Genomic DNA, 230,686 nt, shown 5'->3' with positions numbered 1-230,686 from the left:
CAAAAAGTCCAACTGGGTTTGTGTCTCAACTCGCGACGCAATGGTCTTGATCCCAAGGTTATGTGCGGTACGTGAGATAGAAGTCAGGGTAAATTTCTGTTTCTCATCATCCAGGTGATGAGTGTAGAGATAATCCAGTTTCACGTAAGCAGGGCGGAACTCATTTATGTAGTCCAGCGACTGGAAATTACGCCCGTAGTTATCAACACCAAAATCTGAACCCGCGTTACGCACGGCATTGCAGAAAAGAGCAGTGTGGTGTGGCGTATTCACAAAGCAGCTTTCAGGAATTTCGAAGTGTAGTTGATGTGCTACCGATTTGTGTCGGTTTAGCATCTGAGTGATCCAGCGGATGAAGCTCGGTTGAGCAATACTGCTTTGCGAGACGTTAATCGCGATGGGTTCGGCAAATTCGCCATTTTCTAAGCGTTCTACAATTGCCTTGATCACATACTCATCGAACAGGTGACTGGCATTCAACTGCTCAAGAGCGAATAAGTATTGATTAGCGCTAAAGCGCTCACCATTTTTATCTATAGAAGAGAAGACTTCACGGTGATAAGTTTTACCCCAACCGTCATTGGCAGCTTGGAAACGGAACTGGAACCAGTCATTGCTCATCGCTTCTTCGACTAGTGTCTTCCACTGTTGTTTACCCATCAGGTTCTCGGAGCTGTTACCGGTGACGTAGCCGTAGGCTATTTCTGGGTCGGATTTTGCCGTGGCTAAAGCATTATCTAGCATGGTGAGCACTTCAGACGCACTCTTAGTTGCTTCGCTGTAGACGACGCCAAGCGATAAGTTCGATGTGGCCATGCCGGTCGGGTCAGCATTGATGTCTTGAACATAAGTTACGATGCTCTCTGACACTAGTTTAAGATCCGTTTCATCTATGTTTGGTAAGATAAAACCGAACTCGGCAGAGGATATACGAGCAAGCGTCACATCCGGCGAAGTCAAAGACACTTTTAGGTGATCCGCTAACTCGCGTACCATGCCATCGCCTGCTTCGTAACCTTTTTCCTCATACAACTCATGAATAAAGCTGGCTTCAAGAATGGCTACACCACCAAAACCACCTTCACCAAGCCATGAATTCAACTGGCTCATATAGTAAGCGCGGTTGCCAAGCCCAGAAACAGGGTCAATATACGCGCGTTCACGGAGCAGTTGAGCTTCTTTGGCTTGAGCTTGGAAGGATTTCTCTACCTGTGCAGACATACTGTTGATGCCATCAACGACATAGATTAAATCTTTCGTGGTTGGTCTAGGAAGAGGATCTCCAAATTGATTGCGTGCCACCTGTTCCATTTTCTCCACGATGAGTTGAAGAGGACGAAGGGCACGTTTAAGAATAAAGGCGATGGCCAAGAGACCAATAGTAAAAATCAGGCTGAAAGCAACAACCAAACGCTCGAATGCGTTCCACAACTGGGTGTAGGCATCCCCAGTGTGGCTGACGATTTCAACTTCGGCTAATTGCATCCATCCACTGGTCACTACACGCCGATCGTGAATTTTTTCAAACAAGTGTAGGTTGGTGAACCACTCTGGTACATCGAGAGGTTTGACTGGATAAGATCGCAGAATCTCTTCGCCACTATCTAAGAAGATCAGTCGAACGACGGAATAACTGCTGCCATCAAATAGAGCATTGATAACAGATTCCACTGCGACCTGATCTTTGCTCTCTAGATAGGGAGCCAAAGCCAAGCCGACCGTATTAATGGTGTTATTCACTTCTGAGCGCTGCTGCTGCACTAAGTTATTGCGCGTGGTGTTAAATTCGATGATGAAAACCGAAGCCATCAGCATCAAAAATACAGCAATCATTCCCGCGACAAGCTGTTTATATAAAGTCATATTGCCTACTCATCGTAATTCACTATTGGTTTATTCAGTTTGAGTGATTTTTCACGGGCACGAAGATCATTCCACAGACTGAGTCGGGATGATTTTCCTGCCAGTTGCCCTTGTTTCGATTTCATTAGCCAAAGATTTTTACCGTTGAAACTGTAGATCGGTAATAAGTCTCGGCGCTTGGATGCTTTTTTGATTTGTGGATCGATGTTGTCGAGCAGAATAGGCTCTGCGCTGGGTTTCGAATAGTATGCGAGCACCATATGGAACTGATTTAGCGTGATAGCTTTCACGTATACCAAACGCAGCTTTCTATCTGAGACGCCTAGCTCGAGCAGAGAAAAATATTTGGCAATGGTAAAGTCTTCACAATCCCCAGCATTACTGCCCAAGAACTCGAGTGGGGTAGCCCAGTAGTCTTTCTTGCCCCACAAACGATCATCGTTAACAAAATTCAGTTGGTTGAAGAAATTATTGACCTCGGTAAGCTTCTGCCTTTCTGACAAGCCCTTAAATTGTTCCATCTCACGACGCCAAGTTTCGACCCGCTTCCCTGCTCTGTCCCCATAGGTGTTGCGCACAGCTTCAACCCAGCGCTGCTCTTGAGTATTAAGCGCCTGTGAAGCCGTGGAAGCCAAAATAATAAGCAGAGCTATTAGCCAATATTTCATGTGGGCTAAGCTCTGACCTTATTTGTCGTACTGGTTGTTGGCATTTTTATTCCTTCAATGCGTTGCCTTTGGCACCTAAAATAGGTTTGAGTAAGTACTCCATGACGGTACGTTTGCCTGTGATGATATCGACGGATGCAGTCATGCCAGGAATGATAGGTAAAGAGGTATCGTTATTGAGGCTGGTTTCTTTGGTTCGAACCCTGACAAGATAAAAGCTATTGCCTTCTTCATCCGTGGTGGTATCGGCACTGATGTGTTCAAGCGTTCCTTCCAACCCGCCATATTTGGTGAAATCGTAAGCGCTGAATTTGACAATGGCCTGTAAATCAGGGCGGAGGAATGCGATATCTTGTGGAGCAATCTTAGCTTCAACGAGCAACGTATCTTCGCTTGGGACGATCTCCACGATGTCCATACCCGGTTGTATAACTCCACCCACAGTGTTGACATTGAGTGTTTTGACCGTGCCAGTGACAGGGGAAATGACCACTGTACGATTCACTCTGTCCTCTAGACCTACGGTAGACTCAGTAAGAGCAGAAAGTTTATCCTGCGCTTCGTTGAGCTTTTCTTGTTGCTCTGAACGAAATTTCTGTGCGGCATCAATACGACCAAGCATAGACTCTTTAATCGCTGATTTGAGTACGGGGACTTTCAGTTCGCTGGAGGTCATTTCTCGGCGAGTATCGTTTACCTGACGTTGAAGCTTGAGTAGTTCAATCCGTGGTACTACACCTTCATCCGCAAGGGGTTTAGTGATCTCTAGCTCTTTGCGTGCGAAGTTATAACTTTCACGCAGGTTTCTGACTCGGGCTTGAATTTCTACTAAATCCTGCTGTTTTTGTTTGACTTGTTGATCGATTAAAGAAATCTGGTTACGCAGATTGTTTAAATCCTGACGATATTCCGCGCGCTGACGCTCAACCAATTTAGGCTGTCGCTCTTCAAGTTGGGGCGGGAAAGCAAGCTTACTGAAATCGATCTGGACACTTTTCTGCCAAGATTTTTCACTGAAGTCTTCATTAATAGTGACACTCGTGATGGAAGCGGAGAGCTGCAGCACGCTTGCCGTTAGGTTGGCGACTTGTTGTTCTCGTTCGCGAAAATCAGAGCGGAAGCGAGTATCATCGATTAACAGTAGTTGCTGGCCTTTTTGAACCACCTGTCCCTCGCGAACAAGAATTTCTTTCACGAGCCCACCTTCAAGGTTTTGTACTATTTGTACTTGAGAAGAGGGAACAACTTTTCCTTGCCCTACGGTCACCTTATCGATTTGAGCCCATGAAGCCCAGATACCCGCCAGAATGAAAAATAGAACCATCACCCACAGCATAATACGAGCACTACTCGGTGTATTGAGTAGAAGTGCTGCCGTTTTGTCATCCACATACTCAAGCTCATTACTTGAGAGCTTGTTGTAGCTGTCTTGACTCATTGATGTTCCTTGTTGCTTTGGCGTATTCGATTGATTCTATTATTCAAATTGGCAAATGTTAAGTTATAGCTGTTAGAACGATGTGCTATATCAAACACTTACATAATAGAAAACAATCAATCAGTTGTACTAAGTATATACAGGTATTTTTCTTGATAACTTGTTATCTGCCAACGACAGCTCTTTCCAATACATCAAATTCTCAGGCAATGTGGTACATACGCTTGTGTTCATGTATATATGAGCGCACAATCAGCAAAAAAATTTCGCAGGAGAGAAGATGGAACTCGAAGATATCCGCCGTGAATACAGTAAGGGTGGTTTGCGTAGAAAAGATCTTAAAGCTAATCCAGTGGATCAGTTCAACTTATGGCTACAGCAAGCGATTGACGCTAAGCTCACCGACCCGACGGCCATGACCGTAGCGACGGTAGACGAGCAGGGTCAACCTTTCCAGCGAATTGTTTTGTTGAAGCACGTTGATACTCAAGGGTTTGTATTTTATACCAACCTCGGTAGCCGTAAAGCGCAGCAAATAGAAGGTAACTCTCGAGTAAGCCTTCATTTCCCGTGGCATCCATTAGAGCGTCAGGTCCATATTACGGGTGTGGCAGAGAAGCTGAGTATTACGGAGAACATTAAGTATTTCTCCTCACGGCCTAAAGAGAGTCAATTGGCTGCAATTGCCAGTAAACAAAGCAGCCGAATTTCAACACGCGGAGTATTGGAAGGTAAGTTTCTTGAGCTGAAGCAGAAGTTTGCTCAAGGTGAGATTCCTGTACCTACTTTTTGGGGCGGCTTTCGTATTAAGCCGGAAAGCATTGAATTCTGGCAAGGGGGGGATCACCGCCTGCATGACCGATTCCTGTTCTCCAAAGCAAACGGTGAGTGGCACATCGATCGACTGGCTCCATAGCGTTACTTTTACTCACACAATACGCCGCTTTATGCGGCGTATTCATTATTGAGCACGACCGAAAGTTGAGTGCGTAATAGCGTGTGTGGTATGTGTGAGCCAAATCCTGCATCCAACGCCATATCGATTAACTGTGCTTTACTGTGAGCACCGAATTTTTCCCTTAGATGGAGCACGTAGTTTTCTAGCGTCTTGGTTGAGATGTTCATGATGTCTGCGATGTATTTTGGCTTCTTGCCATACAGCAGCAAGAAAAGGACTTCAGATTCACGTGTCGTCAGCTTTATTTGGTGATTTTTGGGCGACAGATGATTTAGTGATATCCGTTCTTCGTCGTGCAATCCAGTCGCTCGACAAATCCAATGCCCAACTTCGAGAATGGCAGTATCTGTCAGTTCCTGCCCATAGAATATGGTTCCCTGTACATTACCTTGTGCATCCAACCATGGGGACTTACTAAAAATATGAGTGTGCCAAGTGCCATCTGGGTAGGGGTGTATGTCGAGTACTTTGATTGGCCGCTTGTTTTTAATGACAAAACGATCTTGCTCTTGAAAGTCACTGGCGCATTTAGTGGTGGGACTTGGCATTTGGTGATCTGTGAGACCAATACAGTCTTGTGGTGAATTTAAACCAATCAACTTGGCGTAAGCACGGTTCGCATAAGCAAAAATCGAGTTGCGGTCTTTGCAGCCCCAATAACCAGGTAGTTGATTAAACAGGGATATTAAGTGTGGTTCCAAGGTCATTCCTGCCGTTCACAGTATTCGACATATGATATCAAATGAGTAATCCGCCAATCCATTCCTGATTGCAGTTGATGGCCTGAATATAAGAAATTTTGGCTATATTTGAATTGTGTTTTGAATAAAAAATTGCCAGCAATCGACAGGAGAGCTGGCAAATACAAGAATTGTTCTTGTCGACGTGTAGAAGAGGTTCTATGAACTCAGTACGAGGAACTGAGTATAGACGTACCAATCGATACTAAGCTCAGTGTTGGCTGAACTCAGAACTGATTCTATCTGGATTATGGGTATAAAAAAGGGGGGAAATCCCCCCCCCTGCTGGTCTACTTAGTGGATGTCACGTACAACTCGGAAGCCAACATAGTTAGCTGCGGACGAACTGGACAATGACAGCTGCTGATGCGCAGCGGCCATATCCGGAGAGAAGTTCCATGCGCCGCCTTTGAGCAAACCTCGGGCATCGCTAGTCCACTGCCAAACGTTGCCCACTGTGTCGTAAATGCCTAAACGATTGGGTTTGAAGGCATTAACGGGAGAAGTACTCTTGTTTGACCAAGGAGTACCTCCCCAACCTGTATTAGCTTGGTTGGGAATAAACTGATCGCCCCACCAGTAATAAGTTTCAGCCCCTGCTCGAGCGGCAATTTCCCACTCATCTTCACTTGGCAATCGATAGCTGTGATTAGTCTTATTGCTTAACCAGTTAGCATAGGCCTGCGCATCATTTCGGCTCACACAAACAACAGGGGAGTTGGATGCTTGTTTAAAGCCCGGGTTTCGCCAGTAACCTTTTGAAATCGGTGTCACTTCACCTTTGACGATAGCTGTACAGGTGTTTTTTAATTCTGCGTCGGTTTGGTAGTTGGTCGCATCAACAAAAGCTTTAAATTGTCCGACGGTAATCGGTGTAGTTCCAAACCCCAATGGGTGTTTGAGCTTTAGTTGTTTGGAACCGTGTTCACCCACAAGATATTGACCAGAAAGAATGGTAGAGAGTTCTGGCCCTTGAAGCCCTGAACCTAGGGAGTCTGCGAACTTGTCACCTTCACGTAGAGGATTGGCTTTTTCAACCAAGACTGCGCGTAGATTTTGGTCACGTTTTACAGTCAGCTCGCGGTGGAAGGAGCGGTAGCCTTCTTTCTCAACAGTGATCATGTGTGGGCCTACAGGAAGCATGACTTCTACAGGGGTGCTACCGTAGTTAACACCATTGATCGTTACGTTATCGTCAAAAAGATTGGAGCGAATGGTCAAGGTGACCCAAGCGACTTCTTTGTTACTGACAAACGCATCTTTGTCACTCAAAGTTTCTGGCTCAAAACAGTATTGTTTATCGATACCGAGCAATGTACACGCTGCGCTTTGGGTTGGTCGAGCTTGCATTTCCACATCCATCAGGCTTCGGTAGCGAACACCATCATAGAAGCCCGATTCTTTGGATTTTGAGCGCAGTACATGAATATTGAAAGGTACTTTGTTGGCGTTCAGCTTGACGACTTGAGGCTCACTGGTGCTAGCAATAAGCTCGGATTGGAACTGTTTGACGGCTTTTTGCAAGGCAAGGTCACGTGTCTGGCGATCACATTGAGCGATGGTCATATCCGCTTGACAACGGTTAGTAAAGCTGACGGATAAAGTGTGAGCTTGTTGCAGCTCTTCTTGAAGACGTTCAGCGCGAGCACGGAGTTTATTTTGATCTAAAACTTCAATGCTTTGCTCTATGGCTTCGACTTCACTATTGGCAAGATCCAGTTGGTGCTTGAGCTCTTGCAGCTGTTGTTCTTCAGATAGGCGTTGCTTTTGGTTTTGTTTTACCTTTGACCAAGCGTCTTGGTATTTTTCCTGCGTTGCAGCTAAATCGATGCTTGGGTTGTCAATCATTCGAGAATAGTCGCTTTCGAGGTTTGCTTTGGCTTCGCTGAGTGTTTTATCTAAAGATTTGACGAGTTTGGTTAACTCTGCGACAGACTGTTGTTGCTCTTCATACTTTGCGTTTTGCTCATCTCGAGCTTGTATTGCTGCTTTTAGCTCTTCGTGTTTGTCAAATAACTGCTGGTCGATCACGACAATAGGGCCTCGCGCCTCTTGGGCCAAAGCATTGGCAGTGAGAAAGCAAGGTGACAAAGCAAGAAGAAGGAGCGTTGGTAAACCAGTTCGCATTATCTATTTCTACAATTTTTTCTATCTGATGGGCTTATTCTAAACGAAAACGCCATTTTGTCTTAAGTTATAAAGCAATAACTTACGACAAAGTGGCGTTTTTGGTCAATTTTGTGCAATCCCCCTCTTTCTAAAAAGAGAAGTGGGTTAAATATCTGAATCCGGACGTAGCTTAACCCAAACTGTGTCATTGCCATGGACGGCAATAGTGCGATTGTATGTTTGGAAACCGTCTTTAGAGACAGTAAACTGATGTTTACCCCTCGGGAGGACAACTTCGACTGGCGTGCTACCATAGTTGACACCGTTTATGGTGACACGATCTTCATACTGATCTGAGCGAACGGTAATGTTTGCCCAGCTTTTCTCTTTATTGTTGCTCTGGTCTTTTTTCGTCACTTCCGCCCCATTCAGGCAGTACCGAGAAGAGACATTTAGTAGTTTACATGCTGCTGACGCTTCTGGACGAGCTTGAAGCTGTGCCTGCATTTCAGTGTAGTAACTGTTATTGCCTTCGAAGCCTGAGCGGATAATTTGGCTCTCTTGAACAAACACGTTGAGTTGAACACCTTTCAGGTTTTGCTTGGCAAGGTTCGCTTCGGTCAGACCGTCAAGTAGCTTAGCTTTGAATGTATTGACTGCACGTTGTTTGGTGAGGTATTTACCTTGATTAGTACACTCACCCAATGTCATGGTTGCTGAACATGTGGTTTTAAACGCGGTGTTGAGTACGTCACTTTCACGAAGTTCGGCATCGAGTCGCTTAACGCGTGCCTCTACTTTCTGTTCCTTAAGGTAAGACAGCTCGGAGTTAATACGAGAGCGTTTCTGCTTTATCTGAGATAAACGCATTTCCTGCTCGGTAATGGCTTGCTCTTGTTCAAGAATTTGTGTTTGGTTTTCTTTCACAGAGGACCAAGCTTGCTGGTACTCTTGTTGGAAAGACAGCAGATCGACATCTGGATCGTCTAGAAGGCGATTATATTGTTTGTCCAGTGCAGACTTAGCGCGATTACGCTTAGCGTTGAGCTCTTGCTCTTCACGCTGGTATTTGCTCAGTTCAGCCCTAAGTTGTTGTAAACGTTCGGACTCACCTTCGAACTCAGCGCCTAGCGCTTGCAGTTCGCTTTGTTTGTTTTCTAACTTACTATCGATAGCTGCGACAGGATCGGCAGAGTCAGCCGTTTCCGCAAAAACCGAAGTCGATACCCATATAGGGCTTAGCGCAATTAAAAGCGCTGGGATGCGACGTGTTATCATATTTCCCTGCAACAATTAACGTTTTATTACCAACGTAAAAACCCAAAAAAGACAAACTTTTGACAGTCCTTGTTCCCCTGCCTCTCCCAAGTTTTTCTTTTATCCCTGCATCTTTCTTTTAACAGATTAATCAGCGTTTGAGCAGAATAATCTCATGAGTGTATATAAAACTTGGATGCTACCTATCATTTTGAGTTGATTGGGGAAATATGCAAGTGAAGATTGAGCATCTGCAAAAAGAAATGTGGCTAGAAGTGACATATACCGTAATTTATGTGCACTTGATCATTCTTCCGAAGCTTATGTTGAACAGCTTTTTCCTGTTTTAGGGACTCGGTTTTAAGCCTAGAGCAAGGTTAGTATTTGCTCGATTGCATATGAGGTTGAATAGATTTCGGATTGAGAAGTTTTTGGTATAACATGCGACTCTAGTGTCATTTAAGATCACAAAACTGTGTTATGAGCTCATCTAAGCACCCAGCATTGACTGGTGAACATGCCAAACTTTTGTCACCTAAGCCTGCGGAGCTAGTGACATTGCCTTCTTATATGGATTGCCATGATCACAGCTATACCCAGATAGTCATTGGCCTGAAAGGGCAGGCGGAGTTTGAAGTCAGTGGGTTTGGTAATTTAGTTGGCCCGGGCCAAGGTTGTGTTGTGAGCTCCGGTTCAGGTCATGCGTTTGGTGGTGTGGTCGGCCAGTCAGATATTCTGGTTTTGAACATGCCCCCTCCGTCAGGAGATGATCCCTTGATGCTACAAAAGCTCAATGAAATCAGTCAGCGTGATACTTATTTTCAGCTCGACGGACAAATCCAGAAGCTCATACAAATGCTGGTGGCTGAGATGCATTCCAACCCAGAAGACTTGCTTCTTAGTCGTGCCTGCAACGATACGGTTATCGCACTTCTCCAGCGTCATATGTCGACGTTTGCTCCTTCGCGCAAAGAATCGCGTTTCGACCTTGAGGCGATTGATCGATATATCGAGCAGCACCTGAGTCAAAAGATCTCAGTTGCTCAATTAGCTGGTAGTGTCTTTCTGGGTGAAAGCCAATTTCACAACTTATTTAAAGAACAGATGGGAATCACACCTCATCAATATGTGCTCGGTAAGCGTATTGATATGGCTAAATCACTGATTGAAAAAGGGCATCTTTCACTTGGCCAAGTGGCAGAACTGACAGGCTTTTCTGGTCAAAGTGCTTTTACCCATACCTTTTCTCGACTGCAAGGCATGTCTCCATCCCGCTACAAGAAACAATTTGGTTAAATAAGAAAAGATTAACCATATATTATTTTGCTCATTTGCATGTGACTCTGTTTTTGTTTTGTTAATAATCAGAGTTTTTAGCAAAAAACTCGGAGCTTTTGACAAGTAATCCTCTCGCGCTCAAAATACACTGCAAACCATTGTAAGAATCCTGATGAATTTATCAGGTTTGAGATTGAGGAAAACGCATGTTTACAGCAACTGATGTGTTGAATGCCGAGTTTGTTGAGCAGCCGCTTAACAAACTGTGGTCATTGATCTCGCCACTTTATATGGTGGACGAATCCCAATGGCTTGAACAATTGTTGCCTTTGGCAATCCCTACTGATGCTGAAAAAGCACAGATCACCGCGAAAACAACTGAGCTGATCGAAACCATCCGCGCAGACAAAAAATCAATCCAGATGATTGATGCTCTGCTGCTTGAGTACAGTTTAGATACTCAAGAAGGTATCTTGTTGATGTGTCTTGCCGAAGCGCTAATGCGTATTCCGGATTCCGCGACTGCAGATGCTTTAATCCGAGATAAGCTCAGTGTTGCTGACTGGAAATCTCACCTTAAGAATTCAGATTCTGTATTCGTTAACGCGTCCACTTGGGGATTGATGCTGACGGGCAAAGTGGTGGGGCTTCCTGAAGCGGATTCTCAAAGTCCTGTCTCAGCAGTCAATCGCCTAGTCAACAAGATGTCAGAGCCAGTGATTCGTAAAGCGATGCATCAGGCTATGAAGGTGATGGGCCATCAGTTTGTTTTGGGTCGAAGCATTGCGGAAGCTCAGAAAAATGGCCGCAACATGCGTGATAAAGGCTTCACTTATTCCTACGATATGCTAGGTGAAGCTGCGCTGACCACTGCAGATGCTAACAAATACTTCAAAGATTACTTAATGGCAATTGAAGCGGTTGGACGCGATAAATATGGGTTAGAGACCAGCCCTGCGCCTTCCGTTTCTATCAAGCTTTCTGCACTTCATCCACGTTATGAGGTGGCAAACGAAGAACGTGTGATGACTGAGTTAGCTGATACGCTAATGCAGCTACTTCGCCGCGCTGTTGAACTTGATGTGGCGATCACTATTGACGCAGAAGAGGCCGATCGTCTTGAACTGTCACTCAAGTTGTTCGAAAAAGTGTATCGCAGTGACTTAGTCAAAGGTTGGGGCAAGTTTGGTCTGGTAATTCAGGCTTATTCAAAACGTGCATTGCCTGTGTTGGTTTGGATTAATGGCCTGGCAAAAGAGCAGGGTGATTTGATCCCGCTGCGTCTAGTTAAAGGTGCGTACTGGGATAGTGAAATAAAATGGTCTCAACAAGCTGGTTACGATAACTATCCAGTTTATACTCGCAAAGAAGCGACGGATGTTGCTTATCTAGCGTGTGCTCGATTCCTACTTTCTGAAAATGTTCGCGGTAATATTTTCCCTCAATTCGCCAGTCACAACGCCCAAACCGTCACATCAATCGCAGTGATGGCTCAGCATAAAGATTACGAATTCCAACGTTTACATGGCATGGGGGATTCCCTATATAACCATGCGATGGAAGCTTACCAGCAGCCAGTTCGTATTTATGCACCTGTGGGTAGCCACAAGGATCTCTTACCATATTTGGTGCGTCGCTTGTTGGAAAATGGTGCAAATAGCTCATTTGTACACCGCTTAGTCGATGCTCGTTGTCCTGTTGAAACATTGACGCAGCATCCTGTCGATATGTTGAAAGCGTTTGATACGCTGAATAATGTCAATATTCCACTGCCACCACAAATATTCCCTGAGCGTCGTAACTCTTACGGTGTCAACGTTGATGTGGAGTCTGAGGCGAAGCCTTTTGAGCAAGCTGTTGAAGGGTTCTTAAATAAGCAATGGATGGCAGGCCCGATCATCAATGGTCAAGCTTATGCTGAAAGCATGATCAAGGAAAATGTGAATACTGAAGTGGTCACAGCGCCTTATGACCGCCGTATTAAAGTCGGTCAGGTAGCCTTTGCATCTCTTGATCATGTTTCCGCAGCGATCGAAGGTGCACAGCAGGCATTTGCAAATTGGCAGAAGAGTGATAAAGCTCTACGAGCAGAGAAGCTGGATAAGTTAGCTGACCTGCTAGAAGAAAACCTCGCTGAGCTTGTGGCACTGTGCCATCAGGAAGCAGGTAAAACAATTCACGACAGCATTGATGAAGTGCGTGAAGCGGTTGATTTCTGTCGCTACTACGCTAAGCAGGTTGATGCTTTAGGTGAGCTTCAGCTACAAGGCTTTGATGGCCAATCTCGTACAGTGTCTCGTCAAGGACGTGGTGTCTTTGTCTGTATCAGTCCATGGAACTTCCCACTGGCGATTTTCCTCGGCCAAATTACCGCTGCTCTTGTTGCGGGTAATACAGTAGTCGCTAAACCAGCAGAGCAAACTAGTTTGATTGCTGCACGTGCAGTTGAGCTGATGAATGATGCAGGTTTCCCTGCGGGGACTATTCAATTGCTGCCAGGTCGCGGTGCTGAAATCGGTTCGGCATTAACCTCTCACTCTGCCATTGCTGGTGTTGCCTTTACGGGTTCAACGGCGACAGCGCAACGAATCAATCAAACATTGGCGGCTCGTGATGCTGAGCCAGTTCCGTTTATCGCGGAAACAGGCGGTCAAAACGCAATGATTGTCGATAGTACAGCGCTACCTGAACAGGTTGTACGTGATGTTATTCGTTCTGCGTTTGCCTCAGCAGGCCAGCGTTGTAGTGCTTTGCGCGTACTGTATGTTCAGGAAGACATCGCTGATCGCATCGTTGCACTGATTCAGGGGGCGATGCAGGAACTGAGTGTCGGCCTTCCTTATCTTCATTCCACCGATGTGGGGCCGGTTATCGATACGACAGCCAAAACCAAACTGGTTAAGCATATTGAGCGTATGACCGCGACGGAAAAGAAAGTGGCTGAACTTACTTTGGGTGAAGAACATCAACACGGTGATTTCGTTGCACCAAGTGCCTTTGAAATTCGTGATATTTCTTGTCTTGAAGAGGAACAGTTTGGTCCGATTCTGCATATTGTGCGCTTCAAGGCCAATGAACTGCATCAGATTGTAGATCGCATTAACAGCACAGGTTTTGGTTTGACTATGGGGATTCATAGCCGTAACGAAACCACTTACCGCTGGATTGAAAAACACGCACGTGTGGGTAACTGCTACATCAACCGTGATCAGGTGGGTGCGGTTGTTGGCGTGCAACCGTTTGGTGGTCAGGGCCTTTCTGGTACGGGGCCAAAAGCTGGCGGCCCGCACTACCTATTCCGTTTTACACAAACTTCGTTTTCTTAATCTGTTGGTAAGGAGAAAGATTATGGTTCATCAAGTAACTCGTTTTTCTGATGCTTACTCAGCTTGGGAAAACTGGAATCTGACTAGCTTTGATTCTAAAAGTGAGTGTTTGCTTTCTTTTAAACAGGCTTTGCAGTTAGAGCAAAAAAACTTAGCGTCCGTGATGGCCTATCATATTGAGCATGCTTCAGCCCTGCTGGCTGAAACACACCAATTGATTGGTCCGACAGGCGAAACTAACGAGTTGTATACCGCTGGCCGTGGGGTGGCGCTCATCATTCAAGAGGAGGCATCTGCGTCTTCTCAGCAGGCGACCGTAGCTCAGCTGACAGCGGCCTTAATTGCTGGTAATAGCATCATCTTGTGCAGTGATGATGCGCAACTTAGCCAGGATTTGGAAGCTGCCTACAAGCAGTCTTCCCTACCTATGAATCTATTACAATTTGCCTCTCTTGATGCATATCATCAGTTACTGGAGTCAGATGTACGTAGTGTTGGATACATAGGTAATCAGGAGGTTGAACGTACAATCAACCGCCAATTAGCGAAACGTTCAGGCGCGATTGTTGGCCTAGTTTCGGAAACGGACGTGACTGCGATTCCGGTCGCACACGATCCACACTTATCGCTTCGCTTTATCACAGAGCGAACGAGAACAATAAATATAACAGCAGTGGGTGGTAACGCGACCTTGCTAGAGCTTGGGAGTGAAGCCCACTAATCCTTTCTCAGAGAGCCCTCACTCTGTGTAAGTGGGGGCGTTCATGGAAGGCGATCTTTTATAAGAGGACAAACACATGGAAAATAGCTTTGCTATTACGACCACGTTTATTGCGTATCTCATTCTGATGCTGGCAATAGGCGTTATTGCATACCAACGAACGAAAAACTCAGCGGATTACTTCTTGGGTGGCCGTTCATTAGGCCCTTGGCCAGCAGCCCTTTCTGCAGGTGCGTCAGATATGAGTGGCTGGTTACTACTAGGGCTTCCTGGTTATGCATACGCTGCCGGTATTGAAGCATTTTGGCTAGCAGGTGGTCTGTTAGTGGGTACTTGGCTGAACTGGTTGATCAGTGCTAAGCGTCTTCGTACTTACAGTATTACGACGGATGCTCTGACGTTGCCTGAATTCCTGTCACGCCGCTTTAATGATAATTCGAAACTGATTCAGGTTATCTCTGCTTTCTTCATCCTTTTATTCTTCCTTTTCTATACCAGCTCTGGTCTAGTAGCAGGCGGAAAACTGTTTGAAACAGTATTCGGATTGGATTACACCACAGCTGTTATCATTGGTACGGTTTGTGTGGTTTCCTACACGCTATTCGGTGGTTTCTTAGCGGTATCATGGACTGATCTTGTACAAGGCCTTCTGATGGCAGCCGCGCTGATGATTGTACCTATTGCAGCGATGGAAGGTGGTTTTGGTCAACTAAGCTCTGATCTCACCAACATCAACCCTCAGTTGCTGACTTTCTGGAATGACACAAAAGGTGAACCCTTGTCAGCGATTGCGATCATCTCTTTGGTTGCGTGGGGCTTAGGTTACTTTGGTCAGCCGCATATCTTGGCTCGTTTCAAAGCTGCTCGCAGCAACAAAGATTTGACCACTGCGCGCCGTATCGCTGTGATTTGGACTGCACTGTCTATGGTTGGCGCAATGCTGGTTGGTCTGGTTGGTCTGATTTACGTTACCAACTCTGGCGTATCCATTGATGACGGCGAGAAGATCTTCATGCTACTGGTGAACTCTATCTTCCATCCGGTTGTAGCGGGTGTTCTACTTGCGGCGATCTTGGCGGCTATCATGAGTACGGCCGATTCACAGCTTCTGGTTTCTTCTTCCGCGTTGGCAGAAGACTTCTATAAGCAGCTGGTGAAGAAAGATGCAAGTTCAGAAGAGATTGTGATGGTTGGCCGTATTGCGGTAGTGGCTATCTCTATCGTGGCGCTAATCCTAGCGATGACGCCAGACAGTTCAGTTCTTAACCTAGTGTCTTACGCTTGGGCAGGCTTTGGGGCGGCATTTGGTCCGGCATTGGTGCTTAGCCTTTACTGGTCTCGCATGAACCGTAATGGCGCGCTTGCGGGTATAGTGATTGGTGGTGTGACTATCGTGGTATGGAAGCAACTAACAGGTGGTTGGTTCGATGTTTACGAAATTGTTCCGGGAATCATCTTCTCTACTATCGCAATTGTGGTTGTGAGCTTGATGACAGGTGAACCAGAAGAATCCGTGAAAGCACAGCACGCTAAGTTTGAAAAACAGCTTACTGAGCTTGAATAAGCAGTGAACTGACGAAACATAAAGCCCCGATATTCGGGGCTTTTTTAATAAAATTGATTGATAATTGAACTTGGTTCACAAATTGAAAATGAAAATTTGAGCAATTGGAACTAAGGCCTTACTAATATGTCCACTATCAATAACGCCATCGCTCACGGAGAAAGAAAATGCCTCAGGTATATTGCCATTGCTGCCAAAAAGTGACTGCTCACAAAGTTGTTATGAAGCGATGCCAAGAAGAGCATGACTCTGTGAAAAAGAGTTTGGCGTGTTTCTTTGCAACCCTCTTCCAGGGTGCCCATTATGTAAAAATGGAAAAGCAGGCGTTTTGTCGTGTGTGCAACACTCAGGCAGACTTAGTCCAAGAGCGTGAGCTCTCGAACGTTGAAGCCGCATAAATTTCTATTCTTGCCAATAAAATTTCTTCTAAAGCTGTTCCTTTATTAGGTTTCATTGACTTGTTTCGATTATGATAAGCATAAAGAAAGACATCTAATCAGAGCGTTAAATGGACTTAGATAGAATTGATCGTGAAATCCTCCGTACCTTAAACCTAAAAGGTCGCCTACCTGTTGTAGAGCTTGCTAAGCAAGTAAACTTGACCACCTCACCTTGCTCTGAAAGGGTTAAACGCCTTGAAAAAGAAGGCTATATCAAGGGCTATCACGCTGAGCTCAGCCCAGAAAAATTGGGTTTAGATGTGCAGGTTTTCATCCATATTCGCCTTGATCAAACCAGTTTCTCAATCTTTGAGAAGTTCGCTAAAGCGGTGGAAGATATGCCAGAGATCGAAGAGTGTTATTCATTATCTGGTGATTTTGACACCATGATTAAGGTTCGAGTTAAAGATATGAAAGCGTATCAGAATTTTATGTCGACTAAGCTGGGTACCCTACCCGGTGTGATTCAGACGCGAAGTGAAGTAGTGATTGAAGAGCACAAAACCAGTTTTGGTGTGAATGCTGATTTAATCGCGACGCTCTAGAAAAAGAAAAGGGAAGCATTCGCTTCCCTTGTTCGTCAATTGTTGGGTTCTACATCAGGCAATGAATGATGATGCGATACCGATTAGACCGCCAAACACGCCGCCCCAAACTACCAGCCAGCCTAAATGCTCTTTAATCATTTTCTGGACGATTTCTTTGACCAGCTTTGGCGTCAGTTCACTTAGACGCTGATCAATAATATTTTCAATGTTAACCTGAATCTCTTCCATCATGGCTGGCGATTCCAGTTGACCCTTTAGGGCTTCTTTAACCGCATCGCTTTGACTGATTTCTACCACCGCTTCCTGCATTTTTTCAACAAAAGGTTCTTTTAATGGCTGTAGGGCTTCAGTGCCGCCAAACATGGCAAGCATACTGCCAAAGGAAGAGTTTGCAATGACATTGACCAGAGAATCAAACGTTGGATTAAAATCGACTTTTTCTAATACGGGCTCAAGGTTCAATGTTTTGCCTGACATTTCTTTGTTTAAGAATCGGTCGATGTTTTCTGCAGTAAAAAACTGTTCCATCATTAGGTTTTTGATTGCCGCTTTAAACTCTTCAAATCGTGCTGGAATAACCCCTGAACCGTATAAACCAGGGACTTTTTCAAACAGCATGTGAATCGCTAACCAGTTGGTGATTGCGCCAGAAAAAGCAAACAAGCCGGCGTAAAACGCGACTTGGTTGTCTGTTTGATAACCGCCAGCTAATAGCGCCAGTGCCAGCACATTTGTCAGTAAACTTTTATTCATTGGTCTTGTTGAACTTGGTTGAATGCGAATGGCGCGAGTATATATCAATTTCTGTGGCAGATTGAATATCGAAAACGAAAAAGCAGAGGCGAAACCTCTGCTTTAATGCTTTTAAACGGGTGGATTAAGCCGTTTGTTTTTGCTGATCTTCGTCGCCGATGAAACCGCCCGTCTGGTGTGCCCAGAGCTGAGCATAAATGCCTTCGTTCTGGATCAGCTCCTGATGAGTACCTTGCTCAACAATTTGTCCTTTGTCCAACACAATCAATCGATCCATTGCGGCGATGGTGGATAGACGATGGGCAATGGCGATAACCGTTTTCCCTTCCATAAGCTCATTGAGGCTTTCTTGAATTGCAGCTTCGACTTCTGAGTCAAGGGCCGAAGTGGCTTCATCCAAAATGAGCAAAGGCGCATCTTTAAGCAGCACACGTGAGATGGCGATACGCTGCCTTTGTCCTCCGGACAACTTGACGCCTCGCTCACCCACCTGAGCATCGTAGCCTTTGTTACCGAATGGGTCACTCAGTGTCTCAATAAACTCGTGTGCATGGGCCTGTTTGGTTGCGCGTAGAAGATCGTCTTCACTGGCATCAGGGTTTCCATAAAGGATATTGTCACGAATTGAGCGGTGTAGCAGTGAGGTATCTTGGGTTACCATACCTATATTGCTGCGCAGAGAGTCTTGAGTGACATCAGAAATCACCTGACCGTCTATCTTAATCTTACCGCTTTCAACATCATGGAAACGAAGGAGCAGGTTGACCAAAGTTGATTTACCTGCGCCAGAGCGACCAACCAGACCGACCTTTTCTCCTGGCTTGATGTTAAGGTTGAGGTGGCTGATCACACCTTTACTCTCGTCACCATAATGGAAACTGACGTCGTCAAACTGGATACCACCTTGCTTAACCGTTAACGGCTTTGCATTGTCTTTATCTTGAATATCAATCGGCTTAGATAGTGTCTTCATGCCATCGACAACAGTCCCCATATTTTCGAATAGGGCGCCGACTTCCCACATAATCCACATAGACATGCCGTTGATACGCAAAGCCAGAGCGATGGCTATAGCAATAGCTCCAATACTGATCGAGTTGTCCATCCAAAGGTAGATAGAGAGAGCACCTATGGTGAAGACCAGCAGGTAGTTAGTGACTTCGACGGCGACGTCAAAGCCGGTCACTAAGCGCATCTGGCGGTAAACAGTATCAAGGAAGCCGCGCATGCCATTTTCTGCGTACACAGTTTCACGTTTGCTGTGGGAAAATAGTTTAACCGTAGCAATGTTGGTATAGCTGTCGACGATACGCCCTGTCATGGTCGAACGTGCATCTGCTTGCTCAGAAGCGACCTTTTTCAATTTAGGTACGAAGTAGATCTGAATAGCGATGTAACACAATAGCCAAATAACCATAGGGATCATCAGACGCCAGTCAGCTTGAGCCAGAAGTACGACGATCGCAGTGAAATATACGGATACATAAACGAAAACGTCCATGGTTTTCATTACGGTTTCACGGACTGCCAGAGAGGTTTGCATCACCTTAGTCGCGACACGACCTGCAAAATCATCCTGATAGAAGTTCAGGCTCTGTTTGAGCAGGTAGCGGTGCGCGAGCCAGCGAATAGACATTGGGTAGTTGCCGAGCAGTGTCTGGTGAACCAATAGTGAATAGGCAACGACCAAAACAGGCATGACAACTAAGAGTAAACCACCATAAAGCATGAGTTCGGATCGGTTTTCTTGCCAGAATGTTTCAGGGTTACTGGTTGACAGCCAGTCAACAAGGTTGCCCATGGCACCAAATAATGACACTTCTACGATGGCCACAACCGTTGCCATCAACGACATCAGGATCAGAGGTACTTCAAACCCGCGAGTGTAATAACGACAGAAAGCAAAAATTCCACTCGGTGGCTGAGAAGGTTCTTCATTAGGAAAAGGTTTCGTGAAACCTTCAAATTTCTTAAACATAACTCGCCTTAAAATTCACAACGCAGAAGAAAGCTATAGATAGCGGTTGCGCTTTGCATCATATGGTAGCTCGTTAATGTGTGAAATGTAACCGTATATCAACCATTTGTTATACCAATAGCTGCATAATATTCAGTCAAAGGGTTTTAAATGTCATTCGATCCATAAAATTTACTGTAAAACTTAAGATTCACAGTAAAAATGTAAAATTGGTATCGATTGTTATGCATGAATTCAGTAATTGTTATCTTAACAATATGTCTACAATTCAGCGTAAGTGAGTGAGATATAACGAGTCTATCGCCATGTTCAAACAGCAAACACAACTAGAAAAGTCAGTTTCTACCGTGCAAAACGCCAACTGTGTGGTAATGGTTCCACCAAAAGAATTTGCGTTTAATGCTGAAACCGCTCGAGACAATGAGTTCCAACATCAAGTCAACGAAACCACGGAGCAAGTTCGCAAGCAAGCGATGCAAGAATTTAATACCATGGTTGGTCAGTTGCGCCAAGCTGGTGTTCAAGTTGTGGAATTTGATTACCCTCTTGGTGAAGTCGAAACGCCCGATGCCGTCTTCCCTAATAACTGGTTCAGCACTACTGCTGATGGTGCTTTGTACACTTTCCCTATGGCGTGTGAAAACCGTCAGCAGGAAGTTCGTCCAGATGCTTTGCGTGAAGCTCTAGAAGCCGCAGGGCGAAAGGTGGTGTCAGAAGATTCTCTGACTGACTACTTGGCTCAAAATGCACATCTAGAAAGTACGGGTGTTATGGTCATTGATCATGTGAATCGTACTATTTATGCGGCGTTGTCACAGCGTTGTGATCGTGAAGTATTGGAAGACTACGCTGAGCGTATCGGTTACGATCGTGTTGTGTCATTCCAGACTGCCTTACCGTCAGGCAAGCCGATCTACCATACGAATGTGATGATGGCGATCGGGGAGCGCTTCTGCGTCATTTGTGACGAAGTGATTCCTGAATTTGAACGTCGTTTTGTACTTAAGTCTCTGGCGAAAGATAAGCAGGTTATTTCTATCAGCCTTGAGCAGATGAACCAGTTCTGTGGCAACATTCTAGAACTTGAAACGGTGAATGGTGACAAAGTGATTGCCATGTCACAATCGGCGTACGATGCCTTCTCATCAGCACAACGTGCCCAACTTGCGAGCCACGGTAAGCTTTTACCTTTCAACGTTCAGACCATCGAGTCGATCGGGGGTGGCAGCGTTCGTTGTATGCTGGGTGAAGTTTTCTTACCAAGCCGGCAGACCCTTCTATAAATATTTAACAACCTGTCATCTGACAGGCTGTTTTCTCTATACAATTTGAAACCCAGCAAATGCCGGGTTTCAAATTGATGAAGCGATTACTTAATCAGCCCCGCTTTTTAATACTTGAATACGCCTGCGTGAAGTGGGCGACGAGCCATCATTGACTATTATGAGCTTTTGGAATGAGGTTCAGTAGACAAAGATGAAAAGAAAAGCAGCCAGTTGGCTGCTTTAGTGATTAGAGTTCGCGGCTTTCGGCAAACTTTTCTAGCCCCAGCACTAGAGCAATGGCACACAACATAAGAACGACAGCGATGCCTATTTGTGCTGGCTGTGACGTGATGGCTTCAAAGTCAAACGGTGATAGATTGCGCTCGACGAGTGGGACTTGCTCACCACTCGAATTCGTCCGCCAGGTTAGAGTCTCTTTCCAAGGCCAGATCTTTGGTAATGTACCAATCATTAAGCCAGTTAAAAAAATCAGAGTCACATCCCTGAAGCGTTTTAGTAGCCAAGACAATACGTGAGAAAAACTCAGCAAGCCAATCACACAGCCAGTGAGAAAGAGCAGCAAGATAGTCACATCCAGTGATTTCACCGCACCTAGAACGGAGCTATACATGCCGATGAGCAACAAAATGAAGCTGCCTGAGATCCCCGGTAAAATCATGGCACAGATGGCGATAGCCCCCGCAAACATGACATTAATATTGGTCGGATCCATTTGAAGTGGTTTGAGGATGGTAATGCTATAAGCAAACCCAACCCCGAGTAATAGGAAGATAAGTCGGCTGATACTTCTTTTTTCAATTTGCTTTAGCATATGGAAGACCGAAACCAGAATTAAGCCAAAGAAGAAAGACCAGAGAGGGATAGGGTGTGTCACTAATAGCCATGAAATTAGCTTTGCCAGAGTCGCAATGCTGGTTAGTACACCACCAAAGAGAGCGATAAGGAATAAGCCATTGATATGATTAAACGCAGCTTTCAATCCATCGCGTTTTAAAATACCAATTAAGCTTGGGTTAATACGCCGGATACTCTCCAATAATGTGTCATAAATACCAGTGATGAAAGCAATGGTACCACCAGAGACTCCTGGTACCACGTCGGCAGCGCCCATAGCTAAGCCTTTGAAGAAAGTAGATAGATAGTTCATTCGTTACAGCGGTTCAGTTTAGGTAGTGGGAGTATATCGGATTGACGTCAAAAAAGTATGAAAATAGTGAATGGATAAACTAGTTGATAAGATACTTGTTTAATATCGAATTGCACTTTTTTGCAAAATGCAATTTTCATTTTGCATTTTCATTATAATAAATTGGTGAAAAGTTGGATCAAGATTAGGGTTTTTGTGGGTTTTAAAGTTGGCACGATACCTGCTTTATTTAAGGTGACCCTTATTAAGCCGAGGGTCACCTAGCCAACTGACGTTGTTAGTGAATGAACTTGTTCACACAATATATACGCCAATCGCCATTATTGCGGTTGGCTTTTTTTTGCTTTTTAGCTCACTCTTCGTCAATTTACATTGATTCATAAAACGAATTTTCTCTCTATACTCGACAAACGCTCGTGAGTTTATTAATAATGTCCGCTTTCTTTTTGACCCTAAAGTACATCATCGGGTCTTACTGTTGAAAATCGCGTGGGAATATCCACAGTAGAGAGGGCACCTTTCAATAGAGAATATCTCAATCAATGCCTACAATTGTTACCTGATCCCTTGGTAACGAAAAGGCTTAGAGCTGTATGCTCTTTACTCGTTAGGGAAGATGAGTGACAAACAATGAAGAGGTTATATGAATCAGATAATTTCGGTTGGACCACTAGAATCTTTCTTAATTGCTATCAGCGTGTTATTTCTTGGTCACTTTGTAAACTCAAAGCTGCCAATTTTGAAGAAATTCAACATTCCAGAGCCTATTGTTGGTGGATTAATCGTTGCGATGATCATCACTGCAATGCATTTTAATGGCGTAAGTTTGGAGTTTTCACTGCCACTGCAGAATACCTTTATGCTGATGTTTTTCAGTACCGTGGGGTTAGCTGCAAACTATACGCAGTTAATGAAAGGTGGAGCGAAAGTCTTTGTTTTCCTTGCGGTTTCGTCTTTTTACATCATTATTCAAAACGGTGTTGGGGTGTCATTGGCTTCAGCTCTAGGTTTAGACCCATTAATGGGTTTGATTGCCGGCTCTATTACCTTATCCGGCGGCCATGGTACTGGTGCTGCATGGTCTCAAACTTTTACAGAGACCTATGGTTTGAGTAACACCTTAGAAATCGCGATGGCCTCGGCGACATTTGGTTTGATTATTGGCGGTATAATTGGTAGCCCAGTAGCACAGAAGTTGATTAACAAAAATAACTTTGAATCTGAATACGGGCGTGGTACCCAAACCCACGAAAAGTTCCCAGAAGTGGTGACGTATAACGAATACGAAGAAGATAAGGTGACAGCGAAAAAGGTCATTGAAATACTTTTTATCCTCCTCATTTGTGTCACAGGTGCTAAATACCTTGAACAATGGGTGAGCAGCTTAGAAATCAGTTGGCTGATGATCCCTGACTTTGTGTATGCGCTGTTTATCGGTGTGTTTATCACCAATATTCTGGAAGTGACCAAAACTCACAAAGTGGATGCGGAGACGGTCGATATTTTGGGTACTGTGTCTTTGTCGCTGTTTTTGGCTATGGCTTTGATGAGCTTAAAACTATGGAATATTTTCGATCTTGCGATACCATTTTTGATTATCCTGTCGGTTCAGTCTGTCATTTTGGGTATTTTTGCTTACTTTGTGACGTTTAAGGTGATGGGTTCAAACTACGATGCGGCTGTTATTGCGGGTGGGCATTGTGGTTTTGGTCTGGGGGCAACGCCGACCGCTGTTATGAATATGGGGTCTTTGGTGAATAAATTTGGCCCTTCCCCACAAGCTTTCATGGTCGTACCGATTGTGGGTGCCTTCTTTATTGATATTGTGAACCTGATTATCCTACAAGGTTACATCTCCTTTATTGGCTAGAGCATACTAAAATAGCAAAGGCCTCTGTTTAGAGGCCTTTGTACTATCTTGTCGACATTAATGGTCAAGATAGAGATAGTTTTGCCAACTCTTCATTCGGATGAGGACTTTGCGCATAATCGAAACGTGGGTGAATTTATCTGAATAAACCGCCACTTCGACAGCAGTACCCATGGGCAAATGATAATCAGATAAGTCGTCCGTAATTTTAAGTGTCACAAACACTCGTCCACTTGTCCGTAGTGCTTCTGTCCCTAGAAGAGCTCCACGGGCTTGAAATTGGCTTTCACCAATCGCAGGCAGCACATCGACTACTTCTCCTTTAAAAACCTTACCAGGAAGCGCTCTGAAGAGAAATTCTGCTTCATAGCCAGGTTGCAAGCGTTGTAAGGAATTTTGCCTAAACGCGGCCGCATAAAGTGTTTCCTCGGTATGAATAAAGGTCATCACTGGTGCTAATGGCAGTGGAACGGCCATAACGCCGGGTCGCAAGGCTAACTGGGTTGCAAAGCCATCGGTAGGGGCTCTGACAATGGTTTGCTCCAGGTCAAACTCAGCCTGTCGTAGCTCCGCTAACAGGCGAGCCACTGTGGTGTTTTCTCCACCAATTTCAGAGTTGAGTGCGATCTTGGCTTGCTCCACCCTAGCTTCAGCAACTTTCACCGCCGCTTCCGCAGCTTTGTATGCCTGACGTCGTGTATCCAGTTCCTGTTCGGTGAACGCCCCTTTATCGAAACCGCGCTGATACCGTGAATATTCGCGTTGCGCTTTGTCTCGGTCTGCGATGGCCTGAGCTTGAGCAGCTTGTGCTTCTTGCACATCAGATTCTAGCCCAAGTGCGCCTTGGCTGGCTTCTTTTATCTGAGCTTCCAGTTTTTCAACTTCAGCTTCATAAGGAACCGGATCGATCATGAACAAAATGTCCCCTTTCTTAAGAGGTTTATTGGGTTCAACCGGCACTTCGATCACGCGGCCTCGCACACCTGAGACAATAGGTGTGCTGGAAAATACCTGATTGCCTAGTTGGGTGAACGGATGGTTGTAGTTCATCAGCAGAATCAGTGTGCCGACTAATACCACACCACCTAATACGGCCGTGGGCACGGTCCATTTATTGAGTGGAATATTAAAGATTTTAAATATGGCAATACATAATGCGGCATAGGTCAATATGAGGAGTAAATCCATTATTGCTCCTCCTTATTATCGCCAGTTCGGGTAGTGAGCGAAGGTTCAGCCTGATGTTGTTCTTTTAGTTGGTGCACGGCTTGCTGCAACTGATTAACTTGATCGATGAGTGAATCAACACGATGATGAATATCGTGCTGTTCTTCCTCTAGTTTCTGAAACCCCCATCCTCTTTCTTGACGCCACAATGTGGCCCATATCCAGAGAAATGGCCAAATAGCGTGTAGTGTGAACAAGCTGACCCAGCCAGCATAGTGGATGGCATCTTGATGCGGGTGCTGCCGCTCTTTGGCGATTTCATAGGGAATGTCGTGAATGACAATGATGCCGTAGAAAATGACCAATGCGACAAAAATAAGTAGGCCTAGCGCGAAGTAGTCCAAAAACATAAATGCGTCCCTGTTATTGTGTTTTTATTCAATAAAACGTACGGTGATACGAAGTTAAGTATAGAAATAAAAACAAGAAATTAGAGAGTGTTTACCCATTTTCTTAATCCAGTCTTAAGGTGAACGGATGGAGTTTCAGGGAGAAATTGCCGCACTATCTGCGGCTGTAGTTTGGGCGGTCGCGACTTGGATTTACAGCCAGTTTAGTCATCACTTTTCAGCGATGCAGCTCAATATTGTTAAAGGCGTTGCAGCGTCTGGGATGATGTTAATAGTCATGCCATGGCTTGATGGACCAGCCACTGAGGTATCCACTCTCCATTTGTTGATATTGGCGTTGTCCGGAATCATAGGAATAGCGATTGGAGACAGTGCCTACTTTGCCTCATTAAAGCGAATTGGTGCGAATAAAACCTTGCTGTTGGAGTCGTTGGCCCCGCCATTATCCGGTGTTTTAGCGCTAGTTGCACTGGGATCAATACTGCCCCTACAAAGCTGGGTAGGTGTCTTGGTCACCACTGCAGCGGTCACTTTTGTGATTTTTCAACCGGATGTTCACGGCGAAAAAACGCATTGGTCAGGTGTAGGATTTGGCATGCTGGCAAGTGTCTGTCAGGCCTCGGGGGTAGTCATTTCTCATTATGCGCTTGTTGCCGGAGATTTACCGCCTTTGTTGGGAGCATTGATTCGATTATCTGTCGGAGTGTTGGCGGTGGCTTTGGTTATTACTGTGTTTGAGAAAAAGCCGTTTTCATCGATGATTATGCATTTGCGTCAACTATCTACGTCGTCTTTTTTGTGGCTGTTGAGTGCCATCTTTGTTGGGACTTTTCTCGCTCTCTGGTTACAACAAATTGCGCTAAAACATGCAAATCCTGCCATTGCTCAGACGTTGATTGCAACCAGTCCACTGTTCATGCTGTTTATCTACATGGTTAAAGGCGAGAAGGTCACAGCCAAAAGCATGATGGGGACTTTGGCTGCGTTTGGTGGGATTTCTTTATTCTTTTGGCGTTAGTTTTACTCAGTGCACACTTGATTACGACCATTCGCTTTCGCCCGGTAGAGGGCTTTATCTGCGCGATAGAAGGTACGCTGAGTATTTTCACCTTCGCGGTGAAGCGTAATACCAATACTCACGGTAAGTCCACGCTCACCAAGAATATTCTGCCAGCCAAATTTGAAAATGCGTTCTCGGTAGTTCTCCGCATGCATTGTTGCTTGCTCTAGAGTCGTACGCTCAAGAATCACTAAAAACTCTTCACCACCGAACCGGACACTCGATGCACCTCTGAACTTGAAGTAGGTGGCCAGTTCATGGGAAACATTGACGATGGCTTTATCGCCCACCAGATGGCTGAGCTCGTCGTTAATCGATTTAAAATGGTCAATATCAATCACCATCAAAGCAAAAGGCACATCATGTAACAGCAGATCTTTGAGTTTTACATCGAGCCAGCGCCGGTTGTGTAGACTGGTCAGTGGGTCGGTAAACACGTCTTGCTGGAGCTTAGCTACGGTATGTTTTTGGTTTTCAGTTGTTTCCTTGAGTTCTCGGTTTTCAAGCTCTGATAGTATCAACTTAAGCTGCAGTTCAAATCGTGACAATCGACGTAACTGGGCAGCACCAAGCTCACCAATGGGAATTTGTTTCATTAAGTCACTTTCGATACGAAAAGCCCTCTTTTGGCAGGCCAGAGCTTGTTGAAAGTCACCTTGCTGCTCGTAGATATCACCGAGAGCAGTATTTAATTTTAGATTCAGCACAGGAGAGGCGTAGCGCCTTATTTTCTTCTGAGCTCTTTCTAATACCCAATTTGCGAGGTGCGGCTTGTTTGACTCGTTGAGGCTGTGTGCCAATTCAAGACGAATCATGTTCGATAGCCAAATAGAGTGGATGTTCCCTGCGGTGTATTGAACATTGCCCAAAGATTCAATGGCTTGTTCATGTTTACCCAGACGACGAAATAGCTTGGCCTGATAAAGCAAAATCTGCCCAGCCAACACTTTATCGCTGACTAAAATGGCGAGTTCAGAACATTCTTTGAGTAAATCTTGTGCTGCGGAAGTTCGGTTAAGCTCAATATAACACGCCAACATGTACAGCTTATAACGTAGTCGCAGCGACCGGCTGGAAATGGCATGGTCAATGCTGTCGATTTTCTGGTAATAGCGTAGGGCACGGTTATGGTCGCCATACGCATCACAAAGGTTGCCCATACCCAATACCGCTAATACGTAGGCATCAATATGACTGGTGTCTACCGCAATGGTCGAAGAGGTAATGTATTCTTGAAGTGCGCCCGAGTAGTCGCCACTTTCAACCAGCCTATCGGCCAAGCTATTTTTCACCTCAAGGATCAATTCAGCATCATTAGGTAAAGAGAGGTGTTCCAATGCACTTCTTAACTCTTCAATACTGGTCTTCGGCTGCTTAAGTTCATTGCGATATTCAGCACTGATGATCAGGCTTTGTGCTTTTTCCTGCGGCGTTGTCGCAATATGCTGGCGAATATGATTCCAGAAAATGATCGCTTCTTCCCCAGACACAGAAGAAGCATCTAAACCCGATTCGGAGATTTTATTAAGCAATGTTTCCATTCTGTATTTCCAGTGGTTGGCTTTCTTCTAATTGTTCTAGGGTAAACGGGAATGTCAGGATGTCCTGAAAAACAACTTTTGGTAGTGACTTATTCAGGCCTTTGCGGTGCCATGGATAGATTTCAATCATTTGTGCCAACACGTGGAATACCTGCAGTGCAGCGTCGTCTTTTTCTGACAGTAGGATACCTAAGCGATCGCTGCTTAGTCGAGAGAGCAAATCTCGATGAGTACAAAGTGAGTGTGCCAGTTCAGCACACACTTCAAGATACTCAGGATCATTGTGTTGAATGATCACAACAGCATGATTGGATCGTTTAAGTTCCGTTTTAAACAACACCAATTGTTCCCACCAGTAAATCTCAGACACCATTTGATTGAGGTGTTTCTCAGGATCGTACTCGTGTTGACCTCGGATGCGGTTAATGAGTTTGCGAGCTCGTTGCTCAAGCTGGCGTTTTGATGCCCGAGCTTTATCGTTGCTGACGCGAGCCGTTTGCTCTCTGAGCATGTCTATTGAATATTTACGATATTTTTGAAAAGCTCGTAGTGCGGTTTCAAAGTCACCTTGCTCTTCAGCTACGCGGGATTGTTGAAAGCAGATTTGTGACAGTAACTCACCATTATCGAAAGAAGCCGCAGAACGCTCAGCCTGGACCAATAGCTTTGCGGCTTCGTCAGGTCGCTTTCTCAAAAGCTCCAATCTTGCTTGGCTGATATAGGAATGGGCTTTCATCCACACGAGGTCATGCTTTTCGGCGAGGGCTTGTGCTTTTCCTGTTGCCACTTCTGCATCTTCTATTCTTTCAAGGCCTAGCAGAGCTAGCCCTCGGAAGTCCCACATTTCGGCTTGCCAAGTTTTGTCATCGTGGCCTTTGAGTGCCTCGGTTGCGCCATCAAGTACCGTCAGCATCTCCACATAATTGTTGAGTAAGTAAAGATCCCAGGCGAGGAGAATCCTGGCTTTACCTTCCAGCCAACCTATGCGGGTGTTATTGGCCACGGTCACAGCCAGCTCATGAGTGGTTCTTGCAAGCTGGTACTCATGGGTGATACGCCAGACGTTTCCGAGCCCAATTAAGGATTCAATTTGGATTTCGATTTCATCGACTAGTGCAGATTGCTCTAATGCATTGATCCAGAACTGCTGGGCGGAATAGTACTTAGCCTGCCCCCAAAAATGGAGTGCGTGGATATGAAGGATCTCAGGAAGAAAATCGTCAGTGTCTAAAGAGTTGAGTTTGCTGTGAGCTTCTTTGATGTATTTCAGCCCACGCCGATAATCCATTAGACTCCAAGCACAGCGAGACATGATGATCAGGCACTGCACAGCTCCTTCCGGGTATAAAATCTGATTGGCGCGCGTTGCGCACTGTTCAGCGATAGCTAAAACCTTCTCAGGCTCGCTTTCAATTCGTGTTTTGAGCTGTTCAATCTCTGTGTCTAGCAGGTGCTGGCTTTTATCCAATGAATCAACCCCTTAGCAGCCATTTCTAATATTCATTCAAAAGTATTATAAAAATAGTGGCTGATGCAACTCTAGTAAAAGCATTAATACGCCTAAGGTTTAATGGCGTACTTCACAATATTAGTAATTATGAAAGCAGTTCCCGCAGAGTCAAAGGTGACTGAGTTAAACCAAGACTTTGCGCTGCAGTCATACCACTCTTATCTTGGTAGCACAAATTATGCCATGCTCGAAAAATGTCCAACATAGGCAGTAGCCCGCCTGGACGAAGCTTACGACGTGGCTCATTGATGAAGCTTTCAAACAGAGTTTGGAATCGTTGTTGATAGAACTCAGTTTGTCGAATACTTGCTTTGCTAAGCCATTCTTTAGGCTCGTTATTCTTGCCTGCTAGATAACAGATCCCTTTAGACGAGTTGGCAAAAGAGGTAATTGCCCAGCGGTCTCGCCACCATCCCATATGAACAATGTCGATTTTGCCAACCAGATGCTGTTCATTCCAGTTAGCGTCTTCTTCTACATACAGAAGGTCGACATTTTGACGCTGGATACGTGGTAGACAGACGCTGAGCGCCGCAGAGCGCAAAACTGGGTCCTGAGGTAAATAGATAGAAACCTGACGCTCGCTGTTACATAGATCCAAAACGTGCAGGAAATGGGCGTAAGATGTATAAGGTGGACGAATTAGCGCCCCTTTTGATGGGTAGTTGAACACCGTCAGGTTACCCATTGGGTCCTCGACATTACCGCGGGCTAAAATGGTTTGATACTGCTGGTCGATACGTTCTCTGAGCATCGGTGAAGGCTGCGGCACAGGAATGCTGGCCTCTGATGAGTGATCACGAGAGACAAATCGCGCGGTTTCTTGATAGGGGTCGTGGTCGATATCCCCTTGTGGCTCTTCATTGCTAGAGTAGTTGACGTGCTGGCAAAGAATATAGCCCGAGTTTGCTTCTCCAGTTGCGATCCATAAAACGCCGTTGTTGCTCTTAGGCTGCAGAGGCACATAGTAAGAGGCGAGCTCATACTTTTCGGCATGATTTACCCAACGAGCATCAAACATGGCGAGTTTGCGGCGGCATCGGCTAGCGATGTGATCGAGGTGATCGTAAAACGTCTTCGGGTTGATCTCTAATTTACGGCAAATTTCACGTACTGAGTAGCCCATAAAGAGCAGACCGAGGAGGTTTTCCTGAAAAGCGAGTTTTTTGTTGGCACCTGACCATTTATCTACGAACGTCGATTGGCACAGCTTGCAACGATAACGTTGACGGTCACCGCTGTAACCAAAGGCATGATATAGGTGTTTGTGAGTATGGACAGACAAGCCAAAGTTTTCGCAATCGGTATTGCGACACGCTGGAAGACCGTCACTGTGGAGTTGTCTTAAACGATGGAGTTCGTTTAACACTTCCTGATTGTTAAGTAAGGGGGGGAAAGCACCGCACTCCCGACAAACCATCGCAGGTCGCTTAGGGTTAGCATGTTGCACGACGTATCGATGTGCATCACTCAATCCAAAGTTGTCACACGCCAATGTTTTACAAAAGTTGAGTTGTAACCCGTCTGCTTCCTTAGGCAGTTTGCCAGTTGTCACTATCTCCCCCTCGGGATTATCTGGGCTGCCAGAGCCAAGGCGCTGGCAGCAAAAGAAAGGTCATTAGATGTTGATGGCTGTCTCAAGCGCAACTTTCATCATGTCATTGAAAGATTTTTGACGCTCTTCAGAGCTCAGCTTTTCACCACGAATGATGTGGTCAGACACTGTCAGGATAGTCAGTGCTTTGGCACCAAGATCCGCAGCGACACCGTAGATGCCCGCGGCTTCCATATCTACACCTAGAATGCCAAGCTTTTCCATCTTCTCAAAGATGTCTGCTTCCGGAGTGTAGAAAAGGTCTGCAGAGAATACGTTACCCACTTTTACAGGTACTTCTTGAGCGCGTGCTTGGTTTACCGCTTCCTCTAGAAGGCCGTAATCAGCAATTGCAGCGAAGTCATGATCATTAAAACGGATACGGTTCACTTTGGAATCTGTGGATGCACCCATACCAATGACAACGTCCATCAGGTTAACGTCGTCACGTACTGCACCACAGCTACCCACACGAATCACGTTTTTTACGCCATATTCAGCGATCAACTCGTGAACGTAGATACAAGCTGATGGGATACCCATACCGTGGCCCATTACAGAAACACGTTGACCTTTGTAAGTGCCTGTAAAGCCAAACATGCTACGAACATCACAAACTTGTTTTACATCTTCTAGGAAGGTTTCCGCGATGTATTTAGCGCGAAGAGGGTCACCTGGCATTAAAACTGTTTCAGCGAAATCACCTGGTTGAGCGTTAATGTGTGGGGTTGCCATAGTAGTTACTCCAAGTTTATTAGTAATTATGTGTTCTGATTACTAATTTTGTTGATTCTCAAAAAACTGTTGAAGCAATACTAGCTAGATATGATAAGGCTCCGTGAGAAGTGTGTCACAAAAGTTACCCATTTAACTATAGATATGAGTATCTATAACGTTTTTTGTTGAAAGGGTTAATGCAATCGATTTGGAAAAACGATTGCTTCAGAATTGAACCGAAAACGGATCAATTACGTAACACTTCGTTAAATTGTACATTTTTATTTCTTGTATAACTTTGGAATGTTGTGCTAAAACTTATACAAAAGATATTTTTGTACACATTAACAAGAATACTGGAGCATCATATGAGCAACGTAATCAAAGTCGGCATTAGTTCTTGCGTTTTAGGTGAAAAAGTTCGCTTCGACTCAGGACATAAGATCAGTAAGTTTGTTACTAAAGAACTTGCTCCCTTTTTCGAGTTTGTTCCTGTTTGCCCCGAGGTAGGGATGGGAATGCCTGTTCCGAGACCAACTATCCGATTGATCTCGGACCAGGAACGTATTGCTCTAGTAGAAACAAAAGATGCATCTATAGATCACACAGACAAAATGGTGGAATACTCCAAAAGTAAAGTGGCTGAATTAAGTCATACCGACCTATGTGGCTACATTGTCTGCGCCAAGTCACCGACTTGTGGTATGGAGCGAGTCAAGGTGTATAAGAAAGGTGGGGCCGAAAATATTGGTGTCGGCCTATACACACAAGAGTTAATGAAACAGATGCCATGGCTTCCTGTGGAAGAAGATGGTCGCTTAAATGACCCTGTACTGAAGGAGAACTTCATTACTCGTATATACACGCTAAGAGATTTCTACGATTCAATGGAAGGGGAACCGACAGCAGGTAAAATTGTTGCATTTCACTCACGTTATAAACTGACTTTGATGGCGCACCACCCTCAATCTTACAAAGAGCTTGGCCGCTTAGTTGCGAACATCAAAGATTATGATATTGATACCTTCTACCAGAAATATCGTGTTGGTTTGATGAAGGCGGTCTCTCACCGAGCAAGTCGCAAGAATAACACCAATGTTTTGATGCACCTTCAGGGCTACTTCAAACGAGACCTCGCTAAAGAACAGAAAGCCGAGCTGTGCAATGTCATTGACCAATATCGTCAAGGCACGTTACCGCTCTTGGCTCCCATCACTTTAATTAAACATTACTTGGCTGCTTATCCGGATGCTTATTTATCCGAGCAGAAATTTTTGCAGCCACACCCTCAGGAAATGCGCTTGAGATACGGATTATAAGATGAAGAGATACGCAATAAGAGAAATATCTGAGCTGACGGGCGTAAAACCAGTCACTCTGAGAGCTTGGCAACGCCGCTATAGTTTGATTGAGCCTGAAAGAACAGAAAAAGGTCACCGCCTCTATACTCAGAAACACATTGACCTAATCAATAAGATCCAAGGCTGGTTAGGCAAAGGAGTGTCGATTGGTAAGGTGAAAGCATTGCTGGAATCAGGAGAGCAGGTTGAATCCGAAGTATCTGCTAGTGAGATTCAACTAGAGGATGTTGAGCCTGTTTTGGACGCTTTGGCCAACCTCAACAAAGGTAAGGCTGAAACCTTAATACATTCGGTACTTAAAGAGTATCCACTCCATGTTGTAGAAGCCCAGTTTATTCAACCAGTAGTGCAAGCTCTTGGGCTTGTCAGGCAGAGTCTGCGTTCACTTCAGTTTGGTTTATTCCATACGCTGATGCTAACCAAACTCAACGCTATCATTGAAGCTGAAAACAAAGTGGCACGTTCAGGTAAAGCGCTGTTTATTTGCGCTCAAGGCAGTATGGATATTGGTTCTCGTCTGATGGCACTTTCACTGGTGGAGAAGGGATATAAAGTCACCTTGATCGACGACGTTGAAGATTTGTCTGGCTTAATCGATCACCCATGCCTAGATGAATTCTCAGCACTGGCGATATACAGTGCGCGTGCGGTGAGTGAGTCGCAATTGTCTGCCATTAAACAACTGGAAGGCTCTGTTTCAGGTGAGTTGGTGCTTTCAGAATTGCTTCAGCGACTTAAGGGGTAAAGTCATGAATCTTGTGTGGCTAAGGCGTGATCTAAGAGTCGAAGATAATACTGCATTGATCAACGCCGTTGAGATGGGTGGACCGGTTGTCTGTATTTATGTTGCCACGCCAGAAACATGGCAGGATCATGGTTTGGCACCTATTCAGGCCGACTTGATCTATCGCCGCTTACAGGCATTAAAGCAAGATCTCGAATCTTTGCATATCCCACTGCTTTATCAGCAGGTTGAAACATATACGAAGAGCGCTCAATGTGTGGCTGAGGTTGCTACTTTACTGGGGGCTAACCGAGTCTATGTGAATAAAGAATATGAGGTTAATGAACAGCAACGTGATGCTAAGCTTGAATCTTGTTTGAGTCATGCCGGAATTCAACTTGAGTCCAGCGATGATAAGTGCCTATTTACCCCTGGTAGCGTGGTAAACAAACAAGGCAGCTACTTCAAAGTCTTCACACCATTTAAGAAGGCCTGTCTTGCAAAGCTTGATGCTTGCTCGTTTCACGTTCGTCAACCCAAGGCAGTCACTTCGAGTGAACTACCTGAACAATTAGGCTCTCTTTTGCTTAATGATGATGTTAAATTCAGTTACTCAAGAGAGCCGAGTGACCAATATGTCGTTGATACACAATCAATCATTCAAAAGCTGCGAGACTTTGATAGCCAAACTATTGAAGGTTATGCACGTAATCGTGACTTTCCAGCAGTTTCAGGAACCAGTCAGCTTTCACCCTATCTAGCCATTGGTGCTTTGTCCATTCGTCAGTGTATGGCGCGTTTGATGTTTGGCCAGACTCCTCCTCTTAGCCAAGGTAGAGAAGTCTGGCAAAGTGAGTTGATATGGCGTGAGTTCTATCAACATCTGATCTACTTCGAACCGAAGTTAAGTAAAGGTAGATCTTTTGTGGACTGGGGGGAACGCTTGGTATGGCACAATAAACCACAGCAGGTTGAAGCCTGGAAGCTGGGGGAGACGGGGTTTCCGATCGTCGATGCTGCAATGAGGCAGCTCAATCAGAGTGGGTGGATGCATAATCGGCTTAGAATGATAGTCGCGAGCTTTTTGACGAAAGATCTTCATGTGGATTGGCGAGTTGGGGAGCGCTACTTCATGAATAAGCTTGTCGATGGTGATTATGCGGCAAATAATGGTGGTTGGCAGTGGTGTGCTTCAACGGGCTGTGATGGACAGCCTTACTTTCGCATTTTCAACCCCATTACTCAGGGAGAACGATTCGATCCAAACGGAGAGTTCGTTCGTCAGTGGATACCTGAATTGGCTCAGGTACCAGACAAACATATTCATCAACCTTGGAAATGGAGCGGTGTAAGAAGCTTGTCATATCCGTCGCCAATAGTTGATCACAAGGTGGAAAGAGAAGTAACCTTACGGCTCTACAAGGAAGCGAAGGACGCTTAGAATGTTGCGAACACTACTCTCTCTCTGTTGCTGCTTCAGTGCTTCACTATTTGCCGCAACCTATGAACTGCCTCCAGAGGGGAGTAATATGGTCGGACGGACGCAATATCACCAAGTCGAAAGTGGTGAAAACTTAGCTGATATTGCTAAGCAGTATGATGTCGGCTTTCTGACCCTAATGGCAGCGAATAAGGGTGTTGACCCTTTTCTTCCCGCTGAAGATTACGTGTTGACGATCCCAACCCAGATTATCCTTCCTCAGGTTCCAAGGGAAGGTATTGTCATTAATCTTGCTGAACTTCGTTTGTACTACTTCCAACCAGAGAAAAACTTGGTCCATATTTTTCCTGTAGGTATTGGTCGAGTTGGGCGTGATACACCTGAAATGGTCACCAGCATCAGTCAAAAAAGACCGAACCCGACATGGACGCCGCCAGCTTCTATTCGTAAGGAGTATCTTGAAAAAGGGATAGAGTTGCCGCCAGTTGTACCCGCTGGGCCTGATAATCCTCTTGGTGAATACGCAATGCGTCTTGCTTACGGTGTTGGAGATTATCTGATTCATGGTACCAACAAAGATTTTGGTATTGGCTTGCGTGTGAGCTCAGGATGTATTCGTATGGATCCTAAGGATATTGATTGGCTATTTCCAAAAGTGAAACTTGGCGAAAAAGTGCGGGTGATTAATGAGCCAGTAAAGATTGCACTCGAACCCGACCGGAGTGTGTTTCTTGAAGCGCATGAACCGCTAACGCGCAGCGATGGTAGCAAAAAAGATTTGACGATTCCTCAGGAGCTCAGATGGTGGTTAGAAGAGTTTGATTTGTCTGATGCGAAAGCAAGAGCCGCGATTCTGGCGCAAAACGGAGTACCGGTAGAGGTGGTGTCACCAAGTGATTCCTACATTCATCAATCGCTTTAAAACGAATAGAAAGGGCCTGCAATTGCAGGCCCTTTCTGATCGAAAATTGACAGAATTACTTGGTGTAAGACTGAGCAATGTTGTCGATACGCTCATTAGCTCGTGCCGCTTCTTCTTGAGCAGACATTGCAGCATCGCCAGATTTACGTACTTCTGACTGTAGAGCCTGTACATCTTGGCTTAGTTGGCTAACTTGATTGCTTAGCTCGTCAATTTTTGCTGAAGATGCTTCGTCTGGACCAGAAGCACAACCCGCTAGAAGAAGTACAGAAGACGCCGCAGCTGCGATCAACATTTTGTTCATAGAAGAACTCCTTGCATTTAAAGTATCAAAAAGACGCCCTATACATTTCTGCTCATATAGTGACGGTTCATAAAGTGTAGACTCAAATCTAGGCTTCAAAAAGCAGAAAAAAGTCAAAAAAACCCAAGAATTTAAGCAATTATCAAATTAGTTGATACATGTCTCACTGGTGAGAGGTATAAATGTCAATGTTCTAACTACAATGAGGGGTGCAAAGGGAGTGAAAACAGATAATTTTCTGTGATCTCTATCCAGTGCTAACCTTTCACGGTATCATAGCGCGTTTTTGAACACTTTCGCGTTTAAGCCGTAACCAAGAGCAAGGCTGAAACGCACATTTGAACTTGGAGAATACTTTGCACTTTAAAGATTTAGGCCTAGACAATCGCTTACTGAAAAACCTGAAGCATTTTGACTTCAAGAAGGCGACAGAAATACAGCAACAAGCCATTCCGGTGTCGATTGCTGGTAAAGATCTGTTGGCTTCTTCAAAAACCGGTTCAGGTAAAACATTGGCGTTTGTGCTACCAATGCTACACAAGTCTTTAAAGAACAAAGCTTTTTCTGCAAAAGATCCTCGTGGTGTGATTTTGGCTCCGACGCGTGAGTTAGCAAAGCAGGTATACGGTGAACTACGCTCTATGCTGGGTGGTTTGTCTTATGACGCGACTCTGATTGTCGGAGGAGAAAACTTCAACGATCAGGTGAAAGCGCTGCGTCGTTACCCGAAATTTATCGTTGCTACACCGGGACGTCTTGCGGATCACCTTTATCACCGTTCTCTTCATTTGGATGGTTTAGAGACACTTATCCTTGATGAAGCTGACCGTATGCTGGATCTTGGTTTCGCGCCTGAGCTGCGTCGTATCCACAACGCGGCTAAGCATCGTCGCCGTCAAACACTGATGTTCTCCGCAACGTTGGATCACGCTGAAGTGAATGAAATTGCGTTTGAAATGCTCGATGCCCCAAAACGCATTGCAATTGGTGTTTCGAACGAAGAGCATAAAGACATCACACAGAAGTTCTACTTATGTGACCATCTTGATCATAAAGAAGCGATTCTTGAGCGTATTCTAGAAGAAGCTGACTATAAGCAGTTGATCATCTTTACGGCAACTCGTGTTGACACCGAGCGTTTGACGGAAAAACTCAACGAGAAGAAGCTTAAAGCTATTGCATTGAGTGGTAACTTGAATCAGGCGCAGCGTAACACCATTATGAGTCAGTTCGAGCGTGCAGTGTTCAAGATTCTAGTAACAACGGACGTGGCTTCTCGTGGTCTGGATATTGCCAATGTGACACATGTGGTGAACTTCGATATGCCTAAGCACACTGAAGAATACGTTCACCGTGTTGGTCGAACAGGCCGTGCTGGTAATAAAGGTGATGCAGTCTCTTTGGTGGGCCCTAAAGACTGGGACAGCTTTAAACGGGTGGAGGCGTATCTGCAACAAGATCTCACTTTCTCTGAGCTGGAAGGCTTGAAAGGTAAATTTAAAGGCATTAAGCCACGTAAACCGGATTACCGTGGTAAGAAGAAAGTGGTCAAGAAAGCTAAACCACAGACGAAGAAAGCGACGAAGAAACCGGTTCAGCGAGATAAAGGTTTTTACCAGAATGTGGCTGTGGGTGATTCGGTCTTCATCCCGAAAAAGAAAGTCGCGCCAAAAGTTGATGATGAGTAACGTCATAAGATTGTCGCTTTAGTACCACAATCCCCAAGCCTAGGTTTGGGGATTTTTTTATCCATTTGACAGCCTATTTCCGGTAAAAAAGTGGCTGAATTAGTAGCATAAAATGGTTTTCTCTCCTGAAAATAAAATCAAGGATGGGATTTTGAAACCAGCAAGATTAGAAACTGAGACCAGAATATCCAGTGTTAATATTTTGCTTACTATGCATATTTTTCTCTGTTTAGAGTAAGTGGCGATCGGTTATCGATTGCACATGGTACTTCACCGTGAAGTGCTTCTACTTAACGACAGACAGAAGAAAATAAGATGGAACTTAAAAAAATAACAGTGACAGTGGCTAGTGTATTACTTAGTGCGAATGCCTATGCCATCAGCGCGCCCGTACCGCAGGTTGTCGAGCACAATGCAGAACACAATCACGAACATCATCATGGTGTAGAGGATCAACACCTAGAATACGCACCAACCAAACTCACTCCTAAAAAGCCTGAGCCGATAATCAGCAAATTGAATAGGGTAACGGCAGAAAAAGCGACAATACCTTGTGATGTTGAAGCGTTTGCTACATCGAACAGCACCAGTTTGATTAATACTATCACCACTCAAGGTGCCAACTGCGTCAATGAGTTGTTCTCTGCGGAAAGCCGTATTCAGGAGACGACATTTGAATCTGTCAATATGTTCAATGTAGCTAAACACACGACCACTTTAGCCAAGCACTACCAAGGTGGAGGAAGTGATGAGTTGGAAGCATTATTCCTTTACTTACGTGCAGGCTATTACGCAGAGTTTTACAACGATGAAGTCAGCTTTAACTCTTCGGTACGTCCTGCTGTCAAAGAGGCGGTAGATGCGTTTGTTGCCAACGGTCATTTTTACGAGAACAGCGATGCTCACGGTAAGGTGCTGGCTGAAGTGATTATTACCATGGACAGTGCCAGCCTTGAACATGAATACATTGGCGTGGTCACGCAATGGCTACATCGCTGGAACTCGGATTACGCTAAAAATTGGTATATGCGTAATGCGGTCAACAGTGTATTTACTGTGTTATTTGGAGGAACTTGGAATGATGAATACCAAGCTAAAATCGGTGAACAGACTGATCTAGTCAATGCATTGTCGAATTTTGCATTGAACCGAGACTCCATTGGTCGGGATGATGAGTTTATGACTGCGAACGCTGGTCGTGAACTTGGCCGGCTTACGCGTTATCAAAATACGCCCATTGAGGAGAGTGTCAAAGCCAAGGTGAAGCAGATCTTCGAACAGTATGAAATGTATGGCTTTGGCGATGCGGTATGGCTGGCAACGGCGGACACTGCTTCACATTACTCGGATTGTACCGATCTAGGTATATGTAACTTCAAAACAGAACTGAAGTCTCTAGTGCTGTCACAAAGCTATACTTGTGGCCCGTCGGTTCGTATTTTGTCCCAGAATATGACTCAAGTTCAGCATCAGGCAGCTTGTGAAAAAATGGGCTATGAAGAAGGGTATTTCCATCAGCGTCTAGAAACGGGTAATCAGCCAGTTGAAGATGATCATAACACCCAGCTACAAGTCAATATTTTCGACAGTAGTGATGACTATGGTAAATATGCTGGTCCCATATTCGGGATTGATACTAATAATGGTGGTATGTATCTCGAGGGTGATCCAGCCAAGCCAGGAAATGTTCCTAACTTCATTGCTTATGAAGCTTCATACGCCAATCCAGATCATTTTGTCTGGAACCTAGAGCATGAGTATGTCCATTACTTGGATGGGCGATTTGATATGTATGGTGATTTTGGTCATCCAACTGAAAAGGTTGTGTGGTGGAGTGAAGGGGTAGCGGAGTATATCGCCAACGAAGACAACAATCAGAAAGCCATAGACACGATCAAAGACGGATCCACCTACACACTCAGTGAAGTCTTTGAAACGACGTACGACGGCTTTGATGTTGACAGAATCTATCGCTGGGGATATCTGGCTGTCCGCTTTATGTTTGAGCGCCATATGGATGACGTAAACCAGATGCTGGTGGAAACGCGAAAAGGCAACTGGTCGCAATACAAAACCATTATCAGTGGTTGGTCTACGGCTTACCAAAGTGAGTTTGAACAATGGCAACAAGAGTTGGTTAATGGTGGCTCGGATCCACAGCCACCAACCGCAGTAATATCAGTCAAAAGTGAGGGACAAATAGGTGAAGCCATTTCATTCAGTAGCAAAGACAGCTCAGACTCCGACGGTGAAATCTCAAACTACTACTGGGAATTCGGTGACGGCTCGACCAGTACACAGGCCAATCCGACGCACCAATACAGCCGTGAGGGGAGTTATTCGGTCCGTTTAACCGTGACGGATAATGATGGGTTAAGCGCTAGTACTAATACGTCGATCAATATTCGTAGCCAAGGCGATAATGATTCACTGCCAACGGACTGCGCGGATCGTTCAAAAGTCAGTGGGGGACGATTGGTCGCGGGAGAACCTGTCTGTTTGGCTTCTCAATCACCTATCTGGCTTAGCATTGAAGGGGTGAATCAGTATCAATCCATGTCGATTACATCGGCGCATGGGATTGGTGATCTGAAGTTGGAGTACAGCAACTTCGGCTGGCCAAATGACGAAGGATCTAATCTTCATGGATGGTCTGATAATTCAGGCAATTCAGAATGTATCACCATTAATGGTCAGGCGAATTATTGGGGATACCTGAAAGTCTCAGGAGAGTTCAGCAATGCAGCTTTGGTGGTTGATTTCAATACAGCAGGTTGCCGTCAGTAAGTTGTGACTTCGAATAAAGCCCAGCAGTTGCTGGGCTTTTTCGTAGCGACTTCTCGCTGATTAAATCCAGTCTTGCCCTATTAGGTCAAATGTTAAATTCCCAACATTAAATTGAACAAAAAATAGACTTGTCGTCACAGTTTTTCATTAACCTGTGTGATTTTTTTCTTGTCATATATTTATAACAAATATGCAACTTGTTTGCTTTAAGTTCTAGCCTTCAAATAAAAACTAAGGAACAAAACATGAATCTTAAGCAGTGGAATATCTTGTTAGCGTCTCTGATTGCGCTTCCCGCTTTAGCGGACACAGATGTATATTTAACCAACAATTCGGACCAGTCTCTGACTATTCAAGTGAGCCATGATGGCACCGATTTACTTGAATATGGGGAAGAATGGAAACAACACACAGAAACGCTTGGGCCATGGGAGACCAAACAAGTACTCAGCTTTAATCGTTGGGAAGGGGTGAAATCGGGCAAGACATACCAATTCGACACTGTCGTTTCCAACCCTGTGGGTGAAAGTGTCGTACTAAACCAAGTGATGGAAGGGCATTGGTATAACTCAACCATTGAATATGGAGTCTCTTCATCTGATGTTGAACTGGCTCTAAAAGATGACCGCAATGTACACCGCTTTAATACGGCCGCATTTGGTGAGCGACAAGCGGAGTTGGCGTTTAAGTCTGCGAATACCGCTCGTTATGATGACCTTTACTACACCATCACTCCTGCCAAAGTCGATGAAGCGGTTGATCCAGATGAAAACACACTCAAGTTAATGACTTACAACATCTGGGCACTGCCTGTGATTGCTTCACATATTGGTGATCGCTACGCCTTGCTCCCTGAATATGTCAAAGGTTACGACGTATTGGCACTCCAGGAAGTCTTTGCTAGTGGCCGAGAAGAGTTTCTGCGTGAATTGGCGAAAGAGTATCCTTATCAGACTAGAATGCTGGATAAAGATGGCTTCAACATTCACGACGGCGGTGTCACTATCGTCAGTCGTTACCCAATCGTCAATCAAGCCCAGTATGTTTTCCCAGATTGTACCGGCACAGATTGTTTCGCAGACAAAGGGGTTAACTACGCAGAAGTCATTAAAGGTGGTAAGGCTTATCACGTGTTTGCTACGCATACAGCGTCATTCGATACAGATACTGCTCGTGACTACCGCCAGCGCCAGTTTAAACAGATTCGTGAGTTAGCAACATCACTTAACATTCCGCCCAATGAAACGGTTGTCTATAGCGGAGACTTCAATGTGAATAAGCGCAAGTTCCCAGGTGACTATCAGCAAATGATTGCGAATCTCAGCGCAATTGAACCGCAATATTCTGGCTATACGGAATCGACTTTCGATCCGCGTATTAATGATTTTGCAGGCGAAGCCATGTCTGGTGGCGAGAATGTTGAATATCTTGATTATGTCATGGTAAGTGATGAGTACGCGGTGAAATCATTCAACGACAACCGTGTTGACGTTCCGCGCAGCACTGATGAGCGTTTGTGGAAGCATTACAATCTATCCGATCATTTCCCTGTGACAGCGGTGATTAAGTAATGGTTTATCGTTACCTACTCTTGGTGCTCGCCGTTGTGGCGGGCATCTTTCTCTGGCCAGAGGATGAGGTAGTCAATTCTGGGGTTGGGGTGGGAAGGGCGCATTCCGAGCAATCTATCGCTACTAACCAGAGTCGTTCCAGAACAGTGGTAGTGGGTGGAAGCCAGTTCGAAAAGACGGTTAGCACCCCTCAAGGCAAAGTGTTGAACCCTCTTGCTCAAAGCTCGGGAAAAGAGTGGATTGAAGCATTGGAATCCTTTTGGCGGCATTGCCAACAGCGTAATGATTGTGATCAGGCACTGAGCCTGCTCAAAGCTGAGCTATCAGATGCTAGATACCTTATCCTTGCTCATTACCCTCAATTGAAAGCCCAGTGGCAAGAGGTAATGGGAGAGCTAGAGCTCAATCAATACCACTCGTTAGCTGATCGAATGGCAGAGATGAAACATCAGGCGTGGTTAATCTGGGGTGAGCTTGCCGCGGTGATGTTTGCCGAAGAGTATGCCCTCTATGACTTTAGTATGGCATCTCAGGATTTAGCGACTGATAACGCTGTGAGCTATGTTGAAAGCTATGAAGCATTGCTAAATCAATGGCAACATCACGAAGAATCGCTGTCTTTAGATAGTGGTGCTGCACGTTATGAAAAAGGCGTAAGTCTAATACCAAGCACGTTTACGCAGCAGCAAAAGGAGCAAGCAAAAGCACAACTTGCCGCTAAGTACCTCAATGCTGAACAGTCGGCTGCCATTGCTCAACGAGAGCAGCAAGTCACCAGTCAGGAGATACAAGTCTCAAACTATCAAAGCCAGTTATTGGAACTTAAACAATCACTCGACCAGCAACGGTCGACGGCGGGGTCAGCAATGTCTGATCTTGAATGGCAGCAGTACGTTGAGCAGCAGATTAGCGATTTTCGTATTAACTTTTTTAACTATAACTAGTTGTTAAATAAGTGTTTTATTTAATCGTTTGCGAAGATTTAATCTAACGCATTATCGGAACCAGCCTCTAAATTGCTTATCAATCGGTCTTATGTGATTTATAGATAGTTGATATAACGCAGCTCCTAATCATTACAATAAGTGTGGTGTTGCGTATGAAGCATAATCAACGTTTGTTTATTCCCAAGAAAATTGCCAACGCTTTATTATTAGCTGGCATCAGTTTCAATGCCTTATCTGCCTCGGAGTGTGAGTATGAGTTACTTTCGCGCTCTTCTGACTGGGTGACACAAATCAAACTCGCCGAGTCGTCGTGTTATCATTCATGGTTCAATGCACCTGAAGAAGCAGCGACGGGCATCTACAGCGAAACGTCAATCAGACAAGTACAGCGCGAGTTGCTTGAAGAAGTGACGCAGTATGATGGGGATGAGCAGCAGGCTAAGCGAATTGCCAACCTTAGCGAATTTATTAAAGCCGCGTACTTTGCGCGTTACTCAACCCAATCAAGCTATGGCTATTATTCTGAAGAGTTGAGTCGTGATTTGGCTCAAATCTCAGCTCAATTCCTAAGCAGCCAATATGCTCAAGCGCTGGGGCGCGAACAGGTACGTGCAATGTCTGCGATGAGCATAATGGTCGATAGCGTGAAACAATTGCCTACCGCAATGCCTGCCATGTTGGACCTGCTTGAAAGCTTCAACCGTCAAAATAGCCAACAGTTACAGTATGTGGATGGATTAAACAATTTGTTCAGAGCGATGAGTGGTCACGTGGCGAGAGACTATTTTTATGCGGATGTCGCGGTTCACCCTGACTATCTGGTGAGGCTGGAACGGTTTGTTGATCAGAATCGCTGGGCACTGGGCACAGACGCTGAATTTCTTATCTACAATGCGGTACGTGAATCTGGCCGACTATTGGCGAGTAGAGATGAGAAGCTACGTAACCAGGTGATGGCGTTTATGAAACGTACGCTAGAACGTAATGCGATCGGCAGTGAAGGCGAACGCTTATGGATTGCGGCTGCGGAGATGATCTTGTTTTATGCGCCAGAGGAAGGCAAAAAACTAAAGCTTGAACAAAGTAAATCGCAGCTTGAGCTTAGCCTTCTTCCTTACCGTTATGAATGTCAGGGTGCCGCGATCATTCGTTCGCAAAACTTATCAGAGCAACAATCTGAACAGGCGTGTGACGTTCTGTCAGCGGTTGAAGCCGATTTTCATCAGGTGGTGAACTCTGGTTGGGTTCCGGTCAATGATGATCATAATGATAATGTCGAAGTGGTGGTCTGGAAGGACAACGATGCTTACGTCACCTACTCTAATTTTCTGTTCGGTAACAGCACAGACAATGGAGGGCAATACCTAGAGGGTGATCCATCCAAACCTGAAAATGTGGCTCGCTTTTTAGCCTATCGCTACGACTCCGGTGATGAGCTTGCCATCCTAAACCTTGAGCATGAATACGTTCACTATTTAGATGGTCGTTTTAACCTCTATGGTGATTTTAGTGACACTTTAAGCCGTGGTCGTATGGTCTGGTGGCTGGAAGGATTCGCAGAGTATATGCATTACCGAGAAGGTTACCAAGCGGCGGTAGATTTGATTGAACATCAGCCACTGTCTTTCAGCGAAGTCATTGAAACCACCTATAAAGATGACGTAAACCGCATCTACCGCTGGGGCTATCTCGGGGTTCGATTTATGTTGGAAGAGCATCCTCAATACATGACACGTTTATTAGAGTCTGCAAGGAGAGGAGACTACGCGACTTGGAGCGAACAGGCCAAGCGTTTGGGGGTTGAGTTCAATGACGAGTTTGAATTGTGGCTAGAAGCAGTCTCATCTACCGATTCTGACTCGCACAACGATGACGGTGAGAAAGAACAATCGTCACAAGACACGGTAGAAATAGTGAGTTTTGCCGCCAACCATTCGCAGATCTTTAGCGCTAACGCCTACGAGGAGCATCTGTTTTACATCGATATCCCTGCGGAAGTGACAGAATTCTCCGTTTCGATTGAAGGTGATGGGGACGCTGATCTATATGCAAGTTACCAGAGTGTTGCGCACTATTATGAGTACCAGCTTTCGGACTTTCAGCGAGGAAGTGAAGAGTCAATCGAGATTGAACCTCAGCCAAACGGGTACATTACGCCGGGTCGCTACTATTTCAGCTTAACAGCCCGCGAATCATTTGGATCTGTCAGGGTGACAAGCAAAACAGCCACTCAATCCCCTACCGTTGAGCAAGATGACCTGACGCCAAAACTGATGTCAGCGAATGAAACCCTGCGAGTAAAGGTGAATAAGACACGTTATGTGGGTATGTATGTTGAGAGACCAGCTACAGTGAGGCTTTGGGTAAACCCTGTAGATGAAAGTCAGAGCAACGTGGATGTATTCGTTGGCAAACATACTTGGGCGACAAGAGACAACTTTGATACAGCGAGTCAGCAGAGTAGGAGCCGTGAGTTTGTCGAGTTTGAGGTGGATCAAGCGGGCTATGTCCACTTTACGTTGAGTGCTGATCAACAAGGAGGAGAGGTGGAGTTGTACGCCACTTATTAGTTTGAGAGTACAAAAAGAGCACCTAAGGTGCTCTTTTAGTTAATAATATTGTAATTTGCTTATTGATTGGATTATCTATTCGGATATTCTAATTTAGATAAGATTAAATATCATACAATTTGGTTAAAAAGTGATCTTGAGCTGGAAAATAAAACAAAATGCAATCGTTTTACTTCCACTTATTGATATTGATGATAGGTTTTTATGGGTAGGGCAAATGCTCTATTAATGATAAAAATTAAAATAAGGATCATTTTTTATGAGACCAAATCTATCTATCAGCATGATGCTTGCGACGGCAGTGGTTGGCTTCCAGTCGAATGCGCAGACTGTAGACACAACAGATGCTCAATCCAAGGCTGAGGCTATTGCACAACAGAAACAATCTATCGCACTACAAATCAGTGCTCGCTATGCGGATCTTGAATCTTCAATCAAGTCGCAGATTAGTGAAGAGCATCTCTCTGCACCTTTGAATAAACTACAGTCTGCTCAGCCATACTCTGCGTTTAGCCAGAAAATGCAAAAAGCGGATCGCAGTTATCGTGCAATGAAAGGGATTAGTGAGTACAGCGACTCAATAATGGAGCTACGCATTGCGGATGCTTCTATGGTGAAAAACTGGAAAGATGGTCAAAGCCCACTGTTTGCATTCGAGCCATCGGGTGATGACTCTAATTGGCAATATATCGAAGCGTATGATGTTTATGGCCAAGTTCATGAGTTGGACGTCTATGAGATGCCTGATGTGCCTGTACTGGTTGTGGACAGTAATGGTGCAGAAGAGCTGCGTGCTGGCTTGATGGCCATGCAAGCTGAGATGAAGCGTTTAGGTCAGGATACCGAGCTCACAACCAATGATGTAGCACCTAAGCCCGTAACAAAGATGAGCAAAATGAGCCGCTCGGCCATGGCTGCTGATGTTGAGCCTCTTAATACCACTCAGTTGACTAAAATTCGTTTGAATGACGACCAAGAGCCTTGGATTTCAGGCAAAGCTGAAGTCTACGCCATTATTACTGGTGTCGATCCAAGTCGCGTTGAGCCAGAAATTGATTTAGTCGAAATGCCTTACCTTGATTACGATGGTCAAGACTATTATCCAGGGCAGACTATGATCCTTTGGCCGCGCTATCGTTGGGGTGCTGTTGATATGATTCTGATGGAACAAGATGACGGCACTGACTATAAAGAGCTTGCTAAATTGTTGGTGAAAGCGGCAGAAGAAATTCTGAAAATGATCCCAGATCCAGAAGTTCAAGGCTACGCCATTATTGCTCAGATTACTGGTAAGATCATCGATGTGATTCCTGATGGCTTACTAACCAACGATGATGACTATGTCGATGTTTATTACACCTTGATGCAGAATACAACATATGTTGATCGTCCTGGGGCTGGTGGTAATGCCATCGCCACCTTCAAACCAGTGACCATTTCACCGACGGAATAATTGATAGTATTCTGATTTTCACCCAAGGGCGTATATTTGAAAGGATATACGCTCTTTTTTATTTATATTTTGTATGTAAAGCATTTATTCATTACCATTTTTTAATAGTGAATGTTATCACTTAATTAGCTAATTTATTCTTTCCGTGAATGTAAATCTATATTTATATTTCTTGTGAGTAGATATTATATTTGTATTTTTTATNCATTTAATGTTACCTAGATCTTATTATTCAAAAAAAATATCATAATCATTATCTTTGAATATTTATTAGCATTCATTTTTACTATTGCAATAGTTAATTTTACTTGCAGTGAAATCTATTTTTGTAGATTTATATATGGTTAGATATCCTTATATTGCTTATCTCTAGTTATTATGTCGCGTTGCCATTATCGAGCTTGAAAATATAATTTAGCCACTTTTTTGCAACGTCACATCGGCACCATGTTGAGATACCCATATATAACTAAACTTTTTCTCACCATCATAACCATTTTATCACTGAGTTCTTGTGGAGGTGGTGGAGGTGGTGGTGATTCGTCACCGCAGTCCAGAGATACAGGTACGGTTTCCGGGATAGTGTTTGATGCACCCGTCTCTCAAGCTGTTGTTACCGCCTACGAATATCAAGATGGCAAAGTCGGTCGTAAGTTAGGCTCTGCCACTACGACAGCATACGGTGAATATTCGATTGAAGTCGATGCGGCTTCAATGCCTTTGTATATAGAGGCGAAAGGGGGCGCTTACAAAGACCCTCTGACGGACGAGGTGATAGAAACCAGTGAAGGTAAACCGATTCGGATAGTCAGTGTTATTAACTATGGTGAAGGGAATGATCAAGATGTGATGCTCACTCCCTTGACTTATATGGTGGCTGGCCTTGCAGAATATAAGATCAAACAAGGTGAAGAAGCTTCAAGGGCTGTAGATGATGCACTCAATACGATCAATGCTATGTATGGGTTCAATGTCAATTCCGTGAAGCCTATTGATATTACCAAAGAGGGAATCAGTGGCTCTGCGAGCGATGGACACCTGTATGGCGCATTGTTGACCGCTTATTCTTCCTATGCCTATGACTTAATTGGTGAAAGTGGTAATGCGGGTAATGTTTATAGTTCGTTGAACCTGTCTGATATTGGTTATCGAGACATTGTTGCTGATGGGCTTCTTAACGGTTCGGAGCTTATTGGGTCGTTTGATGAAGATATTTATTTTGGTGAAGAAAAAGTGACACCTGATACTTATACCAATCAAATGGCAGAACATACCTTAGTTGTTGTCAGTGATCCTGACCTGAACGTTTCCAATACCCCGGTTGAAGATTATCTGGTGATGGTGGAGCACCTAAACGCATTAGGTACCAATGGTTCAACCGACGGTGCGATTCCTGCGCGTGAAGAAACGGTCATTGATGAGGAGCCTCCGGTTGCGATACGAGACGGGGATGGCGTGCTTAAAGGCACAGAGTCCATTGATATCACTCTGACTGATACGATTGGTATCCAGTCGGCGGAAGTGACATTAAAGCACAAGTTTGATAGCGGTGAGCAATGGACTGATGTGATATGTTCTGCTGAACCAGCTGAAGGGGATATCTGTTGGCTTGATACAAGTGAGTTTGTTGAAGGGCCAAGAGAAACAAGTTTAAAAGTTTACGTAGACACAGAACAACTGGACCCAGAGAGTGTTGAGGCCTCACCAGAAGCGTATTTGTTGATTCATGCTACTGATGTTCTCGGTAATGGAGATGGACCCCAAGCAGGGTCTCAAATTCCATTTGAGTGGGACAATATCGCGCCTATCATTGAAATCACTTCGGCTGAAACTATCAATAGTGAAGCTGAAAGCTATGTTCTTCAAGGTTTGGTCAAAGAAGCCCCCAATTTATTAAAAGATGGAAATGTACTTGTTTCTTTGTCTAATGGCAAAGCAGAGCCTTATAGCTGTGAGGAAGTTTTTGGGGATGAAATTTGGTGTAAGTTTGAGACTGTTGGTTATTTAACGGATAGTTTTGGAGAACAAGCAAATTTTGAAATTACAGCCGAAGACATTCACGGTAACGTTGGTACTCATAACTTTACATTATATAACGATAACACCCCACCAACGTTATATTTGGAATACCCAAACGTACTCTTTGACTTTGAAAATGAGCAAGGGGTTGTTTATGAACGTGAGTATTCTGACATTACATACAATAGTGACTCAGTAGAAACTGCTACAGAGTATCTTAAAGTGCTGTACGATTATGCTTCAAAGGGCTTAGCTATCACTATGGGAGAAATTGATGATGAGCTGGAGTTTACAGATTTCATCGCACAAGATCTCGTAGATCAATCGGTTCCATATGTAGCAGTGACCATCACTGACCAAAATGGTTCAGAAACCTATGGCTCCTCAGCAGAGAACCTCACTTTGAGAGTTAAATATTACTCCAAAAAAGAAGGTGAGGATGAATACCATCAGCACATCACAACAGAGCAAGTAGCTAGTAAAGCTGAACCAGGTGAAAACAAAGGGATCCCTTTTAAAAAGTTAGAGCATGAAGCAGACGGTACAGTGCCTCAAATGACGTATTATGTCCCCTATGTTAAAGAGGTTCTTGGGGTCATTTATGGAAATAAAACATCTCAGGATAGACAAAAATTGGTTATTTCGACTTTAGATGCGTCTGGCAATGAAAGTGAACCACAAGAAGTCTATTACCGAACTTCATTTGATATGCCTGAAGTGACGATTGTTACTCCCTTTATTGATGCTTCAGTGAGGTTAGAAGGTTTGAGTGATCTTGGAGCCTTTAACTACATAGACTCATGCGACACTGTGCAAGTGGATGGTCAAAAGGATGTTGCCAGCTGTACTATTGCTTATGATTCGTCAGGGTATGAGTTCTTTAGAGTGTACTTAAGTGATAAGGGGGGAGAAACACATTATTATCAATGGAGCAATAATACGTTTACGAAAGTTACTATTCCCGATACTGGGGATATTGGAGCGTATTTTTCTGCAGTAGATGAGAATACCGTCTATATAACTGAATTCTCTAGCTACCACACAGGTTTATTTGATAGCCAGTGGGATAAGTTAGATGGAGCGGATAAAACCGCAGGCACCGCCCGAAAAATTTTAGCTGATGTTAATTCTGCTCTAGATTCGCAACCAAACTCTATGCTTGGGTTTGATCCTGTTACGACGAAATATGCGACCAACAAAATGTTAGAGGATCCTTTGCCTGAACCTCTTTCAGATGAGTATATCTACCGTTTCTTACTCGAAAGCTTAACCAATATGGCGGAGAGCCAGTCGGCTAATTCGTTGAATTACGCCTTAGCCTTCTATCAAGACTTATCGCATGATGGTAAGGCAAATGGAGAAGGCAGCAGCGGCAGCATAAAGATTGGCAATTATGAGCTGTCTTCAGCCACGTACCGTGAAGAGCTTGCTCAAGGTTACTATGATGTGGCGCATGGAATTCACAATGTAGATTCTATGGAGGTACTTGAGCAAGCCAACCATTTTGCGACAGCGAACCCAACATTTTCTGGTGAGGATATCTTTGATGATGAAGGTGGCAGCATTGATCAGGAAGCTCCGTCGGTCAATGTGACGCCGAACCTAATACAACAGGAGGGAGCTTATACCGAAGCGGGAGGAGCCGATTATAACATCGCAGGTAAAGTTCACTCTAAGGTAACAATTGAAGATATCGCCACAGTTAATGAGCGGAAGACAGAATTGTCAGCCCACTGGGTGAATGACTCAAAAAAAAAGACGTTGACCGATATAGAATTTACTCTCAATAACGATAAATCAACGGAGTATAAAAAAGTCTACGATTTCACGATTGATTCTCTAGCCTCTGATTTCTCGGAAGCTGAACGATTTGAAATTGTCGCTAAGGTGGAAGATGGATTCGGCAATTTTGAAGGCCCTTATGTGGCTTCAACTTATTATGTAGATAACGAACCACCTGCGGGCAGTATTACTGCAGTGGCTCCTGAGCATCCAACTGAAGCTGATAATGTAACTGTAACACTACAGTTCGAAGAACCAGTGAAAGCGGTCACTGCAACATTTGATGGCATCGATATTGATTTTGGTGAATCTCAAGACTTCAAAGAGCTCTGGACTGGGACAACATCGCAAGTGATTTCACTTAATCCTAATGAGAATTCGAAACAGTTAGTGGTGAGTAACTATCACGATGAACTCAATAATGTTGGTGCGGAGTTCTCTGAGGACATCATTGTTACGCCGGTCATCACAATCGATAACGTAACAGAGGATAACATCGTTAGTGAGGGTGAAGATGACGTTACAAATATAACCTTTAGCGGGACAACAACAGGCTTTTTAAAAGATAGTGAACTTTCCGTCAAAGTGGTTTCAGACAAGCGCCCGAATATCGATAAATTTGAATTCACCGGGGTCAAGGTAAACCAAGATGGTACTTGGTCAATACCGAATCAAGATATGTCCAATTGGGAAGAGTCGGACTTCATAATTGAAGTGAGAGGCCGAAATAGTGGCGAGTCTGAGGAGGTGGTTGAAGAAAAGAATTCCGAATACATTGACAGTATCAAACCGGAAGTCCTAGATTCTCAAATTTCCATGTCTGGAACCACAGGCACTATTATGTCAGCCCACTCGGAAGAGGAAGTGTTGATTGATGGTGAAGTAGCGACTGTCACGCTGACCTTTAGTGAGCGAGTGAGCCAACCAGAAGCAGTTCTGAACGGACAAGTGATTACCTTTAGCCAGCTTGATGACGTTGCCAAAATCTGGGTGGGGACGAGCCCAGAGCTTATCCTTCCGGATAATTCATCCACATCAAAGCTAGTTGTAACAAATTACGAAGACACAGCAAGTTCACCGAACTTAGGAGACAGTTTTGAGAAACCGGTTGATGTTAAGCCCGTCATTACCATACCGAATATTGATGATTTATCGACCAGTGAGGCTGATGCCTTTGTTATATCGGGGAGTTCAAAAGGCTTTGAAGATGGCGCAGAGTTGAGCGTAGCCGTTTCGAGTGATAATCCACTTAATGATGAATTAGATCTGACCGCAACAGTGAGTGAGGGGGCTTGGGCAACCTTACCGCAAAACCTCTCATCATGGGAAAGCGGCACCTTGAACATCACGGTTAATGGTATGAATGACCACTCTCACGCCGCTGACGAAGCAAGTCAAGATGTTGAGTTGCAGGATGATATTGTGCCTGAGGTGAGTACTATCATCGTGAACTCAGGAGATCCTATCATCGATAACCAAACGGCCTTCGTCAGTGTGACTTTCAGCGAGCGCGTGGAGAATGTTGTTGCAAACGTTGACGGTGTGAACGTGAATTTTGTTTCTCGAGATGGGGCGAAGACGGTATGGGAAGGGACCACGTCGGATGTGGTGACAGTGAACGCCAATGAAATGCTCAAAGCCGTGACCGTAACGCAATATCAAGATGCGCAAGGCAATAGCGGGCAGGAAGGCTCAACGGAAGCCCCTGTGAAGCCCGTGATTGAGATTACGGAGCGAGGTGGGCCCATCGATGAGCAAGAATCCCGTCAGCTAGTGATTGAGGGCACGGCGCGAGGCTTTCAAGCGAATGATGAAGTGACGGTTGTGGCTCGGCTGAACGGGAGCGCCCAGGAGTACCATTTTGAAGAGACGGTCGTAGTAGCACAAAATGGTGCTTGGAGTACTTCACCGCAGAATATTCGTGATTGGCCAAGTGGTGATATTAATCTCACGGTTGTTGGTCTGAACAATAATGGTGTGACAGCGGATACCGCGACCGATACCATTACTTACACCGATGCCACACTACCTCAAGTGGTCGGTGAGATTGCCTTTGAACCAGTGGTGCCAGAGGATGGTAAGAAGGTCACGATTACAGCGAACTTTAGTGAACTTGTAACGAATGTGACGGCGACCGTGGGCGGTGTAGATGTGGTCTTCACCGGTGATGAATCCGCCCAGCAGTGGGTAGGACAAACGGACGAAGCCATTACCCTGTCGTCCAATGACGACACGATTATCGCGGTGGTGAATGCGGGCTATCAAGACCTGTCGGGCAATGAAGCGGGCAGTGATAAAGAGACAGCAACTGGGGTGAAACCAGTACTGTCTCTAGATACCGTGGAAGGTAACAATGAGATTGACTCTGAAGAGGCCAAGCATGTGGTGATCCAGGGTACGGGCATTGGTTTCGCGGGTGATACGAAAATGATTACCGTTACAGTGACCTCGCAAGAAGAGCCATCTTTTATTTGGCAAGAAACAGTGTCTATTTCCGAAGCTGGAGTTTGGGCCACGAACAGTGGTGGTCAGGATATCTCTGATTGGCCAATGGGGCTTATCACTGTTGAAGTCACTGGTACAAACCAGCAAGGGATTGCCGCAGAGCCCGTGACTAATAGTTCGGTATCCATTGTAGATACTTTACCTCCAACGGTAACGGAAGTGGAGTCTCTCACGCCATCTGTGCCAGAAGAGGGTAGCATAGTGAGCTTAACGGTTAACTTCGATGAGCCTGTAAAAGGGCTCTCCGGGAGCTTTGCTGGAGTACCTATGACCTTTACTAAAGTCACTATGGGTGATGATATCTCCGAGCAGTGGGCAGGCCAAACAAGCAGTGAGATTAATTTAACGCCCGGCAGTGCGACGGAAGAGTTTGTATTAAACACTTTTGAGGATGCTTCAGGCAATACTGCAGGGCAAGTGTATAAAGAACCGTTTTTTGTTAAACCACTGATTGAAATCGAGCCAGTAACAGGTGATAGCGTTATCGATGCAGGTGAAGCTGGCGAGTTTTACATAACGGGTCAATCCAAAGGTATCGAGCACAATGGCACGCTAACCGTGAAAGTTAAGCGGAACTTTAGTACCAAGCTTGATGAAGTTGTTACAGTAACATCGGATGGCTCTTGGTCTACTGGCAAAATAGATGCGACGAACTGGAACTCCGGAGAATTTGAAGTGCAGGTTTCAGGTAATAACAGTGGAAATGTGAGCGCAGACCAAGCGACTCAAACAATTACCGTTCAATAATTACTCACCTCTCCTGAGATTAAAAAGAGTAAATACCCAGTGTATTTACTCTTTTTTATTAGCCTTTTTTGCAAGAAAGCTGGCTACCTGATTCTGCCGTCATTGAAATGGTGTTTTCATTCACTGCCTTTAATTTCCACTTTTCGGTTACGGTAGGGGAAAGTTCGTCAGCGAAAACTTTCCGCAACTCGTCAGGCGAGTTGTCTGAAAAAGTGGTTTCCAGCTTATCAATCACTTCTAGTAGGGTCGCGTTGCGTTTCATCCACTTCCCGTTACTGAGTATATTGACGTCATATGTGCTGTCGGTATCTAAATTGGTTATTTTCAGCAGTGACTCTTTTTCATAGTGTCCATCTTCGAAGTAATGGACGTTGTCACTGTATTTGAGGTTAACGAGTTCGATGGTCGATTCTGCGGAGCATTGCCACTGACCAGAAATGTCTTGTTCAAACTTTGGTGTGGTAACACAGCCGGATATGGCAAGCGTAGCGATTAGAATAGATAGCGATTTCATGGTTTTAATATTCCGAGCCAATACATCAGTGGAAGTGTATTGGTATTTGTATTGATTATTCATTGGTGGGATTCTATCAGTATTGCTTATTCTGATCGATATTGATAAATCACAAATCTATCAAATGGTTAGTCGTAAAAAAGCCAACCTTACGGTTGGCAAAGAAGTTACAAAGGACAAATGGTTAAATCGGCTTTGTGGCCGAATTCAGCCAATTCTGGGTATCTGAGTCCAAATAGGGGCTGAGTTGTTCAAGGCATTGTTGATGGTAAGTGTTGAGCCAGTGCACCTCGTCTTTCAACAGCAACGATTTATCCAACATGTTAGTGGCTATAGGCGCTAAAGTTATGGTTTCGAAGCCATAAAACGTCCCAAACTCGTTTTCTTCCAGTTCAACCACTTTGAGGATATTCTCAATGCGAATTCCATACTGACCTTGACGATAAACGCCCGGCTCGTTGGTGATCACCATCCCCGGTTCTAGCGCCACTTCTGCTGGGTTTTGAGAGAAGTTCTGCGGTCCTTCATGGACATTCAGACAGATGCCAACGCCATGTCCAGTACCACATTTGTAATCTATACCGTGTTGCCACAAAACGCCGCGTGCCATGATATCCACATTAGCGCCAGTGGAGCCTTTCATAAAACGGGTTTGGGTGAGACGAATCACGGCCTTGAGCACTAAGGTGTAGTCGCGACGTTGTTGCGCCGATGGCTGACCAAAATGGAAGGTGCGGGTAATGTCTGTCGTCCCCCCTAGATATTGACCGCCTGAATCGACTAGAAAGAACTGGCTTTCATCAACGCGGTAATTGCTCTTATCGTCGGCAGCATAGTGCATTTTCGCACCATGCTCGGCGAAACCAGCAATGGTTCGAAAGCTCTCCCCAATATAGCCGTTAATTTCCTTGCGATATCCCATTAAGGTTTGTTCAGCGTTGAGCTCTGTAACCTTACCGCTGGGTACTTGCTCGTCTAGCCATTTCATAAACCTGACGACGGCGGCACCATCTTTGCGTAATGTCTCCTCCATGCTGGTAAGCTCAGTGTGATTCTTACGTGCTTTCATAGCAGTGACTGGGCAAGCCATATCGAGCAAACGCACTTGAGAAGGAATGTGACTGATCAACAAACAGTCGGTGTTTCTGCGATCATGAATGAGTACCGAATCAGGAGTCATTTCTTTTAACGTCTTGCTAAGCTGCGTGTAGTCTTCCATCTCTATACCGTGCTCGGTCAGAGTAGCGATCACGTCAGATGTCAGCTTTTGCTTGTCGACAAAGAGTTGGCATCTGTTAAGGGTAATCAGCAAATAACTTTCAGAAATTGGGCAGTACTGGGTATCCCCACCGCGAATATTGAGCGCCCACATTACATCGTCAAGCGTGGAAACGAGCAGTGCATCCGCCGCTTTTTGTTCGATTACATGACGAATTCTTGTGATTTTTTCACTTGCCGTTTGTCCTGCAAATTCGAGTGGATGATTGAATAAAGGCGCGTTCGGTCTTGCAGGGCGGTCGGCCCATATTGGGCTGATCAAGTCCTTATCAAGTACCAGCTGTATCGACTTGGCTTTAAAGGCGGCTTTCAACTCCAGATAAAATTGCTGGCTGATGCTTCGTCCATCAACACCTACTCGACTGTTTTGCTCCAAACTGTCCGCGAGATACTGTGCAATGGTAGGAGTTTCCGGTAAACGGGCTTTAAACAAGGTTAATCCTGAGCCCTGTAATTGCTCGGCAGCTTGGATATAGTAGCGTCCATCTGTCCACAGGCCGCCAGATTGTGTTGTGATTACGGCGTTACCCGCTGAGCCAGTGAAGCCTGAAATCCACTCTCTTGCCAGCCAGTAATCTGCCGAATATTCGCTGGAGTGTGGGTCATTGTTTGTCACTATGTAGGCGTCAAATTGGTGCTCCGCCATTTTCTCGCGCAGAGCACTAAGGCGCTGAGCAACGGTCGTTAAGGTCATGGGTTATAAGTTCCTATTTGTGTATGAGTACAGAAAATCTGATGGTCTGAATGTCCGCTAAGTGTGGGCTTTTGTTGAGCGCACTGGTCACTGGAGTCCGGGCAGCGCGTTCTAAACACGCAACCACTTGGCGGATTGAGAGGTGAGGGAAGGTCGCCGGGCAATAGCTGAACGTTCCTCTGTCTTGCCAAGGTAGGATTGGCAACTGGGACCGCAGACAATAAGGCTTTGGTATAAGGGTGATGAGCGTCATCAAAGACTTTGTCGTATCGACCAATCTCCATCGGCTTACCCAGATACATCACCATGACTCGGTCACTGATGTGACGCACCACGCTAAGATCATGAGCGATCATCACCATGGTTAACCCCATCTCTTGCTTAAGATCATCGAGAAGATTGATGACCTGCGCCTGAATAGAAACATCCAGGGCGCTAACGGGCTCGTCACAAACCACAAGATCGGGCTTGAGAATCAAGGCTCTAGCAATCCCCACTCGCTGACACTGGCCGCCTGAAAACTCATGAGGGTAGCGGTTACGTTGGCTGGCTAAAAGGCCGACTTTATCCATCATTTTAATCACGCGCTGCTCCACTTCTGAGCGCGACAGCCTGGGCTCGTGGGTCAATAGAGGCTCGGCAATACACTCTGAGATCGTGAGCCTAGGGTTGAGGCAGGCCGATGGGTCTTGAAAGACCATCTGAAACTCACGCCGTTTATCGGCGAGTTGATGTTTCCCCAGCGCTAACAGATCTTGCCCTTTCCAATGTAACTGACCGCTTGAAGGTTCAATGAGCCTTAATAATGCTCGCGCCAGTGTTGATTTACCGCAACCTGATTCGCCAACAATACCAAGTGTCTCACCACGATAAACATCGAGGTCGATGCCATCCACCGCTTTGACCACTTTGCGCTTACTCGGCAGGATGTGTTTGTTGATGTTAAAGTGCACGCGCAAATCACGCGCTGAAAGCAATACTTGCTGTTTCATGTTGATCTCCTATGCTCGACGCGCTATCTGAGTAACGGCCTGAAGTCCATTAACATGGCAAGCCAGAGATTGATGTTGAGATAGTGACCGAAATGGTGGCACTGAGGCGTTACATTCTGGTCGATAGTGATTGCAGCGCTCTTTAAACGGGCAGCCTTTACGTTCTGTGAGAGCACTCGGTGGGTTACCGGGAATGGTCGGAAGCCTGTCCATATCTTTAGTAATGGAAGGGATGGCTTCGAGTAGGCCTTGGGTATACGGATGAGCAGGATGGTTGAACAGCGAATCTGTATCCGCTTCTTCCATCTTCTGCCCACCGTACATAACCAACACCCGGTCGCACATCTCAGCGACCACGCCCATGTCGTGCGTAATCAGTAAAATTGCCGTGTGAAATTCAGACTGCAGATCGCGTAATAGAGAGAGAATCTGCGCTTGTACTGTGACGTCCAAAGCGGTGGTAGGCTCATCAGCAATCAGAAGTTCCGGCTTACACAATAAGGCCATCGCGATCATCACACGTTGTCGCATACCACCAGACATCTCGTGAGGGTACTGAGCCATACGTGTGGCGGCAGAAGGGATCCTGACTGCATCAAGCATGGTGATCGCTTCGCGGTTGGCCTCGCTACGGTTCATGCCTTTGTGAACCATTAACACTTCGGCAAGTTGTTTACCGACTTTCATAAACGGGTTCAGCGATGTCATTGGATCTTGAAAGATCATGCCGATTTTTTCCGCGCGAATGTGGTTAAGCTGTTTTTTGGACATGCTGAGTAAGTTCTCGCCATGAAAACTCGCTTCACCAGAAACAATACCGTTATCGGCAGTCAGCCCCATCAAGGCAAAAACGGACTGACTTTTTCCTGAGCCAGACTCACCAACAATACCCAGTGTTTCACCTTTGTGGATGTTGTAGGACAGATTACTGACGGCATGAACTTCACCATCAGGCGTTTTGAAACGCACATTCATATCTTTGATCGATAAAATACTCATGGGGCCTCCTTAGCGATCTTTAGGGTCGAGGGCGTCTCGCAGCCCGTCACCGATGAAGTTGAAGCAAAACAGGGTGGCGACTAAGAATATGGAAGGGAACATTAGTTGCCACAAAGCCACATCAATGGTCTTGGCACCTTCCGCAATCAAAATGCCCCAGCTTGTATCAGGCGGCTGAACGCCGAGCCCGAGAAAACTAAGGAAGGATTCAAACATAATAAAACCGGGTACCATAAGTGAGGAGTACACCATCACAATGCCGAGGACGTTAGGCAGTACATGGCGGCGAACGATAGTGAAACGGGAGACACCAATGGAATGGGCGGCTTCGATAAACTCACGTTTCTTGATACTAAAGGTCACGCCGCGAACAACGCGGGCAATCCCGAGCCAAGACACCATGCCAATCACAACAAAAATCAGATAGATGTTGTTGCCGAACAGGGTGACAAACAAAATGACCATAAACATGAAGGGTACTGAGTCGAGTACTTCAATGATTCGCATCATCACACTATCGACCATGCCTCCGATGTAGCCAGATAACGCTCCCCACGCCGTGCCGATAATCACGGCAACCAGTGCGCCCATAAACCCGACCATGATTGAGAGACGCCCACCTTGCATGGTGCGGGCAAAGATGTCCTGACCAAGATCATCGGTACCAAAGTAATGACCAGAACTAAACGATGGTTTACCTAGCTCATAGGGATCGACGACGACATTCCAGTCGATTTCATCATGGCCGAATGCCGCGATCTGCGGGCCAAAAATGATGCATACGATGATAAACATCAAGACATAAACCGACGTCATAGCGGCGCGGTTTTTGCGAAAACGTGTCCAGGCATCTTGCCATAGACTCTGGCCTTCAACCGCTTCAATCTGAGCACTCATTTGCTCTGTCAGTTCCGTGGCATCAATGCGTTTGGTTAACATAGCGACGCTCCTAAATTCGAATGCGTGGGTCGATGATGGTGTAAAGGATGTCGACCACCAAATTGAAGAAGATGGTCAAAGAGGCGACGATCAGCGTTATGCCCATCACCAAACCATAGTCGCGGTTGAGGGCACCTGAGACAAAATGCTGCCCCATGCCGCCAGTGCTGAAAAAGATGTCGATGATGACCGAACCTGTTACTACCGCGACGAAGCTGGGGCCGAGCATGGCAATGATAGGAATGAGTGAAGGGCGCAGCGCGTGATGAAACAGAATGTAGCTGGTCGACAGGCCTTTTGCCTTTGCAGTGCGGATGTATGGCTGATTGAGCGTCTCGATCATGGCACCGCGCATCACGCGCGCAATGCTGGCAACGGATCCAATCGCCAAGCTCAGCACGGGTAAGATCAAGAAAGAGAGCTCACCCCCTTCCCACCCACCGGCGGGTAGCCAACCGAGTTGAATCGAGAAAATCGTGACTAACACCGGAGCCAATACAAACGCAGGGATGACCACTCCAGTCATTGAAAGTGACATAAGTAAATAGTCAACTTTACCATTGCGGTTTAAGGCGGCAATGGTGCCAAGTAACATACCTAATGGCACAGAGATACAAAACGAGATAACACCAAGGATCGCCGACACTGGCCAAGATTGAGCAACAAGCTGGGTGACGGTGAAATCCTGATAGACAAAGCTTGGGCCGAGATCGCCTTGAAGGAAGTTGGTGATGTAAATGAAAAACTGAACCAGAAAGGGTTCGTTCAAGTGAAATTTGGCTTCGATATTTGCCCGTACCACATCTGGCATTGGGCGTTCCATATCAAATGGGCCGCCGGGCGCGATATGCATTAACCAAAACGACACCAGTGCAATAAACAGCAATGTCGGTATGGCAATCAAACAACGGCGCAATATGTACAACAACATAGCCTCTCCTTGCTTAGAAAAGCCCGAGCCTTAGGGGGAAGTGACAGGCCCGGGCAAACTCGGGTTAATGTGCTTTCACATAGACATTTTTGCGGTAGTAAGAGGATTCTGGATTGGTACGCTCATAGCCACCAATGTAATCCTTGATCAGGTATTGATCATTGCCATTGCGATACATAGGGATGATCGCCATGTCCTGAATCAGAAGCTGTTCCGCAGCCATGTATTCCTGTGATGGGTCACTGAGGCTCTTCGATTCAGCCATTAGGCGATCATATTCTGGGTTGCTGTACTTAGAGTCATTGTATTCACCGGTCGAGACAAAGATGTCCAGCCAGGTTGAGGCTTCGTTGTAGTCGGCGGTCCAGCCACCACGGTTAATGTTGCCCGGATCTTTCAGCGCATAGAATACCTTTGGCTCAAGTTGCTTAATTTCGACTTGTGCGCCCAACACACTTTTCCACATGCCCGCCATCGCGGTGGCCATTTTGACGTCTTTAGAAAAAGTCGGCACGGTGAAAGTGAGCTTAAGTGGATTACTCTTGCTGTAACCGGCCTCTTTAATCAGCGCTTTAGCCTTGGCGTTACGTTGTTGCTGAGTCCAAGTCGCGAATTCCGGTGTGTGAGATTTGAAACCATCGGTTTGAGGGGGAACCAGAGTGAACATTGGAATGCCGCCATTTTTGGCGATGGCTTTTGTGATGATGTTTCGGTCGATTGCGTAGGAGAGTGCTTGACGGACACGAAGGTCTTTGGTCGGGCCCTTACTGGTGTTGAGATAGTAGAACGTCGAGCCAAGTGATGCGCTGGTGTCGGCTACCTGCTCAGGAAATTGTTTTAGAAGCTTGTTCTTTTGAGCCGCGGGAATCGACAGAGCTTGGTCTATTTCGCCGGCTAAGTAGCGGTTTAGTGCAACGTTGGCATCTCCGATGGGTAGCCAAGTGATTTGGTCGAGTATGACGTTGTCAGCATCCCAGTATTTGTCATTTTTTTTCATCACCATTTTTTCGTTTACTTTCCACTCCGACAAAGTGAAAGCGCCATTGGTGACGATGTTTTTGGGTTGAGTCCACTCGCTGGCATATTTTTCTACCGTGGCTTGGTGAACTGGTGCAAGGACAGGGTGGCTCAGAAGTTTGATGAAGAAAGGTACTGGCTTTTCTAATGTCACTTCAAAGGTGTGATCATCAATGGCGCGCACGCCTAAGGTGTTAGCTGGTGCTTCACCTTTCATAATCTTGGCGGAGTTTTTGATGCCGGGAATCGCGGCAAACCAAGCATAAGGTGACGCGGTTTTCGGGTCGATAAGGCGCTGCCAGCTATAAACAAAATCGTGTGCCGTTAATGGGTCACCATTCGACCACAAAGACTGACGCAACGTAAAGGTGTAGACAGTGTTGTTGTCATTCGCTTGCCAGCTTTCAGCGATGCCGGGAATGGTTTTGCCTTGCTTATCCTGTACTGTCAGACCTTCAAACAAGTCTCGCCCTAAATTGAATGCTGGTTCTGCGGCCTGTTTTGCCGGATCAATTGAAGTGACCTCCGCTCCATTGTTTAAAACAATCTCTTGTTTTTCAGCGAGCTGCGTTCCTGATGGGTATGGTTTGGCGAGAGCATTGCCGGCCAATAATGCCGTGGCAATAGCACTCAGTGTGATCAGTTGTTTTGCTTTCATAGCTTCCTCGTAATGTCCTTATCGGATGAAATCCCTATCATCTGAAGGGAGGGGAAATCAGACACTCAAAACGACCGGAGTGGCGAGTACTGCACAGAGTGAAAGGGATAGATAAAATGTATATTGTATAAAATACTTCAACAATCGATATTTAACATTATTGTAACAAGGTGGCGGTTTTAGAGACTTGCGGTCTTATAAAATGAGACTGAGCGAAAAATGAACAAATGAAAGTTTGAGAATGAATCCAGAGTCACAGAAAGTTGATGGAAGTGATACTTCAAACGTACTCTGGCCCTAGCGTCTGCGGAATTTTGCTGAAACCTGTTTAAGCAGCTCCCCATCTATCTCTGGTAATCCGTCGGAGAAGTAAATCTGCTGGCCAGGTGTCATCCTGAGCAAAACATTGCTCAGTTCACCTTCATCATTGGCGCAATTTGCCGCGTGCATTTCGCTGACTTTGCGATCCACTTCCTGTTCGAGTTTGAGCCTCTGCTCTTGGGTCAAACGCACTCTGGCCTGACAAACCTGAGAAAGGGTCGGGTCTTCCATTGAGATCGTTTCAAAACGGCGTTTGAATAAGGTATCGAGCGCAGTGCCTTCTTCCATGATAAATCGCCTGCCAGAGCGATACACGATCTTGTCACCGTGCGCTTCCATATAGCCAAGGATTTCAGCGATGCTGAGGTAGAATCTCAGGCTGATATCTGAGAGTTGATACTGCTCGGCAATTTGTTGCGGTGTTTGGTTACGTGAGGTGATGAGGTAGATAAAGTCGAGAAGGTAGGGGTGCTCAACAAACAGAGCGTTTTGCTCATCAGAGAGGAACTGCTCATTGTCTCGTTGGATCTGAACCGCTAATTGCGTCAGCTCCATCAGATCACTATTGAGGTGGTTGGTGTACATCAGGATCTTGTCCAGACCCAATGAAGGATTATGCAAATGCCGCTTTATGGTCGAAAGCGGCACCCCAGTTTTCTCAGACAATTCGCTATAGCACAAACCTTCGTTCTTGATTTTCTGGCGGATGGCAGCCAGCAAAAATTCTGGTCCTATATGCATGAGTTTCAGCCCTGATTTTTTTGGCGCTCGATAAGCAAGTTGCGAATATCAGCACCTGCTTCGAGGATGTGTTTTTTCAGCATGTACTTCGCCCCTTCAATATCACGGTTTTGGCACATTTCCAGCAGAGCGACATGCTCCTTGTCGGCTTTGACTATGCCTGATGTAAACAGAAGCTGCATACGAATATAGCGGTCACACTTGGTATTCAGGTTGTAGATCACATCCATGGTTTCTGGCATTTCAGCGGGCTCATACAAGGCTTTGTGCAACTCATAGTTGTAGTTGCTCCACTCTTCCACTTCGTCTCCGCGGCTGACAACATCTTCAAATCGTTGACGAATTTCATTTGCTTTAGCGAGATCTTCATCGGTCATTTTCTGGATAGCGCGTTCCAGAATAAAGCACTCTACGACGGCGCGCAGTTCAAATAGCTCATCAATCTTCTCTGGTGATAGCTCGGTAACAGTGGCACCTTTATGCGCCTCAAACGCAACCAGCCCTTGAGCTTCTAACTGCATCAGAGCTTCACGCACTGGAATTCGGCTGACGTTGAACTCTTTGGCGAGGGCATCTTGACGTAGGGGTTGGCCCGTCTTTAATTCCCCTTTGAGGATCTTGGTTCGGATCGCTTCTTCGACCAACTGCGTTCGAGTTTTAAAAACAGGTTTTTGCGACATCCAAGTCTCCGCTCACATCATTCTCATTCAATATTTTATTCAATATACCATTAGCGTCCGGCATTGCGACCCTTGCAGCCGTTCACCTTTTTGTTTTTTGGGATGGGTCAAAACAAAAAGGTACCAGCTGGTACCTTTTTGAACAGTGACTACTGACCATCTACAGTCCGACGCACGTTAAGTGGGTTTGCTTGCTGTAGAGCTTTAGGCAATAACTGGTCCGGCATGGATTGGTAAGCGACCGGACGCAACCAACGTTTTATCGCTTCCGCCCCCACTGATGTGCTTGCAGGCATGGTTGAAGCTGGGTAAGGGCCGCCGTGCACCATGGCATAGCTGACTTCAACCCCGGTTGGCCAGCCGTTAAATACTAAGCGACCAGCGACTTCTTCAAGCTCAGTCACCAGTTTCGCTGCGAGAGCATAATCTGCTTTTTCTGCCTGAATGGTAGCCGTCAGGCTTCCGGCCAGATTCTGGCTCAACTCAAGCATGTCTTCGGCGCTTTCACATTTGACGATAATGGATTGAGGACCAAAAATTTCTTCCTGCCATTGTGGGTTGCGTCGCCACTGTTCACTGGTGGTTTCAAATAGATACGCGGGTACACCTTGTTCAGGCTGGGATTGGGTGAGTGTCAGCCCTTGCTCGCGAGATCGCAGCTCACTTTGTTGCAGGTAACCCTGTTTGATCCCTTCTGTAAGCATGATCTGCCCAGGCTGGTTTTGAATCCCTTGGCGTACCGACGATAGGAATTGCGTGCCAGCGTTATCATCGACGATGAACACCACGGCAGGCTTAGTACAGAACTGGCCGCAGCCCATATTCATCGACAGCAGATATTCTTCGGCTAAAGGCTGGCCATGCTGCGCCATACGTTGGGGGAGGATGAAGACAGGGTTGGAAGCGCCCAGTTCACCGTAAAAAGGAATCGGCTCTGGACGCTGCTGCACAATATCGTACAGTGAACGTCCACCAACAATCGATCCGGTAAAACCGACCGCCTTGATTTTAGGATGAGAAACCACGGACTGACCTAACTCATGGCTGGTTCCTTGCAGCAGAGTAAACACCGCTTGAGGCAAACTCATCTCATCCAATGCTTTGGCAATACATTCAGCGACTTTTTCACTGGTGCCAGGGTGTGCAGGGTGCCCTTTGACGACCACTGGACAACCCGCTGCCAATGCTGACGCACTATCCCCGCCGGCCGTGGAAAAAGCGAGAGGAAAGTTAGAGGCACCGAAAACCGCAACCGGGCCAAGAGCAATGTTCTGACGGCGAATATCCGGTTTTGGTAGTGGCGAACGTTGAGGATCTGGGGTGTCGAAAATCGCTTCCTGCCACAAGCCACTTTCTACGACATTGGCGAACAACTTAAGCTGTGCAGTTGTACGGCTTAGTTCACCATTAAGTCTCGCATGCGGCAGTGCTGATTCAAGATGAGCTCGTTCCACAATACCTTCTCTGGCTTGCTCCAGCTGGTCGGCGATATTGTGTAACAGCTTAGCTCGAATCGCTGGGGAGGTTTGGCGAAATGATGTAGCCACCTCAGCCGCGGCATTGGCCGCAAAGTCGACATCAGATTGCTGATGCTCTGGAAATTGTCCTTCCAATACCTGCTCGTTTGCTGGATTGAGGGCAGAAAAAGTGCTGGTTTTACTCATGGTCGTGTCCTGTTGTTCTTGGGCTATTTAAGTTCAAATCCAAATGCATATGGGTCGTTATCATCCACCCAGATGGTGTTGTGTCCGGTAACCTGAGCCCAGCCTTCAATACTGGGTAAGATGGCAGCTTTCCCATTGACTTCCGTAATGCCTTCGATGCGGCCAGTAAACAGGCTGCCAATGATGCTTTCATGAATAAAATCATCACCTTGCTTTAGTTTTCCTTTAGCGTGCCATTGTGCCATTCGGGCGCTGGTACCTGTGCCACAAGGGGAACGATCGAGTGCTTTCTCACCATAGAAGACAGCGTTGCGAGCGGTAGCTTGGGGCTGAGTTGGTGAGCCAGTCCAGAGTACGTGTGAGACACCACATACTGTTGGATCGTCGGGGTGGATGCATTCAACGGCATTGGATACGGCTTTACGTACCCGAGGGCTAAACATCAGGATTTCGTCTGAGGTGTAATGCTCCAGCCCCAGATAGTTTTCCTGAGGATCAATGATAACGTAGTAATTACCGCCATAAGAGACGTCAACGGTGATCTCGCCAAGGCCTTCCACATCGACGGTGACATCTTGATGAGCAAGATAGGCAGGCACATTGAAGATCTTCACAGAAGTGATCTTTTCGCCATCGCGCTGATAGTGCACTTCTATCTGACCTGCCGGTACGTCAAGGATCAGTCGGCCTTCTTCTCGTGGAGTAATCAATTTTTGTTCTAATGCTGAGGTGACTGTGCCGATCGTGCCGTGTCCACACATGGGCAGGCAGCCACTGGTTTCGATAAACAAGATCGAAGCATCAGCGTTTTCGCTACAGGGTGGCAGGACAACAGAACCAGACATCATGGCGTGACCGCGTGGCTCAAACATTAAGGATTGGCGGATCCAATCATAATGTTTAAGGAAGAATTGCCTTTTCTCACTCATGGTTTCGCCCTGCAGTGGCGGTACGCCACCCGCAACCAGACGCACTGGGTTACCACAGGTGTGTGCATCAATGCAGAAGAAGGTTCCTTGTCTCATTTCTCGCTCCTTGGATACGAAATTGGTTGAACTGCTTCGGAGGGATGTTATCGTGATGTTAAGTATATTTTATACAATTTCTTTTTTAAAACGTGATAAGGAGCAAAATAAATGGTGAACAAAAATTCCTCACAAGCGCAAAAAATTGCGGTCATTGGTGGTGGTATTATTGGGCTGTGTATTGCGCTCAAGCTGCAAATGAATGGCGAAAAAGTCACGATATTTGAGAAAGACAATGCGGGAGAAGGATGCTCTAAAGGCAACGCTGGCCACTTCGCAACGGAGCAAGTTTTCCCATTAGCAACACCGGCACTTATCCCGCAACTTCCTAAGATGTTATTGAGCCCATCAAGTCCGGTTTCTATCCGTTTTCAAGACATCCACAAAACGCTGCCATGGATGATTCGCTTTCTGATGAAAGCGAGAAAATCAGCCACTGAACACGCGACTCAAGCATTGACTGAACTCAATCGTTCGGCGATGGAAAGTTGGCAACGCTTGTTGGAAGAAATTGGGCTGAGTCATCTGATCGTGGATGAAGGCTCACTACTTGTTTTCGAAGACTCTCATCTATTTTCGGCTTACCAATCCACTTTGAATGCCATGGATGAGCAAGGAGTTAGTTATCAGGTTTGGGATAGAAAAACGGTACGAGAAAAAGTGCCTAAACTTTCTCATTCGGTGAATCACGGTGTGTTCTTTCCAAAAACCTCACATAGCTTGAGCCCTTATGATATGTGCGTTGAGCTTAAGTCTTACTTTCAAGGCTTATCGGGGGAGTGGAGTAAAGGGGAGGTCGAAAACATCCAAGAAAAGGACGAGAAAATGGTCGTCACTGTTCAGGAACGTTCGCAGAGTTTTGATAAGGTCATTGTTGCCACTGGGGCAGAATCCGCTTCCCTGGTTAAGCAAATGACGGGAATAAAAGTGCCACTACAAGCGGAACGCGGCTACCATCTAATGATGCCAGATCTGGCGAAAACTCTGCCGTTTCCGGTGAGCTCAGCAGACAGAAAATTCATCATGACGCCCATGCAGAATGGGTTGAGACTAGCGGGCACTGTTGAGTATGCTGACCTGAATTCACCCGCTAATATGCGCCGCGCAACCATGCTAAGAAATCTTGCGAAATCGGTGCTTAAACCAGAATGTAATCTGGAAAATACAGGAACATCCTGGATGGGAAATCGACCTTCATTACCGGATTCTTTACCTGTGATTGATAGCCTGAAAAACGGAAAAATGCTGTTTGCTTTTGGTCATCAACATCTGGGGTTGACTCAAGCGGCGGTGACTGCAGATTTAATTGTTCAACTTCATCGTGGCGAGCAACCACATATAAATTTAGCGCCATTCTGTCTAAATCGATTTGGCTAAAAAATTTTAAAATTTAATATTGTATAAAATATACCGCTGAATTATGTTAATACAAAGTTAACCGCAGATGGGTGTGTTCAGAGTTATAAAAATTTGGGGGGAACTCGGCAGAGCAACTCGGATAGACGTTCACACAAGCAACCTCACTCATGTTCTGACAGAGAATGGGAAATCTCTGTCCTGTTTTTGGAGGATCTATGATTAATATCGACGCGCAGCAAATCGTCAATTGTCTTTCGATGCGAGGACTTATCGAATCGATGCGCCAAACCTATACCGAGCAGGCAACCATTCCGCAGCGCAGAGTGATGCCGCTTGAAGACGGTAGTTATGACGCTTTTGCTCTGCTTCCTGCATGGAGCGAGTCGCTGATCACCGTTAAAGCGTTCACGTATTTCCCTAACAATGCTGAGCAAGGCAAAGACAGTCTGGCGTCGAAAATTCTCGCCTTTGATCGCGCTAACGGTGAGCCGCTTGCGCTACTCGATGGCAAAGTGTTGACCTTCTGGCGCACAGCGGCGGCGTCAGCGCTCGCGGCGGATTATCTGGCCAGACAGGATGCAAGCAGGCTGCTGATTTGCGGCACTGGAAATCTCGCCCCATACATGGCGTGGGCGTACGCAGCGGTACGACCTTTGAGTAAGGTGTTGGTTTGGGGCCGCGATGAAGCAAAAGCTCGTCAAACGATGGACGAGATTTTATCCGCTAGTGAATATCAAGCGCTGCCTGAATCAAAACGTTTTAGTGTTGAAGTGGTTGACTCTGTCGATCAAGCGCTGAGTGAAGTAGACATGGTGACATGTGTAACAGGTGCGAGTCAGCCGCTGTTTAATGGTCGAAATATCCAAGCTGGCACACACATCGATCTGATTGGCAACCACGACAAAGACAAACGAGAGTGTGATACGCAAGCGGTCACTCGCTCCACCGTATTTGTCGACAGCAGAATCAACGTACTGGCGGAAGCCGGCGATCTATTGATCCCTATGGAAGAAGGCGTGTTCAGTGAGCAACAGATAAGTGCGGAACTGCCTGAACTGTGCAGTGGGCATCATGTTGGTCGCGAAGACTCGCAGCAAATCACTCTCTATAAATCCGTGGGCAGTGCATTAGCGGATTTAGCTGCAGTGAAGTTTGTTTTAACGCAGAAACAGGTTTTTTAACTCTGAGTGGCATGACTACTCATCACGTGGTTTCGGCCGCTATTTTAAATTGCATACAATATACAAGTGGAAGGTTATTGATGAACGTAGATTGGAAAGGTGTATACCCGGCAGTAAGTACTCAGTTTCGCAAAGATCAGAGCATTGATTTAGATGCGACACAAACAGTGATCGACAATCAGATTAACGATGGTGTCAATGGCATCATCTGCCTTGGAACCGTGGGTGAGAATTGCGCGCTGTACCCAGATGAAAAACGTCAGGTGCTTGCAGCAGCACACGAAGTGGTGGCAGGTCGAGTGCCCCTGATTGCGGGCACTGCGGAGTCGATTACATCGGCATCAATTGATTACATGCAAGATGCGCAAAAGATAGGAATCGACGGTTGTATGGTGATGCCTGCCATGGTGTACCGTACTTCAGACAGTGAAACGGTCGATTACTACTCCACTTTAGCGCAAGCGACTCCGGAAATGCCCATCATGATCTACAACAACCCGGTCTCTTATGGCGTTGACGTTAACCTAGATTTGATGGAGAAACTTGCTGAGTACGACAGCATTGTTGCGGTGAAAGAGTCAACGACAGATACCCGCCGCATTACTGAACTCTACAATCGATTTGATGACAGATTTACAGTGTTCAGCGGTGTGGATGACATTGCACTAGAGTCGTTGATGCTGGGGGCTACCGGTTGGATATCTGGTCTGACAAACGCATTCCCAGAAGAGTCGGTAGCGATCTATAAGTTAGCCAGCCAAGGGCGCTACGCGGAAGCGCTGGAAATTTACCGTTGGTTCCTGCCTTTGTTGCGTCTGGATACGATTCCGACTCTGGTTCAGTGCATTAAATTGGCTGAACAGGTTTGCGGCCGCGGATCCGAGCAGGTTCGAGCACCTCGACAGAATCTAAAAGGAGAAGAGCGCGCCAAAGTGATCGCTATGGTTGAACACGCCATTGCTACGCGTCCGGACCTGACTAAATACCAACTCTAACTCCTAATTGGGCGGTATAAACCGCCCATTTCATTCAGTCACGCAAGGAGTTGTACCAAGGTACAAATTATTTAGTTACGAAAAATTATGACCTTAAATGAAATGTCATTAATAGCAATTTGTGATCTTGATTCGTGTAATTAAACCAATATTGGCAGTTCAATCAGTTAATGAGGATGAGTTCACGGTTTTTCTGAATAGTAAATTTACACTGCAAAAAAATAACAGACGCAGTAAAAACATAACTACACCAGGACATCTACATGAAAAAGAACATCATTGCCCTTGCTCTTAGTGGCGCAATTGCGCTAATCGCTGCCCCTTACTCTTTGGCTGCTAATGATACGACGGTTCAAGCGTCAGCAGACTACGCACAGCTTGTCACTAAACGTCAGGTGGTGGATCAATTGTTGGCTGACGCAGTGACGGCGTTTAAATCTCCTGCGCGTATCTCTCATGCCGGTTTTACAGCAAAAATGCCAAGCAATATGGAGATCGTCACTAATCGACTTTTAGAAGCTTACGACCTCGAACCTTACCGCACTGACTTACTGATTTCGGCGGCCAATGCGCAGATCTACAACAAGAATGTCGATCGCGCAATTGAGCTGTTTGAACAAGCTTTGATGGTCGCTCCTGATGATATTGATTTGCACGCGTATCTGGCGGTTTGGCAACGCTTTAAAGGTAATGATGCTGAATCAAGCAAGCATATGGAAAAACTTCATAAGTTGAATGCAGGCAAGGCCACTGATATCACTCGTATCTTTGAAACCGTAGATCGTGTTTTGGCGACGCCGCTAAAAGACAGTGCAGAAAAAGGTAAGCTGAATGACAAAGGCGCGATTGTGACCTTAGGTTATGCTTTAAACCCTGATGGCTCAATGCACCAGATTTTGGTTGAACGTCTTGAGACGACGTTAGCCATGGCGAAGGCCAACCCTGATGCTTTGATTGTGTTAACGGGTGGTGTACCTAAAAACCATAAGACGGAAGGCAAATTGATGGCCGATTGGTTAATTGCCAAGGGGATAAGCCCAGATAGTATCATCGAAGAAAACTACGCGACCAGTACCGTTGGTAATGCTTTGTTTAGTAGTTACGCACTGGCTCGTCATAACATTAAACACGCCACTATTATCAGTTCTGCTAGCCATGTTCGACGCGGGCAGACTTTGTTTGAAGTCGCCAGTTGGCAAACTGGCCCACAAGGCATCACGTTTGACACTGTAGGCTATCCAGACAAGCCGTTGAAGGAACTCACAAAGGCAAGTGATAATGAGCTGCTCGGTATTTATCGAGATGCTCTACGGACCTACGGCATGTGGAGTTACCGCTCTTACCCACTAGAGTCGAGGTAAAGCATCAGTCAAAGAAAAAGGCCACATCAGTGGCCTTTTTCTTAGTCGTTACTTTTTGGTGAACCAAGCAGAAATAATAGTGCTGAATCTCTGAAAAACGCTTACGAAGATCATATTTATCTATTTTTAATTTGATTAAATCAGAGCATTTTATCTCTAAGTTACTTATATTAATTGTTATGTTATAACATAATTGTTTTCCTTTTGGAGTTGGAACCTATTGTTATGCAGAAATTGAATCAAGTGCTTGTCGTGGCAGGTACCCATGGTAATGAATTAACCGGTTTGTACCTTCAGAAGTTGATCAAAGATGGGAACTACTCGGTTGAGCGTTCAACGTTTGAAGTGAAAAGTGTTGTCGCTAACCCAGAAGCGGTGAAAAAGAACGTGCGGCTCATTGATGTTGATCTCAATCGTCAGTTTTCCGCTACTGCACCTGTTAAGGAGTCACAAGAAGCAAACCTAGCAGCTTTCTTCCGTGATCAACATGCGCAAGTCGAAAATCAGCTAATTGTTGATTTACACAACACGACCAGCAATATGGGCGCGACATTGATTTTGTTGTCACACGTTCCTTTTTATCGGCAGATGGGAGCCTATGTGAAGCATCGTATGCCAGAGGCTAACGTATTGTTTGAAGACCGAAAACCATGGGCTGAGCAACCTTATTTATGCTCAGTCGGTCAATACGGTATTATATTGGAAGTAGGAGCTCAGGCACATAGCTCTCTGACATATGAAACATTAGAGCTTATGAAGCAATTGCTCACTGCCATATTAGACTTTGTTGAACTGCATAATTTGGGTAAAGCGACCATGGGTTCAAGTTACGATGCCTATCGATATACAGAGGAAGTTTCATTCCCTCTGGATGGTGATGGGATGCGTCTTGCAACGGTTCATCCGACAGTTTGTGGGAAAGACTTTGAAGTTGTTAAGCCCGGGGAGCCACTGCTCGCTACTTTCTTTGGCTATGACGTGCATTGGCAGGGAGAGAAGGAAGTGTACCCACACTTTATTAATGAAAGTGCCTATTGCACCAGCAATATTGCCATGGCACTAGCAGAGAAAATACGTATTACTCTATGACGATAGAAGCGGAGGGAAATGTGGCAACAATCCCTCCGAGATGATTAAGTGAGCAAGCAGGCCAGCAATTTCGCTTCTAGATTGTCGTCTAATTGCTGGGAAATGAATTCTACACGGCTTTCAAACCCATCATCCAATACCGCTTCGCTGAGCCCGTCTGAGGTCATATTGTAGCCGAGTACTCCTAAGTCAGTGATAAAGACGGCTTTCATACGCTCGACCTTGAGGTCAAGCAGCATTAGTGTCAGCTTCTTCCGACAGAAAACTTTATCAGGTGAGAAGCGCCACCCAATACTTCGGAACCCTTCCCCTTGATTAACGGCTTTGATTATCCCACTTTCTGGCATAGGTAAATCTGCCGCTAAAACCTTGGGCTTACCGTGATCGTGGTGGTGATGAGCTTTTTCATTGGCCTGTGTTGGGCCTTCAAACTCGTGATAGGGTATGGCTCCGAACTTTGAAAAAATCACTCTTTTTTCTGAGCCCGATAGGGATTGTATATACGACTCAAGCTGTTGTTTCTCGTCGCCTTGATATAAGTCGACCTTGTTACCTACTACAGTGTCAGAAATAGCGATTTGTTGGTTGAATGTATCGTGGTGTGTGTACTGTTTATCCGATAGTTGACGAGCGTCGACGAGAGTTAATGTTTTCTGTAAAGACAACACCTCACGATAGTGTGCTGATGACAGTACTTGTAATACCTCTTTGGGGTGCCCTAACCCTGTTGGTTCGATGAGAAGTCTATCTGGCTTGGCTTCGGTTAGCAGCTGGTTGAGCGCGATTTGCATAGGAAGGCCGGCCGCGCAGCACATACACCCACCTGGGACTTCACGAATGAATACTTGATCGGGTTGTTTGTGCTGACCTTTGAATAGGCTGCCATCAACGCCAATTTCGCCAAATTCATTAACCAGAATTGCCCAGCGCTGATGGTCTGGCTTTTGTTTCATTAGTTGGAGAATTGCGGATGTTTTACCCGCACCTAGAAAGCCAGTAATGATGTTGGTTGGTACCGCTGAAATTGGATGTTTAGAGCTCATTGATTATTCTCCTATATCCCTTAACCAAGGTGTGATTTGCAGAAACCACAGACTCTGAGAAAGCAGAATATTCAGGAGGCACTTTGGAAATGTTCGCTAACTGAAAATCTGCTCCAATATTGGTCATTGGCGGCACATGAAACCCTTCAGGTAAGTCCCGTCCATCAACAACGCAGTTATGGCGAATGACACACCCTTTGCCGATAGCGGCATTAAAAATCACGGAGTTAAAACCGATGAAGACATCATCGCAGATGTCACAGGGGCCATGAATAATTGAGCGATGGGCGATCGAAGAGCGTTCACCAATGGTTACTGAAGCGCCTGATTTTGAATGGATAACAACACCATCTTGAATATTGGTATCACGTTTAATGATAATAGGTTCCATATCGCCTTGGTCATTGACTTCATCAGCTCGAATGACGGCATAGGGCCCAATAAATACATTATCTTCGATAATCACTTTGCCACAGATGATGGCGGTTGGGTCAATGAATGCCGTTTCGGAGACGACAGGCATGTGCCCGCTCGGGTTTCTTCTTAACATGTAAGTATCTCAATGGTTTGATGTTACGTTAACGGTTGAATAGCAGTGCATGCGCGCCTGAAAATTGGCTGATGACGTGTTCGCCATCGAATACTTGTTGGCCGTTAACCCAAGTGCGTTGGACCTTTGAAGAGAAAGTATGGCCCGCAAAAGGACTCCATCCACAGTGATATAAACTATTGCTGTGGGTTACGTTTGTGGGGAAATTGATATCGACCAACACGAGATCAGCGTAGTAACCTTCACGTATAAAACCACGATCTTGAATGGCGTATCTGATGGCCGGGTTGTGCGATACCTTCTCTACCACTTGAGTTAGGCTTAGGCGGCCTTTACTGACGTGATCGAGTAAGCTCAGTAGAGCATGCTGTACCAGTGGCATCCCTGCAGGTGCTTGCTCATAAGGTACTTGCTTTTCTTCTAAAGTATGTGGCGCATGATCTGTGGCGATAATGTCGATGTGGCCTGTATGAAGAGCTCGGATCAATGCATCACGATCGCTAGGATATTTAATCGCAGGATTACATTTGATCAAATTACCTCGCTCCGCGTAATCTTGATGGCTAAACCACAAATGATGGACACACGCTTCTGCAGTAATGAGTTTTCCCTGAATTGGGCCTGGCTCGAACAGTGAGAGCTCTTTCTCAGTGGTGATATGGAGAACATGCAGCTGAGAGCCATGTTTTTTAGCGAGTGACACTGCGTAAGATGAAGAGGCATAGCACGCTTTATCATCTCGAATATTTGGGTGATCCTCGATTGTGATCGGTTTGTTGGTTTGCTTTAAATCAGCAAGGTTTTGGGTAATGATTGGACTGCTCTCACAGTGCGTGACAATTAATACAGGTGATTGTGCAAAGATGCGATCCAGAGCTTGTGGGTGTTCGACCAATAAATCTCCTGTCGAAGCACCCATAAAGACCTTGACACCACAATGCTTCGAAGGGGCAAGACGTTGTATTTCAGCTAAGTTATTCTCTGTCGCACCAAGATAAAATGCATAGTTGGCAGCGGAGTGCTGTGAGGCAATGGCGTATTTTTTCTCAAGTGCTTCAAGCGTGGTTGTAGAAGGGTTCACATTAGGCATCTCCATGTAACTGGTGATCCCGCCGGCTACAGCAGCTCTTGACTCTGAAGCAATAGAGCCTTTGTGAGTTAATCCTGGCTCACGAAAATGTACCTGATCATCAATCATGCCCGGTAATAGGTAGTGACCATTTGCGTCGATAACCTGATCATTAAAGTTTGCTGAAATGTTCACTTCAATCTTATCAATTCTCTGACCAACAATACGTACATCCATTTGCTTCACTATGCCTTCACTGACGATATGGGCATTCTTAATTAGTATTGAGGCCATCACTTTTAGCAATCTCCTTTTCGATTATTGAATGTGGGAGTTATGAGGAGGTTTGACAGCATTCGTCGCACAGGCAATTAATTTCAACCTGAGGTGTGAGAAGCTTAAATCCAACTTGTTCAGCGTCTGATTCAAGGGTTGTGACCATGGAAGGATCTAAAGTCTGCTCTCGCGTTTTGTTACATCGACGACAAATTAAAAACTGTGGGACACCGTGGGCGTGTTCGTGATGAATGTGAGCGCATGCGACGTATTTGCTAGAAACGTTAAGCCGGTGGACTAAGTGCTCTTCTTCTAAAAAATCCAAAATGCGATAAGCAGACATGGCTTGAATGGTTTCACCAAAATGTGCTTTTGCGTAATCCATTAACTCGTAAACAGATAGAGCTTTGTTAGCATGAAGAAGAGTAGCGAGCACTTGCTTCCTTTTTGATGTGAGTCGTTTACCTTTCGCTAGACAGTGTTTTTCTGCCTGCTCAACCATTGATTCGATTGCTTCCATAACCTTCACCCAAACTGCGTATTTGCTGGTGTTCCATTATTGTATATTTAATATGTTATAACATAACATTTTTGGTCGCAATAAGCCTTTCCCCATAATTGTCGAGCAAGAAAATGAACGTCTTCGAGCTTGGAGTGCTGTCTACCTCTTGCCTTTCTCTAAACACGCCAAATTATAAAAAATGTCATTGACCTCAAGTTAGGTCGAGCTTTTATAGTGCGTGAGAATTGAACGTACAATAGAGAGAGCTAGAAATGTCAGATAAAGCAATCACTTTTCATAATCCATCACATCTATTCAATCCTACGCCATATGGTTTTTGTCACACAGTTACGGCTCCATCTGATGGACAACTTGTCTATATCTCAGGTCAAAGTGGGGGGGAAGGCGTTGAGCACCGTTTAAGTGAAGACTTTCGCCAACAAGTACAGAGTGTTTTAACCAACTTGGATATTGCCCTGACTGCCCATGCACTGAGTTTCGGCGATGTTTTAAAAATTACAGTGTTAATCGTTGAGCATAATGAAAGCAAACTGAACATTTGGAGCGATGAGATGCTTAAGCGTTGGCCATGTGATCACTTACCAGCCAGTACGTTAATCCCAGTTCCAAGGCTGGCGCTTGATGGGATGAAAATAGAGGTGGATGCCGTTGCTTTTAAAGCGACGTAATTGATATTGCAATAAAACTTACTTGATTGAGAACGTAAATACACCAGTGAAAATGATGCACTTTAGGTTATCCAAATGATGTTTAAAAACTACTTAACGCTGCTTGCCATTGGGCTCATTTGGGGCTCGCAGTTTATTTTTCAGAAACTCTCTTTAACAGGGTTTGACCCAGTTTGGATAGGTACATTTCGCGCCATCCTTGGAGCACTTACGTTGATCCTGATTTGTAAGCTCATAGGAATAACAAGTACTAGCAAGCAGTGGGGGCTTTTCGCTTTGATTGGCTTGTTAGAAGCGGTGATACCGTTTGTTCTAGTGCCTTGGGCCCAACAAAAATTATCCAGCTCAATCACAGCAATACTCATGGGGACACTGCCGTTTTACGCTTTGCTTCTCGCACCAGTACTGATTAAAGGTGCAAGAATAACAAAGGGCAACACCATCAGCGTTATTGTGGGCTTTGGCGGGCTGCTAGTTTTATTTTACCCTGAGTTAACATCCAGCTCTCAGCAAATTAACTTATTGAGTTCGATGGCGATTGTTGTTGCGGCCGTGTCTTTTGCGATTGCATTACTGTTACTTAACCGAGTGCAGCAAGAACATCCACTCATCATTGCACGTAATGTGCTATGTATGGCGAGTGTTCAGCTCACCGTCATCGCGATGATCACCACGCCATTGAGTCAGTCTAACCCGACAATATCTTCAATGCTCTCGTTAGTCTATCTTGGTGTCATGTGCGCGGGGATAGTTTATTACCTGTACATGAGGAGCATCAAAAACGCGGGGGCTGTTTTTACCTCAATGACTAACTATCTTGTTCCTGCTGTGGGAGTAGTGATTGGTGTTTTTCTAACAGGTGAATCGGTACAAAACAATACTTGGTTGGCGTTAGCGATCATCTTGTCAGCACTGCTTATCAATCAGATTATCGAGAATAAACAAAACAAGAGTGAGTGATCACTTGCTGACCGTGTACCACGGCTAATTGAGCCGTGGTACACGGACAAGCCCCTTTGTTACCATAGTGTGCAGACTGGATGAGCCGAACTTGCTATGACAATTAATGGCTTACCTTACCGCGTAAAGATTTGGTTTGTGACTTTATTCCCTTGGCTTTCAATCGCCTCTCTTTGGATGCTCGGGTCGGTTTGGTAGGACGGCGCTTTTTTTGTACAACGTTAGCGGAGCGAATCAGCTCAGCGAGACGATTCAGCGCATCTTCTTTATTTTGTTCCTGAGTACGGTATTGCTGGGCTTTGATAGTAATAACCCCTTCTTTTGAGATTCGAGAATCCTGTAAAGCCAGTAAACGTTCTTTGTATATTGAAGAGAGTGTTGAATGCTTAATATCAAACTGTAGGTGTATTGCAGAGGAGACTTTGTTCACGTTCTGTCCACCAGCCCCTTGAGCACGGATTGCCGTTAGTTGAATTTCCCATGCCTGAAGTGTCACTGTGTTCGAAATTTTGAGCATGAATGGGGTGGGTTGCGGAGTGATAGGTCAAGTGTAAAGCGAAGAGAGGCTAAATACTATAAATCAAAGTGCTTAAACTTGATATCAATGCAGTAACTGGGTCAGGTATTGGACGATCTAATCAGTGAGCAAGCCTATGTAGAGCTCGCTGGCTAAAAAACGAGATAAGATAATGGGAAGGCTCTGGTTAGTTTGAAAATGGCGAATCGTGGATTTCTTAGATTCGTCACAACTTCTTTCTTTTGTCACAAATAGTCACATTCGTTTCTATCACGGTGAGTTATAGTTCTTCTAACGTTCATTTGCTCACCTATCCTATGTTAACAGCCAACACGTATACGATAACTCTAGTTGAAGATGATGTGGAATTAGCTGATTTAATTAGAGATTTTTTGCAGAACTATGAGTTTGAGGTCAATGTTATCACCGATGGAATCCGCGCTGTAGATGCCATTTTGGAAGGGCAGCCGGATCTGGTCATTCTTGACATTATGCTGCCGGGCCAAAGTGGCATGGATGTCTGCAGAGCCATCAGAGCGGGTTATCAAGGTATGATCTTGATGCAAACAGCGCTGGATGACGATATTGATCAAGTGATGGGGCTTGAACTTGGCGCCGACGATTATGTGGTAAAGCAGGTTAAACCGCGTTTGTTACTGTCACGTATTCGTGCATTGTTACGTCGTCAGCAGCGTCAATCTGCAAGTAAACTCAATGATGAGTTGACGTTTGGGCACTTAATGATCAATTTAAAACATAGAGCAGTAACCATTGATAACCAGTTGATTAAGCTAACCACTTCCGAGTTTGACTTGCTCCATCTATTGGCTAAGAACGCAGGTCAAGTGGTGTCTCGCGATGAGATTGCACAATCGATTCGTGGCTTTGAATATGATGGCTTGGACAGAACGATCGATAGGCGTATTTCTCGTTTAAGGCGGACATTAAAGGATGATCCACAAGAGCCGGAGTTAATCAAAACAGTCCGAGGCATAGGTTACCAGTTGTGTGTATCTACAGAGGATGTGGTATAGTGATTCGAGCATTTTCTATTCTATGGTTGGCGGTCTTTGTTCCAATTGTCTTGCTGATTATCCCCACCTCTATTAATCCCATTCAACGTTTGAATGAGTCATTTTCCGAGCAGTTTTACAAACAAGTTTATGCCGTTAACTTTGATATTTTGAGTGGAAAGCTGCTCGCGCAACCACAAATACAATGGCAGGGTATTATCCAGTCCTATGCCGAGCATTTTGCTTATCCTCTAAAGTTGGAATCGCTTGATAAATACCAAGATGATGCAGAAGTCTTCCATTCTATTAAGAGTGGCGAGATTACCTTTCTGTTTGGGGACCCAATGGCACTGCTTAAACGTGTGGGCCAAAGCAATTACCTTATCTACTTTGCGTTAAATGAATCGACTCAATTGGCAGCATTGAATCAAGCTGCGGGTTCATTGTTCCTTGCTTCTGAACAGCTTCGGGCCTTGCCAAGAGAGGAGTGGCCTCAGGACTTAGCTGAGAAGAATACAATCATTCCGTTTCAGATTAGTTTAAAAAACGACGAGGACTTGTCTGACAATGCTTTGTCAGCCATTGAAGAAAAGCCAGGAGAAATAGTCAGTTATATTAATCAACAAGGACAAATTGAGCTACTGGCCCCTGTTGCTGATGGAGTCTGGCTTCATGTCCATGATGATATGTCTCAAAGCACACAGTTAAAACTCACCTCTGCGATTGGTGGATTATTCTTCGTTATTATTTCTCTGGCCTTGGTTTTGTGGGTGCTTCCTCTTTGGCGAGATCTCAAGCGCTTGGTGCATACTTCGAACGAGTTTGGACAAGGGTTACTCTCCAAACGGGCAAAGGCTTCTCGCTTATCGGTGGTTTCGCAATTAAGCCATTCATTTAATACTATGGCGGACAACATTGAACGATTGATCGCCGGTCAGCGAGAGCTGACCAATGCGATAGCCCATGATTTACGTACCCCATTGTATAGGTTGCGCTTTGCTTTGGAGATGATAGAGGATGAGGCTTTACCTCGGGCACAAAGAGATAAATATCACACGACCATACAGTCGAGCATTGAAGATCTAGATCATTTGATCAATCAAAATTTATTGCTTTCAAGATACAATCGCATTGCAGATATAGCTCAATTTACCCAATGTTGTCTGGCAGATGAATTGGCGAAGGAGGTTGAATTTTTTCGTCTAGAGCATGTTGATCTGGAGGTCAAATTTTATTGTTCACCGCACTTACGCTCGCACTATGCCTTTATCGACAAAGCAGGGTTAATGCGTGCGGTGAAAAACCTTCTTGCGAATGCAAGTCGGTTTGCCAATAGAACAATATCGATATCTTTCGCTTATGAGAATGATGGGTATTCCCTCAATATTGAAGACGATGGTCCTGGTATTGATGAGCAAGATAAAGAAAAAATCTTTGAGCCTTTTATTCAGCTTGATAACCAAGAACGAAGCAGTGAGAAAGGGCATGGACTTGGTTTGGCCATCGTTCGTCAAGTAATGAAGTGGCATCAGGGTCAGGTGAATGTGACCTCATCACCATTGGGAGGGGCTCAGTTTATCCTGACATGGCCAACTATTAAAGGGTCAGCGCAACCAGTAGAAGATCAGGCTATAAATACAACGCCATGAATACTAGCAGCAAGAGTATCACTGTGTTGCAGCTCCGCGCACTCATATAGAGTGGCCATACCTAGTCATATTTTGATGCACATGGCCATTTATTGCGCCTGTGAACTCCATTTATTTCTGCTTGTTGGTGGTGTCACGGTATATTCGACCGGAGTTTAAAACCGGTACATAGCCTGAAACGGTACGGTCTTCCATGATATTGACCGCAGATTCTGAGAGCGCTAATTCATGGTATCTGCCCCAAACATTGCCAAGTAAATGCACTTCTTTCAGTGATTCAATCGGCGCAGCCATTTCCGGTGGCTTCATGAAAGCCTTGCACACCGACTCACTGACTGTGAGTTTATCTCCAACCCTAAGCTGAGTTGGTTCTGCATCATATTTAGGATTAAGCTGTAGCAAGGCTTTGGATGACAGCCCATATTGAGCGGCGATATCGGGCCATAATTCACGCTTACCTGTTTCAGGAACTCGCTGCACAATATGAGTCTGACTTGGCACGGTGTCATCTTGCTTTACTTTACTGGCTGGCTCTCGCTTAATGAGAGGTTTTCCTCGTTCAGCCACAATACTGGGTAAATCCAGAGTCATGGCATGTTGATTCAGCCAAGCATGATCTAGGCTTGCTAATGTTTCTGCGGAGAGTTTTTCTGAACGATATAGAAGGTGCTGGGGTGAGACTTCACGCCTTTCTATTTTATAGGGTAGTAATATGGCCGGGTAATGGTGCTCTGAGACTAATTCATCGGTTAGCAACTCATGAGTTGAGCGAGTGAGTTGCAGTGTCCATCGACCGTTTCCGACCACTTTGTATTCTTTTATAAGACGATTCTCAACAAAATGATAAAAATAGCCTTCTGTCGCCCAAGCTAACCGTGTTTCATTGGGTTGGATGGCTAATTTGACCGGGATAAACTCTGCATTGACATACTCTGAGGTGCATGTCGTTGAGGTAACCTTGTATGAAGTTGAGTGGCCTGCCTGTTGAAAAGCATCATGGTAAAGGGTTTTTTCTTCTTTTTCGAAACAGAGAGCTGTCAACAGTGTATTACCGTCATCAGACGACATTGCTGACCACTGCCTCACCGGCTTGTCCGCTTGGGTTCTACCAAGTGTCCATACGCCCACAGTTAATGCGTTCAGATCCTCTTTCTCACAATGTATTTTTATTCGACATTGATACTCAGGCGTCGGTTCAGGTGTATCGGGCACAGAGTGGTAGAAAGAGGAGGATGTTTTAGGACGTTGAAAAGCGCCTTCTATGGGTTTATAGCCCGCATGAGTCACTCTTGTACGTGGTTTAAAATCCAATGCAGCCATAGGTGATCGTGTTTATTCATATGGTGAAGGGTGCGTATGGTAAACGAAAAAAGCCGCTTTAGCGATGAGTGGTTATGGGTGTATTAGTTAGGTTGGTGAAATTGTGACCATTGCGGACACAAACTGTCCATAACTGGGTGGAGATTGATTTGATTGGTGAATGTTACTTTTGATTGGCTTGATGAACAGTCACTCAAAAAGGAATTCGCATGTACGTCAGAACAAGGCCTTTATTGGTATGTCAATCACTACTTTTCATCATTTTTTCTCCGAGTACGTCTGCGCAAGTGGATCCATCAGTATTAGGTTTTAGCGGGGTCATTAGTGTTAATGCTGGTTATATACGCAGCCAATCCCAGCACAATACCCACGATGATAATGCTGTGACACAAGACTTATCCAACAGTGGGGAAAAAGTAAATCAAGTCTCGCCGATGTTATTAGGTCGCCTGCAGTACAATTTTGGTCAGACGATCATTTTCTTTGGCAATAGCGAAGATCAGGTAACAGAAGCCAACTTCCAAGCAGAGCTTGGTTTGTCACAAAAAGTAGGCAGAAACATGGCGATTACGACCGCTCTGTTTCGTAGCCTGCCTGGGCAAGATGAAGTGTGGCGAGACCCTTATTTAACGGGGGTTTCAAGAAGTGTCACCGACCATACGGTATCTGGCCTCAGGTTTGCGATGGATTTACATGGTCCATTGTCCGCTTCTTTAAAATATGCGTACGCGCAAAGTGAAGTCGAGACAGAAGAGATCGGTTTTTCTCAGTCACTGAGTGATGCGCAACGTTCGCTTCTCATGCGTGACAGTGATTACCATCGATTTGGAGTGGAGAGTGTTCTACCCATCAGTCGTTCGTTTACTCTTGTGCCAGCCATTTACTATAGCCTCAGAGATGCGGAAGGTCGTGCCCACTCTTTCGAGAAAATTGATGGCCAAATTGCTCTGGCGTTTCACCGCTCAAATCATACTTTGACCTCGACGTTCCGTCTTGGCTCCGCAGAGTATGACGCAGATAATCCCGTTTTCAATCGCAAACAAGATCAGCAAAGCTTCGGCTTTTTCTCGGTTTATAGCTATCAACGTTTACTTGACTTACCTAATACCAATCTCAACCTGATGGCGGGATATCAACAAACAGACTCCGAGATCGACTTCTACAGCAGCGAAAACCTTTTTCTATCCACGGGTGTCAGCTTCCAATTTTAATGACGCGAGGAATAAGCATGTCTAATCTAGTTAAGTTTCTATTATTGTGCGCTTTGGTTATCTTGTCCGGGTGTGATAGTGATGCCAGCGATGCAGAAAAATATACCAAACCTACAGTTGATGCAGGCAGTGATAAGGTTTACAACCTACCCCAAAATACGATTTCACTCAGTGGCTCTGCAAAAACCTACCCGAAAAACGTTTACAGCATTAAAGAAACAAAGTGGACACAAACATCAGGGCCAGTGCAGTTAGCTATTTTGAATTCTGATAGTTTAACTGCGACCTTAATCAACCCAACACAAACAGGCACTTACACCTTTGAGCTGTATGTAAAAGATAGCGGGGGAAGGACGAATACAGATAGTGTGAAAGTGGTGTTGACACAAAGTGCTCAAGTCGCAACGGTCCGAAGCAGCCTCGGTTACAGTGATGACTACGAGTTGATGTGGAAAACATTCGCTCAAGACACAAGCCGATATTCAGCGGTTGAAGATCAGTGGCAGCAACTCTATCAACCTTACCTAGTGGAAGCTGACCGTGTTAACTCTGATGAGGAATGGCAGGGGCTGGTGACTCATATGATCAGCGAGTTAGATACAGAACTTTTTGAGTTGCAAATTAATGATGAAACGACCAGTGAGCTGAATTCGACAACCGGCACAGTGTTTTGGGTAAAGCGCAATGGCGTAGGACGGATCGGATTTGAAACGATAGCTGCGTTGTCTAGCCACGAGTTGTTATCTTTGCTTTCTGCTGCTCTGCGTGATTTATCCGACTGTCCGGATATTTACTTGGACTTTAGTGCCAGCGGTGACTTTGATGAGCAACTGTTCCTCACCTTAATTTCCACACTCGCTGCTCATGACGTCAGGATTTGTCCTACTGACGCTGACAGTGAGTGTGTAGAAGTAAACGCTAACCCTGATGCTGTTGATGCTCGATTTGTGGCCGAAGGAGCCAATAGCCATAAATACGCTCAACAAGTGGTCAGTTTCCTTGATTCTCAGGAACAAGGTGACGCGCGGTTTGTCTATCAACCCAGCTTATCTTTGACCTCAAAACTCATTTTGAAATGATGTGAAAAAAGTCTACCTTTAACTGATTGGGCAATACACAAGGAGAACAGGTTATGCAAACAAATCCGGTTGGTTGGTTTGAAATTTATGTTGATGATATGGAGCGAGCAAAGGCGTTTTATCAAACGGTTTTTGAGGTGTCTCTAGAGCAGATGAATGATGAAGCCAAGATGGGGGTGGAAATGTGGCTATTCCCAGCATCGATGGAGCAGTACGGTGCTACAGGCGCTTTAGCCAAGATGGAGGGCGTTTCCGCAGGAGGTAACAGTACCATGGTGTATTTTTCATGTCAGGACTGCAGTGTTGAAGAGGCGAGAGTGGCGGAGGCTGGGGGAAAGGTTGAACATTCGAAATTTTCTATTGGCCCGCATGGCTTTATCGCTATCGTATCCGATACGGAAGGGAATATGATCGGCCTACACTCTATGGCATGATCGCCGAATGCTTCCCTCACTGAACGATTCGCCGAGGGAAGCATTGACATTATTCCCAAGAATAGCTCGTCTTTTTGTTTGGTTTACGCTTTTTCTCAACTTCTGTCACACAGAGGAAGTCTTCACGAAAGTCAGGATTGTCTTTTATTGCTAATGGCACAAATAGGCGGATCTTTGTGCCTGCGACTATTACGGTTTTGTTGCCCATTATGGCGATATCACCGCGATGTAATCTGATGCCTTTCATGGTTTGCACGGATGCACGAGAGGAAGAGAATACGACGGGGTAGCCAAACAGAGTCAGGTCTTGGTTGGTCAGAGTAACGGTTTCTTTGAATGTCACTTCGAAGTATTGCTCTTCAGAGCGAATGATGTTTTCCAGCTCACGTACTTTGTCTTCAACAGACGCGGAAAACACCCATTGACCGAGAATGCTTTCCCACTTTCCGCCTAATCTCAGGCATTTCTTGTAAAGAAACTGATTTTTACGACCACTGCTGAGTGTACAAATGTCGATATTATTTTGCTCTTCAAGGGGCAGCGTGAGCTTAAAGATGGCTTCGTTGGAGTAGTATTTGTATTTGTTCGAGACTTCTTCAACGTGCAACTCGACTTCACCGAGCGGCAAGTCGCGACTGTAATCGTCGATGATGATTTTACAATGGGAACGCCCTGTAGAAGCGAGAAAGAAATCTCGCTCTTTTTTTAGAATATTAAAGGTTCTCATCGTCGCCGTTTGTTTCTCGCAGAATTTGTTCCATTAAGGCTTGTTGTTCACGATCGATTTGTTCTCGCTTCGCTGGTTTTGTTGGCTCGGTGACGTCTTCCCATACGCTATGATCTTTGTCTGGTTGAGGGGTAGCTTTAACAGCACCACGTAGCTTGTCAATACGAGAAAGCATATTGCCGATTTTTCCACTAGGTCGTATTCCTTGAGCCATACGACGCTCAATCTCACGATCAGTGTCAGTCGGTTCTACTTTAAGGACACTCTGTTCTACGTCTTTTTCTCGTTGATCAAGTGTCTGATCGAGGTTGTTTTGTACTTCTTGATAAGCGTTGATGTACAGCACTTTAAATTCCTCGGCGAGATTTTTCTCAGACAGTGATTTTAGATAGCTGTTTTTACGGTTGAAGATATACTTTTCAACGCGAGTTTGTGGATCCTTCTTAATTAAGATGCGATGGCGGGCTTCAAGAATTTCATTGTTGAGTGGTAAATCTTTCAACATCGAGAGCAAAGCGAGCGCGGGTGGCCACTCTTTACCTGCTACTAGACGTTCACGCAGATGGTGAACGATGCGCTCAACATCATCCATTGAAAGCTCTGATGCGAAAGCGGCAAATTCATCATCTGGTTCTGACCCATACATGTGGGTGAATTGGGTTGAGAAGTTCTCCTGCATTTTGCCGAAGAAGGCCATGATGTGTTTACGTTGTTCTACGGAATAAGGGCGCAGTACATCCTTCAACTCCTGATTAAACTCGCTATTGATTATTGCGTTTGAAATCGCCGCAGGAGTCGCAGGCTTTTGAGTCTGTTGCACCGTAGGGGGAGTCTGTTTGGCCACTGATTGAGTTTTCTGAACAGGCTTGTCCTGACTTTTTTGCTTCCAAGAAGAGGCGATCTCGTTGATATCTTTCATCTTTTACCTAATCGTCAAAATCAAAGTTGAAGTTTGCCATCTTTTTCTTGAAGGCTTGGTTGGGGGACATTTTCGTCGCTGCTGGCTTTTTATTACTGAAACCTTTGCCTTGCCCATAACTTTTTTCTGTATGCAGGTGTGCGTGAAGACGACTGTTCAGATCGTCTTGGTTCATCAACGGCTGACCAATGGCTTGAACTTTCTCTACGAAACTTGCCCAAACGTTGGTTTGATTGGCGAACCCACTACGGAACATAATGACCTCCGCCCAAGACTCAATGACATTCGGTGACAGCTCTTCAACGTTAATCGTTTTACCCTTTGCACCAGAGGGATTGAGTGGTTTGACTTGAGTCTTGTGGAATTGCGGCACCTTGGCAATCGGTTCTGAAGTAGCATACACCGGAATAGAATGCTGGTTACCTACATTCACTTTGCACTTAATATTGCCTTGCTTACGGGTGTATGTCTTGCTCAAGGAAATAATGGCTTGCTCAACCGCCAGTTTACCAAGGACATGATCAATCGTGGATTCAGAACCATTGGTCATTTCTTGTAGCTCTGCCATGGTGGTAATCACCGCGCCACTTCGATCGGACAATTCTGCCAGAGCGAGTAAGACGAGTTTTTCTTCCATAGTGACACAAGGATGAGACCAGGCTCGTTCAATAAACTTTGAAGACATGTTCTGAATCCAGCAATAACAGACTAATAAGGAAATTATACGATTTGATAGGGCGAACACCAACCATTGATCTCGGTGTTCGCCTTGATTTCATTATATCAATGACAGATTGGCGGCAGTTTGTTCGCCCATCTCGAACAGTTTGTCGAAAATACGCTCGCCGTCGGCTCTCAATCCGTTGTGCTCGTATTCATTGGTAATCCATGCTTTGGCATTAGGCATCATTGACAATGTTTCGCGGCTGATATCCATCTCAACAAACATATCATCGGCGTAAACCGCGCAGCTCACAGGGACTTTATTTTGTGAAAGTTGAGTTTCACAGTACAGCGGTGACCAGTCCTGCTTTTCGGCCAACAACTCAGCGGCTTGTTTGAGTGGTTTTAGCGTTACATATTGGTCGAACATCCATGGGAATACCATTTCCCCAGTAAAGTAAAAGTCTTGCCCTTGCTGATAATTGAACGCTACGTTTTCCTGACGGATGCGATGTGCACTCCATTGTGAGGCGAATCCCTGACAGTAGATGGACTCATGCAAAATGGCATAAATTGGATTGGTCTGGAAATTTTGCTCCATGAGCATACTATTGAGGAATTCATAGCGTAGTTGAGGTTTCCCTTCTACGGTGATCAATGCATTTTCAAGTAAATAATACGTAGGCAAGAATGTATCACTAACGCCAAAGTTAATCCCAATCTGTTGGAACTGCTCAACGGTTAAACGCTGGCCATTGGGCAGGTACACTTCGTTGTGCAGAATATGATTGGCAATTTGCTGACATAATTGCTGTGCTTTAGGAAACTGACTGAAAAAGGCTTGGTTCTTTTCCATCGTGCGCTTAAACGTCGCACGATAGACATCGTCTGGGTGACGGGAAACAGAGGGTACGCCACCAGTGATGTAGCTTCTCGACAAGCTCTCAGGGAACAGAGACAGATAAGTCAGAGAGCAGAAACCACCAAAGCTCTGACCTAGGATAGCCCATTTATCGACACCGAACTGTTCACGGATGAATTCCGCATCTCGCACTATGTTGTCGGCGCGGAAATGACTCAGGTACTCTGCCTGTTGTTGCGGCTGTAAATGGGCCAATGTTTGGTGATTTACAACCGAGCTGTTACCAGTGCCACGTTGGTCAAGCAACAACACGCGATAGTTTTGCAACGCGCGCTTTATCCACCCGTTATTGCCGTTTTGGCGTGGTGATGGAAACCCAGGCCCTCCCTGAAAATAAACTAGCCATGGTTTAGACGAATTCTTGTCTGCAACGAGAGACACTTCACGAGCAAAGATATCGAGATGTCCTTTCTCCGGGGCAGAGTAATCTAATGGCACAGTGAATGAGTGGGGGATGTAATGCAGTCCTGCGTCGATAAATGCTTGAGCGTTCATTATTATTTCCTTTTGTGAAGTAGGCTACTTTACTCCGGCTGAAGCGGATAACCAATCCTATCAGGTCAAATCGGAGCGACAAAGGGGGAAGCTTCAACTGGATGAGATGCTATCGCTGTTCAAATATTTTGAATAACTAGCTCGAATCCTTAAGCTCAAGTTTCGACCAGAGGAAGATAGACTGTACTTATCACTCTTGAGGAGAAAAACAATGAGCCAGCTTCGAGAAATCCGTCAAATCATTCCAGCCCATGCCACGTCCGATGGCGATGGTGTCAAAATTAGCCGCGTGGCGGGGTTTAATAAGGCCAACTTTTCACCATTTTTGATGATGGATGAGCTGAAATCCGATCAGCGTTCCGACTATATAGGCGGTTTTCCTCCTCATCCGCATCGCGGCATTGAAACGCTGACCTATATGCTCAAAGGTCATTTTCAACATAAAGATCATATGGGAAATGTGGGTGAGTTACGTTCTGGTGGCGCTCAATGGATGGCAGCAGGCCGCGGTGTGATTCATAGTGAAATGCCTATCATGCAGGATGGCGAGTTGCATGGGTTCCAAATTTGGATAAACCAGCCAGCGCGCGACAAGATGAAACCCGCTCAGTATCATGACTTTCAGCCTGAAACCATCACAGAATATCAAGATGAGAGCCTTGGCGTATTACGCGTTCTATCAGGTGAGGTATCCGTTGAAGGCAACGTACAACAAGGGCCGCTGAGCAAAACCGGAGTGCCGTTATCAGTTTCAGATTGGCGTTCTGAAACAGAGCAGAAGATTAAGTTACTTACGCCGCAGAAATTTAACATGATGCTTTATGTTTATCAGGGCGAAATTAGTGTTAAAGAACGCAGGGTGCAACAAGGTGAGATGGCGCTTTTGTCTTCAGGAGAAGTCGCTGAGTTGAATGCAAACAGCACAAGCGGTGTGCTGATTTTCCAAGGTGAACCGATTGATGAACCTGTCGTTCACTATGGCCCGTTCGTGATGAACAGCATGCAAGAAATTGAAAAAGCGATCAGCGACTACAACAGCGGTGAGTTTGAAAAATATTGATATTAAACCGTATGAATAGATAGTTGCACTATTTCGTCTAAACTTTACGTATTAGCTCCTGAACTTGGGGGCTATAAAACGCAAGAAGCGAATAATCCACTGCCATTCACTTTTTGTTTTGCCACGTGTCTAAGATACGTGGCTTTTTTCTTGGTTTTGGCCTTCATTTTAAACCAACTCGATTAAAAACCAGGTGTGGGAATTAATGGCGGCTGTTAAAATCAGCACTTTATATCCGATGAAGCACTTTGACTGACGTCAGACGGCCTGCCAGCAACAGCTGGCAGGCTTGGGAGCGTTACAATACCGCTGATTTGACCATGCCCGCTTCGGCGTGGCCTGGGATGTTGCAGGCAAACTCAACGTTGTTGTCACCATGGAAATGCCACAGTAACTGCTTGGCTTTGCCCGGAGCAACCGTCACTGTACTGCCAGAATCATGAGCGTGGTTGCCCATTTTCTTCATCATCTCACGGTGCTTGAGTTGCTCTTGTGCTGAGCCTATTGAAAACTCATGGTCGATTTTCCCTTTGTTCATGACCACAAACTGGACTACGTCATTCGGTTCTATATCCATCTCTTTTTTGAATGTAATGCTCATATCATCGTCTAGGATCACGTGGACCACTTTGTCCGGTTTAGCTCCTTTGGCAGGCATACCGACATCGGACATCTCGTCCATGTTCATTTGTGAGTGGTCCATCCCCTTCATGTCGCCCATCATTTTCGAATGGTCCATACCTTCCATATTCATTTTGGAATGATCCATTTGAGCGAGAATTTGAGTGCTAGCCAGAGTTAGTGCAAGTGCCAGAATTGTTTTTTTCATCATTGTTTCCTTAAGTAGGTAGGGTGCCCCGAAGCACTGAGCTACGGGGACATGGTTCTATGGTTATGAGTGACGTGAGATTTCTCTTTGTTTCCATAATTTGAAAATGGCCGGTAGTACCAGAAGCGTGAGTAGCAGAGCCGATGCCATTCCTCCGATCATAGGGGCGGCAATTCGTTGCATGACTTCAGAGCCCGTACCTTCGCCGTACATGATCGGTACAAGACCTATGATGACGGTCAGAACTGTCATCATCACAGGTCGAACTCTGAGGCCTGCGCCGTCTCGTATCGCCATCGACAGATCATCGGAAGTAATGGCGTGATTCTGCTCTTGGGCATCCAGCTTTTTGTAGTGCCAAGCTTGGTTGAGATACACCAACATGATGACGCCAATTTCGACCGCGACACCCGCGAGGGCAATAAAACCGACCCCAACGGCAATCGAGAAGTTATAGCCGAGGTAATGCATCAGCCATAAGCCACCCACCATCGCGAGTGGAAGAGTCATCATGATGATCAGCACTTCGCCAATGCGACGGAAGCTGAAGTAAAGCAGCAGCATAATGATTGCCAGCGTAATCGGTACCACGACACTTAAGCGTTCTTTCGCGCGTTCCATATATTCATACTGACCTGACCAAGCCAGAGAATAGCCAGCGGGCAGATTGAGCTGATCAGCTACGACTTGTTGTGCTTCGGCAACGTACGAACCGAGATCACGTCCATCGATATCAACGAATACCCAGCCATTAGGGCGAGCGTTTTCTGTTTTGATCATCGGTGGGCCGTCTTCGTAACGAATATCAGCAACATCAGCCAGTGCAATACGAGCGCCATTTGGGGTAACCAGAGGTAGGTTCTGCAATTTCACCACTGAATCACGGTAGTCCTGTGGGTATCGAACATTAATCGGGTAGCGTTCCAGCCCTTCTATGGTTTCCCCAACGTTCATGCCTCCCACCGCAGTGGAAATCACGCGCTGAACATCTTTTATATTGAGGCCATAGCGAGCGGCAGAGCGACGCTTGATATCGATAGTGACGTAGCGTCCTCCTGCTACACGCTCAGCATAAACAGACGCCGTACCATTGACCTGATTGAGAATAGGCTCCAGTTCAGCACCGATCTGTTCAATGACGTTAAGATCGGGGCCTGCGATTTTGATCCCAATAGGCGTCTTAATGCCAGTTGCCAGCATGTCGATGCGAGTTTTGATTGGCATTACCCACGCATTGGTTAGCCCGGGGAACTGCACTAAATCGTCAAACTCTTTGCGCAGCGATTCGGTGGTTACACCTTCACGCCACTGTTCGCGATGTTTCAGCTGTATGACGGTTTCAATCATGGTCAGTGGTGCTGGGTCGGTTGCGGTTTCGGCGCGTCCGATTTTCCCCCATACCGTTTCAACCTCAGGGACGCTCTTAATCAGCTTATTGGTTTGCTGTAACAGCTCTCGTGCTTTACCAATCGAGATGCCCGGATAGGTGGTCGGCATGTACATCAAATCACCCTCATCGAGTGGAGGAATGAATTCGCTGCCAAGCTTACTGGTTGGGTAGTAAGCCGATGCCATAAGCCCCATCGCAATGACGATCATGGTTTTGGGGTAGTTCAGGCTCAGGTTGAGCAAGGGTTTGTAAAGCGAGACTAACCCTTTGTTGACTGGGTTTTTGTGTTCTGGGAGCACTTTGCCACGAATGAAATAGCCCATCAGAACAGGCACTAGCGTAATCGCTAAGCCAGCAGAGGCTGCCATGGCGTAGGTTTTGGTAAATGCCAGTGGCGAAAACATTTTGCCTTCCTGACCTTCCAAAGCGAAGACAGGGACAAAGCTCAACGTGATGATTAGCAGAGAAAAGAACAGCGGTGCGCCGACTTCCTCTGCGGCCTTGCCAATGACTTGCCAGCGATTTTTATCGGTGAGCGGAGTCCGTTCAATGTGCTTGTGAACGTTTTCTATCATCACGATTGCGCCATCGACCATGGCTCCAATGGCGATTGCAATACCACCCAGAGACATGATGTTGGCGTTAATTCCTTGCCAGTGCATGATCACAAACGCAGTCAGAATACCCACTGGTAAGCTCAAAGCGATAACCAGAGATGAGCGGATATGGAACAGGAACAAAGCACAGACAATCGCAACCACGATGAACTCTTCAGCCAGTTTCTTCCATAAGTTTTCTACCGCAGAGTCGATCAACGTAGAGCGGTCATACGTTGGTACGATTTCGACTCCCTCAGGCAAGCTGCGTTGCAGCTCGGTCAGTTTGGCTTTGGTTTTGGCGATCACTTCACTGGCATTTTCTCCGAAGCGCATCACGATCACGCCACCAACGGCTTCCCCTTCACCGTTGAGCTCAGAAATGCCACGACGCATTTGTGGTCCAAGGTTAATATCCGCGACATCACCCAACAGAAGCGGGGTGCCTTTTTCGGTTACCTTGAGTGGCAGCGAGCGGATATCATCGATGCTAGTCAGGTAGCCCGTGGTGCGCACCATGTGTTCGGCTTCGGCGACCTCAATCACGGAGGCACCTGTTTCCTGATTGCCGTTTTGAATCGCGTTATTTACCTGTTGTAATGTCAGGTTGTAAGCACGCAGTTTGGCAGGGTCAATCTGCACCTGATACTGCTTGACCATACCACCTACGGTTGCGACTTCTGATACTCCATCAACGGTTTGCAGTTCGTATTTGAGGAACCAATCCTGTAAGCTGCGTAGCTGGGCTAAATCGTGTTGTCCGGTTTTATCCTGAAGAACATAGCTGTAAACCCAGCCAACCCCAGTGGCATCCGGCCCCAATGTTGGTTTGGCATTCGAAGGCAGGTTTGGTGCGACTTGGCTGAGGTACTCCAGCACGCGTGAGCGGGCCCAGTACATATCGGTGTCATCATTAAAGATGATGTAGACATAGGAGTCCCCAAAGAAAGAGTACCCCCTGACGGTTTCTGCACCGGGTACAGCCAACATGGCAGTGGTTAATGGGTAAGTGACCTGATCCTCGACCACTTGAGGTGCTTGACCCGGATAGCTGGTTTTGATGATAACCTGAACATCCGATAAGTCAGGAATTGCGTCTACAGGTGTGTTCTTTACACTGTAAAGACCAGCCAAAACAATAGCTAAGGTGGCAATCAATACTAGGAGTCTATTACTGATTGACCAACGGATAATTGCATTGATCATCGTTAGCCCTCATCCGTTGCCAATTGTTTAAGCAGGTAATCTGTACCTTGTCGTTCAACTAGAAATCGAACGCGCTGACCTTCCTCAAAACCTGATAGATCCACTTCCTCGCCAACGGAGAAGTTCATCTCACCGGCCTGCCAGTTCCACTCCGCCACAGGGAGATGGTTTAAGGTGATCATGCCAAAGTCGGCCATCAGCATAGAAATATCGCCTTGCAACCAAAGCTCGCCAGCAACAACAGAGTCATCCACTTTGTAGTCGACAATTTTGTACTGGCCAGACTCGGTTTTTTGCATTTCAAACTCTATGCTTTGGCCTGTTGTGAACGCACTCGCATCGACGTCTTTGGCGAGAGTAAAATTCATGACCATGCCCGGCCAATCCCATTCGGGTACCGGCTGGTGGTTGATCGTCAACATGCCATGATCAGCCATAACGTCGGTGATCTCCCCTTTCGCCCAAACGGTCTCCTCATCTGGCTCAACACCATTAATGCGCGCAAGGTCGGCAGACTGGCTGGATTCAGAATCGAGCATAAAGTGTGCGGAAGTCACCACTTGATCGTCTTGGGTTAAGCCCTGCAAAACTTCAACCCGATCTCCGGCTTCGCGGCCTGTTTCGATGCGAGCAGAACGATATTTGCCTTCACCTTCTGACAGCACAATGCGAGCCATGCCGCCTGAACGTATTACCGCAGATTTAGGAATCGTCAGTACCGACTCTTCACTGACAGGTTGAAGAGCAATGTTGGCGAACATATTGGGCTTGAGCTCGCCATCTGGGTTAGGGAATTTAAGTCTGACGCGCAGAGTACGAGTATTAGGATCAAGAATCGGGTAGACGTAGTCAACCTTACCCCGCCATTCGTTGCCCGGAATGGCATCCAATGTCATCGAAGCTTCGCTGCCAGCTTTAATCCATTGCGCCTGACGTTCGAACACTTCTGCGTCTACCCAAACATTGTTCAGTGGGCCAGCGCTGATCACTGCTTGCGCGGGTGACAAATAACCCCCTTCGCGAATACTCAAACTTGCAATCACACCGTTAGCTGGCGCCTTTATTTCAATCGTTTGTGACGCTTTGCCGCGTTTTAGAATCGCTTTAATCTGTGCACGGTCTACACCTAGTGTCACGAGTCGTTCAGTGGCACCTTTGACTAAGCCGGTTCGGCCTGTTCGAGAGGCATTGAGCAATTCCTCCTGTGCTTTCACCAACTCAGGTGAATAGAGCGTAAACAGCACATCGCCCTTGTTGACTTTCTCACCAATCGCATTGATGAACAGCTTTTCAACCCAACCCGCGACGCGTACGTTGGTTTGCCACAGTTGGCTTTCATCAAACGCGATGTAACCGACCGTTTCAATGCGAGGCGAGAGAGGTTCTAGGGTTACGGGTTCGGACTTGACGCCGAGGTTGTTTTCTACCGAAGGATCAATCGTAATGGTTCCGGGCTTATCTTGTTCTCCCGCCATGTCTTCGGCGTAAACTGGAATTAAGTCCATGCCCATTGGTGACTTACCGGGCTTATCTCGCTTGTAGTTCGGGTCCATCGGAGCAACCCAGTAGAGAGGTTCTGCAGAATCAGAAGAACCAGACTCCGCCTTGGCGTCCATTCCCATGCTAGATCCGGCTAGGAAATGATTAGCGGAATAGCCCAGCGCGCCTCCTACCAACAGAGCGATAGCAGCGATTTGTAATGTTTTCATGTCAGATACCTTATTCTTGTTCGCCTTGAGCCAAAGTGACGGGCTCAACTTGATAATCAAAACCGTCCAGTAGGGCAGCTAAGTTGCTGTTCACAATGTTTAAATCTGCAATCAGACGTTGCTGTTCAAGTTGCAGAGCAAGTTCATCGGCAGAGGCCGTAATGACATCGTTAAACTGAGACGTGTTGTTCTGATAACCTCGCTCAACCGCGCGAATTCGTGCGTTGGCCTGAGGAAGAAGGATGGACTGATACCGTTCTAGTCGTTGGGCTAAATTGGTTCGGTCGACAAGCAAGGCGTTGACTTTGGCATTCATCTGAGCCAGTAAGGTGTCTTTCTGGGACTTGGCTGCGCCGACCTGATATTGGGCCGTAGCGAGATTTCTGTCCTGACGATTTCCCGTGAACAGAGGAATGTCCATGGTTAGATAGGCACTAACTAGGTCTGATGCAGGTTCTCCCATCATGCCGTTGGCCTGACGGTAGGCGTACATGACTTCAACGCCAAACTGAGGTTGGTAAGCCTGCTGTGCAATTTCAACCTGAGTTTCGGAAGTGGATATAGTTTGGCTGGCCATTTGTACCATTGGGTGCAGGCTGAGCTGCTGGTAATACTCGGAGTTTGCTAGGTTCTCGTTCAGCTGTTGGTCGAGCTTGGCCCAGTTAAGCTGATTGGATGCGCTGATGTTTTGAATCTGTTCAGACCAATTTGCTCCCAACCATTCTGAAAGCTGGGCCATCAAGCGCTGTTGCATCTGCTGATTAGCCTGAAGCTTCTCATCCAGTTTGCTTACTTGAAGCTGAGCATTGAGCAGATCCTGAGCTTCACTTTTACCAATCGAATAGTTGGTCTGAATGAAGTTTTCCATTTCTTTGAGCAAACGACGGTTTTCCAGCATGATGGTTTTCGCCTGCTGCTGATAACCCAGTTCAAGCCAGAGTTGGGTCATGCTGTTAATGACGTCCAATTCTCGGGCATCGATTTGTAAACCGACGCCATCCGCTTGTTGATTGCTTTTCTTTTGTTGTAACTCCAGTGTCGAGCCACGCTCAAATTGTTGCATCAATCCGACGGAAATGTTCGTCATCGGATCTTCGTCGAATTTGAAGCTGTCTACAGGTAGGCCACCGAAGCCAACTTTGATTTTGGGGTCCATTAGCGTGGCACTGGCAACGCCGGTCTCGCGCAAAGCTTGTGACTGAGCAAAATATTGCTTTCGATTGCTGTCGTTGTTGAGTGCCATGCTGATCAATTGTGATAGCACGACTTGCGGTTGGTAAGCCTGCTCTTGCAAGTTGCTTGCTGATACAGGCGCTAACCAGACCGCGGCGCTGACAGAAAGCGCCAGAATCCTTGGTTTGATTTTCACTTTATTGTCCGTTTCCGAGTGCCTGACTGGCACGAAAAACCATCTCCCAAAGCAATAGGCTGGGAGTCGATAATAGAGAACGGATTACGCTATCGGAGGGCGATAGAGTGAACTTAAACGGGTAATGACCTGACCTTGGACATCTGAATGGATCAGAGCCAACTGAGTCGAGATTAGTAGAGGCTTATCAATTCGGGGAATGGGGGCGAAAACCGTTGCACACATCACGCTACAACAGTTATGAACCATCTCTTCGCTGGTTTCACAATGATCTGATGGAATTGAAGAATCTGTCAGCGCTGGGCTCATGTTCATTGCCATGCCACAGTGAGCTTGTTTGCTACCGGAATCGCTGAGCATTTCGAACGTCATTAGGGTTTCGCTAGTAGCAAAACTGGATACCAACATGGCGCTCATGCTGATAAATAGAATCCAGTATTTACGAATCGAAGGGAAGCCCATACGTAACCTAAAATGACGATGACTCGGCTAGCATAAAGCTTCCCCTAGGGGGAAGGTCAAGCGGTGTATTAGGATTCTGCCGTCGCTTCTAAATTTAAAATGGACTGTTTGATTTGCTCAGGTAATTTTGCTTTGCAGTTGTTTTTAAAATCAAACATCACACAGGTGGCGCGCCCTACGGTACTGACTTTACCGACTTTCTTGCTCACAACCTGATACTCCATAGTGAATCTGTCTTCCTGAATGTCAACGACTTTAGACCCTATCATCAGAGTGTCTGGATAGGTGATGGGCATTTTATAGCGGCAGCTTGTTTCGCCCAATACTGGGCCGATATGGCTTTGGCTTAGGTTGACGAGAAGATTGATGTGCTCAAAGTAGTCGAGTCTTGCGGTTTCAAAGTAGCGAAAGTAAACCACATTATTGACGTGTTGCAGAGCATCCATTTCACCCCAAGCGACCGGAATTTCTGTGATGACAGGAAAGCCTTTTAGTAACGATTCCATGCGTGTTCCTTGCATTGGTTTTTAGAAGAGCTTTTATTCTAATGCTGATTCAAGTGGTTTTGTGAAAATGTTATCAAAATGTGATCTTTAATAACTAAGTCAATACCCGTCTTTACTTATACAGATCAGAGGAGTAGGTTTTAAGGAGGTAACCTGATGGAGGATCTGCAATGACCGCACCCGATGGTTTTAATCTCGCCAAAGTCGATAAGCGTACTGACTGGACGCCAGAGTTATTCAGTTTACGCCTTACTGGCGCCCCTCTCACCTTTAAAGCGGGCCAATTTACTAAGCTTGCACTATATGACGATGATGGCCAATTGGTCAGCCGAGCGTATTCAGTCGTCAACGCACCACTCAACAGCAGCGATATGCTGGAATTTCTGATTGTATCCAACCCAGAAGGTAAGCTGACTCCAAAGCTGCAGCAGTTGAAAGAGGGGGATTCTATCTACGTAGGAACTACTGCCTACGGGGATTTAATTTTGAGCTCCATCCCTAAACCGACTCAAGACTTATGGCTGCTTTCAACGGGGACAGGAATCGGTCCTTTCTTGTCTTTACTTGATGATATTAATGTTCGCCCGGGGTATGAAAAGATTGTTTTGGTACATGGTGTGAGGCATGAAAAAGACTTAGTGTATCGATACTTGATTGAGCAGTTAGTTGAACAGTATGAGGGGCGTTTGGTTTATGTGCCTGTCGTGTCAAGAGAGCAGTGCCCTAACGCCTTGTATGGCCGCATTCCTCAGCTGTTGGATCAACGTGAAATTCAAGAAAGAGCGCAGGCAGAGCTCACTCAGGAGAGCAGCTTTGTCATGCTGTGCGGAAACCCAGAAATGATCAAAGAGACCACCAAGACTCTGCAAGGGTTTGGGTTAGAAAAATTCCGTCGAGCGACGGGAGGCAACATCACCTTTGAGCGCTACTGGTAGGGCTCAATTATCGTAGGGAACTTGTTTGAGTTTCCACATTTCAACCGTGTGCTTGGTTTTATCACATAATCCAAGCAGGATTTGATATTTAGGATCGTAAGGTTCGCCGATGTAGGTTGTCCTGATCCACTCATTGGTTTTTAAATCCACTTGAGTGACAACCCGACCTTTAAAGTTTTGGAAGATCACAAACTGATCGCTTTCATACACCATCTGCTCGCGATAAAACCAAAAGTTGTCAGCAGTATGGAGTAGGCGACATTTCAAAGGCAAAGAGCTCGCATCGACTGCTGGTGCGGGCGTTGTCAGCAATAGCACGTGCAAAAGTAAAGGGCTCATCTCTCCCTCCTTTACCACCTCTCAAATTAACTTAAGTATAGGTAAGAGACTTTATTTTGCTGATCTAGGTTGGCAGGTAAAACAAAGGCCCTGAAAGGGCCTTCGAAAAAAGATTGATTTGCAATCTGAGATTAGAAAATCAGATGAGCAATACCGGCAATCACAGGCAGTGTGATTAAGGTACGTAGAATGAAGATGGCAAACAGTTCAAAGATGTTCACTGGGATACGGCTGCCAAGTAACAGCGCACCAACTTCAGACATGTAAATCAGCTGAGTGACAGACATAGCAGCAATAACGAAACGTGTCATTTCGTTATCAATAGACGACGCTAGAATCGCTGGGATAAACATATCAGCAAAACCAACCACGATAGTTTCAGAGGCCGCTGCCGCTTCTGGGATGCCTAATAGCTCAAGGAATGGGATGAACGGTTGACCTAGGAAGCTAAACACCGACGTGTACTCAGCAATTACTAGAGCAATCGTACCTAGGCCCATTACTACAGGCAGCACGCCAAATACCATGTCTACCGCGTTACGCACGCCTTCACCAAAGACATCTTTAAATGATTTTACTTGGCTCGCTTTCGCTAGTGCCAGTTCCATACCCCAAGACACGCTTGTGTGGCCTGCAGGAACAGCATCGGCATCTTTTGCTGGTTCAGTACCATCGATGAAAGCGTCTTTCTTCATGCTTAGAGGAGGCAAGCGAGGAATGATGATCGCTGCCACAATACCCGCCAGACAGATTGCACCGTAGAAAGGTAAGAACAAGTGTTCTAGTTCAACCTGAGCAAGAACGACTAAGCTGAACGTGATGGATACTGCTGAGAATGTGGTACCCACGACAGCCGCTTCGCGCTGTGTGTAGAATTTGTTTTCGTATTGCTTGCTGGTCAGCAGGATACCGACTGAGCCATCGCCAAGCCAAGAAGCCATACAGTCGATAGCACTACGGCCAGGTAAGTTAAATACTGGGCGCATCACTTTACTTAGCAGTGTGCCAAACAGCTCTAGCAAACCAAAGTTAAGTAGCAGTGGGAGCAGTAGACCTGCAAAGATGAATACTGAGAATAGCGTTGGCAGCAAACCTTCTAGTACTAGGCCGCCAGTATTTTCTTCCCATACGGCTTCAGGGCCAACCTGGAAGAAGGTCATCGCAACAGCAAGACCGCCAATAACACGCACTGCCAGCCAAAGAGAGCTTGGGTTAAACAGGCTGTTCAAAAATGGGTTGTTAGCAATAAATGCAGGGTTCTTAATACGGCATAACAATGATGTTGCTGCCATAAACAAGATGATAGACGTGACCATGCCTACAAGGTGATCACCAAATACAGCTTGGATGGATTTTGCCAGTACTGCGACTGGAATGGTGATATCACCGTCATAGCTAATCGGCGCCATGAAAAGAAACAGACCCAGTAAAGAAGGGATAAAGAACATCCAAAAGTTGCCTTTACCTTTCGTCTGTTTGATAGATTGAGCGTTATTCTGCATTACAATTCTCGTGTTACTACTAGTCAATATGATAGGCCAATCCACCTGGCATATATATTCACTATACATCTGCATTTAATCATCGGGCGCAAGCCTACTGTCTTTCGAATACCTTTGCAATACTATTCAATAAAAACCGCTAAATATTCATGATTAAATGTGCTATTTTCGTTCAATGGTGGATTTTTGTTTTGCTGATGTTAATTTGATTGAAATTATGTTGCAACCGTGAACTGTGTGTGGTCTTTATTTTTATTTTGAATAATAGAGGTGGGACTCATAAATTCAGTGTTGAGTCGCTAGGCAGGGCAAGGCGTTGAGCGCTTTTAGGTGTTTCAAAGTGGGTAGAGAGGAAAATGTCGAAATCGGATAAATAGACATTTTGAGAGAATAAAGCCAGCGATTTAATCGTGAAAATAAAAAACCGCCCAGTCAGACTAGGCGGTTTTTACTCAGTTATCGTGCCGTTTTATTTGCCGCTTACCTGACCAAGCTTCAGCCAAGTATCAATCACAGTATCTGGGTTAAGTGACACTGAGCTGATACCTTGCTCCATTAGCCATTCAGCCAGATCATCATGGTCAGATGGACCCTGACCACAAATACCGACGTATTTACCAGCTTTAGTTGCAGCATCGATAGCCATTTGCAGCATGGCTTTAACAGCAGGGTTGCGTTCGTCAAACAGGTGAGCCACGTCGCCTGAATCTCGGTCTAGACCCAGTGTTAGCTGAGTCATATCGTTAGAACCGATTGAGAAGCCGTCAAAGTACTTGAGGAACTCGTCTGCCAGTACAGCATTAGACGGTAGTTCACACATCATGATGACTTTCAGACCCTGATCGCCACGGCGCAGATCGAACTTCGCAAGAAGATCGATAACCGATGCTGCCTCGCTTGGAGTTCGCACAAATGGGATCATGATTTCAACGTTCTTCAGACCCATCTCATTGCGAACACGCTTAATCGCCTGAGTTTCTAGCTCGAAGCAGTCTTCAAATACAGGTGAGATATAACGTGACGCACCACGGAAGCCCAGCATAGGGTTTTCTTCATGCGGTTCGTAACCTTTGCCGCCAACCAGGTTGCTGTACTCGTTGGACTTAAAGTCAGACATACGAACGATGACACGTTTTGGCCAGAATGCTGCAGCGATAGTCGCGATACCTTCAGTCAGCTTGCTGACGTAGAAATCGATAGGATCTTTGTAGCCACGGATACGCTGAGTGATTTCTGCTTTTAGCTCGTCACTTTGTGCATCGAAGTTCAGCAGTGCTTTCGGGTGAATACCAATCATCTTGTTGATGATGAATTCCAGACGCGCCAAGCCAACACCTTCGTTTGGAATCTGCGCGAAGTCGAATGCACGGTCTGGGTTACCGACGTTCATCATCACTTTAGTTGGCAGCAGTGGTAGCTCATCAACCGCAGAACGCTTCACTTCGAAGTCCAACTCACCTTGATAAACGTAACCTGTCTCACCTTCAGAACAAGAGACAGTAACGGTAGCGCCGTCTGTCAGCTTTGAAGTGGCATCGCCACAGCCAACGATTGCTGGAATACCTAGCTCACGCGCGATGATGGCTGCGTGACAAGTACGGCCACCACGGTTGGTGACGATTGCCGAGGCCTTCTTCATTACTGGTTCCCAGTCTGGGTCAGTCATGTCAGTAACCAGCACATCGCCATCTTGAACCAAAGACATTTGGTCTAGCGAGTCAACCAGACGTACGGGGCCAGAGCCGATACGCTGACCGATAGCACGGCCTTCGACCAAAACTTCTGCTTTGTTGTTCAGCTCGTAACGCTCAATCACGTTCTGTTCGCTTTGAGAACATACGGTTTCTGGGCGAGCTTGAACAATATAAAGTTTGCCATCAATGCCATCTTTCGCCCACTCGATATCCATCGGGCGCTGGTAGTGCTTTTCGATGATCATCGCTTGTTTTGCCAGTTCTTTGATCTCTTCGTCATTAAGAGAGAACTGCTCACGCTCTTGTGCTGAGGTATCAATGATATCGACTTGCTTACCAATTTCTTGGTTGGTCGAGTAGATCATCTTGATAAGTTTAGAACCGAATGTCTTCTTAACAATCGGATGCTGACCCGCTTCAAGCATTGGCTTGTGAACGTAGAACTCGTCCGGGTTTACTGCACCCTGAACGACCATTTCCCCTAGACCCCAAGAGGAAGTGATGAACACAACCTGATCAAAGCCAGATTCAGTGTCTAAGGTGAACATAACACCTGAAGAGGCTTTATCTGAGCGCACCATGCGTTGGATGCCCGCAGACAGCGAGATACCACGGTGGTCAAAACCTTGGTGCACACGGTAGGAGATAGCGCGGTCATTAAACAGAGACGCGTAAACGTGTTTCGTTGCTTCAAGTACAGCATCGATACCTTTTACGTTAAGAAACGTTTCTTGCTGGCCGGCGAATGAGGCATCCGGCAAGTCTTCAGCGGTTGCTGAGGATCTAACGGCGACTGAAAGCTCTGTATTACCTTCAATCAGTTCTTGGTAGTTGTCTCGAATATCCTGCTCAAGATCAGCAGGGAAGGGAGCTTCTAAAACCCATTGACGGATGGTGGCACCTGTCTTACGCAGAGCTTCTACATCCTCAACGTCTAGTTCATCGAGCAGCTGGTGGATTCGTTCATCCAGACCTTCATAGTCAAGGAATTGGTTAAACGCGTAAGAAGTAGTCGCAAAACCATTCGGTACTGAAACGCCAGCATTCGATAGATTTGAAACCATTTCTCCAAGCGAAGCGTTTTTACCGCCGACTTTGTCGACATCTTCCATGGATAGGCTATTGAACCAGAGGGTGTTCTTTTGCATGTCTTTCTCCAGAAACATTGCAGCTTTGTAGGGAAAGGCAAACGATTACGCGTGGGCTCAAAAAATTTTAACAATTTTTCAAAGCTGTGGGGGACGTAACTGTCAGCCGGGTTTTATTATCGATATTATGGTGACCATCCTACTCAAAAGAATTTTAAAGTTTAAATAAAACATGCAAATTGATATTCAAAGTCGTGATGTATTCTATGTTTCTGACGGAACGGCCATAACATGTGAGACATTAGGCCATGTTGTTTTGGGTCAATTCCCGTTTAACGCTAACGAAAAAACGTTTCCGTTTGTCGAAAGTGAAGATAAATTGGCTGATCTTCTCAAAGAGATTGAGCTGTCTTACCAAGAGCACGGAGTGAAACCTTTAGTGTTCTTTTCCATCGTTATTCCAGAGATCAAGCAGAAGCTACTCGAGGCTCCCGCATTCGGTTATGACGTATTGGCGAGTATTGTCCAGCAGGTTAAGGACGACATTCAAATGGAGCCGAAGCCGAAGCTGCAGCGCTCACGGAGTGTGGGTAAAGATTCTGATACTTATTTTGATCGTATCGCAGCAATTGAGTACACCTTAGCGCATGATGATGGAATTACGCTTAAGGGGCTAGATAAAGCTGACATTATCTTATTGGGTGTATCGCGAAGTGGTAAAACGCCAACCAGCCTTTATATGGCGATGCAATTTGGTCTGCGAGTTGTGAACTATCCATTCATTGAAGAAGACATTCGTCGCCTAAGACTGTTGCCAGAATTCGAGATTCATCGCCATAAGTTGTTTGGCTTGACGATAGATCCTGAAAGGTTGACGGAAATTCGCGAGAACCGTTTGGCAGGTAGTGAATATGCCAGCACCGAGCAGTGCATCAATGAACTCGAAAGTGTGGAGGCGCTATTCCGTAGAGAAGCGATTCCGTATATCAATACTTCATCGTTATCAGTTGAAGAGATTTCAACTCGTATTCTTGAGAAAGCAGGGTTAAGAAGACGTTTACTGTAAAATGAGTGGGCTTATCGTTGGATCAGACAGTCTTCACTTGGTCTGACGTTCTCTCAAACCTTTATCGAGAATCCTTTTCAGCGCTGGCCCATGCTCATACTGCTTAGAAATCAGCATATAAAACTTATGCTTAGGCATATTTGGAATCGGTTTAGATTCAATGTCTTCACTGACGTAAGTAATTCCCCAAACGTTTCTAATGCCTTCCAGTATCTCTTGCCAAGACAGAATAACCTCGCATCGCAGCTGATGAAGCTCTGTGACGAGCTCATGCATACTATGGGTGTATTGCTCTACGCTTGTTAACCTAAAATCACCATAGTTATAGCCATGGAGCCCGCACACTTTGTACTGCTCTAATTCTGCTGCGCGATTAATGGATATGCCTTGTGGAAACCGCGACTTTTTGTATAAGTAGTAGGGGGTGATGTGATAATACCAGGTTGTATATAAATAATGCTTAGCACGCTCTTCAGAATGGGAAGCGCTGACTGCTATTTGAAACTCCCCGTTCTTGGTGCCTTTCAGGCAACGGGTCCACGATGTCATAGTAAAATTGAATGTGATGTTTTGTGGCAGCAAAAGCTCATTAAGTACTTCGAGATCAAGGCCTTTGACATCTTCTCCATCTAGGTATGTATAGGGAGGCCAGTCAATAGAGTCGCCGCAGATACTCAGGTGCACATCACGTAACTCTATCGCCTTTGCTAGGGTGTTAGAGCTCATCAGAAGAATCAGAAGGCAAAAACAAACTCGTAAATTCATCGGGGTGTTTTCATTGTCACTGTTAAAGACAAGTATAGGCACCCCGAGAGGTTTTAAGCTACCTTGCGCGCTGAAACGGTCTTAGGTGTTGGCCGAAAACGTTAATCAGTGCGCCAATAACGATGAGTGAGCCGCCTAAATATGTCCAATAGGATGGGATTTCGTTAAACACCCAAGCGCCAAGCAGAGCTGAGAAAACAATTTGTACATAGGAATAGGCTGAGGCTTTCCCTGCGGCTTGAGTCTGCATCGCTTTGGTTAGCCCATACTGACCTATCTGAGTAAAGACGCCAACTAGGATCAGCATCATGGTCAAAAATAGACTTGGCCACACAAAATCATCGCCTATCAACACCAGAGAGGTTGGCATGGCCATTAGTGGAAAATAGAAAATAATCACTGAGCTGTCTTCTGTTTGACTTAACTTTCGAACGATGACATAAGCAATAGAACTACCCATGGCTCCAAGCAGTGCCATCATCACGCTGAATAGCGGTAAGTCTGAGCTGGAACCGGCTTGCATGCTGGGTTGTACCATGACGCCTAACCCTAAAAGGCAAAGTGCGATACAAAGCAGGGTAGAGAATTGAATACGCTCTTTTAGGAAGAAAACGCCCAATAATGCAGTAAATACAGGATGAACATATTGAAGTATGGTTGCTTCCGCGAGCGGAAGGGTTGTCACCGAATAGTAAACACACATGAGAGCGACCGTACCGACTGCACCGCGAAGCATTAACAAGGGCTTATTGTGCCCCCAAACTGAAATGCGCTTGCGCTTGACATCCAAGTAACTGATCACCAAAGAAACTAGTGCCCGAGCAGCAACTATCTCAAACACGGGAATACCATAGTTGCTTACGTACTTCACGCAGGCTGACATCAAGGCAAAGCCAAGTGCAGAAAGCAACATAAAGCGCACCCCGGCAGGAATGATAGAGAAAGTGGTATTCATAGAAAATAGGTCGCTAGCAGAAAGAAGAAGTCGAACTTTAACATATTTGCCAGTTTGAAAGCGTTAGGCAGATGAAAGAAGGGTTGGGATATAAAAAAGCGGCCGTTCAAGCCGCTTTAAAACCATTACTGTTTCTACTCTTGTATTTTAGTGGTCGAGGCTTGTCTGGTGTTCACTGATCAACATGTCCAGCGCTAGTTCTGCTTTTTCTTCCGCCACTGCGAAGCTATCTGCTGTATCAAATGCTTCGACGACTTCGTAGTAGCACTTCAGCTTAGGCTCTGTACCTGATGGGCGAACGATGACGCGTGCACCGCCAGATAGGTGATAGATCAGAACGTCACTGGCTGGTAGGTCAATAGATTCAGTTTTTCCGTCTGCAAAGGTACGTGTTGAAGATTTCAAATCTTCAATAGCTTCAACCTTACGTCCAGCAATTTGACTTGGCTGCGCGGCTCGAAGCTTATCCCCTACAGGTGGCGCTTTCGGATCCAGTGCAGTGCTATGTTGAGCGTTAATATACATGCCGTGCTCGCGATAAATGCTTTCCAACTGATCCCACACCGTTTTCCCCTGACTCTTTAACTCGGCGGTTAGCTGAGAGAAAGCGACCAGAGCAGACAAGCCATCTTTATCCCACACTTTATTACCCACGGTGTAGCCTAGTGCTTCTTCATAAGCGAACAAGAATTGCTTCTCTGCAGTTTGTTTTTGCATGGCGATATTGGTCAGCCATTTGAAACCAGTTAGAGTTTGGTAGTATTCAGCCCCATGAGAAAGCGCAATCTTCTTGAGTAGAGTGGAGGACACTATGGTGTTACCAATCAGTTGTTTGGTTGCATCAGTACGGTTTAGTAGGTAGTGACCAAAGAGAGAGCCCACCTGATCGCCGGTCAGCATTTGGTATTCGCCATCAGGTCGACGAGCAGCCACTGCAAAGCGGTCTGCGTCAGGGTCATTGGCACAAGCGATGTCGGCGTTGTTAGCTTTTGCCAACGCGACCACCATATCCATGGCACCAGCTTCTTCTGGGTTAGGGAAGTTGACGGTTGGGAAAGCACCATCCGGTTCACGCTGCTCAGCGACAATGTAAACTTTGCTGAAGCCAGCATCTTTTAACAATGTTTCTGCCATATCAGCACCGACACCATGCATTGCGGTATAGGCAATGCCAACCGCCTCTGGCTGTTGATGATTAGCCAGCAGTGGGTTGTCATTCATCGTTTGACGATAAGTCTCGTAGTAGTCTTCTTTTAGCCACACGAGAAGATCATGCTTTTCTGCATCATCAAGATTCATCAGAGGGATGGGTTTTGTGGCGGCTTCGTCGATTTCTCCAGCAATACCAGAGTCATGAGGAGGAATGATTTGTGCACCGTTTTCCCAATATACTTTGAAGCCATTGTACTCTGGTGGGTTGTGGCTGGCTGTGACAACAACTGCGGCGGCAGCATTAAAATGGCGCACACCAAAGGCGGCAATCGGTGTTGCTGCCACATCGTGAGTCAAATAGACTTTGATACCCAGCGATGTCAGGACTGAGGCGGTATCATGAGCGAACTGTTTTGAATCCGGACGACCATCATAACCAATAACAACACCACGTTTTTCCGCGTCTTGCACCTGTTGGGTGAGGTAGTGGCCAAGTCCAGCAGCGGTTTCCTGAATAACCAGTCGGTTCATGCGGTTTGGACCACAGCCCACTTTTCCGCGTAAACCTGCAGTACCAAACTCTAGCCTCTGACTGAATCTGTCTGTTAATTCTTGGTATTGCTCTTCATCAATTAAACGCTGAAGTTCTTCACGTGTACGTGGATCCGGATCTTTTTTCAACCAACGAGTAACTTGTTCCATCATAACTTATTTCTACCTTTGACTATTGTTATCCCAAGTGTATGACATTTGAGAAATAATGGATGGATATTAAATGATATTGATTATCACTTGCGAGAGCGCAATCGTTAAATCAAGTATTGTGATCAATCTTCAATTTAACCTGCTCAAATAAGCAATATTTCCATTAGCACTTTCTTGCACAATTCTTAAAGGCCAACTAGCTTTTATTAACATAACTATAACAAAATACGTCAAATTTGCTGTTTACAAGGAATTTTCCGCACCCATTTGCCCAATAGGACTTTTTTGTGTCATTTAGGCTTAGGGCGCCTTGATTAAATCATCAGAGATGATGCCTCAGGCAGAGGAGAGGTCTTTTGAAAAGATTACAGGTTTCACTGTGGCAACTGATCAATTTTTTGTTTGTTGGTTTTGCTACTTCAGTTAATGCTGAAGAGAACACCTTGAACATGACTAAAGGTGTGACAGGTATCAGTAATGAAGTCTATGACTTACACATGCTGATTTTCTATATCTGTTGCGCTATTGCTGTCGTAGTCTTCGGAGCCATGTTCTATTCCATGTACCATCATAGAAAATCAAAAGGGGCAGTGGCAGCCAACTTCCATGAAAGTACCAAAGTGGAGGTTATCTGGACGGTCATTCCTATTATCATTTTGGTTTTAATGGCGATTCCGGCAACGCGCACACTGGTGGCGATGGAAGATACTTCCCAATCCGATCTGACGGTCAAAATTACAGGTTCTCAATGGAAGTGGCATTACAGCTACTTTGGTGAAGATGTCGAATTTTTCAGCTTGTTAGCAACCAGCCAAAAAGCCATTGATGGTATAGAGGACAAAGGCGCACATTACCTTCTTGAAGTTGATAACCCTCTCGTGTTGCCAATCAATCGAAAAGTACGATTCCTCCTGACTTCCGATGATGTGATTCACTCTTGGTGGGTCCCTGATTTTGCAGTGAAAAAAGACACTATTCCTGGGTTTATTAATGAAGCATGGACACGTATTGATGAGCCTGGTGTGTATCGAGGTCAGTGTGCAGAGTTATGTGGCCGTGCCCACGGATTTATGCCAATTGTCGTTCATGCCATGGAAGAGGATAAATACGACGCTTGGTTGTTGGCGAAAAAAGCAGAGATAGAGAAAGCGAAACAAGAAGCTGCCGCCTCTTTGACCGCATCGCTGTCGCAAGAAGAATTGATGACGATAGGCGAGAAAGTGTATGTCGACCGATGTGCCGTCTGTCATCAGGTGAGTGGTGCGGGTATTCCGGGGGCATTCCCTGCAATCACTGGTAGTAAAGTCGTGAATGGTGATGTTTCGAATCACATTGATATCGTGGTCAATGGCCGATCAGGAACAGCGATGCAGGCATTTGCTAATCAGTTGTCTGACAAAGAAATTGCCGCTGTGGTGACTTACCAACGTAACGGTTTAGGAAACAGTACGGGTGATGTGGTGCAAGCATCCGATGTGAATGCATTTAAGGCATCCAAGGAGGGACCATGAAAACGTCCAAACCTGAGTCAATGAATTCTGAATCAGTAAAATCAGCACCAGCGGCTGATGCCGAGTTAGGAAGAGCAAACAGTGCGATTGCCATTGATGAACACGATGATCATGAGCATCACGAAGCGCCTTCTGGCATAGCCCGCTGGATTTATTCGACCAACCACAAAGACATCGGGACGCTTTACCTTTGGTTCAGCTTCATTATGTTCCTGACCGGTGGAGCGATGGCGATGATCATTCGAGCTGAGTTGTTCCAACCCGGTCTGCAATTGGTCGAGCCTCAGTTCTTTAACCAGATGACCACAGTTCATGGTTTAATCATGGTGTTTGGTGCTGTCATGCCAGCCTTCACTGGCTTGGCCAACTGGATGATTCCGATGATGATTGGCGCACCAGATATGGCGTTGCCAAGGATGAACAACCTCAGTTTTTGGATCTTACCTTTTGCGTTCTTAATCCTGATTGCTTCGTTATTTACCGAGGGTGGAGGCCCTGATTTCGGCTGGACATTCTATGCGCCGCTTTCTACGACTTATGGGCCTGACAGTACTGCGCTGTTTGTGTTCTCAGTTCACATTATGGGGATTAGCTCGATCATGGGCGCGATCAATGTGATTGTCACCATCGTCAATATGAGAGCGCCGGGAATGACTTGGTTCAAGATGCCTATGTTTGTTTGGACTTGGTTGATTACTGCTTTCTTGTTGATTGCCGTCATGCCTGTACTGGCGGGGGCGGTGACTATGGTTCTTACCGATAAGTACTTCGGCACATCATTCTTTGATGCCGCGGGTGGTGGTGACCCTGTTATGTTCCAGCATATCTTCTGGTTCTTCGGTCACCCGGAAGTGTACATCATGATCTTGCCATCGTTCGGTATTGTGTCGGCCATTATTCCTGCGTTCAGTGGTAAAAAGCTGTTTGGTTATCACTCGATGGTATACGCCACTTGTAGTATCGCGTTGCTGTCATTTTTGGTTTGGGCACACCATATGTTTACAACAGGGATGCCCGTGTTCGCCGAACTCTTCTTTATGTATTGCACCATGCTGATTGCGGTGCCCACTGGGGTCAAAGTGTTCAACTGGGTGGCTACGATGTGGCGGGGAGCGATGACGTTTGAGACACCGATGTTGTTCGCCATTGCTTTCATCATTCTGTTTACCATAGGTGGTTTTTCTGGTCTTATGCTGGCGATTGTTCCTGCTGACTTCCAGTATCACGATACGTATTTTGTGGTTGCGCACTTCCATTATGTGCTGGTTTCAGGAGCGGTATTCTCGATTATGGCAGCCGCTTATTATTGGTTACCTAAATGGACGGGGCATATGTATGACCACAAGTTGAGCTTGTGGCATTTCTGGTGCTCAGTAATTTCGGTAAATGTCTTATTCTTCCCGATGCATTTCCTTGGCTTAGCTGGGATGCCACGACGTATTCCTGACTATGCGATTCAGTTTGCCGACATCAATCAGATAGTGTCGATTGGTGGTTTTGCCTTTGGTTTGTCTCAGCTCATTTTCCTCTGGTTAGTGATTAAATGTATCCGTGGAGGAGAAAAAGCTGAGGCAAAACCGTGGGATCGTGCTGAAGGGTTGGAGTGGACAGTGCCAAGCCCAGCACCGCACCATACATTCTCTACCCCACCGAAAGTGGATTGAGGGATGCGCTATGGATGGACAACAGCAATCCAATAACAGATTAACCTTAAAGCTGCTGGCAGCAGTGGTGGCGATGTTTGGCTTTGGTTTTGCGCTTGTCCCGTTATATGACGTGATGTGCGAGGCTTTAGGAATCAACGGAAAAACAAATACTGAGTCTGCGCTACAGCCACAGGGTATGGTTCCTGACACATCACGTCTTATTCGAGTTGAATTTATGGCACACAGAAATCAGGGTATGCCTTGGTTGTTTGAACCTAAGCAACAGTCAATGGATGTGCATCCCGGAGAAGTGATTCAGACGGCCTACATAGCAACAAACCAGTCATCCATAGCTACTATCGGTCAAGCCGTCCCTTCGGTATCTCCGGGTATGGGCGCGTCATATTTCAACAAAATTGAATGTTTCTGCTTTAATCACCAACCACTGGAAAGCCTGGCGAAGGCCGAGATGCCTTTGATCTTCTACATTGAGCCAGATATTCCGGATTCGATTCATACATTAACGCTGTCGTATACCCTCTACGACATTACGGATAAGGTTCCACAACCCGTTGAAGTAGCACGAATGGAGCCGAGTGGCGACCTCACACAGCAAGGAGCTAAGCCATGAGTTCAAAACATCAATCATATTATGTTCCGGCTCAAAGCAGCTGGCCAATTGTCGGAGCGGTTGCGCTGTTTCTTATCGCGGTTGGCGCGGGGATCACGGTGCAGAACATGGCCGAAGGTGGAGAAGGCAGTATCTTCGGTAAGTTGATTCTTCTGGCTGGATTCCTGTTCCTGCTCTATATGTTTGCGGGCTGGTTTAGCAATGTGATTACCGAGTCGATGACGGGTAAGTATTCTGAGCAAATCTCTCGCTCTTTCAGGCAAGGGATGAGCTGGTTTATCTTCTCTGAAGTGATGTTCTTTGGCGCCTTTTTCGGAGCACTGTTTTATGCACGCATGATTTCCGTTCCTTGGTTAGGTGGGGCGAGCAATAATGCCATGACTCATGAAGTTTTGTGGCCCGCGTTTGAAGCACTTTGGCCGCTGACGACTACACCTGATGGTGGTACGACACAAGCGATGGGATGGCAGGGGATTCCGCTGTTCAACACCCTGATTCTTCTGACTTCCTCTATTACTTTACATATGGCACATACGAGTCTCGAGCAGAACAAACGTATGGCGCTTATTGTCTGGCTTGAAATTACAATTGTATTGGCGGTTTTTTTCCTTTACTACCAAGGTGTTGAATATGCACACGCTTATCAGGACCTCAATCTTACTCTCCAGTCAGGTATTTATGGCAACACCTTCTTCTTATTAACTGGGTTCCACGGCATGCATGTTTTGTTAGGAACGACGTTCCTGATTATCTTGCTTGCGCGGGTAGCGAAAGATCACTTTACTCCCAAGGACCATTTTGCGTTTCAGGCAGGCAGCTGGTATTGGCACTTTGTTGATGTGGTTTGGCTATGTCTGTTTGTTTTTGTTTATGTATTGTAAATACGCCCTTTAATAAGGGCGGACATTGGGTTCAATGAGACCAGTAATAAGAGCGGCAATTAACAATACGACGGCGAGCGCAGAGAGGAATACTCGGCGGCCAAGATAGTAGCTCATGGGTTTATCTTGGCGGGGCTCCTCATCATGATCATCTTGAGGTCCTTTGACCATTTCGAACATCGCCCTTGCGAGGTTGATGATGATAAACAGCAGTAATACTACTAATAGTGATTTGAAGATGAATACCATAAAGTCTTCCCTATCCGTTCAGATGAAGTCGTACTCGTTTTGGGTTGGTCTGCTATTAACTGTGGTTGCCTTTTCGATTTTGGTCAACTTAGGGCTGTGGCAGCTTTCTCGAGCAGATGAGAAACGTCAAATGGAGCAGTTTTTGGCTGAAAGGGAGCGTGCGTCTGCTATCGAACTTGAACAGCTGAATACTACGGATAATGTTTATCTGACAGGTACTTTAGTTAGGGTTGAGCTACGACCCATCAAGGGAAAATATTTATTGCTGGATAATCAGACATATCAAGGGGAAGTGGGCTATTTGGCTTATCAACTTATGGCATTTGGGAATAATAATACTGTGTTGTTAGAACGAGGGTTCATTCCTTCATACGGTCAGCGAGAGATATTACCCAACGTGGAGTGGATCACCACTCCATTCACTGGCAAAGCGAGAGTGTACCAGCGTTCCTTAAATCCATTAAGTGATGGGCTTTACCTTGAACCAGGTGTCCCACATCGGATTCAAAACCTTAATATTTCTGAACTTGAGCTCTACTGGGAAATTCCGATTGAGCCGTATCTACTCCAGCCACGCATGACAGGTTGGCCTTATAGTCAACCTTGGAAACCAGTTCCACTGAGTTCTGCCAAACACACAGGGTATGCAGTTCAGTGGTTTAGCATGGCGGGTGTATTAATCATATTGAGTGTTTGGTTACTCATCAGAGTATTGAAGCGAGGAGGGTAGTATGGCTAATCCAGTTATAAGGGGCAGAATTATTTTCATCGCACTGGTGGTGATGTTTGCCTTGCCGGCAGTCATTGCCAAGACATTTCTCGCCAATCATTGGTATGAGTCTGGCGTGACAAACAAAGGTCAATTGATTGAACCAAAGCAAAGTTTTGATGGGCTTGGAATCCGCAACCCTTATGCAAGCGAGCAATGGCAGTTGGGGTATTTGATTCCGCAGCAATGTGATGAATTCTGCCAGAAGCAGGTGTACTTGCTGGGTCAAAGTCATTTAGCGCTGGGTAAATATCAGAGCCGCGTTGCACCTGTGCTGCTTGTCTCTGAGCTCAGTGATACATCGGTATTGGTAAAGGGTGGGTTTGAAGCCATCAAAGTGAATCAAGCCTTCCATCAGGTTGTGTCTGACTTCGAGTACGTCATTGTCGACCCATTGGGCCAATTGGTGATGCGTTATCCCAAAGTGGAATCACAAGACGATTTGGTCCGCCAAAGCAAAGATGTACTGGCGGACTTAAGGAAGCTACTTAAGTTATCAAGAGTAGGCTAACAGCAGGGAAGGAGTTTGGTTATGGGATTGACCAATTTAGTTCGCCTAAGTCTCGTATTGACGTTCATCGTCATCATGCTGGGTGCCTATACTCGACTGGCTGACGCTGGACTAGGATGTCCCGATTGGCCGGGATGTTATGGCCAGTTGACCGTACCTAACGATCAACAAGAAATAGCACTGGCAAAATCCTTGTATCCAGAGCTCACTGTTGAAGCGAATAAAGCTTGGCTGGAAATGATCCACCGCTATTTTGCGGGCACGCTGGGTTTATTGGTGTTTGCTATTTCATTTCGAGTGATTAAAGAGAAGTCGTTGCCTTATGGCCTGCCGATTGTTATCTCTTTAGTGGTGGTTTTTCAGGCGCTCTTGGGTATGTGGACGGTAACCATGAAGTTGATGCCACTGGTGGTGATGGGGCACCTTCTTGGAGGGTTTACACTGTTTTGTCTACTTGCGCTTCTGTATTGGCGGCTACTTGATCGCAAGTCACATATTGAAGCCGTCCCTCATGTATCTGGTTGGCTAAAGTTTCTCGCCCCTGTCACTTTGTGTTTTGTTGTTATTCAAATAGCCTTGGGCGGCTGGACGTCGTCTAACTACGCCGCCTTAATGTGTACAAGCTTACCGGTATGTGAAGGGAACTGGACAGAGCATCTGGATTTTGACCGCGCTTTTCAGTTGATACAACCCAAGCAAGAAACCTACGAGTTTGGCACGTTAGACTATGGCGCTCGCATGACGATTCATGTTACGCACCGATTTGGTGCTGTGCTGGTGGCTTTGTTGTCCATCAGTTTACTTTGTGCGTTGCTATGTACCAGAAATCCTAAGCTAACAAGTGCCGCTTTCAAAGTGGGTGTGTTGCTGATTCTACAAATCAGTTTAGGTATTGCTAATGTCTTACTTAGCTTACCTCTTGTGGTGGCGGTTGCGCATAACCTAGTTGCCGCTTTGTTGCTGCTTTCAGTCCTCCATGTCAATTATCTGCTGCGACAGAAAGTCACTGCTAATGCCCATTCCACTCGATTTTTTCGTAAGGAGAGTTCGCGATGAGTAATTCTATCAGTCACATCTCTGAACAAGACCGATCATTATGGCGAACCTACCTCACTCTGACTAAGCCGAAGGTGGTTGCTTTAATGCTGCTTACAGCGCTGGTCGGAATGTGTTTAGCGGTGCCAGGATCACTACCTGTTCAACAATCAATTCTTGGTATGTTGGGGATTGCTTTGATGGCAGGTTCTGCTGCGGCATTTAACCACCTGATTGACCGACGAATTGATGCGGTTATGGCTCGAACATACAAGCGACCTCTGCCGTCGGGTGAACTCAATGTGCGCAATGTGTTTGCGTTCGCCACTGGAATCGGGCTCGCCGGATTTGTGGTCTTGTATGTCTGGGTTAATGCGTTGACGGCTTGGCTGACTTTTGYCAGTTTGCTGGGCTATGCCGTTATCTACACCATGTACTTAAAGCGCGCTACGCCACAAAACATCGTCATTGCGGGGATTGCTGGTGCGATGCCGCCGTTACTTGGTTGGACGGCTGTCACAGGTGAAATGCATGCTAATGCCTGGTTGCTTGTGATGATTATCTTTATATGGACCCCTCCGCATTTTTGGGCATTAGCGATTCATCGCAAAGAGGATTATGCCAAAGCCGATATACCAATGCTGCCTGTCACGCACGGTGAGGAATACACAAAAACATCAATACTGCTTTACACCGTATTGTTACTTATCGTTTGCCTGTTTCCTGTATTGGTTGGGATGGCAGGAGTTTTCTACCTAGCCTCCGTAACAATACTGTCTGCGCTGTTTGTCTATCACGCTTGGAAGTTGAAATTTGGTACTGACGAGAAGCAAGCCATCAAAACATTTAAGTTCTCTATTTGGCATCTGATGTTGCTATTTTCAGCGCTACTAGCCGAGCACTATTTGATTTGAGGGAAGTTTTGATTTGAGAGAAGCACCTGTCTAGCCATTTGCTTGATGTTTTAATGAATGACGCTCAAGCCTTTTAAATAAGGTAGAAAGCGTCAGGCAAAATATCAGGTAAGTGGCGCCTACAATTAGCCAAATTTCAAAGATAAGGCCGGAGGAATTTGCCATCTCTGTGCCAACGAAAGTCATTTCTTGAATCGAAATCAGTGACACAATCGAGGTATCTTTGACTAATGAAATGGCTTGTCCGGCAAGTGCAGGAGTAATTGCGGCTAATACCTGAGGGGCGATTACCAAGCGGTACTTAGCCCAAGTGGACAGCCCTAATGCGTCTGCCGCTTCCCATTGTCCTTTTGCTATTCCAGCCAAACCTGAACGTACTATTTCAGCCACATAGGCAGAGGAAAGGATCCCGACACAAAGTACGCCAGACAGCAGGTTTTCCCATAGAGGCTTAGGCCCGAACAACATCGATTGCAACGCATTCGACTCTCCGGAGTACTCCCTCAGAATCCCTTCCAATCCGATAGCGGGAATGAGCTGATTTGAGATAAAAAAGTAGAAGATAAACACAAAGACCAGCGGGGGAATATTTCGGATTAACTGGATATGCACATTAGCCAGTGAGCGAAATACGTAAATGGAAGAATGCCTCGCCACACCAATGAGTGTTCCTAAGGTTAGTGCCAATAGCATTCCCCAAATACTGAGTCGTAATGTCGAGATCACACCCTGAATGAAGTAGGGCAACGACCCATCAGAGCGTGAAGTAAAGATTAGCGTGAATGCTTCGCTCCATCGCCAAGTGTAATTCACTCCGATAGAAGCGCGTTGGTAAAGCCAGAATCCAAACACAGCTAAAGCAAGCAATAAAACCAAATCTAGCTTATTGAAGCTTAAGCTGGGTTTTCTGTCCTGACTGGCGGTCAGTAAATTCGATTTATTCACCTAACGTCCTGCTAATCTTTATGTCTTATCAATCATCCTAGGTTTAAGAAACGTGGTTATTGACCGGTTGCAACTTGCTGCTGCCAGTCGAGCGTCGCGAACCAGTACTCGTATCTTTGCTCAAGCCAGCCATCCTCGGTACGGGCTTGTATCCACTGGTCGAAGAAGGCTTGTTTGTCGCTTTCACCAAGACGAACGGCGAAAGCCTCGTTGCCCTTAGACAGGCGCTCATTAAACGGGATAAACAGTTTGTCGGCATTCTTCACAGCTTCATGTTCAGGTTTAGGGCTAGAAGCAATCACAGCGTGAGCGTTACCATTGAGGACTTCCTGAAACGCTTGAGCATCATCGTCGAACTGAAGAATCTTAGCTTTCGGAAAAGCCTCTCGAGCGACTTGTACCGTGAAGGCGCCACGGCGTGCAGCGATTTTAACGCGTCGAGAATTGAAATCGCTCATTTCAGAAAAGCCTGAAGCCAGTTCTTTATTGGCAGCCACCTGAACACCAGAGTGTGAATAAGGAGTGGTAAATAAGACACTCTTAGAGCGTTCGGGAGTCACGCTCATGCCGCCAATAATGACATCAAATTTTTTCGCCAGAAGCGCTGGAATAATGCCATCCCAAGCGGTGGGTACAAATTCGACTTTCCAGCCAGAATCCGCGGCAAGACGTTCAGCTACATCGATTTCGAAGCCGATTAAATCCCCTTGCTTGTCGCGCATTGCCCATGGGACAAAGGTCGACATTCCGACGCGTAAGGTGCCGCGCTCGTTAATCTTATCCAAATTTGGGGTTTCACTGGCGAGCGTTGGTAGCGCTACTGCTAGCCCAAGCAAAGCGGTAATCGCTTGCTTGAAAGCTCTCAACGAACGAATCTTTTGTCCTAAGTGTTTCATTTGATTTCCTTATTATTGAGCACGCCATTGGGCGCCAAGTTTGTGTTCTAGCCAAGCGGAGATTCCCGAGAGTGACAGTGTGAGCCAAAGATATATCGCTGCCACGCTAAACCAAATTTCAAATGGCATAGCGGTTTCCGAAACAATGTTTCTTCCTTCTGTCGTCAGGTCGAATATGGCCATTACGCTGACAATTGATGAATTCTTAACCAGAGAAACCACTTCATTGGTCAAAGGCGGTAACGTTCTTTGCAGTAATTGCGGGAAGATAACGTCGTAGTAGGTAGAGAAAGGGCTGAGTCCAAGGGAGCGAGCAGCCTCAAACTGACCTTTAGGGATGCTGTTCAGGCCTCCACGAAAAATCTCAGCGGTGTAGGCACCCTGGAAAAGTGAGAGCGCCAAAATCGCAGTCGCGAATCTATCAAGGCCGATCACAGGCCCAAAGACGAAATATAAAAGGTATATCTGAACCAGAAGCGGCGTATTGCGAATCAGCTCAATATAAGTATTTGCGATGGTTCGACCTACAACAGACTGAGAAAGCTTAAGCAAAGCCGTCAGCATTCCAATCAGCAGAGTAAACAATAGGCTCCAGGCCGATATCTTGATAGTGACCCACAAGCCTTCGAGCAGTTCAGCAGGCCACCACTCACCCTCTTCATAGAAGGCGATATAGTCAGGTACTCGGTGCCATTGCCACTGGTAATCTATTGCTTTCGCACCCGAATCCAGCAGCCACCACAGCCCTAAACCTAGTATTAGGATTTGAGCGAAGGCGGACAAAACGGGCTTTAAAATTCGGCTAATCATTGGTGGCTCAGGATTTGCTCCAGAAACTGTTGTGTTCTAGGGTGTTGCGGCGCACTAAATAATTGATCAGGAGTAGCCATTTCGAGTATTTCTCCCTGATCCATAAATATCACTCTATTGGCCACCTTTCGGGCAAAGCCCATTTCATGTGTTACGCATATCATTGTCATGCCGTCTGTGGCTAAATCTGTCATGACTTCCAATACTTCTTTGATGGTCTCTGGGTCTAGAGCGGAGGTTGGCTCGTCAAACAACAAAATCTCGGGCTTCATACACAAAGAGCGTGCAATCGCGACACGCTGCTGCTGCCCGCCAGACAATTGAACGGGATATTTGTTTGCCTGCTCCGTGATGTTGACGCGATCTAGAAAGTGCATGGCTGTATCCATAGCTTGTTGTTTCGACTGCTTCAATGTGCGCATCGGTGCCAGCGTCAGGTTCTCTAATACGGTTAAGTGAGGAAAAAGATTAAAATGCTGAAAAACCATACCGACTTTTCCCGGTGAGACAGAGGACAAAGGCTGTCCGAGCACCTGAATATTGCCTTTTGAGATGGTTTCCAACCCGTTGACGGTACGAATTAAGGTCGATTTTCCAGAACCAGAGGGGCCACAAACGACTAACCTCTCCCCTTTTTGTACTGAGAGGCTAATATTCTTCAGTGCCTGAAAATGGCCGTACCACTTGCTGACGTGTGTAAAATCGATGGCGCTCATGCCGATTCTTTATATGCATTTATTTGTATTTCCACCTTAACAATATCAAAGAGATATTGCATCTCATGCGGTTCAAATAGAGCTAGAAAGCCTGATATTGCTCACTCTTTATCGTATGTAATTTAAATTTTACATACGGTGTAAAATGTAAAAATAGAAGAAATATTGCCTTTTGGTTCAAAAAGTGGTTGCAAGCATCGTTTTTGATAGATAAGTTACAGGGAAGATGAAAAACAAAATAGAGCATTTATGCACCACTAATTTTTGGTGCGGTGTTCAAGCCAAGAGAAATAGGAAGACGTAAGCAATGTTCCAGACTGATGATGTACGAATTAGCAAAGTAAAAGAATTATTACCGCCAGTAGCTGTTTTAGAGAAGTTTCCGGCGACTGAAACTGCGTCTTCAACGACTTTTCGCTCGCGTGAAGCAATCTCTAAGATTTTAAACGGCGATGATGACCGCCTGCTGGTTATCGTTGGTCCTTGTTCTATTCACGACCCTGAAGCAGCAATCGAATACGGTAAGCGTTTGAAAGTATTGCGTGATGAGCTGGGTGACCGCCTAGAAGTCGTGATGCGAGTTTACTTTGAGAAGCCACGTACTACTGTGGGTTGGAAAGGTCTGATTAACGACCCGTACCTGAACGATACGTTTAAGATCAACGACGGTCTGCGCATGGGTCGTAAGTTGCTGCTGGATCTAACTGATCTTGGCCTACCAACGGCGAGTGAATTCCTTGATATGATCACTCCGCAGTACGTTGCAGACTTAATCAGCTGGGGTGCTATCGGCGCACGTACTACTGAGTCTCAGGTACACCGTGAATTGGCTTCAGGTATCTCTTGCCCAGTCGGCTTCAAAAACGGCACTGATGGCAACATCAAAATTGCATCAGATGCAATCCGCAGTGCGAGTGCTTCTCACCACTTCTTGTCAGTCACTAAGTACGGTCACTCAGCAATCGTTGAGACTGCAGGTAACCCAGACTGCCACATCATCCTACGTGGTGGTAAAGAGCCTAACTACAGTGCTGAGCATGTTGGTGCTATTAAATCTGAACTTGAAGCGTCAGGTCTGCCTCAGAAGGTGATGATCGACTTTAGCCATGCTAACAGCTCGAAGCAGTACCAGCGCCAGATGTTGGTTTCGGAAGATGTTGCGGGTCAAATTTCTGCAGGTGAAGATGCTATTTTTGGTGTAATGATTGAGTCGCATCTTGTTGAAGGTCGTCAAGATCTTGTTGATGGTCAAGCTCCAACTTACGGTCAGTCTATCACTGATGCGTGTATTGGTTGGGAAGATACTGAAAAGGTTCTTCGTCAGTTAGCCGATGCTGTAGAAGCTCGTCGTAACAAATAACCTCTCTCTTATTTGTAAGAAAAGCTCCCAAGTCGGGAGCTTTTTTCGTTTTAGGGGTTTAATTGAACACTGTTTAATATATTATGGAAATCAAACTTATCGACCCCAATGATTCATGAAGCGAACGTCAAAGATTATCTGGACTGTCATATTATGCATGGCTTTATCCCCATGGACTCACGCGGCCCAAAGCGAGAGTGATTTGTTTATTTACACCCTGCCCAAGTACGATGACTCGCGCAATGAGATGAACCAAGACCCGATTGATGTAAAGGTCGATAGTACATCGCCTCCACCAACTTTGAAGCTAGATTATGAGGTCCCTTGCGATCTCAAGTGTGGCATCGGTCATACAGGGCTCTTCTTACTTTATATTGCAGCGGAAGGACAGAAAGATCAGCAATACCGGTATTCATTAATGAATCCAAACTACGAACCTTAATCTGACTAATTTGAACAAGGGCTCTCGGTAGAGAGCCCTTGTATATTTATTTACCAACGAAACCTACAACAACCGTGTCGCCTTCCAAACTCCGAGAGAAAACATAGGCTGAATTGTTGCCAATTTCTTTGTGTACACCTGCTCCTATTGCAGGATGGGATTGACGGAACTGGCCTAACGTTTGCCATTGCTTGAGAAGTTGTTGGCGCTCTTTACTTAGCTCCCACAGCATGTCAGAGCGAGTGCCTTGATGGAAGTCATCAGCATAGGGGCCTAAATCTCTTCCCACTTCATCACCGTAGTAAACCTGAACAGCGCCGGGGCTAAGTAATAAAGCGTTGGCGGCGTTACGCTGCATCTCAAACGAGTTGAAGCGACTGAAAAACAGTTCTGTGTCGTGTGAAGACATGTAGCTGACAGGGGTAAAATCTGGCGTTTCTTGCATTGAATCGGCGTAGTTTTGATAGGTCTCCTGCATTTGGCTCAGGCAAGCGGCACCTTTGTCGAGCTTCTTCTGCATATCAAAGTTGATTAGCGCATCGAAACCTTGGTCAGCATAAGGAGAGCGGTAAGCAGAATGACCCCAGACTTCACCCATCATCCAGAAAGGTTGTCCGATCTGATTATTATCGGCACGCCATTGATCAAGGCTCTTTGTGGCCTCGTTTTTCAACCGTTTCCACACATCTCCTTCAACGTGTTTAACGGTATCAACTCGAAAACCATCAATACCAAATCGTTTGACCCAGTCGGCTTGCCACTCGATGAGATAGTCGGATACAGTGTAGCTTTCGCGTATTTGAACGCGGGTTCCTGGATTGTTGAGTAACCATTCTGGTGGCGTTACGTGCTGCTCAGACTCGGTCAAAAAATCAGGTAAGCCGGCCAGTGTCATTGTGATGTCGCTTGAGCCGGGTTTGCTGTAGCCTGGCAGACCTGCACGAACCCAGTCTTTACCCCACCACTGATGCCAGTTAGAACTCGTATAATCAACGGAATCATTAAAGCTATGCCAGTTCTGCCCTGATTTGGGTTCCCAGTCTTGCCATTTATCGGGCATATTTTCGGTGTTAACAACGTTTATATTGTCGAACTGTAAGTCTGCCAGTGTTGAGTAACCTGAATGATTGACCACGGCGTCAAGGAAGATACGCATACCGCGTTTGTGCGCCTCTGTGACCAGCTGCTTTAGATCTTCTTCATTACCAAAGTTTTGGTCAATTTTAGTGAAATCACGAGTCCAGTAACCGTGGTAGCTATAGAATGGAAAACTGCCTTTCTCTCCACCACCGACAAAGCCGTGGACTTGCTCTACGATAGGAGAAAGCCAGATCACGTCAGTGCCAAGGCTTTGAATATAATCGAGCTTTTCGGTTAGCCCTTTAAGATCCCCTCCATGAAAGGTGCCTATCTCTTGTTTGCCATCTTTCTTTCGGCCATAGCTGTGGTCATTGGATGTATCTCCGTTGTTGAATCGATCCACCATGGCGAAATAGATATTGGCGTTTCGATAGTCGAATTGCGCGGAGGAGGCGCTGGCGTCGGCCTGTTCAAGTAGAACAAGTCCACCACTGTTCGGGGAGGGCTTTAATCTGACTTGGTCGTTTTGCACAGTAACAAGTTGATTTGAAAATGCTTCTCTTAATTGAGTACCATCAGTGAAGATGCCACCTAAAGAAAGTGTCACCTCTCCACCTTTGTATTGCTCGCAAACAACATCGGGGATAGGGCGGGTAAACTTCTTGGCTGCCACTTTCTTAGTTTCTCGAGCTATCGTGATCGTGTGTTGGCCCTCATCGTAGGCAAATGAGTAGTCACCACTGAAGCGAATTTTGACCGATAATTCAGTGTTGCTACTGCAATTGAGGCTCAGTGGTTTACGAAACTTAACTTTCTGTTCTGCTACTGATGGGCACGTACCATCGATCCCCGATATATTAACTTGATAAGTTTCTTTTTTGAGTGGCAGGACCAATGGATCCGATGCGCTTAAAGGGAAATCCCGACTTGTGGTGGTGGTTGAAATGGTGAGAGTCGGCGCGGCTATACTTGCTGAACTGATTAGGGCAGTCAGCACAGCAAGAGATACATGTGTTTGCTTCACGTTCATTCCTTGATTGTTTTTTAAACAAGGTTAAACCGATTACTTTAAGCTGACATCATTCCCCTAATCTACGCCCCTAAATTTGCTCAAAATCACAGCAGTCATCCTTTATGTTATACGAATGACAGTTTCAGCGTTGTGCCTTTATCTGGAGGTTTAAAAATTGCACCATGGCAGATTCATCCAGGTAGCCATCGGCTTTCTTGTGACCTCGTAGATATTGATAGCCTGCAATGACATGGCGGTGTTGTTCGTGGTCTTTTGGCTCAAAGCCATGGACGTGTCGATAGGCCATTATATAGGCGTCCATGTCGACCACTTCAGCTTGTCTATATAGATACCCGCAGCCAGTAGCCAGCCATTCAAGTGAACAGTTGGCTTTCATGGCTATCTGATTAGCTTTCGACAAACTCGGTTCACTCCCGTTGAGGTATTTGCGAATCAGGGCTTCTGAAAGTTCTACTCGGCGAGCAAAACCAGAAACCGACTCCTCACCAATCAATTGTTTTAGCCGTTCGGAGAAACTCAATTTTTCGTACTCTGGTTCGAATTTGTTGTCAGTATACGTTGAGCATTGAATTAAACAAGAATACTGTAAAGGCAGTTTTTATTAGGAGGTAAGTGATGGTGTTTAAAGTCACAATTGCGCCGCAAGGCCCAGAGTTTTCTCAACTGGTTCAGGGTTACTGGCGCCTTGCTGAATGGGGTATGACGCCTCAGCAAAGATTGTCGTTTCTCAAGCAGCATATTGAGCTAGGTGTTACAACAGTCGACCATGCTGATATCTACGGCAATTATGAATGTGAAGCGCTGTTTGGTGAAGCGTTAAAGTTGGATCCTGCCGTCCGTGATGAGATAGAGATCGTTACTAAGTGCGATATTAAGACCTGTAATGACAAATTTCCTCAGCGCAAGGTGAACCACTATGACACCAGTGCGGGGCATATTTATGAATCTGTGAACAATTCGCTTGCACGTCTGAACATCGAGCAAATTGATGTCTTGCTTATCCATAGACCTGATGTACTGATGGATGCGGATGAAGTGGCTGATGCGTTTAATGAATTACACAAAGTGGGCAAAGTGAAGCACTTTGGCGTGTCTAACTTCACGCCAAGTCAGTTTGATCTTCTACAATCTCGTGTGGCCAAACCGCTGGTTACTAACCAGGTTGAAATCAATCCATTGAATTTTGAAGTTGCCCATGATGGTACGTTAGATCAGCTTCAAATGAAGCGCGTGCGACCAATGGCGTGGTCTTGTTTAGGTGGAGGAAGCATCTTTACAGGTGCAACCGAGCAGGCACAACGTGTGCGTGATGAGCTAGAAGCAATTCGATGTGAAGTAGGTGCGCAGAGTATTGATCAAGTCATCTACGCATGGGTAAATAGACTGCCATCACGACCTCTGCCTATAATTGGTTCAGGAAAAATTGAACGCGTGAAAAGCGCAGTTGAAGCGATAGACATTGAAATTACTCGTGAGCAATGGTATCGCGTCTGGGTAGCCTCTAAAGGTCATGGTGTGCCATAGACTGCGATTTTACATGAGAAAGTGTCGACTTAGCTGTCATGTAATCAATTAAGAACATCGAGAGCTGAGTGTCCGCTTCTTAAAGGCCTGACAAATCCGATATTAGGAAACTAATATCGGATTTTTATATTTCTTATCAGTCTATTCGTCACTACTTTTCACTTACGAAACATTTTTCATGGCCTTGACTCACTAATAACCTAAGTTTTTAGTGGTTATTCTCACATGTGAGATTGGTGTTTTAACTAATGAGTTAACTGTTTAATATCATGATCTTAGTTAATGCAACGAAGTCAATTAACCTGTCTATACTTACTCTAATAACGAGCAACGGTCATATTATGGAAATAAGCACTGGAATCACGTACAAATTTTGATATTTTTGTCGCCAATACGCTTGTTGAATATTATTAAAATTCTTAATTGTTGTTGACTTGCTTAGTCAGATTGAGGGGATAAGTATGGAAGTCGAAATTGTACGCCAGGCTCGCATCGTTGAAGAGGTAAGTGGTGATGTTATTGCCGTGAAGCCAGATGGTGCTGCGAGAAAAGTCATTCAAGGCGAGACTATCCAGTCGAATGAAATTATGATCACCGCTCGTAATGCCTCCGTGGTGTTGAGTGCTAGTGGCATTCCTTCAATTGTTGACGAAAATAGCATTTCCTTAGAATTAGAGAATGTAGATGGAAACGCTTGGCATTCTGCGCAAGTTAACGGTGACATTGGATTTGATTTTACCCAGATTGGCGACGGTGCTTTAAGTGAAGATGACATCGCAGCGATCCAAGGCGCCATTTTAGAAGGTGCTGACCCGACTCAAATTCTAGAAGCAACTGCTGCCGGCGCAGGTGGTGCTGGTTCTGCTAATGGCGGCTTTGTGACCATCGAATACAATGGCACCGAAGTGTTAGCAAGCACTTTCTTCGAAACATCAGCGCAAGCACAAGACGATGCAGAAGAGACAGAAGATGAGCTAAGAACGTTAGTATTTGCTGCTGGTGGTGAAAGCATTTCAGAAACGCTTGTTGAGGGCTCTCTATCAGCAGGTACTTACCCCCAGTCAGAAACAGCAACCGTCACCGTCTTTGCTGGTGACCTTCCTTTAGATGCCGATAGTTTTGTCCCTGAACCTGCTTCACTCGCTAGCTTATTGGCCGAACTCAATTCTGATATCACATCTTCAGGCGAAGCCGTTACGTTTACTTATGATTCGGCCGAAAACGCTATTATCGGTGTCAACGCTCAAGGTGAAGTGTTGCGTATTGATATTGATACGACTCTGGTCGGCAAAGATGTCAGCCTTGAGCTGACCACAACAGTAAGCCAGCCTATTGATCATGTAGATTCTGTTGGTGGTGGACAAGTTGCAATCAGCGATGATCAGATTTCAGTCAGCTTTGATATCACAGGTGCTGATTCAGGTGGTAACGCTATTCGAGCTCCTATCGATGCTCAGGTTTCAATTGGCGATGGCGTTAATCCAACACCTAAAGCGACGAATGTTCAGAACGTCGAATCTGATTCAACGTTAATCCAAGGCGAATTAGTTGAAATTGGCAGTGATGCACTGGCCTCAGTAACGTTTGACAGTTCTGCACTTCAGCAGTTTGATGGCTTACTCAGTGACAATCAATCTACAACGGCAACGCTGTCAGATGACGGGACAACAATAACATTAACGGCTGATGGTTCAGGAGATACTGTACTTACGGTTAGCGTTGATACGCAGGGGCAGTATGAGTACCAGCAGTTTAAGCCTTTGGAACACAATGGCTCTGATACGATTTCTCTTTCGCTGCCTACCACTATCGTAGATTACGACCAGGATACGGTAACCAATGACCTTAATATTGAGATTACTGACGGCGACAACCCTGTTATTACTAATGTTGATGGGTTGAGTCTTGATGAATCAGGTGTTGCTGGTGGTTCGCAAGTGGGGACTGCTGTGGTTTCGGGTAGTGGTTCTATTACAGCCACCCCAGGCAGTGATATCATCGATCACTTTGAGCTGGAACCAAGCGAATTTAATACTGACGGCTCACTGACTTCACAGGGGCAGCAGATTACCCTTGAGCTAACGGATAATGAGAACGGTGTTCGAACGTATGAAGGTGTGATTGAGCTCAACGGCAGCCGTGTCACAGTGTTCGAAATTAAGGTGGATTCACCTGCGCAAGGTGATTATGAGTTCACGTTGTTTGAACAGCTTGATCATTTAGGTGTGAACGATGAGTCATTGACGATTGAGCTCCCAGTTTACGCGGTTGATGCGGATGGTGACCGTTCTGAATTAGCGGGCGGTACGGGTTCCGAGGAAGCAGGCAAGATTCTCATCCAAGTGAAAGACGATGCACCGACGATTAGTGGTGCTGACGCTTTGTCTCTTGACGAAGATGATCTCGCTTCAGGTTCCTCACCAGACGCGGCTTCTTTGACGGCAAACGGTCAGTTTACTGTAACTGAAGGTGCAGATACGGTAGTTGAATACCGACTCGATACGAACTCTAATCCAGTAGCGGGTTTGAAGTCCGATGGCTTGGCGGTATCACTGAGTGAAACCTATGACAGCGCAACTAATACCTATACCTATACCGCTTCAACGTCTGCTCAGGATGTATTTGTCCTGACGATAAAAGGAGATGGCACCTACTCATTTGAGTTGAAAGGACCGATTGATCATGCTGAGAATGCTGATGATCAAGCATTGAATTTCTCGGTTATTGCCAAAGATAATGATGGTGATACTACTGCCCAAAATATTTCTGTCAATATTGTCGATGACGCTCCTTCGATAAGCCATGCTGAGGCGTTAATCCTCAATGAGAATGACTTAGCCAGTGGCACTAGCCCAGACGCAACACGTGTTAGCCAAGACGGAGACTTCACCACGCTTGAAGGGGCGGATAAGGTAGTGAGCTACAAGCTTGACCTGACCACCAACCCGATTGATGGCCTGACTTCTCAGGGCAAAGCGGTGACGCTCTCTGAATCCATCGATGCCGATGGGGTGGCGACCTACACGGCTTCCAGTGTGGATGGCGACGTGTTTGTACTGACGCTGCGCCCTGATGGCAGCTACACCTTTGAGCTGAAAGGTCCGATTGACCATGACGCTAACAGTGATAGTGAACGTCTTGATTTCACGGTGGTGGCGACCGACACCGATGGCGACACTGACCGCATTACCCTGCCGGTGACGATTGGCGATGATAGCCCGAACATCGCCTCGGCGGAGGCGTTAATCCTCAATGAGAATGACTTAGCCAGTGGCACTAGCCCGGACACGACACGCGTGAGCCAAGACGGAGACTTCACCACGCTTGAAGGGGCGGATAAGGTAGTGAGCTACCAGCTTGACCTGACCAGCAACCCGATTGATGGCCTGACGTCTCAGGGCAAAGCGGTGACGCTCTCTGAATCCATCGATGCCGATGGTGTGGCGACCTACACGGCTTCCAGCACTGATGGCGACGTGTTTGTACTGACGTTGCGCCCTGATGGCAGTTACACCTTTGAGCTGAAGGGTCCGATTGATCATGACGCTAACAGCGACAGTGAACGCTTTGATTTCACGGTGGTGGCGACCGACACCGATGGCGACACTGACCGCATTACCCTGCCGGTGACGATTGGCGATGATAGCCCGAACATCGCATCGGCTGAGGCGTTAATCCTCAATGAGAATGACTTAGCCAGTGGCACTAGCCCGGACGCGACACGCGTGAGCCAAGACGGAGACTTCACCACGCTTGAAGGTGCGGATAAGGTCGTGAGCTACCAGCTTGACATGACCAGCAACCCGATTGATGGCCTGACTTCTCAGGGCAAAGCGGTGACGCTCTCTGAGTCCATCGATGCGAATGGTGTGGCGACGTACACGGCTTCCAGCACTGATGGCGACGTGTTTGTACTGACGCTGCGCCCTGATGGTAGCTACACCTTTGAGCTGAAAGGTCCGATTGACCATGGCGCCAACAGCGACAGTGAACGCCTTGATTTCACGGTGGTGGTGACTGACACCGATGGTGACACTGACCGCATTACGCTGCCTGTGACGATTGGCGACGATAGCCCGAACATCGCATCGGCTGAGGCGTTAATCCTCAATGAGAATGACTTAGCCAGTGGCACTAGCCCGGACGCGACACGCGTGAGCCAAGACGGAGACTTCACCACGCTTGAAGGGGCGGATAAGGTCGTGAGCTACCAGCTTGATCTGACCAGCAACCCGATTGATGGCCTGACTTCTCAGGGCAAAGCGGTGACGCTCTCTGAGTCCATCGATGCCGATGGTGTGGCGACGTACACGGCTTCCAGCGTGGATGGCGATGTGTTTGTACTGACGTTACGTCCTGATGGCAGTTACACCTTTGAGCTAAAAGGTCCGGTTGACCATGACGCTAACAGCGACAGTGAGCGCCTTGATTTCACCGTGGTGGCGACCGACACCGATGGTGACACTGACCGTATTACGCTGCCTGTGACGATTGGTGACGATAGCCCGAACATCGCCTCGGCCGAGGCGTTAATCCTCAATGAGAATGACTTAGCCAGTGGCACCAGCCCAGACGCGACACGCGTGAGCCAAGACGGAGATTTCACCACGCTTGAAGGGGCGGATAAGGTCGTGAGCTACCAGCTTGATCTGACCACTAACCCGATTGATGGCCTGACGTCTCAGGGCAAAGCGGTGACGCTCTCTGAGTCCATCGATGCTGATGGTGTGGCGACGTACACGGCTTCCAGCGTGGATGGCGATGTGTTTGTACTGACGTTACGTCCTGATGCCAGTTACACCTTTGAGCTAAAAGGTCCGGTTGACCATGACGCTAACAGCGACAGTGAGCGCCTTGATTTCACCGTGGTGGCGACCGACACCGATGGTGACACTGACCGTATTACGCTGCCTGTGACGATTGGCGACGATAGCCCGAACATCGCATCGGCTGAGGCGTTAATCCTCAATGAGAATGACTTAGCCAGTGGCACCAGCCCGGACGCGACACGCGTGAGCAAAGACGGGGATTTCACCACGCTTGAAGGGGCGGATAAGGTCGTGAGCTACCAGCTTGACCTGACCACCAACCCGATTGATGGCCTGACGTCTCAGGGCAAAGCGGTGACGCTCTCTGAGTCCATCGATGCCGATGGTGTGGCGACCTACACAGCTTCCAGCACTGATGGTGACGTGTTTGTGCTGACGTTACGTCCTGATGGCAGCTACACCTTTGAGCTAAAAGGTCCGGTTGACCATGACGCTAACAGTGATAGTGAGCGCCTTGATTTCACCGTGGTGGCGACCGACACCGATGGTGACACTGACCGCATTACGCTGCCTGTGACGATTGGTGACGATAGCCCGAATATCGCATCGGCAGAGGCGTTAATCCTCAATGAGAATGACTTAGCCAGTGGCACCAGCCCAGACGCGACACGCGTGAGCAAAGATGGAGACTTCACCACGCTTGAAGGGGCGGATAAGGTCGTGAGCTACGAGCTTGACCTGACCACTAACCCGATTGATGGTCTGACGTCTCAGGGCAAAGCGGTGACGCTCTCTGAGTCCATCGATGCTGATGGTGTGGCGACGTACACGGCTTCAAGCACTGATGGCGATGTGTTTGTACTGACGTTGCGTCCTGATGGCAGCTACACCTTTGAGCTGAAAGGTCCGATTGACCATGACGCTAACAGCGACAGTGAACGCCTTGATTTCACAGTGGTGGCGACCGATACCGATGGCGACACTGACCGCATTACCCTGCCAGTTACGATTAGTGATGACAGCCCGACAATTCGCTCTATTGACCCATCCAGCACGTTTGTCGTTGATGAAGATGACACGGCAGCAGGCTCTGATTCGTCTGGTGCAGTCGCCGTTGCGACAGGTAGTTTTGCCACCTCACAAGGGGCTGATGGTGTTGTTGCCTATGAGTTGGTGAATATAGCTGATACACAAAATGGTCTAACGTCTAATGGGCAAGCCGTTACGATTTCTGAGGTGAATGGCATTGCCGGCGCGACCACTTATCAAGGTATGGCTGGCGGTCAAGTGATCTTCACTTTAGTGCTGTCTGACAACGGTGATTATACTTACACCCAATTCAAAGCTTTGGACCATGCACAAAACAGCGATACGTTGACCATTCCGTTTGATGTGGTTGCGATCGATAAAGACAACGACACCTCACCTGCTGTCCGCCTGCCAATTGAAGTCATTGATGATCAACCTGTACTAACGGGGACGACAGGGGAAACATCTGTCGACGAAGATGACCTAGCGGGTATCGGCTCGGATCGCTCAGAAGACACCACGATTAATGGTAACTTCGTTATTGCTGAAGGCGCTGACAGTGTCGTGGAATATGAGTTAACTAACGCAGATGATACGTTAGATGGATTGTCTGCTGACGGCGAAGCGCTTGAGTGGGCTGCTGTCCAAACCAGTGGTACGACGTTCACTTATACAGCAATGACTGAAAATGGTCATGAGCCAGTATTTAGAATTGTTTTTGATACATCAGACAACAGCTATCAATTTGAATTACTTAAACCTCTTGATCATCCAGACGGTGCGGGTGAAAACAGCGTCCAAATAGACTTTACAATCAAAGCGACAGATTTTGATGGAGATGAGTCCGCTGAGATTACTCTACCTGTTACCGTCGTCGATGATGTTCCATTGTTGACTGACCACTCGATTTCTAGAGTTGAAGGCAGTGGTTTCAAGAGAGTGAATATGTTTGAAGCCTCCACTGATAAAGGGGCTGATGACGCTGCTATTACGATGATTGAAGGGACTACAGATGGTACTTCGGTGATTAAATTTGGCGGTGAAAATGGTACCTATGTCGATAGTGTCGATATTCAGTCTGGCAATCAAACGATCAAAGTTTACGAAGAATACGATACTGGTAGCGGAACAAGAGATATCCGCGAACTGGGTGAGTTGAGAGTCAACTCTAATGGTGACATCCGTTTCAAAGCGTACGATAACCTAGAACATGACGGTGATACGTTTGATTTTAGTATTGACGTGACTGCGACGGATGGAGACAAAGATATCTCAACGGCGCAATTGGATCTGACCATCGTCGATAGGAAAGCGTCAGCAATCGCTCTCAAAGTGACGACTTTCGAAGAGTCGGGTCGTGATCCGTCGATTGACTACGATCCAAATAATCCAAATACCCTTGATACTGCTAACGTTCAGGATAACCAGAGCGGTATTACGGGTCTTGACTCCCCAACACAGATTTTGCTTCAAGCGAATTTGTATGATGCGGATAACAACGAATCTATCGGTGGCATGACGATCAAGGCGGGAGATCACCACGGTACTTTCTACTACTTTGATGGCAGCCAATACGTCGAACTTGAGCCAAACAATGGAGGTAAAATCTACATTGATGGCTCTTTGATTGATCAGACATCGAGTGTGAACAGTGATGGCGATCAAATCACCACGATCACTAACCTGTATTTTGTACCGGACAGAAACTACTCGACCGATGAATCAGGTATCCAGATCAAGTACCAGCTTGAAATTGACAACGATGGTACGTTGGATCATAAGCTGAATTCGAGCTTCAGAATTGAAGTGGAAAGTGTTGCCGATATTGCCACCTGGGATGATGCTAATAGCACTTACGAGTACACGTTAACAGAAGATGGCGCTCATCAGACGCTCAACTTGAGTGCAGTGACACAAGATACCAGCAATCCAGAGACGATTACGTACCGTCTTGAGGTGACTCAAGGTCAAGGCGAGTTTGAGTTACTGGATGCGTCAGGAAACCTTATTTCAGAGTCTTCGTCAGGTGTGTATCTGATAAGCTCTGATGACATCAACAGTGTTCAGTTAAATCCGAGGGATAACTTCTCTGGTGCGATTAAGTTTGACGCGAAAGCATTAACTGAAGAAGACTCCAATGCTGTCTCGGGTAAAGAAATCGCAGAATCTGTGGTGCAAGAGCTGGTATTTAATGTTACACCGCAAGCCGATGAAAGTAGTTTCTCCGTTAATCGTATTGCCATTTTTGAGGATAATGCAGCGAGTCAAAATACGGTCGATCCTGACACGGATCATGAGCCGTTGACACTCGACAAAGTCATTACGCTCAACTCGACTGCCGATATTGATACTCCGGGAGATACGTCTGAAGTACTCTACGTTCGTCTGTCTGATTTTACTGACGAAAATGGTCAGCCGCTGGCTGGCTTTGAAGTGCGTTGGGTGAGTTCCGGTGATCCGCTACCATTGATTACTGATGGTAGTGGTAGCTACTATGAGATTGCACAATCTGACTTAGACAAGGTCGAGATTCAGCCACCGCTGCATTCCAACGAGGACTTCACCTTTGAGGCAACGGGTGTGGTGAAAGATACCGCAACACTTGGTGATGGCTCTCAGGTCACCGATGTGACTGAAATGAGTGCTGGTAAAACAGTCCATGTATCTGTCAAAGGTGTTGCTGATATTCCTTATCTTCCCGATGTTCCTGATGTGCCTGACACAGGTGCTGAACTTGATACTTGGTACAGCTATACAGACGGCAATGGTAATGCAGGTGCTCAGGTTGTTATTAACGAAAACTCAAGTATTGAGTTGAGTTTTGCTGTCTTATCGGGTGAAGAAAAAGATGGTGTCAATGATAACTCTGAATCGATCACTGTGCTGCTTTCAGATATCCCCGATGGCGTGCAATTGTACGACAGCAATGGCGGTGTTATTGATTTGGTATACGCAGGTAGTGACGCTAACGGTCCTATTTATCAGGCCAATATTACTCAAGAGCAATACAGTTCAGGTATTACGGTTGAACCGCCAAAACATTCGACCGAAGACATCAATATCACGACGAAAGTTATCGTTACGGAGAACGATGGCCACATCAGAGAAGTGGATGGCAGCATTCTGGTTAAAGTTGTGCCTGTGATTGATGCTGGTGGGAGTGATGATGCTTACAGCAGGACTTCTACAGGTAACGAAGACAGCTTTATCGTCGTCCCTTGGAATCTGCAAAATGCAGAGAATCCTGACAGAGCACCAGATACCAATGATCGTGATTATGAGTTCGTCTCATCCATTACTATTTCAGGTTTCCCTGAAGATGTTGAGATTACGATTGATGGCGTTCCAGTAGCTAACTACACAGGCGGCACCGCGATGTATGATGACGTCAGCAATACGTTGACGATCACAGGACTGGATGAAAACTCCAGCCAACCTGTCGTTCGGGTTAAGCCGCCAGAAGACTCTAGCGTTGATATGGACTTACAGACCAAATTGATTGTCGAAGAGCATGATGCTGATAATAATGGCGACAGTGTTGCCACGAAAGAAGTGACTGGTTCACTCACCGTTGTTGTTAGGCCAATTGTTGAGAGTGATGGTGATCTTCAGGTCAAATCGAATAATGCTGTTGTGACCACGATTGACGATACAGATAATGATGGCCGCATAGACTTCACTATCAACGATCAGAATGGTGATGCGAATGTTATTGCCTTTGAAGACTTTGATCCGAGCTCGGACGAACTAGTCAAAGAAGTGGTGGTGCGTTTTGTCGGCATTTCAGGCGATGATTTGGATCAGCTGTTTGTTACAGGCGCGGTGAATAATGGTGACGGCTCTTGGACAGTCACTGACGAAGAAAACTTCAGTATCGTTGCGCCTGATGGCCTTAATTACACCGATAGTAATGGATTACCGAGCAGTACCTTGACCGTTGAGTTTGTCGCTCAGGTTTACGATAAGGGTGATGAAAACGAAAGTGGTTCGGTTAGTGAAAAATCAACTACGATAGATTTGACTTTCCCAAGTAGTGTTGTTGGCCAAAACAGTGAAGCAGCTGTGATTGAGCAAATAACAACTCCAGACGCCATTATCACGGGAGTCGAAGACAACTACATTGACCTTAGTAGTCAAATAAGCAATGTTGTCCAAATTGGTGTCGATGGTAGCAATGTGAGCACTGCTGATAGTGTGGCGGACCAGTTCACTATCGTGATTGACCCAAGCGACATTCCGGCAGAAGTAAGTGGTCTTAAGGTCATCGGGGCTGAGTACGACTTTGCTAATAACCTTTATCTGTTTGAAGCAACCATCAACCCTGACGGCAGTATTTCTATTCCTGATGGCCTAAAATTAGAACTGCCTGAAGATTATGCAGGTGACTTCAATCTGCCGATTACCTTTGTCACCACGGATAAAGCATCAGGTGATGAGAATCGCGTCGAACTAAATATCCCTGTCGCTGTGACACCGGTAGCTGATATAGCGCCGGGAGCGGGCGAGCAGGGTCAGCCTCTCGACAGCGATGTCACTCCTGAAATAAGCTTGAGTGCGACTTCAGTGGAAAAAGGCACGGGTACTCAGTTGGACGCTAATGCACTGGAAGATAATCTTATCAAGTTAGATCTTGATATTGATTTGGCAGATGTTCGCAACGATAGTCACCAAGGCCAAGAAACGCTGACGAGAGTTGAAATCACGTTACCTGATTCTAGCTTGGGTTATTTTGCTGATGTAAATGGTGACCCGATTCAGCCAGACAGCAGTGTGTTTGTCGTTGATTCTAACGATCCTGCGGTCATTCAGGCGGCATTGGATGGTTTGTACTTTGTGCCTAAAGAAAATTATCCGACGGACAGCAGTGGTAATTCAATCTCCTTTACTGTGAAAGGTACGGTGGTCGACCAAACCACTTTTGATACCACAGGTACGACGCAAGTTTCCAATACGAGTAGTGAGCGCACCTTCACGCAGAACGTGGACATTGATATCACGCCGGTCCTAGATCCTGTCACTATGCCAACCGCAGCGGACAATATCGTTGTGGTTGGCGATGAAGATACCGACATTTCGCTCACTTCAGGTGGTTCTGGATTGTCGATCGCCTTGAATGACACGGATGGCTCAGAGCAATTCCTTTCAGCCAAGTTAACGGGTGTGCCTGATGACTTTATAGTAACCAGTACTTCGTCTGACTTTGTAGTGAAGAACAGTGGTGGTGGTGAATGGGTTATTCAATTGACTGACCCGAGCGTTACAGAAATTGATCTGTCAGCGATTGCGATTCGCCCAGCAGAGCACTTCAGTGGCACCGCCGATATTGGCATTACCGTGTTTACTCAAGAGCAACTGTTACAAGAGCCGACTGCACATCAAGGGCAATTCAGCATTGATGTTACCCCTGTTGGCGATGTGGTAGATATTGACCCAACAAGCCGTGTGACTGGTAATGAAGGTGAGAACATCGACATTGCTATCAACGCGAGTATCGTTGATAAAACCGATCTGTTGCCGGGTGATTCTGCTCAGGATCAGCCAGAGACATTGTTGATTACTGTTGAGCAAGTACCGGACGGTGCGACGATTTACTATCCTGATGGTGTGACACCTGCTACCAATTTAGGTAATGGTAAATGGGAGCTACGTGTCGATGCTCAGGAAGTCGACAAGATTGTGTTTAATTCCGGGGATCACAACAAAGGAACTTGGAATCAAGATAGCCTGAAAATTACCGTCCAGTCGGTGGATAAAGATGCAGATGGCGATGAATATCTTGGCCCGACAACGAATCAGGTCTTTGATGTCGCCGTTGATGTTGAAGCGGTGAATGACCGTCCAGAGTTCAACAATATTGCTGATACCCAGACCGCAGAAGATACGGTAGTGGCGATTAAAGGCTTCACGGTGTCTGATGTGGATTCTAGCCTTGATGAGCCTGATGCAGTATACACCTTGACTTTAAATGTGGACAGCGGCGAGCTATTCCAAGACACCACGATAGCAGCTAACAATGGGCTGACCGTTTTGGTGGATACATCAGGTCAGACTGTGACGATTACGGGTAAAGTTGCTGACATCAATACGGCTCTTGCTCAAGACCTTGTCACATTCAAGCCGGATGAAAACAGCAATGATTTGATCGACACTGATGGCGTTAAAGTGACGGCCCACATCGACGATCAAGGTAACGTGGGTACGGTGGACGCTTCTAATCCAGATACCTCAAACACCAACGAAACGTCATTTGTGATTCATGTCTCTGAAGTAAATGATGAGCCTCAAGCTGGTGATCTTGACCTAGGGGATATTCTTGAAGAAGGCAGTATTCAGATTACCGCTGCGCAACTGATTGCCGCTAGCAACGACATTGATGGTGATGATTTGGTGGTTAAGTCCATCTCTGTCCCTGCAGAGCAAGGTACACTGACTCTTAACCCTGATGGTGTTTCTTGGACGTTTACGGCAGCAGATAATTTCAATGGTGATGTGTCCATCAGCTATACCATAGAGGACAATGGTACAACGAACGGGGTCAATGACTTCCTTCAAGATACAGGTACGGTTTCATTGTCTGTGATAGGGGTAAATGATAAGCCTGAGATTGATGTGGACGACATTACGACCATCATCAATGAGTCTTCGGGTCAGTTGATCAGTGGAATCTCCGTTAGTGATGCAGACTATGTCGACGCATTTGCTGATGATGCTATGACAGTCACGCTCACGGTCGATTTTGGACAGCTGAATGTAACCATACCTACGGGTTCTTCAATCACAGCAACTCCGTCGTCGGGCAGTTCAATTACATTGACGGGAACCATTGGAGAACTGAATGCATTGCTGGATTCTCCATCTGCTGGCACTGGAGTAACCTTTGATGCGACGCACGCGCCATCTGACAGTGTGATGCTTACCATTACTGCGACGGATTCGGGTAACCCTTCAGGTATGGTGATGTCTGAGACAACGCAAAAACCGATCACGATTACGCCTGTTGCCAACGCGCCAACTCTATCGATTGCGCCAGATAACAATTATGTGAAGAATATTAATGCCAGCCTAACAGCAAGCAACAACGGCATCGCTCTACTGGGGATCGTTGCGGCACTCACGGATGTGCATGAAGTTCTATCTATGGAGTTGTCGGGGCTTCCTGCTGGATCAACGGTGGAAACATCGTCAGGAACACTGGTTCCAGTGGACGGTAAAGTTGTCGTGCCAGCAGATGATATTGATAGCGTCTCTATTGTTGGTGCTCAAGAAGGGTCACATACCATTCAATTGACTGCGGTGTCGACTGAAACGGATAGCTCTTCGGCTGAATCAGCACCTATTGATATCAACCTTAACGTGACCAATGATGTCTCCGATATTGATGTTTCTTCCTCTAGCCAAGATAACCAGCTATTGGGAAGTGACGAAGGTATCGAGTTGCAGACCGGTTCCGGTGACGATCGAATCGAAGGAGGCACTGGCAATGATACTTTGATTGGTGGTGCTGGCGATGACACCTTACTGGGTGGTGCTGGTGACGACATTCTTGATGGTGGTTTAGGTTCAGACATCCTGATAGGCGGTACTGGTGAAGATATCTTTATTTGGCATGAAATTGATGATGGTACGACGGACACTATTACCGATTTCAGTATCGCTGAAGGAGATCAGATTGACCTGCGTGAAGTGTTACCTGAACTGAAACAAGCTAATGTGGATATGGATACTTTATTGTCCCATTTGGATGCTAAGTTAGTTGATGGAGATGATATTGAACTTAAAGTGCACCCTGATGGCAATGGAAATGGCGAGCAAACCATTCTGGTCGAGGATTTAGGTCAACAAATTGACTTCAACAGCATGGATTCATCGCAAATTATATCGACCTTGCTTGAGCAGCATATTATCGTCCACGATCAGTAATTCTGGATAGAAAAGCGCCCTCAACCTCGTTCAGGCTAGGTTGAGGGCGCTTTGTTTTATTTCATACTCTTAGCCTATAATAACCTGACCTAGCACGTATCCTAGGCAGCATGCACCAATCACACCTATCAAGCCGACCGACATAAATGAGTGGTTGAAATACCACTTACCGATTTTGGTTGTACCGGAAGTATCAAAGTTCACCGTGGCAATATCTGAAGGGTAATTCGGGATGAAGAAATAGCCGTAAACGGCAGGCATCAAACCAATCAATAGGGCAGGATCTAAGCCGAGCCCCAGACCAACAGGGAGCATCATACGAGCTGTTGCTGCTTGCGAATTGACCACAACAGAGACGATGAATAAAGCCAAGGCGAAAGTCCAAGGGTAGTTTGTCACCATTTCAACGATACCAGAGCGAAACTGCGGCATGGCATATTGAAAATAAGTGTCGGACATCCATGCAATACCAAAGATGGCAATCGCTGCGACCATACCTGACTTAAATACCACGCCGTTGGGAACATCGCGGGGGTCAGTTTTGGTCGCCAATAAGATCACACCACCGAAACACAACATCATCATTTGAATGATGACCGACATCTTAATCGGCTTATCCCCTTCAACGACGGTGCGAATTTCCGGCACCATCGCGATGATCACAATAGTGATAATCGAGGCAAGGAAAATGAGTACTGCATTACGCGCGGATGCCGGTAAGACTTCGTCGAGAGAAGTTGCAGTGGTACTTTCGATACGTTTTTTCCACTCAGGATCTTTGAGCCTCGCTTGATACTCAGGATCTTCGCTTAACTCTTTACCACGTTTAAGACTGTATAGAGACATCAAAAGCGTGCCAAATAGCGTTGCGGGTACCGTAACCATCAGGATTGAAACTAAAGTGATATCGTGTTGAATATCGGCAAGCTGAGCGAGGTAATAGACTACTGCAGCAGATATTGGTGACGCAGTGATCGCTATCTGTGAAGCGACTGAAGAGGCTGCCATTGGCCGTTCAGGACGAATACCATTTTTCAGTGCTACATCGCCGATAATAGGCATGATGGAATACACAGCATGACCTGTCCCCAAAAGAAACGTCATGGAATAAGTGACGAATGGAGCAATGAGTGTGACGCGTTTAGGATTCTTGCGCAGAAGCCGCTCAGCCACTTGCAACATATATTTCAGTCCTCCAGCCGCTTCTAAGATAGATGCACAAGTGACAACGGCGAGAATGATCAGCATGACGGTGACTGGCGGTGATGTCGGTGGCATCTTAAATATGAAGACTTCAATCACCAAACCAATTCCTGAAACGACACCTAAACCGATACCGCCGTAGCGAGAACCGATATAGAGCATAAGTAACAGGAAAAGAAACTCAAAATACAACATAGAGCAATTCCTTAAATATATTGTGGATAAAGACATTGTCAGAAGCTAACGAATAAATTTCTTCGTTGGTTGTCACACAATACGGATGAGTAAAAATGGAAAGTGCTTTCTAAGATACTGCTCACAGAGATATCAATACAACTTACTGACTCTTAACAATAGTTTCACACTATTGGAACCTAAATGGGCGGTGGGTTTAGGATGTTTATCTTTTAAACGGAAGGCGTAGGTTTACCAGCTTGCAGTCATTCAATGTGCAATGACTTTCAATGGTTGTTTGAATAATTACTCAAACTTTATTCGGCAAATTATTTTATATACTCAAAATTGAGACAACTTCGCCAACACCAATGAGATACCCTATAGCCGATTTATGGTTTGCACGAAACCTATATAAATTTGGTAAGTAATTATGGAAAGTATGCCTTCTATCCTTATTGTTTGTATGGGTAATATTTGCCGTTCGCCACTCGCTGAGGTTGTTCTGAAAACAAAAGCAGACCAGCGAGGCCTAGCACTGGATATTGCTAGTGCTGGAACCCTCCGGGATCAGGTCGGGAATTCACCAGATAGGCACGTTCAAACGCTGGCGAGTCAGCATGGTTATAACCTAAGTGGTTTGACGGCAACTCAGGTTAAGGAAGAAGATTTTTCCAATTATGACATGGTCTTAGCGGCAGATAGAGCCAATTTGGCCTCTCTACATGACCTATGTCCTAGAGAGCACAGGAGTAAGCTGGCTTTGTTCCTCTCTTACTCGGACATTGAAGAAAAGGAAATCCCTGATCCTTATCAAGGTAGTCGTGCACGTCATCAAAAAGCGTTTGAACTAATTGAGAAAGGCAGTGACGGGGTGCTTAATTTTATAACGTCAATACAAGCGTAAGCTTTGTTGAAAGTGTATTAGAAGTGAGACGCTCCGAGGCAGTGTTTATTCGTTGAAACAGAGTCTTTCTTACCAAAAAGACTGACTTCTTATTTTTTATTTATTTTTGTTTATTTCTTGCCGAGCTTAGATTCGGTCGGATAGCTATTGATTGAAATTTATCGATGACGATAAATGATGCTTGGCTTAATTCAGGGAACAAGTGTTGTGAAAAAGGTTTTAATTACGTTTGGTACTCGACCAGAAGCGATCAAAATGGCGCCTTTGGTTCACCAAATGAAAGGTGACGCTCGATTCGAAACCAAAGTATGTGTGACGGGTCAGCACAGAGAAATGCTGCATCAGGTGTTAGAGCTCTTTCGTGTCGAGCCTGATTATGATCTCGATATTATGGAACCGGGTCAGACACTGACGACGGTAACAACCAAGATCTTAACTGGCATGGAACGAGTACTTAGTGAATTTAAACCTGATGTTGTTTTGGTTCACGGTGACACGGCAACAACCTTAGGCGCAACGCTAGCCTCGTATTATCAGCAAATTCAGGTTGGCCATGTTGAAGCGGGCCTTCGTACAGGAAATATATACTCTCCTTGGCCTGAAGAAGGCAATCGAAAACTCACAGGCTGTTTGACAAATTTCCATTTTGCCCCAACCAAAACTTCGCGACAAAACCTTGTAGACGAGAATGTGGCTGACACGGATATTCACGTGACAGGGAATACGGTTATTGATGCTTTGTTTATGATCCGCGATAAGATTGAAAACGATTCGGATCTCAGAACCACGCTAGACAGCGTATTTCCAATGCTGGAAGCAGACAAGAAGCTGATTTTGGTAACAGGTCACAGGCGAGAAAGCTTTGGTGGCGGGTTCGAACGTATTTGTCAGGCACTGTCCGACACGGCTAAACGTCACCCAGAGTGCCAAATTTTGTATCCTGTGCATCTTAATCCTAACGTTCAAGAGCCTGTCAATCGCCTGCTTAAGAACATTCCAAACATTCATTTAGTTGAGCCTCAACAGTATCTCCCGTTTGTCTATCTGATGAATAAAGCTCACATCATTTTGACAGATTCAGGCGGCATACAAGAAGAAGCCCCATCTCTTGGTAAACCTGTTTTAGTGATGCGAGATACCACAGAAAGGCCAGAAGCTGTCGAGGCGGGAACCGTCAAACTGGTCGGTACAGACAGTGGTCTAATTTGCCGTGAATTAACTCAGCTTTTGACGGATAAGACCGCATACGAATCTATGAGTCAAGCTCATAATCCGTATGGTGATGGCCTAGCTTGCCAAAGAATTGCAGATATTTTAGCGCTTTAAAGATTAAGGAACACAAGATGTTTAACAAGGTTTCAGTTGTAGGTTTAGGCTATATCGGTTTGCCAACGGCTGCGGTGATTGCTTCTCGCGGAATTGAAGTGATCGGTATTGATGTCAACCAGCATGCTGTAGATACCATCAATAAAGGTGAAATCCACATTGTAGAGCCAGATCTTGATATCGTGGTTCGTAGTGCGGTAATGACAGGCAAGCTTAAGGCGACAACCGTTCCTGAAGCGGCGGATGCATTTATGGTCGCGGTACCTACACCGTTTAAAGGTGACAACCACGAGCCTGATCTTAGCTATATTGAGAGTGCAGCAAAGGCAATTGCCCCGGTATTAGAGAAAGGCAACTTAGTGGTTTTAGAAAGTACGTCTCCAGTCGGTGCAACAGAAAAAATGGCTGGATGGCTTGCAGAAGCGAGACCTGATCTGACGTTTCCACAGCAAAATGGTGATGCGGCAGATATTAAAGTAGCGCATTGTCCTGAGCGAGTATTACCGGGTTACGTTCTTCAGGAACTGGTCAGTAACGATCGTGTGATTGGCGGTATGAGCGACGCTTGTAACAAACGTGCAGTTGAACTTTATCAGACTTTTGTGCGCGGTGAATGCATTCTCACGAATTCTCGCACGGCGGAAATGGCAAAACTGACTGAAAACTCATTCCGTGACGTAAACATCGCTTTCGCCAACGAACTCTCTCTCATTTGTGAAAAGCTTAAGATCAATGTTTGGGAATTGATCAAGCTATCTAACCGGCACCCTCGTGTCAACATCCTTAATCCAGGCCCAGGTGTTGGTGGACACTGTATCGCTGTTGACCCATGGTTCATCGTGAACAGTTGCCCAGATGAAGCAAAAGTGATTGCAATGGCTCGTGAAGTTAACGATGGCAAGCCTCATTGGGTGATTGATCAGGTTAAACAAGCTGCGGATGAATTTAAAAAGCCAGTGATTGCATGTTTAGGTTTGGCGTTTAAAGCCGACATTGATGATCTTCGAGAAAGCCCAGCACTGGACATTACAACAAAGCTTGCCAATGAAAATGTGGGGCAGGTGATCGCTGTCGAGCCTAACATCTCTTCGCTGCCTGAAAATCTGGTTAAAGCGGGGGTTGAATTTATGGATCTAGAGCGTGCTCTTGAAGTAGCGAATGTGGTTGTTGTCCTTGTCGATCATAAGCAGTTTAAAGCCGCAGACAAACTCGCTTTCAGCAAGAAAGTGGTCATTGATACAAGAGGTGTTCTGGCGTGACCTATTTCAGAGAGCGGAAGAAATAAGTCATTCGCTCTCTGAATTAACTCGTCTAAGGTTCGATGATGAAAAAAGTCCTGCTGGTGATGCCATTAAGTACTCTTGATTGGGGAAGCGATAACGCAGGCGGCGTTGATTCTGTCTGCCAGCAAGTTGTTCAGTCACTTGAATTAGATGCTCCTGAAGGTTATCAGTATGAAATACTGGCAATCAAAGTGGGTGCATCTAAACAAGAGTTGAATAAAAGAATCCAACTTAATGAACAAACGCATGTCACTTTTATTGCTAAGAAAGGGAAAGTATTAGGGGTACCTGTACCTGGATTTGTCTTCCAAAACATGATGTTAAGAAAGTTGGTTCGTCGTTTCCAGCCCGATGTGGTCCATAGTCATTTACCGAGTCTTCCACTGCTACCAAGCCGCAATCACCGTTCAGTGATTACTCTCCACTCATTAGGAAAGGTAGCCAGAAAAAGTCGCGGCTGGTTAAATGATTTGATTTTTGAAACCCTGCTACCTGCTATCAGTTTACGATCTGCTGATCGATTAACCTATGTCGGTGATATCTTGTTTGACTCTCTACCAAACGCTATGCGCCATAAAGCACGTAAGGTAGGGAATCCAGTCAATGATGTTTACTTTAAGCAAACCAACCGACTCCAGTCAGATTCACTGCGTTTGGTGACTTGTTCGTTAATTACTCCACGTAAACAGGTGGATCAGATCATCAAGTTAGTTGCTCAGCTAAATACCAGTCTTGATGCAGCCCTGAAGATCATTGGTCCCGTTGATGAGAGCTATGCGTCAGAGCTAAACAAGTTGGCTGAAGAGCTTAATGTAGCGGATAAAATCTCATGGCTGGGTCCAATGAATGTTGAGCAAATTAAGCAAATCTACGCTGAGTCCGATGTCGGGGTATTTCTTTCACGTGAAGAGACTTTCGGTCTTGTACCCTTAGAGATGCTAGCGTCAGGCTTACCCGTTATCGCTACTGCAGTCGGTATTTTACAGGAGGAGCAGGCGTTTTTCCGTAACACTGGTGTCTACTATACCTTAGCGGATGGCTCGGCATCAGAAGCTCAAAACGTTTCACAGTTTTTAGATAACTTGCCTGCTGTTGATACAAAGTCTCTGAGTGCTAAGTTTTCACCACGGGCTGTGGTCGATGACTATCAAAGGCTGTATGGAGAGCTGTTGTGATTAAAAAGCTGCTCACTTATGCACCTGTTCAGATCCTTTCAGCTTTAAGTCTGTTCGCACTTATTGCGATACAGACGCGTTTTCTGTTACCCGAAGAATACGGCTTTCTCGCCGTGTTGATGGTCATTGTGGAAGCGTCCCGCTCAGTGTTAGTTCAATGGATAAACAACTGTCTCATTCGTTTTTACCCAAGCGCTGAACAGGACCAACAGATACAAATCAGCGCGACGCTTGTGCGTTGGTTAATCGGTAACACGCTCTTGTCATGTTTTGTCATTGCTGCCTTAGTGGCCTTGCTGAGTGTGTTTGAGTGGTGTGTCTTTTTTGCTGTGTATGCTTTTTTCGTCGCAAAAGTCATCTATTTGTTTGTGATCGAATATGCACGCGTGAACCAAGAGTCAGGGTATTACCGTCGTTCTGTTATGACTCAAGCTGTCCTCTCAATCGTCATGACAGTAGTATTGCTCTCTTTTATACCTGCATTAGAAATGGCTTTACTTGCTTTAGTGATGAGCTATTCGGTAGCAGCCGTTATCAGCCTTCGAACTGGAGAGTGGCACCTCAGAGTAGCGACCAACACTGAAGCTAAGAAAGCGCTATTTTCTTACGGCGCACCGCTTATGTTGTCTGGTTTACTGGGTATATTGGCAGCAAGAAGTGATCGTATTTTTATTGCTAACCTCACCGGGCTTGAGCAAGCGGGGCAGTATGCCGCGATTGCGAATCTTTTGTTTGGCATTATGGCTCTGGTTTTTATGGCTATTGCATTGCCTCTTTATCCAGAACTCACCAAGCTTACCCAAGATCGAACACGTTTAATCGCTAAACACAAAGTATACAGTGGGTTCCTGATTGCTTTGAGTCTACCGGCGTATACGGGTCTGTGTTTATTAGCGCCGATGCTTGTCGGTATTTTTCTCGGTGACGCCTATGGGAATGTTGATCTGACGACGTTTTACTTGGTGGCCGCTGCTGCCTTACTTTTTAACTTACGTGCACATTTCTTCGATCATGGTTTGCAGTTTACATTGAAGACCAAGTATGTGCCTTTGATCATGGCGTTTGTTTTGTTGGTCCAAGTTTTGGCCGCATTTGCTTTGATTCCACAATTTGGTGCATTAGGTGCAGCGATAGGTATTGTGATAGCTATGTTTGTTGGACTGTTGCTGACAGCATGGATAGGTTGGAAAGCTGGTTATCATTATCCGGTACCTAAAGCCTTGTTGCGAACAATGATTGCGACAGCGGTTATGGCACTGGCAATACTTCAAGCTAAGCAATATATTGAGCTGGATAGCAGTGTGTTGACTTTGGCTCTTTTAGTAATGACTGCTTTAGTCGCGTATGGTTTAACGCATCTGCTTTTGAACAGTTTCCAGATCAGAACCTCGCTACTTAAGTTAAGGGGGCGTCAGCGTGCTATCTAGGATTTACCTGTTGCCCTTTGTTGCTATCGCTTCATCAATTCTTCTTGGTGGTTACTTGCTAGAGGACCTTGGGGTACCTTACGTTTCTCAGGGGGGATCACCTCTCTTTAAGATTCATTTGTACTCTTACTTAATTCTTTTGGGCTTTGGGTTGGTTTTTCTGCTTGATGGCATTAAAGGAATTGCACTGAGGCTGGGTAACTACTACCGTTTTTGGCTGATGGCGCTGGCGTGTAATGTGTTTGTGATCCTCTACGGTTTTGCTATACACGGCACATCTGGGATGGCATATCTGATCAATACTTTTTTGGCGCCAGTTTTGATTGTCCCATTGCTTGCTTATCTTACTGACAATCAAAAATCCTTATTGCTTAAATTGATTGCCTATCTGATATTGCTCAATTCGTTTGTCGCTGTGATGGAGTACATGCTTCATTTCCGTCTGGTTAATGTTGAGTTCCAAGAGTTTTCATTCTTTCGCTCGACGGCCTTTTTGACCCACCCGCTCAACAACGCCTTGGTAACGGTCAGCATTGCTCTATTGGTGGCAAGTAGAACTAAGCTACCTAGTTTTGTTTATATGTTGATTGTGTCGCTCGCATTATTCGCATTTGGGGGGAGAGCGGCGCTGGCTATCTTTATTTGTGCGGTATCGGTTTCCATGGCACCAATGTTGTGGAGAGCCATTACCCAAGGGATTCCAGACAATAAACAAAAAATTGCCTTGTTTATGCTGATCGGGTATTTCGCATTTTGGGCTGGTGCATATTTGCTGGTGTCTTCGGGTATCACGGAGCGCATTGCCTCAAAACTCTATATCGATGGTAGTGCGTCTGCGCGATTGAATGTGTTCTATCTGATTGACCAGCTTAGTTTCCGAGAGTGGTTATTAGGTGCAAGTCATCGCTTGATGGAATCGATTGAGCTTTATATTGGTATCAATGTGATCGAAAACTACCTCATTGGCTGGATATTTACTTTTGGTTTGGTAGGGACTATTCCTTTGTTTTTAGTGGTGTATGTGCCACTGACCTATTTCGCTGTCACAGGAAACCTCATTGAAAGAATGAGTGTTTTTTCGTTTGCGGTAATCAGTATTACCAACAACTCCCTGACGACTAAAACACCAACTTTATTACTACTTTTCACCTGTCTGTATTTAAGCAAGTCATTGCGTGAAAAGTGGGTAGATTCTCAGAATTCTCAATTAAACTCGGGTTACACACATGCCTAATGCTATTGCTATTTATCGAATTGCGCGCTGGTTTTATCTGAAAAAAGTCCCGCTGATTCCCAAGCTTTTCCAGTTATTTATTTTCATGTTTTATAACTGTCGAGTACCTGTTAAATGTCATATCGGTAAAGGCAGCTTTTTTGTCGTTAAAGGTATCGGCGTATCACTGCATGACAAAACGGTTATTGGTGAGCAGTGCAGCATCGGCATTGGATGCAAAACGGTCGGTAAAGGACCATTTAAAGAAGTCCCTAGAGTGGGTGACCGTGTATTTATTGGCCCTGGAGCCGTTTTAATTGGCCCGATTATTGTGGGTGATAATGCCATCATCGGTGCAAATAGTGTGGTGACGAAAAGTGTTCCTGAGGGGGCCATTGTTGGGGGGATTCCGGCCAAGATCATCGGTTGGGTTAAAGATAATGATTATGACATTCACGATAACCGCGCTGATGTTGAAGGAACAGCCCCCTTCTTGCAAGATACCCGTGGTTAGAGGGCGTTGATGTGTATACTTCGTCCATTTACAAGAAGTCTCCTGTCTTTGTTCAAAATATTATGGTGTCTCTGCGTGACTTAGTTCGTGGAGCCATTCGTAGTGAAAGTCGTATTGCTGGCTTAAAGCAGCAATTGAGAGAAAATGAGTATTCTCATGATGCACTAAAGGTATTTTGTGACAAGCAACTGGAAGCCGTTCTAGAGCGTGCAAAAGATGTGAGTGCTTATGGAGACAAGCAGCAATTAGACCAGTTTGATTTTATTGATAAACAAGATGTCAAAGCCTCACCGAATGCCTTCCTTAACACAAGTTTGAACCCTAAAGTGACGGTGAAAGGCAGCACCAGTGGTACGACTGGGACACCTCTTTCTATCCCTCAAGACCTCGACTCAGTTCTCAGAGAACAAGCTTTTGTCTCTCGTCACCTAGATTGGGCAGGATACCAGAAAGGCGATAAGCGAGCTTGGATCCGAGGCGATATGGTTGTGCCGTTATCGCAGAAAGGGGGGCCTTATTGGCGTTATTCTATCTTTGAAAGCATGATTGTCATGTCGTCGTTCCACCTCACGTCAGATGCGATTCCGAGTTATCTCAAAGCGATGGAGGATTATGGCGTAGACATAATCCAAGCATACCCATCTTCTATTGCTACGTTAGCCAAGTTTCTGGATAGCAAAGATGAGTATTACAAAGGTCAGTTAAAGTCGATTGTTACTTCCTCTGAATCTTTGTCTGATGAAGATCGCCAAGTGATAGAAAAACGTTTTCGATGCAAGGTCTTTGATTGGTATGGGCTATTTGAGCGTGTTGCTGCGATAGGCAGCTGTGAGTACGGTCATTACCACCTCATTTCAGATTACTCTCATGTTGAATTCCTACAAACGGAAGAGGGTAAACATGAGATCGTGGGCACTAACTACAATAATGCCCTCTATCCTCTGGTTCGCTACCGTACAGGTGACCACGTTGTTTTGGCCGAAAATCAACGTTGTTCATGTGGCAGAACTTACCCTGTAATTAAAAAAATTGAAGGGCGGGTTGGTGACTATCTGCTTGGAGAAGATGGTCAGAAAATTCATATTCTCAACCATATTCCTAAAGGGGTAGAAGGGTTAATCAGTTGCCAATTTGTTCAAGACAAAGCGTATTTAATCAAAGTGCTCGCTGTGGTTGACCAAACTAAATTTACAGTTCAGCAGGAGCAGCAATTGATCCTTAATACTCAGGAACGAGTTGGACAAAGCCTACAAGTCGAGGTGCATCAAGTGAGTGCATTACCGAGAACGAAAAATGGCAAGGTGCGTCAGGCGATATGCAGTGTGGAGAGCCAGAGTTGAAAAAGAACATCAATCTAACTATTGCGACTGACATTAAAGGACAAGGTGGCATTGCTACTGTGCTGAATGTTTATCAACAAGCAGGCTTTCTGTCTGATAATGCCGTTCGTTTGATCGCAACGCATTCTACTAACAATCGTTTTGGTTCTTTGGGGGCACTGATGCGTTATCTCAGTGCGCTAGTTAAAGTCATCTATTACTTTGTTTTTTACCGAGTGGGGTTGGCACATATTCATGTTGCTTCACGAGGTAGCTACTTACGAAAAGCATTACTAGTTAGGTTGATTAAAGTCCTCGGCGGTAAAGTGATTTTGCATTTACACGGTGCAGAGTTTCGTGATTTTTACGCCAATGAATGCGATGAGAAAAGGCAGAAACACATACGTGACACATTTGAAATGGCGGATGTGGTGATTGTCCTTTCTTCTCAATGGATAGATTGGGCGCGAGCGACTTTTACCCGCTCAGAGCATTTTCAATTGGTATACAACGCTGTTCCATCACTTGAACTTCCCGCTAAAACTAACCCTTCACCGGTGATTAGCTTCCTTGGCAGAGTGGGTGAGCGAAAAGGGATCCAAGATCTGCTAACCGCGATGGTGCGAGTCAAACAGCAATGCCCTGACGTCAAGCTATTGATTGGGGGAGATGGTGAGGTTGAGAAGTACCGCGCAATGGCACGGGATTTGGGATTGGAAGCACAAGTGGAATTCTTAGGTTGGGTCTCGGGTCAACACAAACTCGATGTGCTGCAGCGGACCCAAATCTACTGTTTGCCGAGCTACAACGAAGGTTTTCCAATGGGAGTATTGGAGGCCATGTCGGCTGGAATTGCCGTGGTATCGACGTATGCAGGTGGTATTCCGGATGCAATTGCCAACGGCAAGGAAGGTCTTCTTGTCGATGCGGGTGATGCAGACGCCTTAGCCGATGCACTTATTGAACTACTGAACAACCAAGAAATGAACCAATACTATACCCAGAACGCAAAACAGAAATTCGATGAGCATTTTTCTGTTCAAGCCATTATTCCTCAAGTGCAACGTATTTATGATGCCGTGCTTATCCAAAGGAGTCGCGCATGATCACTGATATTCAGCGTTGCTTGTTAGCTGATGCTTCAAGCAATGATTTTGCGGGTTATGATCCATTTGATGGTCTAAACGCTCGTCTCTTTGATGTGTTTCCACGTTTGCGCAATTCGCTATTTGGCCTTGCATGGATTCAGATGTTCAAACGCTCGAACATCAATATGCGCCATCTTCTTGGGGTACCTAAGAAGCGTAACCCTAAAGGGGTTGCATTGTTTATTTCTGGGATGTTGGAGCAGTACCAAGTGACCCAGGAGAAGCATTTGCTTAAAGAGGCTGAGAAACTGGCTGATTGGTTGCTAGAGAATCAATGTTGTCGCGAGACATGGGGAGCATCATGTTGGGGATATCACTTTGATTGGAAAGCGAGGGCATTTTTCGTACCTAAAGGCAAACCCAACGTTATATCGACAATTTACGTCAGCCGAGCATTATTTGATCTCGGTAAATTGACCAATAAGCAAAAATACGTGGATACCGCCTGTTCCAGCGCCAAATTTATTGTTGAACACCTTTATACAAAAGATCAGCAAAGACAGTTTTTTGCTTATATTCCTGGAGAAAAAGCATTTGTTCACAACGCGAGCTTGTGGGCCGCTGCTTGGGTTGGCTTTGTCGCATCCGAGACCGAGAACAATGAATATCGTGAGTTAGCTCGATCGGTTGCTTGGCAAAGTGTGAAAGAACAGTCACCTGATGGCAGTTGGGTGTATGGCGCACGTAGCCATCACCAATTTATTGATGGCTTTCATACTGGTTACAATTTGGAAGCTTTGTACGAGCTTAAGTGCGCGTTGCAAACCGATGAATTTGACGAGTCAATTGGTCATGGCATGGCTTACTACAAAACGCATCTTTTTGAAGCTGATGGGACGGCAAAGTATTACCACAATAATCGTTACCCTCTTGATCCACACTCAGTCGCGCAGGCGGTGATCACTTTGATCAAGGTTGGAGGAGAGCAGGAAGATGTAGACATGGCAGGCAAAGTGCTCAATTGGTCAATTGCAGAGCTTTACCTTTCAGACAAGAAACAATTCGTTTATCAAAAGAGTGCACGTGCAACCAACGCAATTAATTATGTACGTTGGACTCAGGCTTGGATGTACCTGTCGATGAGTGTTTATTTAAAGAATCACAAAGGAGATAAATCGTGAGCCGAGTAACTTTTCTAGGCAGCCCAATGGACACCATGACTATGTCTGAAACGGTTGAAGCGATTAAAGGTCGTATTGAAACCGGTGAATTTACTCAGCATGTAGTCGTTAATGTCGCTAAATTGGTGAACATGAAGAAGGATCAAGAACTGGCTCAATCAGTGACGGAGTGTGACATCATCAATATCGATGGGATGGGTGTTGTCTGGGGAGCTAGGTTTGTTGGACATCAGATCCCAGAACGAGTGGCTGGCGTTGATTTATTTTATGAGTTGAATGCTATGGCGGAGAAAGAGGCGTTTCCAGTTTTTTTTCTTGGTGCCAAGCAAGAGGTGGTCGAAAAAACCGCTCAGATTATGAAAAGCAATCATCCAAATCTTAATATTGCGGGATACCACCATGGGTATTTTTGGGATGACGAAGCCGCTCTGGTGAAGAAGGTTAAAGACTCAGGAGCAAAGTTGCTGTTTGTCGCCATTACATCACCTAAGAAGGAAAACTTTATTAATAAGTGGCGAGATGAGCTGGGTGTTGATTTCGTTATGGGTGTTGGCGGCACATTTGATGTCGTGGCGGGCAAAGTCAATCGAGCTCCAGCATGGATGCAAAATGCAGGGCTTGAGTGGTTGTACCGTGTTATTCAGGAACCGAGAAGGATGTGGAAACGTTATTTGGTCACAAACTCAAAATTTGCTTTTTTATTATTGAAAGAGCGTTGGGGTAAATAATCAATCCCCCCCTTTCCTTGTTTTGTGATATAAATCACTCTTTTAATGTAACAACTGAAAACTTTGTCTTTGATTAATAAGTATAATGAATACTATAAATATACTTAGTTTTTAAATTGAATGTAAAACACTCAGTTGTTACGCTTTGTTCTGTTGTACTAATAATCCTTTTTACTAACATTCTGGTGTGAAAATGAAAAAACTAATTGCCGCTCTACTTTCGGGTAGTATAGCGTTGAGCACTTCTTTGTCTGTATTTGCTGCAGATAATCAATCAGAGAATGAAGAATTTCTTCTTGATGCACAAATTCAACTTTCTAAAAGCCAAGTACCAACAGAAGGTGGTTATTTATCTGCAAGTATTGACTTAAACAATATTGGTGGAGATGACGCTGACCTTAAATACTGGGTTTCGGTTAAAGGACCTAAAGGTATTGTATTTCCTGCTAAGTCAGTTGTTGGTTTAAGTAGTTCTGAATTCGATAGTGAAAATATTGAAGAAGGCTCAGCTCTTCATATTGAACGCGGTATTTGGGTTCGAGAATATATGGACGATGGTTTGTATCAAGTTTCTGTTGAAGGTGTAAATGTCGAAACAGGAAAAAGTTTCTCTAAATCAGAGACCTTTGCCAAGGGTGTGAGCCTTGAACAGCCAGCGGCTATTGATGGCTTAATACTTGAAGCATTTGCTGTGAACGACACCGTGTACCCAAGCGAAGGCGGTTATTTGATTCTTGATCTACAAGCTCAAAATACCAGAGAAGAAGCCGCGAATATTGAGTTTTGGGTAACCGCAATCGGTCCTGATGGTTTGGCTATCCCTGTCCATGCTCGCATACTTAAGTCAGTGTCAGCTTTTGATGAGCTGAGCATTATCCGTGGTTTTACTTTAGATGCTAGTTACCCAGATGGTGAATATACTATCGTGCCTCAACTGTATGATGTAGACAGTGGCAAACGTGTCGAAGGCGCTATTAAAGTATACAAAGGTGATTCTGCTATTATTGACTAACCTTTATCTTATTAAGCCCTGATTTTCAGGGCTTAATTCTCACCGACTATTATTTTTTTCTTGTTCTCTTCAATATTGATATTTTCAGATGACATATCAATAGATAAAAAATCACAACCGGACTCTTCATCATATTCGTTACCAATAATATTGATGTTATCAAATGAGTAACTACTATTCTGGCTATAAGTTCTAATTATTTTTTTATACTTTTCTTCGCTTATATTTTCACAAGTTACATTGCTGAATCGATTGTAAGAAATAGAAATGTTTTCTACTGATTTGGTTGGAGACTCATTAGATGTAAAGCTTTGTAGCCTGATCCCCATTGTACTATTTGATATGTCATTATTGTGAAACTCAATATTCCCCCAATATACTGGTTGTTCTGCTCGTGTATTAGGGTAAACATTCATAATAAACCCTGTAATATCGTCAAAATTATTATCTTTTACTGATACATTCGAGTAATAGCTTAACTCTAATGCGGTACTGTTTATCTCCTTAAAAGTATTGTGATAAACAAGGGCGCCTTGAACCTCTTTCCGGCTTGATAACTTGAGGGTACAAGCCTGAAACAAGTTATATTCGAAAGTGATGTTTTGCGTACCTGGAGCGCTAGAACCTTGAGTCGCTTGAGTCGTGGTTACCTGACTGCAGTTGCGAAATGTATTGGCGAATAAGGTGGCGTTTTGTGATAGTGAGTCCGTTGGGTTAGGCCCGGTTGTCACCCTTAGTGCAGCGTCGCCAAAATTTTCAAAAGTATTATTGGATAGGTGAGAGTCGGAGGTACTGGCAAGGTAAACCCCTTGCTCTCCCCAGACTTGTGTTGTATCGCCGTTATTGAGGCCGATGAAATGAATCCCCCCAATGAACACCTTTTGAGTCTCTTTGATGTACAGTAAATATTCGCCACTAAAGTCAGAACATTTACGTAAGATTGCCCCTTGGCTACCAATTAAAGAGATTTGTTTGGTATTCGTTAAATATAGGGTTTGACACACATCATAGATGCCTTCAGGTATAACCAAAATATCCCCAGGATTGAGAGAAGATAGAGCAGTTTGAATCGCTTGGCTATCGTCTTGGGAGTCATTGCTAATCGCACCAAAGTGATCCAGCCGATACACTTTATCCTGAGATAGGGCGGGTAGTGCGAAAAGGACGGCAATGATAAATAACGGTATTTGCATAATAAACTGACCTAGCTTGGGCGTCGGTACGTTTTCTCGAATTATGGTTGCCATTCTATACGTCGTTGGATACTGAGATAAAAGTTTTTATCTTTTGTCTGTTAAATGAAGCGACATCCCACTTTAAATGTCTCGTTTCTAAGATGTCTCATTATTGAGGCATCTTCTTCTCGCTGAATTGTTGAACAGAACAAATTACATACAGATAATCTGCGCGAAACAATCTAACCGCTTATTTCTGGGTGAAGCAACGTAACGGGAGAATTACGCCAGTCTTGAGCAATACATTAATTTGGCAACAAATCAGCGAAGGGTGTTCTAAATGGAACGTAAATTATTAGCAGTGGTATTTGGCTCATTTGCCTTAGCCAACATAAGCTTGCCTGCCTATGCTTCCGAACCTATGGGATGCATTATCAGTCAGCAGTCGGGGGAGAAGTATTGCCTTAAAGCGGGAGAGCGCTCAGGTTATTCACTTCCAAATTGGATTTATGCGCACCCGGTCGATGTACTCGCACCGAGTGGTGTTTCCGTTATGTTGAGTGACTGGGATAACCTGTCATACAACAGACTTGCCGTTTTTGACACTTATACGTCAAACGAACAACTTAAAAATGTGAAAGCGTATAATGGTCGTTACTTAGACTTTTCTAAGCCTCGTTCGATGCGAGTATTGGCGTCTGAGCAATACCCAGAGGCGTGTATTGTCAGCCTAGAGAATAATGAACGTTACTGTTTAAAAGAAGGTCAACGTTCTGGTTACTCATTACCAGAGTACATCAAAGGTCATGAAGTAGAGGTGCGTGCTCCAGAGGGACTTGGTGTGATGCTAAGTGACTGGGATAACCTTTCTTACAATCGCTTAGCGGTGTTTGGCGGTTACAAGTCAAATACTCAGCTTGAGTCAGTGAAGGCTTATAACGGTGAGATCCTAGATTTTTCTAACCCTCGTTCGATGCGAGTTCTTGCTTATTCAGAGCCAGATAAAAAAATTGAAACTGAACTGAAATGGTCTTGGCAAGGCAGCAGCTTTAAGCCTGAGTCAGATCAGGTAATGGTCACGCCAGTAACCGGTCAGCTTAACGACGACAATGGTGACGGCCGAATCGATAACCAAGATGTCGCTGATGTGATTATTGTATCGTTTGAAGGTCGCAATTACTCACGTGGTGGTTTAGTTCGTGCACTGAGCGGTGTGGATGGCTCAGAGCTATGGAGCTATGATAACGGCGGTGTTGTTGCTGATGCTCGTTACAGTCCTGCAGTTGCAGACTTAGATCACGATGGTATCGTGGAAATTGTCACAACCAGTACTGGCAGCGATTTCATCCAGGTGCTTGATAATCATGGTAATGTGAAGAAGCAGATTGCGACGGTTGAATCTGGCTGGAAAACGGTGGGTGACATCGCTTTAGCCGATTTGGATGGTGATGGTGATATCGAAATTCTGTCTGCTGATGGTGTTTACGATTATCAATCTGGTCAGCCAGTGTTTAGCCATAACTGGTCTCCAGCATCAATCAGTGGTGACTTTGATGGTGATAATCGTCAGGAAGTCTTTGCCGACGGCACTTTATTCCAAAGCTCAGGCGCTGTTGACTGGCAGTACAGTGCTGCTGACAAAGTTTGGTTCTCTTCATTGGTGAATCTAGATTCAGACAAGCACCCAGAATTGGTGGTTTCTGTTCCGGCAAGCTACTCGTCTGCGCAAAAGAGCTCTCTGGCGGTATTGGAACATGATGGTTCAACCAAGTGGGAAATAACCAATGAGAACAATCCTGGCGGTGGTGTTCAAGCGGTTTCCAGTTTCCTAGCGGCTTACAGTGAGTCAGTGACTCAGCAATCAGAAGTCTTTGGTTATGAGAAAGGCAATGTGGAGTCGGCACAAGTTAGCGATGAAAACTTGCTCTATGTTCGTTCTGGCGCGGCTATCGATGCGATTGGTACTGAAGCCCATAACACGATCGGCGGTAACGGTGGAGCGCTTCGCGATCCTATCGATCTTTCGCAAGTGACAGCTATTGACGTCACTTACGGTAAGTACTTCTGGGGTGGTCGCCACCTTCTGGCCATGGAGTTTTCTCTGAAGAATGGCTCCTCAGTCATGCTGGGATCGAAAAACTATGGCTACCATCTGCAAACGAAACGCTTTGTTCTTCCTGAAGGTGAGAGTGTTACGGGTGTGAATGTGTGGTCACAAGGTTGGCTGGTAGAAGGCGTTCAATTTGAGACGGCTACGTCAGTAGGTACTGACAGCATCGGTATCGTGTACGCAGGCTATAAAGCCGTAGACATGTACAACGCAAAAGGTGAGCTGGTTTGGTCGGTTGAAAACGATGATATCGGTAGTGGCAAGATAGGGGTATCTGCTTACGACTTTGATGCTGATGGCATCGATGAAGTGCTTGTTCAGGACCATTTCAAAGTGCGTATCCTTGATGGTCAGACAGGTAAAGAGCTTGCTGTGATCGATAACTCGACTGGAACCTTGTGGGAATACCCAATCGTTGCAGACCTAGAGGGTGACGATAATGCTGAACTGATTGTTGTAGCCAACAACTACGACAGCAAATACAACATTAACAAGGGCGTATATGTGTATCAGTCTGCTCAAGCTGATAAGCCATGGACAAACGCGACACGTATTTGGAACCAGCACTCGTTCAACCTGACTAATATCACTCAGGCTGGACAAATTCCTGAGACGTATCAGCCAAGTTGGTTAAGCCACAACACTTACCGCTCAAGCACGCTACGTGCGGGTAAAACGGAATTCTCTCCGATCTTTGGTTATCCGAATGGTGATGTTCAAAAAGCGGAAGTGACGACAAGTGATGTACTTTACGTACGTTCTGGTCTTGCGATTGATGCTGTTGGTACAGAACTTAATGCGCTTATTGGTGGACATGGTGGAGCACTACGTCACCCTGTTGATCTGAGCAAAGTTAAGAGTATTGAAGTGTCTTCAGGTCATTACTATTGGGGAGGTAACCATATCGTTGCACTTAAATTTAAGTTCAAAGATGGCTCTTCAGTCATGATGGGCTCGAAAGGTTATGCATCGCCAATCAAGGTTGAAACATTCGAGGTCCCTCAAGGGAAGCAAATTAAAGCCATCAATGCTTGGACTGCAGGTTGGCTGATTGACGCTATTCAGTTTGAATTGAACTGATAGTTTGATGAAAACGCCTCACACATGTGAGGCGTTTTTTTAATAGGCAGTAATGCCAAACTCTCTTAATTTCGCGGGAAGCACATCATCAAGGTGGTCGATGTCTTCAGGCATCACTTCAATTAAGTCAAATTGGTGCTCGTGATATATACGCTTGATATCGGCTTTCTTATTCTCAGGGAAATCGCCATTATCGCGTCCCCAAAATTGTAAATAGACTTTGCCAGTCGGTAAGTAAAAATCGCTTAGCACATCTTCATCAATCGGTAATTGGCGATCATACGCATGCACGATGCCATTCATATAAAGCCAGTTGTCGATCTTGAGCTCTCCCTTAGATCGCACATAATGTCCATCTAGCGTTCGGTGTTTGGCTTCGAATTTCTGCCGGAAGCTGGATATTGATTTATCGGTAGCATGCGCTTCAGCATCCAGACCTGAAAACTCGATGACTGATTGTTTGAGACGCTTGTTGCGGACAATTGAGTCATGCCAAACAGCAAAATGATTCCCACTTTCTTTGTCATGGCGTTGATATCCACCGACTTTGAGGCCATTTGCCGTTACCTCCCAACCCGTATCCATTTTTTGCAGCCAGCCTAATTCCTGAAGAAGCTGGTTGATTTTCTTAGCGCTGAGCGAGAATCGCTCCCCGATTTGAGTCGCGCTGAGAGGTTTACCACTGGTGGCTACTGTATTAATCAGGAGGTTTTCTGGCCATATAATGAATTGGCCAAACTTTTGATGCTGAGCATATTCACCACCAAACGTTCGACCGAGCTCCGTCAATACCCATGCTTCATCAGAACGATTGATATAGCCCGCCAGCTTGAGATCTTGAAACAACTGTTTTGGCTCGATCTCTCGTAATTTTGCAAGAGCTGTGGTTGAGATTTTGTTCACTCTATTTCCTCCTCAGCCAGTTTGACTAGCGTAAGGTTATTCTTGGAGAAAAAGGAAATCTATTCAAGCAGATAGTTGCAGTTCTGATAAATGATCATCAGAACTGCGTCCAATTAAGCTTTTGCGTGGAAGATAGCCATGGAAGCCGGTGCAATAAGTACCTGCTTGTGATCAATCGTCTGGTGGAGATCATGGTTGTCAGTATTGCAGACCATGGTCCATTGCTGTCCATTGTCGCTTGGTAGTGTGAATCGTGCCGGAGCGTTGGTTTGGTTGATGCAATAGAACAACTCGTCGCCATGTTGTCCAATACCGAGCTGCAAGGCAACGGAGCTGAGCTGATTCCAATCATCGTGTTCCATGAAAGTACCGTCAATACGACGCCAGTGGATTCGGTTATCATTTCTGTTCTCACCACTGAATGCGCGGATAAATGGCACCATATAAGTTTGGCGGGCTTGAACCATGTTGGCTAACCAAGCTTTGAATTCGTCTTTTTCGGGCGAAGTTTGCCAATTCAACCAACTTAATTCGTTATCCTGACAATAGGCATTATTGTTGCCTTTTTGGCTATGCGAGAGCACGTCAGCTGTCAGGATATGCGGAATGCCGAAAGCAAACAGCAAGCTGGCCATAAAATTGCGTTTTTGCTTTTCTCTTTTTTCTGTGATGATAGGGTTCTCGGTTTCACCTTCTACACCATAGTTGTCAGAGCGATTATCGCCATGGCCGTCACGGTTCTGTTCTCCATTAGCTTCATTGTGTTTTTGGCGGTAAGACACCAGATCTTGCATAGAGAAACCGTCATGATAAGTAATGTAGTTCACGGTGAGTTTGTACGGCCAGTTAGCCGCACTGTAAAGATCACGAGAGCCCATTAGACGGGTGGCAAACTCTTTGAGGTAGCCTTGATCACCACGCCAAAAGCTGCGGGTAATATCGCGTAATCTATCGTTACACTCATTCCAACCCAATGGGAAATTGCCCACCTGATAACCATTTGGGCCGATATCCCAGGGCTCAGCGATCAGTTTCACCTCTTTAAGAACTGGGTCTTGAGCTACTGCCTTGAAGAACCCTGAATTGGCATTGAAGTGTTCTCCTTCCCGACCTAACGTCGCGGCAAGATCGAAGCGAAAACCATCAATTTGATACTCTTCAACCCAGTATCTGAGTGTATCCATGACCAAATTGAGAGTCGGTTGATATGACAAATCGAGGGTATTCCCACAGCCGGTATAGTTGGCGTAATGCCCCGCATGTTTAACGTAATAATGCTCATCTAGCGCTTTTAGATTAAAGACTGGGCCTTGCGCATCCCCTTCAGCAGTATGGTTGTACACCACATCGAGAATGACCTCGATACCATGTCGGTGCAGCTCTCTAATCGTTGTTTTTAGCTCAGTTACTGCATCTTGGGCGGCGTAGCGTGGATCGGGTGCCATAAACACGTAAGGGTTATAGCCCCAATAATTCACCTTATCCATCTTGAGTAAGTGAGCTTCATGCATACAAGCTGCAATAGGAAGTAATTGCAAAGTATTGATGTTTTGCTGCTTATAAAACGCAAGCATCGCTTCACTGACTAGTCCAAGGTATCGCCCTTGATGCTCTGGTTGTACGTCTGGGTGGAGTTTAGTCACCCCTTTCACGTGGGTTTCAAACAGCACCATTTCTTCACGTGGACGATGTGGTCTATTGACACCTTGCCAGTCGAACTGGTCATCGGTCACCACACATTTTGATAATTCAAAACTTTTCGCTGAATTAAAGGGAATGGAATAAAAAAGAGGTTTATCCAGCGATTTTGCATAAGGATCTGAAATTAAGTGCGCTTTTCCTTTTTCAACAATAATGAATCCGTATTTCTGACCGGCTTTTATATTGGGAATGAAGGTGTGTTTTATTCCTGCATATTCATTTTCCAACGGATAGGTTTGGTAATGATTGCTTCCATCAAACAGAGCCAGCAAGAGATCTTTATTCTTAGGAGCATAAACCGCGAAGTTACAACCTTCGTGATTTAATGTAGCGCCAAGAGGATAGGGGCGAGAGAACGGCATGGTTAATCGCTTTATACGCTTGTAATTTAGTAACTGGAACTAAGTAAATAGCTTTGTTGTTAAGACGTCAAGAACCTTATGTATAAAATAAAAATGTAATTTTATTTCAAATTGAAGGCGCCTTTTTGTGTAAAAGGTGAGCTATGTGACGTTTTGTGAGGAAGCTATAAAAGAATCTTATACCTCCTCCCCCTTATATTTGTGACATAAGCCAAATGTACGTCGTTCGGTTATTTTTCTCATCCCTTCTCATCCCCCCAAAATAAGTGTTAGGTGGAGGAAGTCAGCCTTGAGCCTTATCGGTAATCTTGTCAGCAGTTGAAGCAAATGGGGTTTAGGCGATATAGCTTGGCCCATCTTACCTCTCTTTTTGATGGGTTCTGTTCCTGCCTTTTCAGAGCGATTCAACGAGTGAGCTAAAAGAATAATAAACCCTAAATGGAGTTAAAAATGAAAAAAGTAAGTGTAATTGCTGCCGCAGTGGCTGCGACATTAGCAGCGGGTTCTGCTTTCGCAGTGGATTTCAATGGTTACTTCCGTGCTGGCACTGGCATCAGTGATAATACTGGTGGTGATGTTGGGGTCAATAAACAAGGTATTGGCCGTTTAGGTAACGAAAACGACAACTACTACGAGTTTGGCTTTGCAGAAGAGCTAAAAACGGGTGAACAAACTTGGCGCGTTGAGTCAATGTTAGCAAAAGGTGATGATGATGGTAAATCTGGCTGGGAAGCAGGAGATATAAACGTCGCACAGTTTGCTGTAAAAGCGAAAGGCCTGATCGCATCGGATAAAGAAGCAACCATGTGGGCGGGTAAAACTTACTACCAACGTAAAGATATCCACATCACTGACTTCTACTTCCTAAACACGTCTGGGACTGGTGGTGGTATTGAGAATCTTTCAGTAGGTAACCAGAAGCTTTCGGTTGCGGTTATTCAAGATGGTGAAGTAACGACGAACGACGTAAAACAGTCTGCGGGTTACATTCTAGATACTCGTCTTGCAAACATTGGCCTTTGGGAAGATGCATCTCTTGAGCTAGCAATGGCTTATAACTTTTCTACTGAAACAGCTGATGGCACTGAAAAGGCAGATGACGGTCTACTAGCGTCTGCAATTATCCACCAAGGTATGTCTAACGGCTTCAACCAGACTGTGCTTCAATATGGTACAAATGGCTATGGCGTACAAGCAGCTAACTTTTGGGGTTCTGGCGCATATTACAATCGTGGTAATGACTCGCAGAATGACGCATCTGGTTACCGCTTGATCAACTGGGGTGTGATGAACCTAGGCGAGAATTGGGAAATGGGTCACCAGCTAGCTTACCTAGCAGGTAGCGACATCGGTAACACTACTACCTCTTCTAAGTTTGATGTTGATCAGTACTCGGTAGTTGTTCGCCCTATGTACAAGTGGAACGACACAATGCGTACTATCTTTGAAGCGGGTGTAAACTCAGGTGAGAAGATCAATTCTGCTGGTACAGCGACTGAAGATTTCGGCAACACTAAACTGACTGTGGCTCAAGGTTGGGCGATGGGTGACAGCTTCTGGGCTCGTCCGGAACTACGTGTTTACGGTTCTTACATCACTGATACAGAAAACGACAATGCATTTGGTACCGGCGAAGATTCTGAATACGTTGTCGGTGTTCAGGTAGAAGCTTGGTGGTAATAGACAAATTACTGTTCTAATTGTCTAAGTCCGATTATGATAGCCGACAATTGTCGGCTATTTTTTTAAGCACTTTTCCCCTGAGTATTTAAAAAAATAAAATAAGGAATACCCTATGTATTTTCGTGCCCTTGTCCTTAGTGGCTGTGTTGCACTAGCAGGCTGCCAATCCCCAGAAGTAATCCAACAAGTTCAAACTGCACAAGCTGAGCAAGTAGACTCAATCTCTGCGTTGCAGGCTGTGACGATGAAGTTACCAAGTAGCACCATCGTAGAAATTACCCCACAGTCTCAGAAGCTCAAATACCAAGACATCAATAGCCCTGTTGCGATGTTTAAGCTACCTGCAGACCGTGGTGAGTTCTCAATTACTATCACCAGTATGATTGAGGATACGGCGTTTGTGCCTAGAGCGATAATTGTTGATAAAAATGGTCGTGAGCTAGAGAACTATGGAAGCGAAAAATTTGAATACACTAAACCACGCCTAAATCTTGGTAACCGCCTAGTCGCAGAGGTTGATTTCTTCCCCCCAACCCATACTGAATCCGTTTACCTGATTGTTTACACTGATAAGAGTGAATTAGGCAAAGCGACACTAGTTGCTCATCCTGCGAGATTAGATGCGGAAGGGCGCGGAAACTACCTGCCTGAAGTAAAAGATATTGCCATTCCAAACTCTGAGTATGGCAAAATTGAGGTTTCAATTGATCGTTTAGGCTTATTTAAGCAGTTGGGATCCTCAAGCTCAACAGAGACTAACACCAAACCAGTAATGGCGAATAGTGTTGAAGTTGTGCAGCCAGAAACTCAACAATACTACCATCAGGCGATTACCGCTGCGGTAGAGTCGAATGATTTAAACAAAGCCATTAGTTTGCTAGAAGAAGCAAAAGCACTAAATGTTGAAGGTGCACAAGAAATTTTCGTTAAAGCGGTAAACGCGAAGAAGTAAAAAATAATGGTTTAAAAAGCCGCAGCTAGAGGCGTCTGGCTGCGGCTTTTTCGAGCAGAAGTTAGACTTTAAAGTACCTGAGCTGAGCTGTGAGATGTTCTGCTGTATTCGCCATCAGTTGGCTATCTTCTGCGAGTGACTGGGATGCTTGAAGCACTTCATTCGCTGCCAGATGAATACCGGACACATTTTCGTTCATTTCTGTAGCAACGGTACTTTGCTGCTCAGACGCCGCGGCAATTTGAGCGACCATATCATTTGCGTTTTGCATCTCATTGACGATGACATCAAGCTGTTCACGTGTTTTCGTTGATGCCGCAACACTTTCGTCGACTTTTTCATTACTGCTTTGCATTGCCGTAAAGGTTCTGCCTGCTTGTTCGATGAGTTTTTCAATGGTCATTTGAACTTCATTGGTCGAGTTTTGTGTTCGGCTGGCAAGATTACGTACTTCATCGGCGACAACCGCAAATCCTCGGCCTTGTTCACCCGCTCGTGCTGCTTCAATGGCGGCGTTTAATGCCAATAAGTTGGTTTGCTCTGAGACATCGCGAATAACCCCAACTACATTACTGATCTCATTAACGCCAGTTTGCAGGTCCGTTACCAAATCGTGAGCGGTGGAAATATTGCGAGAGACTTCTGCGATAGTGTGTGAAGTGGTTTGCATGGTTTGATCATTACGGTGAGCATGTTCGACCACTTTATTGGTGCTTACCGAGGTGTTTTCTGCATTGGTTGCCACATCTGAAATAGTCGCGCTCATCTCAGTCATCGCGGTAGAAAGTAGTTCTAACTGGGCATGCTGAGAATTAACGCTGGTCGCTGCTTCTTCACTGGCTTGAGCAATATTGCAGGCCATGGCACTGGATTGTTCTGCTGACTGGTGTGCGGTGCGTAATGTCCCTTGCAGTTTGCTGAGCATCTTGTCGATTTGTTGGCTCATCTCTCCCAATTCATCTTTTCTCGACATACTCATACGAACTCGTAAATCGCCATCGGCAATTTTATGAGTGTTATCGATCAACCGATATAAAGGCGTAATAATATTGTTTGAAATGGTATAGCCCATGCCGAGTAAGATGGCTGAAAGGATAGCAGCGACAAACGCTTCTTTCAGAGCAAGGGCATAAAAAGCCTCCTGAATATCAGAAACTAGTAAACCCGAACCGACAATCCAACCCCATTCTGGGAACAGTTGAACATAGGAGATCTTATCCTTAAGCTTGCCTTGGGGGCTTTTCCATTGATAGTCTAGAAACCCTTTTTGTGCACTGGTTTGAGAAATGGAGACCATTTCTCGCCAGTGGAACTTTCCCGCTCCGTCTGTGAAGCTCTTGGCATTTTGCCCATTTAATGCAGGTTTAATTGGATGCATAACAATTTGCATTTGTTGGTTTAGAATCCAAAAATAGTTTGATTTGTCGTAACGCAATGCCTTGATGGCATTTAACGCTTGCTGTTTAGCGATTTCTTCTCCGATCTCTTGTCTCTGATCGTAATAGTACTGAACTAGGCTGATAGTCGCTCCCACTTGAGCACTGAGCTTGTCTTCTCGCTCGTTCATGGAAGATTCCCTTTGCTGGATCAAATTATAGATACAGGCCATAGCGATAAAAATTATTGCCAGAGCCACTATGGTCGCCAGTTTATATTTGATAGTGAGGTCGCTGAGTTTCATTGTTAAGCCATTTTTATAGTTTGTGTTTTCATTTTGAAGGTGAACAGAAAGGCTATTCAATGTTTTGGAGATGAAAATTGATTCTTGTCATGAATAAATAATATTCATTTGGTTGCTTAATGAGTGGTGAGCTGGATCAAGGTAAAGCAACGGAGAATCATTTTGTTTGATGCATAGGTTCACATATTGCGATTATATCGTTGCTGTGAATGCATTAATGTCGTTTCAATGAGTTATTGAATTTGGTGTTTGGTCATATTCCTACCACAATCTATTAATAAACCTATTTATTAGATTGCGGTTGCCTCTAGTGAAGTGGTGTATGAAAAGCTTATGAATAATGAAATTAATGTGTATAGGATGAAAAGAGATGAGAAATCTAGGTTTTAAAAAGCTATTGCTCATTTCCATTATTGCGCTGGTGGTCATATCTGTATCTGTTTCAAGTTATGTCGCTTATGTGAAGCAGGAAGAGACGCTGGTGGAGTTAATTACCGCCTCAAACCAAAGCTACGTGAAAGGGCAAGCACAAAAGATAGCGGATCAACTAGGAGAGAAGGTTGGTGGTTTAGAGAAGTTGGGTAAGCACTTTGAAAGTAAAGAAATAACGGGTACGCCTGACGATTTTATTGAGCTCACTCATGTCATTGCTAATGCCACTAATTTGAATAGCTCTGTCGTTGCCTTTACTAATGGTGACGCGTATTGGAACCAAGAAGCCAGCTCATGGCCTAACCACAAGTTTGATGGGGATGTGACCACTCGGGGCTGGTATCAGGCAGGGCGGCAAAGTACCACGACATCAATTACTGAACCTTATAAAGGCAGTGAGGGCAGTGAGTATTGGGTGTCGATTGTCCGTAAGACATTAAGTGGCATGATTTCTGTGGATATGCAGCTGGGTTTCCTTAATGAGATTGCTAAGAGTGCAAACAACATTCCTGGAGCGGTTGCTGTCATACTAAATAGTGATACTACCATTCTGGCTTCATCAATGGATGATGTGGAGGCCGGTAACAAGACAGACAAATACCCTTGGCTTAATACTGTCGCCAATAAAACAATAGGGAAGACGGATGTTGTTTACGATGGCCATGAAGGAGAGATCGAAAAACTGTTCTTTTCCCATGAAATCAATATTGCGGGCAAGAAGTGGTATTTTGTGGTCGGTCTGGACAAAGACATCGCCTTTGCTGATCTTGCGTCCGCTAAGCAAGCGGCCATCTTTACTGCAGTGATTGCGACGGTGATCAGTATTATTGTTGCGTTACTTGTCATGCAGGTACTGTATCGTCCTATTTTAGTGTTAAAAGAAACCATCGCAGGGCTGAGTGAAGGTAATGGCGACTTAACACAACGTATCACAGTGACTACGAATGACGATTTAGGCCAAATTTCGGAAGGTGTGAATAAGTTTATTGCTAGTTTGCAAACCATGATGTTGGAAATCAGCGAAGCGACTAACCAGTTGAACGGCAGTGTAGATCGTATGCGTGATCAGAGTCAGCGTAACTCCTCCATTCTCCAAAGCCATGTACAGGAAACAGAGCAAGTGGTGACGGCGATAGAAGAAATGAACTCTACCGCTGAAGCGATGGCAACAGATGCGGCGAATACGGCTCAGCTGACGCATAAAGCTAACGAAGCGGGTTCAGCATCGAAGGTGACAGTCACTCAGGCACAGAGCAATGTTCAGGACTTGGTCGATGATGTCAGTGTCGCTTCAGAGAATGTGAACAAGATGGCGGCGGAAACGGATGGTATCAATACTATTTTGGGTGTCATAGGCGATATTGCCGAGCAGACCAACTTACTGGCTCTGAACGCCGCCATTGAGGCTGCTCGTGCTGGTGAACAAGGGCGTGGTTTTGCGGTCGTTGCTGATGAAGTTCGCAAACTCGCGAGCCGAACTAAAGACAGTACCGAAGAAATTGAATCCGCATTGGCTAGTTTGCTTCGAGGTAGCCAATCAGTTGTTGATTCTATGGATTCCACCAAAGCAAAATGCGGTCAGACAGCCGAAGGCGCAGGGGAAGTAGCTGAAAGTCTTGATGTGATGACTGACTTCGTGACAGAGATTAATGATCTGAGCACGCAAATTGCGACCGCAGCTGAAGAGCAAAGTAGTGTCACGCAGGAGCTGAGCCGTAACATGAGTGCGATTAATGACATCGTGGGTGAACTCGATAGTAATGGTCAACGGGCACTTGAAGATGCGCACAGTATTGCTGATATCAATGCTCATTTATCGAGTATCGTCAGTCGATTCAAGCTGTCATAGCATTGAAGAGAACCTAACAAGGGCCTTGCTTAACCGCAAGGCCCTTTTCGTTTCTGGTAAAAGTATGACTGAGACAGGTTCAATAAAGCAATTGGGTGTTTTGTTAATTACTTGTTAATTCGTGACAACATTCTACGAACAGCACTTCTATGTGATACTTTTTATGCATCTTGTTGTCTACTCGTCCATCACCAATAGACATTAGGCGACTTGCCAAAACATAACAGGATGTGTGAGGAGGACAATTTGCGACACTCAGCGATAACTCAGGAGCAAGCTCCAGCTCTGGCTGCGTTACTTGATAGCGACTACCGACTTAATTTTCAGGAGCTTATGGAGCAAATTAAGTTGTCTAACAAACCACTGTCGCTTGCAACGATAAGATTCATACTTGAAAACGTGGCTTTGAATGACACCGAAATAAAGGCATTAGCCAGCTTTGATGAAGACAGTTACTGTCGAAAGCGTCTGTTTAAAAATGACCATTGCGAAGTGCTCATATTGAGTTGGCTAAATGGTCAGAGAAGCAAAATTCATGACCACTTAAATACCGCCTGTGGAGTGCGTGTACTGCATGGTGAAGCAACAGAGACCTTATTTGAAACGGCAGCGAACGGCCATATTTACGCGTCTCAATCCTCCCATTACCAGCAAGGTAGCGTGACTGTTAGCAAAGATAACGATATTCACCAAATTTCCAATTTGCAGGCTGATGATGAGCCTCTGGTTACGCTGCATGTCTACTCTCCGCCGTTACAACAGTTCCATTTGTACCAGCTTGAAGGGGGCGAGCCAGAGCTGCTGGATTTGCAGCAAGATTCTTGGTTCTATGAAATTTGATATCGAACTGACAGCTAATAATGCGAAAGGCGAGCCATGTTGCTCGCCTTTTCATTTCTACCGATATTCTGAAATCAACATTGCTCGTGTATCTTCTTCCAACGCTTCAAACATATGTGGCAAATCTCCGGGGTAGGAAATGTAATCCCCTTCCTCTAGTTCATGAGGGTCCGATTGCAACCCTAGTTTCGCTCGGCCTTTGACAATAACCACATGCTCTACCACACCCGGGTGATGAGGCTCCGAGATAAATGGTTGACCGGGTTTGACTTCAATCCAATAGATGTCGCGGCACACATTCGCTGGGCTGGCTGCGAGTAACACGGCTTGGTAATCCTTTTGCTCCGAAAACACGCTCACTCCCTTACCGTAGCGAATGACTTTGGTCGTTGGAGTTGGTGTGTCGATTAGACGAGAAAAAGGAATATCAAGGACAACGCAGATGGACCAGAGCGTCTCAATACTTGGGTTTCCAACACCATTTTCAAGTTGTGAGAGCGTCGATTTCGCGATGTTAGCGCGTCTTGCGACCTCAGCGATACTTAAGCCAGCATTTAACCTTTCGGCATTAAGAGTGGCAGCGATTTGTTCGATTGGCGGTTTACTTTGATCCACAACGCTCTCTCTGGTCAGTGTGTTTCCGTTCATTATAAAAAACGATAGCATGATTTGACAAACGTTTTTCTGGTGTTCATTATAAAATTCATTCGTTCATTATAATGTTTATTCTCGGTTGCATTCGGTGGTAGTAACCAATAAACGTCGAGGTTTTTATTATGGAATATCTACTCTCTGTCGCTTTGTTTGCCATTTCATCTTCAGTGACCCCAGGGCCAAATAACATCATGGTGATGACATCTGGACTGAATTTTGGAGTAAAACGCAGCTTGCCGCTGTTAACCGGTATTTGTGTCGGATTTACTTTGATGTTGCTATTGGTAGGGCTGGGCTTTGGCGAAATTTTTTCTTTGTTCCCTCAGCTTTCTTTGGCGGTCAAAGTCATGGGAACGCTTTATCTTTTATATCTCGCATTGCAGATCGCCATGGCTGACAGTGTGAGTGCTGAGAAAGCTCGAAATCGACCGCTCGGTTTTCTAAATGGAGCTTTGTTTCAGTGGGTCAATGCCAAAGCTTGGGTGGTGGCAATTGGTGCGATATCCGCATTTACGACAATAGGTGAAGGGTATATGACTCAAAACCTGACCATCGCCTCGATGTTTTTTATTGCCTCGTTTCCTTGTGTTGGCGTGTGGTTAGTGTTTGGCTCTTCGTTACGCCGATACTTAGACAAACCAGCCTATTTGAAAGCTTTCAATAAGCTGATGGCGTTGCTACTCGTCATCTCTGTCTTACCTGTGGTTGGAGAGATCATTGGGCAATTCTGAATGAAAAGCTTGGCGCTATGATGACTATTGATGAGAGGCGTGAAGTAAGTGCGAGAATCCGTTGTCTTTTAGGCTTCGCTCCATGAGAGCAATCACCTGGCGACTGGTTTCATGAGGAACAAAGTCCGAGCTCGATTTACCATCAATGATCAGCTGGGATAAATGAGAAGCTTCAAACTCAAATCCACCGCCTGCAGGTAAGTGTGAGATCTGGGTATGTTCACCTTTGTACGTGACATCAATGACGGTTGGATTCCACCACTTATCTTGGATAACAATTTCGACATCTGATCCACGTATTGTCGCGACGCGTTTTAGGTTTTGGCTGATTGAAGCGCCAATCTTACCCTGGATACTGTGACTAAACGTAAACTCTACGGTTTCGTCTACCTTGGATTCATTGTTGTGCTTCTGATAGGTCACCGATGGTGGTTGGATCTCACTCTGTTTGAGCTGGCAAAGATCCGCGTATAGCCAGAGCGCATAAACACCGACATCTAAAGTCGCACCGCCGCATAAATCAGGGTTAAAAATTTGCTGTTGAACATCAAATTCATGCCAGTTGCCGAACGCCGCTTCGATTGATTCTATCTCAATACTGTTTTTTTGAATGAAATCCCGTAGCGCTCGGTAAGCTGGAAAAGTCACTGACTTCATTGCTTCCATGAGCAAGAGGTCTTGCTTATCTGCCAGTGCCTTCATGTCGTCCCAGTCTTGGGTGTTAGTGAACGCTGGCTTTTCAACCAGAACATGCTTGCCATGGTCTAAGAACAGTTCAACCATGCTTTTGTGAAACGGATGGATAGTCGCAATGTATACGGCATCAACATTTGGGTCTTCTGCCATGGCTTGATAAGAAGAATAAGTGTGCTCAGCCTGATATTGCTGGGCAAAAGCATCAGCGCGTTGTTCATCTCTGGCTGAGACGGCATATAGACAAGCGTTGTCGACATGCTGAGTGAGATCGGCGGCAAATCGATGTGCAATTTTACCCAGCCCGGCAATGCCCCAACGTACTTTTTGTTCTGTCATATTAATTTTTATCATTCTAGTATTTGTGAGGCTGATACTAGCGATGAGCACGGGTTTAGGTCAAATAGAAGTGGTTGGACTGAATGGGAAAGCCGCCGGTGTCGGCGGCTATAGATTGAGGTGAGCGCGCACCTTTACCTAGGTTGTTTTTAGGACTTGTTTAGTGCCCAATACTGCTTAGCCGTTATACCGTAATACACTTTATCGTCGAATCCAGATTCAACCTTGTAGTAGTCAATTTGGCGACCTTCAAAGGTAAAACCGCATTTCTCCATCGTTTTGTACGAACCTGTGTTAGCGCCATAGCAGTCGGCACTGACTTTGTGGCTACCTAACTCGTTAAATGCAATATCGGTGAGCAAACGACAGGCACGAGTAGCGATCCCTTTGCCCCATGCGTGGACGGGAAGTTGATACCCGACTTCGTAGTTACCTTCGAGAAACATCACCTTAGATAATCCGCACATACCCATGTAGTGGCCTTGTTTGTCTCGAATGACAAATGTTGGGCTGTCTGGCCAATTACTTTTGTTTATTGCGTGTTCAGTGTTTTCAATGATTGGGGTAAAAAACGCGTGAAACATGCTTTCCTCTGCGGGAGCAAAGAACAAGTAGGCGTTGACCTCGTGGTCGTTAAGCATTGGGATGATGTCGTTTAAATCTTCGCGTTGAATCAGTTTGATGTTTAGTGAGTCGCCAAAGGAGATTGATTCACCACGTTTTAGTTTTTTGTATGTCATTGTGTACCTCTCAATTTGCTCAGCATGGTAGATCAACATCTGCGCCGAAAATTGGATATTTGCGACAAGTGTTATTCGAAGTCCCCGTAGATATCGATGGTGAGGTCTCGGTCTTTGAGGTACTTAGCTGGTGTCCGATTGAGCTGATGTTTGAGTTGGCGGATTAAATGTGATTGATCACTAAAACCAAATGCTTGTGCAAATTCAGACCAGTCGGGCTCTGCATCTTGCTCATAGATAGACAACACAATTTCTTCCAGTTTCATCATCGTAAGGTATTGCTTTACGCTTAGCCCTGTAACTTGTTTGAAGTGCCTTTCTAAGGTTCTTCTAGAACATGCACATTGGTCGGCAATCTGCTCGATACTCCAGTCGGATAGGCGATTTTCTATCATTTTGGTCGCTTGCTGTGTAATAGAGATAGCGCGGTCTTTTTTGTTGTTTAGGTTGAGCTGGTGGAAATGTTGATGAAATACGTCAAGCAGATGTGATTTGTCATTCGATTGCCATAGCTGGTTGTGGAGTGCGGGCCCGAAAAACGTATCCAACCAAGTAGGCCAGCCGCATTGGTTAAGATGATGACCGGCAGAAGAATTGAGTAGGTACAGCCCCTCGGGCCTGAAAGTGACACCGATACGTTTTAGTGGAGCAGAGTCGTCTAATGACAGTAACTGATCGCTCACCGAAAGTAGGTGACTCCCTTTACCTTTAAATTTAGTTATGCCGCTGTCGTAACTGTACTTTTGTTCATCCGGCGTAAAGAGCAAATGAGCCCTTGGATTGGGAATGAGCCTTGGTTGTTGCGTGATGACATCGTCTGCCTCTAGCTCCAGATACCAGACTTGATGTATTAACCATTCGAAATCTTGCAGCGGTTGTTTCCAAGTAATCATGGCATATTTAATTTAGGGGTTTACTAAACAGTCTACGTGATAACACGGCAACCTAGCAAAGTGCTCTTACTTATCAGTATGGTATAAAAAGTCAATTATTCCGGATAGTTATGCGTTTATTGGGTTGATCCTCATATCAGTAAAACATGTCGTTTTAGTGACACTTAAACGATAAGCAATAAAATTCATATCAATAGTTATTGTAAATCTGTCTTAGATCTCAAATTGTTAACATTCATGTGTTGTTTTTTTAACCTAGTGCAAAGGCTCTCATCGGATGAGTTGAATAAAAGAGAGCCGAAGACTAATCCTATTTAACGAGCAAAAGTGGTTTCGATGTTTGGAATTTTGCTCGCTGATGACAAAGCAAATAACGCTAATTTCAGGACGAAAAGGTTAATAACATCATGAAAATAATGACAAAGATTGCCTCCATTGCAGTGGCAATTGCGTTTTCTAGTTTCACACATGCTGCCATAGGAAACTACAAGGTCGTGCTGATTCACGGCTTTCAATCGGATCAATTACAGTCCAAACCTAATGCTGCTCAGGTTGAACTGGAAGGTGAAGATTACTGGAAAGAGTACTGGCTCCAATACGCTGACGCTCGGATTGACTGGCCTGCTTATGAACGTGTTGAAGGCAAAATCTCCAGCGAATACGCTTGGCCTAAACTCCAAGAGCTGTCTCGCAATGGAACCTGCCAGTCAGGGTGTATTTTTGTGACGCATTCTGCTGGCGATCTTGTTGCACGATACCTGCTAGATAATCAGGAAAACTGGCTGACTAACGCTGGGTTAGAGCCTCTCAATGTTGTCGCTACCTACGATTTCGCTGGTGCTGGTGGCGGCTCTGAACTTGGGGATATTGTGGTCAACATCATCGAAGGGGGAGGCTGGGCAAACAGTGCGATGCGCTACGCGATTTCACTGTGGCTGGGGGAAATGCCTAATCAGGAAAACTCAGGTGTACTCAATGATCTAAAAGTCTCCAATGCACGCCAGATAGCGCGTCTGTCAGAGCACCGCATTCCACGAATTCGATTTATTGGGAACGGGACCGACTATTTCAAAACGACTTCCGCTTTTCTTCCCGGCAATGATGATGGTGTTGTGGCGGCGCATTCCGCTTGTGGCGCAGCAGAGTCAGGAAGTTACGACAGCTGTTCAACAAGTTTAGCGATGAACGGCAAGATAGCTTCTCAAAGCAAAGGCGTCTCTAACTTTATGCCTGAGCACTATCCCTTGATCATGGGAGACGACTACAGCCACAGTGATGTTGTGGGCCCTAAACACAAAGGGGAAGTCACCTCCAGTGTGACGGATGTGACACTAGCCAATGGCCAATCTGTCGGGGTTACAACTTACAAGGAAAATGGCTGGTGGGGAACCAAATACTTGTACGTACAAGGGTCTAATAAAGACACCATGTCTGAAATTGCGGTTGGCCTAAACTGATCGTATGCAGGGCTGGGTAGGACGTCTCAGCCCTGATTTTCTGGAGAACCTTATGAAGACTAAGTTATGGGTATTCAGCTTCATCACTGCGTTGACAGCAGCAGGCTTCATTTTTTGGCCAAACCCCGTTGAGACATCCGAATACGCCAAGCCTAGGGGAGAAGTGGGCCATGATGCTGCTCCCCTTCCTGAAGGGGACAATCGCTTTGTTGTTTCAAAGCAGGCCTCGACAGAGAGAGCAAACTCTATCGAGACGAAGGCAGTGGCATTGAAGTTAAAGCAGGTGGCCATCAAACATCAACAAATTCTTCAATATCCATCATACTCTCAACCGATAGTTAATGAGAGCAGTCCTTACTTGAACTGGAATGCATTTGAAGTGGTTGAAACTCCGATATTGGACGGCAAATCAACGGCTTCGTTGAGCATTAAAAAGTTCCGGCACTTCTACCCTGAACTGATACTGGTTGAGCTCAAAACGCAGCAAGCCGTACTTGGCGCTTCATTGGATGTCGTTTCTGTTGCCACGCAGCAAACCCTAACGACATTGCCTGCGGATGAAATGCAGTGGCAAATCACGCCGGGTAAAGATTGGCCAGAAGAACTGAGACTAATCGCACGTGTCGACTTTGAACGAGGAGAAGATATTGTTAGTGCCGATGTTCGTTTATATCATTCAGTAGCGAGCGTGGTGTCAGTATCAGAAGGATATGCTCAGGGGCCTGATATGAAGATTCCGGTCACGTTACAAATCGATAAAGAAGGCATATTCAGACTCCGTGCGAACCTCTATCAGAAAGGCGGTAAAGCCATTGCATCTTTAGTTGAGAAGCAACGATTGTCAGAAGGTGAGCAAACAGTGGATTTAAAAGCGTTTAAACGAGTCTTGCCAGAGGGCGAGATCGATCTAGAGCTACGTGATGTGGTGATTGAACGTATGTCAGGTCACCCTGGAGAAAAAGCAGGTTATGGACAGAGCGATGCCGAGAGCTACCCTGTTGGTCGTTTTGATTCCGGTACGCTGACGGATGAAGAGTACCAAATGACAGAGCAGGAAGAGCAGCAACTGGCTTTTCTGCAACAACTGCTTTGATATGCACTGGAGGTGTTGTGACCGAGGCAGAGTGCGTTATAAAGAAAAGGGAGACTCTGCGGTTTAATTTTTCTTGCGCCAGATTTGGTAACCACTTTCTCTGGTTGCCTTACCGAGCAAGTGTGCAGCCACAGGTGCAGTGATAAAAATAAATAGCATGGTGCCAATGACTCTTGAAACGACCGTAACATCCGGTATTGCAATTGCGACGGCTAATAGCAGTGAAGCTAAACCAACAGTCCCTGCTTTGGTCGCTGCGTGCATTCGCGTGTATAAATCGGGCATTCGCAAAATTCCGAGGCTGGCGATTAAAATAAACAGGGTGCCAAGACAGAGTAGTATTACAACAGTAATGTTCATGACATGTCCTCTTTTCTTTTGAAGATCAGCCTTGCAAAGGCAATCGTACCTAGGAAAGCGACCAAGCCGAGTGTGATAGCGACATCCAACAATGACGCTTGTCCGCTGTCTAACGTGTAAACAGCAATGAAACCTATAGTGATAAATGCAATCAGATCAAGTGCGACTACTCTATCTGCTAATGTTGGCCCGAGAATCAAACGAATGAACGCCATGACGACGCTGAGCAATAAACCTAGGTAGGCAAACGTGATACTCATTGATAACCACTCAGCCACGAGTCACCTCCAAAATCCGCTTTTCTAGCCCATCTTTTATTTCCCTGATCACCTTTTGGTGTTCGGGAGCAAACATGGCATGCACCACCATATACTTCTTATCTGATGTGACATCTAAGCTCAGACTACCAGGGGTCAGTGAGACCATGTTGGCGAGTAACGAGATTTCTAAATCCGACTCAACGTCTAACGGAACATAAACAATATCAGGGTCACTTAAATGAGTGGGGGTGATCACATCCCAGACAACTTTAGCTACCGATATCATCATCTCATAACAGAAGTACAGCAGCAGGCTTATCAAAGATCGAAAGCGCCGGAAATAGCTGGTTTCCAATCCAAACGGTTGGCTTAGTCTCAAAGCAAAGAAGCCCACAACAAAGCCGACGATAAAGTTCACACTGGTATAGTCACCATTGAGTAACATCCATGCCAGCGCGAGGAATAGATTCAAAAAAAAGTAAATCACAGTGCCCCTCCTGTGGCATGTCCGTTGAGGTGTTCGACTCGACTTTCTCCCAACACGGCTTGGATGTACTCTTGCGGTTCAAGTAACTGCTCAGCGGCTTGAATGGCAAACTGGTACACTGGCTCAGCAGCCAAACCAATAATCAGACTCAGCGTGGTTAATATTGTGATTGGCGCGTAGTACAGCCATTGCGTGTATTGATTCAGAGGTTTTTGCTTTATATTTTTCGGCGACGGTTTCCAAAAGACTTCATTCCAGATTTTGGTCATCGAGAATACCGTTAGTAGACCAACCAATAGTGCCGTTCCTGCTAACCAGTAATGCTCGGTCTGTAAACTCGCTTTGATCACAAGAAACTTACCCCAGAACCCAGACAACGGTGGAAAACCCGCCAGTGAAAATGCAGGTACAAGAAACAAGAACGCGATCCAAGGCATGGCTTTGTACACGCCACCTAACTGGTTGAGGTTGCCAGAGCCATATTTACGCTCGATTAAACCCCCGATTAGGAATAGATTTGCTTTCACTAAGATGTGGTGGACGATGTAGAAAACCGCACCAGCGATTGCTATTGGTGTATAGACTGCTAAACCCATGATCATGTACCCGATCTGGCTGATGATATGGAACGATAGAATCTTTTTGATATTGTGCTGACTTGCGGCCCCTAATACGCCTGTCAGCATTGTCAGCCCCGCTACCCACATTAAGGTGGGTTGCCATCCACTTTCTGATAACGGAAAAATTAAAGTGAATGTACGGATGAGGGCGTATACCCCGACCTTGGTCAGTAAGGCAGCAAACAAGGCAACAACAGCGCTTGGTAAGGTGTGATAGGAAGCGGGAAGCCAAGCAAAAACAGGGAACAAAGCGGCTTTAATTGCAAAAGCAAATAAGAATAGAGCGGCGAGTAACGTTTTAGTGTCGGGTGCAATTAGGGAGGCCTTGGTATGTAAATCAGCCAGATTCAATGTGCCAGTCGCACCGTAAAGCAAACCAATTGCGAGTAAAAAGACTAAGGTTGAAATGAGATTGAGCATTACGTATTTCACAGCCCCATCTATTTGTTTCTTTGAACCGTCCAAGATCATTAAGCCAAAGGATGCAATCAACATCACCTCAAACCAGACGTAGAGGTTAAAAATATCACCAGTAAGAAACGCGCCATACACCCCGGAAAGCAATACATGTATGAGTGCATGGAAGGTGCCGTACGAGCGCTTGCTTTGCAGATCTGCCATGGCGTAAAACACACTGATAACACCAATAATGGCTGTCACCATTACCATCGCCACCGTGAGATAATCTGCCACAAAGACGATGCCAAATGGCGCTGCCCACTGACCAAAAGCCACCGCCTGAGTACCACTTTGAATAATACTCTGTGTCAGCATGATACCAATAACTAAAGTTGCGATTGCACTGGTACCGCTTATCGCATCGACCAATTCATTTCTTCGCTTTGCGCAAAAAATCGCAACAGCAGTGAGGAGTGAGATCACGACAGGTAATGTCAGCCAAATCGTTATCATTCATCCTCCTCTGAGCGCTGCATGGCATCGATATCCGCTGAGTCTGCTTCTGAATACGCGCGATAAAACAGCATCAAAGCAAAAACCAGCAGGCCGAAACCAATAACAATGGCAGTTAAGATCAAAGCTTGAGGGAGCGGGTTTGCCGCCCCTTCTGGGGGTAATATGGACTGTGTATCAATCAGCGGTGGTAACCCTGGTGTTAGTCGTCCAGCAGTGAAAATCGCGATGTTTACGGCGCTGCTTAATAAGATCAAACCAAAAAGTAAACGTAATATGTGTCGCTCTAGCATGAGGTAAATACCAGAAGCAACAAACACTCCGACAACAAGGCTCCATAGTATTTCCATCAGTCCAGCTCCTCATTCACACGCAGCAGCATCCCCATCACGCCACCAATGATGGCGTGATAAATACCTACATCGAATATTAACGGCGTGCCGAGCGGTAAAATATCCTTCCACCATAAACCGGTTAAAAACGGCAGGTTGAAAGCAAAGCTCATCAAACCAGCCACAAAACTTAGGAAAATGCCGAATAGAGCGATACTAAATGGTGAGTAATACAAGCGTTCGCGAACATACTTTGGTGATTCGGCAAACATCAGGAGCGCAAAACCGATTACGGCGATTAATGCACCGATAAAACCGCCGCCCGGTTCGTTATGACCGCGTAACAAGAGATAAAGAGAAAATACCAACATCAATGCCGCCACAATATGAGCTGTCGTTGCAAAAATGAGGGAGCGGATACGATTGCGTTTATGATAATGTGTTTCCAATAGACTCACAGCTACAATCCCAGCCATGACAACGACGATGACTTCACCCAAGGTATCGAAGGCACGAAAATCCACCAGAATCACATTGACGATGTTACGTCCATGCCCACCTGGAACACTGTTCTTTGCAAAGAAATCGGCCAGTGTGGAATCTAAAGGTTGCGCTGTAATGTTGATGAGTAGTGCTGTCACTGACATACCAATCACACCAGCAATGACGCCATGGATAAGTTTCCGGCGCATAGAATGTTGAGGCACTGTCAATAACCCTGGGATGTGGCGTATCAATAGCACCACAAATACCACCATTAAGGTCTCAACCAACAGCAAGGTCTTTGCGACATCAGGAGCGCTATAAAGCATGAAAACCAAGGTCGTCATAAAGCCCACCACCCCAAGGGAAGACACCGCCAGCAGTCGGGAAGTGGTAAAGGTACACACGAGCGCTGAAGCTATGAGCAACAAAGCAATACTGCTTTCATAAAAGCTGATGTCACCTAAAGCTGTAAAGCGCTCTTGTGGAACCGACAGTGGACTGCTCAATAACACTCCAGCTAGTACAACAAAGAAAAGCAGTACATAACGGCTTAAACGTTTTTGCTGTAGTAACTGTGTCTGCCATTGTGCTAAGCGGATCATGTTACTCATTATCTTGTCGAACATGGACTCTGCGGTTGGCAGTGTCGTGACTTTGCTTTGCCAGTTCTCCAATAAGCTTGGATAGACGCGATACAAAACATAACCAAGCAGCAGGGTAAACACACTCAGCACTAAGGGTAAGTTAATCCCTTGCCATAACTTGGCGGCTTCTGGTGCTGAGTTTGGTAAGCTCGACAAAACACCCGGCTTGACGATGTTGTTGTTAATCCACTCTAAGCCTAATATCGGTGCGATTGCGCTGGCCATCGCAAGCAGCATTGCTGGTATCCAAAGTCCTTTGTTCACTTCTATCTTCTTCGTGGGCGCTGGGCTTCCCTCATGTGCGCTAAAGAAAGGCTTAATGACTAGTGCAAGCGCGAGAGCCACCATGGTGACGTTAACTACAAAGAGTACGGCAGTCGTGAGTAAATTGACGTCTAATCCAGATTTGTACATGTACTCCTTACTCAAGAAACCAAGCAAAGGTGGAACGCCAGATTTCGATAAGGCAGCAATGATGGCAGCAATGAGGCTGAGTACTAACACCGTTTTTAAGCCATGGAGTACTCGAATGTCACGCGTTCCTGCCGCTTTATCAATATTGCCCACGACCATAAACAGTGCCGCTTTGTAAAACGAATGTGCCAAAATAAACAGAAGTGCAGCTGTTACGGCAAACTCAGTCCCGATACTAATGAGTAGAACTAATTTACCTAATGCTACATTGGTACTGTATGCCAACATGAGCTTTAAATCAGTCTGCTTAAGCGCTAGTAATGCACACCAAATGGCCGTGAAGCCGCCAAAGATACCCAATGTATAAAACCAAATGTCGCTGTGCGAATAGATAGGCGCAACTCGGGCAAGAAGATACACACCCGCCTTAACCATAGTAGCGGAATGTAAATAGGCACTGACAGGGGTTGGGGCAGCCATAGCGTTGGGCAACCAGAAGTGAAATGGGAATTGTGCCGACTTGGTAAATGCACCGAGCAAAATCAGAGTGAGTGAAGGAACGAACCAGTCATGCTGCGCGATGACTGCACTTTGCTCAATAATGGTGCTCATTTCATAACTGCCAGCCATTTCACCTAGCAGAATCAAGCCTGCCAATAAGGCGAGGCCGCCAGCTCCTGTGACGATCAAAGATTGCAATGCATTCTTGCGTGATTTGTCTTTCTCATGATGAAAACCAATCAAGAGATAGGAGGTGATGGTGGTCAGTTCCCAGAACACAAAAAGAAGAACAATGTTATCGCTCGTCACCACCCCCAACATAGCGAGCATAAATAGCGTCAGATAAAGATGGAAAGAAAACCGCGCAGAGGTACCCTTGAGATAAGCCAGTGCGTATGTCTGAATGAGTGCCCCGATACCACTAATCAAACATGCAAACAAGAAGGATAATCCGTCCAACTTAAAACTTAAGTTTATGCCTAGCCCTGGAACCCAACTGGCGTGCCAACTTACCCCTCCTGGCTGATAGAGGTCGATGAGCGTGACAAAAATAGCTAGCGGCAGCAGAAGAAAAGCCATCCAAGCTAGTGAATAAATGTTAGGTAATTGAATCTGTTTATTGAGAGTTGGTTTATTCAATAGCACTCATCCATTGAGTTGACAGTGAACAGGAAATAGCGGTGACAGATTTATTTATCTACCTGTGCAACCAGAGACCGCCTAATAATAGTAGACGGCCTCAACGGTGCTGCACTCTTTATTTTTACAAGATTACCATAGGGTTATTTGCACTCTGATACCGTATACGAGCGTAATTCTCTCATTGTCTGCTCCTGGTTTAGCAAAGAAGCTGGCTCGCTCTCTCCGAGACTAAAGGCATCGAAAGAACAATCACCGATGTCATTTCTTGGGCAGATGTGGATATTGGAGCGTTCAAGCATTTCCGTATGACAAATTGGACATAGTGGTTTCATACTTTCCTCCTGAGTCGCTTTTTTAAGCGAACTTTCAAAACACTGAAATAGGTTGTAGTATCAGTAAAACAACTTGTGGCTTTATCCTATCGGCGAGACGAAGCCTTCAGGCTTAAGGGCCACCAATGAGCAATTGATGGATTGCAATATATTCTCCGCGGTGTTGCCGATCACAAAACCTGAAATACCGGTTCTTGCCAAAGTACCCATAACTAACACATCGACTTCCAGCTCATCGACATTTTCAGGTATTTTTTCATCTGGCTTGCCATGAATTCGATGTATCACCATATCTCCTGAGATACCAGACTCGTCGATAAGCATCTGCAGAGCTTGCTGGTGGTTTTTTCGTGCGTTCAAAATATCGTTGGTGAGTTGTTCTTCATCGACTTGAATCCATACGTGATTGTCGAGATAGTTCTCCAAGTAATGTTCCCAACAAGAAATGATGTGAAGGCGGCTGTCACAGGTATCTGCAATTGAGCGAGAAAGTTCAAGTAAACGCAACGAGAGATCATGTTGCTCTGCACTCGATGTCATTGGGTCAATAGCGACTGCAACACGGCGCTTTCCTCTAGGCTTATCACTCACTCGTTGTAACCAAACTGGGCATGGACATTTACGTAGCAGCGTCATATCAATGGCTTTGAATCCGTCAGTGCCTTCATTGAGTGGTTCTGCTTCTTTGATCACCAGATCGTGATTGGCTGTAATCGCTTCTTGAATGATACAAACCGCAGGTTGTTCGCTACTTCTAACGGTGAGTGGGAATGGCACTTGCTCGGGTGAAATGTCATTCTTTTCACGGATCTGCTCAATATTCTGTTGTACAGAGCTGCGTAGAGATTGTTGGTAGGTTTGCTGATACTGTTGCATGTCATCTGGGAAGTCAGGGCAGGCAACTAAGCCAGCAACAGGTACCTGATTGTTGGCAGCAATTCGAAGTGCTTGGCCTAGAGCATCACTATGGCCGGGAAATCCTTGTGTAGCAAAAAGTATGTTCTCGAATCGTCTCATGCATACCTCCTTGGTAGTGGTTAAATTAAATCACTTGAGAGACATATTCGCCAACATAGAATTGTAACGGCTTATGAGGGGAATGATATTTGTTCTCAATCAGGAGGTTGCATCCATATTCAAAAGGCTTTAATGCCGTAAATGAGTCATATGCTTGAGAGGATGTAACAAAATGATACGGGTTGGGTGTCGCTGCGTTGTTCGTTTAGAGTTAGCGACCTAAGTGCTACTAAGACCCTCTTAAGTGACAAGTATTGAATGATCTCAAGACGCAGTGGTAATCTCATTAACAGTTGTCTCGCATAGTATGGTGGAAGCTAGTTGTCGCTTTGACCTGAACTGCTACTAACCAAGGCGTATTTATGCAAAGTGCTGAGCAGCGTCAGACGGGGTCCACCCCTGATCAACAAACCGGCTCATCCTCCCAAGGAAAAAGTAAGAATCTCGGCATTCTTCTAGAACTGATTAAATTCATTAGACCATATCAGTGGAAAGTTATCGCCGCGCTGGTGGCGTTGGTTTTGACGGCGTCATTAACACTGTCAGTTGGCCAAGGTGTACGACTTTTGATAGATGAAGGTTTTGCCCAGCAGTCGACGCAAGAGCTCAGTAATGCTATTCAACTCATCCTCTTACTGACGGTGATGATTTCAATTGGGACCTTTTTTCGCTTTTACCTTGTTTCTTCGGTAGGAGAGCGCGTGAGTGCCGATATTAGGTTAGCGGTTTTCAACCATGTGATAACTCTGCACCCTAGCTACTTTGAGACTCATAGTAGTGGTGACATCATGTCGCGGATCACAACGGACACGACTTTGCTGCAAAGTATCATTGGCTCTTCATTTTCGATGGCGATGCGTAGCGCTTTGATGTGCATTGGCGCGTTAATCATGCTGTTTGCAACCAATATCAAATTGACGCTGATCGTTCTAGGATCGGTTCCTTTTATTCTCGTCCCTATTTTGTTTTATGGCCGCCGAGTAAGAGCTTTGTCCCGTCAGAGTCAAGACTCAATGGCTGATGTAGGGAGTTATGCAGGTGAAGCCATTGAGCATATCAAAACGGTTCAGAGCTACAGCCATGAAGCACAAGAAAGAGCTTCATTTGCTATGGAGGTTGAGCGGGCGTTTGAGATTGGTCGGCAAAGGGTTAAGCAACGTGCAATATTGATTTCGGGTGTGATTGTCATCGTGTTTAGCGCAATCGCAGGTATGCTTTGGGTGGGTGGTCGTGATGTTATCCATGGAACTATGTCTGGAGGTGATCTCGGCGCGTTTGTCTTTTATGCCATTATGGTGGCTTCTTCACTCGCAACCATTTCTGAGGTGCTGGGAGAATTGCAGCGCGCGGCAGGAGCCACCGAAAGGTTGGTTGAAATTCTGCACGTCGAAAGCCATATTGTTGCTCCAAACGATAAAGCTGTCTCGGCTCAGCACCTTACCAGCGAAGTGAAGTTTGAGGATGTTACATTCTATTATCCATCGCGACCAGAGCATGCTGCAATTGAGAATTTAGTACTCAAGGCTGAAGAAGGAAAAGTATTGGCCTTGGTTGGGCCATCTGGCGCAGGGAAAACGACACTGTTTGAACTTCTACAGCGCTTCTATGACCCACAATCAGGGCAAGTGACTTTAGGGGGCGTTGATATTCGCCAACTGGACCCTAATCAACTGCGTCAGCAAATGGCGTTGGTGCCTCAACAACCTGCTTTGTTCAGCCATAATGTGTTACACAACATTCGCTACGGCAGCCCTGAAGCGACAGATGAACAAGTAATTGAAGCCGCGAAAAAAGCACACGCACATGATTTCATCATGAAATTACCACAAGGTTACGATAGCTTCCTTGGTGAGCGGGGAGTGCGCTTGTCAGGTGGCCAGCGTCAGCGTATCGCCATCGCACGGGCTATTCTCAAAGATCCTAAAATTTTGCTTTTGGATGAAGCGACCAGCGCACTAGACAGCGAGAGTGAACACCATGTTCAACAGGCGTTGGAAGCGCTTATGCACAACCGCACGACCCTCATCATTGCTCATCGCTTGTCGACGATTCAGCATGCTGATCAGATTGCGGTGTTAGACAGCGGTCAGCTTGTGGATGTGGGCAACCATAATCAGTTACTGCAAAGCTGTGAGCTGTACCAGCGGTTGGTTGAATTGCAGTTTAAGCCTATGGACCGATAACGCTTAGCCATAGGCGATGGCGGAAAACAAACATCTCTACAAACTCAAGGAAAGAATAATAATGAGCAGTCAGTTGAAACAGCTTTGTCATACGATTTTACCCGGCAATAAAGAAGAATCACCCGCCGAGCACTTTGCCAAAATGGCAGCATGGTGTGAGGAGCATAATGTCGCTCACGATATATATGGCGAAGGAGAAACCATTCAGGCGTTTGAGCAGAAAGTGGCGGATTTGCTTGGTTATGAAGCTGGTTTGTTTGTCATCACGGGAACGATGACACAACCAACCGTGTTGGAGTTGGTCACCAAACAGAAACGCAATCCAGTGGTGGCGATGCACCCTTCCAGCCATATCTATGTCCATGAAAGGCAAGGTTATCAACTGCAAAATCGTTTCAGTATTCTTCCGGTTGGTAACCTATATCAGACATGGTCATTAAGTGACCTCCAGGTATGGCCGGATGAAATTGCGGCGGTATTGTATGAATTGCCAATGCGTGAAATTGGTGGCCAACTGCCAAGTTGGGAAAGTTTAGAAGAGATTAAGTCTTACTGCTCAGCGAATGATATCCATCTCCATATGGATGGTGCAAGACTATGGGAAACCGCTGCCTATTATCAGAAGGAATATCATCAAATCGCTAAAGGCTTTGATACCGCTTATGTATCACTTTACAAAGGGATCAACGGTCTGGGTGGCTCTATGCTACTAGGATCCAAGGAATTTGTTGAGCGTGCATCGATTTGGATGAAACGTCAGGGAGGAAATGTTTATCATCGCACACCTTATATTGTGTCAGCGGCAATGCAGTTTGACGATAGGTTGGCAAAACTGCCTACTCTTTTTGAGCGAACTAAACAAGTTTACAAGATTATCCGAGAGTTTCCGGCTCTTACAGTGAGACCCACTGAGCCTCAGTCAAATATGCTACATCTAATTGTTCCTTTTAGTTGTCAAGAAGTGAAAGAGCTACAACATGCTTTTGCCACTAAAGAAGGTATTTGGTTCGGTCACCCACAAGTCACCGCGCATCCAAATCAATCCATCATAGAATGGTATGTTGGTGACAATCTATTGGAGTTCGAAGACAATGCTCTGAGAGATTTCTTCGCTAAGCTGCTGGATGACAAGGCGTGAGTCAATCACATGGGATCTCAATCTGAGAGCCGGTTAACATGCCTAATTGGAAGCTTAATGTATTCTAAGCGGATTCTTTATAGAGGACTCTATCAATGTCAAAAAACTCCAAGCTGCACAATGAAGATAAGCTGGTTAAGAAAGCGCTAGAAATAGGTGCAAAGATGGCTAAGATGCAGGGATTCGAGCTGCCTCAGTCGCCTCAACCAGTGAGAGTCAAAGCGATTTACCTATTTTTGGTTGATGCTAAGCAAATAACGCCGTTACCTGATAGCAAACTTGACGGTGCCAATATCAAGCATAGACTCGCATTGTGGATCCACAGTGCATTGCCTGATAACGATCCTTTAAAATAGAAAAGATCCAGATGTAAAAAGGCGAACCAAATGGGTTAGTGCCGAGCGGGCTCAGTGCCAACCAATGTAACAGTGTATATATTAAGTTTTTGCCGCTTTAAAACTCTCCATAAAAATCCCCACTAACGAGGTTAGTGGGGATTGTCATTATTCCTAAAGTGGAAAGCCTTTTGTTTTAGAACGTAATGATAGGTGTCAATCGTTGGTAAAGGTTTGGCAAGGTAGTGTGTTAGGCACGGTTTATTCTAAAACCTCATTTTTTTGCTCGGAGTATTTCTTATTTTTAAGTTCATCCAATAGTAGCTGTGTGTGAACATAGAGGTAGCTTATCGCCTCTTTTTTCTCTGGCTCTGCGTGAATCAACCGGCACCAGTAGGTTATCTCTTGAAGGCGAGATTCTAGGCTTTCTGTATTCATGATTATTTACCAACAGCAAAAGATACACTTTAGTGTACACATTATGAATGTATGTGTATATTTAATTGTTTTTTTATATGATACTGATATCATTTGTTTTTTGGGGAGGTTGGGCCTCGCTTTATGACCAAAAGGCACATCAATGAAGAACAACAGTGAGCAACTGGACATACTCAGAGACAACATACAGTTTGGCCTAAATAAGAGTAAAGAAACGAAGGCGTCATTAAGTCGCAAAACCGGTGTTACGCGTTCGACTATCTATAAAATACTCGATGGCAAGGTTGAAAGAGTACAGACCTCGACGGTTGAACGAATTGCTAACTTCTTTGGAACAACCTGTCATATCATTCAAAATGAATCCCTAGAAGATCTTCTATCTGAAACACCTGTCGTGTCGGTATGCGGAAACAAGAACCCAATTGCTGTTCCGATTCTAAGTGAAATGGAGTTCATCCAGAAAAGTGAATATTACATCGGCGACTTGGTCACTGATTATCCCCTTACCTACCACTTTTCTGAAGGGAGTAACATCGTAGCGATTAGAGTGGGTCAGGTTTTGTCTAATTATTTTACCAAGGGCAATCTGCTGATTATTGATCGCTCGAATCACAATGAAAAAGAGCTGAGTAAGCTCATTGTTCGCGGTGGTGCATTGCATTCTCTTCCCCCTAACACTTCTCTTTTAGAAGGCGATTTTCTTTTTGGAGTAATACTCGAGGAACGTTTTTGTGTTTAATAAAAAATATAAATTGATTGGCTTTAATGGTGCCCCTGAAATGATGGCTAGCGTGATGATTCGGGGAACTGGAAAGGTCGTGAATATGCCCGCTAAAGATCTTATTTCCAGTGAAGTCGCTGATGATCTAAATCGAAATGAATTAGTTGAAGTATGTAAGAAAGTTTATTCAAAATCGAGCTTTGAAGGAGCATATGAGCTAGAGGACAGACATGAAAGTTATTGGATGAGCTACTCTTTTCTTGTACTGTGTCTGTGTTCTCTTTTTACATTGTCAAACATTACCGGAATTAAACCTGTAGAAATATTCAACACAGGCTTAATTGTACCTGCCGCAATATTTCTTTACCCAATTTCATTTATATTTGTTGATATATTAAACGAATACTTTGGTTTAAAGCTCGCCAGAAAAGCCATCATACAATCGACAGTGGTCAATGCTGGGATACTCGTTCTTCTCTATTTATCCACCACTATTCCTAGCATAGGCCCATGGCAAGCGATGGATGAACAGTATACTTCGCTTGTCACGAGTATGACCTCAGTGTTCTTAGCTTCTTTAAGTTCTTACTTTATTTCTGAGAACATCAATGCTTACGTCCTGAACAAGATAAAGATCGCCACACAATCTCGATGGCTTGCCATTCGAGTCATAGCAAGTACTAGTATCGCATCCGTTGTAGATAGCGCACTATTTATTAGTATTGCATTCTTTAATGTACTACCCAATGACGTTCTTTTCGTTATGTTTCTCAGCCAGGTTACTATTAAGATCTTATATGCACTGTTCAGTGTCGCGCCCATTTATTTCGCAAGGAAATTGTTTTCCCGCTTAATCAACGTCAAGGAATTAAATAATAATGACAACCTATGATAAGAACCTAGGTAAAAAAAGCGAGTATATCTCTCAGTATCAACCTGAGTTACTCGACCCTATCCCAAGACAAAAAGGCAGAGATGAGATTAAAGACCTTAAGGTCGCTACTCATGCTGGGTATGACTTGTGGACGGCTTTTGAAGTTTCGTGGTTGAACAATAAAGGTAAACCGATCGTCGCAATCGCGGAGTTTATTATTCCTCATACGTCCAACAATTTGATTGAATCGAAGTCATTCAAATTGTATTTAAATAGCTTCAATCAAACACGTTTTGAGTCGAAAGATATTGTTATTGAAAAAATGCAGTCCGACTTAACTAATGCTGCTGGTGCTAAAGTGACGGTGTCATTTATGGATGTAGATGAAACACAACAAACCTCAATAAATAAGCAATTTGATTGCATTGATGGTTTGGATATTACTGTTGACTCGTTTGAGTATGATGCGGATGCGCTATGCGGAAGCACAGTGGATGAGTATGTCTCTGAATCTTTATGTTCTCACCTTTTGAAATCGAACTGTTTGGTGACGAATCAGCCAGATTGGGGAAGCGTATACATCCGTTATACGGGAGCTAAAATCAATCATGAGAGTCTTCTGAAATATTTTATCTCATTTCGTGAACATAATGAGTTTCACGAGCAATGCGTTGAGCGAATCTATTCTGATATCAAACGATGCTGTGCCCCTGAAAAGCTGACAGTTTTTGCGAGATATACGCGACGAGGCGGTCTTGATATCAACCCTTATCGTAGCGACTTTGAAAGTGAAATTTGTTCGGGAAGAAACCCGAGACAGTAAATAAACTAGTTAGTTTCAAAATGAGTCCGTATCGATTTTGAGTCTGTCGAAAGTTTCTTTTAAAGGTCGATAAAAATGACTCGATCTGGACTCGTTGCTTTAATTAAGGCAGGTGTATGTTACTACATCTGCCTTAATACTATCTCTATGCGTTGGCTACTCTCCCCATCATTAATGTGTAACGCAATATTGAGGGAGGTTAATAAAAGCTAATGGGAAGATAGAAATCCAGTTCAAATTGCTCATCCTCATGCAGAAAATGGTTTCTGTGATAATGGACATAGGCAGGTGTTGAACCTAGCTTGAAGCCGGAGTCAGGCAGCCACTGTTCATGTACTTTGCTGATTTGAGGTAGCAACTCTCCATAGACGCCGGTCAGGCGAAATACCGCGTGCAGTCCACCGGGAATGATCAACTGATTAACTAAGCCGCGCACTTTGATAGGTTTGTCTATCTCGATACACGCTACGTAGCGACAGTTATCCAGTTCAACCAACGCTGGGTTTGAATGATGTAAACCGTATTGATGTGATGTGTCACGTCCCTCGCTGTTTGCCCATGAATTTAAGACTCGCCAAGCATTTTTTACGGTTCGGCTGTAACCCACATGGCGAACATAGGCAGCGAGGCGATCGGAGGTTTCGATGATTTTAGGCTTGGGAAGAGTTTTCTTTGCGACGCGATGATAGCCTGCGGCGATTTCAGGATCTTTGAGATAGGGCTTATCGATGTTTTGTTGCTCGTGCTTTCGCCATTCTCCTGGTGAGACACTGAAAGTGGATTTAAATGCGCGGCTGAACGAAGAAACAGAGTGAAAGCCACATTTGTTGGCGATGTCCAATACCGAGGAATGCGGACCAAACATTAGTTGATTTGCGGCGTACTCCATTCGTGTTCGGCGAATATACTGATGGATGGATTCTCCGACAACCTGCTTAAAAACGCGGTGAAAGTGTTGCTCAGAATAGGCAGCGATGTCGGCTAATTCCTTGGCATGTAATGATTGACTGATGTCTTTATGAATGTGGTAAAGCACATCATTGATTCGAAAAAGGTGCTGCTTGCTCATCAGGAAAATAGCATAAATGGACATGTTTAACAGCATAAACGGACATCCTATTTTCATCAATGGGTTATACACTTCATTAACGTCTTTTCGACGATAAAAATTCTAAAATTACACTCAGGAACTGTTATGGAAATCGCTCGCTCCCTGCAACAAATCTCGTCGTCTTATATTCGTGAAATTCTCGCTGCTGCATCAGATAAAAATGTCATCTCGCTAGCGGGTGGTTTGCCAGATGAAAGTACATTTCCAATTGAACTAATGAAGCCGACACTAGAAAGCCTTTCATCAATGCCGGAAGTTTTCCAATACGGAGCAACCGCAGGTTACGCACCACTTTTAGAGTTCCTAACAGAGTATTTTGAGTTGCCAGAGACGCACTCAGTAATGGCGTGTACAGGATCGCAGCAAGGGCTAGATTTGATCGCTCGTGCTTATGTCAACCCGGGCGACAAAGTGGTCATGGAAGCACCTAGCTACCTTGGTGCGATGCAGGTGTTTGGTTTGGTTCAGGCGGATATTGTCACCGTACCTCAGACGGAAGCGGGTCCTGATTTACATGCACTTGAGAAGAGCTTCGCTGAACAGTCACCTAAGATGTTCTACGCTGTACCAGATTTCCATAACCCAACTGGTGTTTGCTGGACCTTAGAAACTCGTCAGAAGGTTGGTGCATTGTGTGAGCAATACAATGTTGTTCTGATTGAAGATGCACCGTACCGTGAACTTAGATTCTCAGGTCAAGCGATTCCATTGGTCTCTGATTTCTGTCCACAACACTCTATTGTGCTGCGCTCTTTCTCAAAGATCGCGTCTCCGGGTCTGCGAGTTGGTGTCGTAAGTGGTAAGAGTGAATATCTTGATCCACTCATCAAGATCAAGCAAGGTGCTGACTTACACTCAAGTGTCCCTATGCAAGCGCTACTGCTAGGTCTACTGGAACACCAAGGCTTTGAACAGCACATTGGTACGGTTAGAGAACTGTATCAATCCCGCTATGAGAAGCTATTTGCTGAGCTGCAAAAGCAGCTACCAGCTGGCTGCGAAGTGAAGCCTGTTGAAGGTGGCATGTTCATTTGGGTGACGCTGCCATCCTGCGATACATTTGCACTAGCAAAAGCGTTGCTAGGGAATGGCGTTGCGGTTGTGCCAAGCCCGGTATTCTATCCAAATGCAGATGAAGCCAAGCCTGCATTAAGACTGAACTACACTAATGCCACGCCAGAGGAGCTAACGGTAGCAGTAGAGCGTCTTGCAAAAGGATTGAAAGCGTCCATCAGCGAGCCTGAATTGGAAAACGTATAACGAGTAAAGATGTGACGTTCTAAGCGCGCCTTAAACGTCACTTCATCCTGAGAGTTCAATCAAAAGACTAATAAGTGTGTCCAAATCCTGTTTGGCACGCCCTTCAAGTGGGTAACCCATATTGATTCTGACACAGTCAGAGTAGATATCGAGAGTGGTAAAGAGATGCCCAAGGCGAATATCAATTTGCTGAGTTTCGATTTCACTCTGTAACTGTTTACTGTCCAAACCCGGAGCTTGGATCCAAAGTACCATACCGCCTTGTGGGTTGCTGATCTTTATGTGATTAGGCAATTGAGTGATCAGGTAATCGAGATAGTCTTTTCTTAGCGAAAGTAGCTTTTGCTTTCTGCGTCTGAGCTGCTTAGCGTACTGGCCGGAGTCAATAAAGTCAGCGACAGCAAGCTGAATTGGTGTCGAGACCCCATAGCTACTGGCGCCAGACCTGCCTTGATAAATGGACATATAGCGTCCGGGTAAGCACCAACCTAGCCGGTAGCTGGGCGAGAGGCTTTTGGAAACAGATCCACACCAGAGAATATAGCCATTTTGGTCGTAGTATTTGGCTGGCAGAGGGGTATGGCTTGAGTAGGAGAGCTCAAGGTAAACGTCGTCTTCAATCACGGGAACTTGGTACTGATTCGCTAGCAGAGCCAGTGTTTGCTTTTGCTGGGCTGACATACTGATTCCTTGAGGGTTCATATGAGAAGTACAGAAAATCCCTGCTTTAACAGTCCCTTGCCTAAAATGCCCTTCTAATTGCTCTAAGTCTATTCCGTCGTCTAAAGAAGGAATTTCGACGATTTTTCGCGACATTTGGCCAAGTAATTCGATGATGCCGTTAAAGCATGGTGAGCTGATCGCGATGGCATCACCTTGCTCGGTACAGGACTCTATTGCCGCTTTTATCGCTGACATACAACCCGCGGTGATGACAAGATCACAGGCAGAAAAGTGCACGCCGACTTTAGAAAAGTGAGTCGATAATGCCTGACGCAGCAGAGGCTCTCCCTGAACATCAGGATAGTGGTTGAGTCGGTCGCCCATTCGACGCAAGGCTCGGCGAAAACTGCGTTCGAGCTCTGTTACGGCTTGTTCATCATTAGCGGTACTGGAAACACCTAATGGGCCTCGCAGTTCTGAATGTACAGAATTAAAGTGGCGGACTGTTGAAATTGTGCTGACAAACTGCGTGAGTTCAGGTGTCTGGTGGGAGTGCTGGCGAGGTGCGACGAAGTAACCCGCTTGAGGGCGTGACTGAATCCAGCCTTGTGATTCCAGCTCCTGATAGCAACTAACGGCGGTCGACATACTGACAGAGTGCTGCTGTGAGAGTTGCCGTAAAGAGGGCATTTTGTCCCCTTCACACAGCTTAGCGTGTTGAATATCTTCAATGAATTGATTGGCTAACTGCTTATAAATGCTCATCATCATAACAACTGTACTGGTTTTTATTTGAAAAATTGTATCTGTATCCCTTTTTGCTCGCAAGCGATACTCATATTCACAGAATGAATGGAGGGATAACAATGAAGAAAAACGACCTAATACTTGCGGTATTCGTCATGGCTATTTGGGGATTCAACTTCTCGATGATCAAAATGGGGATTACCAATGTTCACCCACTGATTGCGACAGCCGCCCGTTTCGCGCTTGCGGTGATCCCGGCGATCTTTTTCATCGCCAGACCAAACGTGGCTTGGCGCTATCTGGTCAGTTATGGGTTAGTGTTTGGCGTCGGGATCTGGGGCATGGCGTCTTGGTCGATTACTGCGGGTTTGTCTTCCGGAATGTCTTCGGTTTTGCTGTCGAGCAACGTATTGATCGGCATGGCGGTCGGACTTTTTGTCTTTAAAGAAAAGTCGTCACCTCGAAAATTGATGGGGGCTTTGCTTGCTATGGTCGCGCTACTGGTGCTGGTGTCTGCGACCAACGGTAATATTACTGCTTCAGGCCTTATGCTGATTATGATTGCGGCAATCAGTTGGACCTTAATGGGAGTCATCGTTAAAGCTTCCAAAACCAAACAGGCTTTTGCATTTAATGTATGGGGAATGTTGTTTGCGCCTGTACCGCTAGTGCTGTTTGCGACGGTATTGCACGGTGAACAAATCCTTTGGCAAGCTTATGAAAACTGGGATATGAACACGACAATTGCAGTGGTTTTTCAGGCTTACCCAACCACCTTGTTTGGTTACTGGGTCTGGAATCGAACGCTGATTAAGTACCCGTTAAGCACCGCAGCACCTTTGACTTTGCTTGTTCCAGTATTCGCTTTAGTCAGTGGCTATTTCATGTATGACGAAGTGCTCTCTATGCCGCAAGTCATCGCGAGTGCGTTGTTTCTGATAGGCATCGGTTTGATTGTAAAACCTGCCTCGGAAAAACACAGAGCGGCAAACGCTAAGTTAGCAGGTCAAAGTTGATGAATGGATTTATGCATTGAGCGAAGATTAAGATGGGTGAGCAGAGTTTTGCTCGCCCATTATTTTTGTTAGCGAGAATATTGGTAAGGCACGTTACGTCGTTTGACGGGTGTTGATTTCACAATGGAGGTATTGGTTTCAGCCAGAGAGGATACTTTGTCTAGGATTTCATCCAATTGCTCCATTGTGCCGAAACGCATCCGAGCATAGAAACAATCTTCACCAGTGACTTTGTCGCATTCAATAAACTCTGGCGTTTCTATGATCATGGCTTCCAGCTGTTTTATCTTTCCTGGTAGTTGACGCATACGTACGATGGCTTCAAGTGGGAATCCTAAATTTTCTGGTGCGAGTTGAACCCGATATCCTGAAATAACGCCGAACTCTTCCATACGTTTGAGTCGCTCGTTAACGCTCGGAGACGACATTTTCACTTCTCGGGCTAGTTCTGCGACTGGCATTCGCGCGTTATCGTTAAGTAAGTCGAGTAGTTGGCTATCGATGGCGTCCAGCGTCCAATCTTCGTTTTTAAGGTTCTTACGCATATTTGTCTTCCTTTTTTAAGTCTCATTGAAAAATGAGCTTCATTTCGCCATGCCTTTGTCGGGGATTACTTCTTAATCTATGTGTATTACTTAGTAGATTCAAGGGGATGAATTATGTATAGGAATGATACAGAAGCAGGCACCATCAAAATGATTACCGCTATGGTGTTATCGGGAACCATAGGATTGTTTGTGATTGAGTCAGGTCAGTCGTTTTGGAATGTCGTATTTTTCCGCTGTTTGATCGCAGGCCTGTTTCTGGTTGGTTACGTTAAATGGCAGTATGGTTCGTTTACTGCAGGCCTGAATAGAAAAGTACTTGGGTTGATTGTGGCGGGTGGTATTACTTTGGTGGGTAACTGGGTTTTGCTCTTTGCCTCTTTTGATTATATCCCTTTCTCTATTGCGACGATTGCTTACCACATGCAACCAATTATGTTAGTTGTTGCTGGTTCATTGATGGCAAGGCAATTGCCATCAATGAACCTCATTGTGTGGCTATCAGTAGCAGTGATTGGGTTGGTGTTAGTGACTGATCTGGAGCTAACGCAGCTAAGTACTTTGCTGCAAGGTGAAGATGTTGGCAGCCAGCAAATATTGTTTGGGCTGTTATTGGCGCTGGGTGCTGCACTGTTGTACACAGTGACGACATTATTGACCAAAGAAGTCAGCCAAGTATCGCCAAGCGTGATTGCACTTGTTCAGGTCAGTGTGGGTGTTGTCTTACTGTTACCTATGGTGGATTGGTCGGCGCTGCCGAAGGTTCCAGTTCAGTGGGGAGCGTTACTCACACTTGGTTTAGTAAATACCGGATTTATGTACGTCATTATGTATGATGCCTTTCAAAAACTCACCACTCATCTCATCGCCATTTTATCTTTCGTGTACCCCGTGACCGCTTTAGTGGTGGATTACTTTGCCTTTGGTAATGTGGTGAATCTATCGCAAGGTTTGGGAGTCATTGGGATATTGTTGGCTGTATGTGCCGTAAAATTTGATTGGCGGATTGGAGCATTGATGCCAACCGTAAAAAGTCAGCAAAAAACCTAAGTAACTCTTTTCCATTTAATTTGTGTGGTTATTGGTTGCTTTAACCACATTGCAATTGCATATTGCAATGTGGTTGCAATATGCGTTTTGTTTTTTTGATTTAATGGCTTTTATTACCCGCTTTTCTCTCAAATCGATCATTAAAGTACGATTTTGTCTCTGGCACATAATTTGTAAACATTCTGTTAAATCCTGTTGCATATCAGCTATCAGAGTCATGTTCAAGAAAGTGTCTGACAGGGTTATTGCATAGAGAATGTGCTCAACAGCCAATTTTGAGCCCTCTATGCGCTAGCAAAAGAGCAAGATGGCTTCAGAGCCAAGTGATTAAATAAACAGTATGGTTTTTGAAGTAAGAGAGTTAGGAACCATAAGTGGAAATGTTGGAATTTGTGCCTGTCAGTGGAACGATTCAACGGCTTAAGCAAAAGCAATTAGAACGGACTCTGTCAAAGCATATAGGGCAATGTAGAGAATAGTTCATCATTCTGCGAGCTATAAACACCTGCCAACCCAACATTCGCCATATTAGCTCTCACGACATACATTCGCTTGTTACAACGCGGAAGTCAGTGATGTGAATTAAAGTGTTTTGTTAGAAAGGATTGAGGGGATAGGTATGCTATCTAAATTAACCATTGCCCAAAAGGTGTATTTACTTGGGTTTTCCCAATTGCTTGCCATGATGATTATGGGCGGTTTTGCCCTTTATCAAATGAACAAGATTGGTAACGAGCTGGTTGATATCGCAGAAGAAGATATCCCGTTAACTAAAATGTTGACGGTGGTGACAGAGCATCAGTTGGAACAAGCGATTCTGTTCGAAAGAGCACTCATTAAAGCGATCCGCGTTGAGCAAGGAATGGCCCAGATGAGCGTATTCGAAGAAGCCAAGAAAAAGGTTCATGACCTGACGGTCAAAACCGAAAAAGAACTCTATGAAGTTGAACAGTTCATCGAGAAAGCCATACCACTGTTGCACTCAGTTGAGGCGCAAGAAAAATTCGAGAAGCTTCTTGGCAAGCTGAAAGTTGTCGAGAAGTCTTACAGCACGCTTGTTGGTGAAGTTGACAAAACAATGGACTACGGCAGCAATGGTCAAATCGAACAGATGCTTGAGTTCTCTAAGAAAGTGGAAGCACATGAAGATGAAATTGATAAATCGTTGATTTCGATTCTTGATGAGGTGCACAACTTTACTCTCGCCAGTGCACTGCAAGCTGAAGAGGATGAGAAGTATGCGATCAAGTGGATGACGATCATTGCTTCAGTGTCGATAGCTTTAGGTGTTCTTCTGCCTTTCTTGGTCACACGTGCTATTCGTACGCCAATCTTAAATTTAATTGATAGATTAAAGCAGGTTGCTGAAGGCGATGGAGATTTGACTATTCGACTCGACGATTCTTCTCGAGATGAAACCGGAACAGTAGCGAATGCGTTCAATCATTTTTTAGGTGTGTTGATAGGAACAATTTCGCAAATCAATGGACAGGCGCGAGAGCTTGGTGGATCTTCACAAGTTGCCGTTACCGCTATGCAGCGTACGTTGCAGAACGTTGAAAAGCAGCGTTGCGATATTGAGCAGGTGGCGACAGCGATTAACCAAATGAACGCGACGACACAGGAAGTGGCGAACAGTACGGCCAACGCGTCTTCGGTGACTGATGAAGTTCGAAAACGCGTCATGGATGGTCAGAAAGAAGCGCTAGCCACTCAAGAAGTTATCCAGGAGCTTGCGAATGAGGTCACCACATCATCTGGTGTGATTGAAAACCTTGTTTCCGAGACCAACAATATCGGGCAAGTACTGGAATCTATTCAAGGTATCGCTGAACAAACTAACTTGCTTGCTTTGAATGCTGCCATCGAAGCGGCTCGCGCAGGTGAAACAGGGCGTGGCTTTGCGGTGGTTGCGGACGAGGTTCGCTCACTCGCTCAGCGCACTCAAGAAGCAACGGTGGATATTCAGCAGCTAGTCGATACGTTGCAGTCTGAAGCAAGAAATGCTGTTTCGAGTATGAAAAAGGGGACAGATACCGCAAAACTTTGTTTAGAGAAGAGTTCAGAATCTGCCAATACTTTTTCAATTGCTGCAGAATCAGTCAATCAGATCGCAGGGCTTAACTTACAAATTGCTGCTGCGGCTGAGGAGCAATCGACGGTTACTCAAGACTTAGATAATAACTTGACCAGCATTAAAACTCTTGCAGAAGAAACCGCGGAAGAAACGAAGAGTACAGCCATGGCAAATGAAGCAATCGCCAAGCATGTCAATGACTTACACACTAATCTCAGCAAGTTTAAAGTTTAGGAGCCTCCTCCTAAATAGCATCAAGGCTAGTGTATTACTCTAGCCTTGGTTGTATTGATTCTTATACTTGTGCAGTAAGTCTATCGAAATGTGGCAATAATCGTCTGGGTAGAGGGTCAGGCGATCCTGATGCTCATCATCGCTTTTGACATAGTTGGTCAGCGGAAGTATCTCTACCACAATACGTTCGCGATCTGAGCGAGACTCAATAAAGCCCTGAGCCTGAGTTAAATGCTTATGGTTTATGCTATATACGCCAGTGCGGTATTTTTTACCGATATCTTCGCCTTGCTTGTTAAGGCTGTATGGATCGATAATTTCAAAGAAGAAATCCATCAATTCCAGAACTGATACTTTTTCAGGGTCAAACTGAGTGCGGACGCATTCTGCATAGCCATCATATTCCCCTTTGGTATCCTGACTAGTGCCATTGGCTCTCCCGGCTTCAGTGAGTAATACTCCTGGCAGGTGCTTCATAAACTCCTGTACACCCCATAAGCAGCCACCAGCAAAATAGATTTCTTCCATTACGTTATCTCTTGAGATTCACTGCCGTGTATTAGAGCAAAACTGCTCCAAATGCTCTACGCCTTTTTACTTTTTAAAACGGTCATCTGAACAGTGATTTAAAGCTTTAAACTTTTTTCTTGATATGCGCCTTCGAAGTTCAAAGTAGAAGGCTCTTAAATCGCCATTTTGATGCCTTAAATTGGCGATTTTAGGGTGTTTTAAGTGCTTGATGTTTAAGGTTTTATTTTTATGGAAAAACAAAGGCTTAGAGTGCTAGTCTTGCGCCAACTAAGGAGAACACATGTCTATAAAAGATCAGACGTATCATCAGCAGGACTTCTCTCATCAGGATTTACAACAGCAGGTGTATGAGGGTTGTCAGTTCATTAAATGCAGCTTTGACCGTGCGGATTTACGTGATGCAAAGTTTATCAACTGTAAATTCATTGAAGCGCAAGCGTTGGAAGGGTGCAGCTTCCAATATGCCAACCTCAAGGATGCCAGTTTTGAAAACTGTATGTTAGCCATGAGCCAGTTTGTTGGTGCAGATTGTTTTGGTATCGAATTGAGAAAGTGCGATTTAAAAGGTGCGAACTTTCAGCGTGCGAATTTTGTGAACCGTATTAGCCATTCAGCTTACTTTTGTTCGGCGTACATAACAGGGTGTAACCTGAGTTACACCGACTTCGAGCGCGCATTACTAGAAAAGTGCGAGTTGTTTGAAAATCGTTGGAGTGGTGCCAACCTGTTCGGAGCCAGTATGCTGGGTGCGGATTTGTCGCGTGGTGAATTCAGCAAAGAGCAGTGGGGCACATTTAACTTGGAAAGCGCAGACTTAACTCATGTTGATTTGGAAGGTTTAGACATGCGTAGGGTCTCACTTAGTGGTGTGAAGATCTGTGATTGGCAGCAAGAGCAGTTACTGTCGAAGTTTGGTTTGATTGTCATTGCTTAAACCTATGCCTCACCAAGGCAGTTCTTCACCGCTATAAGAAAGAAAGCTGCCGCTGATATCTGATGTTGCTTCGGAAATGATCTTGACGAGATCTGCGGCCACTCTATCAGGTTCAAACAGTTTTCCCTCTGGTACATTGGCTTGAAAAGGTTTTGATAATTCGGTGTCCGTTGTGCCTGGATGTAGTGAAAGAACACATGCTTTGGGCATAGTTCTTCCCCATTCAATACTGAGGGTTTTAAGTAGCATATTGAGTGCCGCTTTAGATGAGCGATAGCTATACCAGCCTCCCAGTTGATTATCTTTAATGCTGCCGACTTTAGCTGAGATAGTTGCGAGCTTTGGCTGGCTGCTATGCTTGAAGGCGCTTTGAAAGTGTTTGGCGATCAACATAGTCGGCATCGCATTATTCATGATGTTTTTCAGGTAAAAATCGGGATCAAATGATTTGAGGTTCTTTTCGGGCCCGTGGTGCTTATCATGCAACAATCCAACCGCGTTAATAATCCAATCTAATGACTTTATTTCATTAGCTAGCAATTGTACTTTCGCTTCGTTTGTTACGTCCAGTTGATGCCAAATGATTGCTTCATGTGAGCTCGGTGGTCGAGTATTTCTATAGGTTGCGTGCACTTCTATCGAAGGGATTGTTTGCGCTAAATGCTGACAAATTGCGTGGCCTATGCCACCGTTTCCACCAAAAATCAGTACTTTCATCGGATACCCTAAAATTAAGCAGTGTGGTAGAGGGGAACATACATAACTATAAGTTATGTATGTTCTACGGCTTAGCAGCGAAGAAAGATTTTTTGCTGGCTCACCTTGGTTAAGTACGCTTCTTTCTGATGGTTATGATGATTTTCTTGTGGATTTTTGTGATTTTGTTCTCGTAAATAATAAAGAGTTACAAGACTTTCTATAAAAATTAGCGTTCTCTGCCAAAGATTATAAATCTATAAGCTAACTTTATATGAGCTAGGTTTCTTAATTTAGAGCGTGTTTGTCATGCCACTTGTTAAATGGAATTTAATGGCTTTAGGCCTTGGCTCTGTATTGATTGGTGTAGTAGCGTTTGGCGTTACACAATACGAATGGCAGGGAGAGTCTAGTAACCACGAAATAAGAGTTGGTGTCTCTCTGACCCCACTAGCTTCGCCTTTTTTAATTGCTGAGCATCTCGGCCTTTTTGAAGACTATGATCTTAATGTCACTCTCTATCCCTGTACCAGTGGCCCTGCTTGTACTCAACTGATGCTAAATCGTGATGTAGAGTACGCGACGGCTTCCGAATCTGTAGTCATGTTCCAGAGTTTCGATCGCAACGATTTGGCCCTGCTGGTCAGCTTTGTTGAATCCGACAACGATTTGAAACTGCTGACGCTGGATCCTTCTGGAATCAACGATGTCAGCGCTTTACAGGGTAAAAGGGTGGGCGTGATAAAAGGTAGCGCCAGTGAGTTTTATTTCGACTCCGTTTTAATAGCCAATAATCTCAAAAGTCTTGATGTCGAAAAGGTTTACCTGCAGCCTCATGAGCTGGTTCCCGCTTTATTGTCTTACCGTGTGGAGGCCATTTCAGCATGGGAGCCTATGGGGTATAAAGCGGACATTCTGTCCGCAGCTGAAGTGGTGAATTTAGGAACACCAGGGATTTATCAGCAGTCTTTTAATTTGCTTTCGACAACGGCATATCTCGAGTTTGCTGGCAAAGAACCTACGTATTTATTACAAGCTATTGATGATGCTGTAGAGTGGATTAATGCCAATCCTAGTCAGGCTTTAAGCATCATTACTAAGCGCCTAAATATTCCAGAAAATCAGGTTAAATGGTCTTGGGAGGACTATGTTTTCCGCTTATCTCTGGGCAATTCCTTACTTTCCAACCTGCAATTACAAGCGAGATGGGCAGTAGAGAGTGGACTCGTAGAGAGTGCACAACCTGATTTTAGAAACCTATTTTTTACTCAACCCTATCAGCAGATTATTGCTTTGCGAGAGTAAGCCATGTTGGATTCATTGTTTAAGAAACTGTTTTTTCTATCGACTACCACACTGATGCTGACTTTGTTCATCATTATCTCTTTTGCAAAAATAGCGGAAGAACAACGAGAGACAAAAGCCGAGCTGGATCAGATCATTGATTTGCAGTTGTGTGTTGATTTGCTAAGAAGTCAGTTGTGGGTTTTTCTTCAATTTGGTGATGAGCCTAGCCTTAATCAAGTCGAGTTAGCTCAGGCGGAATTAGCAACGAAATTAACCGCCTATAAACAAAATAATAGTCTGCTGGGTAATATTCAACGTATGAACCGCAGCTTGAACGCGCTGCTTAATAAAGAGAAACAAGTCTACTTTTTATCAATTAATGGCTTGGATGACCAGGGCTCTGGGAACATTAATGCTCGGGGGTTGCTTCACTCTCGCTACAATATGATTGTTCAGAATATGACGGAAGAGCTCGCCTATGTTCATCAGTCGGTACTTAATCGTAATGCAGACAGCCTTCACCAAGTGATGATCTATGCCGCGGCTTGGTTGGTCATCTGCTCAATCTTAGTCAGTGCAACGGCTTGGTTAATTTCTTTTCGCTTCAAATCAGGTGCAGAAGCCATGAAAAACGCGATTGTTGATTTGGCTGAAGGGAAATTAGATTCGAAAGTAGAAGCAGTGAAAATGGACACCGAGTTTCGAATCATGGCGCAGTTTTTTAACCAGATGACGTTGTCATTGTGTGAAACTACGGTGACTAAGCAAGAGTTGGAAGAGGAGGTGATGCGCCAAACGCAGCAGCTTAAGCATAAGCAGGAACAACTGATCTTTTTATCTGAACATGACCCACTGACTAACCTAGTTAATCGCCGAGCTTTTGATAAAGCACTAGAAAATGCCATCGTGAAAGCGAATCGAACTCAATGCAAGCTGGCGATTTTCTTCATTGATTTGGATGACTTTAAATCTGTGAATGATACCTTTGGGCATGAAGCTGGAGATGCCATTCTTATTGAAGTTGCCAGTCGTATTACTGCCGCCATTCGAGAGTCTGATTTTGCAGGGCGCTTTGGTGGCGATGAATTTGTTATCTGTCTTGACCTATTACATGATTTTGAAATTGTTGCGAAAAAGGCAGAGCAATTACTGGATGCGATCAACGCACCGATTGAGTTTAATGGCCGAACGCTTAAGGTTGGGGCGAGTATAGGTGTCAGTTACTTCCCTGATCAAACCAAGAACAAAGAGGTGTTGTTAAGTATGGCAGATGAAGCCATGTACAGAGCAAAGCGGATGGCAGGTTCGGTTTGTTTTGATGGTAAAACAACCGTTTGTAAAAAAGGTTCTCAATCAGTCAGGTTAACATCAATCAATGATTAATCTGGTTATCAACATCGTTTGAAATTGCTAAATAGTGTTAGGGCATATCTTAAGGAATTGTAAACCTTCTTAAACACTCAGCTATTAACAGATTTAACGCATTATCTCGACATTATTGTCAATTATCGACATCTTATCCGCGTTTGGCTCATGCATAATTTGTGAGCTGTATTAGGATAGGAAGCCAAAATGGATAAAGAACATAGTTTGCGTGAGAACTTACTTGCGCTGATTTTAGGGAGTGCTCTGGTTTCACTTGGAGTGATTTTCTTCAATAAGGTCGGTTTGTTAACTGGTGGTACCGCAGGGCTATCGATATTTCTGACCAAGGTAAGTGATTTCAGCTTTGGTCAGGTGTTTTTTGTACTTAACTTACCGTTCTATGCCTTATCGATTACCCGTATGGGCTGGCGGTTTACCGTGAATACTTTTGTCGCTGTCAGCATTGTTTCCCTTGCTGCCGATCATCTCCATCATGTCATAGAGATTGCTCGTATCGAGCCTGTATACGCTGCACTGCTAGGAGGAGGCTTAATAGGTATGGGGATGTTGGTTATCTTCCGTCATAAGATGAGTCTAGGAGGGTTTAACATTCTCGCGTTATTTCTTCAGGAGCGTTTTGGTATTCGAGCGGGTAAAGTCCAAATGGCGCTCGATTGCTCGATCGTTGTTTTATCTCTGTTCATCGTTGATATTTCCTTGATTCTTCTCTCTGTTGTCGGTGCGATAACGACAAACTTGATTCTGGCAATGAATCACAAGCCTGGACGCTACCAGCCTCAGCCGATAGCCCCTTAATTTGGAAGATTGAATCAGGGTTTACGGCTTAGCATTATGTTAAGTCGTAACCGGCGACTTCGATTTCAGGCACAAAACATTTCCTTGTGTTGCCGTAGGAAATAGACTTCCCCTATCAAATAAACAGATCTTGCTCTTCCCGTGGCCGTGCTGAATACATCAACTTGATGTAGCTGTCAGGAACCTAGAGGTAAATTTCGTCAACATGTAGACATATTTACCTTATTTATGTTTTCTTGTGTGGCTTCTTTTTATTTAACTTATTGTATTTTAAATACTTTGTTGTTGGCATTGTCTTTGCTGAAAACTTTTCGCTAAGTCGGTTCTTTAGTGAAATGAATGAACAATAAAAAGCATAAATGATATGGATATTTATTATCTATATGATGTCGAAGCTAGTGCTGACTCGTATAAAAATATGTCTGACGATAATCAGGTAAGAACAATAGGCTGTCATTCTAATAAGGATTATTTATGCAAATTAAGCCGTTACGTTGGTTGCTTCCCTTTATTCTTCTAGGAGGGGCTTATGCTGGCTATGCTGCGATTACTGCGAGTGCTTCTGATGGATCGGGAACTAAGCCGGAAAAGAAACCTCTCATGGTCACAGTATCAACAGTACGCTCAAGTGACCACAAAGTACTTATCACAAGCTATGGCGAATTGGTTCCTGCTGAAGTGACTCAACTTTCAGCTCAGGTTTCAGGAGAAGTGGTCAGCTGGCACCCCAATTTTGTTGTTGGTGGAGTGGTAAAAAGAGGGGAAACACTCTTCTCTATTGAGCGCGATAATTACCAAGCAGCAGTGCTTCAAGCAGAAGCGAATCTAGCAAGTGCTCAAGCGGCGTTAATCGAAGAAAAAGCCAAAGCCGAAGTGGCTAAACGGCAGGCAAAAAACCTACCAGCCAAACAGGTGACAGAACTCTATTTACGTAAACCTCAGGTTTTAAGCGCGCAAGCTCAGGTGAAATCAGCGCAAGCTGCACTCAAGCGAGTTAACCGTGATCTTGAACATTGCAATGTTGTTGCTCCGTATGATGCGTTAGTGGTATCCCGAGATATTGGTGTCGGTCAGTATATTCCCGCAGGTGCGCATGTCGCAACGCTGAACAATGTCGAGGCCGCGGAGATACATATTCCGATTGCAGGATTCGATAGTGCGTTCCTACCTAAGAACTATGCTGGCATAGCCGCCAATGTTATACAAAGAGGCATTGTGGATACCCAACGAGAGGGAGTTATTGCGCGTGATCTTGGTGTTGTCGACAGTGCGACGCGAATGATCAATATGGTTGTGCGTGTTGATGACCCATACGCGATTGAATCGAATGTGTCACCGCTCAAGTTTGGTTCCTACGTTGAAGTTCAGTTTGTTGGTAAAGAGCTTAAGCATATTTACCGTTTGCCTCAAGAACTGGTCAATAATCGGCAGGTGTGGGTGGTGAATGAAAATAATGAGCTTGAGCCTCGTCTTGTCAATGTGCTAAGAGCAGAGCAAGAATTTATGTTAATCAATGAGGGCCTGACGGACGAAGATAAGATCGTACTTACCGTCCCTGAATACCCACAGCAAGGGATGCGAGTTGAAGTCGCAGCCACCCAAACAGATTTAAACCTGTAGGAATGGTACATGGATGATTCAAAACAAAAAGGGCTGATTGCCTACTTTGCTCATAACCCGGTCGCGGCCAATTTACTTATGGCATTTGTGCTCATTGTTGGGACGGTCAGTTTCTTTTTTATTCAGCGTCAAATGTTCCCCAACATTGAAGTGAATTACATTAACGTCAGTGCTCAGTACCCAGGTGCATCTCCGCAGGAAGTTGAAGAGAGTATTCTGATTAAACTCGAAGAGTCTCTCAAAGATGTCACTGGGATCAAAAAAGCGGTGACGACGGCCTCTCGTGGAAGCGGAGCGATAGAAATAGAGGTCGATGTTAACCAAGATGTTGAAGACGTACTGGATAAAGTCAAACAGAAAGTGGATTCTGTTTCCAGCTTCCCAGCGGGTATGGAGCCGATTCAGGTCTATCAATTTGAATATCGCCAGGATGTGATTGAAATGGCGTTGGTTGGTGACCGCTCTCTGATCGAGCTCAAACCGATAGCCAAACACATCGAAGACGAGCTACTTCAGCTACAAAATGTAGCCTTGGTGGATCTCAGTGCGCCAGAATATGAAATTGCTATTGAAGTTGAACCACAGATACTTCGTAAATACAGCCTGACTTTAAATGACATCACCCAGGCGATTCAACGTTATTCCGCTAACTATTCCGCCGGTGAGGTGAGAACCAATGCGGGGATGATTTCGGTTCGTATCGAAAATCAGTATTACAACGGAGAAGAGTTCCGCGATATCCCGGTCAAAATAGGCGCAAACGGTGCCAGAGTATTACTGCAGGACATTGCGACCATCAAAGACGGTTTTACTGAGGATGACCGATACTTCAAATATTCCGGTGAAAACGCAATTTACCTCTCTGTAAAAGCGACTAAGGACCAGAATATGGTGACGGTTGCAGAATCAGTGAAGGCCTATATTGAGCAGAAGAATACTCAATTGCCATCGGATTTGAAAATCAAAACACTGGTGGACATGACTTACTACCTCAATGCTCGCCTCGATATGATGCTGAAAAACCTACTACAAGGTGCGGTGCTCGTTGCGCTCATGCTGAGTTTATTTTTGCGCGTTAAACTGGCCATGTGGGTAATGATAGGGTTACCGGTGTGTTTTCTTGGTGCGGTTATGCTAATGCCGGCGATTGGCGTCAGTATCAATATTGTGTCCTTGTTCGCGTTCATTATGGTCTTGGGTATAGTGGTCGATGACGCGATTGTAATTGGTGAAAGTGCCTATTCTGAAATAGAGAAGCGTGGCGGAGGGGTTGATAATGTCGTGGGTGGTGTCAAGCGTGTCGCGACGCCTGCGACCTTTGGTGTGTTGACGACGATTGCGGTATTCGCCCCTTTCTTGATGTCAAAGGGCATCGAGCGAGCGTTTTTCTTTGGTATTGCCGCTATTGTGATTCTTTGTTTGATTTTTAGTTTAATCGAATCAAAACTGATTTTGCCTTCACATTTGGCGCACTCGACGTTTAAACCGATCAAAAAAGGCAGTTTTCGAGACCGATTTAACCATCGTTTCTTCAGCTTTGTGAATGGTCCATACAAGCGTTTTGTGACTTTCTGTACGTATTGGCGATGGAGTGTATTTGCCAGTTTTACGGCACTTTTAGTGATCAGTGTGGCTCTAGTGATGGCGAACTACGTCAGGATAATTCCCTCCCCTAAAGTGCCACACGATTTCCCAAGTATTAAGTTGGTGATGAATGACAACGTGTCGAGTGAGCAGACGATTGACGCACTGAAGTTAATAGAAAGTACGGTGCTCAACATTGATGATGAGACGGAAAAACAAACCGGTCAGAAAATGATTCGCGACATTCTGACTTTCAGTCAGGGGCGCAAAGAAGGGCGTTTGGTGATCCCTTTGGTGGATGAAGAGCTGCGCCCTTTCAATACCTTTGAATTAGCTCGTCGTTGGCGTGAAGCGCTACCTGTGATCCCTGGCCTAAAAATGCTTACTGTTTCAGACAATGTGAATGATGATGAGAAAGGCGACGAGTTTGGCTTTCTGCTGTATGGCTCTGATATCGATACACTCAATGCGGCGGGAAGAGCGTTAATCCTCGAACTTAAGCAGCAGGAAGGTTTGTTTGATATCTCGTCTTCCATTGATGCTGGTAGTCAGGAAGTTTTGTTATCTCTTGCGCCTGTGGCTTATGACTTAGGGCTTAGCCTGTCCGATATAGCTCTGCAAGTCGGTGGCAGTTTTTACGGTGGTGAAGCGCAACGCGTGCTGCGTGATGGGGAAGAGATCAAAGTCATGGTTCGTTACCCGCAACTGACCCGAGAAGCATTTGCCTCTTTACGTTATGCGGTCATCACAACCCCGGAAGGTAAGAAGGTGATGTTGGGTGATGTGGTGGAAATTAACCAAAAGCCGGGAGTAAGCAGCATTCGCCGTGAAGGCGGTTTCCGCAGTGTGTACGTGTATGGCTCGATTGATGAAGAGTTGGTTGAGCCTAATGAAGTTGTCGGTAGAATCCACGAGCAGATCATTCCAGATATCTTAGTGAATTATACAGGGGTAAAAAGCCAGCTTGGTGGCACTATTGAAGAGCAGCAAGCTCAACAAGATGAGCAGAAAATCTTTTTCGTTGCTGGGATGATCATTGTTTATATTTTGCTTGCGGTGCCATTGAAGAGTTATACCCAGCCACTGATTATTATGTCGGTTATTCCATTCAGTTTGACAGGAGCTATTTGGGGGCATTACTGGTTCAGTCTCGATCTGAGCATGATGTCTACGTTTGGCTTGATCGCGGCGGCAGGCGTTGTCGTCAATGACTCCTTGGTAATGACTGACTACGTTAACCATCTACGAACAAAAGGGAGCGCTATCAAAGAAGCGGTGATTGAAGCTGGGTGTGCAAGGTTCAGAGCTATCATCCTCACCTCGATTACCACCTTTGTTGGCGTATTGCCTATTATGTTTGAAACCAGCTTACAGGCACGGTTTGTGATTCCGATGGCGGTAGCGCTCGGGTTTGCGGTGCTGTTTGCCACATTGCTAACCTTGGTGTTGGTACCATGTTTATACTTGATGCTTGATGACATCAAAGGCATATTTCGCTGGGCTAAGCATAAGCTGGTACACAACCGCAAAACTGCATTTGAATAACAACGAACAACAAGGGAGCAAAAAGCGCCCTTGTTGTATTCATAGACTGCAGTTCTTAAATCTCTTCATGTTTATGCACTACACCAAAATCGGCGAGGATGGCATAAGCGGCAGGGATCATAAACAGCACCAGAAGTGTGGATGCAAAGATGCCGAATACGATGGAGATGACCAGTGGCTGGATCACTTGTGCCTGTAAGCTGGTCTCCGTCAGAAGAGGTAATAAACCTGCGGCTGTTGTCATAGAGGTGAGAAAAACGGCTCTGAAACGTTCACGGCTGGCTTTGACAACCGAGTCATGAACACTGTCACCTTCATCGACATGATGCCGGATGTACTGCACCAAGAGAATCGAATCATTGACCACAATACCTGCTAGAGAGACAAAGCCCATCATGCTTGGCATGCTCAGCGAGTGGCCGAGCAGAATATGCCCCCAAACCACACCAATAAAGGCCAGCGGAATAGCCAGCATGACGACAAAGGGCTCTAGGTAACTGCGGAACTGGTAACTCAAAATAGCAAAAACACCGAACAGACCGAGTAAAAAGCCTTTACCCATTGAGGTGGCGGTTTCTGCGGTGTCTTTTGCCTCCCCTTCAAAATCGAATCGAAGCCCCGGGTATTTCTTGATTAACTTAGGTGCTTCTTCTTTTTGGAACTGAGTGATGATCGCGGTTGAGTTTGCTTTAGTGTTATTAATATCTCCGAATACGCTGATGGTACGCAATCCATCAATACGTTGTATTCGCACGTAATTGCGTTGGAAATTCAAAGTGGCAATGGTTGCGAGAGGAATCTGGCTACCATCCGACAGAATGATCGGGAAGTTTACTAATTGTTGCAAGTCTCCCGCTTGGTCTTTATCGAGACGGACTTCGATGGAAATGTTTTCCACGCCGACCTGAATCTCATCGGCGGTTTGACCAAAGAAAGCAGCACGCAGCTGATTTGCGATAAGCTGACCATTAATACCATAGGTTTCGGCACCAGGGCGGAGTTTGACGAGCACCTCTTCTTTACCCATCCGCATATCGTCAAGCACTCCATGCACGCCATCAAACTCGTTGAGATATTGCTGAATGTCGATGGAAGCGGCTTTCAGAGCATCGAGATCATTGTGTTTTGCCCGTATCTCGATGGCACGTCCTCCCGGCCCCATAGTCGGCTGCTTAAAAACCAGTGAAATTGGGTCAGCGAGCTCGCCGACGTCTTCACGCCAAGCTGCAATGAATTCCTCAATTAATGTGTTTCGGCTTTCAGCCCCCAGTAAATCCAAACGCACTGTGGCAATATGTGGGCCTGATTCACTCGCATCAGCGTTGGCATTGAACTGACTGGTGATATGCTGGACGAGTGGTGTGCCGTTTTCCTGATTGTCACTCCACTCTTTATCAAGTCTTTGTGCCGAAGCGATGATTTTATCGACAACGTCTTCCGTCTGCGAGAGTGAAGAGCCAGGCGGAAGAATAATACGTGCTTCTGCAATGTCGCCGTCTAGCTCAGGAAATGGCTGAAATTTGAGTAGCCCACCGACTAAGGTTGCCGCAGAAATCAATAATAGGGCAAATACCCCACCGATAAAGGCGTAGCGATATTGGACTACTCTCTCAACGGCGCTAACTAACTTGGTATTACGGAAATATTCGAATTCACTCAGCAGTTTTTGTTTGAATTTTGCTGGTGGTTTATCTTGCTTTTCTTTATGCAAAGAATGAGAAAGGTGGTTAGGTAAGATAAGAAAAGCTTCAACCAAACTTAAGGTTAAAACTAAAATCAACACCTGTGGGACGGCTTTAAGTACGGCGCCCATTTCTCCTTGAAGAAACAATAGGCTTCCGAAGATACAGACAGTCGTCAGAAAAGAAGAAATAACACCGGGTAGCACTTTCTTTACGCCATTAGTTACGGCTTCGTCCACCTTCTGACCTCGGTCGAGGTGGGCCGCGATCGATTCGGCAATCACAATGGCGTCATCCATCATGATACCAATCGCCATGAGTAGCCCGACCAGAGACATGATGTTAATCGAAAGGCCTAATTGAGCCATCAGAAACAAACCACCTAGGAATGCAACAGGGAGGCCTGCCGCAACCCAGAATGAGTAACGAAGGCTAAAAAAGAGCCACATAGTAGCAAAGACTAATATGATACCCTGCCAACCATTTTTGACCATCATGGTCAAACGGTCCCACAGCACTGACGACAAATCATTAGTCAGCTCTAATGTGACGCCATCGGGGGCGATAGCTTGTTGGTCTTCAACAAACTGAGCGACACGCTCTTTGATGCGCAGTGCATCATCCTCTTTGTTTTTGCTGACTTTCAAAAGCGCGGAAGGATGCCCGTCAAACAGAACTTTTTGCTCATCCAACTCGAAGCGATCAGTGATGGTTGCGATATCATGTAAGCGGATGAGAGAACCATTGGGACCAGAGCCGACAACGATAGATGCTAGTTCTTCAGGGGTTATTCGCCTTTCGTCAAATCGTATCAGGAAGTTCTTATCTGGTGTTTCCACATTGCCACTGGGTAGTTTTACGTTCTGACGGCCAATTTGTTCAGCAATATCACCAACGCTCAGGCCAAGCTGACGCATCGCTTGGCTGTCCAGTTCGACTTGAAATTGGTGGTCAGAAAACCCGGCGACCTCTACTAATGAAACGTCATAATCGAGTTTTAATGTCCGTTTAAGCTGTTCTGCGTAAGCTTTGAGCTCTGGCCAAGTGGTGTCAGCAGTAATCGCAACATCCACTACCGGTTCATTCCAGTCCAGCTCTTGCACCACAGGGGATTCTATTTCTTTGGGGAAGTCGTTAATCGCATTGATTTGAGTCTGTACATCGACCAGCATACGGCCAATGTCTGCTTTCTCATCTAACTTTAAGATAAGGCGAGCTGACCCTTCAATCGCTTCGCATTGAGTCTCTTCGATGTTGGCCAGTCCATCGACAGCATCTTCCATGCGGACACAAATACTTTCTTCTACTTCCTGCGGTGAGGCTCCGGGGTAAGTCACACCCGCCATGATATATGGAGGTTCAAATTCTGGAAATGTCTCTCGTTTGATTGTCGATAAAGAAGTCATACCCAATATCAGCAGCGTCAGCATTAGCAGGTTTGCTGCTGTTGGGTGTTTAGCGAAGAATCGGATCATGATTCAGACTCCTCACTGTTGTCGGCTTGATCTTTGAGGAGCATTCCCTCAATCGCAGGGAGAAGATCGTTCACAATCAGCTTTTCACCCTGTTCAAAGCGACCGTCGATCACAACATGGTTGTCTCGTCGGTAAAGCACATTGACGGTACGTATTTGTAGCCTGTTGTCGTGACCTTTGATGTAGACCTTATCACCATGCAATGCTCGTTCTGGAATTACCCAACTTGGGTTACCTTGACCTTCGATTTTAGCCCTGACGAACATACCATTTACTAGGGGGGGAACCGACGTTGGTTTTAGGTTGCGATAATCTTGCTGAACTTCAAGAATCACACCTACGGTTGCTTGATTGGGGTCTACTGTCTCGCTGATTCGGGCTACTTTGGCAGGCCAGTTGGCATTGAGGTTGCCGCTATTGAGTTCAATCATGGCAGTGACCGAAATCATATCGGGTTGTGGGATACCTGCTGCGTCTCGCCCAAACTCCCCTAAGCTGGAAGCGAGCGTGTGCATGTCATGAATGGATAGCTGGGCTTCCACCTCCATGACATTGATACCGTGTGCCGTCACCATGGTTTGCTGTAGGTTGACGACTTGATTTTGCTCAACTTCGATATCAGCGATGCGTAGGTCATAAGGGAGCGTGATGACGGTTTTTTCCAGAGCCCGCTGGGCCTCCTCGACTTTGGACGTATTCACTTTAACCAGAGCCTCAGCGAGCCGTTTTTCGTCGGGCATTAGTCCGATTTGATTATCGATATCAACCACTAGCTTACGTTGAGATAGGGTACTCTGTTCCTGTTGATCGACGTCGGATTGGGAAGTGAGTCCTTTCTTGCGTAAGTTTTGTTTGCGTTCAAGCTCTTTGTTGGCGATAGCGAGGCGGTTTTTCTCAATTTTTAACGTCTGCTTAAGGTTGTCTTCTTCCAGCGCCAGCTTAGCTAAAGAGATTTGTGAAGATTTAAGATCCGCCTGAGCTTGTATCAGTTTTAATTCATAATCGAGAGGGTCGATTCTAAGGATTTCTGTACCAGCTTGAATTACTTGTCCTTTTTCTAGTCTAGGGTGTCGATACACGACTTTACCCGTCACTTCTGCAATTGCTTTCCACTCCAGTTTAGGGGCAACTTTACCAAAGCCGATAGCCATCGGTGCGATAGATTGCAGTTCGAGCGGGATGGTTTCTACTAGCCTTGCTCGATCTCCTGCTGGTTTTACGGGGAGATCCGGCTTCATCTTGATGGCCAAAACCAACGTGATGATACCCACGGCGAGTGCGGGGAAGAAAAGCAGCTTTCTGTTGATATTCATAGGGTCATTCCGTTGATTGGGAAGGCTGAAGGAAGCCTTGTGTCATAAGTTGTATGTTGTGTTCAAAAAGGCGATTGAGAAATTCTTCGTTGAGCTCAATGCCATGAATGGCCAGTAAAGCTTGAGGAGCAATAAAGGGGAAAACCATCAGACTGATGTAAGAAACACGGCATAGTTTTGGGTCGGCGTCAGGCCTTAACACTCCACTGTCTATGAGCTTGTCAAAGATCACGTCCTGCATTGGTTGGCCGATATCATCGAAGACTTTCTCAATTAATTTACGTTGAGTTTCTGATGGTGGCATGTTCATCACTTGAGCGATGAGCCTAGGAAACTGTGGAATCTTGATCATTTCACGATAGTACGTACGCATGAGGTCGAAAAAGTTTTTTTGGTTACTGTCGGCGATCAGTGTCCGTATTTGATGCTTCATTGGTTGGAGCGTTTCGCGGATCATGGTTTCGAACAGGCCTTCTTTGCTTCCGAAGTAATAACGTATCATTGCGACATTGACGCCTGCACGCTTAGCTACGAGCCGAGTTGATACCTTGTCGTACGCCATCATGGTGAATAGCTCACGAGAGTGGTGAATAAGCTTGGCGCGAACATCGATTTTGGTACTTGGACGGCCAGCTTTCCTCAATGATTCAGCCACGAAATTATGCCTCAGATATTAAACAACTGATTAATTATAGAGTGCTGTTTTTGTCTGCGATATGTGAAAAATTCAACAGTATTTAATCAAGTGATTAATTAATCGAATACTGTGAGGTGAGTTAAGTTTGGTAAGTCGATTCGCAAGAAAATACCCGCACAGTGGGCAGACTGTACGGGCAAACAAGGGCAACAATTTAAATTTTTTAGTTTGGAGATTGTTGGTCTAATTTCCATATCCAAACTGTTATAAAGTATTCGTGGTCTTTAGAATGACTTTGTATCAGTGTAACCAACATTGTTTAAAGTAACATTAATGTTATTTTTGTTTAAATGGTAAATTCGGAAATATACATTCCATTTATGAAAACTCCGTGCGACAAATTGTCAGTAGCTTAGCGCGTTGTTAGCCCACCATATAGGGCTGAAACCAGAGAACCAACTGCTGATAGTTCGTCTTCTTTTATATTTGAAAGAGCGACTTTGGCTGCTCTATGTTTATGGATGGTGAGCCTGCCAGTGGATCTGACGCCCATTGCTCAGTTGTGCCAGTATGGAGTGGGGAGCAATTTTAACCCCTGAATTTTCGATGGATTTGGAGCCAAAGTTAGCGGTAATAGTGCTACCGTCACTGAAAGAGGTTTGCTGAACCTGTCCTGATTTATCCAGCCACTTGAAGCTAGTGAGTGGTTTGTCCCACAATTGCTCATGGATGGGAGTATATGCCTGCTGGTAGTGCGCTAGTGCTTTGAGTCTAGGGCTGTCAGGTGAGTTTGCTTCATCTCGTGTCAGATGCACCATTGGCGGTGTATTGTAGAGCATGGAAATCAAGTCACGTTCGGCTTGGACGTTAGTGAATTTAAGGCTATCACTGTGCCAGTGATGGCTGTTTATCACTTCGTCATGAAAGACGGCTTGGTAAAGAGGTACTCTAAATTGAGGTGAAAATAGCAGTGTTTTATAAGGCTCTTTGACCTGCGCACTCTTAAAAAAGAACTCTGGTTTTTGGTCTGGATACCAGCGCCCTAAAAAATAAGGCGAGTGTTGGTCGTGCTTCATCTCTTTATCTGTCCAGCCGAAGCCGACAGTCTCAAGCCCATGAGCAAATGCGATGCCGGTTGTGGTGAGGCTATTGCCATCTTCTGAGCCCAGTACCAGATTACCTTGCTTGGCAATCCAGTTCATTCGCTGGTTAAACGCATTCAGCATATCGCTTTCACTACTGTTATCACGATAGTCTTCTCTTGCCATTGCTGTTGCGTCTACGTCGAGAAACAAGCTATTGAATCGGCCGTATTGGATGATGTCCTCAACGCGCTGCTTCACGTAATCCAGTTCGCAATTTGGGTTAAGGTAGTAGCCATTGCCACGAAACCCTGTTTTCTTTTCACCGTTTGCTTGCTCAATCGCACATTGCTCTCTCATCTGGTCAGGGAGTTGAGCTGTTAACCAACCGTCGTTAAGGCCTTTTGGTATCGCCGTGTTGTAAGAATCATAGGTGGCGACCAGATAACCCAATTGTTTGGCAGCATCAATAGCTTGAGGCTGATAAAAGGCAGGCATCCAGTTGTCGAAGCCCAGCCAAAGTTTGGTTAGACCTGCTTTTTTCATATTGTCGAGCATATCGAGTGATAACGCTTGCCCCCATCGTTCAGGTGAGATTAGGTATTGTGAAGCATTTTGCAATAGCCAGTGTTTTTGGCGTTGTGCAGCTTGGTATTGCTCTGCGATAGCATTGTTGTTTTGTGATGGCGCAGGGGCGAGGAACTTTAGTTGTAAGGACGCATTGAGTGAGTCAACAAGTAATTGTTTATGATAGCGACTCAGCCAGTCTCGGCCTTTAGTGAGTGGCTTGATCTCTTGGATTGCCGCCTGAGGTTGTGTGAGATCGTCTTGTGAAAAATACCAATTTTTGAGTCCCCACCAATCTGTGACATCGTCAGTACTGATCAGCGTTTTGCCAAACAGATAGACCTGACTGGCACCAATTAACCTCGCCAATTGAGGCGTTTGCTGTGCTTTTTCAGCCAGCGTTGTGGATTGATGATGATCAATGCGCCATTGCTTATAAGCTTTGGCGCCATCCATCCAGTTGTCACCTAAGGTTATTCGCACTTTGAAGGCTTGGTTTTTATTGAGAGTAGTAAAGCGGTGGTCTGCTAACATATCAACTTTGGGCATTGTGTTAGAGAAGGTGAGGCTGTTGTTAGTCGCATTGACAAGCTGGTAGCTGATCGTTTTTTTGCCTTGTTGAACAGTCCAAAAGGGCATTTTCAGGTCTTGAGTGGTATTTGCTCCTGAGTGGTTTTCTGTCAGATAGTTCGCCCACATCTTGTTGTCTACTGGGATGCGCATTCCCTCACTAAAGGGGAGGTAAAGTGTGTCGGTGCATTTTTGCGGCAAATCAAACCAACGTAAAACGATAGGTTGGTTGCGTTTTATCTTAGTTTTTTTTGGAACCGCGAAGCTCAGTTCAAGAGCCTGCTCTTTTAATACCGCGTTGACGCGGAGCTTACTTGGTTGGAGAACCCAGTGTGCTTTGGTCGGTGAGTCCACTGTGAGCCTTGAGATCGTTTGAGCTTGTTCATTGACACTCAAAGATGGACTATTAATGACAAGATCATTCCAGCGAATGCTCAGATCTTGGGGGGAGATAGCGATCTGATTTGAGTGGTCACTCAGAGTCAGTGTTTGTGCGCTTGCGCTAAAAGGTAGAATCGCGAAAAACGACAGCGAAGTCAAAGCGGCCATGGGTTTGAATTTAAAAGACATGACGAAATCCTATTAGTGGTTTAAGTCACTATTAGAGCGCACGCTATGGTGCTTAATGTCACCCATTTGTCTCTATTATTTTGTGTATTGGCTTACTGGCTGGCCGAAAAGGGCAGAGCCAGCCTCTGTATATATTCAACCTTAAGCCCCTGTTGATACTCGAAGATTGAGACCGATGCACTGAGATGTGCTGCTCCTTTTGGTTGTTGACTCGATTTCGGAAATGGAGCATTGAGTGTTTGAATCGGGATTAGTTTATCGATCAATGTGTAGTGGCGATCAAACCATTGCCAGTGTGCCATGGCTTTCGCACAACTTTCGGTCACTGTAGGTGGAGTCACAGTGATCTGTTGTGTGATGTTATCTAGCGTCAGCCAATTTTGATTTTTTGGCATTGCGATGATCAGCGCGTAGGTATTTTCGTTGAGCTTTAGTTGGTAGACGCCAGATTCGGGCTCAACCAGCATTTCTTCGCTTTCCATCTCCTGATAGCCTAGCGGAGAGGTAAATAATCCATGCAGAATCCTTTTCTTGGTGGGGGAAATGAGCTCAACGTCTAATGTGGAATGTACATCTTCAGCGGATAGTTTGATTTGAAAACCCTGTGAAGCCAAGCCAGAGCGCCGAACAAAACTGAGGCTGATATTGGCCGGTAAAAACTCTGAGTGAGTTATGAGCTTTTGACCACATTGAGTTTGGTTTAAGATTTCTAATTTCACAGGCTGCCAGTAGTCACGGCTGATATTTTGCTGGCTGAGCGCAAGATGTAACTCCTGCCAGGCGAGCAGAGGCTGTCCGTTAAGTAGGGCTTCGTAGGTGCGCGAGAGTGGCGTATCGCTAAACCAATTTGCATAAGCAGTTATTGAAAATAACAGTGCGCACAGCAGGCAGAATGAACGGTGCATTATAACGCAGCCTCATTGAGCCGATAGCCCACACCACGATGCGTCTCGATATTCAATACAGGCAGTTTCTGCCGAAGACGTAACACATGGTTGTCTATGGTTCGAGTGCTGGGAAAAGCTTGATATCCCCAGATTTTATTCAGTAATTCATCTCGATGAAAGACGCGCCCTTGGTTTTGTACTAGTAGTACTAGCAGTTGAAACTCCTTCGGCTTTAGGGTGATTGGCTGGTTGTCGAAGGTGGCTTCACGTTTCGCAAGATGGATTTCAATCTTGCCGTAATGAAGAGTGCTGTCTCCTAATGGACGGAGCTGGCTGACAACGCGTGCCAACAGCTCTTGATGGGAAAAAGGTTTGGTGACATAGTCCTTTGCTCCTGCCATCAGACCTTCTATTTTTTGCTCAGTGTCGATTCTAGCGGTGAGGAAAATAACGGGCAGAGCCTTGAGGAGCAGCCAATGGGGTAAATGAGCCACACTGTCTCCATCGCTTAGCTGTCTGTCGAGTATAACTAGATCCGCTTTAAACCAGTGTTTCTCCACTTTGCTGGATTCTTGCTCCCAAATACATTGGTAGCCGTTCGACTCAAACCAAGAGACAAGCCCTTGCCCGAGTAATAGGTCGTCTTCAATCAATAGCAGGGTCTTCATAGCGGTATCTCCAGTGTGCAGCGCGTAGGTTGGCGCTGTATGGTTAACTTCCCGCCAATTAATTGAATTAAGTGTTCAACAATATTCAAACCTATTCCCATATTTTCATTGTTTGTTGGTCGCCGCAGATGAGTTAAAAATCGCTTCATTGGGCTAGGGAAAGCTCCTTGGTCAGTCACTTCAATAACTAAAGTCCTGTCCAAGGTTACGTTAATGCCAATTTCGCCTTTGCCGTGTTGTTTGGCATTTTTAATTAAGTTTTCCAGGCAAATAGAAAGCCAATAGAAAGGCAAGGTTAACGCTTTATTTTGGTTGAGCTGGTAATCGAGTTGATGCTTTTCACAAATGTGATCAAGCCAATCACTGAGGTAAGCCGTTTGTTCAAGTAACTGTTCGGAGCGTTGTGTGCTCAGATAAATCTTACTGTTTTCTGTTAATTGTGACAGCCTTTGGTGATCAGACATTAAGCGCCAGACTGCTTCCTGAGCTTTCTCTGGTAAGTGATCAAACTGATCGCGAAGCATCTCTACAGTTAGACCTAGGCTAGTTAGTGGTGTGCGTAACTCATGAGTGAGCAACTGCAGTACGAAGCGTCTTTCACGACTTTGTTTGCGTTTGGCGTAGAGACCTTTGGCGGTGGTAAAGAGTATCAATAAGGATAAACCTGCGACAAACCAGCGTAATGCGAGGACATTTTCTGCCATCTCACTGATACAAAGATTGCTGTAGCGAAACGTGCAGTTCGGACCTGTAATTGTGATATCAAGCTGACGTGCAAGGGGGCGCCATGTATCTGCTGATATCGACTTCCAACCCTGTTCACCACTTAGCCACAAAGTGTCATCTTCCATCCATGCTCTGTAGCCTTTGAGGAGGGCTTCTCGGCCAGTTGCTGAGAGGGCTGAAAACTGGCTATGTAAGGGGTGTCTAGGGTTATTAACCGTTAGGTAACGAAACAGGTTTTCACTCTGTATATCTGGATATTGAGCTAGATAGCGATCAGCAAAGCTGCCACCTGCGGGGTGTAATAAGTGGTGAGTAGCGAACCACTCTTCGTTAAGCTTTTGGCGTTTACACAGCGCTAACTCGAACTCGGCAGCATCACTGAGGTGTTGAGGCAATGGATCATTGAGAGAGCAATCCCGAGATACCTCGTGAATATATTTAATATCTGACCAAGTGTAGTATTCAAAATCAGGATAACGGGTGCGCTCTTGGAGTAACTCGGCTGGAAAGCGGCTGAGCTGTTGTTGACTCACCAATACATCCTCTGATTGCCAGCTTTTTTGGTAAAGCGATTGCCATCTCTCTTGTAGGCTCTGTGCTTGTGCGTAACAAGGAAATACCATAATAAAACACATAGCCAGACGATATAGGCGCATGGGTGAGCTCAGGTTAGATGGAGTTTTAGAGATTTTAGCGGCTTTTTAGCTGTGTTTGTAACTTATATGTCAACATTGTTCTCTTAAACGCTGGCTGCTCAGATTAACAAAGGTTAATGAATATTGATGATATGAATATTAACTTTGCTCCTAGTAAAGTAAGGAGAAGCATAATGTTAGAGTGGCGAATCAAAACGTTTTCAGAACTCTCGGTACGTGAATTGTATGAGTTTTTGCGCTTGAGAGTTGATGTGTTCATCGTTGAGTCACAAGATCCATACAGTGATCTCGATGGGAAAGACACACACCCAGAGACCCGTCATGTGATGGGGTTTGATGGCGATAGGCTGGTGGCTTACAGCCGACTCATGCCTCAAAGACTAGGGTATCCAGCTGAGGTTCTTGAGTTTATTAAACCCGAAGATCGGGATGTGACGATCGGTCGTGTGATCATAGCCAAAAGTCATCGGGGAAGAAGCCTAGGGCATGCTCTGATGAAAATGAGTGTTAACACGATCCGAGAGATCTACCCTAAAGATGCCATTTTTATTTCTTCTCAGGAACACCTTAAAGATTACTACGGTTCTTATGGCTTTAAGGTGTTTACGGACCGTTACTACGAGGATGGCTGTGTTATGTTAGGGCTGAGGTTTGTGCCCTGAGTTGGCTTCGCTTCAAAAGAACGTTTAACCCCAGTTGAGTACAACCCAATTAGGACGCTCTGATACTGCTCTCAGCTTGGGGCATGGGTTGATCAAATAAGCGAAATCAGCACGCTCGCACAAAGGCAGATCATTGATTGAGTCGGTGAAGAAGTGAATTTCGGAGTAGGGCTCTGCTTGCACTGACAGCCACTGTTCTAACCTAGTCACTTTTCCTTCTCGATAACTCGGTACCCCCGAGATTTCTGCGGTATAGCGGTTATCAGTAGTGACCAAATCAATTCCCATGGAGTGCTCCACACCTAAGCGTTGTGCAACGGCTTCTACGAGAAAACTCACTGTGGCTGATATAATGAGCGTTTGTTTCCCTTGTTGATGAAGTTCCGCTAACAAAGGAATAGATTGACGAAATTGTTTAGGAACAATCCATTTATCGACACACTCTTCAACGAGCATCTGAACGTCTTCGATTGGTAAGTGAGCAATGGGCGCCATGGCAAAGTTAAGGTAATCGTCCATGTTCAACTGCCCTTGAGCGTACAATTGCATCAGACGTTGGTCTTCCGCAAGGAAATTGGCATCATTGACGATGCCTTTCTCAACGAGAAACTCGTTCCATAGCATGGCACTGTCTGCGTTGATGAGGGTTTCGTCAAGGTCGAAAACGTAAAGAGGCTGAGACATGTCGAGGCTCTCGCTGATGTAGGATTAGGTTGGCATGGCAGGTTAGCGAAGGATTGTGACAGTTTGTTTTCACTCACTGTAAATGGCATCGTCAGAAGCATCGGAGTGGAAAACTTGGTTTTCGAAACTAATGATTTTTTGGTATTCACCGGATTGTATTAATTGCCGCATACCCATGTAGAGCACGTCATTCAGCTTTTTGTTACGTTCGTGGTTGTGTTTAGCGAACATGACATACATTTCTTTCTCAATAATCGGTTTAGAGTGAACTCTGAGTTTGTTGATTTGTACTGCCGGTAAGACAGTACCCATCATGTAGTAGCCACGATCTATGGCTGCGGGGTACGCGTCAATGCGATGCTTGCCGAGTTTAATGAAATTGCTTTGGTCTTCATTAGCAATTTCTACTCGTACATCTTTAGATTGAAGTAATCGGGTCACTTCGTAGTCTTGAGTAGCACCAATACGATATTGGTTTAAATCGTCATGCTTTTGCCAATCGAAGTGACTATCTTCGTGGTAGAAAAACACAATTTTTTGTTTGAAAAGCGGACTCGAAAAAACAAAAAACGGTTCGTGTTGTTTGCTTCTAAACCATGGAAATGTTCCATCGTATTGACCGGATTGAGCATACCGATATGCTCGGCTCCATGGGTGGTAGTCTATGACGACACGATACCCTTGAGTCTGATAGGCGGCTCTAACGAGAACTTCGGCAATCTTATGGTCCGGATTGTTTTGACTGCTGGTATATGGCTCCCAATCGCCAACAACAAATTTGACCACCTTATCATCCGTTTGAGATACCGCTAGCGGAGGCAATATCAACAATAAAACTAACGCGAGAATCCTACTCATGGTTTGTCTCTTTATGAACCCTAACTTCCAATTTAGATGATAATTGAATTAATAAATAGTTCTGATTCATAAAGAGCGACGTAATGAGACCTTCTAAACATGCATGACTTATTCGTCCTGTTGTTTTTGTTGAACGGTCACTGGATAAGAGAGGGGGAGGCAAGTGTTTAGGTTCGGTAGGCCATTTTTGCTTTGTTTTGCGCGCTTTGATAAGCGGGAACATAGTTAATGAGCGCCTCTTCGACCTCCTTAGGTTTAACAGGCTTGGATAAAAAACCATTCATGCCAATCTCAAAGCAGCGTTCTCTGTCTTCTTTTACCACGTTGGCCGTAACCGCGATAATAGGCACATAAGCTGCCCAACCTTCTAGCTGGCGTATTTTTTGTGTTGCTTCATACCCATTCATCACTGGCATTTGGCAATCCATTAAAATGGCCGCTACTTCGTTTTTCTGACAATATTCCCAAGCTTCTTGACCGTTGTTGGCGATATCGACTTCCAGGCCAAGTAGATTCAGCATGACCTGAATAACCTGCTGGTTAACCCGCGTATCTTCTACGACTAGCACCTTGAGGCCAGTTTTGTATTTGGGAGACAGTCTTTTCATCTGTGTGGTGGCAGAGGCAGGAAACGTGACCAAATTGGGTGATGATGAAGCCAGAGTACTTGAAGCAGCAGTCGCACCATCAACCGGTATAGAAAAGTAGAAGCTACTACCTAGGCTTATTTCGCTAGACACTTCGAGTTTACCCCCCATCATTTCAACAATTTTCTGGCTGATGGCTAAGCCTAGCCCAGTGCCACCATACTGCCGTGTTGTACTGCCATCAGCTTGCTGAAACTTGTTAAAAATGGCTTCTAGCTTTTCTTTAGCGATACCAATTCCAGTGTCTTTTACTTCAAACTGCAGTTGCTTGCCCGCATCGTTCTCTAACATTTTAATATTGAGTTCTACATAGCCTCGGTGTGTGAATTTAAGAGCGTTACTTATAAGGTTATTAATGACCTGTTTTAGTCGGACTGAGTCCGCTTCAATGGTTTGTGGAATCGCTGGGTCAATATTGCAGTCAAAGAATAGCTCTTTTTGTTTTGCGCGAATGCTGTACTCATTGGCTTGCTGCTGTATTAGCTTCTTTAAGTCAAATTCAATGGGGTCTAATTCAAAATGGCCGGCTTCGATTTTTGAAAAGTCGAGGATATCGTTAATGATGTCGAGCAGGGTATGAGAGGATGTGAGTAAGATATCGACATAATTGCGCTGTACTTCATTGGGGTTAGTTTCTTTGAGCAATTCCGCAACTCCAACGATACCATTCATTGGTGTCCTGATTTCATGGCTCATGTTGGCCAAAAATTCACTTTTCTTGATGTTGGCGACTTCGGACTTGTCTTTAGACTCAATGATCTGTTGATAGTTAGCATGTAGTTTATCAACACAACGGTTATATCCTTCGGTTAACAAACTGATTTCATCGGCAAAAAGACGGTTGGTAGGCGCCAGCTTGCTGGGGATCGGGCTACCATTGAAATCTGTCATGGCCGCAGAAAGATGGGCTACGGGCTTTAGAACCAGTTTACGGGTAATCCATAGGAGGCTGGAGACTATCACACACGTCTGAATAAACGTCATGGTGAGAAGAAGCAAAAATTTGTGCCATAGCTGCCCGTAGACAGGAGCTAGATCGGTTTCTATTTTCAGTTGCCCAAGAGTGAAGCTTTTGCTTCCTAATTGATAGGTAAGATCCCATACGTTAGTGATTTTTTCCCCTTCGATAGGCTCACCCAACTCAACAAGAGGTTTGCTGCTATCGAGGATGGTGAGTCTATCGACGTAGGAGCGTTGAAATATTTCATTGACTTGAGTGAAGAGCCGTTTTTGATCTTCCACCCATAAATTGTTTTGTAAGCTGTCGATATAGTTTTCTTCTATATGCAGCATCTGCTTATCGAGTTTTTCTTGCTCTGCTTGGTAGTCGACGTAAACGTTGATACCAGCGATGACAAATGCCATAGCTGTGCTAAGTAGAAGAGTGGCAATAGCAAGTTGTTTGTCTATGCCCAGTTGACGTTGTGTTTTCATAGCAAGTTATTATGTGTTTAATTGCTTACTAATAGCCTAGTATTAATTGTGTCTTTAGGAAAACCGATTTTTTGCTTTGATTCCCCAAGCAAAGAGGTGACAGAGCATTTAAGGATGTTAGGTCGAGAATAAAAACGGTATTTCCGTAGAACTGGTACATACTTAAGGAAAGCTCCACTTAAAAGGATTTATGGTGAGGCGTTGGAAAATATGGTTGATGGTCTACACTCCTGCACTGGTTTGGGCAGGGCTATCACTTAAAGAAGCGACTTGGTGGATAGAAAACATAGTCGCGTATCCCAGTTTATTTTTGATTGTCTACCTAGTGCTAGCATTGGTCTGTGCTCTAATGCAAAAGTGGGCACATAGTGCGGTATGCGTTGTTTTAGCTGGAGCGTTCGCGTTGATGACCCCTAAGTCTGAGCAAAAGCTTGTCGCCCAATGCGCTAACCCTGTGTCTGTAGCACAGTTTAACCTTTATTATGAGAATCCAGATGTAAATGCATTCATCAATTACCTGCTCACTAAACCGGCAGACTTGATTGTGATGCAAGAAGTTGCCCCAGAAGTTGGCGACAAACTTCAAATGCTTAATGATATTTATCCTTATTTTTATGGTGGACAGGAAGGGGTTGGTTATCCATCTAGTCAGATGATTCTGAGTGTTTCCCCTTTGAAAAATATGTCGGTCTTCATGACACCGGATGAACAGAATATTATTCGTGGTACTTGGTACCCGAATAGACAAGGGGCGATCACATTGATTGTTGCTCATCCCCCTTCACCAAGGACAAAAACGTTGTGGTATCGACGTAATGCCTTGATTCAAACGATAGAGTCTCTGCTTGAGGTATACCCCAGTGATGAAGTGATGGTGGTCGGTGACTTTAATCTTTCATCTACCAGCCTACGCTTTGCTAAGATGTTTCCAACGTTTCAGAAAGCCCCTGTTGCAAGTTGGCCAAATTGGGCAGAAGCGTTTAAAACTCCGCCTATTTCAATGATTGCGATCGATCATTTGTGGCTCCAGTCGGTCAGCGCTGGTAGAAAGATTTGTCAGCGTTACAGTTCACCGATTCCAGCAGGTTCGGACCATTTGTTAGTGAAAACAAAAATTGGTTATTAATGATCGCTTATCATGATTCACTCACTATGGTGTTGGGAAGCATTGCGGTGACCAAGAGAAGCCTTTAAAATCGCGCTTCCACTGACCTAAGCGCATGTTTGAGGAAATATGAACAATGCCCAAGCATTAGTGACACAAAGTGCGGAGCACGCGATATCACCTAAGCGTGAAATTGTACTCCGCGAGATGTTGTCACTGGCAAAAATGGCATCAGTAATTGCGGTTCCATTTTTGTTTTTATCTCTGGCTTGGATCTAAACCAGAGCACACAGCACAAGGATGTGTGCTAGCAGGTTTACTCCGCAACCCCACCCTGAGTGAGTTTTGCCGGGTCAAGCAGGCGCTCAAGCGTTTCACGGTCAAGATCGGTTGCTTCCTCCGCAACATCAATAATCGCACGCCCTTCTTTGTACGCCTTCTTAGCCACCTCAGCCGCTTTCAAATAGCCAATCACAGGGTTGAGTGCCGTCACCAGAATCGGATTTTTCGCTAATGCGACTTGAAGGTTGTCTTCACGGACGTTGAATGTTGCGACCGCTTTGTCGGCCAGTGCCATCGCACTGTTGGCCAGTAGTTCGATGCTTTCCAGTACATTATGAGCGATCACTGGTAGCATAACATTGAGCTGGAAGTTACCAGATTGCCCAGCCACTGTGATGGTTGTATCGTTACCGACGACTTGTGCGGCAGCCATGGCTGCTGCTTCAGGGATTACTGGGTTCACTTTGCCTGGCATTATCGAAGAGCCAGGTTGCAGGCCTTGAAGCTCAATTTCACCCAAGCCAGCAAGTGGGCCCGAGTTCATCCAACGCAGGTCATTCGAGATTTTCATGATAGCTACAGCAGCCGTTTTGAGCTGACCGGAAAGAGCGACCAAGGCATCCTGACTGCTAAGGTTGTAGAAGAAATTTTCACTAGAGGTGAATTGCAAGCGCGTTGCCTGAGAGAGATTATCTGCAAAGGCTTTAGCAAATCTAGGGTCTGCGTTAATACCAGTTCCCACAGCGGTGCCGCCTTGCGCTAATGCTTTCACGTTCACTAGACTTTGTTCTATACCATTTCTTGCTTGTTCCAGTTGGAATTGCCAGCCACCAAGCTCTTGATCAAATGTCACTGGCATGGCATCCATCAGGTGCGTTCGGCCAGTTTTTACTACATGGCCAATTTCATTGCGTTTATTCTTCAACACGGTAATGAAATGATTTAACGCTGGGATAAGCTGCTGTTCGGCCATTAATGCAGCACTGACCTGAATTGCGGTTGGGACAACATCATTACTACTTTGCCCCATATTGACGTGATCATTTGGACTGACATCACCACCAAGAATATCGCTGGCCAGAGTGGCGATCACCTCGTTGGCATTCATGTTCGAACTTGTGCCAGAGCCAGTTTGAAATACGTCAATCGGGAAATGTTCTAAGTGCTGACCATCAATAATAGTTTGCGCCGCATCAGCAATCGCATTGGCGATGTCGCCTTCCATTAAACCTAGTTGAGCGTTTGTCAGCGCTGCGGTTTGCTTTACGTATGCCAAGGCCTGGACAAATGCAGCAGGCATTTTGTGCTGACTGAAATGAAAATTATCGACTGCGCGTTGAGTCTGCGCTTGATAGAGAGCGTTAGCTGGTACTTTTACTTCACCCATGCTGTCTTTTTCAACACGGAATGTTTGCGGGGCAGAAGGTTGAGTCATTGGTGATCCTTTTTAATCTAGTCGTGCGGCGTTTGAATTCGCTTTAATTGTTGTTGTAGGTGTAAGAACTTAATGTCGCCATCGTCCCATTGGTAGTAGTAGCGCTTTAAGCATAGTAAGGGAGTATGAATGGCGTCGAGGCAGACCCGCCTGAAGGTACGACTTCTTATCGGATCTTGAATCGCTTCAATTAAGTGAGCGTAGACTTGACGAAGGAAAAACTCACATAGCAATGGATTTTCATTCTCTGAGCCATGTTCATAAAGCGACGATAACGTCATCGCCCAATGAATATAATCATGAATGACATCTGGTTCGAATCCATACGGCGTGTAGCGATCAATGAATCTGTCTTGCGCTTTAAAGAATGCATTGTAAAGTGGTTTTTGGTTATCCATACTGACCTCAACTTATTGTAATGATAATTATTATCGTTTTTATTGGATTGGATCAACCCCGTTTGATGATAAAAAGTAAACTGACCATAGGTAGAAACCGACTTAACAAAAATAAGTTAAGCAGGGTCGGTTGGTTTAACCCAAAGAATTGTCAGCGGATTCATAGTGATGCGTTTACACTAAAAACTGGCAGTAATCAGTAAGGTCGTACTTTGCTTACAGACAAAAAACTCACGTTTGCCACGGCAAACTTGTTCAATTTCATTGAGCCTCCTGGTGCATTTTATGACTTTGAAAATATCTATGAAGCGGAAGCTTGGGAATCCAAGTGTCGCTGGACGAAAAACGCGATTCAACAACTGAATGCAGACATCGTCGGGGTGCAAGAAGTCTTCAGTATTGATGCTGCAAAGAGGTTATTTGAAGGGATAGGTTACCAACACTTTGCTTGCGTGGATCGGCCTAAAATAGAGAGCGAGTATGTATATTCTCAGCCCGTGGTGGCGATCGCCTCTAAGTACCCCATTCTGAGTTTAGCGCCTGTTGAGCCGCCATTTTCAATGTTAGAGGGCTATCCTGCCCCTATACCCGAGTTCAGCCGCAAACCTGTCTGCGCGGTTATCAATGTGCCAGATATTGGTGAAGTCGCGATTTACGTTTGCCATTTGAAATCGCAGAGAGCGACAGAAGCCGACAATGTTGAAAAGAGTCATCCACTGATCGGACAATGGTTATCTGCCCAGCAACGAGGTTGGGAAGCCGTAATGTTGCGTCTCTTTATGGAACAGCAGTATGCGAGACACCCGATCCCTACCGTATTAATGGGCGACCTGAATCAGCCGTTGACGAGTGATCTTTGCGGTTGGTTGACTAAAAATGTTGAAGAGGAAAGGGATCGGCTGAGATTACGCGATAGTTGGGACACTTTCAAACCTGAACATCTAAGTGCGCTGCGGCCAGCCACACATTACCACTTTGCAAAGGGCAATGTGTTGGATTACATACTATTGTCTCAGGAGTTTCAGCCAGACTCGCAGTATTCGATGGCAGAGGTAACGGCATACACAACGCTTGATGCCCACCTGATTAACCCTAGTTTCGAGCTCGACAGACAGGCTAGTGATCATGCATTTATCGCCGTTAGCGTTCGGTTTGTGCTTTGATCTCTTTGAATGGCGATTTCAGTTATATCCAGCGTCGAACATGACGGCAGTATTCCTGATACTCCCTTCCAAACTTTTTCATCATCTCTTTCTCTTCAAACGCAATGTACCATTTGTCTGTCATGATGATAAATGAAGCCGCTATCGTTAATGTCATTAATGAGCCTCCTAGCATGATGGCAAAGCCAATAAGTGCAATAGCCAAGCCTAGGTACATAGGGTTACGAGTGTATTGAAACACGCCTTGTGTGACGATTTTATTCGGTTCTTCAAATGTCATGATGTTGGTCTTTAGCTTCTGGAATAATCGTTTTCCTGCGCTGGCCAGTCCTAAACCCAAGCAAAAGAGAAGAGCGCCTATAAGATTTAGGGGGTAAGGAATGAGGTCTTCAGTTTCCATGTACCAGTGTAAAAATATCATTAAAATAATGAATAGAAAGAACATTTTGGGAGGAAGAAGTTTTTTCATATCGAGTTCCTTTTTTGGTGAGAACTCATATTAACTGGGCAAGTGTATCGCTGCCTTTACCTATGTTAAGCCCATTTCTCTTCTTATGCGGGACAAAGTGACGTCAGTAATGCCTAAGTACATCGCGATATGTCGAAGTGGTATTTGGTGACTATCCTGTTCAAATTCTTGTAAGAATGCGAGATAACGTTCTTTTGCCGATAACATTAAAAAGCTGGCTTCTCGTTGCTCTTTTTTGATCACAAGGCGCTCGTAGAGACGGCGTAAAAATATTCCCCAGCTTCGATGGCTGTCCGCTAGGTAAAGCAAATTCTTATATGTGATTGAAGCAGTTAAGCATGGAGTGAGGGCTTGAGTATAAAAAGGGCTGGGGCTACCGTCGACAACGGTACTCACACTGGCAAACGCTCCGCCAATTCTTACTAATGACTTGTTTCGCTCGTTACCATCGTGATCGATATAAAAGTATCGCCCAATGCCGTCGATAACAAAATGGATTTCAGGAGGAAAGTCACCCTGACAAAATATATAGTCTTTAGGTTGGTAGGCATTAAAATGAATAAACTTCTTCGCTAAATCCAGATCGGATTGGTCGAAATCTTCAAGTTGTCGAAAGACAGTGTACAGCTTCTTTGTCGCTTCAAAATCCATGCTAACTTCACGTCCTAGGTTGAAAGGTCAACAGCCCTAGTTGTAAAAGAAAAATCCCCTCGCATCAATGCAAAGGGGATAGAAGAGAGAATGGAGTGAAATTATTTTGACTTTCTTTGCTGCTCTTTTCGGGCAAGCTTCTCTTTTCTGCGCTGAGCGATGACTTGATCCGCTTCACCACCTACGTGGGTTTCCCCTCGCTTCTTAGCAAGCTGGACTTGCTTTTCACGCTCACGGAATCGAGCTTTTTGCTCATCAGTATGCTTGTCAATGCATTTAGGACAGCTGACGCCTTTTTCATACGCCTCTGACGCCATGTCTTCTTCAGTAATAGGCAGACGGCAAGCATTACACATATCGTAACCGCTTTTTTCCAACTGATGATTTACCGCTACACGGCCATCAAATACATAACAATCACCTTCCCATAGGCTTTCTTCTTCCGGGACTTCTTCAAGGTATTTAAGAATGCCGCCTTCTAAGTGGTACACTTCTTCAAAGCCTTGTTCCTTCATATAGGCGGTAGACTTCTCACAGCGAATCCCGCCGGTACAGAACATTGCCACTTTTTTGTGCTTCGCTGGATCCATGTTTTCAGCGACGTATTCAGGAAACTCACGGAAAGTCTCCGTTTTTGGGTTAACGGCATTTTTGAATGTGCCAATTTCGATTTCGTAGTCATTACGTGTATCGACTACGAACACTTCAGGGTCAGAGATGAGCTCGTTCCACTCATTAGGTTTCACGTATGTACCGACTACGTGGCGCGGATCAATACCTTCCACCCCTAAGGTTACAATCTCTTTTTTGAGCTTAACTTTGGTACGGTTGAATGGTTGGTTTGCGTCGAAAGACTCTTTGTACACTATGTCTGCAAGGCGAGGATCTTGTCTAAACCAAGCAAGAAGGGCATCAATGCCTTCACGGCGAGCCGCAACTGTGCCGTTGATCCCCTCATTTGCTAATAATAGCGTGCCACGGACTTCGTGTTTCTCCATCAGAGCCTTTAGTGGCTCGCGAAGTTCAACATAATCTTCAAGACGCACAAATTTATAAAGTGCGCATACTACGTAATCTGTCATGTTTTATCCTTTTAGCGAACTGGAGCGTAAATCCAGAGCTTTTTGTAAAATTGCGCGAAGTATAGCGAAGAGTACCCACGACAAATACGGACAATTTTTAGGGATAAAAGGAAGGGGGAGTGCCTGAGCTAGCAGAAACAATGAAGTGGTCAGCTTATGTTTGAGCTTACATATATTCTGTAAGTCGTCATTATGTTGCTCATTTTTCTTGTATCGTAACTCATAATTGGACATTTTCGAGTTACAGCCTCAAGCTGAGTCAGCTTTTAAAAGCAAGATAAATGGGCTTTCCGTCACAAATCCACTCATTTCTTTAATTAAGGAAATCTCAGCCCATTTGGCTCCTGAATCCGTCACAAACTTTCAACTTTTAAAGCTAATCACGTATAGAAACGTGTATGCAGGGGTGGTAAACCACCTCTAGGAGTGATTTAGGCGCTCTAATGACCCAAAGTGCGAGTCTTCTTCGCTATTGAACATAAAGGGCATATCACGCACGTCACTTTCTACTTCCCATATAATTTCTTGCCTTGTCTTGCCTTGCCTTTACAATACAACCAAATTTTTAATTGTGATTTTTTATGTTGTCTTATCGTAGAGAGCTTGATGGCCTGAGGGCATTGGCTATTATTGCTGTAATCGTCTATCACGCCAATTTGAAACTGTTTGGAGTTCAGCTATTCCAAGGTGGATTTTTTGGTGTAGATGTTTTCTTTGTACTTTCTGGATATCTAATTACTGGAATAATTAGAAGTCAGATGGAGCAAGGAACGTTTTCATTCCCAGATTTTTATTGGCGAAGAGCTAAAAGGATTATACCTGCTCTCTTAGCCATGTTGTTGGTTACATCAGGTTTAGCTTACTTAATTCTGTTACCAGATGACTTGGTTGTTTATGCTCAATCTCTTCAATCAGCTTTGTACTTTGGGTCTAATCACTTTTTCTATGGTGAGGATAGCTACACCGCTGCTGCGAGTATCTATCGTCCTTTACTTCATACTTGGAGTTTATCTGTCGAGTGGCAGTTCTATGTTGTTTTTCCATTTGTGATTTGGGCAATTAATCGCTTCTTTCCCAGATACATGTTTGGAATCCTCCTTGTTCTAGCTCTATTATCCTTACAAGTTTCTAGCTTTATTGTGAAAGTTAATCCAGATATGGCTTTCTATCTACTTCCGACACGAGCATGGGAGTTGATACTTGGTGGTTTAGTTACTTTTTATAAT

Annotated in this window: 183 protein-coding genes (2 of these 183 running past the window's edge); 89 read left to right on the top strand and 94 right to left on the bottom strand. The window is 45.3% G+C overall.

Annotated features, from left to right (window positions below):
• The 3 genes in view from L1D23_RS05470 to L1D23_RS05460 are tightly spaced (at most 46 nt apart) and all read right to left on the bottom strand, a layout consistent with a single transcriptional unit that may run on beyond the window.
• Positions 1–1,863, bottom strand: the 5' portion of a protein-coding gene (locus tag L1D23_RS05470) for an EAL domain-containing protein (protein ID WP_239864714.1). Its footprint begins 48 nt before the window's first position; only the first 1,863 of its 1,911 coding nucleotides appear in the window; its start codon is at positions 1,861–1,863; the stop codon falls past the left edge of the window.
• 5 nt (positions 1,864–1,868) lie between these two features.
• On the bottom strand, positions 1,869–2,531 hold the full coding sequence (locus L1D23_RS05465) for a transglutaminase-like cysteine peptidase (protein ID WP_239864711.1): 663 nt from the start codon (positions 2,529–2,531) through the stop codon (positions 1,869–1,871).
• A gap of 46 nt (positions 2,532–2,577) precedes the next feature.
• Positions 2,578–3,969: an HlyD family type I secretion periplasmic adaptor subunit gene (locus tag L1D23_RS05460; RefSeq protein ID WP_239864709.1), complete on the bottom strand. Its 1,392-nt coding sequence runs from the start codon at positions 3,967–3,969 to the stop codon at positions 2,578–2,580.
• A 280-nt stretch (positions 3,970–4,249) separates the two neighbouring features.
• Between L1D23_RS05460 and pdxH the strand changes: the two genes are divergently transcribed.
• On the top strand, positions 4,250–4,885 hold the full coding sequence (pdxH, locus tag L1D23_RS05455; RefSeq protein ID WP_239835598.1) for a pyridoxamine 5'-phosphate oxidase: 636 nt from the start codon (positions 4,250–4,252) through the stop codon (positions 4,883–4,885).
• A gap of 29 nt (positions 4,886–4,914) precedes the next feature.
• On the opposite strand, the gene L1D23_RS05450 is transcribed toward pdxH, so the two are convergent.
• The 3 genes from L1D23_RS05450 to L1D23_RS05440 all read right to left on the bottom strand — a co-directional run bounded on the left by L1D23_RS05450 (position 4,915) and on the right by L1D23_RS05440 (position 9,054).
• A complete protein-coding gene (locus L1D23_RS05450; RefSeq protein ID WP_239864707.1) occupies positions 4,915–5,634 on the bottom strand; it encodes a helix-turn-helix transcriptional regulator in 720 nt (239 codons plus the stop codon).
• Positions 5,635–5,961: 327 nt separating this feature from the next.
• Positions 5,962–7,794 carry an SUMF1/EgtB/PvdO family nonheme iron enzyme gene (locus L1D23_RS05445; RefSeq protein WP_239864705.1) on the bottom strand — a complete coding sequence of 611 codons (1,833 nt, stop codon included), beginning with the start codon at positions 7,792–7,794 and terminating at the stop codon, positions 5,962–5,964.
• Between the two features lie 147 nt (positions 7,795–7,941).
• Positions 7,942–9,054 carry a PEGA domain-containing protein gene (locus tag L1D23_RS05440; protein WP_239835595.1) on the bottom strand — a complete coding sequence of 371 codons (1,113 nt, stop codon included), beginning with the start codon at positions 9,052–9,054 and terminating at the stop codon, positions 7,942–7,944.
• Positions 9,055–9,513: 459 nt separating this feature from the next.
• Here L1D23_RS05440 and L1D23_RS05435 point away from each other — a divergent pair, with 459 nt between their 5' ends.
• The 6 genes from L1D23_RS05435 to L1D23_RS05410 all read left to right on the top strand — a co-directional run bounded on the left by L1D23_RS05435 (position 9,514) and on the right by L1D23_RS05410 (position 16,907).
• Complete coding sequence (locus L1D23_RS05435; RefSeq protein WP_239864703.1) at positions 9,514–10,329, top strand: AraC family transcriptional regulator; 816 nt, start codon at positions 9,514–9,516, stop codon at positions 10,327–10,329.
• Between the two features lie 188 nt (positions 10,330–10,517).
• The gene (putA, locus tag L1D23_RS05430) at positions 10,518–13,637 is read left to right on the top strand and encodes a bifunctional proline dehydrogenase/L-glutamate gamma-semialdehyde dehydrogenase PutA (RefSeq protein WP_239864701.1); all 3,120 of its coding nucleotides are present in this window, start codon (positions 10,518–10,520) and stop codon (positions 13,635–13,637) included.
• Between the two features lie 22 nt (positions 13,638–13,659).
• Positions 13,660–14,358, top strand: a complete 699-nt coding sequence (locus L1D23_RS05425; protein WP_239835592.1) for a 1-pyrroline-5-carboxylate dehydrogenase — start codon at positions 13,660–13,662, stop codon at positions 14,356–14,358.
• Between the two features lie 76 nt (positions 14,359–14,434).
• On the top strand, positions 14,435–15,922 hold the full coding sequence (putP, locus tag L1D23_RS05420) for a sodium/proline symporter PutP (protein WP_239864699.1): 1,488 nt from the start codon (positions 14,435–14,437) through the stop codon (positions 15,920–15,922).
• Between the two features lie 167 nt (positions 15,923–16,089).
• On the top strand, positions 16,090–16,320 hold the full coding sequence (locus L1D23_RS05415) for a hypothetical protein (protein ID WP_239864697.1): 231 nt from the start codon (positions 16,090–16,092) through the stop codon (positions 16,318–16,320).
• 110 nt (positions 16,321–16,430) lie between these two features.
• Positions 16,431–16,907: an Lrp/AsnC ligand binding domain-containing protein gene (locus tag L1D23_RS05410; RefSeq protein ID WP_239864695.1), complete on the top strand. Its 477-nt coding sequence runs from the start codon at positions 16,431–16,433 to the stop codon at positions 16,905–16,907.
• A 54-nt stretch (positions 16,908–16,961) separates the two neighbouring features.
• Here the strand turns inward: L1D23_RS05410 and L1D23_RS05405 are convergent, their stop codons facing one another.
• Together L1D23_RS05405 and L1D23_RS05400 are read right to left on the bottom strand one after the other, a co-directional pair.
• Positions 16,962–17,663: a DUF445 domain-containing protein gene (locus L1D23_RS05405; RefSeq protein WP_239864694.1), complete on the bottom strand. Its 702-nt coding sequence runs from the start codon at positions 17,661–17,663 to the stop codon at positions 16,962–16,964.
• 124 nt (positions 17,664–17,787) lie between these two features.
• Positions 17,788–19,641, bottom strand: a complete 1,854-nt coding sequence (locus L1D23_RS05400) for an ABC transporter ATP-binding protein (protein ID WP_239864692.1) — start codon at positions 19,639–19,641, stop codon at positions 17,788–17,790.
• A 305-nt stretch (positions 19,642–19,946) separates the two neighbouring features.
• Here L1D23_RS05400 and L1D23_RS05395 point away from each other — a divergent pair, with 305 nt between their 5' ends.
• Positions 19,947–20,924 (top strand): arginine deiminase-related protein, encoded by a 978-nt coding sequence (locus tag L1D23_RS05395; RefSeq protein ID WP_239835586.1) that lies wholly within the window; start codon positions 19,947–19,949, stop codon positions 20,922–20,924.
• A 229-nt stretch (positions 20,925–21,153) separates the two neighbouring features.
• Here L1D23_RS05395 and L1D23_RS05390 read toward each other — a convergent pair whose 3' ends face one another.
• Positions 21,154–22,074: a DUF368 domain-containing protein gene (locus L1D23_RS05390; RefSeq protein WP_239835585.1), complete on the bottom strand. Its 921-nt coding sequence runs from the start codon at positions 22,072–22,074 to the stop codon at positions 21,154–21,156.
• Between the two features lie 643 nt (positions 22,075–22,717).
• On the opposite strand from L1D23_RS05390, the gene gltS reads away from it, so the two are divergent.
• Positions 22,718–23,944 (top strand): sodium/glutamate symporter, encoded by a 1,227-nt coding sequence (gltS, locus tag L1D23_RS05385; protein ID WP_239864690.1) that lies wholly within the window; start codon positions 22,718–22,720, stop codon positions 23,942–23,944.
• A gap of 57 nt (positions 23,945–24,001) precedes the next feature.
• On the opposite strand, the gene L1D23_RS05380 is transcribed toward gltS, so the two are convergent.
• Both L1D23_RS05380 and L1D23_RS05375 read right to left on the bottom strand, forming a co-directional pair.
• Positions 24,002–25,132, bottom strand: coding sequence for an HlyD family secretion protein (locus L1D23_RS05380; protein ID WP_239864688.1), 1,131 nt, complete (start codon positions 25,130–25,132; stop codon positions 24,002–24,004).
• Entirely contained in the window at positions 25,132–25,521 is a 390-nt protein-coding gene (locus L1D23_RS05375; RefSeq protein ID WP_239864686.1) for a DUF3302 domain-containing protein, read from the bottom strand. Before L1D23_RS05375 ends, L1D23_RS05380 begins: the two co-directional genes overlap by 1 nt.
• Before the next feature lie 127 nt (positions 25,522–25,648).
• On the opposite strand from L1D23_RS05375, the gene L1D23_RS05370 reads away from it, so the two are divergent.
• Positions 25,649–26,539: a DMT family transporter gene (locus L1D23_RS05370; RefSeq protein WP_239864684.1), complete on the top strand. Its 891-nt coding sequence runs from the start codon at positions 25,649–25,651 to the stop codon at positions 26,537–26,539.
• A 2-nt stretch (positions 26,540–26,541) separates the two neighbouring features.
• Here L1D23_RS05370 and L1D23_RS05365 read toward each other — a convergent pair whose 3' ends face one another.
• The 4 genes from L1D23_RS05365 to deoD form a co-directional block, all read right to left on the bottom strand.
• On the bottom strand, positions 26,542–28,122 hold the full coding sequence (locus tag L1D23_RS05365; protein ID WP_239864682.1) for a GGDEF domain-containing protein: 1,581 nt from the start codon (positions 28,120–28,122) through the stop codon (positions 26,542–26,544).
• Positions 28,106–29,590, bottom strand: coding sequence for a hypothetical protein (locus tag L1D23_RS05360; protein WP_239864680.1), 1,485 nt, complete (start codon positions 29,588–29,590; stop codon positions 28,106–28,108). Before L1D23_RS05360 ends, L1D23_RS05365 begins: the two co-directional genes overlap by 17 nt.
• A gap of 127 nt (positions 29,591–29,717) precedes the next feature.
• Positions 29,718–31,187 carry a lactate dehydrogenase gene (locus tag L1D23_RS05355; protein WP_239864678.1) on the bottom strand — a complete coding sequence of 490 codons (1,470 nt, stop codon included), beginning with the start codon at positions 31,185–31,187 and terminating at the stop codon, positions 29,718–29,720.
• A gap of 63 nt (positions 31,188–31,250) precedes the next feature.
• A complete protein-coding gene (gene deoD, locus L1D23_RS05350; protein WP_006960227.1) occupies positions 31,251–31,961 on the bottom strand; it encodes a purine-nucleoside phosphorylase in 711 nt (236 codons plus the stop codon).
• 350 nt (positions 31,962–32,311) lie between these two features.
• On the opposite strand from deoD, the gene L1D23_RS05345 reads away from it, so the two are divergent.
• From L1D23_RS05345 to L1D23_RS05330, 4 genes are read left to right on the top strand one after another with little or no spacing between them, the layout of a single operon-like run.
• Positions 32,312–33,262: a DUF523 and DUF1722 domain-containing protein gene (locus tag L1D23_RS05345; RefSeq protein WP_239864677.1), complete on the top strand. Its 951-nt coding sequence runs from the start codon at positions 32,312–32,314 to the stop codon at positions 33,260–33,262.
• Between the two features lies 1 nt (position 33,263).
• On the top strand, positions 33,264–34,049 hold the full coding sequence (locus L1D23_RS05340) for a MerR family transcriptional regulator (protein ID WP_239864676.1): 786 nt from the start codon (positions 33,264–33,266) through the stop codon (positions 34,047–34,049).
• A gap of 4 nt (positions 34,050–34,053) precedes the next feature.
• Positions 34,054–35,469, top strand: a complete 1,416-nt coding sequence (gene phrB / locus L1D23_RS05335) for a deoxyribodipyrimidine photo-lyase (RefSeq protein ID WP_239864675.1) — start codon at positions 34,054–34,056, stop codon at positions 35,467–35,469.
• 1 nt (position 35,470) lies between these two features.
• Positions 35,471–36,391, top strand: a complete 921-nt coding sequence (locus tag L1D23_RS05330; RefSeq protein ID WP_239864674.1) for a L,D-transpeptidase family protein — start codon at positions 35,471–35,473, stop codon at positions 36,389–36,391.
• Between the two features lie 55 nt (positions 36,392–36,446).
• On the opposite strand, the gene L1D23_RS05325 is transcribed toward L1D23_RS05330, so the two are convergent.
• The gene (locus L1D23_RS05325; protein ID WP_239835573.1) at positions 36,447–36,695 is read right to left on the bottom strand and encodes an Lpp/OprI family alanine-zipper lipoprotein; all 249 of its coding nucleotides are present in this window, start codon (positions 36,693–36,695) and stop codon (positions 36,447–36,449) included.
• A 344-nt stretch (positions 36,696–37,039) separates the two neighbouring features.
• Here L1D23_RS05325 and L1D23_RS05320 point away from each other — a divergent pair, with 344 nt between their 5' ends.
• The 7 genes from L1D23_RS05320 to L1D23_RS05290 all read left to right on the top strand — a co-directional run bounded on the left by L1D23_RS05320 (position 37,040) and on the right by L1D23_RS05290 (position 54,764).
• Positions 37,040–38,383, top strand: coding sequence for a DEAD/DEAH box helicase (locus tag L1D23_RS05320; protein ID WP_239865406.1), 1,344 nt, complete (start codon positions 37,040–37,042; stop codon positions 38,381–38,383).
• Between the two features lie 315 nt (positions 38,384–38,698).
• Positions 38,699–41,170 carry a collagenase gene (locus tag L1D23_RS05315; RefSeq protein ID WP_239864673.1) on the top strand — a complete coding sequence of 824 codons (2,472 nt, stop codon included), beginning with the start codon at positions 38,699–38,701 and terminating at the stop codon, positions 41,168–41,170.
• Positions 41,171–41,415: 245 nt separating this feature from the next.
• Positions 41,416–42,741 (top strand): sphingomyelin phosphodiesterase, encoded by a 1,326-nt coding sequence (locus L1D23_RS05310; protein WP_239864672.1) that lies wholly within the window; start codon positions 41,416–41,418, stop codon positions 42,739–42,741.
• The gene (locus L1D23_RS05305; protein WP_239864671.1) at positions 42,741–43,685 is read left to right on the top strand and encodes a chromosome segregation ATPase; all 945 of its coding nucleotides are present in this window, start codon (positions 42,741–42,743) and stop codon (positions 43,683–43,685) included. The genes L1D23_RS05310 and L1D23_RS05305 overlap by 1 nt, the downstream gene beginning before the upstream one ends.
• 155 nt (positions 43,686–43,840) lie before the next feature.
• On the top strand, positions 43,841–46,258 hold the full coding sequence (locus tag L1D23_RS05300) for a M9 family metallopeptidase (protein WP_239864669.1): 2,418 nt from the start codon (positions 43,841–43,843) through the stop codon (positions 46,256–46,258).
• A 259-nt stretch (positions 46,259–46,517) separates the two neighbouring features.
• Positions 46,518–47,711 (top strand): DUF3103 domain-containing protein, encoded by a 1,194-nt coding sequence (locus L1D23_RS05295; RefSeq protein ID WP_239864668.1) that lies wholly within the window; start codon positions 46,518–46,520, stop codon positions 47,709–47,711.
• A 426-nt stretch (positions 47,712–48,137) separates the two neighbouring features.
• Positions 48,138–54,764 (top strand): tandem large repeat, encoded by a 6,627-nt coding sequence (locus tag L1D23_RS05290; protein WP_239864667.1) that lies wholly within the window; start codon positions 48,138–48,140, stop codon positions 54,762–54,764.
• A 58-nt stretch (positions 54,765–54,822) separates the two neighbouring features.
• On the opposite strand, the gene L1D23_RS05285 is transcribed toward L1D23_RS05290, so the two are convergent.
• From L1D23_RS05285 to L1D23_RS05235, 11 genes are all read right to left on the bottom strand, one after another.
• On the bottom strand, positions 54,823–55,341 hold the full coding sequence (locus tag L1D23_RS05285) for a hypothetical protein (protein WP_239864666.1): 519 nt from the start codon (positions 55,339–55,341) through the stop codon (positions 54,823–54,825).
• A 121-nt stretch (positions 55,342–55,462) separates the two neighbouring features.
• A complete protein-coding gene (locus L1D23_RS05280) occupies positions 55,463–57,250 on the bottom strand; it encodes an aminopeptidase P family protein (RefSeq protein ID WP_239864665.1) in 1,788 nt (595 codons plus the stop codon).
• A complete protein-coding gene (locus L1D23_RS05275; protein ID WP_239864664.1) occupies positions 57,247–58,242 on the bottom strand; it encodes a dipeptide ABC transporter ATP-binding protein in 996 nt (331 codons plus the stop codon). Before L1D23_RS05275 ends, L1D23_RS05280 begins: the two co-directional genes overlap by 4 nt.
• A 9-nt stretch (positions 58,243–58,251) precedes the next feature.
• Positions 58,252–59,241: an oligopeptide/dipeptide ABC transporter ATP-binding protein gene (locus L1D23_RS05270; RefSeq protein ID WP_239864663.1), complete on the bottom strand. Its 990-nt coding sequence runs from the start codon at positions 59,239–59,241 to the stop codon at positions 58,252–58,254.
• A gap of 9 nt (positions 59,242–59,250) precedes the next feature.
• Positions 59,251–60,180: an ABC transporter permease subunit gene (locus L1D23_RS05265; protein ID WP_239864662.1), complete on the bottom strand. Its 930-nt coding sequence runs from the start codon at positions 60,178–60,180 to the stop codon at positions 59,251–59,253.
• A gap of 10 nt (positions 60,181–60,190) precedes the next feature.
• The gene (gene oppB / locus L1D23_RS05260) at positions 60,191–61,111 is read right to left on the bottom strand and encodes an oligopeptide ABC transporter permease OppB (protein WP_239864660.1); all 921 of its coding nucleotides are present in this window, start codon (positions 61,109–61,111) and stop codon (positions 60,191–60,193) included.
• 64 nt (positions 61,112–61,175) lie between these two features.
• Positions 61,176–62,786, bottom strand: a complete 1,611-nt coding sequence (locus tag L1D23_RS05255; RefSeq protein WP_239864659.1) for a peptide ABC transporter substrate-binding protein — start codon at positions 62,784–62,786, stop codon at positions 61,176–61,178.
• Between the two features lie 297 nt (positions 62,787–63,083).
• Positions 63,084–63,848, bottom strand: coding sequence for a transcriptional regulator (locus L1D23_RS05250; protein ID WP_239864657.1), 765 nt, complete (start codon positions 63,846–63,848; stop codon positions 63,084–63,086).
• A 5-nt stretch (positions 63,849–63,853) separates the two neighbouring features.
• Positions 63,854–64,528 (bottom strand): GntR family transcriptional regulator, encoded by a 675-nt coding sequence (locus L1D23_RS05245; protein ID WP_239864655.1) that lies wholly within the window; start codon positions 64,526–64,528, stop codon positions 63,854–63,856.
• Positions 64,529–64,677: 149 nt separating this feature from the next.
• Positions 64,678–66,192 carry an aldehyde dehydrogenase (NADP(+)) gene (locus L1D23_RS05240; RefSeq protein WP_239864654.1) on the bottom strand — a complete coding sequence of 505 codons (1,515 nt, stop codon included), beginning with the start codon at positions 66,190–66,192 and terminating at the stop codon, positions 64,678–64,680.
• A 23-nt stretch (positions 66,193–66,215) separates the two neighbouring features.
• The gene (locus L1D23_RS05235; RefSeq protein WP_239864653.1) at positions 66,216–67,217 is read right to left on the bottom strand and encodes a 4-hydroxyproline epimerase; all 1,002 of its coding nucleotides are present in this window, start codon (positions 67,215–67,217) and stop codon (positions 66,216–66,218) included.
• Positions 67,218–67,328: 111 nt separating this feature from the next.
• On the opposite strand from L1D23_RS05235, the gene L1D23_RS05230 reads away from it, so the two are divergent.
• The 5 genes from L1D23_RS05230 (at position 67,329) to L1D23_RS05210 (ending at position 73,202) form a co-directional block, all read left to right on the top strand.
• Positions 67,329–68,594: an FAD-dependent oxidoreductase gene (locus L1D23_RS05230; protein WP_239864652.1), complete on the top strand. Its 1,266-nt coding sequence runs from the start codon at positions 67,329–67,331 to the stop codon at positions 68,592–68,594.
• A 197-nt stretch (positions 68,595–68,791) separates the two neighbouring features.
• The gene (locus L1D23_RS05225) at positions 68,792–69,757 is read left to right on the top strand and encodes an ornithine cyclodeaminase family protein (RefSeq protein ID WP_239864651.1); all 966 of its coding nucleotides are present in this window, start codon (positions 68,792–68,794) and stop codon (positions 69,755–69,757) included.
• Positions 69,758–69,837: 80 nt separating this feature from the next.
• Positions 69,838–70,752, top strand: a complete 915-nt coding sequence (locus L1D23_RS05220; RefSeq protein WP_019275367.1) for a dihydrodipicolinate synthase family protein — start codon at positions 69,838–69,840, stop codon at positions 70,750–70,752.
• A 263-nt stretch (positions 70,753–71,015) separates the two neighbouring features.
• Entirely contained in the window at positions 71,016–72,113 is a 1,098-nt protein-coding gene (locus tag L1D23_RS05215) for a YdcF family protein (protein WP_239864650.1), read from the top strand.
• A gap of 225 nt (positions 72,114–72,338) precedes the next feature.
• A complete protein-coding gene (locus L1D23_RS05210; RefSeq protein ID WP_239864649.1) occupies positions 72,339–73,202 on the top strand; it encodes an aspartoacylase in 864 nt (287 codons plus the stop codon).
• 44 nt (positions 73,203–73,246) lie between these two features.
• On the opposite strand, the gene L1D23_RS05205 is transcribed toward L1D23_RS05210, so the two are convergent.
• Genes L1D23_RS05205 through L1D23_RS05190 form a run of 4 tightly spaced genes read right to left on the bottom strand, consistent with a single transcriptional unit; the run spans position 73,247 to position 76,660 of the window.
• The gene (locus L1D23_RS05205) at positions 73,247–74,245 is read right to left on the bottom strand and encodes a GTP-binding protein (RefSeq protein WP_239864647.1); all 999 of its coding nucleotides are present in this window, start codon (positions 74,243–74,245) and stop codon (positions 73,247–73,249) included.
• Complete coding sequence (locus tag L1D23_RS05200; protein ID WP_239864645.1) at positions 74,235–74,795, bottom strand: carbonate dehydratase; 561 nt, start codon at positions 74,793–74,795, stop codon at positions 74,235–74,237. The genes L1D23_RS05205 and L1D23_RS05200 overlap by 11 nt, the downstream gene beginning before the upstream one ends.
• A gap of 28 nt (positions 74,796–74,823) precedes the next feature.
• Positions 74,824–76,158 (bottom strand): dihydroorotase, encoded by a 1,335-nt coding sequence (locus L1D23_RS05195; protein ID WP_239864643.1) that lies wholly within the window; start codon positions 76,156–76,158, stop codon positions 74,824–74,826.
• Between the two features lie 40 nt (positions 76,159–76,198).
• On the bottom strand, positions 76,199–76,660 hold the full coding sequence (locus L1D23_RS05190; RefSeq protein WP_239864641.1) for a transcriptional repressor: 462 nt from the start codon (positions 76,658–76,660) through the stop codon (positions 76,199–76,201).
• Between the two features lie 254 nt (positions 76,661–76,914).
• Between L1D23_RS05190 and L1D23_RS05185 the strand changes: the two genes are divergently transcribed.
• Positions 76,915–77,331 carry a RidA family protein gene (locus tag L1D23_RS05185; protein WP_239864640.1) on the top strand — a complete coding sequence of 139 codons (417 nt, stop codon included), beginning with the start codon at positions 76,915–76,917 and terminating at the stop codon, positions 77,329–77,331.
• Between the two features lie 78 nt (positions 77,332–77,409).
• Positions 77,410–78,291 carry an EamA family transporter gene (locus L1D23_RS05180; RefSeq protein WP_239865404.1) on the top strand — a complete coding sequence of 294 codons (882 nt, stop codon included), beginning with the start codon at positions 77,410–77,412 and terminating at the stop codon, positions 78,289–78,291.
• A 103-nt stretch (positions 78,292–78,394) separates the two neighbouring features.
• On the opposite strand, the gene arfB is transcribed toward L1D23_RS05180, so the two are convergent.
• A complete protein-coding gene (arfB, locus tag L1D23_RS05175) occupies positions 78,395–78,808 on the bottom strand; it encodes an alternative ribosome rescue aminoacyl-tRNA hydrolase ArfB (protein ID WP_239864639.1) in 414 nt (137 codons plus the stop codon).
• Positions 78,809–79,125: 317 nt separating this feature from the next.
• Here arfB and L1D23_RS05170 point away from each other — a divergent pair, with 317 nt between their 5' ends.
• Positions 79,126–79,842 carry a winged helix-turn-helix domain-containing protein gene (locus L1D23_RS05170; protein WP_239864638.1) on the top strand — a complete coding sequence of 239 codons (717 nt, stop codon included), beginning with the start codon at positions 79,126–79,128 and terminating at the stop codon, positions 79,840–79,842.
• The gene (locus tag L1D23_RS05165) at positions 79,842–81,470 is read left to right on the top strand and encodes an ATP-binding protein (RefSeq protein WP_239864637.1); all 1,629 of its coding nucleotides are present in this window, start codon (positions 79,842–79,844) and stop codon (positions 81,468–81,470) included. The genes L1D23_RS05170 and L1D23_RS05165 overlap by 1 nt, the downstream gene beginning before the upstream one ends.
• A 111-nt stretch (positions 81,471–81,581) precedes the next feature.
• Here the strand turns inward: L1D23_RS05165 and L1D23_RS05160 are convergent, their stop codons facing one another.
• Complete coding sequence (locus L1D23_RS05160) at positions 81,582–82,790, bottom strand: hypothetical protein (protein WP_239864636.1); 1,209 nt, start codon at positions 82,788–82,790, stop codon at positions 81,582–81,584.
• A 209-nt stretch (positions 82,791–82,999) separates the two neighbouring features.
• On the opposite strand from L1D23_RS05160, the gene L1D23_RS05155 reads away from it, so the two are divergent.
• Genes L1D23_RS05155 through L1D23_RS05145 form a run of 3 tightly spaced genes read left to right on the top strand, consistent with a single transcriptional unit; the run spans position 83,000 to position 85,514 of the window.
• Positions 83,000–84,001 carry a DUF2860 family protein gene (locus tag L1D23_RS05155; protein ID WP_239864635.1) on the top strand — a complete coding sequence of 334 codons (1,002 nt, stop codon included), beginning with the start codon at positions 83,000–83,002 and terminating at the stop codon, positions 83,999–84,001.
• A gap of 17 nt (positions 84,002–84,018) precedes the next feature.
• Positions 84,019–85,080: a hypothetical protein gene (locus L1D23_RS05150; protein WP_239864634.1), complete on the top strand. Its 1,062-nt coding sequence runs from the start codon at positions 84,019–84,021 to the stop codon at positions 85,078–85,080.
• A 53-nt stretch (positions 85,081–85,133) separates the two neighbouring features.
• Positions 85,134–85,514, top strand: a complete 381-nt coding sequence (locus tag L1D23_RS05145) for a VOC family protein (protein WP_239864633.1) — start codon at positions 85,134–85,136, stop codon at positions 85,512–85,514.
• Positions 85,515–85,563: 49 nt separating this feature from the next.
• Here L1D23_RS05145 and L1D23_RS05140 read toward each other — a convergent pair whose 3' ends face one another.
• The 4 genes from L1D23_RS05140 to L1D23_RS05125 all read right to left on the bottom strand — a co-directional run bounded on the left by L1D23_RS05140 (position 85,564) and on the right by L1D23_RS05125 (position 89,240).
• Positions 85,564–86,241, bottom strand: a complete 678-nt coding sequence (locus L1D23_RS05140) for a hypothetical protein (RefSeq protein ID WP_239864632.1) — start codon at positions 86,239–86,241, stop codon at positions 85,564–85,566.
• Positions 86,228–87,160, bottom strand: coding sequence for a hypothetical protein (locus L1D23_RS05135; protein WP_239864630.1), 933 nt, complete (start codon positions 87,158–87,160; stop codon positions 86,228–86,230). Before L1D23_RS05135 ends, L1D23_RS05140 begins: the two co-directional genes overlap by 14 nt.
• 7 nt (positions 87,161–87,167) lie before the next feature.
• Positions 87,168–87,845 (bottom strand): hypothetical protein, encoded by a 678-nt coding sequence (locus tag L1D23_RS05130; RefSeq protein ID WP_239835537.1) that lies wholly within the window; start codon positions 87,843–87,845, stop codon positions 87,168–87,170.
• A 93-nt stretch (positions 87,846–87,938) separates the two neighbouring features.
• Positions 87,939–89,240, bottom strand: coding sequence for an alpha/beta fold hydrolase (locus L1D23_RS05125; RefSeq protein WP_239864628.1), 1,302 nt, complete (start codon positions 89,238–89,240; stop codon positions 87,939–87,941).
• A 211-nt stretch (positions 89,241–89,451) separates the two neighbouring features.
• Between L1D23_RS05125 and L1D23_RS05120 the strand changes: the two genes are divergently transcribed.
• On the top strand, positions 89,452–90,300 hold the full coding sequence (locus L1D23_RS05120) for a pirin family protein (protein ID WP_239864626.1): 849 nt from the start codon (positions 89,452–89,454) through the stop codon (positions 90,298–90,300).
• 298 nt (positions 90,301–90,598) lie between these two features.
• Here L1D23_RS05120 and L1D23_RS05115 read toward each other — a convergent pair whose 3' ends face one another.
• The 6 genes from L1D23_RS05115 to L1D23_RS05090 all read right to left on the bottom strand — a co-directional run bounded on the left by L1D23_RS05115 (position 90,599) and on the right by L1D23_RS05090 (position 98,367).
• A complete protein-coding gene (locus L1D23_RS05115) occupies positions 90,599–91,129 on the bottom strand; it encodes a cupredoxin family protein (RefSeq protein ID WP_239865402.1) in 531 nt (176 codons plus the stop codon).
• 63 nt (positions 91,130–91,192) lie between these two features.
• A complete protein-coding gene (locus L1D23_RS05110; protein WP_239864624.1) occupies positions 91,193–94,321 on the bottom strand; it encodes an efflux RND transporter permease subunit in 3,129 nt (1,042 codons plus the stop codon).
• A gap of 2 nt (positions 94,322–94,323) precedes the next feature.
• Positions 94,324–96,030, bottom strand: coding sequence for an efflux RND transporter periplasmic adaptor subunit (locus tag L1D23_RS05105; RefSeq protein WP_239864622.1), 1,707 nt, complete (start codon positions 96,028–96,030; stop codon positions 94,324–94,326).
• Positions 96,031–96,040: 10 nt separating this feature from the next.
• Positions 96,041–97,432 (bottom strand): TolC family protein, encoded by a 1,392-nt coding sequence (locus tag L1D23_RS05100; RefSeq protein ID WP_239864620.1) that lies wholly within the window; start codon positions 97,430–97,432, stop codon positions 96,041–96,043.
• Positions 97,433–97,483: 51 nt separating this feature from the next.
• On the bottom strand, positions 97,484–97,861 hold the full coding sequence (locus tag L1D23_RS05095; protein ID WP_019275422.1) for a hypothetical protein: 378 nt from the start codon (positions 97,859–97,861) through the stop codon (positions 97,484–97,486).
• Between the two features lie 68 nt (positions 97,862–97,929).
• The gene (locus L1D23_RS05090) at positions 97,930–98,367 is read right to left on the bottom strand and encodes a thioesterase family protein (protein WP_239864618.1); all 438 of its coding nucleotides are present in this window, start codon (positions 98,365–98,367) and stop codon (positions 97,930–97,932) included.
• 170 nt (positions 98,368–98,537) lie between these two features.
• Here L1D23_RS05090 and L1D23_RS05085 point away from each other — a divergent pair, with 170 nt between their 5' ends.
• Positions 98,538–99,302 carry a ferredoxin--NADP reductase gene (locus L1D23_RS05085; protein ID WP_239864617.1) on the top strand — a complete coding sequence of 255 codons (765 nt, stop codon included), beginning with the start codon at positions 98,538–98,540 and terminating at the stop codon, positions 99,300–99,302.
• A 3-nt stretch (positions 99,303–99,305) separates the two neighbouring features.
• Here L1D23_RS05085 and L1D23_RS05080 read toward each other — a convergent pair whose 3' ends face one another.
• From L1D23_RS05080 to ppsA, 3 genes are all read right to left on the bottom strand, one after another.
• Positions 99,306–99,641: a hypothetical protein gene (locus tag L1D23_RS05080; protein WP_239864616.1), complete on the bottom strand. Its 336-nt coding sequence runs from the start codon at positions 99,639–99,641 to the stop codon at positions 99,306–99,308.
• Positions 99,642–99,772: 131 nt separating this feature from the next.
• A complete protein-coding gene (locus tag L1D23_RS05075; protein WP_239864615.1) occupies positions 99,773–101,143 on the bottom strand; it encodes a YjiH family protein in 1,371 nt (456 codons plus the stop codon).
• A 469-nt stretch (positions 101,144–101,612) separates the two neighbouring features.
• Entirely contained in the window at positions 101,613–103,985 is a 2,373-nt protein-coding gene (ppsA, locus tag L1D23_RS05070; RefSeq protein WP_239864614.1) for a phosphoenolpyruvate synthase, read from the bottom strand.
• A gap of 172 nt (positions 103,986–104,157) precedes the next feature.
• Here ppsA and L1D23_RS05065 point away from each other — a divergent pair, with 172 nt between their 5' ends.
• Positions 104,158–104,991 carry a pyruvate, water dikinase regulatory protein gene (locus L1D23_RS05065; protein WP_239864613.1) on the top strand — a complete coding sequence of 278 codons (834 nt, stop codon included), beginning with the start codon at positions 104,158–104,160 and terminating at the stop codon, positions 104,989–104,991.
• Between the two features lie 33 nt (positions 104,992–105,024).
• Here the strand turns inward: L1D23_RS05065 and L1D23_RS05060 are convergent, their stop codons facing one another.
• From L1D23_RS05060 to L1D23_RS05050, 3 genes are all read right to left on the bottom strand, one after another.
• Positions 105,025–105,717 carry a transporter substrate-binding domain-containing protein gene (locus tag L1D23_RS05060; protein WP_239864612.1) on the bottom strand — a complete coding sequence of 231 codons (693 nt, stop codon included), beginning with the start codon at positions 105,715–105,717 and terminating at the stop codon, positions 105,025–105,027.
• A gap of 97 nt (positions 105,718–105,814) precedes the next feature.
• Positions 105,815–106,711 (bottom strand): DMT family transporter, encoded by an 897-nt coding sequence (locus L1D23_RS05055; RefSeq protein ID WP_239864611.1) that lies wholly within the window; start codon positions 106,709–106,711, stop codon positions 105,815–105,817.
• A gap of 147 nt (positions 106,712–106,858) precedes the next feature.
• Complete coding sequence (locus tag L1D23_RS05050; RefSeq protein WP_239864608.1) at positions 106,859–108,568, bottom strand: phospho-sugar mutase; 1,710 nt, start codon at positions 108,566–108,568, stop codon at positions 106,859–106,861.
• A gap of 356 nt (positions 108,569–108,924) precedes the next feature.
• On the opposite strand from L1D23_RS05050, the gene coxB reads away from it, so the two are divergent.
• Genes coxB through L1D23_RS05030 form a run of 4 tightly spaced genes read left to right on the top strand, consistent with a single transcriptional unit; the run spans position 108,925 to position 113,237 of the window.
• Entirely contained in the window at positions 108,925–110,079 is a 1,155-nt protein-coding gene (gene coxB, locus L1D23_RS05045) for a cytochrome c oxidase subunit II (RefSeq protein ID WP_239864605.1), read from the top strand.
• Positions 110,076–111,743, top strand: coding sequence for a cytochrome c oxidase subunit I (gene ctaD, locus L1D23_RS05040; RefSeq protein ID WP_021457923.1), 1,668 nt, complete (start codon positions 110,076–110,078; stop codon positions 111,741–111,743). The genes coxB and ctaD overlap by 4 nt, the downstream gene beginning before the upstream one ends.
• 10 nt (positions 111,744–111,753) lie before the next feature.
• Positions 111,754–112,356 carry a cytochrome c oxidase assembly protein gene (locus tag L1D23_RS05035; RefSeq protein ID WP_229629527.1) on the top strand — a complete coding sequence of 201 codons (603 nt, stop codon included), beginning with the start codon at positions 111,754–111,756 and terminating at the stop codon, positions 112,354–112,356.
• A complete protein-coding gene (locus L1D23_RS05030; protein WP_239864603.1) occupies positions 112,353–113,237 on the top strand; it encodes a cytochrome c oxidase subunit 3 in 885 nt (294 codons plus the stop codon). Before L1D23_RS05035 ends, L1D23_RS05030 begins: the two co-directional genes overlap by 4 nt.
• A gap of 9 nt (positions 113,238–113,246) precedes the next feature.
• Here the strand turns inward: L1D23_RS05030 and L1D23_RS05025 are convergent, their stop codons facing one another.
• Positions 113,247–113,486, bottom strand: coding sequence for a DUF2909 domain-containing protein (locus L1D23_RS05025; RefSeq protein WP_239864601.1), 240 nt, complete (start codon positions 113,484–113,486; stop codon positions 113,247–113,249).
• On the opposite strand from L1D23_RS05025, the gene L1D23_RS05020 reads away from it, so the two are divergent.
• The 4 genes from L1D23_RS05020 to cyoE are packed head-to-tail and all read left to right on the top strand — an operon-like array spanning position 113,476 to position 116,715.
• The gene (locus L1D23_RS05020) at positions 113,476–114,216 is read left to right on the top strand and encodes an SURF1 family protein (protein ID WP_239864599.1); all 741 of its coding nucleotides are present in this window, start codon (positions 113,476–113,478) and stop codon (positions 114,214–114,216) included. The two genes, L1D23_RS05025 and L1D23_RS05020, sit on opposite strands and share 11 nt — an antisense overlap.
• Before the next feature lies 1 nt (position 114,217).
• Positions 114,218–114,766 (top strand): hypothetical protein, encoded by a 549-nt coding sequence (locus tag L1D23_RS05015; protein ID WP_239864597.1) that lies wholly within the window; start codon positions 114,218–114,220, stop codon positions 114,764–114,766.
• A gap of 21 nt (positions 114,767–114,787) precedes the next feature.
• Positions 114,788–115,822: a COX15/CtaA family protein gene (locus tag L1D23_RS05010; RefSeq protein WP_239864595.1), complete on the top strand. Its 1,035-nt coding sequence runs from the start codon at positions 114,788–114,790 to the stop codon at positions 115,820–115,822.
• Positions 115,819–116,715 carry a heme o synthase gene (gene cyoE, locus L1D23_RS05005; RefSeq protein WP_239864593.1) on the top strand — a complete coding sequence of 299 codons (897 nt, stop codon included), beginning with the start codon at positions 115,819–115,821 and terminating at the stop codon, positions 116,713–116,715. The genes L1D23_RS05010 and cyoE overlap by 4 nt, the downstream gene beginning before the upstream one ends.
• Positions 116,716–116,745: 30 nt before the next feature.
• Here the strand turns inward: cyoE and L1D23_RS05000 are convergent, their stop codons facing one another.
• Genes L1D23_RS05000 through L1D23_RS04985 form a run of 4 tightly spaced genes read right to left on the bottom strand, consistent with a single transcriptional unit; the run spans position 116,746 to position 120,082 of the window.
• Positions 116,746–117,660, bottom strand: a complete 915-nt coding sequence (locus L1D23_RS05000) for an amino acid ABC transporter permease (protein WP_038157554.1) — start codon at positions 117,658–117,660, stop codon at positions 116,746–116,748.
• Positions 117,661–117,716: 56 nt separating this feature from the next.
• Positions 117,717–118,526, bottom strand: a complete 810-nt coding sequence (locus L1D23_RS04995; protein WP_031343191.1) for a transporter substrate-binding domain-containing protein — start codon at positions 118,524–118,526, stop codon at positions 117,717–117,719.
• Between the two features lie 42 nt (positions 118,527–118,568).
• Positions 118,569–119,366, bottom strand: a complete 798-nt coding sequence (locus L1D23_RS04990; RefSeq protein WP_239864591.1) for an amino acid ABC transporter permease — start codon at positions 119,364–119,366, stop codon at positions 118,569–118,571.
• Positions 119,363–120,082 carry an amino acid ABC transporter ATP-binding protein gene (locus L1D23_RS04985; protein WP_239864589.1) on the bottom strand — a complete coding sequence of 240 codons (720 nt, stop codon included), beginning with the start codon at positions 120,080–120,082 and terminating at the stop codon, positions 119,363–119,365. The genes L1D23_RS04990 and L1D23_RS04985 overlap by 4 nt, the downstream gene beginning before the upstream one ends.
• A gap of 307 nt (positions 120,083–120,389) precedes the next feature.
• Here L1D23_RS04985 and aroG point away from each other — a divergent pair, with 307 nt between their 5' ends.
• Together aroG and L1D23_RS04975 are read left to right on the top strand one after the other, a co-directional pair.
• Positions 120,390–121,442 carry a 3-deoxy-7-phosphoheptulonate synthase AroG gene (aroG, locus tag L1D23_RS04980; RefSeq protein WP_006960398.1) on the top strand — a complete coding sequence of 351 codons (1,053 nt, stop codon included), beginning with the start codon at positions 120,390–120,392 and terminating at the stop codon, positions 121,440–121,442.
• Positions 121,443–121,644: 202 nt separating this feature from the next.
• Entirely contained in the window at positions 121,645–121,884 is a 240-nt protein-coding gene (locus L1D23_RS04975; protein WP_234425369.1) for a hypothetical protein, read from the top strand.
• A 46-nt stretch (positions 121,885–121,930) separates the two neighbouring features.
• Here the strand turns inward: L1D23_RS04975 and L1D23_RS04970 are convergent, their stop codons facing one another.
• Both L1D23_RS04970 and L1D23_RS04965 read right to left on the bottom strand, forming a co-directional pair.
• Positions 121,931–123,994 (bottom strand): alpha-amylase, encoded by a 2,064-nt coding sequence (locus L1D23_RS04970; RefSeq protein ID WP_239864587.1) that lies wholly within the window; start codon positions 123,992–123,994, stop codon positions 121,931–121,933.
• Positions 123,995–124,118: 124 nt separating this feature from the next.
• On the bottom strand, positions 124,119–124,517 hold the full coding sequence (locus tag L1D23_RS04965; protein WP_029236130.1) for a helix-turn-helix transcriptional regulator: 399 nt from the start codon (positions 124,515–124,517) through the stop codon (positions 124,119–124,121).
• Positions 124,518–124,612: 95 nt separating this feature from the next.
• Here L1D23_RS04965 and L1D23_RS04960 point away from each other — a divergent pair, with 95 nt between their 5' ends.
• Together L1D23_RS04960 and L1D23_RS04955 are read left to right on the top strand one after the other, a co-directional pair.
• Positions 124,613–125,521 (top strand): aldo/keto reductase family oxidoreductase, encoded by a 909-nt coding sequence (locus L1D23_RS04960; RefSeq protein ID WP_239864585.1) that lies wholly within the window; start codon positions 124,613–124,615, stop codon positions 125,519–125,521.
• 461 nt (positions 125,522–125,982) lie between these two features.
• Complete coding sequence (locus L1D23_RS04955) at positions 125,983–139,239, top strand: retention module-containing protein (RefSeq protein WP_275667205.1); 13,257 nt, start codon at positions 125,983–125,985, stop codon at positions 139,237–139,239.
• Positions 139,240–139,308: 69 nt separating this feature from the next.
• Here the strand turns inward: L1D23_RS04955 and L1D23_RS04940 are convergent, their stop codons facing one another.
• Positions 139,309–140,637 carry an anaerobic C4-dicarboxylate transporter gene (locus L1D23_RS04940; protein ID WP_239864583.1) on the bottom strand — a complete coding sequence of 443 codons (1,329 nt, stop codon included), beginning with the start codon at positions 140,635–140,637 and terminating at the stop codon, positions 139,309–139,311.
• Positions 140,638–141,049: 412 nt separating this feature from the next.
• Here L1D23_RS04940 and L1D23_RS04935 point away from each other — a divergent pair, with 412 nt between their 5' ends.
• The 12 genes from L1D23_RS04935 to L1D23_RS04880 all read left to right on the top strand — a co-directional run bounded on the left by L1D23_RS04935 (position 141,050) and on the right by L1D23_RS04880 (position 153,789).
• Positions 141,050–141,523, top strand: a complete 474-nt coding sequence (locus L1D23_RS04935) for a low molecular weight protein-tyrosine-phosphatase (protein ID WP_239864581.1) — start codon at positions 141,050–141,052, stop codon at positions 141,521–141,523.
• Between the two features lie 207 nt (positions 141,524–141,730).
• Positions 141,731–142,849, top strand: a complete 1,119-nt coding sequence (wecB, locus tag L1D23_RS04930) for a UDP-N-acetylglucosamine 2-epimerase (non-hydrolyzing) (protein WP_239864579.1) — start codon at positions 141,731–141,733, stop codon at positions 142,847–142,849.
• Positions 142,850–142,866: 17 nt separating this feature from the next.
• Positions 142,867–144,108, top strand: a complete 1,242-nt coding sequence (vpsB, locus tag L1D23_RS04925) for a UDP-N-acetyl-D-mannosamine dehydrogenase VpsB (protein ID WP_239864577.1) — start codon at positions 142,867–142,869, stop codon at positions 144,106–144,108.
• 62 nt (positions 144,109–144,170) lie between these two features.
• Entirely contained in the window at positions 144,171–145,307 is a 1,137-nt protein-coding gene (locus L1D23_RS04920; RefSeq protein ID WP_239864575.1) for a VpsD family glycosyltransferase, read from the top strand.
• Positions 145,304–146,734, top strand: coding sequence for an oligosaccharide flippase family protein (locus L1D23_RS04915; protein ID WP_239864574.1), 1,431 nt, complete (start codon positions 145,304–145,306; stop codon positions 146,732–146,734). The genes L1D23_RS04920 and L1D23_RS04915 overlap by 4 nt, the downstream gene beginning before the upstream one ends.
• The gene (locus L1D23_RS04910; RefSeq protein WP_239864573.1) at positions 146,724–147,968 is read left to right on the top strand and encodes a VpsF family polysaccharide biosynthesis protein; all 1,245 of its coding nucleotides are present in this window, start codon (positions 146,724–146,726) and stop codon (positions 147,966–147,968) included. Before L1D23_RS04915 ends, L1D23_RS04910 begins: the two co-directional genes overlap by 11 nt.
• Positions 147,961–148,461, top strand: coding sequence for a DapH/DapD/GlmU-related protein (locus tag L1D23_RS04905; RefSeq protein WP_239835500.1), 501 nt, complete (start codon positions 147,961–147,963; stop codon positions 148,459–148,461). Before L1D23_RS04910 ends, L1D23_RS04905 begins: the two co-directional genes overlap by 8 nt.
• Before the next feature lie 11 nt (positions 148,462–148,472).
• Positions 148,473–149,801 carry a phenylacetate--CoA ligase family protein gene (locus L1D23_RS04900; protein WP_239864572.1) on the top strand — a complete coding sequence of 443 codons (1,329 nt, stop codon included), beginning with the start codon at positions 148,473–148,475 and terminating at the stop codon, positions 149,799–149,801.
• Positions 149,777–150,886 (top strand): glycosyltransferase family 4 protein, encoded by a 1,110-nt coding sequence (locus tag L1D23_RS04895; RefSeq protein ID WP_275667204.1) that lies wholly within the window; start codon positions 149,777–149,779, stop codon positions 150,884–150,886. The genes L1D23_RS04900 and L1D23_RS04895 overlap by 25 nt, the downstream gene beginning before the upstream one ends.
• Positions 150,883–152,049 carry an aspartate-semialdehyde dehydrogenase gene (locus L1D23_RS04890; protein WP_239864570.1) on the top strand — a complete coding sequence of 389 codons (1,167 nt, stop codon included), beginning with the start codon at positions 150,883–150,885 and terminating at the stop codon, positions 152,047–152,049. Before L1D23_RS04895 ends, L1D23_RS04890 begins: the two co-directional genes overlap by 4 nt.
• The gene (locus tag L1D23_RS04885; protein ID WP_345779098.1) at positions 152,046–152,777 is read left to right on the top strand and encodes a WecB/TagA/CpsF family glycosyltransferase; all 732 of its coding nucleotides are present in this window, start codon (positions 152,046–152,048) and stop codon (positions 152,775–152,777) included. Before L1D23_RS04890 ends, L1D23_RS04885 begins: the two co-directional genes overlap by 4 nt.
• Before the next feature lie 193 nt (positions 152,778–152,970).
• Positions 152,971–153,789 (top strand): RbmA protein, encoded by an 819-nt coding sequence (locus L1D23_RS04880; protein ID WP_239864569.1) that lies wholly within the window; start codon positions 152,971–152,973, stop codon positions 153,787–153,789.
• Positions 153,790–153,821: 32 nt separating this feature from the next.
• Here L1D23_RS04880 and L1D23_RS04875 read toward each other — a convergent pair whose 3' ends face one another.
• Positions 153,822–155,036, bottom strand: a complete 1,215-nt coding sequence (locus tag L1D23_RS04875; protein WP_239864567.1) for a right-handed parallel beta-helix repeat-containing protein — start codon at positions 155,034–155,036, stop codon at positions 153,822–153,824.
• A 268-nt stretch (positions 155,037–155,304) separates the two neighbouring features.
• Between L1D23_RS04875 and L1D23_RS04870 the strand changes: the two genes are divergently transcribed.
• Entirely contained in the window at positions 155,305–158,154 is a 2,850-nt protein-coding gene (locus tag L1D23_RS04870) for a beta-prism lectin domain-containing protein (protein WP_239864565.1), read from the top strand.
• A 39-nt stretch (positions 158,155–158,193) separates the two neighbouring features.
• Here L1D23_RS04870 and L1D23_RS04865 read toward each other — a convergent pair whose 3' ends face one another.
• Together L1D23_RS04865 and glgX are read right to left on the bottom strand one after the other, a co-directional pair.
• Positions 158,194–159,057, bottom strand: coding sequence for a glycerol kinase (locus tag L1D23_RS04865; RefSeq protein WP_239864563.1), 864 nt, complete (start codon positions 159,055–159,057; stop codon positions 158,194–158,196).
• Positions 159,058–159,170: 113 nt separating this feature from the next.
• Positions 159,171–161,120 carry a glycogen debranching protein GlgX gene (glgX, locus tag L1D23_RS04860; RefSeq protein ID WP_239864561.1) on the bottom strand — a complete coding sequence of 650 codons (1,950 nt, stop codon included), beginning with the start codon at positions 161,118–161,120 and terminating at the stop codon, positions 159,171–159,173.
• A 450-nt stretch (positions 161,121–161,570) separates the two neighbouring features.
• Between glgX and lamB the strand changes: the two genes are divergently transcribed.
• Together lamB and L1D23_RS04850 are read left to right on the top strand one after the other, a co-directional pair.
• Complete coding sequence (lamB, locus tag L1D23_RS04855) at positions 161,571–162,800, top strand: maltoporin LamB (RefSeq protein ID WP_239864559.1); 1,230 nt, start codon at positions 161,571–161,573, stop codon at positions 162,798–162,800.
• A 115-nt stretch (positions 162,801–162,915) separates the two neighbouring features.
• Positions 162,916–163,755, top strand: a complete 840-nt coding sequence (locus L1D23_RS04850; protein ID WP_239864557.1) for a MalM family protein — start codon at positions 162,916–162,918, stop codon at positions 163,753–163,755.
• Positions 163,756–163,816: 61 nt separating this feature from the next.
• Here L1D23_RS04850 and L1D23_RS04845 read toward each other — a convergent pair whose 3' ends face one another.
• A complete protein-coding gene (locus L1D23_RS04845) occupies positions 163,817–165,436 on the bottom strand; it encodes a methyl-accepting chemotaxis protein (RefSeq protein WP_239864555.1) in 1,620 nt (539 codons plus the stop codon).
• Positions 165,437–165,806: 370 nt separating this feature from the next.
• On the opposite strand from L1D23_RS04845, the gene L1D23_RS04840 reads away from it, so the two are divergent.
• Complete coding sequence (locus tag L1D23_RS04840) at positions 165,807–167,717, top strand: methyl-accepting chemotaxis protein (RefSeq protein ID WP_239864553.1); 1,911 nt, start codon at positions 165,807–165,809, stop codon at positions 167,715–167,717.
• A gap of 246 nt (positions 167,718–167,963) precedes the next feature.
• Positions 167,964–168,557, top strand: a complete 594-nt coding sequence (locus L1D23_RS04835) for a cysteine dioxygenase family protein (protein WP_081261434.1) — start codon at positions 167,964–167,966, stop codon at positions 168,555–168,557.
• A 57-nt stretch (positions 168,558–168,614) separates the two neighbouring features.
• Here L1D23_RS04835 and L1D23_RS04830 read toward each other — a convergent pair whose 3' ends face one another.
• A complete protein-coding gene (locus tag L1D23_RS04830) occupies positions 168,615–169,172 on the bottom strand; it encodes an XRE family transcriptional regulator (RefSeq protein ID WP_239864551.1) in 558 nt (185 codons plus the stop codon).
• Between the two features lie 161 nt (positions 169,173–169,333).
• Here L1D23_RS04830 and L1D23_RS04825 point away from each other — a divergent pair, with 161 nt between their 5' ends.
• The gene (locus L1D23_RS04825; RefSeq protein ID WP_239864549.1) at positions 169,334–169,942 is read left to right on the top strand and encodes a LysE family translocator; all 609 of its coding nucleotides are present in this window, start codon (positions 169,334–169,336) and stop codon (positions 169,940–169,942) included.
• A gap of 24 nt (positions 169,943–169,966) precedes the next feature.
• On the opposite strand, the gene L1D23_RS04820 is transcribed toward L1D23_RS04825, so the two are convergent.
• The 3 genes from L1D23_RS04820 to L1D23_RS04810 form a co-directional block, all read right to left on the bottom strand.
• Positions 169,967–170,974, bottom strand: a complete 1,008-nt coding sequence (locus tag L1D23_RS04820; protein WP_239864547.1) for a Gfo/Idh/MocA family oxidoreductase — start codon at positions 170,972–170,974, stop codon at positions 169,967–169,969.
• Between the two features lie 149 nt (positions 170,975–171,123).
• Positions 171,124–171,714 (bottom strand): GNAT family protein, encoded by a 591-nt coding sequence (locus L1D23_RS04815; protein WP_239864545.1) that lies wholly within the window; start codon positions 171,712–171,714, stop codon positions 171,124–171,126.
• Positions 171,715–171,785: 71 nt separating this feature from the next.
• Positions 171,786–172,607 (bottom strand): AraC family transcriptional regulator, encoded by an 822-nt coding sequence (locus L1D23_RS04810; protein WP_239864543.1) that lies wholly within the window; start codon positions 172,605–172,607, stop codon positions 171,786–171,788.
• A 407-nt stretch (positions 172,608–173,014) separates the two neighbouring features.
• On the opposite strand from L1D23_RS04810, the gene L1D23_RS04805 reads away from it, so the two are divergent.
• Both L1D23_RS04805 and L1D23_RS04800 read left to right on the top strand, forming a co-directional pair.
• Positions 173,015–174,064, top strand: a complete 1,050-nt coding sequence (locus L1D23_RS04805; protein ID WP_239864541.1) for a hypothetical protein — start codon at positions 173,015–173,017, stop codon at positions 174,062–174,064.
• 52 nt (positions 174,065–174,116) lie between these two features.
• Complete coding sequence (locus tag L1D23_RS04800) at positions 174,117–175,157, top strand: hypothetical protein (RefSeq protein ID WP_239864539.1); 1,041 nt, start codon at positions 174,117–174,119, stop codon at positions 175,155–175,157.
• 63 nt (positions 175,158–175,220) lie between these two features.
• On the opposite strand, the gene mnhG is transcribed toward L1D23_RS04800, so the two are convergent.
• The 8 genes from mnhG to L1D23_RS04760 all read right to left on the bottom strand — a co-directional run bounded on the left by mnhG (position 175,221) and on the right by L1D23_RS04760 (position 182,164).
• The gene (gene mnhG, locus L1D23_RS04795) at positions 175,221–175,517 is read right to left on the bottom strand and encodes a monovalent cation/H(+) antiporter subunit G (RefSeq protein ID WP_239864537.1); all 297 of its coding nucleotides are present in this window, start codon (positions 175,515–175,517) and stop codon (positions 175,221–175,223) included.
• Entirely contained in the window at positions 175,514–175,777 is a 264-nt protein-coding gene (locus L1D23_RS04790) for a monovalent cation/H+ antiporter complex subunit F (protein ID WP_239865396.1), read from the bottom strand. Before L1D23_RS04790 ends, mnhG begins: the two co-directional genes overlap by 4 nt.
• Before the next feature lie 10 nt (positions 175,778–175,787).
• Positions 175,788–176,264, bottom strand: a complete 477-nt coding sequence (locus L1D23_RS04785) for a Na+/H+ antiporter subunit E (RefSeq protein ID WP_239864536.1) — start codon at positions 176,262–176,264, stop codon at positions 175,788–175,790.
• Positions 176,261–177,796, bottom strand: a complete 1,536-nt coding sequence (locus L1D23_RS04780; RefSeq protein ID WP_239864535.1) for a Na+/H+ antiporter subunit D — start codon at positions 177,794–177,796, stop codon at positions 176,261–176,263. The genes L1D23_RS04785 and L1D23_RS04780 overlap by 4 nt, the downstream gene beginning before the upstream one ends.
• Complete coding sequence (locus L1D23_RS04775; protein WP_239864534.1) at positions 177,793–178,146, bottom strand: Na+/H+ antiporter subunit C; 354 nt, start codon at positions 178,144–178,146, stop codon at positions 177,793–177,795. Before L1D23_RS04775 ends, L1D23_RS04780 begins: the two co-directional genes overlap by 4 nt.
• Positions 178,146–180,752: a hydrogen gas-evolving membrane-bound hydrogenase subunit E gene (gene mbhE, locus L1D23_RS04770; RefSeq protein WP_239865394.1), complete on the bottom strand. Its 2,607-nt coding sequence runs from the start codon at positions 180,750–180,752 to the stop codon at positions 178,146–178,148. The genes L1D23_RS04775 and mbhE overlap by 1 nt, the downstream gene beginning before the upstream one ends.
• A 203-nt stretch (positions 180,753–180,955) precedes the next feature.
• Positions 180,956–181,147 (bottom strand): hypothetical protein, encoded by a 192-nt coding sequence (locus tag L1D23_RS04765; protein WP_239864533.1) that lies wholly within the window; start codon positions 181,145–181,147, stop codon positions 180,956–180,958.
• An 81-nt stretch (positions 181,148–181,228) separates the two neighbouring features.
• The gene (locus L1D23_RS04760) at positions 181,229–182,164 is read right to left on the bottom strand and encodes a universal stress protein (RefSeq protein WP_239864532.1); all 936 of its coding nucleotides are present in this window, start codon (positions 182,162–182,164) and stop codon (positions 181,229–181,231) included.
• Between the two features lie 362 nt (positions 182,165–182,526).
• On the opposite strand from L1D23_RS04760, the gene L1D23_RS04755 reads away from it, so the two are divergent.
• From L1D23_RS04755 to L1D23_RS04745, 3 genes are all read left to right on the top strand, one after another.
• Complete coding sequence (locus L1D23_RS04755; protein ID WP_239864531.1) at positions 182,527–184,347, top strand: ABC transporter ATP-binding protein/permease; 1,821 nt, start codon at positions 182,527–182,529, stop codon at positions 184,345–184,347.
• Positions 184,348–184,408: 61 nt separating this feature from the next.
• A complete protein-coding gene (locus L1D23_RS04750) occupies positions 184,409–185,485 on the top strand; it encodes a beta-eliminating lyase-related protein (RefSeq protein ID WP_239864530.1) in 1,077 nt (358 codons plus the stop codon).
• 95 nt (positions 185,486–185,580) lie between these two features.
• Positions 185,581–185,841, top strand: coding sequence for a DUF5062 family protein (locus tag L1D23_RS04745; protein ID WP_239864528.1), 261 nt, complete (start codon positions 185,581–185,583; stop codon positions 185,839–185,841).
• Between the two features lie 240 nt (positions 185,842–186,081).
• Here the strand turns inward: L1D23_RS04745 and L1D23_RS04740 are convergent, their stop codons facing one another.
• Positions 186,082–186,258 (bottom strand): hypothetical protein, encoded by a 177-nt coding sequence (locus tag L1D23_RS04740; RefSeq protein WP_239864527.1) that lies wholly within the window; start codon positions 186,256–186,258, stop codon positions 186,082–186,084.
• Positions 186,259–186,400: 142 nt separating this feature from the next.
• Here L1D23_RS04740 and L1D23_RS04735 point away from each other — a divergent pair, with 142 nt between their 5' ends.
• The 3 genes from L1D23_RS04735 to queF are packed head-to-tail and all read left to right on the top strand — an operon-like array spanning position 186,401 to position 188,676.
• Complete coding sequence (locus tag L1D23_RS04735; protein ID WP_006961414.1) at positions 186,401–186,997, top strand: helix-turn-helix domain-containing protein; 597 nt, start codon at positions 186,401–186,403, stop codon at positions 186,995–186,997.
• Positions 186,990–187,871, top strand: a complete 882-nt coding sequence (locus tag L1D23_RS04730; protein ID WP_006961413.1) for a queuosine precursor transporter — start codon at positions 186,990–186,992, stop codon at positions 187,869–187,871. Before L1D23_RS04735 ends, L1D23_RS04730 begins: the two co-directional genes overlap by 8 nt.
• Positions 187,858–188,676 carry an NADPH-dependent 7-cyano-7-deazaguanine reductase QueF gene (gene queF / locus L1D23_RS04725; RefSeq protein WP_239864526.1) on the top strand — a complete coding sequence of 273 codons (819 nt, stop codon included), beginning with the start codon at positions 187,858–187,860 and terminating at the stop codon, positions 188,674–188,676. The genes L1D23_RS04730 and queF overlap by 14 nt, the downstream gene beginning before the upstream one ends.
• A 199-nt stretch (positions 188,677–188,875) precedes the next feature.
• Here queF and L1D23_RS04720 read toward each other — a convergent pair whose 3' ends face one another.
• Positions 188,876–189,745: a GyrI-like domain-containing protein gene (locus L1D23_RS04720; protein ID WP_239865392.1), complete on the bottom strand. Its 870-nt coding sequence runs from the start codon at positions 189,743–189,745 to the stop codon at positions 188,876–188,878.
• A gap of 126 nt (positions 189,746–189,871) precedes the next feature.
• Here L1D23_RS04720 and L1D23_RS04715 point away from each other — a divergent pair, with 126 nt between their 5' ends.
• Positions 189,872–191,047, top strand: a complete 1,176-nt coding sequence (locus L1D23_RS04715; protein ID WP_239864525.1) for a PLP-dependent aminotransferase family protein — start codon at positions 189,872–189,874, stop codon at positions 191,045–191,047.
• A 42-nt stretch (positions 191,048–191,089) separates the two neighbouring features.
• Here the strand turns inward: L1D23_RS04715 and L1D23_RS04710 are convergent, their stop codons facing one another.
• Entirely contained in the window at positions 191,090–192,475 is a 1,386-nt protein-coding gene (locus L1D23_RS04710; RefSeq protein ID WP_239865390.1) for a PLP-dependent aminotransferase family protein, read from the bottom strand.
• Positions 192,476–192,576: 101 nt separating this feature from the next.
• Between L1D23_RS04710 and L1D23_RS04705 the strand changes: the two genes are divergently transcribed.
• Positions 192,577–193,473: an EamA family transporter gene (locus tag L1D23_RS04705; RefSeq protein ID WP_239864524.1), complete on the top strand. Its 897-nt coding sequence runs from the start codon at positions 192,577–192,579 to the stop codon at positions 193,471–193,473.
• A gap of 68 nt (positions 193,474–193,541) precedes the next feature.
• Here the strand turns inward: L1D23_RS04705 and L1D23_RS04700 are convergent, their stop codons facing one another.
• Positions 193,542–194,018, bottom strand: a complete 477-nt coding sequence (locus L1D23_RS04700) for an Lrp/AsnC family transcriptional regulator (RefSeq protein WP_239864523.1) — start codon at positions 194,016–194,018, stop codon at positions 193,542–193,544.
• A gap of 114 nt (positions 194,019–194,132) precedes the next feature.
• Between L1D23_RS04700 and L1D23_RS04695 the strand changes: the two genes are divergently transcribed.
• Together L1D23_RS04695 and L1D23_RS04690 are read left to right on the top strand one after the other, a co-directional pair.
• Positions 194,133–195,068, top strand: coding sequence for a DMT family transporter (locus tag L1D23_RS04695; RefSeq protein WP_239864522.1), 936 nt, complete (start codon positions 194,133–194,135; stop codon positions 195,066–195,068).
• Between the two features lie 619 nt (positions 195,069–195,687).
• Entirely contained in the window at positions 195,688–197,379 is a 1,692-nt protein-coding gene (locus L1D23_RS04690) for a methyl-accepting chemotaxis protein (RefSeq protein WP_239864521.1), read from the top strand.
• Between the two features lie 39 nt (positions 197,380–197,418).
• Here the strand turns inward: L1D23_RS04690 and L1D23_RS04685 are convergent, their stop codons facing one another.
• Positions 197,419–197,907: a peptide-methionine (S)-S-oxide reductase gene (locus tag L1D23_RS04685; protein ID WP_239864519.1), complete on the bottom strand. Its 489-nt coding sequence runs from the start codon at positions 197,905–197,907 to the stop codon at positions 197,419–197,421.
• A gap of 283 nt (positions 197,908–198,190) precedes the next feature.
• Between L1D23_RS04685 and L1D23_RS04680 the strand changes: the two genes are divergently transcribed.
• The gene (locus L1D23_RS04680) at positions 198,191–198,844 is read left to right on the top strand and encodes a Qnr family pentapeptide repeat protein (protein WP_239864517.1); all 654 of its coding nucleotides are present in this window, start codon (positions 198,191–198,193) and stop codon (positions 198,842–198,844) included.
• Between the two features lie 9 nt (positions 198,845–198,853).
• Here L1D23_RS04680 and L1D23_RS04675 read toward each other — a convergent pair whose 3' ends face one another.
• On the bottom strand, positions 198,854–199,561 hold the full coding sequence (locus tag L1D23_RS04675) for an SDR family oxidoreductase (RefSeq protein WP_239864516.1): 708 nt from the start codon (positions 199,559–199,561) through the stop codon (positions 198,854–198,856).
• Positions 199,562–199,873: 312 nt separating this feature from the next.
• On the opposite strand from L1D23_RS04675, the gene L1D23_RS04670 reads away from it, so the two are divergent.
• The 5 genes from L1D23_RS04670 (at position 199,874) to L1D23_RS04650 (ending at position 207,757) form a co-directional block, all read left to right on the top strand.
• Complete coding sequence (locus L1D23_RS04670) at positions 199,874–200,845, top strand: ABC transporter substrate-binding protein (RefSeq protein ID WP_239865388.1); 972 nt, start codon at positions 199,874–199,876, stop codon at positions 200,843–200,845.
• A gap of 3 nt (positions 200,846–200,848) precedes the next feature.
• Positions 200,849–202,210, top strand: a complete 1,362-nt coding sequence (locus L1D23_RS04665) for a diguanylate cyclase (protein WP_239864515.1) — start codon at positions 200,849–200,851, stop codon at positions 202,208–202,210.
• A gap of 189 nt (positions 202,211–202,399) precedes the next feature.
• Positions 202,400–203,008 (top strand): YitT family protein, encoded by a 609-nt coding sequence (locus tag L1D23_RS04660; protein ID WP_239864514.1) that lies wholly within the window; start codon positions 202,400–202,402, stop codon positions 203,006–203,008.
• A 474-nt stretch (positions 203,009–203,482) separates the two neighbouring features.
• The gene (locus L1D23_RS04655; protein WP_239864513.1) at positions 203,483–204,628 is read left to right on the top strand and encodes an efflux RND transporter periplasmic adaptor subunit; all 1,146 of its coding nucleotides are present in this window, start codon (positions 203,483–203,485) and stop codon (positions 204,626–204,628) included.
• 9 nt (positions 204,629–204,637) lie between these two features.
• Positions 204,638–207,757 carry an efflux RND transporter permease subunit gene (locus L1D23_RS04650; protein ID WP_239864512.1) on the top strand — a complete coding sequence of 1,040 codons (3,120 nt, stop codon included), beginning with the start codon at positions 204,638–204,640 and terminating at the stop codon, positions 207,755–207,757.
• A 55-nt stretch (positions 207,758–207,812) separates the two neighbouring features.
• Here L1D23_RS04650 and L1D23_RS04645 read toward each other — a convergent pair whose 3' ends face one another.
• The 7 genes from L1D23_RS04645 to L1D23_RS04615 all read right to left on the bottom strand — a co-directional run bounded on the left by L1D23_RS04645 (position 207,813) and on the right by L1D23_RS04615 (position 218,590).
• Entirely contained in the window at positions 207,813–210,914 is a 3,102-nt protein-coding gene (locus tag L1D23_RS04645) for an efflux RND transporter permease subunit (protein ID WP_239864511.1), read from the bottom strand.
• Positions 210,911–212,227: an HlyD family secretion protein gene (locus L1D23_RS04640; RefSeq protein ID WP_239864510.1), complete on the bottom strand. Its 1,317-nt coding sequence runs from the start codon at positions 212,225–212,227 to the stop codon at positions 210,911–210,913. The genes L1D23_RS04645 and L1D23_RS04640 overlap by 4 nt, the downstream gene beginning before the upstream one ends.
• A 4-nt stretch (positions 212,228–212,231) precedes the next feature.
• Positions 212,232–212,882 (bottom strand): TetR/AcrR family transcriptional regulator, encoded by a 651-nt coding sequence (locus L1D23_RS04635; RefSeq protein ID WP_239864508.1) that lies wholly within the window; start codon positions 212,880–212,882, stop codon positions 212,232–212,234.
• Between the two features lie 497 nt (positions 212,883–213,379).
• Positions 213,380–215,632: a glycoside hydrolase gene (locus L1D23_RS04630; protein ID WP_239865386.1), complete on the bottom strand. Its 2,253-nt coding sequence runs from the start codon at positions 215,630–215,632 to the stop codon at positions 213,380–213,382.
• 113 nt (positions 215,633–215,745) lie between these two features.
• The gene (locus tag L1D23_RS04625; RefSeq protein WP_239864506.1) at positions 215,746–216,558 is read right to left on the bottom strand and encodes a DUF2861 family protein; all 813 of its coding nucleotides are present in this window, start codon (positions 216,556–216,558) and stop codon (positions 215,746–215,748) included.
• Positions 216,558–217,208 (bottom strand): response regulator transcription factor, encoded by a 651-nt coding sequence (locus L1D23_RS04620; RefSeq protein WP_239836027.1) that lies wholly within the window; start codon positions 217,206–217,208, stop codon positions 216,558–216,560. Before L1D23_RS04620 ends, L1D23_RS04625 begins: the two co-directional genes overlap by 1 nt.
• Positions 217,205–218,590, bottom strand: a complete 1,386-nt coding sequence (locus tag L1D23_RS04615; protein ID WP_239864504.1) for a DUF3404 domain-containing protein — start codon at positions 218,588–218,590, stop codon at positions 217,205–217,207. The genes L1D23_RS04620 and L1D23_RS04615 overlap by 4 nt, the downstream gene beginning before the upstream one ends.
• 173 nt (positions 218,591–218,763) lie before the next feature.
• Here L1D23_RS04615 and L1D23_RS04610 point away from each other — a divergent pair, with 173 nt between their 5' ends.
• On the top strand, positions 218,764–219,252 hold the full coding sequence (locus L1D23_RS04610) for a GNAT family N-acetyltransferase (protein WP_239864502.1): 489 nt from the start codon (positions 218,764–218,766) through the stop codon (positions 219,250–219,252).
• A gap of 24 nt (positions 219,253–219,276) precedes the next feature.
• Here L1D23_RS04610 and L1D23_RS04605 read toward each other — a convergent pair whose 3' ends face one another.
• The 3 genes from L1D23_RS04605 to L1D23_RS04595 form a co-directional block, all read right to left on the bottom strand.
• A complete protein-coding gene (locus L1D23_RS04605; RefSeq protein ID WP_239864500.1) occupies positions 219,277–219,936 on the bottom strand; it encodes an HAD-IB family hydrolase in 660 nt (219 codons plus the stop codon).
• A 69-nt stretch (positions 219,937–220,005) separates the two neighbouring features.
• The gene (locus tag L1D23_RS04600) at positions 220,006–220,794 is read right to left on the bottom strand and encodes a transporter substrate-binding domain-containing protein (protein ID WP_239864498.1); all 789 of its coding nucleotides are present in this window, start codon (positions 220,792–220,794) and stop codon (positions 220,006–220,008) included.
• Positions 220,795–220,961: 167 nt separating this feature from the next.
• Positions 220,962–222,875 carry an ATP-binding protein gene (locus L1D23_RS04595; protein ID WP_239864496.1) on the bottom strand — a complete coding sequence of 638 codons (1,914 nt, stop codon included), beginning with the start codon at positions 222,873–222,875 and terminating at the stop codon, positions 220,962–220,964.
• A 193-nt stretch (positions 222,876–223,068) separates the two neighbouring features.
• Here L1D23_RS04595 and L1D23_RS04590 point away from each other — a divergent pair, with 193 nt between their 5' ends.
• Positions 223,069–224,001, top strand: coding sequence for an endonuclease/exonuclease/phosphatase family protein (locus L1D23_RS04590; RefSeq protein ID WP_239865384.1), 933 nt, complete (start codon positions 223,069–223,071; stop codon positions 223,999–224,001).
• Between the two features lie 108 nt (positions 224,002–224,109).
• Positions 224,110–224,259: a hypothetical protein gene (locus tag L1D23_RS04585; protein ID WP_239864493.1), complete on the top strand. Its 150-nt coding sequence runs from the start codon at positions 224,110–224,112 to the stop codon at positions 224,257–224,259.
• A gap of 37 nt (positions 224,260–224,296) precedes the next feature.
• Here the strand turns inward: L1D23_RS04585 and L1D23_RS04580 are convergent, their stop codons facing one another.
• Positions 224,297–225,697: a class II fumarate hydratase gene (locus tag L1D23_RS04580; protein ID WP_239864491.1), complete on the bottom strand. Its 1,401-nt coding sequence runs from the start codon at positions 225,695–225,697 to the stop codon at positions 224,297–224,299.
• Positions 225,698–225,714: 17 nt separating this feature from the next.
• The gene (locus L1D23_RS04575; RefSeq protein ID WP_239864489.1) at positions 225,715–226,095 is read right to left on the bottom strand and encodes a hypothetical protein; all 381 of its coding nucleotides are present in this window, start codon (positions 226,093–226,095) and stop codon (positions 225,715–225,717) included.
• 212 nt (positions 226,096–226,307) lie between these two features.
• Here L1D23_RS04575 and L1D23_RS04570 point away from each other — a divergent pair, with 212 nt between their 5' ends.
• Positions 226,308–227,258, top strand: coding sequence for an endonuclease/exonuclease/phosphatase family protein (locus L1D23_RS04570; protein WP_239864487.1), 951 nt, complete (start codon positions 226,308–226,310; stop codon positions 227,256–227,258).
• 22 nt (positions 227,259–227,280) lie between these two features.
• On the opposite strand, the gene L1D23_RS04565 is transcribed toward L1D23_RS04570, so the two are convergent.
• From L1D23_RS04565 to L1D23_RS04555, 3 genes are all read right to left on the bottom strand, one after another.
• A complete protein-coding gene (locus tag L1D23_RS04565; RefSeq protein ID WP_239864485.1) occupies positions 227,281–227,727 on the bottom strand; it encodes an isoprenylcysteine carboxylmethyltransferase family protein in 447 nt (148 codons plus the stop codon).
• A gap of 60 nt (positions 227,728–227,787) precedes the next feature.
• Positions 227,788–228,378 carry a Crp/Fnr family transcriptional regulator gene (locus L1D23_RS04560; protein WP_239836038.1) on the bottom strand — a complete coding sequence of 197 codons (591 nt, stop codon included), beginning with the start codon at positions 228,376–228,378 and terminating at the stop codon, positions 227,788–227,790.
• Between the two features lie 101 nt (positions 228,379–228,479).
• Positions 228,480–229,460 carry a rhodanese-related sulfurtransferase gene (locus L1D23_RS04555; protein WP_239864483.1) on the bottom strand — a complete coding sequence of 327 codons (981 nt, stop codon included), beginning with the start codon at positions 229,458–229,460 and terminating at the stop codon, positions 228,480–228,482.
• A 581-nt stretch (positions 229,461–230,041) separates the two neighbouring features.
• On the opposite strand from L1D23_RS04555, the gene L1D23_RS04550 reads away from it, so the two are divergent.
• A protein-coding gene (locus L1D23_RS04550; protein WP_239864481.1) for an acyltransferase crosses the window boundary here: on the top strand, positions 230,042–230,686 show its 5' portion. 123 nt of this gene lie beyond the right edge of the window; the window shows 645 of its 768 coding nt (coding positions 1–645); its start codon is at positions 230,042–230,044; its stop codon lies off the right edge, out of view.

Source organism: Vibrio sp. Isolate24, from assembly GCF_022398215.1.
GTDB lineage: Bacteria > Pseudomonadota > Gammaproteobacteria > Enterobacterales > Vibrionaceae > Vibrio > Vibrio coralliilyticus_A.
This window is presented reverse-complemented; position numbering and strand designations above follow the sequence as displayed.

Bases quoted from the DNA above. Each gene is read 5' to 3' on its own strand.
- L1D23_RS05410 (WP_239864695.1), top strand. From the start codon at position 16,431: ATGGACTTAGATAGAATTGATCGTGAAATCCTCCGTACCTTAAACCTA.
- L1D23_RS05285 (WP_239864666.1), bottom strand. From the start codon at position 55,341: ATGAATAATCAATACAAATACCAATACACTTCCACTGATGTATTGGCT.
- L1D23_RS05310 (WP_239864672.1), top strand. From the start codon at position 41,416: ATGAATCTTAAGCAGTGGAATATCTTGTTAGCGTCTCTGATTGCGCTT.
- L1D23_RS05325 (WP_239835573.1), bottom strand. From the start codon at position 36,695: ATGAACAAAATGTTGATCGCAGCTGCGGCGTCTTCTGTACTTCTTCTA.
- L1D23_RS04740 (WP_239864527.1), bottom strand. From the start codon at position 186,258: ATGAATACAGAAAGCCTAGAATCTCGCCTTCAAGAGATAACCTACTGG.
- glgX (WP_239864561.1), bottom strand. From the start codon at position 161,120: ATGCCGTTCTCTCGCCCCTATCCTCTTGGCGCTACATTAAATCACGAA.
- L1D23_RS05185 (WP_239864640.1), top strand. From the start codon at position 76,915: ATGTCAGATAAAGCAATCACTTTTCATAATCCATCACATCTATTCAAT.
- L1D23_RS05375 (WP_239864686.1), bottom strand. From the start codon at position 25,521: ATGTTTTTGGACTACTTCGCGCTAGGCCTACTTATTTTTGTCGCATTG.
- lamB (WP_239864559.1), top strand. From the start codon at position 161,571: ATGAAAAAAGTAAGTGTAATTGCTGCCGCAGTGGCTGCGACATTAGCA.
- arfB (WP_239864639.1), bottom strand. From the start codon at position 78,808: ATGCTCAAAATTTCGAACACAGTGACACTTCAGGCATGGGAAATTCAA.
- L1D23_RS04935 (WP_239864581.1), top strand. From the start codon at position 141,050: ATGGAAAGTATGCCTTCTATCCTTATTGTTTGTATGGGTAATATTTGC.
- L1D23_RS05065 (WP_239864613.1), top strand. From the start codon at position 104,158: ATGCAAATTGATATTCAAAGTCGTGATGTATTCTATGTTTCTGACGGA.
- L1D23_RS04720 (WP_239865392.1), bottom strand. From the start codon at position 189,745: ATGAGCAAGCAGCACCTTTTTCGAATCAATGATGTGCTTTACCACATT.
- L1D23_RS05390 (WP_239835585.1), bottom strand. From the start codon at position 22,074: ATGAACTATCTATCTACTTTCTTCAAAGGCTTAGCTATGGGCGCTGCC.
- aroG (WP_006960398.1), top strand. From the start codon at position 120,390: ATGTTCCAGACTGATGATGTACGAATTAGCAAAGTAAAAGAATTATTA.
- L1D23_RS05050 (WP_239864608.1), bottom strand. From the start codon at position 108,568: ATGATGGAACAAGTTACTCGTTGGTTGAAAAAAGATCCGGATCCACGT.
- L1D23_RS05340 (WP_239864676.1), top strand. From the start codon at position 33,264: ATGAAGAGATACGCAATAAGAGAAATATCTGAGCTGACGGGCGTAAAA.
- L1D23_RS05055 (WP_239864611.1), bottom strand. From the start codon at position 106,711: ATGAATACCACTTTCTCTATCATTCCTGCCGGGGTGCGCTTTATGTTG.
- L1D23_RS05305 (WP_239864671.1), top strand. From the start codon at position 42,741: ATGGTTTATCGTTACCTACTCTTGGTGCTCGCCGTTGTGGCGGGCATC.
- L1D23_RS05225 (WP_239864651.1), top strand. From the start codon at position 68,792: ATGATTAATATCGACGCGCAGCAAATCGTCAATTGTCTTTCGATGCGA.
- L1D23_RS04620 (WP_239836027.1), bottom strand. From the start codon at position 217,208: ATGAAGACCCTGCTATTGATTGAAGACGACCTATTACTCGGGCAAGGG.
- L1D23_RS05190 (WP_239864641.1), bottom strand. From the start codon at position 76,660: ATGGAAGCAATCGAATCAATGGTTGAGCAGGCAGAAAAACACTGTCTA.
- L1D23_RS04640 (WP_239864510.1), bottom strand. From the start codon at position 212,227: ATGAATATCAACAGAAAGCTGCTTTTCTTCCCCGCACTCGCCGTGGGT.
- L1D23_RS04990 (WP_239864591.1), bottom strand. From the start codon at position 119,366: ATGATTAGCCGAATTTTAAAGCCCGTTTTGTCCGCCTTCGCTCAAATC.
- L1D23_RS04615 (WP_239864504.1), bottom strand. From the start codon at position 218,590: ATGCGCCTATATCGTCTGGCTATGTGTTTTATTATGGTATTTCCTTGT.
- L1D23_RS05315 (WP_239864673.1), top strand. From the start codon at position 38,699: ATGGAACTTAAAAAAATAACAGTGACAGTGGCTAGTGTATTACTTAGT.
- vpsB (WP_239864577.1), top strand. From the start codon at position 142,867: ATGTTTAACAAGGTTTCAGTTGTAGGTTTAGGCTATATCGGTTTGCCA.
- L1D23_RS04685 (WP_239864519.1), bottom strand. From the start codon at position 197,907: ATGGAAGAAATCTATTTTGCTGGTGGCTGCTTATGGGGTGTACAGGAG.
- L1D23_RS05130 (WP_239835537.1), bottom strand. From the start codon at position 87,845: ATGTCTTCAAAGTTTATTGAACGAGCCTGGTCTCATCCTTGTGTCACT.
- L1D23_RS04960 (WP_239864585.1), top strand. From the start codon at position 124,613: ATGGTGTTTAAAGTCACAATTGCGCCGCAAGGCCCAGAGTTTTCTCAA.
- L1D23_RS05370 (WP_239864684.1), top strand. From the start codon at position 25,649: ATGGAGTTTCAGGGAGAAATTGCCGCACTATCTGCGGCTGTAGTTTGG.
- L1D23_RS04630 (WP_239865386.1), bottom strand. From the start codon at position 215,632: ATGGCCGCTTTGACTTCGCTGTCGTTTTTCGCGATTCTACCTTTTAGC.
- L1D23_RS04800 (WP_239864539.1), top strand. From the start codon at position 174,117: ATGAAGACTAAGTTATGGGTATTCAGCTTCATCACTGCGTTGACAGCA.
- L1D23_RS04970 (WP_239864587.1), bottom strand. From the start codon at position 123,994: ATGAACGTGAAGCAAACACATGTATCTCTTGCTGTGCTGACTGCCCTA.
- gltS (WP_239864690.1), top strand. From the start codon at position 22,718: ATGAATCAGATAATTTCGGTTGGACCACTAGAATCTTTCTTAATTGCT.
- L1D23_RS04565 (WP_239864485.1), bottom strand. From the start codon at position 227,727: ATGAAAAAACTTCTTCCTCCCAAAATGTTCTTTCTATTCATTATTTTA.
- L1D23_RS05160 (WP_239864636.1), bottom strand. From the start codon at position 82,790: ATGGCTGCATTGGATTTTAAACCACGTACAAGAGTGACTCATGCGGGC.
- L1D23_RS04605 (WP_239864500.1), bottom strand. From the start codon at position 219,936: ATGTCTCAGCCTCTTTACGTTTTCGACCTTGACGAAACCCTCATCAAC.
- L1D23_RS05030 (WP_239864603.1), top strand. From the start codon at position 112,353: ATGAGTTCAAAACATCAATCATATTATGTTCCGGCTCAAAGCAGCTGG.
- L1D23_RS04580 (WP_239864491.1), bottom strand. From the start codon at position 225,697: ATGACTCAACCTTCTGCCCCGCAAACATTCCGTGTTGAAAAAGACAGC.
- L1D23_RS04585 (WP_239864493.1), top strand. From the start codon at position 224,110: ATGAACAATGCCCAAGCATTAGTGACACAAAGTGCGGAGCACGCGATA.
- L1D23_RS04920 (WP_239864575.1), top strand. From the start codon at position 144,171: ATGATGAAAAAAGTCCTGCTGGTGATGCCATTAAGTACTCTTGATTGG.
- L1D23_RS05210 (WP_239864649.1), top strand. From the start codon at position 72,339: ATGCAGAAATTGAATCAAGTGCTTGTCGTGGCAGGTACCCATGGTAAT.
- L1D23_RS05280 (WP_239864665.1), bottom strand. From the start codon at position 57,250: ATGACCTTAACGACCGTTGCTCAGCGCCTTAGTGCTCTGCGCGAGAAA.
- L1D23_RS05200 (WP_239864645.1), bottom strand. From the start codon at position 74,795: ATGTTAAGAAGAAACCCGAGCGGGCACATGCCTGTCGTCTCCGAAACG.
- L1D23_RS05265 (WP_239864662.1), bottom strand. From the start codon at position 60,180: ATGTTAACCAAACGCATTGATGCCACGGAACTGACAGAGCAAATGAGT.
- deoD (WP_006960227.1), bottom strand. From the start codon at position 31,961: ATGGCAACCCCACACATTAACGCTCAACCAGGTGATTTCGCTGAAACA.
- L1D23_RS05195 (WP_239864643.1), bottom strand. From the start codon at position 76,158: ATGGCCTCAATACTAATTAAGAATGCCCATATCGTCAGTGAAGGCATA.
- mnhG (WP_239864537.1), bottom strand. From the start codon at position 175,517: ATGAACATTACTGTTGTAATACTACTCTGTCTTGGCACCCTGTTTATT.
- L1D23_RS04650 (WP_239864512.1), top strand. From the start codon at position 204,638: ATGGATGATTCAAAACAAAAAGGGCTGATTGCCTACTTTGCTCATAAC.
- L1D23_RS04560 (WP_239836038.1), bottom strand. From the start codon at position 228,378: ATGGATTTTGAAGCGACAAAGAAGCTGTACACTGTCTTTCGACAACTT.
- L1D23_RS04690 (WP_239864521.1), top strand. From the start codon at position 195,688: ATGCTATCTAAATTAACCATTGCCCAAAAGGTGTATTTACTTGGGTTT.
- L1D23_RS05295 (WP_239864668.1), top strand. From the start codon at position 46,518: ATGAGACCAAATCTATCTATCAGCATGATGCTTGCGACGGCAGTGGTT.
- L1D23_RS04940 (WP_239864583.1), bottom strand. From the start codon at position 140,637: ATGTTGTATTTTGAGTTTCTTTTCCTGTTACTTATGCTCTATATCGGT.
- ctaD (WP_021457923.1), top strand. From the start codon at position 110,076: ATGAAAACGTCCAAACCTGAGTCAATGAATTCTGAATCAGTAAAATCA.
- L1D23_RS04715 (WP_239864525.1), top strand. From the start codon at position 189,872: ATGGAAATCGCTCGCTCCCTGCAACAAATCTCGTCGTCTTATATTCGT.
- L1D23_RS04745 (WP_239864528.1), top strand. From the start codon at position 185,581: ATGTCAAAAAACTCCAAGCTGCACAATGAAGATAAGCTGGTTAAGAAA.
- L1D23_RS05080 (WP_239864616.1), bottom strand. From the start codon at position 99,641: ATGAGCCCTTTACTTTTGCACGTGCTATTGCTGACAACGCCCGCACCA.
- L1D23_RS05425 (WP_239835592.1), top strand. From the start codon at position 13,660: ATGGTTCATCAAGTAACTCGTTTTTCTGATGCTTACTCAGCTTGGGAA.
- L1D23_RS05405 (WP_239864694.1), bottom strand. From the start codon at position 17,663: ATGAATAAAAGTTTACTGACAAATGTGCTGGCACTGGCGCTATTAGCT.
- phrB (WP_239864675.1), top strand. From the start codon at position 34,054: ATGAATCTTGTGTGGCTAAGGCGTGATCTAAGAGTCGAAGATAATACT.
- L1D23_RS05400 (WP_239864692.1), bottom strand. From the start codon at position 19,641: ATGTTTAAGAAATTTGAAGGTTTCACGAAACCTTTTCCTAATGAAGAA.
- L1D23_RS05230 (WP_239864652.1), top strand. From the start codon at position 67,329: ATGGTGAACAAAAATTCCTCACAAGCGCAAAAAATTGCGGTCATTGGT.
- L1D23_RS04755 (WP_239864531.1), top strand. From the start codon at position 182,527: ATGCAAAGTGCTGAGCAGCGTCAGACGGGGTCCACCCCTGATCAACAA.
- L1D23_RS05415 (WP_239864697.1), top strand. From the start codon at position 16,090: ATGCCTCAGGTATATTGCCATTGCTGCCAAAAAGTGACTGCTCACAAA.
- L1D23_RS05395 (WP_239835586.1), top strand. From the start codon at position 19,947: ATGTTCAAACAGCAAACACAACTAGAAAAGTCAGTTTCTACCGTGCAA.
- L1D23_RS05450 (WP_239864707.1), bottom strand. From the start codon at position 5,634: ATGACCTTGGAACCACACTTAATATCCCTGTTTAATCAACTACCTGGT.
- L1D23_RS04775 (WP_239864534.1), bottom strand. From the start codon at position 178,146: ATGGAAATACTATGGAGCCTTGTTGTCGGAGTGTTTGTTGCTTCTGGT.
- L1D23_RS05300 (WP_239864669.1), top strand. From the start codon at position 43,841: ATGAAGCATAATCAACGTTTGTTTATTCCCAAGAAAATTGCCAACGCT.
- L1D23_RS04840 (WP_239864553.1), top strand. From the start codon at position 165,807: ATGAGAAATCTAGGTTTTAAAAAGCTATTGCTCATTTCCATTATTGCG.
- L1D23_RS05095 (WP_019275422.1), bottom strand. From the start codon at position 97,861: ATGGGCTTCCCTTCGATTCGTAAATACTGGATTCTATTTATCAGCATG.
- L1D23_RS04660 (WP_239864514.1), top strand. From the start codon at position 202,400: ATGGATAAAGAACATAGTTTGCGTGAGAACTTACTTGCGCTGATTTTA.
- L1D23_RS05120 (WP_239864626.1), top strand. From the start codon at position 89,452: ATGAGCCAGCTTCGAGAAATCCGTCAAATCATTCCAGCCCATGCCACG.
- L1D23_RS04875 (WP_239864567.1), bottom strand. From the start codon at position 155,036: ATGGCAACCATAATTCGAGAAAACGTACCGACGCCCAAGCTAGGTCAG.
- L1D23_RS04645 (WP_239864511.1), bottom strand. From the start codon at position 210,914: ATGATCCGATTCTTCGCTAAACACCCAACAGCAGCAAACCTGCTAATG.
- putP (WP_239864699.1), top strand. From the start codon at position 14,435: ATGGAAAATAGCTTTGCTATTACGACCACGTTTATTGCGTATCTCATT.
- oppB (WP_239864660.1), bottom strand. From the start codon at position 61,111: ATGTTGTTGTACATATTGCGCCGTTGTTTGATTGCCATACCGACATTG.
- L1D23_RS05105 (WP_239864622.1), bottom strand. From the start codon at position 96,030: ATGAAAACATTACAAATCGCTGCTATCGCTCTGTTGGTAGGAGGCGCG.
- L1D23_RS05090 (WP_239864618.1), bottom strand. From the start codon at position 98,367: ATGGAATCGTTACTAAAAGGCTTTCCTGTCATCACAGAAATTCCGGTC.
- L1D23_RS05465 (WP_239864711.1), bottom strand. From the start codon at position 2,531: ATGAAATATTGGCTAATAGCTCTGCTTATTATTTTGGCTTCCACGGCT.
- L1D23_RS05060 (WP_239864612.1), bottom strand. From the start codon at position 105,717: ATGAGCTCTAACACCCTAGCAAAGGCGATAGAGTTACGTGATGTGCAC.
- L1D23_RS04680 (WP_239864517.1), top strand. From the start codon at position 198,191: ATGTCTATAAAAGATCAGACGTATCATCAGCAGGACTTCTCTCATCAG.
- L1D23_RS05235 (WP_239864653.1), bottom strand. From the start codon at position 67,217: ATGAGACAAGGAACCTTCTTCTGCATTGATGCACACACCTGTGGTAAC.
- L1D23_RS04735 (WP_006961414.1), top strand. From the start codon at position 186,401: ATGAAGAACAACAGTGAGCAACTGGACATACTCAGAGACAACATACAG.
- L1D23_RS05155 (WP_239864635.1), top strand. From the start codon at position 83,000: ATGTACGTCAGAACAAGGCCTTTATTGGTATGTCAATCACTACTTTTC.
- L1D23_RS04845 (WP_239864555.1), bottom strand. From the start codon at position 165,436: ATGAAACTCAGCGACCTCACTATCAAATATAAACTGGCGACCATAGTG.
- L1D23_RS04810 (WP_239864543.1), bottom strand. From the start codon at position 172,607: ATGATTACTTGGAAACAACCGCTGCAAGATTTCGAATGGTTAATACAT.
- L1D23_RS05365 (WP_239864682.1), bottom strand. From the start codon at position 28,122: ATGGAAACATTGCTTAATAAAATCTCCGAATCGGGTTTAGATGCTTCT.
- L1D23_RS04695 (WP_239864522.1), top strand. From the start codon at position 194,133: ATGTATAGGAATGATACAGAAGCAGGCACCATCAAAATGATTACCGCT.
- L1D23_RS05110 (WP_239864624.1), bottom strand. From the start codon at position 94,321: ATGATCAATGCAATTATCCGTTGGTCAATCAGTAATAGACTCCTAGTA.
- L1D23_RS05245 (WP_239864655.1), bottom strand. From the start codon at position 64,528: ATGTCGCAAAAACCTGTTTTTAAAACTCGAACGCAGTTGGTCGAAGAA.
- L1D23_RS04670 (WP_239865388.1), top strand. From the start codon at position 199,874: ATGGCTTTAGGCCTTGGCTCTGTATTGATTGGTGTAGTAGCGTTTGGC.
- L1D23_RS04790 (WP_239865396.1), bottom strand. From the start codon at position 175,777: ATGAGTATCACGTTTGCCTACCTAGGTTTATTGCTCAGCGTCGTCATG.
- L1D23_RS05180 (WP_239865404.1), top strand. From the start codon at position 77,410: ATGTTTAAAAACTACTTAACGCTGCTTGCCATTGGGCTCATTTGGGGC.
- L1D23_RS04820 (WP_239864547.1), bottom strand. From the start codon at position 170,974: ATGACAGAACAAAAAGTACGTTGGGGCATTGCCGGGCTGGGTAAAATT.
- L1D23_RS05020 (WP_239864599.1), top strand. From the start codon at position 113,476: ATGAATACCATAAAGTCTTCCCTATCCGTTCAGATGAAGTCGTACTCG.
- mbhE (WP_239865394.1), bottom strand. From the start codon at position 180,752: ATGGCTTTTCTTCTGCTGCCGCTAGCTATTTTTGTCACGCTCATCGAC.
- L1D23_RS04625 (WP_239864506.1), bottom strand. From the start codon at position 216,558: ATGCACCGTTCATTCTGCCTGCTGTGCGCACTGTTATTTTCAATAACT.
- L1D23_RS04880 (WP_239864569.1), top strand. From the start codon at position 152,971: ATGAAAAAACTAATTGCCGCTCTACTTTCGGGTAGTATAGCGTTGAGC.
- L1D23_RS04705 (WP_239864524.1), top strand. From the start codon at position 192,577: ATGAAGAAAAACGACCTAATACTTGCGGTATTCGTCATGGCTATTTGG.
- L1D23_RS05255 (WP_239864659.1), bottom strand. From the start codon at position 62,786: ATGAAAGCAAAACAACTGATCACACTGAGTGCTATTGCCACGGCATTA.
- L1D23_RS04805 (WP_239864541.1), top strand. From the start codon at position 173,015: ATGAAAATAATGACAAAGATTGCCTCCATTGCAGTGGCAATTGCGTTT.
- L1D23_RS05125 (WP_239864628.1), bottom strand. From the start codon at position 89,240: ATGAACGCTCAAGCATTTATCGACGCAGGACTGCATTACATCCCCCAC.
- L1D23_RS05170 (WP_239864638.1), top strand. From the start codon at position 79,126: ATGTTAACAGCCAACACGTATACGATAACTCTAGTTGAAGATGATGTG.
- L1D23_RS05445 (WP_239864705.1), bottom strand. From the start codon at position 7,794: ATGCGAACTGGTTTACCAACGCTCCTTCTTCTTGCTTTGTCACCTTGC.
- L1D23_RS04870 (WP_239864565.1), top strand. From the start codon at position 155,305: ATGGAACGTAAATTATTAGCAGTGGTATTTGGCTCATTTGCCTTAGCC.
- putA (WP_239864701.1), top strand. From the start codon at position 10,518: ATGTTTACAGCAACTGATGTGTTGAATGCCGAGTTTGTTGAGCAGCCG.
- L1D23_RS04665 (WP_239864515.1), top strand. From the start codon at position 200,849: ATGTTGGATTCATTGTTTAAGAAACTGTTTTTTCTATCGACTACCACA.
- L1D23_RS04815 (WP_239864545.1), bottom strand. From the start codon at position 171,714: ATGACATACAAAAAACTAAAACGTGGTGAATCAATCTCCTTTGGCGAC.
- L1D23_RS05435 (WP_239864703.1), top strand. From the start codon at position 9,514: ATGAGCTCATCTAAGCACCCAGCATTGACTGGTGAACATGCCAAACTT.
- L1D23_RS05275 (WP_239864664.1), bottom strand. From the start codon at position 58,242: ATGAAACAGCAAGTATTGCTTTCAGCGCGTGATTTGCGCGTGCACTTT.
- L1D23_RS04750 (WP_239864530.1), top strand. From the start codon at position 184,409: ATGAGCAGTCAGTTGAAACAGCTTTGTCATACGATTTTACCCGGCAAT.
- L1D23_RS04675 (WP_239864516.1), bottom strand. From the start codon at position 199,561: ATGAAAGTACTGATTTTTGGTGGAAACGGTGGCATAGGCCACGCAATT.
- L1D23_RS05330 (WP_239864674.1), top strand. From the start codon at position 35,471: ATGTTGCGAACACTACTCTCTCTCTGTTGCTGCTTCAGTGCTTCACTA.
- L1D23_RS04890 (WP_239864570.1), top strand. From the start codon at position 150,883: ATGATCACTGATATTCAGCGTTGCTTGTTAGCTGATGCTTCAAGCAAT.
- L1D23_RS05015 (WP_239864597.1), top strand. From the start codon at position 114,218: ATGGCTAATCCAGTTATAAGGGGCAGAATTATTTTCATCGCACTGGTG.
- L1D23_RS05035 (WP_229629527.1), top strand. From the start codon at position 111,754: ATGGATGGACAACAGCAATCCAATAACAGATTAACCTTAAAGCTGCTG.
- L1D23_RS04700 (WP_239864523.1), bottom strand. From the start codon at position 194,018: ATGCGTAAGAACCTTAAAAACGAAGATTGGACGCTGGACGCCATCGAT.
- L1D23_RS05440 (WP_239835595.1), bottom strand. From the start codon at position 9,054: ATGATAACACGTCGCATCCCAGCGCTTTTAATTGCGCTAAGCCCTATA.
- L1D23_RS04760 (WP_239864532.1), bottom strand. From the start codon at position 182,164: ATGAGACGATTCGAGAACATACTTTTTGCTACACAAGGATTTCCCGGC.
- L1D23_RS04655 (WP_239864513.1), top strand. From the start codon at position 203,483: ATGCAAATTAAGCCGTTACGTTGGTTGCTTCCCTTTATTCTTCTAGGA.
- L1D23_RS04895 (WP_275667204.1), top strand. From the start codon at position 149,777: ATGCAGTGTGGAGAGCCAGAGTTGAAAAAGAACATCAATCTAACTATT.
- L1D23_RS04595 (WP_239864496.1), bottom strand. From the start codon at position 222,875: ATGAAAACACAACGTCAACTGGGCATAGACAAACAACTTGCTATTGCC.
- L1D23_RS05345 (WP_239864677.1), top strand. From the start codon at position 32,312: ATGAGCAACGTAATCAAAGTCGGCATTAGTTCTTGCGTTTTAGGTGAA.
- L1D23_RS05460 (WP_239864709.1), bottom strand. From the start codon at position 3,969: ATGAGTCAAGACAGCTACAACAAGCTCTCAAGTAATGAGCTTGAGTAT.
- L1D23_RS05380 (WP_239864688.1), bottom strand. From the start codon at position 25,132: ATGGATTTACTCCTCATATTGACCTATGCCGCATTATGTATTGCCATA.
- L1D23_RS05240 (WP_239864654.1), bottom strand. From the start codon at position 66,192: ATGAGTAAAACCAGCACTTTTTCTGCCCTCAATCCAGCAAACGAGCAG.
- L1D23_RS05205 (WP_239864647.1), bottom strand. From the start codon at position 74,245: ATGAGCTCTAAACATCCAATTTCAGCGGTACCAACCAACATCATTACT.
- L1D23_RS05220 (WP_019275367.1), top strand. From the start codon at position 69,838: ATGAACGTAGATTGGAAAGGTGTATACCCGGCAGTAAGTACTCAGTTT.
- L1D23_RS04780 (WP_239864535.1), bottom strand. From the start codon at position 177,796: ATGATAACGATTTGGCTGACATTACCTGTCGTGATCTCACTCCTCACT.
- L1D23_RS04610 (WP_239864502.1), top strand. From the start codon at position 218,764: ATGTTAGAGTGGCGAATCAAAACGTTTTCAGAACTCTCGGTACGTGAA.
- L1D23_RS04555 (WP_239864483.1), bottom strand. From the start codon at position 229,460: ATGACAGATTACGTAGTATGCGCACTTTATAAATTTGTGCGTCTTGAA.
- L1D23_RS04905 (WP_239835500.1), top strand. From the start codon at position 147,961: ATGCCTAATGCTATTGCTATTTATCGAATTGCGCGCTGGTTTTATCTG.
- L1D23_RS05135 (WP_239864630.1), bottom strand. From the start codon at position 87,160: ATGAAAGATATCAACGAGATCGCCTCTTCTTGGAAGCAAAAAAGTCAG.
- ppsA (WP_239864614.1), bottom strand. From the start codon at position 103,985: ATGCAAAAGAACACCCTCTGGTTCAATAGCCTATCCATGGAAGATGTC.
- pdxH (WP_239835598.1), top strand. From the start codon at position 4,250: ATGGAACTCGAAGATATCCGCCGTGAATACAGTAAGGGTGGTTTGCGT.
- L1D23_RS04825 (WP_239864549.1), top strand. From the start codon at position 169,334: ATGGAATATCTACTCTCTGTCGCTTTGTTTGCCATTTCATCTTCAGTG.
- L1D23_RS04765 (WP_239864533.1), bottom strand. From the start codon at position 181,147: ATGAAACCACTATGTCCAATTTGTCATACGGAAATGCTTGAACGCTCC.
- L1D23_RS04955 (WP_275667205.1), top strand. From the start codon at position 125,983: ATGGAAGTCGAAATTGTACGCCAGGCTCGCATCGTTGAAGAGGTAAGT.
- queF (WP_239864526.1), top strand. From the start codon at position 187,858: ATGACAACCTATGATAAGAACCTAGGTAAAAAAAGCGAGTATATCTCT.
- L1D23_RS05075 (WP_239864615.1), bottom strand. From the start codon at position 101,143: ATGCAGAATAACGCTCAATCTATCAAACAGACGAAAGGTAAAGGCAAC.
- L1D23_RS05085 (WP_239864617.1), top strand. From the start codon at position 98,538: ATGACCGCACCCGATGGTTTTAATCTCGCCAAAGTCGATAAGCGTACT.
- L1D23_RS05145 (WP_239864633.1), top strand. From the start codon at position 85,134: ATGCAAACAAATCCGGTTGGTTGGTTTGAAATTTATGTTGATGATATG.
- L1D23_RS05150 (WP_239864634.1), top strand. From the start codon at position 84,019: ATGTCTAATCTAGTTAAGTTTCTATTATTGTGCGCTTTGGTTATCTTG.
- L1D23_RS05010 (WP_239864595.1), top strand. From the start codon at position 114,788: ATGGGATTGACCAATTTAGTTCGCCTAAGTCTCGTATTGACGTTCATC.
- L1D23_RS04710 (WP_239865390.1), bottom strand. From the start codon at position 192,475: ATGAGCATTTATAAGCAGTTAGCCAATCAATTCATTGAAGATATTCAA.
- L1D23_RS04850 (WP_239864557.1), top strand. From the start codon at position 162,916: ATGTATTTTCGTGCCCTTGTCCTTAGTGGCTGTGTTGCACTAGCAGGC.
- L1D23_RS05140 (WP_239864632.1), bottom strand. From the start codon at position 86,241: ATGAGAACCTTTAATATTCTAAAAAAAGAGCGAGATTTCTTTCTCGCT.
- L1D23_RS05025 (WP_239864601.1), bottom strand. From the start codon at position 113,486: ATGGTATTCATCTTCAAATCACTATTAGTAGTATTACTGCTGTTTATC.
- L1D23_RS05250 (WP_239864657.1), bottom strand. From the start codon at position 63,848: ATGCATATAGGACCAGAATTTTTGCTGGCTGCCATCCGCCAGAAAATC.
- L1D23_RS04600 (WP_239864498.1), bottom strand. From the start codon at position 220,794: ATGAGTAGGATTCTCGCGTTAGTTTTATTGTTGATATTGCCTCCGCTA.
- L1D23_RS05270 (WP_239864663.1), bottom strand. From the start codon at position 59,241: ATGAGTATTTTATCGATCAAAGATATGAATGTGCGTTTCAAAACGCCT.
- L1D23_RS04985 (WP_239864589.1), bottom strand. From the start codon at position 120,082: ATGAGCGCCATCGATTTTACACACGTCAGCAAGTGGTACGGCCATTTT.
- L1D23_RS04575 (WP_239864489.1), bottom strand. From the start codon at position 226,095: ATGGATAACCAAAAACCACTTTACAATGCATTCTTTAAAGCGCAAGAC.
- L1D23_RS05215 (WP_239864650.1), top strand. From the start codon at position 71,016: ATGAAAAAGAACATCATTGCCCTTGCTCTTAGTGGCGCAATTGCGCTA.
- L1D23_RS05115 (WP_239865402.1), bottom strand. From the start codon at position 91,129: ATGAAAAAAACAATTCTGGCACTTGCACTAACTCTGGCTAGCACTCAA.